The sequence below is a fragment of the Haloferula sp. A504 genome (assembly GCF_044385805.1).
GTDB lineage: Bacteria > Verrucomicrobiota > Verrucomicrobiia > Verrucomicrobiales > Akkermansiaceae > Haloferula.
In genome coordinates this window covers 1-170,641 of sequence record NZ_JBISBU010000006.1, presented here as the reverse complement: position 1 = coordinate 170,641, position 170,641 = coordinate 1, and the positions used below count along the sequence as shown (strand labels likewise).

At 64.6% G+C, this 170,641-nt stretch carries 140 protein-coding genes and 1 pseudogene; 76 read left to right on the top strand and 65 right to left on the bottom strand.

The window, feature by feature from the left end:
- Positions 1-245: 245 nt before the first annotated feature.
- The 3 genes from ACG2LG_RS05250 to ACG2LG_RS05240 are packed head-to-tail and all read right to left on the bottom strand — an operon-like array spanning position 246 to position 1,844.
- Complete coding sequence (locus ACG2LG_RS05250) at positions 246-803, bottom strand: DNA-3-methyladenine glycosylase I (protein WP_396256969.1); 558 nt, start codon at positions 801-803, stop codon at positions 246-248.
- On the bottom strand, positions 800-1,153 hold the full coding sequence (locus ACG2LG_RS05245) for a cupin domain-containing protein (protein WP_396256968.1): 354 nt from the start codon (positions 1,151-1,153) through the stop codon (positions 800-802). The genes ACG2LG_RS05250 and ACG2LG_RS05245 overlap by 4 nt, the downstream gene beginning before the upstream one ends.
- A 19-nt stretch (positions 1,154-1,172) precedes the next feature.
- Positions 1,173-1,844: a hypothetical protein gene (locus tag ACG2LG_RS05240; RefSeq protein ID WP_396256967.1), complete on the bottom strand. Its 672-nt coding sequence runs from the start codon at positions 1,842-1,844 to the stop codon at positions 1,173-1,175.
- Between the two features lie 178 nt (positions 1,845-2,022).
- On the opposite strand from ACG2LG_RS05240, the gene ACG2LG_RS05235 reads away from it, so the two are divergent.
- Together ACG2LG_RS05235 and ACG2LG_RS05230 are read left to right on the top strand one after the other, a co-directional pair.
- Positions 2,023-2,454 (top strand): septal ring lytic transglycosylase RlpA family protein, encoded by a 432-nt coding sequence (locus ACG2LG_RS05235; RefSeq protein WP_396256965.1) that lies wholly within the window; start codon positions 2,023-2,025, stop codon positions 2,452-2,454.
- A gap of 235 nt (positions 2,455-2,689) precedes the next feature.
- A complete protein-coding gene (locus ACG2LG_RS05230; protein ID WP_396256963.1) occupies positions 2,690-3,124 on the top strand; it encodes a hypothetical protein in 435 nt (144 codons plus the stop codon).
- 47 nt (positions 3,125-3,171) lie between these two features.
- Here the strand turns inward: ACG2LG_RS05230 and ACG2LG_RS05225 are convergent, their stop codons facing one another.
- Genes ACG2LG_RS05225 through ACG2LG_RS05210 form a run of 4 tightly spaced genes read right to left on the bottom strand, consistent with a single transcriptional unit; the run spans position 3,172 to position 6,727 of the window.
- On the bottom strand, positions 3,172-3,846 hold the full coding sequence (locus ACG2LG_RS05225) for a hypothetical protein (RefSeq protein WP_396256961.1): 675 nt from the start codon (positions 3,844-3,846) through the stop codon (positions 3,172-3,174).
- 55 nt (positions 3,847-3,901) lie between these two features.
- Positions 3,902-4,648: a spermidine synthase gene (locus tag ACG2LG_RS05220; protein ID WP_396256959.1), complete on the bottom strand. Its 747-nt coding sequence runs from the start codon at positions 4,646-4,648 to the stop codon at positions 3,902-3,904.
- 52 nt (positions 4,649-4,700) lie between these two features.
- A complete protein-coding gene (locus ACG2LG_RS05215; RefSeq protein WP_396256957.1) occupies positions 4,701-6,128 on the bottom strand; it encodes an SDR family oxidoreductase in 1,428 nt (475 codons plus the stop codon).
- 44 nt (positions 6,129-6,172) lie between these two features.
- Positions 6,173-6,727 carry a TetR/AcrR family transcriptional regulator gene (locus ACG2LG_RS05210; protein ID WP_396256956.1) on the bottom strand — a complete coding sequence of 185 codons (555 nt, stop codon included), beginning with the start codon at positions 6,725-6,727 and terminating at the stop codon, positions 6,173-6,175.
- 104 nt (positions 6,728-6,831) lie between these two features.
- Between ACG2LG_RS05210 and ACG2LG_RS05205 the strand changes: the two genes are divergently transcribed.
- Positions 6,832-7,704, top strand: a complete 873-nt coding sequence (locus tag ACG2LG_RS05205) for an alpha/beta fold hydrolase (RefSeq protein ID WP_396256954.1) — start codon at positions 6,832-6,834, stop codon at positions 7,702-7,704.
- A gap of 354 nt (positions 7,705-8,058) precedes the next feature.
- Positions 8,059-8,502, top strand: coding sequence for an IS200/IS605 family transposase (gene tnpA / locus ACG2LG_RS05200; protein WP_396256952.1), 444 nt, complete (start codon positions 8,059-8,061; stop codon positions 8,500-8,502).
- Between the two features lie 139 nt (positions 8,503-8,641).
- Here tnpA and lepB read toward each other — a convergent pair whose 3' ends face one another.
- A complete protein-coding gene (gene lepB / locus ACG2LG_RS05195) occupies positions 8,642-9,133 on the bottom strand; it encodes a signal peptidase I (RefSeq protein WP_396256951.1) in 492 nt (163 codons plus the stop codon).
- A 25-nt stretch (positions 9,134-9,158) separates the two neighbouring features.
- Complete coding sequence (locus tag ACG2LG_RS05190; protein ID WP_396256949.1) at positions 9,159-11,321, bottom strand: excinuclease ABC subunit UvrB; 2,163 nt, start codon at positions 11,319-11,321, stop codon at positions 9,159-9,161.
- Between the two features lie 173 nt (positions 11,322-11,494).
- Here ACG2LG_RS05190 and ACG2LG_RS05185 point away from each other — a divergent pair, with 173 nt between their 5' ends.
- The 8 genes from ACG2LG_RS05185 to ACG2LG_RS05150 all read left to right on the top strand — a co-directional run bounded on the left by ACG2LG_RS05185 (position 11,495) and on the right by ACG2LG_RS05150 (position 17,929).
- Entirely contained in the window at positions 11,495-12,634 is a 1,140-nt protein-coding gene (locus ACG2LG_RS05185) for a glycosyltransferase (protein ID WP_396256947.1), read from the top strand.
- A gap of 6 nt (positions 12,635-12,640) precedes the next feature.
- On the top strand, positions 12,641-13,126 hold the full coding sequence (locus tag ACG2LG_RS05180) for a hypothetical protein (protein WP_396256945.1): 486 nt from the start codon (positions 12,641-12,643) through the stop codon (positions 13,124-13,126).
- Between the two features lie 71 nt (positions 13,127-13,197).
- A complete protein-coding gene (locus ACG2LG_RS05175) occupies positions 13,198-13,713 on the top strand; it encodes a hypothetical protein (protein WP_396256943.1) in 516 nt (171 codons plus the stop codon).
- A gap of 44 nt (positions 13,714-13,757) precedes the next feature.
- Positions 13,758-14,330, top strand: a complete 573-nt coding sequence (locus ACG2LG_RS05170; protein ID WP_396256942.1) for an acyloxyacyl hydrolase — start codon at positions 13,758-13,760, stop codon at positions 14,328-14,330.
- Between the two features lie 103 nt (positions 14,331-14,433).
- Positions 14,434-15,216 carry a GYF domain-containing protein gene (locus ACG2LG_RS05165; RefSeq protein WP_396256940.1) on the top strand — a complete coding sequence of 261 codons (783 nt, stop codon included), beginning with the start codon at positions 14,434-14,436 and terminating at the stop codon, positions 15,214-15,216.
- Positions 15,217-15,244: 28 nt separating this feature from the next.
- Positions 15,245-15,622 carry a hypothetical protein gene (locus ACG2LG_RS05160; protein ID WP_396256938.1) on the top strand — a complete coding sequence of 126 codons (378 nt, stop codon included), beginning with the start codon at positions 15,245-15,247 and terminating at the stop codon, positions 15,620-15,622.
- Positions 15,622-15,975, top strand: a complete 354-nt coding sequence (locus ACG2LG_RS05155) for a hypothetical protein (RefSeq protein ID WP_396256937.1) — start codon at positions 15,622-15,624, stop codon at positions 15,973-15,975. The genes ACG2LG_RS05160 and ACG2LG_RS05155 overlap by 1 nt, the downstream gene beginning before the upstream one ends.
- A 64-nt stretch (positions 15,976-16,039) precedes the next feature.
- Positions 16,040-17,929, top strand: a complete 1,890-nt coding sequence (locus ACG2LG_RS05150; protein ID WP_396256935.1) for an ABC-F family ATP-binding cassette domain-containing protein — start codon at positions 16,040-16,042, stop codon at positions 17,927-17,929.
- A gap of 742 nt (positions 17,930-18,671) precedes the next feature.
- Here ACG2LG_RS05150 and ACG2LG_RS05145 read toward each other — a convergent pair.
- The 3 genes from ACG2LG_RS05145 to ACG2LG_RS05135 form a co-directional block, all read right to left on the bottom strand.
- Positions 18,672-19,394: a PEP-CTERM sorting domain-containing protein gene (locus ACG2LG_RS05145; RefSeq protein WP_396256934.1), complete on the bottom strand. Its 723-nt coding sequence runs from the start codon at positions 19,392-19,394 to the stop codon at positions 18,672-18,674.
- A complete protein-coding gene (locus ACG2LG_RS05140; protein ID WP_396256932.1) occupies positions 19,384-19,809 on the bottom strand; it encodes a hypothetical protein in 426 nt (141 codons plus the stop codon). The genes ACG2LG_RS05145 and ACG2LG_RS05140 overlap by 11 nt, the downstream gene beginning before the upstream one ends.
- A gap of 194 nt (positions 19,810-20,003) precedes the next feature.
- The gene (locus ACG2LG_RS05135; RefSeq protein ID WP_396256931.1) at positions 20,004-22,451 is read right to left on the bottom strand and encodes a LamG-like jellyroll fold domain-containing protein; all 2,448 of its coding nucleotides are present in this window, start codon (positions 22,449-22,451) and stop codon (positions 20,004-20,006) included.
- Positions 22,452-22,718: 267 nt separating this feature from the next.
- Between ACG2LG_RS05135 and ACG2LG_RS05130 the strand changes: the two genes are divergently transcribed.
- The gene (locus ACG2LG_RS05130; protein WP_396256930.1) at positions 22,719-23,789 is read left to right on the top strand and encodes a substrate-binding domain-containing protein; all 1,071 of its coding nucleotides are present in this window, start codon (positions 22,719-22,721) and stop codon (positions 23,787-23,789) included.
- A 389-nt stretch (positions 23,790-24,178) separates the two neighbouring features.
- Here the strand turns inward: ACG2LG_RS05130 and ACG2LG_RS05125 are convergent, their stop codons facing one another.
- The 3 genes from ACG2LG_RS05125 to ACG2LG_RS05115 all read right to left on the bottom strand — a co-directional run bounded on the left by ACG2LG_RS05125 (position 24,179) and on the right by ACG2LG_RS05115 (position 27,783).
- On the bottom strand, positions 24,179-25,372 hold the full coding sequence (locus tag ACG2LG_RS05125; protein WP_396256929.1) for a pyridoxal phosphate-dependent aminotransferase: 1,194 nt from the start codon (positions 25,370-25,372) through the stop codon (positions 24,179-24,181).
- A gap of 29 nt (positions 25,373-25,401) precedes the next feature.
- Complete coding sequence (locus tag ACG2LG_RS05120) at positions 25,402-26,535, bottom strand: NAD(P)-dependent oxidoreductase (RefSeq protein WP_396256928.1); 1,134 nt, start codon at positions 26,533-26,535, stop codon at positions 25,402-25,404.
- Between the two features lie 255 nt (positions 26,536-26,790).
- Positions 26,791-27,783 carry a hypothetical protein gene (locus tag ACG2LG_RS05115; RefSeq protein ID WP_396256926.1) on the bottom strand — a complete coding sequence of 331 codons (993 nt, stop codon included), beginning with the start codon at positions 27,781-27,783 and terminating at the stop codon, positions 26,791-26,793.
- A 308-nt stretch (positions 27,784-28,091) separates the two neighbouring features.
- On the opposite strand from ACG2LG_RS05115, the gene ACG2LG_RS05110 reads away from it, so the two are divergent.
- Positions 28,092-29,867: a choice-of-anchor tandem repeat NxxGxxAF-containing protein gene (locus ACG2LG_RS05110; RefSeq protein WP_396256925.1), complete on the top strand. Its 1,776-nt coding sequence runs from the start codon at positions 28,092-28,094 to the stop codon at positions 29,865-29,867.
- Between the two features lie 14 nt (positions 29,868-29,881).
- Entirely contained in the window at positions 29,882-30,244 is a 363-nt protein-coding gene (locus tag ACG2LG_RS05105) for a hypothetical protein (protein WP_396256923.1), read from the top strand.
- Positions 30,245-30,408: 164 nt separating this feature from the next.
- Here the strand turns inward: ACG2LG_RS05105 and ACG2LG_RS05100 are convergent, their stop codons facing one another.
- Entirely contained in the window at positions 30,409-30,810 is a 402-nt protein-coding gene (locus ACG2LG_RS05100) for a YidB family protein (RefSeq protein ID WP_396256922.1), read from the bottom strand.
- Between the two features lie 178 nt (positions 30,811-30,988).
- Here ACG2LG_RS05100 and lysS point away from each other — a divergent pair, with 178 nt between their 5' ends.
- On the top strand, positions 30,989-32,467 hold the full coding sequence (gene lysS, locus ACG2LG_RS05095; protein ID WP_396256921.1) for a lysine--tRNA ligase: 1,479 nt from the start codon (positions 30,989-30,991) through the stop codon (positions 32,465-32,467).
- 76 nt (positions 32,468-32,543) lie between these two features.
- Here the strand turns inward: lysS and ACG2LG_RS05090 are convergent, their stop codons facing one another.
- Positions 32,544-33,431, bottom strand: coding sequence for a LysR substrate-binding domain-containing protein (locus ACG2LG_RS05090; RefSeq protein WP_396256920.1), 888 nt, complete (start codon positions 33,429-33,431; stop codon positions 32,544-32,546).
- A gap of 620 nt (positions 33,432-34,051) precedes the next feature.
- On the opposite strand from ACG2LG_RS05090, the gene ACG2LG_RS05085 reads away from it, so the two are divergent.
- The 5 genes from ACG2LG_RS05085 (at position 34,052) to ACG2LG_RS05065 (ending at position 37,428) form a co-directional block, all read left to right on the top strand.
- Positions 34,052-34,204 carry a hypothetical protein gene (locus ACG2LG_RS05085; protein WP_396256919.1) on the top strand — a complete coding sequence of 51 codons (153 nt, stop codon included), beginning with the start codon at positions 34,052-34,054 and terminating at the stop codon, positions 34,202-34,204.
- Positions 34,201-34,383 carry a hypothetical protein gene (locus tag ACG2LG_RS05080; RefSeq protein WP_396256917.1) on the top strand — a complete coding sequence of 61 codons (183 nt, stop codon included), beginning with the start codon at positions 34,201-34,203 and terminating at the stop codon, positions 34,381-34,383. Before ACG2LG_RS05085 ends, ACG2LG_RS05080 begins: the two co-directional genes overlap by 4 nt.
- Before the next feature lie 6 nt (positions 34,384-34,389).
- On the top strand, positions 34,390-36,057 hold the full coding sequence (locus ACG2LG_RS05075; protein ID WP_396256915.1) for an AAA family ATPase: 1,668 nt from the start codon (positions 34,390-34,392) through the stop codon (positions 36,055-36,057).
- A gap of 5 nt (positions 36,058-36,062) precedes the next feature.
- Positions 36,063-37,016, top strand: a complete 954-nt coding sequence (locus tag ACG2LG_RS05070; protein ID WP_396256914.1) for a hypothetical protein — start codon at positions 36,063-36,065, stop codon at positions 37,014-37,016.
- 241 nt (positions 37,017-37,257) lie between these two features.
- On the top strand, positions 37,258-37,428 hold the full coding sequence (locus tag ACG2LG_RS05065) for a hypothetical protein (protein WP_396256912.1): 171 nt from the start codon (positions 37,258-37,260) through the stop codon (positions 37,426-37,428).
- Between the two features lie 26 nt (positions 37,429-37,454).
- On the opposite strand, the gene ACG2LG_RS05060 is transcribed toward ACG2LG_RS05065, so the two are convergent.
- The 4 genes from ACG2LG_RS05060 to ACG2LG_RS05045 all read right to left on the bottom strand — a co-directional run bounded on the left by ACG2LG_RS05060 (position 37,455) and on the right by ACG2LG_RS05045 (position 40,325).
- On the bottom strand, positions 37,455-37,928 hold the full coding sequence (locus tag ACG2LG_RS05060) for a hypothetical protein (RefSeq protein ID WP_396256910.1): 474 nt from the start codon (positions 37,926-37,928) through the stop codon (positions 37,455-37,457).
- Positions 37,929-37,994: 66 nt separating this feature from the next.
- Positions 37,995-38,579 (bottom strand): PIN domain-containing protein, encoded by a 585-nt coding sequence (locus ACG2LG_RS05055; RefSeq protein WP_396256909.1) that lies wholly within the window; start codon positions 38,577-38,579, stop codon positions 37,995-37,997.
- Entirely contained in the window at positions 38,579-39,031 is a 453-nt protein-coding gene (locus tag ACG2LG_RS05050; protein WP_396256907.1) for a helix-turn-helix domain-containing protein, read from the bottom strand. Before ACG2LG_RS05050 ends, ACG2LG_RS05055 begins: the two co-directional genes overlap by 1 nt.
- A gap of 112 nt (positions 39,032-39,143) precedes the next feature.
- Positions 39,144-40,325 carry an AAA family ATPase gene (locus ACG2LG_RS05045; protein WP_396256905.1) on the bottom strand — a complete coding sequence of 394 codons (1,182 nt, stop codon included), beginning with the start codon at positions 40,323-40,325 and terminating at the stop codon, positions 39,144-39,146.
- Between the two features lie 541 nt (positions 40,326-40,866).
- Here ACG2LG_RS05045 and yjjJ point away from each other — a divergent pair.
- The 3 genes from yjjJ (at position 40,867) to ACG2LG_RS05030 (ending at position 46,754) form a co-directional block, all read left to right on the top strand.
- Positions 40,867-42,261 carry a type II toxin-antitoxin system HipA family toxin YjjJ gene (yjjJ, locus tag ACG2LG_RS05040; RefSeq protein WP_396256904.1) on the top strand — a complete coding sequence of 465 codons (1,395 nt, stop codon included), beginning with the start codon at positions 40,867-40,869 and terminating at the stop codon, positions 42,259-42,261.
- A 124-nt stretch (positions 42,262-42,385) separates the two neighbouring features.
- On the top strand, positions 42,386-43,633 hold the full coding sequence (locus ACG2LG_RS05035) for a sialate O-acetylesterase (RefSeq protein WP_396256902.1): 1,248 nt from the start codon (positions 42,386-42,388) through the stop codon (positions 43,631-43,633).
- A 25-nt stretch (positions 43,634-43,658) separates the two neighbouring features.
- Positions 43,659-46,754: a DUF6288 domain-containing protein gene (locus tag ACG2LG_RS05030; RefSeq protein WP_396256901.1), complete on the top strand. Its 3,096-nt coding sequence runs from the start codon at positions 43,659-43,661 to the stop codon at positions 46,752-46,754.
- A 23-nt stretch (positions 46,755-46,777) separates the two neighbouring features.
- On the opposite strand, the gene ACG2LG_RS05025 is transcribed toward ACG2LG_RS05030, so the two are convergent.
- The 4 genes from ACG2LG_RS05025 to ACG2LG_RS05010 form a co-directional block, all read right to left on the bottom strand.
- The gene (locus tag ACG2LG_RS05025; RefSeq protein WP_396256900.1) at positions 46,778-47,383 is read right to left on the bottom strand and encodes an SET domain-containing protein; all 606 of its coding nucleotides are present in this window, start codon (positions 47,381-47,383) and stop codon (positions 46,778-46,780) included.
- 140 nt (positions 47,384-47,523) lie between these two features.
- Entirely contained in the window at positions 47,524-48,222 is a 699-nt protein-coding gene (locus tag ACG2LG_RS05020; protein WP_396256898.1) for a hypothetical protein, read from the bottom strand.
- Between the two features lie 101 nt (positions 48,223-48,323).
- Positions 48,324-50,270: an amylosucrase gene (locus ACG2LG_RS05015; RefSeq protein WP_396256896.1), complete on the bottom strand. Its 1,947-nt coding sequence runs from the start codon at positions 50,268-50,270 to the stop codon at positions 48,324-48,326.
- 93 nt (positions 50,271-50,363) lie between these two features.
- On the bottom strand, positions 50,364-50,927 hold the full coding sequence (locus ACG2LG_RS05010) for a ribonuclease H-like domain-containing protein (protein ID WP_396256894.1): 564 nt from the start codon (positions 50,925-50,927) through the stop codon (positions 50,364-50,366).
- 128 nt (positions 50,928-51,055) lie between these two features.
- On the opposite strand from ACG2LG_RS05010, the gene ACG2LG_RS05005 reads away from it, so the two are divergent.
- Together ACG2LG_RS05005 and ACG2LG_RS05000 are read left to right on the top strand one after the other, a co-directional pair.
- Positions 51,056-51,310 (top strand): DUF6364 family protein, encoded by a 255-nt coding sequence (locus ACG2LG_RS05005; protein WP_396256892.1) that lies wholly within the window; start codon positions 51,056-51,058, stop codon positions 51,308-51,310.
- Positions 51,294-51,701, top strand: a complete 408-nt coding sequence (locus ACG2LG_RS05000) for a PIN domain-containing protein (RefSeq protein WP_396256891.1) — start codon at positions 51,294-51,296, stop codon at positions 51,699-51,701. The genes ACG2LG_RS05005 and ACG2LG_RS05000 overlap by 17 nt, the downstream gene beginning before the upstream one ends.
- Here the strand turns inward: ACG2LG_RS05000 and ACG2LG_RS04995 are convergent, their stop codons facing one another.
- Positions 51,702-53,321, bottom strand: a complete 1,620-nt coding sequence (locus tag ACG2LG_RS04995) for an ABC transporter permease (protein ID WP_396256889.1) — start codon at positions 53,319-53,321, stop codon at positions 51,702-51,704.
- A gap of 38 nt (positions 53,322-53,359) precedes the next feature.
- Positions 53,360-54,328, bottom strand: a complete 969-nt coding sequence (locus tag ACG2LG_RS04990) for a MerR family transcriptional regulator (RefSeq protein ID WP_396256887.1) — start codon at positions 54,326-54,328, stop codon at positions 53,360-53,362.
- Positions 54,329-54,511: 183 nt separating this feature from the next.
- Between ACG2LG_RS04990 and ACG2LG_RS04985 the strand changes: the two genes are divergently transcribed.
- A complete protein-coding gene (locus ACG2LG_RS04985; RefSeq protein ID WP_396256885.1) occupies positions 54,512-55,366 on the top strand; it encodes an RNA polymerase sigma factor RpoD/SigA in 855 nt (284 codons plus the stop codon).
- Positions 55,367-55,463: 97 nt separating this feature from the next.
- On the opposite strand, the gene ACG2LG_RS04980 is transcribed toward ACG2LG_RS04985, so the two are convergent.
- Both ACG2LG_RS04980 and ACG2LG_RS04975 read right to left on the bottom strand, forming a co-directional pair.
- On the bottom strand, positions 55,464-56,630 hold the full coding sequence (locus ACG2LG_RS04980; RefSeq protein WP_396256883.1) for a class I SAM-dependent methyltransferase: 1,167 nt from the start codon (positions 56,628-56,630) through the stop codon (positions 55,464-55,466).
- Positions 56,631-56,649: 19 nt separating this feature from the next.
- Positions 56,650-57,960 (bottom strand): FG-GAP repeat domain-containing protein, encoded by a 1,311-nt coding sequence (locus ACG2LG_RS04975; protein ID WP_396256881.1) that lies wholly within the window; start codon positions 57,958-57,960, stop codon positions 56,650-56,652.
- A gap of 115 nt (positions 57,961-58,075) precedes the next feature.
- Here ACG2LG_RS04975 and ACG2LG_RS04970 point away from each other — a divergent pair, with 115 nt between their 5' ends.
- Genes ACG2LG_RS04970 through ACG2LG_RS04960 form a run of 3 tightly spaced genes read left to right on the top strand, consistent with a single transcriptional unit; the run spans position 58,076 to position 60,907 of the window.
- Positions 58,076-59,716 carry a trypsin-like serine peptidase gene (locus ACG2LG_RS04970; RefSeq protein WP_396256880.1) on the top strand — a complete coding sequence of 547 codons (1,641 nt, stop codon included), beginning with the start codon at positions 58,076-58,078 and terminating at the stop codon, positions 59,714-59,716.
- Entirely contained in the window at positions 59,713-60,432 is a 720-nt protein-coding gene (locus tag ACG2LG_RS04965; RefSeq protein ID WP_396256879.1) for a prolipoprotein diacylglyceryl transferase, read from the top strand. Before ACG2LG_RS04970 ends, ACG2LG_RS04965 begins: the two co-directional genes overlap by 4 nt.
- 22 nt (positions 60,433-60,454) lie before the next feature.
- Positions 60,455-60,907: a plastocyanin/azurin family copper-binding protein gene (locus tag ACG2LG_RS04960; protein ID WP_396256877.1), complete on the top strand. Its 453-nt coding sequence runs from the start codon at positions 60,455-60,457 to the stop codon at positions 60,905-60,907.
- A gap of 72 nt (positions 60,908-60,979) precedes the next feature.
- Here ACG2LG_RS04960 and ACG2LG_RS04955 read toward each other — a convergent pair whose 3' ends face one another.
- Positions 60,980-63,295, bottom strand: coding sequence for a glycosyl hydrolase family 95 catalytic domain-containing protein (locus ACG2LG_RS04955; RefSeq protein WP_396256875.1), 2,316 nt, complete (start codon positions 63,293-63,295; stop codon positions 60,980-60,982).
- A 310-nt stretch (positions 63,296-63,605) separates the two neighbouring features.
- Between ACG2LG_RS04955 and ACG2LG_RS04950 the strand changes: the two genes are divergently transcribed.
- The 3 genes and pseudogenes from ACG2LG_RS04950 to ACG2LG_RS04940 all read left to right on the top strand — a co-directional run.
- The gene (locus ACG2LG_RS04950; protein ID WP_396256873.1) at positions 63,606-64,235 is read left to right on the top strand and encodes a DUF6088 family protein; all 630 of its coding nucleotides are present in this window, start codon (positions 63,606-63,608) and stop codon (positions 64,233-64,235) included.
- Positions 64,232-65,254 (top strand): nucleotidyl transferase AbiEii/AbiGii toxin family protein, encoded by a 1,023-nt coding sequence (locus ACG2LG_RS04945; protein WP_396256872.1) that lies wholly within the window; start codon positions 64,232-64,234, stop codon positions 65,252-65,254. The genes ACG2LG_RS04950 and ACG2LG_RS04945 overlap by 4 nt, the downstream gene beginning before the upstream one ends.
- A 1-nt stretch (position 65,255) precedes the next feature.
- A pseudogene (locus ACG2LG_RS04940) lies at positions 65,256-65,366 on the top strand (UPF0758 domain-containing protein); the annotation flags it as partial.
- A 725-nt stretch (positions 65,367-66,091) separates the two neighbouring features.
- Here the strand turns inward: ACG2LG_RS04940 and mscL are convergent.
- Both mscL and ACG2LG_RS04930 read right to left on the bottom strand, forming a co-directional pair.
- Entirely contained in the window at positions 66,092-66,523 is a 432-nt protein-coding gene (gene mscL, locus ACG2LG_RS04935) for a large-conductance mechanosensitive channel protein MscL (RefSeq protein WP_396256870.1), read from the bottom strand.
- Positions 66,524-66,601: 78 nt separating this feature from the next.
- A complete protein-coding gene (locus ACG2LG_RS04930) occupies positions 66,602-67,912 on the bottom strand; it encodes a hypothetical protein (protein WP_396256868.1) in 1,311 nt (436 codons plus the stop codon).
- A 457-nt stretch (positions 67,913-68,369) separates the two neighbouring features.
- Here ACG2LG_RS04930 and lpdA point away from each other — a divergent pair, with 457 nt between their 5' ends.
- Positions 68,370-69,752, top strand: coding sequence for a dihydrolipoyl dehydrogenase (lpdA, locus tag ACG2LG_RS04925; RefSeq protein ID WP_396256866.1), 1,383 nt, complete (start codon positions 68,370-68,372; stop codon positions 69,750-69,752).
- Positions 69,753-69,969: 217 nt separating this feature from the next.
- Here lpdA and ACG2LG_RS04920 read toward each other — a convergent pair whose 3' ends face one another.
- Positions 69,970-73,254: a hypothetical protein gene (locus ACG2LG_RS04920; RefSeq protein WP_396256864.1), complete on the bottom strand. Its 3,285-nt coding sequence runs from the start codon at positions 73,252-73,254 to the stop codon at positions 69,970-69,972.
- 452 nt (positions 73,255-73,706) lie between these two features.
- Here ACG2LG_RS04920 and ACG2LG_RS04915 point away from each other — a divergent pair, with 452 nt between their 5' ends.
- The 4 genes from ACG2LG_RS04915 (at position 73,707) to ACG2LG_RS04900 (ending at position 77,210) form a co-directional block, all read left to right on the top strand.
- A complete protein-coding gene (locus ACG2LG_RS04915; RefSeq protein ID WP_396256862.1) occupies positions 73,707-74,759 on the top strand; it encodes a DUF4339 domain-containing protein in 1,053 nt (350 codons plus the stop codon).
- Between the two features lie 52 nt (positions 74,760-74,811).
- Complete coding sequence (locus ACG2LG_RS04910) at positions 74,812-75,657, top strand: DUF4339 domain-containing protein (RefSeq protein WP_396256861.1); 846 nt, start codon at positions 74,812-74,814, stop codon at positions 75,655-75,657.
- Between the two features lie 133 nt (positions 75,658-75,790).
- The gene (locus ACG2LG_RS04905; protein ID WP_396256859.1) at positions 75,791-76,144 is read left to right on the top strand and encodes a hypothetical protein; all 354 of its coding nucleotides are present in this window, start codon (positions 75,791-75,793) and stop codon (positions 76,142-76,144) included.
- Between the two features lie 61 nt (positions 76,145-76,205).
- Positions 76,206-77,210: a CAP domain-containing protein gene (locus tag ACG2LG_RS04900; protein ID WP_396256857.1), complete on the top strand. Its 1,005-nt coding sequence runs from the start codon at positions 76,206-76,208 to the stop codon at positions 77,208-77,210.
- Positions 77,211-77,340: 130 nt separating this feature from the next.
- Here ACG2LG_RS04900 and ACG2LG_RS04895 read toward each other — a convergent pair whose 3' ends face one another.
- Together ACG2LG_RS04895 and ribD are read right to left on the bottom strand one after the other, a co-directional pair.
- Positions 77,341-77,607, bottom strand: coding sequence for a hypothetical protein (locus ACG2LG_RS04895; protein ID WP_396256855.1), 267 nt, complete (start codon positions 77,605-77,607; stop codon positions 77,341-77,343).
- Between the two features lie 70 nt (positions 77,608-77,677).
- The gene (ribD, locus tag ACG2LG_RS04890) at positions 77,678-78,730 is read right to left on the bottom strand and encodes a bifunctional diaminohydroxyphosphoribosylaminopyrimidine deaminase/5-amino-6-(5-phosphoribosylamino)uracil reductase RibD (protein ID WP_396256853.1); all 1,053 of its coding nucleotides are present in this window, start codon (positions 78,728-78,730) and stop codon (positions 77,678-77,680) included.
- Between the two features lie 122 nt (positions 78,731-78,852).
- Between ribD and ACG2LG_RS04885 the strand changes: the two genes are divergently transcribed.
- Positions 78,853-79,383 carry a tetratricopeptide repeat protein gene (locus tag ACG2LG_RS04885; RefSeq protein ID WP_396256852.1) on the top strand — a complete coding sequence of 177 codons (531 nt, stop codon included), beginning with the start codon at positions 78,853-78,855 and terminating at the stop codon, positions 79,381-79,383.
- Positions 79,384-79,435: 52 nt separating this feature from the next.
- Positions 79,436-80,086 carry an SDR family oxidoreductase gene (locus ACG2LG_RS04880; protein ID WP_396256850.1) on the top strand — a complete coding sequence of 217 codons (651 nt, stop codon included), beginning with the start codon at positions 79,436-79,438 and terminating at the stop codon, positions 80,084-80,086.
- Positions 80,087-80,428: 342 nt separating this feature from the next.
- On the opposite strand, the gene ACG2LG_RS04875 is transcribed toward ACG2LG_RS04880, so the two are convergent.
- The gene (locus ACG2LG_RS04875; protein ID WP_396256848.1) at positions 80,429-81,601 is read right to left on the bottom strand and encodes a sialate O-acetylesterase; all 1,173 of its coding nucleotides are present in this window, start codon (positions 81,599-81,601) and stop codon (positions 80,429-80,431) included.
- Between the two features lie 31 nt (positions 81,602-81,632).
- Positions 81,633-84,167, bottom strand: a complete 2,535-nt coding sequence (locus ACG2LG_RS04870; protein WP_396256846.1) for a hypothetical protein — start codon at positions 84,165-84,167, stop codon at positions 81,633-81,635.
- A 211-nt stretch (positions 84,168-84,378) separates the two neighbouring features.
- On the opposite strand from ACG2LG_RS04870, the gene ACG2LG_RS04865 reads away from it, so the two are divergent.
- The gene (locus tag ACG2LG_RS04865) at positions 84,379-86,223 is read left to right on the top strand and encodes a glycerophosphodiester phosphodiesterase family protein (RefSeq protein ID WP_396256844.1); all 1,845 of its coding nucleotides are present in this window, start codon (positions 84,379-84,381) and stop codon (positions 86,221-86,223) included.
- A gap of 31 nt (positions 86,224-86,254) precedes the next feature.
- Here ACG2LG_RS04865 and ACG2LG_RS04860 read toward each other — a convergent pair whose 3' ends face one another.
- Positions 86,255-87,454 carry a uroporphyrinogen decarboxylase family protein gene (locus ACG2LG_RS04860; RefSeq protein ID WP_396256842.1) on the bottom strand — a complete coding sequence of 400 codons (1,200 nt, stop codon included), beginning with the start codon at positions 87,452-87,454 and terminating at the stop codon, positions 86,255-86,257.
- A 741-nt stretch (positions 87,455-88,195) separates the two neighbouring features.
- Here ACG2LG_RS04860 and ACG2LG_RS04855 point away from each other — a divergent pair.
- Positions 88,196-89,656, top strand: a complete 1,461-nt coding sequence (locus tag ACG2LG_RS04855) for a sulfatase (RefSeq protein ID WP_396256840.1) — start codon at positions 88,196-88,198, stop codon at positions 89,654-89,656.
- A 46-nt stretch (positions 89,657-89,702) separates the two neighbouring features.
- Here ACG2LG_RS04855 and ACG2LG_RS04850 read toward each other — a convergent pair whose 3' ends face one another.
- On the bottom strand, positions 89,703-90,779 hold the full coding sequence (locus ACG2LG_RS04850) for a hypothetical protein (RefSeq protein ID WP_396256839.1): 1,077 nt from the start codon (positions 90,777-90,779) through the stop codon (positions 89,703-89,705).
- Between the two features lie 167 nt (positions 90,780-90,946).
- Between ACG2LG_RS04850 and ACG2LG_RS04845 the strand changes: the two genes are divergently transcribed.
- From ACG2LG_RS04845 to ACG2LG_RS04810, 8 genes are all read left to right on the top strand, one after another.
- Positions 90,947-91,990 carry a hypothetical protein gene (locus ACG2LG_RS04845; RefSeq protein WP_396256837.1) on the top strand — a complete coding sequence of 348 codons (1,044 nt, stop codon included), beginning with the start codon at positions 90,947-90,949 and terminating at the stop codon, positions 91,988-91,990.
- A 286-nt stretch (positions 91,991-92,276) separates the two neighbouring features.
- Positions 92,277-92,522 (top strand): hypothetical protein, encoded by a 246-nt coding sequence (locus ACG2LG_RS04840; RefSeq protein ID WP_396256835.1) that lies wholly within the window; start codon positions 92,277-92,279, stop codon positions 92,520-92,522.
- A 69-nt stretch (positions 92,523-92,591) separates the two neighbouring features.
- Positions 92,592-93,566 carry a C-type lectin domain-containing protein gene (locus ACG2LG_RS04835; protein WP_396256833.1) on the top strand — a complete coding sequence of 325 codons (975 nt, stop codon included), beginning with the start codon at positions 92,592-92,594 and terminating at the stop codon, positions 93,564-93,566.
- Between the two features lie 226 nt (positions 93,567-93,792).
- Complete coding sequence (locus ACG2LG_RS04830) at positions 93,793-96,765, top strand: hypothetical protein (RefSeq protein WP_396256831.1); 2,973 nt, start codon at positions 93,793-93,795, stop codon at positions 96,763-96,765.
- 54 nt (positions 96,766-96,819) lie between these two features.
- Complete coding sequence (locus tag ACG2LG_RS04825; protein ID WP_396256829.1) at positions 96,820-98,046, top strand: Gfo/Idh/MocA family protein; 1,227 nt, start codon at positions 96,820-96,822, stop codon at positions 98,044-98,046.
- A 245-nt stretch (positions 98,047-98,291) separates the two neighbouring features.
- A complete protein-coding gene (locus ACG2LG_RS04820; protein ID WP_396256827.1) occupies positions 98,292-98,627 on the top strand; it encodes a sigma factor in 336 nt (111 codons plus the stop codon).
- Positions 98,594-98,830 carry a hypothetical protein gene (locus ACG2LG_RS04815; protein WP_396256825.1) on the top strand — a complete coding sequence of 79 codons (237 nt, stop codon included), beginning with the start codon at positions 98,594-98,596 and terminating at the stop codon, positions 98,828-98,830. Before ACG2LG_RS04820 ends, ACG2LG_RS04815 begins: the two co-directional genes overlap by 34 nt.
- Positions 98,827-101,160, top strand: coding sequence for a FecR domain-containing protein (locus tag ACG2LG_RS04810; RefSeq protein ID WP_396256823.1), 2,334 nt, complete (start codon positions 98,827-98,829; stop codon positions 101,158-101,160). Before ACG2LG_RS04815 ends, ACG2LG_RS04810 begins: the two co-directional genes overlap by 4 nt.
- A gap of 99 nt (positions 101,161-101,259) precedes the next feature.
- Here the strand turns inward: ACG2LG_RS04810 and ACG2LG_RS04805 are convergent, their stop codons facing one another.
- The 5 genes from ACG2LG_RS04805 to ACG2LG_RS04785 form a co-directional block, all read right to left on the bottom strand.
- Positions 101,260-101,676 (bottom strand): PIN domain-containing protein, encoded by a 417-nt coding sequence (locus tag ACG2LG_RS04805; RefSeq protein WP_396256821.1) that lies wholly within the window; start codon positions 101,674-101,676, stop codon positions 101,260-101,262.
- On the bottom strand, positions 101,667-101,945 hold the full coding sequence (locus ACG2LG_RS04800; RefSeq protein WP_396256819.1) for a type II toxin-antitoxin system Phd/YefM family antitoxin: 279 nt from the start codon (positions 101,943-101,945) through the stop codon (positions 101,667-101,669). Before ACG2LG_RS04800 ends, ACG2LG_RS04805 begins: the two co-directional genes overlap by 10 nt.
- A gap of 197 nt (positions 101,946-102,142) precedes the next feature.
- Entirely contained in the window at positions 102,143-102,349 is a 207-nt protein-coding gene (locus tag ACG2LG_RS04795; protein WP_396256817.1) for a type II toxin-antitoxin system HicA family toxin, read from the bottom strand.
- A gap of 10 nt (positions 102,350-102,359) precedes the next feature.
- A complete protein-coding gene (locus ACG2LG_RS04790; protein ID WP_396256815.1) occupies positions 102,360-102,563 on the bottom strand; it encodes a type II toxin-antitoxin system HicB family antitoxin in 204 nt (67 codons plus the stop codon).
- A gap of 89 nt (positions 102,564-102,652) precedes the next feature.
- Positions 102,653-102,847 (bottom strand): helix-turn-helix domain-containing protein, encoded by a 195-nt coding sequence (locus ACG2LG_RS04785; RefSeq protein ID WP_396256813.1) that lies wholly within the window; start codon positions 102,845-102,847, stop codon positions 102,653-102,655.
- Between the two features lie 138 nt (positions 102,848-102,985).
- On the opposite strand from ACG2LG_RS04785, the gene ACG2LG_RS04780 reads away from it, so the two are divergent.
- From ACG2LG_RS04780 to ACG2LG_RS04765, 4 genes are all read left to right on the top strand, one after another.
- Positions 102,986-105,598 (top strand): carboxypeptidase-like regulatory domain-containing protein, encoded by a 2,613-nt coding sequence (locus ACG2LG_RS04780; protein WP_396256812.1) that lies wholly within the window; start codon positions 102,986-102,988, stop codon positions 105,596-105,598.
- Between the two features lie 229 nt (positions 105,599-105,827).
- The gene (locus ACG2LG_RS04775; protein WP_396256810.1) at positions 105,828-108,233 is read left to right on the top strand and encodes an FAD-dependent oxidoreductase; all 2,406 of its coding nucleotides are present in this window, start codon (positions 105,828-105,830) and stop codon (positions 108,231-108,233) included.
- 182 nt (positions 108,234-108,415) lie between these two features.
- Complete coding sequence (locus ACG2LG_RS04770) at positions 108,416-109,792, top strand: Gfo/Idh/MocA family protein (protein WP_396256808.1); 1,377 nt, start codon at positions 108,416-108,418, stop codon at positions 109,790-109,792.
- A gap of 97 nt (positions 109,793-109,889) precedes the next feature.
- Positions 109,890-112,721: a sugar-binding domain-containing protein gene (locus ACG2LG_RS04765; RefSeq protein ID WP_396256806.1), complete on the top strand. Its 2,832-nt coding sequence runs from the start codon at positions 109,890-109,892 to the stop codon at positions 112,719-112,721.
- A gap of 153 nt (positions 112,722-112,874) precedes the next feature.
- On the opposite strand, the gene ACG2LG_RS04760 is transcribed toward ACG2LG_RS04765, so the two are convergent.
- The 4 genes from ACG2LG_RS04760 to ACG2LG_RS04745 form a co-directional block, all read right to left on the bottom strand.
- On the bottom strand, positions 112,875-114,365 hold the full coding sequence (locus ACG2LG_RS04760; protein WP_396256804.1) for a sulfatase: 1,491 nt from the start codon (positions 114,363-114,365) through the stop codon (positions 112,875-112,877).
- Positions 114,362-115,297, bottom strand: a complete 936-nt coding sequence (locus tag ACG2LG_RS04755; protein WP_396256803.1) for an alpha/beta hydrolase fold domain-containing protein — start codon at positions 115,295-115,297, stop codon at positions 114,362-114,364. Before ACG2LG_RS04755 ends, ACG2LG_RS04760 begins: the two co-directional genes overlap by 4 nt.
- An 81-nt stretch (positions 115,298-115,378) precedes the next feature.
- Positions 115,379-121,780 carry a hypothetical protein gene (locus ACG2LG_RS04750; RefSeq protein WP_396256801.1) on the bottom strand — a complete coding sequence of 2,134 codons (6,402 nt, stop codon included), beginning with the start codon at positions 121,778-121,780 and terminating at the stop codon, positions 115,379-115,381.
- 261 nt (positions 121,781-122,041) lie between these two features.
- Positions 122,042-122,971 carry a TIGR01212 family radical SAM protein gene (locus ACG2LG_RS04745; RefSeq protein WP_396256799.1) on the bottom strand — a complete coding sequence of 310 codons (930 nt, stop codon included), beginning with the start codon at positions 122,969-122,971 and terminating at the stop codon, positions 122,042-122,044.
- Positions 122,972-123,152: 181 nt separating this feature from the next.
- Between ACG2LG_RS04745 and ACG2LG_RS04740 the strand changes: the two genes are divergently transcribed.
- On the top strand, positions 123,153-124,139 hold the full coding sequence (locus ACG2LG_RS04740) for an aldolase catalytic domain-containing protein (RefSeq protein WP_396256797.1): 987 nt from the start codon (positions 123,153-123,155) through the stop codon (positions 124,137-124,139).
- Positions 124,140-124,279: 140 nt separating this feature from the next.
- On the opposite strand, the gene ACG2LG_RS04735 is transcribed toward ACG2LG_RS04740, so the two are convergent.
- Positions 124,280-125,257, bottom strand: a complete 978-nt coding sequence (locus ACG2LG_RS04735; protein ID WP_396256795.1) for a hypothetical protein — start codon at positions 125,255-125,257, stop codon at positions 124,280-124,282.
- 91 nt (positions 125,258-125,348) lie between these two features.
- On the opposite strand from ACG2LG_RS04735, the gene ACG2LG_RS04730 reads away from it, so the two are divergent.
- From ACG2LG_RS04730 to ACG2LG_RS04705, 6 genes are all read left to right on the top strand, one after another.
- Entirely contained in the window at positions 125,349-126,518 is a 1,170-nt protein-coding gene (locus ACG2LG_RS04730; RefSeq protein WP_396256793.1) for a L,D-transpeptidase, read from the top strand.
- Positions 126,519-126,543: 25 nt separating this feature from the next.
- Positions 126,544-127,611: a peptidylprolyl isomerase gene (locus tag ACG2LG_RS04725; protein WP_396256791.1), complete on the top strand. Its 1,068-nt coding sequence runs from the start codon at positions 126,544-126,546 to the stop codon at positions 127,609-127,611.
- On the top strand, positions 127,608-128,516 hold the full coding sequence (locus ACG2LG_RS04720) for an endonuclease/exonuclease/phosphatase family protein (protein WP_396256789.1): 909 nt from the start codon (positions 127,608-127,610) through the stop codon (positions 128,514-128,516). Before ACG2LG_RS04725 ends, ACG2LG_RS04720 begins: the two co-directional genes overlap by 4 nt.
- A 48-nt stretch (positions 128,517-128,564) precedes the next feature.
- The gene (rsgA, locus tag ACG2LG_RS04715; protein ID WP_396256787.1) at positions 128,565-129,680 is read left to right on the top strand and encodes a ribosome small subunit-dependent GTPase A; all 1,116 of its coding nucleotides are present in this window, start codon (positions 128,565-128,567) and stop codon (positions 129,678-129,680) included.
- A 51-nt stretch (positions 129,681-129,731) separates the two neighbouring features.
- Complete coding sequence (locus tag ACG2LG_RS04710) at positions 129,732-130,112, top strand: rhodanese-like domain-containing protein (RefSeq protein ID WP_396256785.1); 381 nt, start codon at positions 129,732-129,734, stop codon at positions 130,110-130,112.
- A gap of 63 nt (positions 130,113-130,175) precedes the next feature.
- Positions 130,176-131,075, top strand: coding sequence for a hypothetical protein (locus ACG2LG_RS04705; RefSeq protein WP_396256783.1), 900 nt, complete (start codon positions 130,176-130,178; stop codon positions 131,073-131,075).
- A gap of 175 nt (positions 131,076-131,250) precedes the next feature.
- Here the strand turns inward: ACG2LG_RS04705 and ACG2LG_RS04700 are convergent, their stop codons facing one another.
- Entirely contained in the window at positions 131,251-131,604 is a 354-nt protein-coding gene (locus ACG2LG_RS04700) for a DUF5329 family protein (RefSeq protein WP_396256782.1), read from the bottom strand.
- A gap of 96 nt (positions 131,605-131,700) precedes the next feature.
- Here ACG2LG_RS04700 and ACG2LG_RS04695 point away from each other — a divergent pair, with 96 nt between their 5' ends.
- Positions 131,701-132,603 carry a polyphosphate kinase 2 family protein gene (locus ACG2LG_RS04695; RefSeq protein WP_396256780.1) on the top strand — a complete coding sequence of 301 codons (903 nt, stop codon included), beginning with the start codon at positions 131,701-131,703 and terminating at the stop codon, positions 132,601-132,603.
- A 7-nt stretch (positions 132,604-132,610) separates the two neighbouring features.
- Here ACG2LG_RS04695 and ACG2LG_RS04690 read toward each other — a convergent pair whose 3' ends face one another.
- From ACG2LG_RS04690 to ACG2LG_RS04680, 3 genes are read right to left on the bottom strand one after another with little or no spacing between them, the layout of a single operon-like run.
- Positions 132,611-133,135, bottom strand: a complete 525-nt coding sequence (locus ACG2LG_RS04690) for a hypothetical protein (protein WP_396256779.1) — start codon at positions 133,133-133,135, stop codon at positions 132,611-132,613.
- A 20-nt stretch (positions 133,136-133,155) separates the two neighbouring features.
- Positions 133,156-134,190: a hypothetical protein gene (locus tag ACG2LG_RS04685; RefSeq protein WP_396256777.1), complete on the bottom strand. Its 1,035-nt coding sequence runs from the start codon at positions 134,188-134,190 to the stop codon at positions 133,156-133,158.
- A 44-nt stretch (positions 134,191-134,234) separates the two neighbouring features.
- Positions 134,235-134,966 carry a hypothetical protein gene (locus ACG2LG_RS04680; protein WP_396256775.1) on the bottom strand — a complete coding sequence of 244 codons (732 nt, stop codon included), beginning with the start codon at positions 134,964-134,966 and terminating at the stop codon, positions 134,235-134,237.
- Between the two features lie 216 nt (positions 134,967-135,182).
- On the opposite strand from ACG2LG_RS04680, the gene ACG2LG_RS04675 reads away from it, so the two are divergent.
- Positions 135,183-136,502, top strand: a complete 1,320-nt coding sequence (locus ACG2LG_RS04675; protein ID WP_396256773.1) for a sulfatase — start codon at positions 135,183-135,185, stop codon at positions 136,500-136,502.
- A gap of 39 nt (positions 136,503-136,541) precedes the next feature.
- Here the strand turns inward: ACG2LG_RS04675 and ACG2LG_RS04670 are convergent, their stop codons facing one another.
- Together ACG2LG_RS04670 and ACG2LG_RS04665 are read right to left on the bottom strand one after the other, a co-directional pair.
- Positions 136,542-138,950, bottom strand: a complete 2,409-nt coding sequence (locus ACG2LG_RS04670; RefSeq protein WP_396256772.1) for a helicase HerA domain-containing protein — start codon at positions 138,948-138,950, stop codon at positions 136,542-136,544.
- A gap of 290 nt (positions 138,951-139,240) precedes the next feature.
- Complete coding sequence (locus tag ACG2LG_RS04665; protein ID WP_396256770.1) at positions 139,241-141,460, bottom strand: transglycosylase domain-containing protein; 2,220 nt, start codon at positions 141,458-141,460, stop codon at positions 139,241-139,243.
- A 155-nt stretch (positions 141,461-141,615) separates the two neighbouring features.
- On the opposite strand from ACG2LG_RS04665, the gene ACG2LG_RS04660 reads away from it, so the two are divergent.
- Together ACG2LG_RS04660 and ACG2LG_RS04655 are read left to right on the top strand one after the other, a co-directional pair.
- Positions 141,616-141,885: a hypothetical protein gene (locus ACG2LG_RS04660; RefSeq protein ID WP_396256768.1), complete on the top strand. Its 270-nt coding sequence runs from the start codon at positions 141,616-141,618 to the stop codon at positions 141,883-141,885.
- On the top strand, positions 141,860-142,294 hold the full coding sequence (locus tag ACG2LG_RS04655; RefSeq protein ID WP_396256766.1) for a TA system VapC family ribonuclease toxin: 435 nt from the start codon (positions 141,860-141,862) through the stop codon (positions 142,292-142,294). Before ACG2LG_RS04660 ends, ACG2LG_RS04655 begins: the two co-directional genes overlap by 26 nt.
- 110 nt (positions 142,295-142,404) lie before the next feature.
- Here ACG2LG_RS04655 and ACG2LG_RS04650 read toward each other — a convergent pair whose 3' ends face one another.
- Complete coding sequence (locus ACG2LG_RS04650; protein ID WP_396256764.1) at positions 142,405-142,686, bottom strand: hypothetical protein; 282 nt, start codon at positions 142,684-142,686, stop codon at positions 142,405-142,407.
- Positions 142,686-148,463 (bottom strand): alpha-2-macroglobulin family protein, encoded by a 5,778-nt coding sequence (locus tag ACG2LG_RS04645; protein WP_396256762.1) that lies wholly within the window; start codon positions 148,461-148,463, stop codon positions 142,686-142,688. The genes ACG2LG_RS04650 and ACG2LG_RS04645 overlap by 1 nt, the downstream gene beginning before the upstream one ends.
- Before the next feature lie 206 nt (positions 148,464-148,669).
- Between ACG2LG_RS04645 and ACG2LG_RS04640 the strand changes: the two genes are divergently transcribed.
- Positions 148,670-148,966, top strand: a complete 297-nt coding sequence (locus tag ACG2LG_RS04640) for a hypothetical protein (RefSeq protein WP_396256760.1) — start codon at positions 148,670-148,672, stop codon at positions 148,964-148,966.
- Position 148,967: 1 nt separating this feature from the next.
- Positions 148,968-150,407 carry a sulfatase gene (locus ACG2LG_RS04635; protein ID WP_396256758.1) on the top strand — a complete coding sequence of 480 codons (1,440 nt, stop codon included), beginning with the start codon at positions 148,968-148,970 and terminating at the stop codon, positions 150,405-150,407.
- A 44-nt stretch (positions 150,408-150,451) separates the two neighbouring features.
- Here ACG2LG_RS04635 and ACG2LG_RS04630 read toward each other — a convergent pair whose 3' ends face one another.
- A complete protein-coding gene (locus tag ACG2LG_RS04630; protein ID WP_396256756.1) occupies positions 150,452-150,646 on the bottom strand; it encodes a hypothetical protein in 195 nt (64 codons plus the stop codon).
- Positions 150,647-150,859: 213 nt separating this feature from the next.
- Complete coding sequence (locus ACG2LG_RS04625; RefSeq protein ID WP_396256754.1) at positions 150,860-151,987, bottom strand: hypothetical protein; 1,128 nt, start codon at positions 151,985-151,987, stop codon at positions 150,860-150,862.
- A gap of 370 nt (positions 151,988-152,357) precedes the next feature.
- Here ACG2LG_RS04625 and rseP point away from each other — a divergent pair, with 370 nt between their 5' ends.
- Positions 152,358-153,815, top strand: coding sequence for an RIP metalloprotease RseP (gene rseP, locus ACG2LG_RS04620; RefSeq protein ID WP_396256752.1), 1,458 nt, complete (start codon positions 152,358-152,360; stop codon positions 153,813-153,815).
- 18 nt (positions 153,816-153,833) lie between these two features.
- On the opposite strand, the gene ACG2LG_RS04615 is transcribed toward rseP, so the two are convergent.
- Positions 153,834-154,043, bottom strand: coding sequence for a hypothetical protein (locus ACG2LG_RS04615; RefSeq protein ID WP_396256750.1), 210 nt, complete (start codon positions 154,041-154,043; stop codon positions 153,834-153,836).
- Between the two features lie 264 nt (positions 154,044-154,307).
- On the opposite strand from ACG2LG_RS04615, the gene ACG2LG_RS04610 reads away from it, so the two are divergent.
- The 6 genes from ACG2LG_RS04610 to ACG2LG_RS04585 all read left to right on the top strand — a co-directional run bounded on the left by ACG2LG_RS04610 (position 154,308) and on the right by ACG2LG_RS04585 (position 161,622).
- A complete protein-coding gene (locus ACG2LG_RS04610) occupies positions 154,308-155,264 on the top strand; it encodes an alpha/beta hydrolase family protein (RefSeq protein ID WP_396256748.1) in 957 nt (318 codons plus the stop codon).
- A 312-nt stretch (positions 155,265-155,576) separates the two neighbouring features.
- The gene (locus ACG2LG_RS04605) at positions 155,577-156,782 is read left to right on the top strand and encodes a DUF3466 family protein (protein ID WP_396256971.1); all 1,206 of its coding nucleotides are present in this window, start codon (positions 155,577-155,579) and stop codon (positions 156,780-156,782) included.
- Between the two features lie 354 nt (positions 156,783-157,136).
- Complete coding sequence (locus tag ACG2LG_RS04600) at positions 157,137-158,576, top strand: DUF6288 domain-containing protein (protein WP_396256746.1); 1,440 nt, start codon at positions 157,137-157,139, stop codon at positions 158,574-158,576.
- A 226-nt stretch (positions 158,577-158,802) separates the two neighbouring features.
- The gene (locus tag ACG2LG_RS04595) at positions 158,803-159,123 is read left to right on the top strand and encodes a high-potential iron-sulfur protein (protein ID WP_396256744.1); all 321 of its coding nucleotides are present in this window, start codon (positions 158,803-158,805) and stop codon (positions 159,121-159,123) included.
- A gap of 512 nt (positions 159,124-159,635) precedes the next feature.
- Complete coding sequence (locus ACG2LG_RS04590; RefSeq protein WP_396256743.1) at positions 159,636-160,472, top strand: OmpA family protein; 837 nt, start codon at positions 159,636-159,638, stop codon at positions 160,470-160,472.
- A gap of 16 nt (positions 160,473-160,488) precedes the next feature.
- The gene (locus ACG2LG_RS04585; RefSeq protein ID WP_396256741.1) at positions 160,489-161,622 is read left to right on the top strand and encodes a hypothetical protein; all 1,134 of its coding nucleotides are present in this window, start codon (positions 160,489-160,491) and stop codon (positions 161,620-161,622) included.
- A gap of 112 nt (positions 161,623-161,734) precedes the next feature.
- Here ACG2LG_RS04585 and ACG2LG_RS04580 read toward each other — a convergent pair whose 3' ends face one another.
- Genes ACG2LG_RS04580 through ACG2LG_RS04570 form a run of 3 tightly spaced genes read right to left on the bottom strand, consistent with a single transcriptional unit; the run spans position 161,735 to position 165,855 of the window.
- Positions 161,735-163,333: a hypothetical protein gene (locus ACG2LG_RS04580; RefSeq protein WP_396256739.1), complete on the bottom strand. Its 1,599-nt coding sequence runs from the start codon at positions 163,331-163,333 to the stop codon at positions 161,735-161,737.
- A 59-nt stretch (positions 163,334-163,392) separates the two neighbouring features.
- Complete coding sequence (locus ACG2LG_RS04575) at positions 163,393-164,046, bottom strand: SUMF1/EgtB/PvdO family nonheme iron enzyme (protein WP_396256737.1); 654 nt, start codon at positions 164,044-164,046, stop codon at positions 163,393-163,395.
- Positions 164,047-164,058: 12 nt separating this feature from the next.
- Positions 164,059-165,855, bottom strand: a complete 1,797-nt coding sequence (locus ACG2LG_RS04570; protein ID WP_396256735.1) for a hypothetical protein — start codon at positions 165,853-165,855, stop codon at positions 164,059-164,061.
- A 119-nt stretch (positions 165,856-165,974) separates the two neighbouring features.
- Between ACG2LG_RS04570 and ACG2LG_RS04565 the strand changes: the two genes are divergently transcribed.
- Together ACG2LG_RS04565 and ACG2LG_RS04560 are read left to right on the top strand one after the other, a co-directional pair.
- The gene (locus tag ACG2LG_RS04565; protein ID WP_396256733.1) at positions 165,975-167,018 is read left to right on the top strand and encodes a substrate-binding domain-containing protein; all 1,044 of its coding nucleotides are present in this window, start codon (positions 165,975-165,977) and stop codon (positions 167,016-167,018) included.
- A 63-nt stretch (positions 167,019-167,081) separates the two neighbouring features.
- On the top strand, positions 167,082-168,353 hold the full coding sequence (locus tag ACG2LG_RS04560; RefSeq protein WP_396256731.1) for a PQQ-binding-like beta-propeller repeat protein: 1,272 nt from the start codon (positions 167,082-167,084) through the stop codon (positions 168,351-168,353).
- Between the two features lie 73 nt (positions 168,354-168,426).
- Here the strand turns inward: ACG2LG_RS04560 and ACG2LG_RS04555 are convergent, their stop codons facing one another.
- Together ACG2LG_RS04555 and ACG2LG_RS04550 are read right to left on the bottom strand one after the other, a co-directional pair.
- Positions 168,427-169,209 (bottom strand): NAD(P)-binding domain-containing protein, encoded by a 783-nt coding sequence (locus ACG2LG_RS04555; RefSeq protein ID WP_396256729.1) that lies wholly within the window; start codon positions 169,207-169,209, stop codon positions 168,427-168,429.
- 770 nt (positions 169,210-169,979) lie between these two features.
- A partial coding sequence (locus ACG2LG_RS04550) for a hypothetical protein (protein ID WP_396256727.1) occupies positions 169,980-170,641 on the bottom strand: 662 nt, incomplete at its 5' end.

The following is a 170,641-nucleotide window of genomic DNA, read 5'->3' as shown; positions in this document are numbered from 1 at the left end:
GCAGGTCGGCCTTCTCGACAGGTTCCATCGTGCTTTCCTCGTTGGCTTTCATCGACTTGTGGTTCTCCTACCAAATGCGCAGAACGCCGTCAAGATACTGTATGCCTGGCATCTCGATCGATGGCATCTTGATGGAAAGCCTACCACGCTCCCGCCCAGAACGTGGCAGACTGGCTTCGACTCTCGTTGAATGCTTTCAACTTCGGAGAACGGCCCGGACACGGTGCGCAAAGGCTCAATCACCCCTATGCACGGAAGCACCCGTCGGCATGCTCGTCGACCATGCCGACCGCCTGCATGTAGGCGTGCATCGTGGTGGCGCCGACGAAGTTGAAGCCGGCCCGCCGCAGAGACTTGCTCAGCGTCTCCGACTCCGGGGTCGTCACCACATAGTCCTCGATTCGCTCCGGGCGCAGCACCTTCGGTTCATCGCCGACGAAATCCCACAGCCAGGCCACCGGGTCGCCTTCCCTGTCGGCGAGGTCGATCCATGCCCGCGCGTTCCGGCGAAAGGCCCACACCTTGCCGCGGTGGCGGATGATGCCCGGGTCGGTGAGCAGGGCTTCCAGTTCGCCATCGCTCAGGGCCGCCACCCGCTCGACCTCGAAGCCGTGGAACACCTCGCGGTAGCGCTCGCGTTTGCGCAGCACGGTCCACCAAGAGAGTCCCGCCTGGGCACCCTCGAGGCACAGCATTTCGAAGAGATACCGCGCATCGCGCGAGGGCACGCCCCACTCACGGTCGTGGTAGTCGGCATAGACCTCGTTGCCTTCCGGCAACCACGGGCAGCGCACCTTGCTCATTCGAAAAAGGTGTCGTCGTGCCGGTAGGGCGGGGCGCAGCAGCAGAGGAAGCGCAGGTCATGGGTCGCCCGGATCTGGTGCCAAGCGCCGGCGGGGATCAGGATGGCGTCGCCCTCGCCGACCTCCCGCTCCTCGCCGTCGATCTCCATGGTGCCGGTGCCGCTGAGAATGAAGTAGAACTCCTCGCTGTCGCGGTGCCAGTGGCGCTCGGTTTCGCCGCCGGCGGGAATCGTGGCCTCGGCGAGGCTCTGTTTCTCAACCGGAGCGTTGCTCAGGTCGAGGAGGCTGCGGATGGTCGAGCCGTCCTTGGTCGTGAACGGCTGCTGCTCGGAAAGGGCGCGGACTTCCATGCGCGAAGCATGCGCCGACCTACTCGCCGAGGAAAACGTATTCCTCGGCGATCCGGTTGAGCGAGCGGCGGGCCACCGGCAGGCACTCCGAAAGCCCGTTGAGCAACCGCCGGGGCGCACCGCGCGGGGCTTCGACGCTGTCGGCGGCGTCGCGATAGACCCGGCGCGCGAACTCCTCGTAGAACTCGATGCCCGGAGCGCCCCGCCGCTGACAACGGCGTTCGAGGAACCCGGGAAACAATCCGGTGAGCACCAGGAACTGATCGCCCGCCGCGAGCCGCAGGTGAAAGCGCAGACGGCCGTGCGCACTTTCCAGGATGGAAACGAAGTCGGCGGCGTGGGTGAGGCCGAAGGGAATGCCCTTCAGCACGTCCTTGGGATCGGCGCCCACGCGCTGGGCCATGACGCCCGAGACGTAGTCCGCCAACTCGGGATCCTCGATCCCCGCATCGAGAAAGGAGTGCCGGGTCAGGACGTAGAAATAAAACGATGCCGAGACCGACAAGGGTCCGGTCGAGTCGATGAGCCCGCGCAACACTTCCTTGAGATCGAGCATCTCGCGCAGGGCCTCGGGGTCCTCCCACAGCGTCCAGAGGTGCTGGTTTTCCCTCCCGGGAGCCAGCCGGGAGGACAAAAACGCGAAGTCCGCCGGGGTAAAACGGTCACGACTCGAAGGAATCCAAGAGGCCATGATTCCGGCCGGATATCAGGCAATTGCGGGCTTTGGCGACCAAAAAGTTAAGATTTCTTTAGTATTAAGCCCATGCTTGAGTTGAAAAATCCGGTCGGTTTTGCTTGCCCCCTGGTATCCCCGCTCCTATGGCCCCGGCGCTCCCGTTTCGGGAGCGGCAACCCGGAAAGAGACCCAGATGAACCGTAAACCCCTCTTCATCCCGCTGGCTTCCCTGCTCTTCTGCTCCTGCGCGCTGCAGGCCAATACCGCCAGGAAGGGCACGCCTCCGACCGAGTGGAACGTCAAGGAAGTGCAGCACGGCAAGGCCTCCTGGTATGGAGTCCGCTGCAATGGCGGCACCCACACCGCGAGCGGCGAAACGCTCTGCGACGACAGCGCCACCGCCGCGCACAAGACCCTGCCGATGGACACCAAGGTCCGCGTGACCAACCTCGCCAACGGCAAGTCGGAGATCGTCCGGATCAACAACCGCGGCCCCTACATCCGCGGACGCATCATCGATGTGACCGAAGGCGTCGCCAAGCGCATCGGCTTCTACAAGCGCGGTGTGGTGCCGGTGAAGGTCGAGGTGCTCGAAAAGAACGAGCCAGAGACCGGCGACAGCTGAACCACCGGCCGAGGAAACTTCCCAAGGCGGCTTTCCCTAACGGGTCGGCCGCCTTTTTCATGGGTTCGCAACCGGATCTTCATTGGTTCCCAACCGGTTCCTTTGGCCGACACGAAGTCGTGCCGGCGGGCCCGATCCACTTTTCCCTGCCCGGCATTCGCTCCGGCGTTGACACCCGAGCGCTGCCGGGCATCTAACGTGGGCAGGCGGGAGCAAGGGCTCGCGTCATTCGGTCATGTCGCTCCGAAAGCACAGCCACGGCGCCCGTTCGGTTCCCCACAAACGCCCCTACAAGGCGTCGGTGTGGTTCGCCCTGCTGCACTACCTCTCGATTGTTGCGACCCTGGTCTTCGCCTACATCCTCTACCGCACGCACGAGGAAAGGATCGCCTGGTGGCTGGTCGGCTCGATGGCCGCGATCGGCATCACCTGGCTGATGACCTACATCGCGCGCCGCTCCGCCCGCTGCCCGTTGTGCAAGGGCACGCCGCTCCTCGACACCCATGCAGCGAAGCACCGCAAGGCCTACCGGCTGCGGCCGCTGAACTACGGGATGACCGCGCAGCTCCAGGTCATCACCACCCAGCGCTTCCGCTGCATGTACTGCGGCACGCCCTTCGACCTGCTGAAGGATCACCGCCACGATCTGCCGCGGGGGGACTTCGAGTGAAACGCGGGGGATCCTTCCGGCACGATCCACCCGGGTGAATCCCGAAGTCAGTTCGCCAGTTCGACGACCTCGTTGAGGATCAGCTCGTCGCCGGGCTCGGGTTTGACCTCGTCAAAGCGGGTGATCGGATTGGCCAGCGCGCCCTCGACGGTCACTTCACCGACCCGGAGCTTGCCGAGGATGCCGCCGTTGCGGCGGATCGCGAGCACGGTGCCGGTCTGCACGTTGTCCTGGCTCTCGACGTTGAGCGTGGCGAAGCCGCCGAAGTTCGGATCCTCGACCCACTCCTGGATGGTCGCGATGAGCATCGCGTCGTTGATCAGCCGGGTTCGGCGGGCCATCTTGTTGCGATCCTCGGCGTAGCGCTCGGTGAGAAAGCCGGCCTCGGCTTCGGCGCGGGCGGCATCGGCCTGGGCTTCCTCCGCCTCGCGTTCGAGTTGCTTCAGGCGTTCCTCGAGATCGCCCACCTTCTCCTCGGCCTCGCCGCGGGTCACCAGATCGGTGCTCGACGGCTCGCTGGCCGCCTCGCGCAGGGCGAGCCGCTCCTTCTCGATCTGCAGGCGCCGGATTTCCTCCTCCATTTCGGTGAGCTGGCGGCGCATTGTGACGAGATCCTCTTCCGGCGCGTTGCTGACGCCGTCGTTCATCCGGTTGGTGAAGACCACCAGCGCCCCGAGCAGCAGCGCCAGGGTGGCTCCGAGCAGAATCTTCAGCGTGTCCATGGGGCGGAGGGTGCCGCCCCCACCGCGGGATGTCAACGCGGCTGGAAGGCGGGGTTCAGCGCAGCTTCCGGACCTCGATCCACTCCCACAGCCGCTGGTCGACCAGCGAAAGAAACGACCCGGTCCATCGATCCAGGGCCGCGCCCGCAAGAACCTCGTCACCGCCGACCAGCGTCTCGTTCATGCTTTCCGGGGTGGTGACCGAACGCACCGAAGGAAAGCGCTTCTTGAAGGCGGCCCGGGTGCGGCTCTGCATCCGGCGGTGGCCGCTGCCGGTGATCAGGTTGGTCAGGAGCAGCCCGCCGGGTCGCAACAGGCCCGCAAGCAGATCCACCCCCCAGTCCGCGCGGGTTTGCGGCCGGAAGACGTCCTCCGCTCCGGTCAGGTAGCAGTCGTCGATCACCACGTCGAAGCGCCGCCGCGACCGCCCGGCCCACTCGTAGGCGTCGCTGACGACGATTTCCGCCCCGATTGCATCAAGATCCATGTATCGTCGGGCCAGCTCGATGATTTCCGCATCGATCTCGACCGCCGTCAGCCGCGCATCCGGAAGCAGGTGGCGCAGGACCCGCAGCGAGGTGCCGCCGGCCAGTCCGAGCATCAGCACCGACTTCGGAGGACCTCCGGGCCGCAGCAAGGCCCCGGCCGCGATGTTGTCCCAGGCCAGACCGGTCAGGAACCGATCCTGGTGCCACCACGCATGAACCGCCCCGGCCACCCGAAATTCGCAGGCCTGCGCCGACTTCCAGACCTCGATGGTCTGGTGCGGGGTCTCGACATGGGAATGGTGGCGGAGTGGCAAGGCCGGCGAGCCATGACGGCTCCCACGGCCCTTGCCAAGGAAAAGCCCGGGCCTACCTCGCCGCAGCCAGGCGACGCACCATCCTGGGAAACAGCCACCAGTGGGCCGGCAGCACCGCGAACCAGTAGAGCCGCCCGAGCAGTCCCTGCGGACGGAAGGTCGCCGTCTGCCGCAGTTCATCCTGCCGCACGACGAACTCCAGCCACGCCTCGCCGGGCAGCTTCATCTCGGCGTAGAGGATCAGCCGCCCCGCCTCGCGATCGGCCAGCACCACCCGCCAGAAATCGAGCGCGTCCCCGGGACGCAGATCGACCGGGTCGCGCCGCCCGCGGCGCGTGCCGATGCCGCCCACCATGCGGTCGACCGCTCCGCGGATGTCCCAGGCCCAGTTCATCGACGGCCACCCGCGCTCGCCACCGAGCGACCACACGGCTGCCACCACCTCGTCCCGCGGAGCCGACAGCCGACAACTACGACGATCGTGGTAGACGCCGTGCTGCGGCACCTGGATCGCATCGATGAAACGCGGATCCAGCGACCCGCCGACCAGCGAGTCGACCCAGCTCGACGGCACCCGGTTCTGGGCGATCCTCGACAGGGCGCGATCGACGGCGACCGTGTAGGTGGACAAGGCCACCGGCACCAGTTGCTGGATGCGGTCGTCGCGGCAGACGGTTTCGTGCTCCAGCGAGTCGACCAGCGCGCGGGCCAGGGAAAAGCGGGTGGAGGTCATCAGGTAGAGCCACCACGACGACAACCGAGGACTGAAGAAGGGCACCGGAACGAACCATCGCCTGAGCCCGCGCACCTCGGCATAGCCGGCAAGGAGATCGCGGTAGCGCATCACGCCGGGCCCGCCGATGTCATAGGTCTCGCCCTCGGTTTCCGGCACCGCGAGCACGCCGCACAGGTAGGCGATCACGTCGCGGATCGAGATCGGCTGGCAGCGGGTGTCCACCCAGCGCGGGCAGATCATCACCGGCAGCTTCTCGGCGAGGTCGCGGACGATCTCGAACGAAGCCGACCCGGAGCCGACGATGATCGAGGCCCGCAGCACCGTGAGCGCCGCCTTTCCCCGCCGCAGCACCCGCTCGACGGCCAGCCGCGAGGCGAGGTGCGGCGAAAGCTCGCGCGACTCGTCGACCAGGCCGCTCAGGTAGATCACCCGCTTGCAGGAGCCGCGGTCCAGCCATGCCGTGAAATGCTCGGCCACCCTCTGCTCCTTCTCGACGAAGTCGCCCCCGGCACTCATCGAGTGGACGAGGTAGAAGGCCGCGTCGAGGTCATCGGGCAATTCCGGCAGCGTCGCCGGCTGCAGCAGGTCGCCCTCGATCACCTCGAGGTGCCCCTCGGGAAACTCGTCGGCGGGAAAGCGCCGCTTGTCCCGGACCAGGGCCGTCACCCGGTGGCCGGCCCCCAACAGCTCGGGGATCAGGCGCAGTCCGATGTAGCCGTTGGCCCCGGTAAGAAGCAAATTCACGCCTCACTCTTGTCTGGGCCGCGGCATTGTCCAGCACACTCCCGTCACTCCAATCCGCCCAGCGCCAGGGCCGCCCGGCGGGCCTTTTTCACCGGCCACGGCGACCGCAGCGAGCGCGCCTCGACCACCGCCCCCGCGGCGAGCAGCATCCACGCATCGCCGAGGTGCTTGGCGTCCTTCTTCGACGACTCGTGCTGGGCGGCGAGAGTTCGCCAGAAGTCGCGCTCGGCCTTGCGCGCGTCCTCGACCACGCGGCGCAGCAGGCTCCCCGCATCCGTGGCTGCCGCGGTGGCCGCGAAGGGACAGCAACGGTAGCCATCGCGCTCCAGGCTTTCCAGCAACTGATCGTAAAAGGCCTCCAGCCGCTCGCCGACCGTGCGCGGATCCTCGAGGATGCGCCGGTATTCGCTTTCCCGCCGCTGGCGCTCCTGCCCCAGCCACTCCGCGCAGAGCAGCTCCTTGCTGGGGAAATGCTGGTAAAAGGTCGCCTTGGCAATGCCGGCGGCGGCGATGATCTCGTTGATCCCCACCCGCACATAGCCGCGTTCGGCAAACAGACGGCCCGCCGCGTCGACCAGCTTCTTTCGCGCCTTGCTCATCGGCCGATGCAAACAGACCGCCTGGTCTGTTTGCGACCGAAAAGTTCGCTTCAGGCCGTGCCGGCATTTGCATTCGGGGCGACGCCCTCCCACGTTCCTCGCCGATGGAGGAGGATCTTTGCGCCACGCTGCCGGACGGACGCCGCCTCAGCTACGCGCGGTACGGCGATCCCGCCGGCATGCCGGTGATCTTCCACCACGGCTGGCCGAGCTCGCGCTATCAGGCCGCCTTTCTCGATCCGATCGCGCGGGAGCGAGGAGTCGCCATCATCGCCCCCGACCGCCCCGGCGTCGGCCACTCCGATTCCCGGCCCGGCCGCCACTTCAGCGACTGGCCCGACGATCTGGCCGGCCTCGCCGATCAGCTCGGGATCGGAGGTTTCCGGATCCTCGGCGTCTCGGGCGGCGGACCCTACGCTCTCGCCGCCTGCGCCGGCCTCGGGGATCGGATCGAGCGCGCCGCCATCCTCTGCGGTGCGCCGCCGCTGGCGGACAAGTCGGACCGCAGCCACATGCATTGGGTTTACCGGACGCTCGCCACCAGCACCCGGCTCCGCCGCATGGCCCTGCCGGGGGTGGTTCGGTTGAGCCGGTGGATGGTTGCCCGCGGCCCGGAGCGCGCTCCGATGTCCTGGATGCTCCGCAGCATTCCCGAGGTCGATCGCGAGGCGATTTTCAGCAGCGGCGGCTGGGCGGTGGTCTCGCGCAGCTTCCGCGAGGCCACCCGCCGGGGCGCCCCCGGCATGCTCGAGGACGGCGAGGTTTACCTTTCGAAGTGGGACTTCGATCCGGGGAAGATCACCGTGCCGGTCCACTTCTGGCACGGCAAGGCCGACGCCAACCTGCCCTTCGAAGTCGCCCGGAAACTCGCCGCCACCGTTCCCACGGCCGAGACCTCATGGATCGAGGGCCAGGGCCATTATTCCCTGCCCGTGAACCACGCCGGCGAGGCGTTGGATTGGCTCAAGGAGGGCTGAAACAGGAGAGACCCGGCCACGTCCGCCGACCCGCCCAGCGGCGATGGCGCCACATGTTGGTAGCCGGGGGTCGAGTCCGCGCAGCCCATCATGCTCCGGCCCGGGGGCCGTGCCGGACGCGGGAGGCGTCACACGATGGTAGCCGGGGGTCGGGTCCGCGCAGCTCATCATGCTCCGGCCCGGGGGCCGTGCCGGACGCCGGAGGCGTCACATGATGGTAGCCGGGGGTCGAGTCCGCGGAACGCGGACGACCACCCCCGGTCCCGCGCGACCGGGTAATCCGCACCCCGGCAGGGGTGCCATGCTTTGGGCTGGCCCCACCGAACCCGACTTTTGTATGTTCAAACGAACGCCATGCCATCCACCTACACGAGTCTCCACTACCACCTGATCTTCTCCACCAAATGCAGGCAGCCATGCATCGAGAAGTCCTGGCGCGATGACCTCCACCGCTATCTGCACGGCACCGCCGAAGGGCTCGGGGGTTACCCCCGGATCGCGGGCGGCATCCACGATCATGTGCATCTGCTGGTTTCCCTGAAACCCACCGCGTGTCTCTCCGACTTCGTCCGTGAGCTCAAGAAGGCCTCATCCTCGTGGGTGGGCCAAAGCCACCTGCCCGGGTTCTCGTGGCAAAACGGCTACGCCGCACTCACCGTGAGTCCATCGGCCCGCAACGAGGTGATGCGCTACATCGCCCGTCAGGAAGAACACCATCGTGTGCGGACGTTTCGCGACGAGTTGGTGGATTTTCTGGAGCGTGCCGGAGTCGATTACGACGAACGGTATCTGGATTGAGCAACCACCTTGCATGGCACCCCTGCCGGGGTGCGGATTTCCGGCGACTCATTACCGGGGGTGTCGCTCGTGCCTCGCTCAACCCCCGGCTACCATGATTTGACGCCTCCGGCGTCGGAAAACTCGACTGTCGTGAGTGTCATTTACCGGGAACGATCCCTAGAATCTTTGATTCATCCAGCCCGCCCCAATACCTGCTGTCCAGAGCATTTGAGACGTTATCGCTGAGGACAAAATACCGGCCGGCCCTGAGTTTGTATGGAAACGATATCGGACCCGGAGCACTTGAGGATGGGAGAGGTGTGGGCCTCCTATATTTGCCGATTTTGACATGCTTAGGCAACGGCATCACTCGGCCATTTACCACGAGCTGACCCGAATGGATATCGACCGTCTCACCTGGCACGCCGACGATCCTGGAAATCCAGTGTCCTTTCCCGGATAGCGGAGATTCGAAGACGATTACGTCCCATCGCTTTGGCGGGCTGTGGAGTCGATCGACTGAAACCATCTCACCAGCACGGATCGTCGGCTCCATGCTCGACGAAGCTTGCTTCAGCCTCTTGGTGCAGGACGTCATACATGACGCCAGAATCCCAATGACCACCCAACTCCGAATTTTCCTGCTCATTTGATCTCCATTCTCCGGATCTCCCTCACCGATACCTTACCCGCTTCTTCGCGGGCTTCTTCTTCGGCGTGCCGCCGTCCTTGAGCTGGGCGATCTGGTCGCGGAGGTGGGCGGCACGCTCGAACTCGAGCTTGGCCGCGGCATCGCGCATTTCCTTCTCCAACTCGGCGATGACCCGCACCTTGTCGTAAACCTCCTCGTCGTCGGCGACCAGGGATCGATTGAGCTTCTCCGCGCTCTCGCGCTGGTTGGAGTAGAGGTGCAGGCTCTCCTGCACCGCCCGCTTCACGCTCTGCGGCGTGATCCCGTGCTCGTCGTTGTAGGTGACCTGCTTCTCCCGGCGATACTCGGTGACGTCGAGCAGGCGCTGGATCGAATCCGTCACTTGGTCGCAGAACAACACACACTCGCCGTTGATGTGCCGGGCCGCGCGCCCCGCGGTCTGGATCAGGCTGGTCTCGTTGCGCAAAAAACCCTCCTTGTCGGCGTCGAGGATGCACACCAGCGAGACCTCGGGCAGGTCGAGCCCCTCCCGCAGCAGGTTGATCCCGACCAGGATGTCGAACTCCGCCGCGCGCAGCTGGCGGAGGATTTCCACCCGCTCGACCGCATCCACGTCGGCATGGATGTAGCGGACCTTGAGCCCGACATTCTGCAGATACTCGGAAAGATCCTCGGCGGTCTTCTTGGTCAGCGTGGTCACCAGGATCCGCTGGCCCTTCTCAACCCGCTGGCGGCAGAGCTCGATGGTCTCGTCGATCTGGCCCTTGAGCGGCTTGAGCGTGATCACCGGATCGAGCAATCCGGTCGGGCGGATGATCTGCTCGACGACCAGCGGCAGGCCGGGCTTGCCGACGTCGAAGTCCTCGACCGGCTCATCCGCCCCGCTGAGCCTGAGGTTCATCTTCCGGATGTCGAAGATGGTCAGCCCCCGGTCGCCGTCCCTGCCCTTGGTCGGGATGAAGCCGGCGTTGTCCGGGCGCGAGTTGACCATTTCAAAAGGCCCCGGGGTCGCGGAAACGTAGAGCCGCTGCCCGGTCATCTTCATGAACTCGTCGAACCGGAGCGGCCTGTTGTCGAGCGCGCTGGGAAGCCGGAAACCGTGGTCGACGAGCACCGTCTTGCGGCTACGATCCCCCTCGTACATCCCGCCGATCTGCGGGATGCTCACGTGGCTCTCGTCGATGAGCGTGAGGAAGTTGTCGGGGAAGAAGTCGAGCAGCGTGTAGGGCCTGGCCCCGGGCGGCCGCCCCGTCAGGTGGCGCGAGTAGTTCTCGATCCCCTGGCAGAAGCCCATCTCGCGCATCATCTCGAGGTCGTAGTCGGTGCGCATCCGCAGACGCTGCGCCTCGATCAGCTTGCCCTGGCTCTCGAACTCCGCCACCCGCGCGTCGGCCTCCTTGCGGATCTCGACCATCGCCTTCTTCATCTTGTCGCCGGGGGTGACGAACTGCTTGGCCGGGAAGAAGGTGTGGCGGTCCACCGACTCGATCCTCGTCCCGGTGAGGGTATCGATGGTGGAAATCCGGTCGACTTCGTCGCCGAAGAACTCGACCCGCACCGCCGTCTCGTCGAGATAGGCCGGATGGACCTCGACCACGTCGCCGCGCACCCGGAACTTGCCGCGACCGAAGGCGATGTCGTTCCGCTCGAACAACAGCGAGACGAGGCTTTCCAGGAACTGGTCGCGGCCGACCTGCTGGCCGACCCACACCGGCACCATCATGCCCTCGTAGTCCTCGGGTGAGCCGAGACCGTAGATGCAGCTCACCGAGGCCACCACGATCGTGTCCTCGCGGGTGAGCAGCGAGCCCATCGACGACAGCCGCAGGCGCTCGATCTCGTCGTTGATCGACGAATCCTTCTCGATGTAGGTGTCGGTCCGCGGGATGTAGGCCTCGGGCTGGTAGTAGTCGAAGTAGCTGACGAAGTACTCGACCGCGTTGTTGGGGAAGAAGTTCTTGAACTCGGAGTAGAGCTGGGCGGCGAGCGTCTTGTTGTGGCTCATGATGAGCGCGGGCCGGCCGATGCGCTCGATCACCTTGGCCATGGTGAAGGTTTTCCCGGATCCGGTGACTCCCAGCAGCGTCTGGTGGGCGTTGCCGGCCTCGAGCGACTTCACCAGCTTCTCGATCGCCGGGCCCTGGTCGCCCTGCGGCTCGTAATCGCTGACCAACTCGAATGCCATCCGCCGATTCCTAAGCCCGCCGGGCGTGGGCCGCAAGTGGCGCAAGCCGATGGCTTGCGAGAGATTTCCGGGACTCCGTCCCGGAATGGTGCAGGGCCGCGCCGGCGGCACGACCAACTCCCGCAAGCCAGCGGCTTGCGCCACGGCCCCATTTCCGTCATGGATGCTCCGGCGTGACCCTCCTGTTTTACGATGATCGTCCGCTTTTCGGCGGCCACGAGGCGATGACCCTGCTGGGGTTGGAGGCGCTTCTCGAGGAACCGGGCATCCGGATCCACTTCATCGCCTGCGAGGAGAACACCACGCTGGTCAAGCGACTGGGGGAACTTGCCGCCCGCTTCCCGAACCTGTCGGTCGAGGAAACCGACGAACGCGTGACCCACTTCGAGGCGATCCGTCATTTCTTTTTCCGTGGCCGGATCGCCGACCTTTCGGCCACCCTCCGCCGGCTGGAGCCCGATGCCGTGATCTCGGTCCAGGGCGGCATCGAACCCTCCTCCCTCGGCATTCTCGCCGCGCGGAAATGCGGAGTGCGGGCCATCAGCTTCCTGGCGATGCCGCATTCCTACCAGACCATGGGCGCCAAGCTCGGGCGCCTGCTCGACTGGGGCACCCCGACGCTGATCGAGCGGCCGGATGCCTTCATCACCAGCTGCGACGCCCTCGCCGCGCATCTTCACGAACGCGGTGCCAAGGTTCCGGTCGAAGTCGTCCTTCCCGGGATCGACACCGAGCGTTTCGTCCCCGCGGATCGCGACGAATGCCGGAAGGAACTGGGCCTGCCGCCCGGCGTTCCGCTTTTCGCCTGCGTCGGCCGGGTCGAGATCCGGCAGAAGCAGCAGGACCGGCTGATCCGCGCCCTCTCGCGTCCGTCGCTTTCCGAATGCCATCTGGTGATCGCCGGCGACGGCCCTGACAGCGAACTCGTCGACCGCCTGATCGAGGCGCGGAAACTCGGCGACCGGGTGCGGCGCATCCCATGGGCCAACACGGCGAAGCTCTATCCGGCGGCCGACGCGGTCGTCATCCCTTCCCGCTACGAAGGCGTGCCCCTGGTGATGCTTGAAGCGCTGGCCTGCGGAACCGCGGTGCTCGGCGCCGACCGCGACGGCATGCACGACATCCTTCCCGACGATTTCCACATCGACGCCAACTCCAGCGCCGCCGTCGCCGCCGCCTTGAGAGACTACGTGGACCGGGGCATGCCGCCTCCGCCCGAGGAACTCTGCAACCGCGTCCGGCAGGGCATGAGCATTCCCGGGTTCCAGAAAACCTTCCGCCGCACGGTGCTCGACCTCGTCGCCCCCCACTGACCCTCGATGCCGGTTGCCGAACCCCATAAGGAGCTGCGTTTCACCCGAGCGGCCCAGGCCGTGCCGTTCTGGATTCTCGCCGCAGCAGCGGCGGCGGCGGCGATCACTCTGTTCACCGTCGGGCTCCATCAGGATGAAAACCCCGACCTGCCCTCATCGGCCTGGGCCATCCTGCCCGCAGTGCTGTGCTGGGCATCGCTGCGGGTCGCCCTCCACTGCACCCGCCGCGCCTATCTGATCCTCAGCCCCCTCGGGGTGGAGATCTTCCCCTTCTTCCGCCCGGTGGCCGGCATGCAGATGATCCCGTGGGGGCAGATCCACTCGGTGGAAGTTGGAAAACATTACGTCACCCTCCATTTCGACGCCGGACAGCAGGCCGGCATCCACCTCGACCTCGCCCCCATCCCCAAGGCAAGGCGCCCACTCCTCGGAAAAGCCCTCCAGGGCCGCGTCTCCCAAGAAACCGCCGCCGGGAAAGAGGAAACCGAATGAACCCGACGACCCGCCCGATCGCGCGCTTTGCGCTTTGGAACCCGGCCCTTCGAACTTAGAACTTCCCCGCGATGCGCCCACCCAGCCTCCAGATCCAGTCCGTCGAGGACGCCTTCGGCCGCAACAGCTGGCACTGCGAACCGGTCGAGGGCAAGGACGTGCTCCGCTCGGTCTTCTCCGGCCACCACACCCGCATCGAGCTGATCGCCCAGGCCTACACGCCGATGAACGCGCTCGCGATCATCGGCGAGACCCCGCTGCCGCTCGACGACGACCATCTCCCCGCCGGCCTCGAACTGCTCGCCCGGGCCAACAAGAACCTCAACCTCGGCGGCTTCGAGTACGACATCGACCGCCAGCGCCTCGTCTTCCGCATCACCAACCTCTTCGACCGCGAGAAATACGACGCCGACATCATCACCTCGATGGTCCACTGCACGGTCGCCGAGCTCGACCGCATGGCGCCGTATGCCATGACCATCGTCAAGACACCCGCCGACCTGCTCGACGACCTCGACCTCGAGCTGCTGCTGATGCGCGAGGACCTGATTCCCCCGGTGCCGGGTGACGATGAGGCAACGCCGTAGTCCGGATCCCGCCCGAAGTTCCAAGTGAGAAGTCCCAAGTTCCAATGAAGAATCTGCTTTTCCTCTTCCTCGCCGCTGCCGCTCCACTGGCGGCCAATGATCATCCGGCCGACGCCTGGGAGCTGACCCTCGAGTCGGGCTACACGTGGAATGTCGGCTCGAACACGCCGATCGACTACGAGATCGTGCCGACCCAGCTGACCCTGCGCACGCCGACCCACCTGACCTGGTGGGAGGATGAGAACGGCGCGCGACTCATCGTCCGCGGCCGTTTCTCGCTGATGATGGAAACGATCAGCGTGGGGCCGGAAAGCTATTACTTCGGCCTCTCCGGCGCGCCTTCCATCGAGTACTGGTTCCCCGGAGCCAAGACCTCCGCCTTCTTTTCCATCGGCGGCGGCGTCGGCCTGACCGATTCGACCAATGTGCCGGGTGGCCAGGGTCAGGACTTCACCCTCAACTGGTTCGCCCACCTCGGGCTGCGGCAGGAAATCGCCGAGAACCTCTCGCTACTGGGTGGGGCGTACTTCGTCCACCACTCGAACGGCGGCCAGACCTCGCCCAACCCCGGCATCGACGCCCTCGGCTTCACCGTGGGCCTCGGCTGGCGGTTCTGAAAGACCGCGCCGTCACGCATCGGGCCGCCGCGGGAGCAGGCCGGCGGCTGATGTCGTCTTCGGGGATTGCCCGGCTGCCCCCAACCTGTTAGTCCGTCCCGGCATGCAGGCATGGTTCATCTCCCGCGAAGGGAAGGAGGAAGGCCCCCTCACCGCCGCCCAGATCGGCACGATGCTCTCGGCCGGGGTCATCCGCGCGGGCGACACGCTGGCCCGCAAGCAGGAGGCCACCGACTGGAAGAAACTCGCCGAATCGGGCGTGCTTGCCGAGGCCTCGATGGCCGATCTCAAGAGGCCCGACGGCCTCCCCGTGCCCTCGGCGGTGAAGGCACAAATGGCCCGATCCGCCGCGGCCCCGGTCGGGCAACCGGCGGATCCAGCCCCTGCCGCCGCTCCAGCCGGAAGCACCCTAAAGATCGATCCCTACCAGACACCGGCGAACTTCGAGGTCGGCCCCGGCTTTCAAGACGGCCCGATCGAATATCCGGGCATCGGCCGACTGGCCTACTTCCTTCTGCAAATGGCGGTCACCGTCATCACCTACGCCCTTCTCTTCATCGGCATCAAGATCTCCGCCGGATCCGGCCTTGAGGGAATCGCGCTGGTCGGCATGGTCGCGATCTTCCTCGGAACCATCGTCGGCTTCTACCTCGGCGTGAAGCGGGTCCAAAACCTCGGCATGTCCGGCTGGGCCATCCTCTGGAGCTTCGTCCCGATCATGAGCATCTGGATCGGCTGGCGCATGTACGCCTGCCCTCCCGGCTACGAGTACCACCGGGAACTGGATGCCGCGGGCAAGGTGCTGACCTGGGTGATGGTCGGCCTGGTCATCCTGATGGTCGTGCTGAACATTGCCGCCGTGTTCCTCGGCGACAGCAGCTACTGATCCGGGGAGCGCAGCGAAACTCACCGTCATGGAAATCTTCCATACGCTTGTCACCAGCATCGCGCTGCTGCTGCTGTTGCTGGCCGTTCTCCGCCACCGTCAGGCGCCCCTTCCCCTGGCGCTGCGGATCGGCACCATCTTGGCTCCCTGCGGCGAGATCTTCGCCATCGCCGAAGCCTTGCTCGGACCCGAGGCGATCAACGCGCTGCTGGCCGGCGAGTATTCCCTGAATGAAACGGGCTCGACCATCCAGATCAACAACACCGAGGTTTCCCACACCTACTTCGCCGTGATGCAGATTTTCCATCTGATCACCACCGGCGGCATGTTCCTCATCGCCGTGGGGATGCTGATTCTCGTGCGGCGGTTCATCCGCCAGATGCACCCCCTACCCGGACAAGCGTGATGGACTGGCTGGTGTTTTCCTTCCTCTCGTCGGCCATCTCGCTGGTGGCAATCACCGGATCGGTGCTGATGGCGCTCGCCTTCTGGAAGCTGGACCTGTTGATCCGCACGCCTGCGAGCCGGATCGGCCTCGGCGCAAGCCTGCTCGGCCTCGGCCTGTGGCTGTTCTACGGGATGCTCTGGTGCGCGAGCATGCTGCCCATGGACATCATGCAGTGGGTCTACAAGGTCTACGAGATCGCGATCATCTGGAACTCGCTCTGGATCCTCACGACCCTCTCCACCGCCACCTCGCTCCTGTGTCTCGCCTGGACCCTGCACCACGGGATGCACCCGGCACGACAAGTCCCGTGAAGGACCGCGTGGCTTTCGCTGGCCATCCGGCAGGCAACGCCCGATGGTCCCGGCGCGCCCGCCCATGTCCCTCCTTTCCGCCAAAGACCTCCGGCTCTCCTACGGCCACCAGACGCTGCTCGACGGCGTCACGCTCGCCGTCGAAGCCGGTGAAAAGGTCGGACTCGTCGGTCGCAACGGCTGCGGCAAGACCTCCCTGCTGAAGATCCTCACCGGCCAGGATGCCGCCGACTCGGGCGAGATCGCCACCCAGCGCCAGTTGCGCATCGGCCACCTGCCCCAGGAGTTCGAACTCGATACGGAGAAGTCGGTCCACGAAAACATCGCCGCCGGCGCGGCGGACGTGGTCGAGGCCATCCACCGCTACGAGCAGGGCGACGGCTCCGAGGCGGAGCTCGCCGCACTGCTTGAGCTCATCGACCACGCCGATGGCTGGAATCTCGATTCCCGCATCCAGGCGCTCTCCAACGCCCTCGGCACCGCCCCGCTCGACGCCCCCACCGCGCCGCTTTCCGGCGGGGAAAAGCGCCGGGTCGCGCTGTGCCGGGCGCTCGCCTCGCAGCCCGACCTGCTGCTGCTCGACGAGCCGACCAACCACCTCGACGCCGATTCGATCCGCTGGCTCGAAGACTTCCTCAAGAGCTACGGCGGGGCGGTCATCTTCGTCACCCACGACCGCTACTTCCTCGACGTCATCGCCACCCGCATCGTCGAGATCGACCACGGCAAGGCCTACTCGCACCCCGGCAACTACACCGCCTTTCTCGAGTCGAAGGCCATCCGCCGGCAGGTCGCCGAGCAGACCGAGCGCCGCCGCCAGCGTTTCCTCCGCGAGGAGCTGGAATGGGTCCGCGCCGGGGTCAAGGCGCGCACCACCAAGTCGCGCCACCGGCTCGACAAGTTCTACGAAATCGAAGGCATGGAGGCCCCGCCCGAGGAGCGGGAAATGGACCTCCTCATCCCGCCGGCCCCGCCGCTCGGCGACCGCGTGGTCGAGCTCGAGCAGGCTGGGGTCAATGTCGGCAGCGAAAGCTCGCCGCGCTGGCTGTTCCGCCGTCTCACGCTCTCGCTGCGCGCCGGCGAGTGCACCGGCATCGTCGGCCGCAACGGCGTCGGCAAGACCACCCTGCTCAAGCTCTGCCTCGGCATGATCGAACCCAGCGAAGGCACCGCCCGGATCGGCAAGCGGGTGAAGGTGAACTACATCGACCAGACCCGCATGGAGCTCGACGGCACCGGCTCGCTGCTCGACGAGGTGGCCGAGGGCAACGAGAAGCTCCACTTCGGCGACCAGCTCATCGGCGCCCGCGCCTACCTGCGGCGCTTCCTGTTCTCCGACGACCGGATCAACGAGCGGGTCGACCTGCTCTCCGGCGGCGAGCGCGCGCGGCTGATGCTCGCCAAGGTGCTCAAGACCGGCGGCAACCTCCTGGTGCTCGACGAGCCGACCAACGACCTCGACCTGCCCAGCCTGCGCATGCTCGAGGAAGCCGTCGCCGACTTCGACGGCGCGTCCATCGTCGTCTCGCACGACCGCTACTTCCTCGACCGCATCTGCGACCGCATCATCGCCTTCGAGGACGACGGCATCCACGTCACGCCCGGCAACTACTCCTACTATCTCGAAAAGCGCGGGCAGCGCGAAGCCATCCACCGCGCCCAGGCGCAGGCCGCCGCCCGCGAGGCCGAGGCCCGGCGCCGCGCCGCGGAGAAGCCCGCCGACAAGCCGCGCAAGATCACCCTCGCGGAACGAAAGGAACTCGAGGGCATCGAGGATGAGATCATGAAGGCCGAGGCAAACGCCGCCGCGCTCGAGGCGAGGCTTAACGACCCCGACTTCCAACAGAACCACTTCGACGAAGTCCCCGCCGTCGTCGCCGAACTCGACGCCGCCAAGGTCGAGGTCGAGCGCCTCTACGCCCGCTGGGAAGAGCTGGGCTCGCTGACTTCCTGAAGGCGGCCGGGCCACGCGATCGCGCTTCAGGATCGCGGCGGGTAGCCACGGGGTTCACCCCGTGGATTGGCGCACAACGAAATTCCTGAGCCCTTCAGCGCGCGCAGGCGAAACAGTCTCAAGCGGCAATTTGCGACCCGCCTACGCTCCTCCGGGTACCGTCCCGAAATCCCAAACCTCGGCATAGCTTCCGGCTGTTTCCCCGCGTTCGTCCAGGGCAAGCGAAGCCTCGGCATGCAGTTGCTCCTCCTTCTGCCCGGGCTCACCCGAGCATCCGGCAAAAACCAGGAGCGCGACTGCTGCGAACCGAAGTCGCCACAGCGGTCTGCCGATGAATTTCGACCGGGTGTTCACTCCATGTCATACCACTGACCAGTCTGACTTTCTTCCATCCAAACCCATCAGGACTGTTTGCATGAAACCCCTGCCACCCGATCCGGTCACAAGCGGAGAACCTCAGTAAAGAGCCGCGGGATGCTTCAGTTTTTCACGGGGGCACCTCGAGCCTCAGGGACTGGACGATACCGAAGCGTCGAGCAGAAATCCCATTCCCGGCTTCCAGCGGTTACTCCACTCGCCGCTCAACCACCACCTCCTCCAAGCCCGGCCGAAAGGCGTCCTGCAACCGGACCCGAAAAAGAGATTTTCTCGAAGCAATTTCTCGAATGGCAATGCCTCCGATCTCTGATGAAGGAAAGAAACTCTTCGCTTCCCAGACGCGCATGGGGCACCACCGACAAGCTCAGCACCGGCGGCGGCGAGCCAGCATCCCGGCTACCCCGATCGGCAGCAGAGCCAAGGAGGAAGGCTCCGGCACGGCGGTGATGGAGAGAGCCTTGATGTCCACAAGAAGATCGGCGTTGGATCCCATCGTAAACGCGATCTGACCACTCGTCGGTGAGACTCCGTTCCAACCGAACGCGATCCCACCCGCGGTTCCGTTCGGATCCTGAGTGGTAAGTTCTCCAGCGGTGATCGTGCCGTCCTGGGATTGCCAGAACGCACTTCCGCCCGTCCCGGTCGTCAGGCTGGTGGGTGCTTGGGCGCCGGTGTTGTTGTCACGCCCCACGAACCCAAGGAGGTTGTAGGTCAGGCCGTCATTCAACCCGGAAATGAAGAAGGTGATCGCAGCCGTGTCCTGGATGAACAAGCCGTCGACGGTCGCAGTGGATGCAAAGGCGCTGGCCGCCAGGGGTGCCACGGTTCCGGTGAAGTTGCCACCAGCCCCCGCCACACCGAAATCCGGGGATGATCCTGCCGTGGTGAGCGTGGCATCCAAGGACCACCCGCTGGCCACGCCGGTGATGTCGTTCAGCAAGACCTGATTGGGTGTCCCGCCACCACCGCCGGTCCAGACATTCACGTTCGTTCCGGCCGCCTCGTCGACATTCTCGCTCAGGGAGATGTTGTTGTAAACTTCGCCCGGTCCCGTGGTCGCCGAGACCGCGCCAAAATCAATTTTCACGGTCGTCGCAGCGGAAGCCACTGCGGTCAGACCGAGATGTGCCATCAATGGGAGAAGTTGGAATTTCATGGAAGATCGATTCGGTTGGCATCGTCGGAAGCGGAAACCTTGCCGGCGGTGGATTGATCCACGGCAAGCCGCGAGGGAAGGAGGGAAGGGCCGCATCGTAAGGGATGACAAACATGCACGCAAGCACAATCGGTATTTTCCCGAAGGAAAGCACCATCTGCCCTACCCCGGCCAGCACCCGGATCGAGAAATTGGTGGCAACATCGTGGTACCGCCCGGATCGGATCGAGCGGCCATCCCATCGAGGCGTCTTCAGTTGCTGAAGTTCTTCACGAATCTGGACGGCTGTTATCCCTAGCCAAGAAGGGGAACCCTTCACCTTGTCCTCGGCAACTCCGCGACCCACGACGCACCTGATACCAATGAACGGGATAGGCTGGTAGAGTGGCCGGAGTGATTTTTCTTCAGCTCAAACCGTGCCGAGGACGCAGTGCTGGCACCGCAACAAGAATCCGATGCCACTCTTCGAGACCGCACCCCGGAAAAGACCTCCGACAAACTCAGTGAATGGTTTCTTGAGCGAACTTGGCGCGGAGGAAACTAGGGAGTCCACTCGAGTCGATAGAAGGCCTTGCCTGCCGGTGGAGTGCTGTCGATGAAGGTCTGTTCGGTCGCACCGGTTACTGGCGATTGAATCGGATCAGGGAAGGTTCCGAGATCCGTTCCCCTGTACAGCGTGTAGGTCGTGGCAGGATCCAAGCCCGTGGCCAGGATCTCCAACTCCGCACCAGCATTGAAGCCGATCACCGTGACCTGAGGGCCCTGAGCCTCCACGGCGGACAGCCCGCGAATGACAAAACCGGAGCCTTGGGACACCAGCTCGTAGCGGCTCAGGTCGGTGATTCGGGTCTGGTCGATGCCGAACTTTCCGGCCGCGATCAAGGCCTCGAAATCCGCCTGGCTGATGTTGTCGATGAAGACATTCGCGGTCGTATCGGCGGGAAGGTCGATGAATGAGCCTCCCTCGATCGTGATCACGTCGGTGGGGACTGCCGCAGTTGCGGCGTCGAATTGCAGCGTCCCTCCTTCGAGCACCCGGATGAAGCTTGGGAATCCGGCATAGGCCCCGAGAAAGACGTCGCGCAGAACGATTGTGGCGCCGTTCCCAACCTCGATCCAGGCGTTGTTGTTGAGGAGGGTCCGTCCAGCGGTGGCGGTGACGAGCGCACCGTCGCCCAAGGCAAGCGTGGCGTTGTCGTTCACTTCGACCTGGCCGGCGGTGATGGACCCGTTGGAGATCGTGCTGCCCGCCGAACGCCAGATGCGCAGCCGCACCTCGGCGTTGAGCGCGCCGCCGTTGGAGATGGCGAATGTGCTGCCATTGTGGAAACGGAGATAGTCCGTTCCTGCCGTCGTCTGGGTGAGCGTGGCGCCATTGATCGTAAGCAGGCTGCCATCGGTGAAGGTGAGCTGGCCCAGATAGTTTGCGGTGCCGCTCGAAATGATGGCGTCATCCTCTCCGGCGATCCGCGGCACCTCGCCGCCGACCCAGTTGCTTCCCACCGACCAATCGGCGTCGCTCCCGCCCCAAACCACTTGGACGACCTGCAATCCTTCACCGATCTCGACGCCGTTGCCGATGGCGACGAGCGAGTAGCCGTCGGGATTGACGTAGCGGACGCCACCGAGTCCGAACCTGCCGGTCGCGATCATGGCCTCGACCTCCACGATGCTGATGTTGTCGATGAAGACCGTGCCCGTCGTTCCGCTGGGGAAGTTGACCAACGATTGCCCGGAGATGGTGATCACGTCCGTTGCCGTGCCGAGACCGGCGGCATCGAGTTCCAACAGGGCTCCGTTGCCGATCCCGATGGTGCTGGGAGTTCCGCCGGTGTCGCCGAGCGAGAGATCACGAAAGGCGAGAGTGGAGGCGTTGAGGGTGATGCTGCTGCCACCATCGAGCGAGCTCTGGCCGGAATCCGCGGTGAGGAGGGCGTTGTCGGAAACGGTCAGCGAGGATCCGTTCGAGAGTTCAAGGCGTCCGGTGGTGATGGTGCCGTCGGAGAGGGAGTTGCCCGTCGACGCATTGATCGAGAGCAGCACCTGGGCGTCCAGTTCACCCCCGTTCGAGACGGCGAATCGGGAACTGCCTTGGAATCCCAGCGATTCGGAGGTGGCGGTCGTTTGTCGGAGAATGCCTCCATTGACGGTGAGGAGACTGCCGCCCGTGAAATCGAGTTGGCCGGCGAAGTTGGCGGTTCCGGAGGGAATGAAAACGTCCGAAGTTCCGTCCGTGACCGGCACCGAGCTCTCCACCCAGTTCGCGGGCACGGTCCAGTCGTCATCCGTCCCGCCCCATGTCAGCGAATTGGAGGCGCTGCTGGAAAAGGCATTGTAAAGCGACGCGATCTGACCGGCGCTCAAGGCCGTGTCATAAGAAGCCACGCCGAACATGCTTCCGGTGGCGAGATCGGAAGTGCCGGTCGACCGCGCACCGAGCATTCCTTGGCCGCCATCCATCCGCCAATTGGTCTTGGCGGCATGGGTTTCGGCGAAGATTCCGTTGATATACATGTCCATCTCGCCGTTGGACCTCCGGACAAACACCACGTGGACGGTTTGGTCGAAAATCGAATCGGTGGTGAGCGAGTAATCGGAAATTCCCTCCAACGTGATCCCGAACTTGCCGGTGTTGTTCCACTGTTCGAGCTTGAACTGGTTCTTCTCGCTGCCGGGCGACCATCCGCCGACGGTCCCGATGGTGATGGAATTCCCGACATTCTCGAAGTTGAAAAGGAATTCCACGGTAGCGCCGTCCACCGGCTTGTCGCCCAAGGCATCAAGGGCTCCGAAGTCATAGGCGACGCCGGTGCCGCCGGCGTTCCGGTCGAAGGTCCAGCCCGCCCCGTTGTTGTCCGAGGCGGTGACGTTGCCGGTGGTCGCCTGGGCCGTGGCGATCCACTGGGTGATGGCTGCATCGGCCGGGATGCTAAGCATGCACGCCGGAAAAGCCATCGCCACAATGGTATTCTTCAAGGTGGATCTCATGAAAGGGGTTGGATGATCGTGATTGGCGGATAGGAGACCTCCGCTCCGTTGCCCGGGTGAGGCAGGGGAGCATCGGGAAAAATCGGGATCATATCCTGAAGCTACGGTCTTCTCCGGGAAAGGGAGCACCGTCTCCCCTTCCCCGACCAGCACTTGGATCGACAAATTGGTGGCAACTTTTTGTTACCACCCAGCTCCGATTGAGCGAGCATCCCATCCAAGCGCTTTGGGGTCGTGAAACTGCCATCGATGGGATAACAGCCTGCCATGAAGCGGCCGATCGAGAAGACCAGCCTGCCTGCGCAGGTCGCCCGCCACATTCGGGAGGACATCTCCTCGGGAGTTTGGAATGATCGTCTCCCGGGACGGCGGCTGCTCGCGCAGCGCTATCAAGTGAGCCAGCGCACCTGCTCGGCGGCGGTGGCGCTCCTCGAGCGGGATGGGATGCTCGGAACGGCGGAGCCCGGCAAGGGGCCTCGGATTCTCCCGGCCGCGATCGAAATGCATGCCGACTCCCGCACCCCGGTGCTGTTGATCCTCCACCAATCGCTGGTTCCCATTCCCCATGACGAGGAACTTCTGCTTCGCGCCCTCCAAGAGGCGTGGGAGCAAGAGGGTGGCCGCGTCGTATGGCAGGGTGTCGATTTCCAGTATCGCAAGTCTCCGGGAAGCAGGATCGAGACGCTGATCGCGCGACATTCGGCGGACGCCATCGTCACACTCTGCCCGGGCGGCACCTGGCCTGACGAAACCAGCAAACGACTGCCGACGTTCCAGCTTGGCGGCCCGCCTCCGAGGGAGCATGCCGCGACGCTTCTCGCCTTCAGTGTAAGCTGGGAGGTCAGCCGCGTCGTTCGCCATCTTTCGGAACGGGGCCACCGGCGCATCCTCGCCACCACGGAGTACCCGTGGATGGTACCCTCCCTGATCGAGGGCATGCGCAACGCTGACGAGACGGACCGGGCACCCGACTCACTCGATCGATTCTGCCAGGCCTGCACGACTCCGGCTCCAGAGGCCTGGATCCGTTTTTGGCAGGAGAACTTCCTGCACCTCGAACCCACGGCGGTGATCGTCGATACGGACTGGCAATTGTTGTCCCTCTACGGCTTCTGCGCCCGGGCGGGCCTCAGGATTCCCAATAGGCTTTCCGTGGTGATGATGGGGTTCAACCCACTGCTGGAGTGGCTCCATCCGAAGCCGACCATGATGTGGTTTCCAAATGATGAGGTGGTCAGGCAATTCAAGAAGTGGATCGGCCGAGGAATGGAAAGTACCGGCAACCATCTGGTGGAGATGACGTTCAAGCACGGTGAAAGCGTGGCGGGAGCGGGGTAATACCGCGTCGACCCAAATGGTCACGAACGCTCCCTCGGCCGAGAAAACGTTCCAGCCCGGGGCTTGCGGACACGTTCCGCAGAGCATCGGGGGGCTGGACCCGAGAAATCAGGTTCCCATGAAGTGTTTCACCTCTCCAATGTCGGCCCACTTGATCCTACCGGCGGCATCTTGAAGGAGCACTTACCCGGTCGTGAGATCACGATTCCATGGCAGGTTCAGGGCTTCTGCCCCTCGATCTCCTTGATCAGCCACTTGGTGAAACCGATGGTGGAGTGCGGGTCGGTTTCCGGGCCCGCGGGCCGCCTCATTCAGCCGAGCCCTGAAAAAGCGATCTCCTGGCAGTCCCCACCCGATCCGCGCTCCCCGACCCGCGGGCCGGGAATTTATCAGGACTCGAGAAACGCCTTCAGCCTGCCCAACCCTTCCTCGATCTGGTCGATGTCGATTCCCGAATAAGCGAGACGGATGTATCGCTCGCTCTCGCCCGGCACGGGCCGCCCGAAATGCAGCCGCGTGCAGAATGACACCCCGGTCGCCTCGAGGCATGCCTTGCGGAACGCGTCGTAGCTGTCGAAACCCCGGTTTGCCATCGCCCCGGTCACGTTGGGGAACAGGTAGAAGGTGGCCTCGGGGACCGCGCAGCGGACCCCCTCGATCGCGTTGAGCGCCGCCGCCGCCGCATCCCGCCGCTGCTTGAGCGTCGCCACAATCTGGTGGACCTCGGTCGGGTCGCCGGTCAGGCCCGCCAGGCCGCCATACTGGACGAAATGGTTCGAGCACGACTCGTCGTTGACGTTCAGCTTGGCGATCACGTCGATCACGTCCTTCGGACCCACCGCGGCCCCAAGCCGCCAGCCGGTCATCGCATACTTCTTCGAGAAGGTGTAGAGGATGACACAGCGCTCGAGCATGTCCGGAAGACTCACGAAAGAACGGCTCTCCCCCGAATAGCGGATCTCGAAATACGCCTCGTCGCACAGCACCGTGAGGTCGTGCTCGCGGACGATCGCCGCCAGCCGCTCGAACTCCTCCGGACTCGCCTCGGCACCGATCGGGTTCTGCAGGTCGTTCAACACCAGCACCCGCGTCTTCGGGGTGATCTGTCGCTCGATCGCATCGATATCGATGGCAAAACCGGCGTCCGACTCGAGATAGCCGTACGGCAGTGCGGTGCCGCCGTGATACTCGATCTGCGACTCGTAGATCGGATAGCCCGGATTCGGATACAACACCTCGTCCCCCGGGTTCATCACCGCTTGGATGAACTTCCCGATCACCGGCTTGCCCCCCGGCTGCACCGCCACGTTGTCCGCGGTGTAACTCACTCCATGGGTTCTCGAAATGTCATCGGCCAGCGCCTCCCGGAGCTGCGGAATGCCGCCGTTCGGGCAATACCCCGTCTTGCCGTCGCGCAGCGCCTTGATCGCCCCCTCGACCACGGTCGACGGGGTCGGAAGATTCATGTCCCCGAGGTGGAAGGGATACACATGGTTGCCCTTGGCGGCGAAAGCGGCGGCCTCGGCCGAAACGGCAAAGGCGGTTTCGGTCCCGAGATTGGCAATGCGGTCGGCGATGTTCATGACGGTAGGGGTGGTGGGGAAAAAGGCTTCTAGCTGAGGTTCAGTTCCTTCGCATTCACGATGCTCGGAGCGGCTGCGGGCGGCGTCCCCTCGAGGAAGTCGAGCACGCCTTCGCCATCCCAGACGGGCTGCCCCTGCAGGATGGCTGCGACATTGGCCGCCGCCAGCGATGCCATCCCCTCGCGCGTCCACACCGTCGCCGAGGCGATGTGCGGGACGATCACGACGTTGTCCAGATCCGCCAGACCGGGTGCCATGGCCGGCTCCTCTTCGAACACGTCGAGGCCGACGCGGAAGTCCGGATGCGCCCGGCAATGAGCCACCAGAGCCTTCTCGTCGATGATCGGCCCGCGGCTGCTGTTCACGAGGATCGCGTCCTCCTTCATCAGGGCCAGCCGCTCGGCGTTGATCATTCCCTTGGTCTTTTCGTCGAGCACGGTGTGCAGGCTCACCAGGTCGGCCTCGCCCAACAGCTCCTCCAGCGTCCCGACCCGCCGGCAGGTCACCGCCGGCTCGCCATGCTTCTCAAGGAAGGCGCCGTAGTCGGCCACGTAAGCCTCGAGCGCCTCGTTCGGATGAAGGTCGAAATACACCAGATTCATCTTGTGCCCCTCCACCATCATCCGCGCGTACGCCGCACCGATGCGGCCCGCCCCGACGATGCCCACCGTCTTGCCATGGAAAAGCTGCCCCATGAACAAGGTCGGCAGCCAGCCATGGAACTTGCCACCGCGCATGAATCGATCCGATTCCACGATCCGCCGCGAGGCCGCGAAAGTCAGCGCGATCGCCAGTTCGGCGGTCGTCTCGGTCAGCACTCCGGGCGTGTTGCCGACCGGGATCCCGAGCGCCGTCGCCGCCGCGACGTCGACGTTGTTGTAGCCCACCGCATAGTTGCTGTAGGCCCGGCCGCCCGCCGCCTTCAGCATCCCGAGGGTCTCCTCGTCCCAGGGCTCGGTCAGCTGCCCGATCGCCCCGTCGCACTTTTCGCCGATCAGGGTCCGGATCTCGTCCTTGCCGAGGATCTCGGTCCCGGGGGCGATCTCGATCCGGCAATCCGCCGCCGTCAGGATATCCTGCCAATGGGTTCCCGGTAGTTCCTTGGTCACCACCACCCTCAAGCTACCCTCTGGATTCACGATCGTTGGTTGCAGGCTGCTCATGCACGAAGTGTTGCGAAGCCTCCGCCAAGCTCAAGCCAAAGCCCCCCGGCAGGAGCCCCCGCGTGAAGGGATGCGCAGCAATCCGCAGCATCTGCAGAGGAGCCCGCCAAGCCCGCCACCTTTCTCGTGCCTCAACGTTCTCCACCGGTCACGCAGGCGGATTCCCATCTGCCGCCATCCACCGCCTTCCCCCGCGATCCAAGGGGACCTGGAGAAGAACTTCCCCGCCCATCCGCACACGATTCCACGGGAGGGTCAGGGCTTGCCCCCCTTGATCTCCTCGATCAGCCACTTGGTGAAACCGGTGGTCGAGTGCGGGTCGGTTTCCGGGCCCACGGGCCGCCCCCTCCCACAGCCATGGGGGAAAGTGTTGAGGTAGTAGTGCATCCTCGGGTGGTGCTTCGGCAGGCCCATTTCCCAGTAGGTCTGCAGCCACTGGCGCTCGATGAAGGGTTCATACCGCTTGTTCTTCGGGTGCTCGATCTGCGGGCCCTTCCAGATGATGGGCCCGAAGTAGAAGACGTAGTCCTTGCCCTGATCGAGGGTCCACCTGGCCCCCTTGATCACCTCCTCGGGTTTGGACCAGCCGGTTTCGAGCGGCCAGTGGCGGTTGAATTGGTGCGCCTCGTAGGCGATGCCCTCGACCCGATCGACGATGGGTTTCACCCGCTCGTCGGTGGCGAAGAAGGAGGGGTGCTCGACCATCATCATGATCTTGTAGTTGTCGTGCCGGGTGAGGCCCCGGGCATGGGCTTCCTTGAAGATCCTGCGAATCTGGTCGATGTCCTCGGCATAGAGGATGCGGGTATCCTCCTTGAAGGGACCGGGCTTCGCCTTGTCGTGGCCCCGGTGGATGGCCAGCCGGTATTCACGGCAGAGAAGGATGTGCTCGATCGTCCCGCCCTCCGTCTCCCACTTGCGGATGGTCTGGATGAGAAGGTTTTTGCCGGGATCCGGGTGATCGCGGTCGCCCCCCAGCCCCCAGTAGTGCTCCATGAACATGCGCTTGGTCTTGAAGTCGCCACCGAGCCAGCCTTTGACGAGGTCCACGTTCTCCGCGACGAAGGGATACTGCCCCTTCTGCTCGGCGTAGGTCGGGGTTCCCGCCCAGGATCCCCCGTGGTTGGACTTGTGGTCCCGCTCGTCCCGGGGAAGCGGTCTGAGGCCGACCCAGCCATGCCCGAACGGGGCGGGTTCGGCGGAGGTGTTTCCCAGAAAAAGTAGCGGCAGCAGAAGCAGGGCTCTCATGCATCCCCATACCGATGGACCCGTCACCCCTATTTCACCCTTCGATCTCGGGATCGCCATCCTTCGCCATGCCAACGGTCCACTCCACGCCCGGGACCCGCGATCGATCGAACCATGCTCCAGCCATCTCGCCGGGGAGAGCACCTAGCCCGCCCTCGAGTCGCCGATTGTTGCTTGCGCTGACGTGAGAATACGTCGTAATCACTAGTCTTTGATGCATTTTTAATCATATCGGCACCATGAAAGTCCTCCCTTCGGGGGCATACGCCCCCAAAACAAAAATTCCGGTCCGCGGTTCCCATGTTGCCTTGCTCGCGACGCTCATCCTGTGCTCGGGCCTTGCCCGGGCTTCCGTGCAGAACATCAACGGAGAACTGACGCCCAGCGACTTCCTCGCCACCGACAGCACCTCGAAGACGTTCTACTACGATCTCTACGAGCTTTCGAATCCAACGGCTTCAAGCGTGACCGTGACGCTCACCATCGATGCAGGGGCCCTCCTGCGTCCCTGGGCCGCCTACTGGTCGACCCCGCTTCTCCCCACCCCGGATTGGGAGTCTCCGACCGATATTTACAGCGCGGCCGACAACACGCAGTCCAGTGCCACTCCTGGGGACACGATCTCGTTCGCGTCGTTCAGCCTCCCTGCCGGGGCAACCTATCAGCTGGCCGTCGCCACCCAGAATTACAACCAGGACGGGGCTCAACTCGACACCTACCTCCTGTCCGTGGACGGAACCGGCGTGGAAATCGAGGCCATCCCGGAACCGTCCAGCCTGCCTCTGCCGTCGACCAGCATCATCGCCTTGGAGGGTGACGCGGTCCCGGAAGGTGGTGGCACCTTTCTGTCCTTCAACTCCCCCGTGGTGAACGATGCCGGGCAGATGGCATTCCGTGCTTTTCTCGCGGGCACACCGGGCGGGACCTTCGACGACCGGGCGATCTACCGCGGCACCTCGTCCGCCACACTCGCAAAGATCGTGCGCACGAACGATCCGTTCGGGGGTGATCTCATCGGTGAAGTCAATGCGCGCCCGGTCATCAACCAACTCGGTGAGATCGCGATCTATGCGGAGGCGGCTGCGGCCGGTGACATCCTCCTGCGCAGCAGCGCCGATGGTCTCAGCCTCACGGAGATCGCGCGCCGGGGCGACACGACTCCGACCGGTGATGGAGAGTTCGGCTTCTTCGACACGGTTGCCATCAACAACTCGGGAGCCGTCGGCTTTTATGCCTCGATCGACAACGCCGCGAATCCCGACGAATTCGAGGCCCTTTACAAGTCCGACGGAACCACCACCACGAAGATCGTGCGCTCCGCCCAGGAAGCGACCGTGGTTGGAGACACCTTGATCATTGAAAGCCTGGCGTTCAACGACGCCGGCCAGGTCAGCTTCTATGCCGACACCTTCGGCGGGGACGTGGTGCTCTATCTCGGGGATGGCACTTCCCTGGCCGAACTTTACCGCAACGGCGATCCGGTGCCCGATGCCGGCGGAGGCACCTTCAACTTTCCCACATTCCCCACGATGAACGAATCCGGGGACATCGCGATCGGCACCGTGATCGACGGAGCCCCCGGTTCGGACTCGGGCGTTTACCGGACGGTGAACGGGTCCTTCGAAAAGATCTGGCGGAAGGGAGACCCTGCTCCCGGCGGCTCCGCCATCTTCAACACGTACTCGGGCCTTCCCATCATCAACGACTCCGGCGAGGTTGCCTTCCTGGCCTTTCTCAACAACACCCCCAACGGGATCGACGACAACGGCGGGATCTTCGCCACTGACGGAACGGCGATCGTGCGGATCGCCCAGGAAAGGGACGTGGTCCCGGAAGGGACCGGTCGCTTCTGGCTGTTCGATGATCTGTCGTTCAACAACCACGGGCAGGCTGCTTTCCAAGCCAGGCTGAGGCTGACCTCGAACGGAAACTCCAATGACGAGGGTCTCTATTTCTACGATCCCGTCGAGGGCCTCATCAAAATCGCCCGTGAGGGCGATACCTTGCTCGGCAGCACGATCTCGTCTTCGTTGGCTACGCGGCCATTGACTCGGCCTCCGTCAACCCCGAGGGGACCGGCTTGAATGACTCGGGGCAGGTGGCCTATGCCTTCCAACTGGCGGACGGGCGCGATGGCATCGCGCTGTGGTCGGGCCCCGACCGATCGGCCGCGTCGCAACCGCCTTTCATCAGCTCCTTTGCTTTGGTGAGCGGCGACACCTGGGAGCTCACCCTGCAGGGCGCGGCCGGCTCGTCTTATGAGTTCCGGTCCTCTTCCACATTGGACTTCGCCCCCGGCACCTTGGTGGAAAGCCTGGCTCAGGGAGATGCGGTCAACGATCCAGGTACCGTGACCGGCGGCAACCTGCTGACCTTGGATAACAACGGGGAAGGCAAGGTTCGGATGACCCTGACGGGCCCCAGGAACTTCGTCAGAGCCCAAACCGCTCCCGGTCCTTAGCAATTCATCCGGGTATCCGTGATGCCCGACATCTGCCCCGCATGGAAAACGCTGGCAGTCGGCCTCAGCTCCATCGTCCAGGCCACCGCCACCCTGTTGGCCCGGATGTCAGCCACACACGAGAAGCCGGAATCCTCCAAGCACTCCCAAGGCGTTCGCCGCCTTCAGCCGAAAAGCTTGCCCAGCCCGCTCTTCAGGACGTCGCGCATCAGGTCGTCGAGACCCTGCTTGTCGTCGATCCTGGCATCCGCCCCGGCTTCGTCACCGTCCGGCGTGAGCTTGTCGATGATCAGGGGCAGGAAGGTTGCGAGCAGGGGCAGGATCTTTTTCAGGTCCACGCCCTTCTCGGCCGCCATCTTTTCGATCTTGTCCCGGCCCAGCGCGTCGGCGAGCTGGTTCTCCTCGACCACCTGATTTTCCCCGGTGCCGATCCACGAGTTCATGGCGTCCCCGAGGCCCGCCGACTCAAGGGTTCCCTTCAGGCCCTGGAGACCACCGGCCTCCTTCATCAGCGACTGTACCATGCCGCCGAGGTCGGCATTCTTTCCCCCGAACAAGTTGAACATGGCACCACTCTAGCCACCGCGCCGAGGCTGCCCAGACGAAAGGTGCCATTCCCCGGGAAGACTGCGGATTTCAACGTTGGACGTTCGATGCCTGCCCGCCCAAAGCACCGCATCCTCGAGGAGTGGGATCATCCCGACCCTTGCGGAGGCGGGTTCGATGTTCTAATCCCTCCCCACCATGTCCGACGCCCCGCAGGAAACCTCGCAGTCCACTGAAGCCGAACTGATCGCCGTTCGACGCGAGAAGCTCGCCAAGCTCCGGGAACTCGGCGTCGACCCCTTCGGCTCGGCCTTCGAGACCACCCACACGCCGGCCGAACTCCGCGCGAATTTCGAGGAGGAGAAGCAGGTCAAGGTCGCTGGCCGCATCACCGGCCTGCGCAACATGGGCAAGTCGTGCTTCTTCCACATCGGCGACGTGCTGGGCCAGATCCAGGGCTTCATCGCGGTGAAGAAGCTGAGCGACGAGCAGAAGGCGGTCTTCGACTGCCTCGACCGCGGGGATTGGATCGGGATCGAGGGCGAGACCTTCATCACCCGCACCGGCGAGCCGACGGTGAAGGTCGAGCATTTCACCGTCCTCTCGAAGTCGCTGCGCCCGATGCCCGACAAGTGGCACGGCGTCGCCGACCGCGAGCTGAAGTACCGCAAGCGTCACCTCGACCTGATGTCGAACGAGGAAAGCGCGGCGGTGTTCGTCGCCCGCTCGCAGATGGTCGCCGCCATGCGCGACTTCTTCCACGGCCGCGGCTACCTCGAAGTGGAGACGCCGATGCTCCAAAGCGTCGCCGGGGGCGCGGCGGCCCGTCCTTTCGAGACCCACCACAACGCGCTCGGCATGCCGCTGACGCTGCGCATCGCGCCCGAGCTATTCCTCAAGCGCCTGCTCGTTGGCGGCTTCACCAAGGTCTTCGAGCTCAACCGCAACTTCCGCAACGAAGGCATCTCCCGCCGCCACAACCCCGAGTTCACCATGCTCGAGGCCTACCAGGCCTTCGCCGACTTCGAGATCATGGCCGAGCTGGTCGAGGAACTCACCTGCCACCTCGCCGAGAAGTTCTGCGGGGGACTGAAGATCGAGCACAAGAACGAGGAAGGGAACGTCGTCCGCACCATCGACCTCAGCCGTCCATGGAAGCGCGCCAGCTACCACGATCTGGTCAAGGAGGTGGCCGGCGACGATTTCTTCGACCTCACGCCCGAGCAGCGCCGCGCCAAGTGCGACGAACTCGGCGTGCAGATTTCGGAAGAAATGGAGGACTACGAGGTCATCCAGCAGGTCTTCGAAAAGAAGGTCGAGGAGCACACTTTTGATCCCTGCTTCGTCACCCGCGTCCCCAGCGAGCTCATCCCGCTGGCCAAGGTCACGCCCGGTGGCAAGACGGTCGAGGTTTACGAACTCATCATCAACGGCCAGGAGATCAGCCCCGGCTACTCCGAGCTCAACGACCCCGACGTCCAGCGCGAGCGCCTCGAGCACCAGGCCGGCGGCGAGGAGGAACAACTCGTCGACTACGACTTCATCGAAACGCTGGAGCACGGCATGCCGCCCGCCGGCGGCATCGGCATCGGCATCGACCGCCTGATCATGATGCTCACCGGTGCCCCCACCATCCGCGACGTGGTGCTGTTCCCGCTGCTTAAGAAGAAGGAGTAGCCCCGCCCGTGTGCTGCGGTGGACCGCATTGGACCATCCACCCTTGTCCGGCCGGGTCCACGTCGTTCCTCCGTCATCAACGCTTCCCCCGAAGCCACCCGATCACCTTCCGCAACTCCGCCCGGTCCTCGTAGGCCGCCGGATGCCAGAGCATCGTCAGGTCGGTGGTGATCTCCGCCAACTCGGGCACCTCGCGGATCTCCAAATCCGGAGGCAGCGACGCCGTCCGCACGATCTTCGGCACGATCCCCACGAATCCTCCCTCCAGACACGCCTCGATCACCTGCGGATACGACGTGCATTCCAATCCCACCGTCGGACCACCGCCCGCCTCCAGTTCGGCCAGCCGTCGCCTGACTCGACCCGAGCCCTCCAACACCGCCAGCCGCATTCCGGCCAGGCGCTCCAAACGGATCTTGCCCCGCTTCAGCAGACCCTTCGACGCGACCAGCACCATGCCGTAGTGCCCGAGTGTCTCCGCTTCCAGGTCAGCTGGAGAATCCGCCACGCCGACCACCGCGAGATCGAGCCGACGGCTCCGCACCCGCTCCTCGGCCACCCGCGCTTTCAGGTTGTGAAAGCGGAGCATCACCCCGCCGAGCCCGGCCCGCGGTGCCAGCCGCGGCAACAACAGCCACTGGATGATGCTCTCACCGGCCCCGATGCCCACCACCGGCTCGCGGCCCGCGTCGATCTCCAGCAACCGACCGATCTCTCCCAGAAAAGTCCGTGCCGCCCTCTCGACCTCCGCCCCGGTGGTCGTCAGCCGATTCGGCGAGGATGATCGGTCCAGCAGCCCCAACCCGAGCCCCTGCTCCAGTTCCTTGAGCTGACGGCTGTAAAGGCTCTGCCGGTTCGGATCGCCCCCCGCCGCGTTCATCACACCTCCAGCCTCCGCCACCGCGCACAGCGTGCGAAAGCGCTCCAGCGACACGCCTTTCCTTCCGACAAACTCTTCTTTCATGACTACTCAGTCATGTAGGTTATGCCCTTCCAGATGGCAAGCCTCGGGAAATCTGATACACCTGAGTTCAGCCCGCCGACCTCCATGTCATCCGACGCCGCCACTCTTTCCAGCCCTCTGCGTTCCGGCACCCTTGTCCGCTTCCAAGGAGAGAAGGCACTTCATCGGATTCTAGGTGTCGCATGTTGGCGACCGGAGGGAAATCCGGCGCGGTATCGAATCGTGGCCTACTCGGCGGACCGCCGCTTCTGCGACCCCACGGTCTTCGAGGCACCTGCCGACCACCTTGAGGTGGTTGATGTTCCGACCGCAACAGGCCACGTGACCCGCCAGCCGGGTGCCCGCCATACCCACTGCCACGGTTGCCGCCGTCCGATCGACAGCCTTTCCCTGCCACAGTGCCCCACCTGCGGCTGGATCCGATGTAACTGCGGAAGCTGCGGCTGCAATTTCAACCACCGATACGACTGATGAACCTCCACTCCTCACTCACCCCGCCGAGCCCCGACGACCTCGCAACCTTCCTCAAGCTGGGTGCACGAATCCAAGAAAACGCTCTCCGGTCCGTCGAGCGCCGGAAGCCGGATCTTGCTTCGAGGATCGATACAGCGCCCGAGTCCATGATGCAGGAGAAGATTCATGATCAGGCGATGATCGCCGCCGTCTGCGCGGCCTGTTCCGAGGCGCACGGAGTCAACTTCTTCGAGGCAATGCTTCTGGCCTTTGCCGAGATCCACGGCGAAACCTCCAACCCGAAACCAAAACCACGATGACCCACGACCCACGCGACAAGCACGAAGACCCCCGCCTCAACCTCGATCCCTCCGACGACCCCTGGGGATCGCTCGCTCCCGACAACGAGGATTTCGCTCGTTCCAGCGAAGACGGCTGGTTTTACTCCGACGACGACACGGGGATCGACTCGATCCCCAGCGACGCCGAGCACTTCTGACCCGACATGATCACCGGAATCACCCTCGAGAACTTCAAGGCCTTCAAGGAACGGCAGGTCGTCCCCATCCGACCAATCACCCTGATCTTCGGGCCGAACAGCGCTGGCAAGTCATGCATCTTCCGGGCACTTGCGACGCTGAAGCATGCGCTCGCAACTCGTGGGAAGGGAGAACCTGATCGCGTGGATGCGGTCTGGTCTAGCTTCCGTCTCGGGGGCTGGCAAAATCTCGTGCACGGACATAGTGAAGAGGAAGGGTTTGCAATAGGCCTGCAATGGGATCCCTGCATTACTCGGCTTGGACAACATTCAGTAATTTCCGGAACTCCATTGTGGCGAACTAGTGAATCCCCTCATCCGGAAGAGCGCCTGTGGAGGTTTCGGAGACTCGATAGGGGAGGTGGTGCAGCCATCACATTTTCGTTGTCCCACGGCGGCGATGATTTGATCCGCTGCGATTTTATGAAGAGGAGGTTCGCGAAGGAAGACTGCAGCCAAATCCTCAAGCGCCTCAGAAGCCACGCGATCAGGCAACTCACAAAGTGGGTTGAAGCTAGCTCTACAAGATGTGGTTCTACCTCGCCTCCAAATCTTCGCGAGGTTACTTCATGGCTGGAAGGGGCTTTTGACATCCAGGCTATTGGTTCCAAGGAACACCCAATCGAGATTAACGAAAGCACTCCTTTTGATCCTCCAGACATCTTTGCGGAGGCTGCCGGCGTCAGGGATGAATGGGAGCTCTTCAGGGGGCTCTCTTGGCATCGAGCGGATTACGGCGAATCAATGATGGGCGAAGCTGATGCGGCTTGGATGTCCGCAATCCAAAACCGACAACTCGAAGTGATCCAGTTTCTTTGGACGAAGTGGTGTTCAACTCAAACACAAATCGATCCGTTACCGCGCTTCGACGCTCTTTCGCCTTTTTGGATTCACCTTGACCCTGTTCGGGAGAGACCCGAATACCCGCTAGATCTTGGTTCACTCCCTGATAATCCCCAAGCCGAGCCTTGGAGGTTGATGCTGCTCGACGACAGCCTTCGGCGGCGGGCCAGCAAGGCCCTCTCAAAGCTGACCGAGGGAGAGGTTCGGATTGAAGTTCGCACTCGCTCTACATTTTTCAGCAAGCCTGATGGCTCAAATGGCTCGGAGACAGAAAGGGTTGATAGAGAGCTTTGCTTCTTGCAGAGGGACGGCCTATCCCTATCGCTGCATGATCTTGGCTACGGCATCAGCACCGTTCTACCTGTTGTGGCGTCCCTGACGACACAAAGGGGAATGCTCATCTCCATTGAACAACCCGAGCTTCACCTGCATCCTAGGATGCAGGCCGAACTTGGGGACCTGTTTATCGATGCTGCCCTGCGACGTGGGGAGCCTGGCAGCGAGGTGGACAACTTGAATAGTCGCTTTCTGATCGAAACCCACAGCGAGCACCTCATCCTCCGCCTCCTCCGCCGGATCCGCGAGACCACCGAAGGCGATTCCGACGACTGGCCCGCAGCGCTACGGGAGGCTTGCCCGGGCGGGATCCGCCCCGAGGACATCGCCGTTCTTTACGTGAAGCCCGGCGACGAAGGCGCCGAGATCGTCGAGCTCCCGGTCACCTCCGACGGCGACTTCGACCGCCCGTGGCCATCCGGCTTCTTTACCGAACGAGCGAAGGAGCTTTACTAATCCCCATGATTGCTGAGTGCGCGGTGGAGCCTGAGGTGATGGCGGAGTGGAAGCACTTTCACTCCCTGCACGGAGACTTTGGCGTCGGACAAGGACGGTTACTTTGCCAGTTTCCGTCCAAGTGGAGAAAGCAGGTCCTTCAGGCGGTGACTCGGTTTGAGCAGGAAGGACGGAACAGCGCGCGTCAGGCGGCAAGGATTCTGGCCCAGGTCCAACAAGACTTGTTCGAAAAGAACGACCCGCAACCCAGCGCATTTCGTCGAAGTCTGGTGAGCTCTTTGCGGGACTTCCCGGCTGCATCTTGCTGGGTCGACGCTGCTCGGGTGGTTGCCGAGCCGTTCGACCTCATCATTCACAGTGGGGCTCCGTCTTCAGACCGGGAGCTTCAAGCGGGCGAATTCTTGCGGAGTGAAGAACCGTTTCACCGTCCGCAACAAATTGAGGTGAGGCGACTCGCTTCTGATCTCATAGCCATTGGCTGGGCCTGTTTCCGGCGAGCAAAGGAAATCTACGTCGTTGATCCTTTCTTCCGTCCATGTGATTCTAAGTACCACAAAGTTCTTGGGCATCTCCTTAGTCGGCTTGAGAGGGAAGCCAGCCGCCCAGCACGACTTGAGGTGCATACTAGCATTGCAAGAACTACCTACAATTCAGAACTCCAGAAGCGACACTGGGACCGTTGGGCTCGTGATCATTTGCCGAGCGATTGGACGCTCAAGGTCGTGCATTGGAAGGAGCTCGAAACCGGCGGTAGACTGCACGCCCGATACATTCTGACAGATTTCGGAGGTATCGACTACAATTGGGGCACGGACGAGGATCCGGGTGAAGAAACTCAAGTGGGTCTGCTCTGCGATGATTTCTGGCTGAGGCTTTATAATCGCTTTGCTTGGCAAGACGGAAATCTCCCAGAGCCGTTCCAAAAAGAAACGGACCGAATCCTGACGATTAAAAGATGAGACAAGTCGACGATTACAGGAAAACTCTACCAGGCATTACGGAGCGTCTGATGGAAGACATGAACCAAAATCGAGAATACCCGAATCAGGATGGCGACGAATACGGATTCTTTGACGGAATCACCAAGGACGTTCTACGCGACCTGATGATGGTGTCCCAGCAACTCCAAGAGGCAATTCTGATAGCGTCCGCAACGTCGAGGCGATTGAGGCATTTTCCGAACTCCCGGAGAACCTTCAGATGGAGGCCCTCCAGAACAATGTCGTCCAGACTCTGTGCGCCATGGAGTGCGCGAAAGTGGTCGGCGGCAGTTTTTTGATGTCCGTAATCACATCGCTGATGAAGGTCAGCGGGCACGAGGAAGCTCTTCGTTTGATTCATGAGATCGAAGAGGAGGTCCGTGATCTGTGACCCTTTTCCTGTTTTCCATTACCTGCTCAGGGGTGACTTTTTCGGAGTTCAAGATAACCAAACGTCACGTCCTTCGGTCGACCATCCTCTCCAACTTCAGAATGGAGTGACCACCCCGCCCGCTGATAGAAATAGATGTTCTTCTCTCGCGGAGAATCAGGGCACCAGCCGATGCGGGCGAACGCAAGGACCGCACCTTTTCTCTCCGCTTCTAACTGGAATCGCTGCAACCCATCGGAGCCATACCCTCGGTCTCTGATGGCCTCGCCCACACAAATGATCTTCAAGTAAGCGATTGGCCAACGGGGGCCTGGAAGGGGGATGGTTCCCGCCAGCCCGTGAACGTCGAGATTCAGGTGCTCACCCAGATCCTCGGGGAATTCGCACAGATAAGCCTCCCAATATCCGATCTGTGTGCCGGTCTTCAGACATATCTGCCCTTCAAATCTTCGGGGATCGGGTTTGGCGTCACATTCGAGCGGTCCGAGCGGTAGTTTCATGAGGGATTCGACAACCGATTGTTGGCCGAGGATGCAGTTGGCAGGAAATCTCTATTGTGTGGCGACTCACTCCAACTCCCAGCCGAGATCCTCGGCGACTTCCTCTGCAAAGAGAGGAACGGTTTTTCGGAGTGCGCCGAGAACCCTTTCCGGCGTGATTTCCCGCCCGTTCCCGCTTCGGTCGTCGGCGATCCGCCGCAGGCAGTCGGTCACCCGTTCCGGTGAATGCTCGAAGAGAGTGAGGAGGTAATCCTGAGGATGCACGGCATCTATGTCCCACGGAGCAAGATCGCGTTCCTGGAAGTGCTTGAGGTTGGCGGTGACGATGATCTGGGCCTGCCCCTTGATGGCCGTGGCAAGGACATGACGGTCTTTCGGGTCGTTGGTCAGGACGGGAACGAGCGTTTCGCCGCCCTCGACGAGGGCTTCTGGAAACGCCTTCATTACCTCGGCCCTCCAGCAGGCGGCCTTCTCCTTTGAATAGGGACGCTTGAATTTCGTCATCTGGGTCCGCCGGACCTCCTCGAGAATCACCATGGAGAAGACCGGTCGATAGAGCCGGGGATGCTCGGCAAGCCGAAGGAGGATGTCGCAAAGAGCCGGCGGACAGAGCACGCAGGCGTCGAGACAGGCGATGAAATCCCCCTTCATCAGTCCTCGTCCCCGCCCATGGAGTCCTCTTCGAAGTCCTCGTCGTCCGCGATCCGGGTGAGGCGGGCGAGCGAGGCCTTGCGGTCCTGATCGCGTTGCCGGCGATACGCCTGAAGATCCTTCAGCGCGACGCGGCGGTGGGTGCCGACGAAGTGGAAGGGAATTTCTCCCGACTCAAGCAGATTGACGAGGAATGGACGCGAGCAGCCGAGGAAGTTGGCGGCGGCCTGCGTCGTGAACTCCTCTCCCTGGGAGAGGATCTGAACCGACTGCCCCGAGAGCAACGCACGGGTGGCTTGCGTGAGGATGTGGAACAGCGCGGGCGGCATCTGGATGTGCCCTCCCTCGGGGCCGAGGAGGATTGGAGGCTCCTTGCCGTTGATGACCTCATGGACCTTCTCCAGAAGCTCCCGATCGGTGGGACTCAGTGTGTCTGACTCGGAGGATTTCATGGCTTGTGCTGGAAGAGAGCATAAGCGAAATATTCGAAGCAAGCAAAATAAACGCATTCACGATCCAGTGTTCTGCCCAAGCACGTGAATATCGACGCTTGAGGGATGACTCCTACCCGTCCCGCCCCATCACCCGCTTCAGGTACTGGTCGAACAGCGGCACGGTGAAGGCGGTGTCGCCGTGGCTGGGACTCCAGACCATGCCCTTGCGGATGAGGTTGCCGCGGGTGGGGGCGAGGGACTGGACCTCGCGCCCGAGCTGCTGGGCGATGTCGCCGGAGCGGTGCGGCCCGGGACCGAGGGTCGCCATTCCGCGCAGGTAGCGTTTCTCGAGGGGCGTGAGGCGGTCGAAGCGGACGCGGAAGAAGCTCGCATCGAGCGCCGCAGTGGCGGTGACCGTGGCTTGCCGGGCGTCTTCGGCGGTGATCGGGCTGGCGTCGGCACAATCCCACGAGTGCTTGCCCCATTCCTGGAGGAAGTAGGGATAACCCTCGGTCTGGTCGAGGATGTGGCGCAGCGCCTCGTCCTCGAACTCGACGCCCTCCACGCGTGCCGGCTCGACGAGCGCGATACGGGCGTCGGCGTCGTCGAGTGGGCCGATGACCGGAAAATCGAAGAGTCGCTCGGCGTAGGACTTGGCCTTGCCCATCAGGCCCGGGAGCTGGGGCAGGCCGGCCCCTACGAGGGCGACCGGCAAGCCCCGCTGCGAGGTGCGATGCAGGGCGGTGACCAGCGAGGCGAGCTGCTCTTCCTCCACATACTGGAGTTCGTCGATGAACATGACGAGCGACGTGCCTCCGGCTTTGGCGGCCTCACCGACCGTTTCCAGCAGGTCCTGAAGGTCGCTTTCGAGGTCGCCGTTGTCGGCGAGACCCGGCTCGGGTTCGAAATCCATCCCGACCTCGATATCCTCGAATCTCATCTTCAGCGCGCTGGCGAAACCGGCGAGGGCTCGCAAGGCACGCCGCGCGCGATCCTTGGCGGCCTCGATCCGGGAAAGCTTCAGCAGCACGGTCCGAAGCTGCGGGGCAAGCAGGGCGGGCAGCGAACGCACCTCCGGTGCCTCGGCGCGCAGCGCGAAATGGCCCGCCTGCTCGGCATCAAGACGCATGCGATCCAGCAGCACGGTCTTGCCAACCCCGCGAAGACCGACCATCAACACACTTTTGCTCGTGCGTCCGAGGCGGATCCGCTCGATGGCGATGCGCACGTTTTCCCTGATCGCGTCCCGTCCCGCGAGTGCCGGAGGCTGGCTGCCGGCCCCCGGGGCGTATGGATTTCGGATCGGGTCCATGGGGATTTGTATCAAAGTTATCCCAAATTACAAGAATCTTGTAAACCGGTGTAAGAACCCTTGATGTCGAAATCTTGAGGTCGGAAATCGCGACATCAAAGGTCCCCAACTTGAAATCACGATCTGTGACCTTGAAGAACGCCGACTTGACCTCCTTAAACTCGCACCATTCCGGCTAACCAGGATTTCTCACGTCCCGTGAGAAATCCGCCCAGAGGGCCAACGGAGTCGGGGTTAGCCCCGATAGGCACTGCAACACACTGTCTAACAAAAATAATCGCCAGAATCCCCTGCAGTGCCGTATCGGTCCCGACCCGGTCGGGATGCAATTCATACTCGTGAGAAATGCAGGCTAATGGCTGACATCCCTTCGGGATGAAATGGGATTGCTTGAACAACGACAAAAGGAAGGCGGTGTCAGCAACCATCCTGTCGTCGAAGCCTCGATTGTTATGATGCATAATTGAATACCTAATCGACTCTAAGACCATTAATTTAGAGATTCCATTGAATTATTTTTGATGCATGATGCGTGCGTTAGATGCCCCGGCCACCCACCATCACCCGCGATCGCCTGGTGCCGCTGATCCGCTCGCGCGGACCGGTGTCGGCCACCGAGCTGGCGGCCTTGCTGGGGGTCAACCGCACCACCATCGGGCGGGCGTTGAGGGACTTCGGGGATGAACTGGTCACCCTCGGGGCGACTCGCAGCACCCGCTACCTGCTTCGGCGGTCGGTCCGGGGCATCGGCAACCGCTGGCCAATCCACCGCATCGATGAAACGGGGCGGGCCTCCGAGTGGGCGGAACTGGAGGCCCTGCACGATCGCGCCTGGCGGTTGAGCTGGGCCGGGACCCCGCCGGCATGGGCCGGGTATTTCGGCGATGAACACGGGCGTCTGAACGGCCTGCCCTTTTTCCTCCAGGACGTGCGGCCGCAGGGATTCCTCGGCCGCATCATCGCGCGGCAGTTGTCCGACCGGTTGGGGGTCCCCGAGGATCCGCGGCGGTGGGGCGACGAGGATGCGCTGGTTTACCTCCACGCCGAAGGCCGCGACCTTCCCGGCGATCTGGTCGTCGGCGACCGCTGCCTACGTGAGGCCCTGGCGATCACCGCGGGTAGCCGGGAAGTGCGGCTCGTTCCGATGGAGTCGCCCGAGGCCGCCTATGCCGAGGAAGCCCGGACGATCGCGGAAACGGCGCCGGGGTCCTCCGCCGGGGGCGAGCAGCCGAAGTTCATCGCCAGGTTGGTCGATGGCACGGGCGCGATCCGTCAGGCCATCGTGAAGTTCTCACCGCCCGTGGATCAACCGGTCGGCGAGCGCTGGGCGGACCTGCTGCTCTGCGAGTTCCATGCCCATGAGGTGCTTTCCACGGCCGGCTTGGCGGAGTCGGGTGCCCGGATCATCGATGCGGCGGGACGGCGGTTTCTCGAAGTCCCGCGATTCGATCGAACCGGTGCCGGCGGACGTCGCGGCGTGGTGTCGATGGAGTCGCTCGCGGCGGCGGCGCTCGGGTCGGTTCCGCGCGATTGGCCATCGGGAGGCAGCGATCTTATGAGGGAAGGGTTGGTCCACGCCGACTCGCTTCGAGTCCTTCGCAAGCTCCACGCCTTCGGCGAGTTGATCGGCAACACCGACATGCACGCCGGCAACGTCGCGTTCTTCCTTGGCGACACCCTGCCGCTTGAGCCGACCCCGGCCTACGACATGCTTCCCATGCTCTGGGCCCCGGGGGTGCAGGGCGAGATCGTGGAACGGCGTTTCACGCCCGAGCCTCCCGTGCCGGCGATGACCGGGGTGTGGCGGGAGTCCGCCGCCCTCGCCGCGGAATTCTGGCGGCGGGTCATCGACGACCCCAGGCTCTCGTCTTCGCGTGCCGAGGCCGCCCGACAGGCCGGCGACATCGTCGAACGCCTGCGGCAGCATGTCGGCTGAGGCTGCGGTCGAGGCACGGATGGCCGCGTCGGCGACCCGGTGGCGATTCCGATGCAAGAACGTCGCGGAATGCCACGAATCCCCCTCGTGGCATGGGGCGAGTCGCCCCTCCCGCAGCACCACCATGAAACGCACCGCCGCCTTCCTCGCCTCCGTGCTTCTCGTCGCTCCGGGCGCGGAAGCGAAGCCGCTCAAGGTCTTCATCCTCGCGGGTCAGTCGAACATGGAGGGGCCGGCGAGCGTCGCGACCTTCGACTACATCGGCGATGACCCGGCGACCGCGCCGCTGTTGAAGTCGATGCGGGGCTCCGACGGGAAACCGTCGATCGCCGAGGGTGCGTGGATATCCTACCTCACCGGGGCCAACGACAAGAACTTCGACCTGCATGGCCCGCTCACCGCCGGCTACGGGTCGATGTGGGGATTGGATCCGAGCAAGCCCGGCGACCGGATCGGGCCGGAGTTCACCTTCGGGCTGACCATGGATTCGGCACTCGAGGAACCCGTGCTCATCATCAAGGCGGCGTGGGGCGGCAAGAGCCTGCACACCGATTTCCGCCCGCCGGGCGCGGGGCCCTATGAACTGAGCTCGTTCCAGCGGGAGAACTATCCGAAGCAGGAAGGGCACGGGATTCCGAAGGACTTCGAGCAGTGGAAGGTCGAGAAAGCCAAGGCGACCGGTCACTACTACCGACTGATGATGGACCACGTGAAGAAGGTGCTGGCCGACCCGAAGCAGGTCGTTCCGGACCACGATCCCGCCGACGGATACGAACTGGCGGGCTTCGTCTGGTTCCAGGGCTTCAACGACATGGTCGACGGCCATGTCTATCCGAAGCACGGCCGGCCCGACCGCTTCGACCTCTACTCGGAACTGCTCGCCCAATTCATCCGCGACGTCCGCAAGGAGCTGACGGCTCCCAAGATGCCCTTCGTGATCGGCGTGATGGGGGTCGGCGGGCGCAAGGACCAGTCGCCGGACATGGTGGCCTTCCGGAAGGCGATGGCGGCCCCGGCGGACATGCCCGAATTTAGGGGCAACGTGGCAGCCGTGGAAACGGCGCCGTTCTGGTGCGACGAACTCGGCGCGATCGAGGAGAAGCGCGGCAAGGTCGGCCAGATGCGCTATTTCCTCGACTCGCAGCACAAGGACCACCCGAACGCCGACGGCCACATGACCCAGGAGCAGAAGAACGAATACCTGAAGAAGTTCGAGGCCGAACTCATCAGTCCCGCCGAAGTCGCCTTGTGGGAGCGCGGTGCCTCGAATGCCGGCTATCACTACCTCGGCTGCGCCAAGACCTTCGCCGTGATGGGCAAGGCCTTCGCCGACGCCAATCTCGCCCTGCTGAAGCAGAGGCAGGCACCGTGATTTCCACCAGCAAACCGCTCCATCGATGAAAACCGTCCCATCCTTCGCCCTCGTCACCCTGCTGACCGGTCTCGCCTGCGTCCACGCGGCTCCTGAATCCGCCGAGTCCTTCTACACCGGCGAGAAGATCTATCAGTCGCGTCCGCATCCCGACCGCGACACTCCGTTCAACGGGATCGGCGCGACCGGCATCATGGCGCGGGTCCACCCGGGGGTCGTCGTCAAGGTCGAGCGGACGCTTCCCGGCTCGCCGGCCGAGGGCAAGCTCCACAAGGGGGAGATCCTCACCGGGATCAACGGCGTGTCGCTGAAGGGGCTGAACCCGTTTGTCGCCTTCGGCAACGCCCTCACCCAGGCCGAGGCCACCGATGGCCGGATGGTCTTTGACGTCACGTCCGCGGACGGCAAGGCGGCGCGCAAGGAAATCGTCTTGATCCCGGTGCTGGGGACCTACGGCAAGAACTGGCCGCTGGACTGCGCGAAGTCGAAGAAGGTCATCGAGAACGCCGCCCGCTTCTATGCCGACCCGGCGAAGTTCAATCAGGGCGGCATTCCCGGGGCGCTATCCTGCCTGTTCCTGCTCTCGACCGGCGACGACCAGTATCTGCCGCGGGTGAAGGCCTACTTCGACGCCTTTCCGAAGAATGTGGAGGCCATCGGCGACCACACCTGGAACAACGGCTACAACGGCATCGCCTGCGGTGAATACTATCTCCGCACCGGCGATGCGTCGGTGCTGCCGATCCTGCAGCACTACTGCGACGATGCGAAGAGGCGGCAGAAGTTCGGCCGCGGATGGACGCACTGGAGCAACGACATCAATCCCGGGTATGTCGCCGGCGGCCTGATGAATCCGGCCGGCGCCCAGGTGCTCACGACCCTGCTGCTGGGCAAGGAGTGCGGGGTGAAGGTCGATGATGAAACCTTGCTCGGGGCGCTGCGGTTCTTCTACCGCTTCGCCGGTCACGGGACGGTCGCCTACGGCGATCACCGTGGCGAGGGAGGGCTGGGATCGAACGGCAAGGACGGCATGATCGCCGCCGCCATGCAGATCGCCGCGGGCTCCAGCGGCGATGTCACCATCTATCAGAAGGCTCGCGGGTATCTGGCCATGTCGATGATCGACAGCTACCCGCTGCTGGTGATGGGCCATGGCGACGACGGCCGCGGCGACGGCATCTGGCGCGGCATCACCACTGCCTATCTGATGGACGAGAAGCCGGCCCTTTTCCGCGAGGCGATGGACCGGTTGACGTGGTGGCACGACCTGAGCCACGAGCCCGGTGGCAGCATCGGCATCGGCACGCTGGCATGGGGCAACGGCGAGATCGGATCGTCCGGGCCCGGCATGGGACTCTCCTACACCGCACCGCTGAAAACCCTGCGCATCACCGGGACGCCGCGGACGAAATACTCGAAGGATTACGAGCTACCCGCAAACCCGTGGGGCACCCAGGCCGACCGGGCCTTCCTCTCGATCGAACACAACCCGAAGTATCTCGAGTACGGTCCGGAAGAACCCGCGCACGTGCCATTTTACACCCTCGGCGGCGCCTATCACCAACCGGCGAAAGATCTCAACTCGCTGCCGCGCGAAGTGCTGCTGAAGAACGTCTATCACCGGAACTACATGGTCCGCGCGCAGGCCGGGAAGGCGCTGCGGACGGTGGGTGCCTTCGATGAGCTGGAGAAGCTGCTGCGCGACCCGGACCCGCGGGTGCGGCGGGCGGCGCTCGATGGATTGATCGACTACAACTACTGGTTCGGCATCGGTCGCAACCCGGTCCCGACCGACAAGCTCACGACCGCGATGCTCGAAAGCATCACCGGGATGATTTCGGATCCGAAGGAAGCGTGGTATGTCGTCGATGGCGCGCTGATGGCCCTCAAGTTCGCGGCGGCGGCGGACATTCAGGAGCGTCTGCCGCTGATCAAGCCCTGGACCGGGCATGAGGACTGGTGGCTGCGCGAGTCGGCCTTCATGGCGCTTTCGGGACTCGAAAAGGACGAGGCCCTCTATCAGGAAATCCTGCCTACCTTGTTGGATGTCGCGACCCGCGAGTACCACACCCAGCCCCGCGAGCGGATGATGAACCATCTCGAAGGCATGCTGAGGCGCAAGAAGCCCGACAGCCCCATCGGAAAGCGGATCGTGGAAGGGCTGGAGGTGGCCATCGCCACCAGCGAGATCAAGAGCGGTCCGCGATCTTCGGAGGGAGCGTTCAATGTCTTCCAGGCCGCCAAGATGTGCCTGCAGACCGATCCCTCAAGTGCCGTGGCGGTCGCGCGGCTGGTGGAGGACCGCATGAGCGATTTCGGCACCGGCGATCTCGTCCAACTCGTCGCCGCGCCGAACGCGAATCCGGAAGGACGTCCCTACGGCCTCTTCTCGACGCTCGAGAAGCTGCCGACCGATCAACGCGAGGAGCTGACCGGCATCCTGTTCGATGTCTATCGTCCGGAACTGATCCGGCGGGGAAGTGTGGAGAGGGGCGACCAGCCGCTGCTGGACACGATCATCGATCTGACCAAGCTGAAGAATCCCGACGCCGGCTGGAAGCGGCTCGGCAAGGTGCCGCCGGCCGAACGCACGTGGCGGTTCGTTTCCTTCGACCCCCTGACCGAAAAGGACCGGCTGCATCCCCGCGAGAAGAAGCGCTTCCGCGACATCGAGCTGCCCGGAGAGCTGAAGGGATGGCAGGAGCCGGCTTACGACGACAGCGGGTGGAGCGAAGGCCGCGCGCCCATCGGCATCGGCCGGTGCGAACAGGGCGGCGTCTCTTTCCCCAACCTATCCGACTGGGGCGAGGGCGAGTTCATCGTGATGCGCACGACCTTCGAGGTCGATGCCCTCGACTTCGACTCCTACCGGCTGAGCATCCTCGCCCGGCAAGGCTTCCGCGTGTTTCTCAACGGGCACGCGATCGACACCTACGGCTGGTGGAAGGACATGCCGCACTATCGCCCCATCGCCCTCGGCCCCGGCCAGATCCGGCACCTGCGGAAGGGAACCAACGTCCTCGCCGCCTACGGCAACGTGGAGTACGACAACCGGACCGGGGAGCCGCGCGGCCAGATGGACCTCTTCATCGAGGGCCTCAGGATGTCGGACCTCGAGTAGCGGCCGACGGCGCTCCTCATTTTCTAACAAGCCGCCTGCACCGGGGCGGGGCGCAGCAGGGAACGCACCGACCGGTAGCGGGCGCCGCCGGCGAGGACACGTTCCAGCGATCCGCGCGTGACCTCGTCGAGCAGGCCGATCAGGGGTTGCTCGACCGATGGGATGGCGAGCACCGCCGGACGCACCGCGCGGTCCCAGCGGCGGAAGTGCCGCCACGCGTCGTCGGGCCGGATCACGCCGCGGCAGCGCCGATGGCCGCAGGCGCAATCCATCTGCCACTCGAGGTTGAAGAGTCCGTACTCGTCGGTGATCTCCTCGCCCTCGGCGATGTCGCGCAGGGCGACCTCGAAGCCCCACGCCGTGCTCATGGTGTTCGGCTCGCAGGAGTGGTTCACGTATTTCGCGGCATCCCAGCTCAGGATGCGGTGGCCTCGCGGGTCGAGGTACGAATAGCGCTCCGCCAGTTCGCGGCTGGAGGGGTCGAGTGCGTCGTACTGCTCGGGGGCGAGCTCGATATCCAGCGGGTCCTGCACGAAGACGAGGGTTCCCCTGGGGATGGGCCGGGAGGCGAAAACGCCGTAGCCGACCAGCGGGTTGACGAGCCGGAGCTCGGTCGATGGGTGGATCATGTGGGGCAGTCATTGCCCGGTGCTTCATCCGTCCCGGCCAAGGGTTTCCATAACCCCCGTTCGCGACCTTGCGGACTCTTCACCGTTGACGCATGCATCTATCCTCCCGCCGCCAGCTGTCAAGACGGCGGATGGGCAGATCATCTGCCGTATTCCCCGTCCACCGGGACGTCGGCGAGGCCGAGGTACTTCTCGATCTGCTGCTCGACGAAGATCGCCTGGTCGGCGGATTCCAGCCCCTTGACCAGGGTCTTGCGCAGGTTGCCCTCGAGCACGACCTCGACCTGATAGGTCTGGCTCGTTCCGTTCTTGCCGCGCTGGACCTTCTCCTTGCAGAAGAGCTGCACGATCCCTTCACGCTTGAGGTCCTGCTTGCCCGACCACGGGATCGGCCCGAGCCGGACCTGGATCCAGTCCTTGCTGACGTAGACCGTCGTCCGGTTCATCAACTTGGCAACCACCCAGTAGGCGAGAAAGACTCCGACGCCGGTGTGCAGCAGCCCGAAGACCGACATGAACCACGCCCCCTGGCTCAGCGCGATGGTGTGCCAGACGATGAGGAAACCGTTCCAGAACACCGCGAAGAACAGAAGCCCGAGCACGGCCGGTGAAAACCAGCGCCACGAAATCGCAAGCGTCTGATTGGCGCGTTCGATCGTGAAGCGCTTGGGGAGCTCCACTTCCGGCCGGGCGATCGGCTGCGGCGACGTGACCGACTCCGGCAGCGCAAACAGGGCGTTGCAATGCTTGCAGCGCGCGACGGCCAGACGTGCCGAGATATCCTCCGGCGCGAGCTGGGAACCGCAGTTGCGGCACTTGAGTTCGATGAGCTGGTCCATCGAGTGCGGTCAGCATCGGTATTCCGCGCCGACGATCCAGCGTATTTCCGAAGAACGTTCGGCAAGATGCCGAACGCAGCCGGCGGGACGCCGGCGCTCCCCTAGAGAATCGCCATGAATTGGAGCGGCTCGAGGATGAGCTTCTCGGTGGCGATGATGGACTGACCGGCGACGAGGTCGGTGAAGGTCTTGCGCAGGCCGAGTTGGCGCAGGCGCGTGGCGGAGACCTCCTCGGCGTGGTCGTTGAAATTGGCGAGGCACAGGATGCTCTGGTCGCCGTGGACCCGGAAATAGCCGAACACGTGATGGTTCCCGACATCGACGAACTCGGTGCGGGTCTCGTGGAAGGCCTGGTTGTTTTTCCGGATCTGCGACAGCTTCAGCATGCCGTTGAAGAGCTTGCCCTCGACGGATTCAGGTTCCTTGCGCAACTCCGCCTTTTCCCAGTCGAAGGGCGGCCGGTGCATCCAGCGGTCGTCGCCCGCCTTCTCGGGATCGTTCTCGAAGTCGTAGTCGTTGATCAACCCGATCTCGTCGCCCAGATAGATCAGCGGGATGCCGCCCATGGTGAAGATGATCCCGTAGAGCAGCAGGATGCGCCGGATCGCGTTCTCCGTCTGATCCCCGTCCCCCTCGTAGAGCGCCTTCTCCAGCCCGCAGAGCGAGGCCGTGGTGCCGCAGATCCGCGCATCACCGGTCACCGGGTTGTGCTGGAAAAGCCGGCCGCGAGCGAAGCTGGCGGGGTGCTCGCCGGTGAAGAAGCGGTTGAGGAACCAGCGGTGGTCGTGCGGCTGCATGCCGATCTCCCACATGTCCCGGTCCTCGAAGCCCCAGCCGATGTCGTCGTGGCAGCGGATGTAGTTCACCCACGAGCACCCGTCCGGCAGATCGAAGCGCTTCGGCAGCGAGTGCAGCATCAGCGAGGCGTCGCGCGAGGCGATCGAGTTCCACAGCTGCACCATCAGCGGCGGGTTGTAGGAAAGGTGGCACTCCTCCTCGGAGACGTACTTCTTGATCTCGTCCGGCGCGACGATGGCCTCGGACTTGAAGATCAATGCCGGTGCGGCGATGCGGGCCACCGCATTGAAGGCCTGGATGAGCATGTGCGTCTGCTCAAGGTTCTCGCAGTTCGTTCCCTTTTCCTTCCACAGGAATGGCACCGCGTCCATCCGCAGCATCTCGACGCCGGCGTTGGCCAGCGAGAGCATCTCGCCGGCCATGGCGTTGAAGACGTCGGGGTTGCGGTAGTTGAGGTCCCACTGGAAGTTGTTGAAGGTCGTCCACACCCACTTCCCGATCGAGGTGCGGTAGGTGAAGGACCCGGGGTGGGCGTCGGGAAAGATGGGCCGCAGCGTGCGCTCGAACTGGTCGGGCTCGGTGCGATCCGGGTAGAGCCAGTAGTATTTCTCGAACTCCTCCTCGCCGGCGCGGGCCCGCTTCGCCCACTCGTGCTCGTCGGAGGTGTGGTTGAAGACGAAGTCGAGGACCAGGCTGATCCCCTGATGCCGGAGCTCGGAGGCGAGATCGGCCAGCTCCTCCATCGTGCCGAGCGCCGGATCGACCTCGCGGTAGCTGCTGATCGCGTAGCCGCCGTCGTCGTCGCCGTCCGGACTGCGGAAAAGCGGCATCAGGTGCAGGTAGCTCACGCCGAGTTCGTTGAGGTAGTCGATCTTGCCGCGCAGCCCTTCCAGGTCGCCGGCGAACAGGTCGACGTAGGCCATCGCGCCGACGATGCGGTTCGACTGGTACCAGTGCGGATGCCCTTCGCGGATCGCGTCGAGGCTCTTGAGGTCGGCGTCGCGCTCCAGCCACGCCTCGGCGCAGGTGCGGAGGATCTGCTCGACGTGGTAGAAAAAGTCGTAGCTCGGCCCGTAGACCTGCCAGAGCAGATCGAAGAGCACCGGAAAATGCTGCTCCAGCCGCTCCTCGAAAACCGCCCACTCGGGCCCCTCGATGTCGGCCGGGAAACTCCTGCGCAGCCGGGGAAGCAGGCGCTGGAGTGACAGTCGGCTTTCGTGAATCGTCGGGGGAAGGGTGGTGTCCATCATGTTTCTCGAATCAGTCGGAAGGCGGGTGGAAAGGCAAACTCCGTGCCACGGCGGGCAGGTCAACGGAGAATTCCGGCGCCGGGAACGGGCCGGTCACGCCCATGAAACCACCACCTCCTGCAAGTGGCCGGCCCGGTCCGGGTATTTCAAGCGGCCGTGCTCGACGCCATACTCGTGGACGCATTTCGTGACCTTCACGTCGTAGGCACAGTACTCGGCGATCTTCATCAGGGGTTCGAGATCGCCGGTCTTCTTGTGCTGCTGCCACCACTTCAGGGCGTCGAGACCGTCGGCCGTCTTGCCCTCGCCGCCGAGCGAACCCTTGGCGGCGGAGTCGAGCTTCAGGCGGAAGCCGAGAGTCTCCTGCAGGTCGAGCATCATGTCGAGGTTCACCGTCTGGCTCGGCAGGTCGACGATGGTGTAGGCCTGCAGCACGGGGTAGTCGAACTCGACGTGGTTCCAGCCGACCACGAGATCGGCCTTGAGGAGCTGGTCGATGAGGGCATCGACCTCGTTCTCGCCGTAGATCCGGTATTCACCGTCGCCGGTGCTGTAGGTCACCCCCACCGACATGCCGAGCTTGTCCTTGGCCCGCCCCACATCCGTGAGGCTGCGCTGCGTTTCGAGATCGAAGTAAACGATGTTCTTCCCGGCCACGCGGCGAGACTAAGGGGGGACGCTTCGCACTGAGAAGTGCCAAGTGGCCGACCCCTCGATGGCGGAGCTCCCTGCCCGCCCGCGTCGCGCCTTGACCGTGGCACAGTTGCACAGTTACTTTCCTGCCAGTGAAAAACATCACGCTCAAGATCGACGACGACACCTACCGCCGGGCACGGAGCTTCGCGGCGAAGTCGGGCACCTCGGTCAGCGCCCTGGTTCGGCAATTCCTCGAGCGGCAAATCGAGGACGATGAAAGCCACGACCAGCGGGTGAAGGACCTCGAGGCGCTCTATAGGGCGGCCGACAAGCGTGCCAGGCCGCGCAAGCGGAGCCTCAAGCCGCTGACCCGCGGGGAGATCCACGATGAGCGCCTTCGTTGACACCAACGTGCTGGTTTACGCGGCCGATGAAGTGACGCCACAACCGCGAAAGACCCGCATCGCCCGGGAGATCCTGCTCGGGCGCAACCTCCACCTCTCGGTGCAGGTTCTCAGCGAGTTCATCGCCTCGGCACGACACCCGAAGAAGCTCGACTTCTCGAGTCGGCAGGAAGCGGCCTGGTTGAAGCAGTTCCTGCGGTTTCCGGTCGCCCCCCTCACCGAGAGAACGTTCACCGGCGCCCTGGAGATCCACTCCCGCTTCGGACTCTCCCACTGGGATTCGATGATTCTGGCGTCGGCCCGGGAATCGCGCTGCCCCACGCTCTACTCGGAAGACTTTTCGGACGGCCAGGAATACGACGGTGTGACGGTCGTGAATCCTTTCCGCTGATCACAGGTTCCTGAGCGACCTCGCCGCATCACTGCGGGCGGCGAACCAGGCGGGCAGGAAGGCGGCGCCGGCGCAGAGCAGGAAGGCAAGGACACCGATGAGGGCCACCTCGGTCGGATTCACGTGGGCCGGCAGGACGGTGAAGCCGTTGAACGACGCCGGAAACGGATCGAAGCCGAAGCCCCGCATGAAGCTCTGGATGCCCTCGCGGAACCGGATCACCAGCAGGCCAAGGCCGATCCCGGTCACCGACCCGGCGAAGCCGAGGATGGCACCCTGGTAAACGAAGACCCGCACGATCTGCCCCGGTGCCGCTCCCAGCGCCTTCATCACGCCGATCTCCCGGCGCTTCTGGATGGTCACCGTGAACATCACCGCCGTCATGGAAAAGGCCGACACCAGGATGATGAAGGACAGCGCGAAATACATCATCACCCGCTGCTGCTCGATCAACCGCGAGAAATCCGCCAACTCCTCGATCCAGGTGACCGGATACCAACCCTCGGGCAGGCGCTGCAGCATCAATCCGGCCATCACGCCGGCCTGATAGGGATCGTCGAGCCGCACCGCCACGCCCTGCACCCGGTCGTCCAGGCCGGCCAGGTCCTGGCCGAGATGCAGCGGAACGAAGACATCCGGGGTCAGCGCCATCTGGGACGATTGATAGACGCCGATGATGGTCGCCTCCTTCGGCAGGACGAACTCCTCGATGCCCTTGAGCACGTCGGCATCCATCTCCTTGACGTCGGTGGTGTCGAGCTTCTCCAGAATCCCGAGGAACTCGCCCTGAGCGTCCGGCCCGAGCTTCTGCACCTTCCTCCCGGCATCGTCCTCGGCGGCCGCAAGGATGGTGATCGCCTGGTAAACGATCTCCGCCTCCGGCTCGCGGATGTCGGACTCGAGAATCTGAGCCAGCGGGCTGTAGATCGCGTTCCAATCGTCCGTGGTCAGCTCGGAGCCCTCCGCAGTCGTTTTCCACGACTCGCGCGCCTTTCCGCGGATCGCCTTCAGTTCTTCGGCGAAGCGCTCGCGAACGGGGGGCTTCTTGGTCTTCTCGTAGGCCGCCTCGACCTGCTCGAAGTTGCGCAGGGTCAGCAGCCGGATGGTTTCCCCGACCGCCGCGTTGAAGGACCGAGCGACCTTCGAGGAGATGATCACTCGATCATCGATGCCCATGTCGGAGGAGCTTTCCGGATACGCGTCAAAATCGAGCATCGCCTCGATGCCCGCCACTTCCCGGGGATTGGTCGTGTCGATCGCACGGAACGTCCCCGCCGAACGATACCCGGCGATGTCGATGAGCATGCTGTCCTGCACGAAGGGCCCGGCCTCGGCCACTCCCTCCATGCCAGAAATTTTCCCGGCGATCCCCTGCCAATCGGCCACCGGCTCGCGGAAGCCGCCGTAGGGCGCGTAGTCCAGACGGATGTGCGGAATGAATCCCAGCAGCCGCCCCTTCACCTCGCGCTCGAGGCCGGAATAGACCGACATCACCACGACCAGAACCAAGACCCCGAGCATCACGCCCGACACGGAAATCAGGGCCACCGCCGAGAGCAGCGCGCGCCTCGGATTGAGGTAGCGCCAGGCAAGCATCAGGCTGAACGAACGGCGGGCCATGACCGTGCCTAGCCGCCGACAGCCCGCCGCGCAAGCGATCAGGACTTCAGATCGATGCCCTCGGCGTGGAGCAGGTGCTGCAGCGCGTCCTCCATGGTCCGCCGCACCTGCGCCGTGGTCCGGTGAAGATAGGCGTGGACCAGGGCATCCGAGGGATTCCGGTCCTCGCATTCCTCGCTGTAGGTCTCGAAGGCGACGAGGTTTCTCAGCAGTTCGGCAATGTGCCGGGGGCACTCGCAATCGACCGGGCTGTCGATCTGGGAGAGGCGCGAGAGCTGCGAGGGATCGAACAACCGCTCGGGAATCGTTCCCGGATCGGGGAGATGGCTCCGGCCGGTGAGGGATTCGAGCTGGAAGAGGCACTCCCGACGCAGGCGCGAGGCGTCCCGGGGCCCATGAAGCAACACCAGGTCCGGCTCGCCGCCCCGCACCGCCTCGGCCACGTCGCGGGTGGCAAAGCGATACGCGATGAGCGTCCGCCGCGCCCCGCAGCGTTTCGCCAGCTCCCTCGCATCCTCGAGCGTTTCGATGAAGAGCGTGTCGGTCTCGATGAGCAGCAGGTGCGCGCCGGGAGTGGCAGGGGCGGCGAGCGCCTCGGGGATGGTCGCAAACGGGCAGCTCCACTGGAAACCGAGGGGATCTTCCGTTTCGAGGAGCGCCTCGCCCGACGGACTCACCGCGAGAATTTTCCCCTGTTCGTCCGCATCGACGCCGACCGGACGGCCCGACGCCGCCTCCTCCTCGGCCAGTTGGGTCAAATCCTCGATCGAAAATCCGGCGATGCGACTGATCGAGTGCCCGGCATCGGTGAGCTGCCTGAGCAAGGAGAGTCGCTCCAGGTCCTCGCGAGTGTAGAGCCGACGCCGGGTCTCGGAGCGCCTGGGCTCGACCGCCCCGTAGCGCTTTTCCCACATCCGAATCCGCGCCGCGCTCAGCCCTGTCCGGGAAACCGCCGTGGCGGTCCCGAAGAGTTCTTCTTCGCGGGGTTCTGATCGGCTGTCGCTCATGATGGACCGATGGTCCACGAAACCCGGGATAAAGCAAACAAAAAGCGAACATGGAGAGGATTTGGAGAATATTTTGATTCTTGTTCGCTTTTTGGTTGCCTTGTAATGGTCCTTGTTCTTAGATCGTTCGTGTTCGGCGACCACACGGTGTGGAAACTGTTCTTAAACCTCTCCGCAAACATCATGTCCTACTCCCAATCCAACGAATCGCTCCGGACTTACTTCAAGGATATCGCCAAGACGCCGCTTCTCACCCCCGAGGAAGAGGTGAAACTCGCCAACAAGGTGATGCAGGGCGACGAGAAGGCCCGGGATCACATGATCCGCGCCAACCTCCGCCTCGTGGTCAAGATCGCCCAAGACTACAACGGCTACGGCCTCCCGCTCGCCGACCTGATTTCCGAAGGGAACATCGGCCTGACCAAGGCGGTCGAGCGGTTCGACCCGGAAAAAGGCGCCAAGCTCAGCAGCTACGCCGCGTGGTGGATCAAGCAGTCGATCAAGCGGGCGCTCGCCAACCAAGGAAAGACCGTCCGCCTGCCGGTGCACATGGTGCAGAAGATCTCGCACATGCGCAGCATCTCGCGGCGGATGACCGAGGAAATCGGCCGCGAGCCGACCCGCGCCGAATTGTCCGAAGAAACGGGCATCCCCGAGCGCAAGTTGGCCGCCCTCCAGCAGGCCGCCCAGAAGATCACCTCGCTCGACGCTCCCCTGGCCGATGGTGAAGGCACGACCTATGGAGAGGTGATCGGCGACGAAAACGCGGTGAACCCGCACGAAGCACTGAGCTGGACCAACTCGGCCGAGCAGCTCGAGGATCTGCTCGCCACGCTGGATCCGCGGGAGACCAAGATCATCCACGCCCGCTTCGGCCTGAACGGGAAAAAGCCGATGAATCTCGAGGAGATCGGTCGCGACTTCGGACTCACCCGCGAGCGCATCCGCCAGCTTCAGAACAAGGCGCTCGACAAGATGCGGCGTGCCCTTCGCCGGAAGGACAATCCCCTCCCGGATCCGGTCCACGGCATGCTCTGATTGCGGGTCCTTCCTTCGAAAGGCTTCAGCGACTCCACCCACCCTCCGGATCCTGCCCGCCTCGGGCTCGACCGGAGGGTTTTGCTTGTCGCAGGGCTCAATCGACCTCGAGGCAGATGGCCTTGAGGTAGGAAGCCTCCGGAAAGGTCGCTGGATGATCGGCCGCATGCCCGCTGGTCCAAAGTTCACGAAATCCGCGGCCCGAGCGGGCGGCCTCGCCGCGGACCAGGGTGAAAAACGGGTCGGTCGGAATGTGCGCGGAGCACGAGGCGGAGACCAGTCGACCCCCGGGGGCCAGCCTGGCGAGGGCCGCGGCATTGAGCCGGCGGTAGGCGCTCAGTGCGCCGTCCCGGTCGCGATCACGCTTGGCGAGCGAGGGAGGATCGCAAACGACGAGATCGAAGACGTCTCGGGATTGCTCAAGCCATTCAAAGACGTCGGCCTTCACCCCATCGTGCGGGACACCACCCAGTTCGGGGTTCAAGGCCAGGTTGCGACGAGCGCTGGCAAGGGCGTGGGCACTGATATCGACATCGACGATCCGGCGCGCTCCGCCCCGCGCCGCATAGGCCGAGAAGCCACCGGAGAAGCTGAACAGATTCAGCACTTTCCGCCCCGCGGCCAGCGCCTCGACCCGCGAGCGGTTGTCGCGCTGGTCGAGGAAAAAGCCGGTCTTCTGCCCGCGCAGTACTTCGGCCTCGAAGCGCAGCCCGTTTTCCCGGAACACCACCATCTCCTCACCCTCCGCTCCCCGGAAACCCTCCTTCAGGCCGGCTGCCCCGGCGGCTTCGCGAAGATTCCGGCTGAAGCGCAGGACGAGGTGCTCCGGCTCGAAAACTTCGCGCAGCACGCCCTCGATCTCGGCCCAGCGCCCAAGCCAGACGGCCGAATAGAGCTTCACCACCAGGGTGTCGGCGTAGCGGTCGGCCACCAAGCCGGGGAAGCCGTCGCTCTCGCCGTTCACGCAGCGTGCTCCCGTCGTTTCCCCGGAGGAAAAGACCGGCTCGCGCAAGGCGGCGGCTTCGCGGGCGCGCCCGAGCCACCATGCCCGGTCGATCGTCGCCGGTTCGCCGGCACAGACGACCCGCACGCGGATCGGTGAATCCGGATCGTACCATCCCGCCGCCAGGAACCGGTCGCGGCGGTCATAGAGCACCACAAGTTCGCCGGCATCGCCCTCCCGGTTCTGCGACTTGATGCTTTCGGCGAAAATCCAGGGATGCCCCCGGCGTACGGCCGCCTCGGCCCGCGGCAGCAATCGCATCCTCAGCCGCGCCATCGTCCTACTCGCCGCGCTGCCGGAAGACGTAAACGCCCCGCTTGTTCGCAATTGCGACGTCCGGGCGCTGGTCGCCATTCACATCGCGCACCGCAAACTGCGTGCCCACCCCGGAGTCCCGGTCGATCAGGCGCGGCTCATACGACGCTCCGCCTTTCCCGTCGCGGGAAAGCTTGAACCAGTAGAGCACCGGCGTGCCGTCCGGATCGACATCCCCGTTGGGCCCGTGGGCCCAGAAACGCTTGCCGGTCACGATGTCGGTGAGCCCGTCGCCGTCCATGTCGGCCATCTCGACCGCATGCGGCTGGGTGAAAACCACCCCGCCCGCACTGGCCTCCGGGGTCTTGCCCATGATCTCGTGGCGGCGGAACGTCCCATCCTCCCCCTGCTCGTGCCAGGCCAGTCCGTGGCCGTGCGCCTCGAGCGCGGTGACGACATCGTTCCGACCGTCGCCATTCACGTCGTCGACATGGATCTGCGCCGCCTGCGGCGCGAAGTCGGCGGCATGAAACTTCCACTCCGGATCGCCCTTCAAGGACTCGGGTTGCTGCCACCATCCGTGATTCATCAACAGGTCGATCCGGCCGTCGCCATTCACGTCCCCCGCACCGAGCCCGTGATGGAAGCGGCCCCATTTCTGCGGCTTCGGATCCGGATGCGGGGCCGATACCGGATGGAAACGCCACGGGGCCGTCGCATTCGCCGGATCCGGCGCGGCATACCCCAGGCAGGCACCCCCCTTCTCCTTCAGTTCGGTGTGAAAGACCAATTCCCTGCGGCCGTCACCGGTCACGTCGACGAACAGCGGCGACTCGTTGTCCACCGCCGGATAAGCGACATGTCGCTTCCAGTCACCCTCTTCGTTGCGGGGGTTGGCGTACCAAAAGGCTTCCTTGCCGGGAAAGCTGACCACCAGCACGTCGTCCCAGCCGTCGCCGTTGAAGTCGTCGCACCAGAGCTGGAAGCAATCCGAGTAGCCGTTGCGGCCCGACCACGCACCGGGAAAGCCGGCCACCGTGACCATCTCGCCCTCCGGGTTCTTCGCCCGATGGGGGGCTTCCGCTGAGGGCGACTTCCGCTCCGACGGCCCGTAGCTGTGACGCTGCTCGAAATCGGGCCCGGCCCACCAGTGCGGACCCGCCACCACGTCGGCTTCGCCGTCGTGGTTCAGATCGCCGAAGTCCACGCCTTCCGACCAGAATTCCCGTGTCAGCTCGAACCTCTCGAAAGCGGCGGCCTTCCCGTCTCCCGCTTCCTGCTTCAGGGCGTGGGCCGTCACCACCATCGCCAGCAGCATCGGCGGCATCCATCTCATCCAAGTCATCACCCCTTCAAACTGACGCTCCGCGGGGCCGGGCGGAAGCCTGATCTTGCCGAACAAAGCCGTGGCGGATCGCCGCAAGTCCGCCTAGGTTTCCCGAAATTCCCTGATGCCCCGCCTCCCGCCCACCACTCTGTCGCTGTTCTTGCTGACCCTGGCCTCGGCGGACGCCATTGTTTTCCGCAGCTACGACGCGACCCGGCACAAGCGGTTTGATCCGTTTCCGACCAATCCGCAGATCAATCCGAATCAGATCTTCGCCAATCTCGACCTCACAGGGATCGGCATGAATGCAATCTCAGCCGACATTCAGTGCGCCTTGGTGTCTCGTCAGCACGTGTTATTCGCCACTCACTTCACTCCTGGTGGTTTGGGACCCGGCGGAGCGGTCCGCTTCGTCGACAGCGGCGGCACCTACCATATCAGAAACATCACCTCGCAGGTGGTCATCCAGGACGGCGGCCAGAACTCCGACCTATCGGTGCTGAAGCTCACCTCACCGATCGATGCAGGCTCCGGGGTCGAACCCTTGGCCTACCTTGATCTGCCAAGTCCAGGCGACTACGAGACGCTCGTAATAGGTGTGGCCGGCAAACGCGATGAGGGAGGCGGCAACAAGTTCCCGGTGATTGGCAAGGGTGTCATTGCAGACGTGGAAACCAGTTCAAGGACCGAGAACTACGGCGGTAACACCGGTTTCCTGACCACCCGCTACATGCATTTCGATTACGTGCGCACCGGCGGTGGCCTCGACCCCGATGATGTTCACTTTGAGGGTGGCGACTCCGGCAGTCCGACTTTCGTAGATCACAACGGTAGAGCGGCGCTCGTAGGAGTTCACAGTTACGTCACCGGCTACTTTGCGGACCCACAACCGCCCCCAAGCGAACCTTACGAAAACTACGACGTCTTCATTCCCCACTACATCACCGCGCTCGACGCCGTCCTCGCCACCGACGGCTACCGGATGCGGCCGGCGAACGCACCGATGACCACCCTCGGCGACGCCTCCGCCACCGCTCAGACGACCCCGCGCCGGGCCCTGCCGCTCGACTTCTCCTACACGCTCACCAACACCGGTGCCAACGAGACCGGCAATCTCGAAGTCGAATTCCATTTCGACCCGGCCGAGGCCCCGGACTCCCTGACCCCGCCTGCCGGCTGGGTCACCTATGGCGGCGCGCCATCGTGGACCTTCCGCCGGGCCCTGCTCGCCGCAGCCGCCGGCGGAACCTTCACCGCCACCTGGACCGCCGCCCCCTCCGTTGCGACCATCGACCCCGGCATCATGCGCCGCAGCGACACCACGACCGAAGCCTCTCCGGGATTCACCATCGCGCTCGCCCCGTCCTTCGCCGACTGGGCCTCCGGACTTTCCGAGCCCGCCGAGAGCGACGATCCCGACAAGGACCAGCTCATCAACCTCCTGGAGTACGCCTTCGGCGGCGACCCGGAGAACGGACACCTTGTCTTCGCCGACGGCGGGCCGCTCACTCCCGCTCTCAGCGTCGGCGGTGGCACCGTGACGCTCTCCTTCCCCGAGCGCGACGACAAGGTGCTACGAGGGTTGTCGTACATCCCGGAGTTTTCGTCGACCCTCGGCGGCTGGGTCACCACGACCCCGCCCGGGTTTTCGTCGACCACCGAGGCCTACGCACCGGCGGTGCCCGGATTTGTGAAACGGGTCCTCACCTGGACCGCGGCCCCGGACGCCGGCTTTGCGCGGATCCGGGTCGAACTGAACGAATGACGCCGGGCTCGCCCATCTACGCGGCGGCGGTCGCCGCGGGAATCCTGATCGGCGCGCTCGGTTGGTGGCGGATGTCGCGCAACGACCCGCGGCTTCCGGTCATCTACTTCTGCGGGCTGATCGGGGCCTTTCTCGGGGCCAAGCTCGCCTTTCTTGCCGCCGAGGGGTGGCTCCACGCCGGCGACCCGGACCGCTGGACGATCTGGCTGTCGGGCAAATCCGTGATGGGGGCGCTGCCCGGCGGTTGGGCGGCGGTCGAAGCGGCCAAGCACTTCACCGGATACGATCAGGTCACCGGCGACCGCTTCGCGCTCCTGCTGCCAATCCCGCTCGTTCTCGGCCGTCTTGGCTGCCTGCACGCCGGATGCTGCCTCGGCATCCCCCTCGACTGCTGCCGTTGGCCCGCCGTGCCGGTCGAGATCGGCTTCCAACTCGTCGTGTTCGCAGGCCTGCTGGCCCTCCGCTGGCGCCAGATCCTCCCAGGCCAGCACTTCCACCTCTACCTGATCGCCTACGGCTTGTTCCGCTTCAGCCACGAGTTCCTTCGCGCCACCCCCAAGCCCTTCGCCGGGTTGTCCGGCTACCAACTGCTGGCCCTCGGCACGGCGGGAGCCGCAATTCTTGCCTTTGTCCGGAGGGCGAATGACGCGTCGGGGGAGGGAAAAAATTCGCCGGATTCCGGGGGTTGCGAAACTCCCGGATCACGGCAAGTGTAGCGCCGACCAACCAATAAGCGACATGAAGAAATTCATCCTCACCTTCCTCACCCTCGCCGCCACTGCCGTCGGCGCCGCCGCCCAGGACGCCGTCACGATCGAAATGACCGGCAACGACCAGATGCAGTACGACAAGAAGGAGATCACGGCCGTCGAAGGCCAGAAGGTCACCATCAAGTTCAAGCACATCGGGAAGCTGCCGAAGGCCGCCATGGGCCACAACGTGGTGATCCTCAAGTCCGGCACCCAGATTGCCCCGTTCGCGATGAAGTGCGCTCCCGCCGCTGCGAATGACTACATTCCCGAGGACGAGGAATCCAAGTCCCTGATCATCGCCCACACCGAAATGATCGGCGGCGGCGAGGAAACCGAGGTCACCTTCACCGCCCCGGCGGCGGGCGAGTATCCCTACCTCTGCACCTTCCCCGGCCACTTCGGCGTGATGAACGGCAAGTTCATCGTCACCGCGAAGTAAGCAACCCTCAGCTCACTCGAGAGGCCGTCCGGATCCCCGGGCGGCCTTTTTTCGCAAGTCGCCTCCCGGGATTCACTCCTCCGGCCGCTCCAAAAGCACTCGATACTCGCTCCCGGCCCTTGTCGGAAAGGCAATCCTCCCGGGTTCAAGCTCGCGGAACTCCACCTCGTCGCCACCTGTAAAAACCGAAACCGGACCCGCCACCCGCAGCACGCAGTCGCGCCCATGGTCCGATCGGATCGTGGCATGAAACAGCCGGTTCTCCTTCCAGCGCAGGTCGATCTCGAAACCGCCGCGGGCCCGGATGCCGCGCGCATGACCGTCCGACCACTCCCCGGGCAACGCCGGCAGCAGGTGGATCCCATCCATGTGCGACTGCACCAGCATCTCGCCGACGCCCGACGCGTAGCCAAAGTTGCCATCGATCTGGAACGGCGGGTGGGCGCAAAGCAGGTTGTCGTACACATTCCCACGCAGCATCTCGGCGAGCAGCTTGTAGGCGCGGTCGCCGTCGTGAAGGCGCGCCCACATGTTGATCTTCCAGGCCTTGCTCCAACCGGTGGCTCCGTCGCCGCGGGCATTCATCGAGACCCGCGCCGCTTCGGCGAGCTCGGGCGTCGTCAGCGGTGAGATCTGGCACCCGGGATGCACGGCGATCAGGTGCGAAAGGTGGCGGTGACGGTTCTCCGGGTCGTCGCGATCCACCATCCACTCCTGCAGCTGGCCCCACTTGCCGATCCGGGGTCCCAGCAGACGGTCGCGCATGTCGATGGCCTTGGCGCGCTCCTCTTCGTCGATCCCCAGGATCTCCGAAGCCTCGGCGAAGTTCGACAAGAGGTCCCAGGCAAGCTGCTGCTCGAAGCTCACCCCGTCCTCGCTTTTCGGGCCATGCTCGGGCGACCAGCCGTCCGGCGAAACCAGCACGGTGCCCTCCCCGTCCGGCGACGGGATTTCCACCAGGTGGTCCTCCCAGAACATGAAGAGATCCTTGAGCGCCGGGTAGGCCCGCGCTTTCAGGTAATCCTCATCGAGCGTGTACCGGTAGTGGTCCCAGAGGTTGTTCGCCAGCCAGGAGGCGTCGCCGATCGACCATCGGTAGCTGCCGCCTCCGAAAATCCCGTTCTCCACCCGCATGGCGAAGCCGCGCTTCTTGAAGTGCTCCCAGGTCTCCTCCCGCCGCACCTCGCGGATCGCGTGAAACCAGTCGGCAAAGGGCTCGAAACACTCGCCCAGATTCGCCTGGTCGACGAACCAGTAGTTCATCTGGAGATTGACGTCGGAATGGTAGTCGCAGCGCCACTCGGGATCGTTGCGGTCGTTCCACAAGCCCTGAAGATTGGAGGGCAGGCTGCCGGGCCGCGAGCAGCTGATCATCAGGTAGCGCGCATATTGGTACATCAGTTCTTCCAAATCCGGATCCGGCTTTCCCGTGCCTCCCACCGCCTCGGCCTCATAGACCGTCTTCTCCCCGGGTCCGGGGCCGTCACCCCGGTAGGCCGCCATCCGCTCGTCGGTCGGCAACGCCAGCTGATCCGATGCCGTGGTGCCCCAGTCGACCGTCATCCGGCCATACAGCTCCCGGTAGTCGGCCACATGCTCCGTCAGCAGTTCCTGGAACGGCCGCTTGGCCGCCGACTCGACACGCTGCTTCACCTCCTCCACCGGATCGCCCTCGGTCCAGCCCCGGTCCCGGTGCGGGACGTAATCGGTCGCCGCCCCGACGAAAACCGTTAGACTGTCGCAGCCCTTGAAACGGATCGCCCCGTCGGCCGCCTCGATGGCCCCGCCTTCATGCCGCACGAGCACCCGGGAGGCATACTTCAGCACGACCGGATCCTCCCACGTCCTGCCGGGTTTCGGATAGAACTGATGGCGGATGGTGTCGCCGGCCGCCGAGAGCACGTTCCCTTCGGCCACGATCGTTGCGTCGTGCGCGTCGGTCAGCCGGATATGCCCGGAATGAGCACCGGGCGCATCCGCGGTGAAGCGAAAGATCATGACGCCGGCGGGTGCGCTGACGAAACCATCCCGGGTGTAGCGGACTCCCTTGCTGGTGTAGTGGACGCGATGGATTGCCCGACTGATGTCGAGCTGCCGCCGGTAGTCGGAAAGCTCCTCGTGATCGAAGGCAATGAAGACGTCTCCGAAAGCCTGGTAGGCTCCCGTGTTCGTCTCGCCGCCGATCCACAGCGAGTCCTCGTTGAACTGGATGCGCTCCTCGGGAACGCCACCGAACACCATGCAGCCCAGGCTGCCGTTGCCCAAAGGCAGTGCCTGCTGCTGCCAACTCGCGGCCGGTTCGTCATACCAAAGAACCCGGTCCGCACCGGACTCGGCCGCAGCGGCGGAAAACATGCCGAGCAGCATCGGGAAAAGCGATCTTCGCATGGATCCGCTTACGGACCGGACGGCCCAGTCTATCCCGGATTTCTCACGCCCCGTGAGGAATCCGCACCCGAGAGCGCGAGGGCCGACGGAGTCGGGGTTAGCCCCGATAGGCGATGGAACCAGCTGTCTTTTCCGCCGGAGAGTGCCGTCGCCGTATCGGTCCCGACCCGGTCGAAATGCATTTCTCACGCGTGAGAAATGCAGGCTAACTTCGCGCCATCACCCGCAATACGAGGCTCCCTGCCTGCCTCCAGATTCACTACAGTCTGGGGTTGATTACGTCAGAAAAAGAGTCATTTTATCTGACGTAATGGCCAGGCCACTGACCCATCACAGCACGGCTGATCGGATTCGACGGGAAGTCACGAAATCCAGCCCGGATACCGTGTTCCACGCGGGGCAATTCCTTGAACTTGCGAGCCGTGCCGCCATCGACAAGGCATTGTCGCGCTTGGTGGAGTCAGGATTTCTAAAACGGCTGGCGCGAGGACTCTATTATCAGCCGAGGACCCATACCGTTCTCGGCGAAATCCTGCCGCCTGTGGAGGCTGTGGCAAAGGCGCTTGCCGACCGGGATCATGTGAAACTTCAGCCCTTCGGCGGCTATGCCGCCAACCTGCTGCGCCTCTCGGACCAGGTTCCGGCCCGCGTGGTCTTCCTTACCGACGGCAAGGCCCGAATGATTCGCTACGGAAATCGGACGATCGAATTGAGGCGGGCCTCACCCCGCATGATGGCAGCCGCAGGCCGGACGACGGGCCTGGTCATTGCGGCACTCCGCTACATCGGCAAGGACCACATCACTCCGGCACGGGTGGCGCACCTGCGCAAGCTGCTGTCTCCCGAGGATCGTCGCCGCCTGCTTGAGGATCTCCCGCTCGCACCGGCCTGGATGCACCCCCATTTCAAGGCCATCGCCAGGGAGGACGACGCCCCGTGAAATCCTTCGCCACGCTTCCCGCCGCAGAACGCGCCCTCTACTGGCGCAACCACGCCGAGCGTGCGGGTGTGCCGGAGTTCATTGCGGAAAAGGACTTCTGGGTCTGTTGGCTGCTCCGCCACATCTTTGCCACCCCCGAACTCGGGGCGCAGTGTGTCTTCAAGGGCGGCACGTCTCTCTCCAAGGTCTTTGGTGCTATCCATCGATTCTCGGAGGACATCGATCTTGCACTCACCCCCGCCTCGCTCGGGTGGGAGGAAGCCGATCTCGACAATGCGCCCTCCCATTCCCAGCGCCGGAAGCGCAATGCGCAGCTCCAGGCGGATTGCTCTTCCGCGGTCGAGACGCGGTTCATGCCCGCTCTCGAAACCGTGGTGACCGCCGCCCTCGGCCCCCGGCCTGAAACGGGCCACTGGTTGAGCTTCGAGCAGGACGCCGCGTCCCGCTCGCCGGTCATCCTCTTTCCCTACCCGCGTGCGGTCGCGCCCGGTTCGTACATTCCGCCGCTCGTCAAAATGGAGTTCGGGTCATTGACCGACCAGCGGCCCACCGGCACCCACACGATCACACCGTTGATCGCCAGACTCGCGCCCGATGCGTTCGACGACTTCCACGCCGAAGTGTGCGCTCTGGAAATCGAACGGACGTTCTGGGAAAAGGCCACCATCCTGCACGCCGAATACCACCGGCCAACCGACCAGCCGATCCGGGACCGGTTCGCGCGCCACTACTCCGACTTCGCCGCACTCTGGCAACACCCCGGCGGCCGTGCCGCCGCCGCACGAGTCGATCTGCTGGAGCGGGTTCGCCTCCACAAGAGCCGCTTCTTCGCCTCAAGCTGGGCTCGTTACGAAACCGCCGTTCCCGGCACGCTGCGCCTCGTCCCGCCGGACGCGCGGATCCCCGAACTCCGCCGCGACTATGCCGTCATGGAACCGATGTTCCTTTCCCCGCCACCAGAGTTCGATACGGTGCTCGCGACGCTGCGCGAGGCGGAAGACACCATCAACGCGACCTAGCATGCAATCCGACCGCATCAAGAGCTGGCCCGCTGATGAACGACCCCGCGAAAAGCTCTTCGCGCACGGTGCGGAAAGCCTCAGCCCCGCCGAACTCTTGGCAGTTGTGCTGACAAGCACAAGGGCCCCAGCTAAGACATCCCGTCGTGGATCTTCAACGAGATCGACGAAAGCCACCTGATAATCGCGGACCTGACCGACGAGAAGCCCAACGTCTATTGCGAGGTCGGCTACGCCAAGTTCCGGGGCGTCCCGTTCATCCTCACCTTCCACAAGCATAAAAAAGAAGGATGTCGCGCCTTGTGACGGGGAATCCTCACCCGGCAACAGGGTCCACTTCGAATTGGCTCCTCATCGCTACGTCGCCTACGAAAGCGCGATGGAACTTCGCGACAGGCTCAACGAAGAACTGGAGGCATGGTATGATAAGAGCCTTCCCGAAGGCAGGCCCGTAGGGTGGCTGTGACTCCATTCAGGGCTACGACTTTCTTCCGGCTTTGGATACACGGCTGCCTTGGGAGCGTTCGCCATCGCGAAAAACCGACAGGGCTTACTCGGGAGCCACGCTTCAGCGAAAAAATGGAACACCAATCCTGTTTTGTCACATTTTTGAAAAAGATGACAAAAGCTGATTCTGACGTCTCTCGGTCCTTATCCAGTTTCCTCGCACAGCTCGGAGGCGCACCCGATGGAGAAGAAGTGAGCGACGCCCGCCCGTCGCCTGACCGTCACGGACATGAACGCTCAGGCCCGGGCCGCCCGGTCCATCGGGCTGTTTCCAAGACATGGACCGCCCTTCATTTCATGACCGGGACGGTCAGGCCACAGGCAGGCGGATCAGGCTTTCTCTTTCAGCAGATCGCGGATCTCGGTGAGGAGCTTCTCCTCGGCCGGCGGCTCCGCGGGCGCGGCCTCTTCCTCCTCCTTCTTCTGCATCGCCACCATCAGCTTCTTCACCACCAGGAAGACGGCGAAGGCCAGCAACAGGAAGGCGATCGAGTCGGTGATGAACTGGCCGTAAGCGATCGCCACTTCGGGCTTCGCCGCCGTCACGATGGCGTCGCCGTCCTTGACCTCGGCCACACCGGGCTCGAGCACCCACTTGAGCTTGGTGAAGTCAACCCCGGCAATCAGCTTGCCCAGCGGCGGCATCAGCACGTTGTCGACGAGCGACTTCACCACGGTGCCGAAGGCACCACCGATGATGATGCCGACCGCCATGTCCATCACGTTGCCCTTGAAGGCGAACTCCTTGAATTCCTTGATCATGTTCCTGAGGTTGCTTGTTAGGAGGTTGAATCAAGCGACTTCGGGAATGCCTGGCAAGAACACAGGTCGATGGCCGGCTCACTCCTTCTTGACCCAGGCACTCACGGCATGGACCGGATCGAGTCCCTCACCCAGAAAATCGGGAAGCCCCCCCGCACTGAAGCCGCTGGCCTCCCAATCATCCCCGTCCTTCGAGAAGAATGCCGTCACCGTCAGTTTCTCCGTCTTGTCGCCGTGGGAGAAAGACACCTCGATCTCGGCCGAGCCTTCCTTGCCATCGTTCTCCATCTTGCCGATGGAATCGACGACGGCCTTGATCTCGTTGCCGTTCTTCGCCGTGAACGACGGGGCCAGTGAGCCGAGGTGCTTCCGCGCGGCGGCCTCGAAGCCCGGATCCGGATCACCCGCCGGCTCGTCGTCATCGCTGTCGAAACTGAACGATCCACCCATATCGATTTCGCCCCCCTCAGCCTCCTGCTTCGACGCCTCTATCAGTTCCTTCAACTCATCGGACTGCCCGGCCTTCGCCTCCGCCACCTCGGCCTGATAATCGAAGATCGGCTCACCTGCCTTGAAGACAATCCTGAAGTCCTCGCCTCCGAAGGCCGACTCCATGACTTCCGGGGGCATGTCGCCCGACTTGCTGTCCATGCTCCCCTCGGCCGCGAGCTTCTTCATCACCTCGTCATCCATCAGCACCTTCTCCATCCCGTCCAACATCTGCCGGCCCGTGTAGGTGACCGTCGCGGCGTTGGAGCCCTTCTTCTCGAAGATCTCCGTCTCCTCGATCTCGCCGGCCACCTTGATCGCAATCCTGCTCTTCATCCCCTCCATGATCCCCGCCATCATCGGCTTGGCCTGGCGGAATTCCATCCGCTGCTTCTTGATTTCCGCCTCGATGTCCTCGGGGGGATCCGCCGCCCCGGTCTCGTCCTCATCCCCGGCCATGGGCATGAAGCTCAGCGTGATCACGCCCCCGGCCTCCTCCATCCGCCAGCGGGTGTTGCCCATGTCCGAGGACATGCCGCCGCTGTCCATCGAGCCGACCGAGAACTTCGTGATGTCCGGGAAATAGGCAACGCCGGTGAATTCCGTCATGCCCTCGTCGTCGACACGATACCTGACGTCCGACCAGGCCTCGACCCCCTGGGCTCCACCCAGCAGCCCCACGGCGGTATCACGGGCCATTTTCCCGGGGTCCGGTTTTTCGGCCTCTTCTCCGAAGCCGATTCCGAGGTCGGGACCCCCGGCGACCCGGATCTTGACCAGCGCCTTGCCGGAGCCGTCGGGGTTCAGGACGATCTTTTCGTCGGTTTCGAGGCAGCTGGTCAGGGCGAGCGCGGCTGCGGCAGGAACCAGGAACAGGGGGCGGGCAAGGGATCTCATCATGGTATGTGGGGAGTTGGTCAAAGAAGGGCATACCAAAAGCGGTCCGATCCTCCAGCTACATACCCGGCACATTTTTGGAACATGGCCGCTCCCCGGCCCGGGTGCGACTGAAAGTAGTCGGCAAACCGGTTTGGAGGAATGACGAATGAGGAAATCCCGAATGTCGAATGTCGTGTCGAAGGGAAATGGGCCGGTCCTTGTCGGGCGTCGAGGCTTGCTGGTGCGCTGCAAGCCGAAGGCTCGCCCGGCGATGACGCCTGGATGCGGCTGTCGATCATCTTCCTCTCAAAGCACTCCATTCGGCATTCGGCAATTTTGTATTCGAAATTCTTCCGCGGATCTCCTCACCCGGTGAAAAATGCCCGCCAATTCCAGTGGCACTCCTCCGGACCTTCCCCTTTGACATCCTCCCGTCTCACGACCACCCTCCGCGCGAACCGCGAAACCACTGCATCCCATGGCCTACGATCTCATTGTCATCGGCGGCGGACCCGCCGGCTACGTCGCCGCCATCCGCGCCTCCCAGCTCGGAAAGAAAGTCGCCTGCGTCGAGGCGGACCGCGCCGGCGGCACCTGCCTGAACTGGGGCTGCATCCCGACCAAGGCGCTCCTCAAGAACGCCGAGCTGTTCCACACGCTCTCCCACCGCGCCAAGGAATTCGGATTCTCCTTCGACAACCTGAGCTACGACTGGTCCTCGGTGATCGGCCGCTCGCGCAAGGTCTCCGACCGCCTCGCCGGCGGCATCGAGTTCCTGTTCAAGAAGAACGGCGTCGAATACGTCCGCGGTCACGGGGCCATCACCGGACCGGGCAAGGTCGAGGTCACCGCGAAGGACGGCTCGAAGTCCTCCGCGGAAGCCAAGCACATCATCGTCGCCACCGGCTGCAAGTCGCGCGACCTTCCCGGCCTGCCCTTCAACGGCACCTCGGTGATCGGCTCGAAGGAAGCCATGGTCGTCGAGAAGCAGCCGAAGGAGATGATCATCATCGGTGCCGGCGCGATCGGCGTCGAGTTCGCCTACATCTACAATGCCTTCGGCACCAAGGTGACCGTCGTTGAAATGCTCGACCGCCTCGTCCCGGTCGAGGACGACGAGATCGGCGACGCGCTCGAGAAATCCTTCACCAAGCAGGGCATCCGCTGCCTCACGGGCCACAAGGTCACCGCCACCAAGGACCACGGCGACCGCGTCGAGGTCACGGTCGAGGGCGCCAAGGAGAACGGCACCATTTCCGCCGACGTCTGCCTCGTCGCCATCGGCGTCCAGCCGGTGCTGCCTGGCGGCCAGGAAATGAAGCTCTCCGAGCGCGGCTACATCGAGGTCGGCGACCGCTACGAGACCTCGATCGACGGCGTTTACGCGATCGGCGACATCACCGGCCCCCCGTGGCTGGCGCACACCGCGTCCTTCGAGGCGATCCAGTGCGTCGAGGGCCTCTACGTCGACGGCCACACGCCGCGCAAGGTGACCAACTTCCCCGGCTGCACCTACTGCCACCCGCAGGTCGCCTCGGTCGGCAAGACCGAGCGCGCGCTCAAGGAAGAGGGTGTCGAGTACACCGTCGGCAAGATCCCCTTCATGGCGATCGGCAAGGCCATCGCCGCCGGCGAGCCGGACGGCTTCGCCAAGCTGCTCTACGGCAAGAAGCACGGCGAGCTGCTCGGCGCCCACATCATCGGCGACAACGCCACCGAACTGATTGCGGAGATGGGCCTCGCCCTCGACCAGGAACTGACCGGCGAGGAGATCCACGCGACCATCCACGCCCACCCGACGATGAGCGAGGTCATCCACGAGGCCACCCTGGCCGCCGAAGGCCACGCCATCCACTTCTGAGTATGGAGAAAAGCGGCTTCCAGCCGCCGACCCCTCTCAAACGCCCGCCGGCTCACGCCGCCGGGCGTTTTTTTCTGCATGCAGAGAGCCTGCCGAGCCTTTGCTTGAGCAAACGCCTGAACCAGAGGACTTTTGACCTTGGACCTTCAGACCTTCGACCGCCTTGCCCTGAGCCACATCGAATCCCGAGAACACGCCAAAGGAAGCGCCATTCCGCCTAGTCGCCGCCTTCCTCGATTCTCACCAGCTTCATGACCGGTGCGAAGCCGGTGAGGTCCTCGGACTGAACAAGGCCGGTGCCCGGGTGGTACCACTGGCGCTCGCTGGAGACGTCGAACCACTCCTCGGAGAGTTGCTCGGTCCGGCGCTCCACCACCACGCAGTCCTTGAAGGTGCCGGCCGGGACCTCGACGTCTTCGAGCCCGAGGACCCGGATCTCGATCTCCGTTTTACCGCGGTCGAGCTCCGTCTCGCCTTCCTCGACATATCGACTCGTCCACGACGACCGGCTGCGATGCACCGCACCCTCGCGGAACTCCTTCGGCAGGATTCGCTCGGGCTCCGGATACTCGCCGCTGTGCTCGCCTTCGGTCCACGACAGGAGTTGTTCGCCGTCGCCGATCAGGGAGGTGCCGCGATAGACGCCCTCGCCGTCGGGGTCGGCGTAGGGTTCCTCGGTCACGATGCGGGTTCCGTCCTCGGTCTTCTCCATCGTCTTCACTTCCCAGCTCCAGGTGTGCTTGCCCATGGCATTCGCTCCCTCGTAGTGAAGCACCCGGCCGGGCTTGAGCGGCACCAGTTCACGGATGTCCGCCAGCTTGCGCCCACCCTCGCGCTCCGCTGCCGAAGTTTCCTCCCGCTGGTCCTGACCCGCGTGCAGCCGCGCGCGCAGCCCGTCGTCCTCGAAATCGAGCGCGGTCCGGAGTCGCTCGAAGCGCTCGAAGAAGTCGACCGGTTCGCCCTCCATGCGGGGTGCCGCCGGATGCCCGTAGGCGGCCGACTCGAAGGTGCGCGCCTCCTCGTTCCAGTGGAAGCCCTTCCCGCCCGGGCACGCGATCCGGGAACCAAAATGGTTCTCATGGAACTGGAGAGCCTGCTCATCCGGAGCGATGCGATGCCACTCGTTGAGAATCGAAAGGGCCGCCCAGCTCTCGCGTTGCCGGAGCGAATCGGTGTCGGCAAGGAGCAGACCGATGGGACCGTTCACAAGGAAGCCCGGGCTGGCATCGAGCGACAGGCTCCTGCCGGAATTCACCGCCTCGGCATCGACCGCCTCGGCCAGCCCAAGATCCATCGCATTCCTGAGGATCCGTTCGTCAAGTGCGAGGATCAGGGCCTTGGGCATGATGGCGTAGCAGATCCGGAAGTCCTCACCCATGTCCGCCACGGAGCGGATCACGATGTAGGAGCGGTCGCCGTGCTTGTGCGTCTCCCATTTCATCGTGTCCGGCGCAGAGGTCTCGACCATGCCCCGCATCGCGGTGAGGAAGAGCCCGAGCTTGATCGCGCTTCTCGACTCAATCCTCATCGAGACGGGAATCTTGTTCCACAACTCGAAGGCCATCGATTCGAGGTCTCCCGAATGCTCCCACAACAGGCTCTGGTGAAGGTCGATCGAAATCGCGTCGCCGACCCACGAGAGCGGCTTGATCTTCAAGCCGGGGAGCATGGGTGTCAGCTGTTGGTTGAAGTCCTCGAACATCGGCCCGTCGGCATCCACCGCCAGCGCCAGATGCAACATCGAAGTGGCCGGGCGGGTGCGGGCCTTCTCGGACAACTCCGAGTCCCCGGCAAAAGCCATCATCTCCCGGTAGTCGCTGCCCACCGTGAGCGGCAGGACCGTGAGGTCGGCGTCGTAGCCGTCCTCATCGATCGAGAGCCGGAGGGCAATCGGATCGAAAACCTGCGACCAGCCCTGTTCGTAGCCGGTCCGCCAGCGGACATAGGCATCCCTTTCCGCCGCGCTGGCCTCGGTGATCGCCAGTTCGGAGACCGGGGTCAGAAACCCGGCGTCGCCGAAACGTCCGCTGCGCGCCATGCCATCGACGATCTCCACCTTGCCGAGAAGCTCCGCATAGTCCTCGTCGCCACCCTCACCGGAGATTCCGCGCGAAGTCAGTTCATCGAGCGCGGCCAGCGCCCGGTTGCGCCGCGAGACGCCGATGCGCAACTCCGGTCCCGCCCAGCGCCGGATGGTCGCATCCGACAGGAACACAAAGGCCGATCCCGGGTCGTCAAGTGGGTAGCGGGCCCGGAAGAAACGGAACTCGTCCGTGCCACCAAGGGCTTCGGCCTTCCCGAGCGCAACCTCGGTGAGTCGCCCGACCTGGACCGGAGAGTTGGTCACGGCCACCAGTCCCTTCACCTTCACCAGGTGACTTGAAACGGATCGGTCGGGGCTCACGAAGGACAGCACCGTCGAGTCCCCGCCTTCCGCCTCCACCCCATCGATTCCCACCCGCAGACCGATCGACTTGGCCAGCATGTCGAACAGGAGGTCCGGCTTCCCGGTCTCGAAAAGCAGCGCGACATCGGTGCCGGTCGGGAAAAACGCATCGCCTCCCGTGAGGGCCACGGATTTCACCGGCAGCAGACGCGTCGTCACATCCGGCAGGTCCAGGCCGAGCTGGCGGCGATAGCGGCCGATGAGCTCGGCGTAGGGGTTGCGGGCATCGAGGCGGCTGAAGGCCGACACCGGCTCGCGTTCCAGGCGGTCGAGCAGCCCGAGCAGCGTCGGAAGCGACGGCGAAAACATCGCGTGCTGGTCGTGAGGGATGAACCGGGCCAGCGGGTCCACCGCAATCTCCCCCTCCGGCAGACGTTCCGCCCAATCGATCTCCGCGACGGTGATCCCCACGATGTCGGCGACCGGCACGGGCTTGGCCTCCGCGTCCTCCGAGGTCGCCAGGATCAGGTCCCGGTCGAGCGCCAGGTTTTCGGAAATCGCCCGTCCCCCGCTGAAGACCTGGAAGGAATCGTCCAAGCGCTCGCCGACCCGCGGAACGGCATCATCTTCCTGCCTCTTCCCCGCCAGGTGCCGGAACCAGGCCTTGCCCGGCCCGCCCGCCTGCATCCGCCTCGAAGCCCAGGCCCGCCGGGCCTTGAGGAACTGCTCCTCGTCGCAGGACTCCCCCGCATCGGCAGCGAGCTGGAAGGCAAACGACGCCACGGTCGCCCCGTCTCCCCCCGGGCCCAGATCGATCACGCCCGAAAGACGGCCGTCCTCGGGCACCTTGAAGAATACCCGGCCCTCCCCCTGCGGGATGGGCTGCCGATCCTCCTCATCGAACTCCAGCAGAAAGTAGGCCTCGCCGTTCACCCGCACGTCGGGCCAGGCACCGCCCCACGGCGAGACGGGGTGCTTTAGTGCGGTCTCGAGGGCATTCTCCGCCTCCTCGAAGCCGATCTCCGAAACCGCGATCGACCGGTATTCGGCCGGGGCGGCAGGGACGCCAAACACCATCGCGATCCAAACCACCGCAAGCACAGGGAGACTCTTCATGAATTCACTCTGGGCCCGCAAAAGCCAAAGAGAAGCTTTTCCACCGACGACTTCCTCCATCCCGTCCGGCCGCAAAGCACCACCCACCGGGTGTACCTGAAAGTGGTGGGCATGGCCGGGACTTGCCGGCCGCCCGGCATCACTCTCTAGACTGCGGCGATTCATCGCCGCTTTGGCGAAGCATTTCAATGCGAGCCGGGCCATCGGCGATGAATCGCTTCCATCAAAGCGGCGATGAATCGCCGCAGTCTAGATTTCCCGGCGGCTCCCCATCCGGGGCGGAGTGAAGCCAGGGAGCAAGGGAGCAAGGGAGGAACACCGAGCCTGAAAAGTCCGGCCGTGGCCCACTGCTTCGCGGTCACCCCAACCGCTCTGCCCACCACTTTCAGTGACACCCCCACCCACCCCCGGCCTTGCCGGGCACCCCACTGGTCTGTTAGCGTGCCGCCCTGATGAGCGAGTGGTACTACGCCCACGGCGGCGAACAGAAGGGTCCGGTTCCCGTTTCCGAGCTCCAGCGTCTGGCCGGCACCGGAGAATTCGATCCCGCCGCCGACCTGGTCTGGCGGGACGGCATGCCCGACTGGAAGCCGGCCGGTGCGGTCGAGGAACTTGGATCCCTGTTCCAGCCCGCCACCGAGGAGCTTCCCACCGCTCCGACCACTGCGGAACCCGCGACGCCGGCCTCCGGCGACTTCAATCCCTACGCCGCACCGGCCGCACCGGAAACCGTCATGGCCTCGTCCGGAATGGCCGGGGACGACCGCCAGGAAATCCCTCCGGGCAGCGACCCGCTCCAGGTGGGTGCCTGCATTTCGCGGGGCTTCGAGTTGATGAAGGCGAATCTCGGCATGGTCATTGCCGTCGTGGTCATCTTCGGAGCCATCTCGTGGACGGCGGGCTCGGTCTTCGGGGTGATCGAGGGACTCCTCGGAGGCGGCATCCAGCCCGGGTTCGAGATCGATCCCCAGACCGGCGAGTTCCAACCGCAGAACCAGGAAATCACCCCGGCCCAGGTCCTGGTTTCGATCGTGGTGAACCTGATCAACCAACTCGTTTCCGTGTTCCTCGCCCTGGGAATGACCCGCATCGGACTGAACATCGTCGATGGCCGGGAGTTCACCATCGGCATGCTGTTCGGAGAAGCCGGCAAGCTGGTTCGCGCCTTCCTCGCCGGGCTGCTCTACGGATTGGCGGTCGCGGTGGGATTGGTCCTGCTGATCGTCCCGGGCATCTACATCGCCCTCCGCTATGGCCAGTACCAGTCGGCGATCGTCGACCGCGACATGGGCGTGATGGAGTCGCTCGCCTACAGCTCACGCATCACCGAGGGACAGAAGTGGCCCCTCCTCGGCCTGGCGATACTCAGCTTTCTCATCGTCATTGCCGGCGTCCTCGCGCTCTGCGTGGGCGTGGTCTTCGCCTACCCCATCGTCTGGCTCGCGGGCGTGGTGGCCTACCGCTGGATGCAATACGGATCGGGCGTGGTCCGCCCGGCCAACTAATTGTCCACGGTGCTTGCGATCCCATTTCGCCAACCGCTAGGATGCAGAGGCGATGAGTGAATGGTACTACGCCCACGGCGGCGAACAGAAGGGCCCGGTCCCCGTCTCCGAGCTTCAGCGTCTCGCCTCGAACGGCGACTTCGATCCCGCCGCCGACCTGGTCTGGCGGGAGGGCATGGAGGACTGGAAGCCCGCCAACATGATCGACGAACTCGGATCGGCATTCCAGCCCGCCGCCGCCGTGGCCCCGACCGGCACCGCCATTCCAGCGCCCGCGGCCGGCGAGGTGAATCCCTATGCAGCGCCAGCGGCAGTCCATCCACCTGCCGGATCGGGATCAGGCATTGAAGAACTTCCGAAAGTCAAAGCGGCGAACTTCACTCTTGTCGCCGTTTTCACCTTGGTCGGCGTCATCGGCATGCTCGCCAGCTACGGATGGCTGTTCGCCGTGATTTTTCAGATGACCTCCGCAGGGAATGCGGCTCCAGAGGAAGCCATGACCACTCCGATGATACTCATCTACCTGTCTCTGATCCCATGGATGACCGGCTGGATCATCGGTTTGGTTCATCTGTATCGCGGGTGGGTTTTGCTTCAGCCACATACGCATTACAGCACCCCGGGAAAGGCAGTTGGTTTCCTCTTCATTCCCTTCTACAACCTTTACTGGTATTTTGTCGCTTATTGGCGATGGGCTCAGGAGTGGAACCGCCTCGTGGCCAACAACCCCAACCACCCCCAGGCACCGCAGATGAGCGAGGGCATGTTCCTCGCCTATCCCATCACCGCTCTTGCGTGCGGCATTCTCAGCGTGTTCGGCCTGATTCCGATGATCATCGTTTACCTGCTTGTGCAGCGGTCGATCGCACGGGCGGTCAACTACGCCGCCGTTCGCTGAGACCACGTCCCCGACTCGTTCAACACCCGCATCGGCCCGGCCGGTGCGGGTTCTTTTTTGCCGATCCCCGAAAGTTGTCTGAATAAATTTCACGGCACCGCGGTCGAAGGGACGAATCCGAAACACACATGCCATGAAGAACTTGTTTGCACTCCTCACCGTGATCGGCGCCGGCTTCATCGCCGCTCCCGATGCCGAAGCCCGCCCCGGTTGCAACAGCAGCCACACCTACGTCAGCCACTACACCAGCTGCGGTTGCCCGGTCTACGTCCAGCGCTACGTCGCCTACTACGACCGCTGCACCGGCCGTCCGATCTACCGCACCCGGACGCTGTCGGTGAACCACCGCTGCCGCTCGCACCACGCCTACGGCCACAGCTATGCGCCCCGCACGCACTACGGCCGCAGTGTCCGGAGCCACCGCTCGACCGGCTTCCGCATCGGCCCGGTGATCGTCGGCGGAGGCTCCGCACGCAAGTGCCGCTGATCCACCGGATCCGACTCGACGCGGGGCAAGGGGCCGAGCATCCTTGCCCCGCGTTCATTTCGTGACCACCCGACTCGTCATCCTGCTGGCCTGCCTCGCCGTCCCGGCCGCCGCCAATCTCGCCTCCGACGAGTTGCTGGCGGCATTCCAGACCCGGCTTGAAAGGGGCGAGTCGATCGACCCCATCTGCGAGTCCCTCGAGGACAAGGACGGCGACACGCTCAAGGCGCTGCTGGCCGACCTCAACAAGGCGTGGCCCGGGGTGCGCGACCGCTACCTCAAGACATTGGAGGACGAAGCCGCTTCGGTGGTCGGCGGCGGGAATGATTCCCGGAAGCGCATCCGGGACCTGCGCGAGGAGTTTCTGCGGATCCGCAACCTCGACGAGGCCCCGATGAAGCCGCTGCTCAAATCCAAGAGCATGCCCGCGGTGGAAGAACTCCGCCAGATGCTGGCCCCCAGCGCGGGTGAGATCGTGGCCAAGCTCCCGCCGGCGACCACCAAGCTGCGGCAAGCCGCCACCCAGCTCGCCCGATTCCGCGATGCCGCGCTCGATGCCGACTATTCCGCCACCCCGAGCGACTCGGTCGAACAACTCGCCGCTGCCGAGGCGCGCATTGCCGCTGAAACCGGTGACTTGCCCCGCGATGGCCTGCGGATCCTCGAGAAGAACCGCAGGACGGCCGAGGACACGGGGGTGCCCGAAGACGAAGCGCGGGGAGTCGAAGAGGCAAACCTGTGGCGTCTGCTCGTCGGCCTCAACGCGCTCGAAATCGATCCAAAACTCTGCGAGGCCGCACGCGACCACTCGAAGGACATGGCCGAGCAGGGGTTCTTCGCCCACGAGTCGCCGGTTCCGGGAAAGGCCACACCCTGGGACCGGGCCAGGAATTTCGGCACCACGGCCTCGGGTGAAAACATCTACGCGGGCTCGACCCAGCCCGAGTCCGCCAACAAGGGCTGGTTCTTCTCACCCGGCCACCACAAGAACCTCTTCGGCGCCAATCACACCCGGATCGGTCTTGGTCGGCACGGCAGTCACTGGACGCAACTCTTCGGCAAGTAGCGCGCGTCCCCCGTGCGCAGGGAATGCACCCGCCCACAGGCCCGGCCACAGGCCCGCCCACAGGCCCGGCCGATGGCCCCGGCCGGCAGGAGCCATCGGCCCACCCTTGCATGCTCGGACCAATCGGGCGTCATGCCATGTCGGCACTCCGGGAGCCGCGCGATTCCGCCAAGCACCAGAGCAGGGCGACCGCACCGGCGGCACCGAGAAACGCCCCGGCAAGCAGGCCCAGCCCGATGATGGACGCATCACCCGCCAGCAGGGCGAGGATCAAGGCGGACGCCATCAGCGCCGGACCGGCAAGCGTCAGGCCGATGGCGATGCCATAACTCAGGACCGGTCGCACACTGGCTTTCCAACCGTTGCGACGGGTCACGGATTCAACTTCAGCATTCATGGTATTACTCATAGGACGGCTCCCATGATCCGCAACCGGATGAACGCCGAATGATCCCGGGGTGAAACCTTCAAGCGTCTTGCGTGAGAGTCCCGTGACGGAGCACGCCGCGCATCATCACGTCGTCGTCGAAGCGGCGGAAGCTCACCCCGTCGAGCCCGCAACCTTCGGGGAGACCCCCGCCCCCCAACGCGGGAACCGGCCCGCCGCACAACACCGGCGCCATGAATGCCACCACCTCGTCGATCAGTCCCGCTTCGGCGAAGTCCGCCGCCAGGCGCCCCCCGCATTCGAGCATCACGGTGGCGACATCGAACTCCGACACCATCTCGCGCAGGACCGCCGCCAGGTCGCCGCGCGGACGCACCACGGTGCGCTCGCGATGACCGTCCGCGAACAGCGGCGCATCCTGCGGCAACGAGTCGGGCCGATCGGTCAGGACCAGCCGCCACGGCTGATCCCGGCCATCCAAGTACTGCAAGTCCCGTAGATTGAGCCGGGGCCGGTCGCGGCGCACGGTCTCCCCGGAAGTCACGATGGCATCCACCCCGGATCGCAGGCGCTGGACCTCGGCGCGCGAGGCCGGCCCCGTCAGCCACATCCCCTCGCCCGGCGGACGGGTCAGGCGCCCGTCGAGGCTCATCGCCGTCTTCCACAGCACCCACGGCAGGCCCGTGGCCTGCACCTTCGAGAAGGGACGGATCAGGTGCCGGGCTTCGTCCTCCAGCACGCCCCGGGTCACTTCGATTCCCGCGGAATGAAGCACGCCCACCGCCGCCCCCGCGTGGGCGGGGTTCGGGTCGGTGCAGGCGAAAACCACCCGGCCGATGCCCGCTTCGACCAGGGCACCGGTGCATGGCGGCGTCCGCCCGTGGGTCGAACACGGCTCGAGCGTCACGTAGGCCGTCGCCCCGCGCAGCGCCTCGGGGCCGTGGATCCCGGCGACCGCGGCGATCGCCTCGCGCTCGGCGTGGGGTTGGCCCGCCCGTCGATGCCATCCCGCGCCGATTTCCATCCCGTCGCGAACGATCACGCAGCCCACCGGCGGATTCGGCGCGGTCTTCCCCACGCCACGTTCCGCTTCCTCGATGGCCCTCGCCATCCACCGTTCGTCATCGGTCACCCTACCGAAATGCCCGCTCCCGGCGCTCCACGCAACTCCGGGATTGATGGATCGCCGAATCTGCGCAAGCTTGTAGCTGCATATCGCCCGTCAGAATTCGTCACCAGACCCGTCCCAAGCCCATGAAATCCATCGTTCTTCTCCTCGTCCTCATCGCCACCTCGCTGCCCGCGTTTTCCAACGATGCCGAGCGGCTCTACCAGATGGGTCTCGCCGCCATGAACCAGGGTCAACCCGAGGCCGCCGAGAAGGCCTTCCGGGAGGCGCTCAGAATTCAGCCCAACCACGCCCAGGCCCGCTACCAGCTCGGCCAGCTTCCCGCCCGGGCCGAGGCGCTCAAGGCCCAGCGCCGTGCCGCGGAACTTGCCGAGATCCGGTTGCCGGCCATCGACTTTGCCGGCGTGACCCTCAACGAGGCGCTCGCCGCGCTCGGACAGATGATCGAGACCGAATCGGCCAAGAGCCGCGGCGAAGACAAGGCGCTGACACCCAACTTCATGGTGCAGGATCCGGGCGGGTCACTGGGTGACAAGGAAGTGAACCTCCGGCTCAAGAATGTTCCCGCCAAGGTGGCACTCGACTACCTTCTCCAACAGGTCGGCGCCACCGCCCGCTACGACGAGCACGCGACCGTGATCCGGCCGGCCAAATGAGGTCGTCGCCTCCCGCCTTCCCCCGCCCGCTTCCCCTGTCCATGATCGGCCCGTGGGCCAGCGAATCCTGATCACCGGCGGCGAGGGCGACCTCGCCCGGGCCATCGGCCATGCCTTCGAGAGGGCGGGCGACCGGGTCGATGCGCCGGGTCGCAGGGATCTCGACGTCGCCGATTCCACTTCGGTCGAGCGGTATTTCGCGACGGCGGAAACGCCGGACCTGCTGATCGCCAATGCCGGGCTGGCGGAAGACCGGCTGCTCGCGCGCACCGCTGAGGATTCGTGGGATCGCCAGCTGGAGGTCAACCTCCACGGTGCCTACCGCTGCGCCAAGGCCGTGGCCTGGGGGATGATCAAGCGACGGAGCGGTCATCTGGTCTTTGTCGCCAGCCATGCGGCATGCCATCCGGCCCCCGGCCAGGCCACCTACGCCGCCGCCAAGGCCGGGCTCCTCGGCTTTGCCCGCTCACTCGCCCGGGAGCTCGGCCCCGCCGGAATCCGCGTCAACACCCTGCTCCCCGGATTTCTCGAAACCCGGATGACCGCCGGAGTCGGCAAGGATCACCGCACCGCCGTCCTCGCCTCCCATTGCCTCGGCCGACTCAACACCCCGCAGGCCACCGCCGATTTCCTCGTCCACCTCCACCACCACCTCCCGCACACCTCCGGCCAGGTCTTCCAGCTCGACAGCCGGCCGGAGTAGCCCGAATTCTCAACGGGACGTGGTTCATTCGCCCCACAGGCCGACTGCAACCGGGGGGCACGAACAGCGCCGGGGAGTTCCTCAATGGCATCCAACTCATCATCAGTTCTCGCGGTGTGCGAATCGGCAAATACCCAATCAAGACCAAGCCCGGCCGACCCCATCCCGACGAACTGAAAATCACCCTCATCGGACACCACATGCCCGATGCCATTCTGCGCGTCGCCAAATGGAGCGCGGAAAGACACGGACTGAGGAAATCGAAGGAGCAAGACGGCTCGTTCCGTCCAAAACTACCATGAATGCCGTATCCAAATGTTAAAATGCAGCACCTGACCCCATTCACACCAGCGCCTCCGCGAAGGCCTTGCCGATGCGGGCGAAGAACTTGGCCGAGCCGTGGTAGTGGAAACCCTGGTTGGAGCGCCCCACCTCGTACTGGAACAGCTCCTCCTCACTCAGGGCCTCCTCGATCTTCGCCTTCTTTTCCGCCTCCAGCTTGGCGGCATCCTCCTTCCACTCCCCGCCGTCTTTCCGGCGCTGCTTGATCTCGCGATCCCGATCGGCGAACTCCTTGTTCACGGCATTCACCTTCTCCATGACCGCCTCGATCTCAGCGGGCCAGTATTCGTGGGTGAAGACGTTGGCGACCGTTCCCTTGAACTCGTCCGACTCTCCGGGTGCGGCCATCGCCTTGCGGAAGGCGTCCGTGTTGTCGCCGGCCGATTCGCCGCCGGTGCCGAGCACCCCGATCACGAAGGGCAGCCCGGGAGCGGAGAGGTCCTTGCGGACGTCGCGGATGAAGCAGGCCAGCAGCCGGCTGTATTCGGAGTAGTCCTTGACGCTTTTCTTGCCCTGGGCGGGATCGACCCGCGGGTAGTTCCCCACGAGGTCGTTGAAGCCCTGGAACCAGACGAAGCCGGCCAGCTCGTAGCCCTCCTTCTCGTCGTAGTCCGGATAGACCTTCTTGGGATCGGCCAGCACTTCCTTCACGTGGTCCATCATGTGACCGTAGTACTTTCCGGCCCGCTCCTTGGCCTTTTCATCCTCCAGTTCACCACCGCTTGGCGGGCGGAAGTCGACCATCAGGCTCTTGCCGCCCCAAGCATTCTTGATCAGCAGGATGGGCTCGCCGAGGTGCTCGTGCATCGTGATGCCGAAGGTCAGCTCGGGGCCGATCTTGCCGGTTCCCACGTGGTGCTGGCTGCCGAAGCCCGAGGTCAGCTGCCCCGAGCGCTTGCCCACCGGATTTCCTCCGAAGTCCCCGTAGGAATAGGCGATCCACACGTCCTCGATCGTCGCCGGCTCACCATCGGCATCGACCATCTTCTTGTAGAGGTCGGCCGTCTTCGGGTCCTTGGCGACCGCGGGGAAGGTGCGGGTCTGGGCATGGCCCTCCATGTTGGACTGGCCGGTGAGGATGAAGACCTTGAGCGGCTTGGCAGCGAGAGAGCCGGTCACGGCGGCGGCGGCCATGGCAAGCAGAGCCATGGAGGAATAGGGGCGGGTGTTCATGATGTTGGAATTGGGGGGGTGGCGCTCGTGCCTACTTCGCCTGCTGCTGGAGCATCGCGGTGAATTGCTCGACCACCTCGGCACCGGCCTTGCGGCGGTAGTCTGCGGCAAGCGCGGCATCGCCAACGGCCTCCATGTAGGCACCGGCAAGGGCGTGGGCGGTCGGATCGTCCGGGCAGAGCCGGGCGACCAACCGGGCGAGGAGGGCGTGGTCCTCGAGCTTGAGGTCCTCCATCGCCACCGGCACGACCTTGCCGCCCTCCTCGGCCTGGAAGGCGAGAATGCCGCTGCCGCTGGCCTCCAGCAGCTTGACCCGGGATCCGGTGATCGAGAGATCCATCGGCAGCGGCTCCAGCCGGCCGTCCTTGCTGATGCCGGCGAGGGACTGCAGCAGCGAGGTGGCGAGCAGGTTCTGGTAGGATGACGACACGCCGGTCTCCTCCTCCGGAGCGGCCTCCTCCGCGACGAGCAGTTCCTCGCGCTGATCCCAGGGAACCAGCTTGAATTCCTTGATGGTGATCCCCTTCGAGTTGCTGTCGGCGGTCCGCTTGAAGCGCAGCGTGTTGCGACCGTTCTTCAGCTCGACCGCGATCGGCTCGCTCGTGCCCCACAGGCCGACCGTGTGGGGCAGCGGCATCGGGACGACCTCGTCGCCGTTGACCGTGACATCGAAAGACTGCTTCCAGCTTGGCGTGGCGAGCCGGGCGACGAGCGCGTGCTTGCCCTTGGTCCTGGTCTGGAAGGCATACTCGAACTCGGCATTACTACCTCTCCCGTAGTGGAGCTGCTTGCCGCCGAGGCTGCTGTCCATGAACTGGATGCCGCGGCTGCCTTCGGTCGCGGCAGCGGGGATCCGGATCACCCCGTCCTCCTCGCGGATCTTGCGGTCGTCATCGGTGATCTCGACCTCGACGATCTCGATCTTCTCCTTGGTGTCGCTGGCCTCGGCGATGTCCTCGCCGACGGCTTCGAGCGTCTTGGCGTCGGCGGCCTCGATCAGGGCGCGCTGGGTGTTGAGGGCGATGCCGTTCCAGAATCCGGGCTCGGCCTTGCCCTCCAGTCCCCAGACGCGCTTCTCACCCATCAGGTCGGCAATCCAATGGGCACGCTTGACCCGCAGGTAGTGGGCGCCGGTCGCCCGTGCCTGGGTGGTGGCGAGGAAATCGCGGTCGCGATCGTAGGGCGTCTTGGTCCAGCCGGCGCCCCAGCCGCCACCGAGGCAGACGACCCAGCCGTCGGGGGTCCAGTGGGCCAGCGCGGCGTGGCCTTTCTGCGGGCGGGCGGTGGTGGGAATGCCGAAGGCGCGCAGAATGAAGCGGCCGATGAAGGCGCGGCGCCCGCACACGCCGCCATTCATGAGGATGTTCTGGAAGAACTGCAGCTCGTCCTTGTCGTCCTTCACGTTCTGCGAGCCGTAGGGAATGTCCGAGCGCACCAGCGCGACGTAGCGCCAGCGGTAGTCGTTCATCGTGATGTGGTCCGGACGGTAGGTGCGCAGCATTTCGCGGCCCCACACGCTGATCTCGTCGGGCTCCTCGCCGTCCACCACGTAGCGCATGTCCCACACGGTGAGGTTGGCGAAGGCCGGGTCGAGGCGGCCGTTGAGGAAGGCCTTCTCGTACTGCAGGTAGCGACCCACCGGATCGACCTCGGCAGGGGCGTCGGTGGCGGCGACCGCATTGCGCTGCTGGTGGGGGGTGGCGTGCTCGAGGCTGATCGCCAGCGCCAGGCGCTGCAAGGTGCCCTCGATGGGTTGCTCGCTGGCCTCGCGGATCCCGTGGTAGATCTCCATCGCCCGGCCGTAGTTGCCGCCGCGGGCACCGTCGGCCACGGCCATCTGGACCAGCAGGGCGTCGTCGGCGAGCATCGCCTCGATCATCGCCTCCTGTTCCCGGCCTTGTCCGGCAAAGGCCGCGAGCTTGTCCGGCGTGGCTTCGTTCATCACGACGAACTTCGCCAGCGGTCCGTCGTAGGTGTTGCTCGTCAGGAGCTTCTCCAGCCCGAGATCCTCGAGCGCCTGCATCGTCCGTGCCTTGGCGGCGGCGAGCGTCTCCTGCGCCTGCTTGAGGGCCTTCTCGGCGGCCGGCTTGTCCTTGAGGGCTTCGTCGAGCTGTGCCTGCCGTTCCTCGAGTGCCGCGAGTCCTTCCTGCTTGTTCTTTTCCCACTTGGCGAGTTCCTGCTCGGCCGCCTTGCGTTCGTCCGCAGTCTTGGCCTCCTTGAGTTTCGCCTTGGTGGCGGCGATGCCCTTTTCGGCACCGCCGATCCACTTGCCCTTGGCGTGAGCGACCAGCCCCTGGGCCGCCCCGACCTTGCCGACGCGGTCCCGGGCCTCCTTCAGCTTCACCTCGGCCTCGGTTTCGGCCTTGCGGGCGGCGAGGTAGTCCGCCTTGCCGCGTGCATCGATCCGTGCCAGCGCCTTTTCGAGGTCGGCCTTGAGTTCCTTGAACTGCTTCTCGTACTGCGTCCCGAGCCGCCGCTCGCTGTCGGAGGAAATGGCCCAGCTGTTGGAAATGGCGACGGTCGTGACGGCCAGCAGCAGGGTTTTTGCGATGGTGTGAGCTTTCATGGAGATGGTGGGTCCTCGACCGAAATATAACGTCGGGCGGAGTCCTTTCGTGTCACGGAAAATCACCGGGGGTGCCGGGACCGGCGGCGGTTGCCGTGGGATCGACGCCCCGGCGGGCGGTTGGCGGCCCGGCCGGTACTGGACTCCCCGCCGAATCGGTCCAGTGTAGGGCCCATCCGCCTGCCCATGACCCGAAGAATTTCCGCCCGCCATGGAGTCTGAGTCCCGCCCGCCGTCCGAGTTTTCCGTGGCCGGGACGCTGAGAAGCGGGCTGATGCCCTTCGTCGGTTACGAACTGCTGGTCCGCCTGCTCGGCGCGGTCCTCTTCGCGCCGCTCGTGGCCTGGCTTTCCGCCCGCCTCATCGCCCTCTCCGGCAGCGGTGCGGTCAGCAACTATGACCTCGCGGGCTTCTTCCTGTCACCGACCGGGCTGCTCTACCTCGCCGTCGTGGTCAGCCTCGCCTTCGCGCTGGTCTTTTTCGAGTTCGGCGGGCTGCTCGGCATTGCGCTGGCCGTCCACAAGGTCGGGTCCATTCATCTGCCGCGGCTGCTCCGCCTGCTGTTCGCCGCGCTGCCGCGGCTGTGGCAGCTCTCGGTGCGCCAGTTTCTCATCTATCTCCTGATCGCGGCGCCGTGCCTCGCGGTGACCGGGGCGACCTATCTCGCGCTGCTCACCGAGAGCGACATCAACTATTACCTCATCGCGAAGCCGCCGGCATTCTGGATCACCGTGGCGGTGGCGGCGGTTTGCGCGCTGGCCTTCCTGTTCCTTGCCGGCCGCCGTTTTCTCGACTGGATCTTTTCCATCCCGCTCGTGCTCTTCCATGGGGCCACGCCCGTCGAGGCGATGCGTGAAAGCACCCGGATCGCCCGTCCGCAGCGCCGCGAACTGCTGATCATGCTGCTGCGCTGGGCGGGCATCGGGGTCGTGCTTTTCCTCGGCCTGTGGCTGGTCATGGCGGCCCTCAAGTGGGTCCTGCTCGGGCTCGCGGGAGACCATGTCGGACTGGTGCTTTCGATGACCGCGGTGCTCAGCGTGCTCCAGTTCCTCGCCGCCGGACTGGTGAGCCTCGTCATGAGCACGGTGCTCGCCTGCATGGTTGCCCGGCGCTTTGTCGGGTCGAGGCCGGGTGTCGCGCTTCCGGAGCCCCTGACGACCCGGGATTCGGGGGTTCTTGCCAGGCTTGGGCGGCTGCTGCGGATCGGCTGGGTGGTCGTCCTGGGCTTCACGGCGCTTTCGCTGGCGGCGGCGAAGCGCATCGCCGACAGCAGCCCGATCGCCGAGGAGGTGGGGATCACCGCCCACCGCGGGAGTTCGATCACGGCCCCGGAGAACACCATGGCGGCGATCCTGCTCGCCGTGGAGGAGGGTGCCGACTACGTCGAAATCGACGTCCAGGAAACCAAGGACGGCACCGTCGTCCTGGTGCACGACAAGGACCTGCTCCGGGTCTTCGGCATCCGGAAGGGCATCTGGGAGGTGACCTACGACGAACTCAAGGATCTCGACAGCGGCGGGTGGTTTTCGCCCGAGTTCAGCGACCAGCGGCTGGCGACGCTGGACCAGGTGATCAAGGCCGTGAAGGGGCGGGCGCGGCTCAACATCGAACTCAAGTTCAACGGTCACCAGCAGAAGCTCGCCCGCGAGGTGGTGCGGATCGTTCGCGAGAATGATTTTGTCGACGACTGCATCCTGACCTCGCTGGATTACGAAGGCATTCTCCGCGCCCGTGCCGCCGGCCCGGAGTTCCGCACCGGACTGATCGTGACTTCCTCGATCGGCGATGTGACCCGCCTCGAGGGCGAGCTGCTCAGCGTCAGCGCCAAGGCGGTGACGCGCGACCTGATCGACCGCGCCCACCACGCCGGACTCGAAGTGCACGTCTGGACCGTCAACGACCTGCCGCTGATGAACCGGATGATCGGCATGGGGGTCGACCAGATCATCACGGACGATCCGAAGCTGCTCGCGGAACTGATCCGGGAGCGCGCTTCGCTTTCTCCGGCCGAGCTCACGCTTCTGCGGCTCGCGGACATCGCCGAGAACCGGCTTTGAGAAGTTCGCCGGGCAGGAGCTCCTGCGGCTCTCAGTAACCCAGCGCGGTTTCGAACAGCGCCCGGATGTTGGCGGCCGGCACGTTGGCCTGGATGTTGTGCACGCTGGCGAAGACGAAGCCGCCGTCGCGCGGCCGGAAGGCGTCGAGATTGGCCCGCACCTCCGCCGCCACCTCGTCGGGGCCGCCCTTGTCGAGCGTCCCCTGGCTGTCGCACGAGCCGCCCCAGAAGGCCAGCCGGCCCCGGCATTCGGAGCGCAGCTCCTCCGGGTCCATCCCGGTGCAGGAAAGCTGGACCGGGTTGAGCGCATCGACCCCCATCTCGATGATCGAGGGGATGAGCGGCCGGATCGCACCGTCGCTGTGCAGCAGGACCTTCCAACCGGTGTGCTCATGGATCCAGTCGAGGCCGCGCTGGTAGAAGGGCAGCAGCTTCTCGCGGAACATGCCGGTCGCGAGGAAGGGTGCGCTCTGGGTGCCGAAGTCGTCGGCGATCTGGATGACCTGCACCCGGTCGCCGACCGCCTCGTGGAATTTTTCGAGGTTCGTCAACCAGGTCTCGACCAGCAGGCCGTAGAGTTCCTCCACGTAGTCGTCTTCGCTCGCGAAGGTGATCATCCAGTCCTCGAAGCTACCCTGGCCGATGCCGTTGAACAACTCGTAGGGCGGCCCCATCGCGGCGATCACCGCCTTGTCGGTCTGGTCGTGAAGCACCTGCGACAGCGAGTGGTAGTGCTCGAGGTCGGCGTCGGACACGCCGGGTGGTCGCCACGTCGCGAGGTCGGGATGCGAAGCCCCCGGATACTTTTCGTAGCGGTCGAAGTAGTAGCCCTGGTAGGGCATCCGGGCGATGACCTCGTCGCCGCGGCGCAGCACGAGCGCGCCATCCTCCTCGGTCTCCGGGTTGAAGCCTCCCGGCACCTCGACTTCCGTCCCGTCCCACAGCCGCCACGGCTTCCAGTCGCGGTTTTCAATGCCGAAGGCGACCTTGGGGCGGTTGAGGCCGATCGTGTCCGAGCCGCTCCAGTCGAGCACCTCCTGCTCGATCTCGGCCAGCTGCTGATAGAGGTCGAAGACCCGGAAAGGGGCCCGGGTGTCGAGCCCGAGCGACTCGCGCAAAGGCTGGTAGGCGAGCGCCGCGATGCCGCTCTGGCGGGTGCCCCCGAGATCGATCGGCACCCGGTCCACGGGCTTGTGGCAGAGGGCGGCCTGGATGCGTTCGCGCGAGTTCATCGGAAGGTTGTTGGATGCCTTTCCTCGATAGCCGAAACGCCCGGTCCGGGACAGCCCGGATGTGCGGATCCGCGTCATCCGGGCAATACATCGGCGGGGGTGTAGCGGAAAGTGGACAGCCCGCTGAATGTCCCTCTGGGGCTGGCCCGGAGCGCCTGTCCATCGCCCCGGGTGTCACTGAAAGTGGTGGGCATGGCCGGGACTTGCCGGCCGGAGAATCTTCCCGGCGTCAGGATATCGGATTCGCCAGCGAGGCCATATGAGGACCTCAGTCCGCTCTTCCGGCGTGGTTTTCTCCCGGGCCGACTTCGGCCGGCAGGCATCCCCCTCTAGCCTGAACATTTCATGAAATGTTCGCCCGGAGGGCCGATACGCCCCGACAAGTCGGGGCTATCGGGGCTAGCCCCGACGCCGCACGGCCGACACTCCGTGCCGACCGTGCCGAGTCGGCTTCTCGTCGCAGCCTATTGACCGACCCACGTCGGCGAAAAACGCATGCTTCACTACGTGAAACATGCGGGCTAGACTGCGGCGATTGATCGCCGCTTTGGCGAAGCATTTCAATGCGAGCCGGGCCATCGGCGATGAATCGCCTCCATCAAAGCGGCGATGAATCGCCGCAGTCTAGGTTTCCCGGGACTCTTCCGGAGTCTTCAGACGGACGCCCCGGCACCACTTTCAGTTGCACCCCGCCGGCGGGCAGGGTTTGACCGACAGCCTCCGGCTTGGGATGGTCCGGACGTGAAACGCCTTCTCCTTGCCGCCTTCTGCCTGTCAGGCAGTCTGTTCGCTGAAACGGAATCAAGCCGCCCGAACTTCATCTTCTTCATCTCCGACGACATCTCGCAGGAGGACCACGGCTGCTACGGCCACCCGGTGATCAAGACCCCGGAGATCGACCGGCTGGCGACCACCGGCATGCGCTTCGATCGCGCCTACCTGACCATCAGCAGCTGCAGCCCGACGCGCTGCAGCATCATCACCGGCCGCTACCCGCACAACACCGGTGCGCCCGAGCTGCATTCGAAGCTGCCCGACGACCAGACGCGCTTCCCGGAGCTGCTGCGCGAGGCCGGCTACTACACCGCCCTTTCGGGAAAGAACCACATGTTCGGCAGGCAGGACAGGGCCTTCGACAAGATCACCGGCGGCGGCGAGCCGGGCGGATCGTCCGACTGGGTGCAGATCGTCCGCGATCGTCCCAAGGACCAGCCGTTCTTCTTCTGGTTTGCCGCCTACGACGCACATCGCGGCTGGAAAGTGAGCGACCACGCCCCCGAATACGATCGGTCCGAAGTGGTGGTGCCGCCCTACAACTTCGATGGTCCGGAAACCCGCAAGGACCTCGCCCTCTACTACCACGAGGTCAGCCGCTTCGATCACTTCGTCGGCCGGGTGCGGGCGGAACTCGAACGCCAGGGGATCCTCGACAACACCTTCCTCGTTGTCGCCTCGGACAACGGCCGGCCCTTTCCCCGCGCCAAGAGCCGGCTCTACGACAGCGGCATCAAGACCCCCTGGGTCGTGCACTACCCGAAGATCATCAAGGAAGGGGCCGTCACGCAGAGCTTCGTCAGCGTGATCGACCTCAGCGCGACCTGCCTCGAACTCGCGGGCGTCGGGATCCCCGAAAGCATTCAGGGGCAGAGCTTCCTGCCCATCCTCGAGGACCCGCAGGCCACGGTGCGCGAGGTCGTCTTCGCCGAGCAGAACTGGCACGTTTACCGCAACCAGTCGCGACTCGTTCGCTGGGACGACTTCGCCTACATCCGCAACTATTTTCCCAAGCAGATGAACCTGTGCTCGGAGTCGGACACCACCTACCCGGCGGGCAAGGAGCTGTGGCAGGCGCACGCGGAGGGGCGCACCAACGACAACCACTGGCAGACCTTTTCGAATCCCTATCCGGAGGAGGAACTCTACGACCTGCGCAAGGATCCCGAGCAGCTCACCAACATCGCCGGTGAGGCAAGCTCCGCCGAGGCGCTCCAGCAGGCGCGCAAACTTCTGGCCGAGTGGACCGAGGAAACCGGCGACACGCTGCCGGAGAACCCGACGCCCAGCCGCCACGGACCGCCGCGCATCGTCGATGGCAAGGTGCTGGGCTGGGAGAAAGGCCCGGGGGGCAACCCCCACGCGGAGTTTCCCGGGGCGGCCCGCAAGGCGACGACCATCAACCACCCGGGTCCGCTGCGGCCGTGACGGACTGGCAAGAATTTCGGGTGCCACGGCTCCCGCAAGCTTCGTCTTACTCGCCCTTCAAGGCGACCCCGAGATGCTTCTCAAGAGTAGGCACGTCGTCTTCCGACACCTTGTTGTCGAGAACCCGCACCCCGAGGCGGCACCTTCCCCCTCTGAAGTCCCAAAAGTGCAGGTAGCGTGTGCGCCCGATACGCTCTGCGCCAATGGGGATGGCCATGTCCAACGAATCGAGGCCCGGCATCTCCGGGATCCGGGCACGTTGTTCGAAGAGCGTTTCATATTGCGGAACCAGCCTGCTGAACTGGACTTCGCTGAAAGTTGCCGCTCTCGGTTCCAATGCCCGCAGCCCTTCCGGTCCGGAACTGCCGTAGCAGCGGAAGACGTCCGCCTGGGTTCCGAGCAACCGCCGAGCCGCGTCGGCAAGCGTGTCGACCATGCCCGTGTCGAATCGATCGGGTGGAATTCTTGCACTGATGAGCTTCGTCTCGGGAGACTTGGATGGATAGAGGTTCCACTCCGGTTTCTCACCTTCTTCGTCGAGCTTTTTGGAAAGCTCGGACAGATACTTCCGCTCTCCCGCTTCCCGGATGGCTTTCCAGAAAGTCCTGCCTTTGAGCCTTCCTGCGAAGACATTGGCACCGTATCTGGCAGGAGTATTCCCGTACGTCGGCCGGTATGAAATGAGCATCCCGGGAATCTCTCTGAGATCATCCAGTTTGAGGAGCTGCGATCGCGCCTGCTTGCCCAGGCAGTCGGGCAGAAAGTAATACTCGGCAGTGTAGCTTTCGCACCCCTCTTGCTCCTTGAGGAACGCCTTCATGTCGGATGCCAAATCGTCTCCACCCCGGAGCATCTCGTGACCGGCTTGCGCCCCGACGGAGGGGATGATTCCAAACTCCAGCCAGGCGTCGCAGATCTCCCGGTATCGGGAGACCGCCCGGTCGGCGTCGAGGGTCACGGGATTGGGATCGATGAGGACGGGACCCAGGCCGTATTCCTCGCCGCGGGATTCTCCCGACGCGAACCACTCGCTGAAGTCTCCGAGCGGGGCATAAGCATCCTCGAATGCCTGGCGTTGTGCCGAATCGAAAGATGACGACGAATACAACTCCTTGAGTCTCACGGGCGCAGGTTCTCAGGCCCGGTTGCGGGCCGCAAGCGTGCCTTGGATGGCGATCGATCCTGTCAGTCCGCCCCGCCCGCGATTTGCTGGACAATCCCGCACAATGAGTTGACCGGGCGGACCAAGTGTATCCAATAGGTTCACCCCCTCCCACCCATCATCCCGCCATGAAATCGATCGTCTCGCTTTCCTTCGTCATTTTTCTGGTATCGGCAGCCGCATCCGCCCGCACTTGGACCGATACGACGGGTCGCACCATGGAGGCCGAGATCGTCCGCGCCGACGTGCACTCGGTGACGGTCTCGCTCAACGGCCGGGAGGTGAAAATCCCGCGGACGAAGTTGAGCGAGGCCGACAACGCCTACTGCGACCGCTGGCTGGAAAATCTCGGCACGGGGGAGGCCGTCGAGGAAGACATGGAGGAGAAGGAGGCGGAGGACAAGCCGGCTCCGGACCGGCCCAAGGTGGCCGCCGGCGAAGCGAGCTTCGACGGCAAGCCGCTGATCACCGGCGGCAAGGTCAACAAGTATGACTACCCCTACGACGAAAGACGCATGGCCATGATGAAGAAGTGGAAGTCGGAGGACACCGGCTTCAAGATCGCGATCGCCGTGCCGCACGGCTTCGATCCTTCAAAACCCCAGAAGGTGTTCATCCCCAACACGGCGGTCAACAACGCCAAGCAGGGGCTCTCCGGCAACTTCGGAGTGGTGGGTTTCTACGCCAAGAAATGTGTCGAGAATGGCTGGGTCTGCCTCGCCTATGACACCAACCTCGGGCGCAAGAACCATGACGCGGACCTGTATTGCACCTTTGAGAAGCTCCTCGAGGTGTGGCCGAACAGCAGGAACTGGGAATATGCCGTCGGGGGATTCTCCGGAGGGGCGAAGGCCTGCTGGCAGCCTGCCGCCTACCTCATCAAGAATGACTACAAGGTGATCGGCGCCATGCTCTCCGGCTGCAATCAGGACCTGAGTGATCACTACCGGGGTCGGTACAAGGCACCCAAGGCAGGTTACTCGGATATCAAGGTCCACCTGAGCAACGGCAAGTGGGACGAGGTCGCTCAAGTCGAGAAGCAGGAATACATGGAGAAGAGTCTCAGGCGCAACGGAATGCGCAACGTCAAGAAGACGATGCACGACGGGAAGCACAACCTCGACCTGAACGAGATCGATATCGCCCTGCAGTGGTTCGAACAGGGCGGGTGAGGGTGTTGGTCCGAGAAGAGGAAAACCACCGAGCTCACGGAAGACACCGGTCGGCCGCTCCCGGGTCACCGCAGATGCCCCGGTGCTTCTTGATCTCCGACATGAGGTAGGATTCGGGCCATGCTTCGATCCGCAAGGCCCGTCGTCGCCGGCCCTCCGAATTGCCGGCGGGTGGATTCGGGTTATGGGTTGCTTCCAGGGGTGGCGGCGGGGTATGGACCTCGCCCCCGGCGACCTTCTCCCCGCACAGCAGTCGCGTCGCCCGCAACCAACCGAAAGGCAAACGATGGCATTCACACCCAGCAAGGACCACAAGCGCCACGCGCGTGAACTGAAGAAGATCGAAAAGCGCCGTGCCCGCGAGGAAGCGAGGGAGGAGAAGCTCCGCGCCCAGCAGGCTGCCGAGGAGGCCGCGGCGAAGGAGGCCGCCGAGAAAGCCGAACAGCAGGAGCGGGCGAGGGAGGAAGCCGAGTTCGAGGCCGAGTTGAAGGCCGAGGAAGAGGCGAAGCGCAAAGCCGAAGGTGGCGCGTGATTGCCGGGGGCGGCGGCTCGTGGTTTCGAGGGGCCACCGCAGGAAATCAACCGAGGATGAATCGGTGCCATGCCCCGCTCTGAACCTTTCCCCCGCTCGGTGAGTCGCCTGCTGCGCCTGGGGGCGCTGTTCCTTCTCCTTCTGGCTCCGGCGCGGGCCCGCTCGCTGGATGATCTCCAGAAGACCTTCATGGAGAACTATGACGCGCTCAATCTGGAGCGTGACCAGCGATTGGAAAAGCTTTCGGGCGGATACCTGCAGGTGCTGGAGCGGCTCATGGACCAGGCGGCCGCGGCCGGCAGGCTGGAGGCCGCCCTGCCGATCCGGGATGAGATCGAGACGGTCCGCGAGGGAAACGGACGATTGGAAGATCTGCCGGACACCAGTCCGGACTCGCTGAAGGAGAACCGCGGAAAGTACGTCGCCGCCCGGAAGAAAATCGACGACGACCACGCACGGGAACTGGTCGAGTTGGCAGGGCGCATGGAGAAGCTGCTCAAGCAGGAGGAGGTTGAACTGACCCGGGCGAAGAAGCTCGACCAGGCGGTTGCCGTGAAACGCATGCGAGAGGTGCTGGCCGAGGACGCCGGCCTGGAACGGGCGAGGGAACGGATGGCATCACTCGGCGAGGGCAGGGCACCTGGTGTGGCGGATGGCATCCCCCCGGAGATCAAGAAGCAGGTGTTCACCGTGGGAAAAACGACCTACTACCTGTTTCCCGATCCGATGACCCACGCCGAGGCGACAGCCGCCTGCGGGAAGATCGGCGGGAGCCTCCTCAGCATCGGCGGCAAGGCGGAGTATGATCATTTCCACGGCTACTCGGTCGAGCACCGCAAAGCGCTCTGGATCGACCTGCAGGACGAGGAGGAGGACGGCGACTGGCGTCACGCCGATGGGACCAGGGCGCGCTTCCTCAAGTGGCAGGCCGGCGAACCGAATGGTGGCGATGCGCAGAAACACGTGATGATCGGCCACCAGGGTTCGTGGGACATGCGGGACGTGAATCCCGACGAGAAGTTCCACGTGATCTGCGAGTGGTAGAACCCTTCCCGGACTGCCCGACGGTGTGGAAGGCCAGGTCCTGCAGACGGATCCCAGCTTCGGCTGGTCCTTTTTCGGCTCGCACGAGCCGGTCCTGAGAAAATGAAGGCCAGCGTCGAGAAGGCCGGCCTCTGATCCGCAGCCGGGAGCCGAAATTAGGTGATAGGATCGAGGCTCTCCGACCGTCCGGAAAGCATCGCTTCGTGCGCTCCCGACTCCATTCATCATGAAACTCATCACCCTCTGCCTCGCCGCCGCGGCCCTCGTCTTCTCAAGCCCGACATCCCACGCGGCCGCCCCGGCCGGGGAGAAGGAAGGCCCGCGCCCGCTCGCCGTTCAACTCGGCGCACCGTTTCACGATCACGCCGTGCTCCAGCGCGGCATGACCGTCCCCGTGTGGGGCTGGAGCAAGCCGGGAACCAGGGTCACGGTGGAGTTTGCCGGACAGAAGGCGTCCGCCACGGCCGCCGATGACGGCAAGTGGGTGGCCGAGCTGAAGGACCTGAAGGCCAGCTTCGAGCCGGCCGAGCTCGTCATTCGCGAGGAGGGCGGCAAGACCGAAACGCTCACCGACATCCTCGTCGGCGAAGTGTGGATGGCTTCCGGCCAGTCGAACATGCAGTGGACGGCCGCGAAGAGCGCGGTGAGGTCCCTGGCGGAGGCATTCGCCGCCGAGAACGAGGGCAAGGTGGCTCCCATCCGTGAATTTCAGGTTTCCTCGGTGACCTCCCAGCTGCACCCGATCAAGAAGGCGACGGGCTCGTGGAAGAACGGCAATTACGGCGACTACAGCGCGATCGCCTTCGCCTTCGCGCACAAGATCTACGGCGAGGTGAAGGTGCCGATCGGCATCCTCAACTGCTCGTTCAGCCAGACCGCCATCCAGGCGTGGGTGCCGCGTGAGGGATGGGCCGCCGCCGAGGACGACTACAGCAAGGCGATCCACCTCAAGTGCCTGCAGACCGATCCGTCCACGCCCGAGCACAAGCAGGCGTGGACCGCCTTCTACCAGTCCCTCGAGGACCAGATCGCGGCCAGCGAGGCGGCGATCAAGGCGGGAAAGGAAGCCAGGGAGATCGATGAACCCCTGCCCGGGAACCTGGCCGGAAACCGCGATGCCAACTGGCTCTTCAACGGCCGGCTGAGCCCGGTCGTCCCGTATGCCATCCGCGGTGCGATCTGGAACCAGGGTTATGCCAACATGGGTGAGGGACTGCCCTACTACAACAACCTGCACAACCTCGTGCGCGGCTGGCGCCTGGTCTGGGACAAGCCGGAGCTGCCGGTCTATTTCCACCAGTTCTACAGCGCCGGGATGAACAAGATCGGGCAGGAGGACAACTCGCCGAGCATCAGCTCGTCCGCCGAGATGCGCCTCGGCACCTGGCTGGCCCGCGACATTCCGAACACCGGCATGGCCTCGCAGATCGACATCAGCGGCGCCATCCACTACTCCGCCAAGGCGGTGCCCGGGCAGCGCCTCGCCCTGCACGCGCTCAAGAACCAGTATGGCCAGAAGGACCTCGTGGCCGATGGGCCGATGTTCAAGTCGTACAGGGTCGAGGGTGACAAGATCATCATCGAGTTCGACCACGCCGACGGGGGCCTGGTGGTCGCAAGCACTGCCTACAACGTGATCGGGAAGCACGAGGACTCCACCGGCTACGCCGATCCGAAGATCATTCCGGACGGCGACGCCCAGGTGAAGCTCTTCTACGTCGCCGGCGAGGACCGCGTCTGGCATCCGGCCAGCATGAAGATCGACGGAGAGAAGGTGATCGTGAGCTCGCCCGGCGTGAAGAAGCCGCTCGGCGTTTCCTACGGCACCGGCGAGATCGGATGGCAGCCGAACCTCTACAACAAGGCCATGCTGCCGATGACGCCGTTCATCTACTTCGACCAGAAGATGGTCACCAGCGAGGACTGGCCGGATGAGAAACTGAAGGTGGCTGGTGAGACCATCGATCCGAGCACCGTCGGCAAGATCTACGAGTACCGCAAGATGCCGCTGCTCAGCACGCAGTTCCGCGACGACGCGGTGTTCCAGGCCGATCAACCGGTCACCATCTGGGGCTCGACCCGGAACTTCGGCGAGTGGCAGGCCGAGCCGGAGGAAGGCGACTGCAAGGTCCACTTCGAGTTCGGCGACATCAAGGAGGTCATCGACGTCGCGCCGGAGATGGTGGAGTGGAAGGTGACCCTGCCGCCGATGAAGGCCGGCCCCGAGAAGCACACGCTCAAGGTGCAGTTCACCATCGATGGCGAGTTGGTGCACGAGCGGGTCGTGACCGGCATCGTGTTCGGCGACGTCTGGTGCGTCATCGCTCCGGGACTCGGCAAGGGTGGGAAATGGTCCACGCCGGAGGTCAAGCCGTCCGGCCAGATCGTGCGCATGATCGAGAACGAGTCGAAGCGCGGCGGCCGGCCGGACCCCAGTCGCTTCAGCATCTGCGTGTCGCGGACTCCGCGGGTGCTTGATGAGAACGGCAAGGCCAGCAACCGCTTCGCCTCGTATTGGAAGGAGGCCGAGGGGATGGCGGCCGCCCTGGGCAATGCCATCGCGCAAAAGACGGGTCGTCCGGTCGGCATCATCTTTCTCCAGGAGAAGACCGAGGACGTCCCGCTCAAGAACTGGATCGCCCCCGCTTTCCTCAAGGATGCCCCGAGCCTGATGGAGGACTACAAGACCGTCGGCAGCAAGTATCCCGACAACCCCTACTACCTCGAAAACGTGCGCCGCTACATCGCCGACTGGAAGGGTTACTGGGGCGAATACATCCCGACGATGATCAAGACCCGGGCCGTGCCCGAGGGCGCTGAGTGGGGGGAGAGCTGGGGGCATTATCCGTCGCCCAAGCCCGAGATCGGCGACTCGACGGCTACGGCCGCCTACAACGTCTACGTCCACAGCTTCACCCCGGCCGCACTCAGCGGTGTCGTGTTCCTCGCCGGTGAGGCGACGGTCGCCGCCGACCAGGGGGCGAACTTCGGCCCGGAGATGGCGGCGCTGGCGAAGAGCCTCAAGGCCCGCTTCAACCTGTGGCAGGACGACACGGACGTCCCGCTGATCTACACCGTGCCGGGCAAGTCGCTCGCGCCGAAGATCACCAAGCCGGAAGGCATCGCGGGTGAGAGCAAGGCCGTGGAGATCGGCGACTGGCTTGACCTAGTCGGCGTGTTCGAGGCGGTGGTGAAGTAGAATGGGATGGCACGAGGGAAGCACGATGGGTTTGGTGGCGATCCGGGCAGCGACATGAAACCGTCCGGCCTGTCGCGGCGGGGATTCCTGCACGGGATGGGTGGAGCAGGCGCCTTCCTTGGATTGACCGGTCAGGCGCTTGCCGCCGAGGGGCCGACCGATGCCGAAGGAAACCTGATCCCCGGCTTCGAGAAGACCGACGAGGATCCGGATGCGGCGAAGGGCTGGCAGCCGGTTTCCGACCGCAGGATCAAGGTGGGGATCGCCGGATACGGACTCTGCAAGTTCGGTGCGGCGTTTTTCTATCAGAACCATCCGAATGTCGAGGTGGTCGCGGCCACCGATCTCGACCCCGGCCGCTGCGCTGAACTGGCCAAGGCGGTCGGAGCGAAGAAGACCTACCCCTCTTGCGAAGAGATGATCAAGAAGGGCAAGGACATCGAGGCGGTCTACATCGCGACCGATGCGCCGAGTCATGCCCGACTCGCCATCATGGCGTTGGAGCATGGCAAGCACGTATGCTCGGCCGTTCCCGCGGTGTTCGGCTTCGAGGCGGAAGACGAGGCGGAGAAGTTGCTCAACGCCGTGAAGAAGAGCGGTATGAAATACCAGATGAACGAGACCTCCTGCTTCCACGCGGATCTCTATGCCTGGCGCCAGCGCTACAAGGCGGATGCCTTCGGAAAGATCATCTACTCCGAGGGCGAGTACTTCCACTACTTCGGCAAGCCGATCGGAGGCTACAATCCGAAAACCGGCAAGGTGGACGTCAATGGCTGGCGCAAGGGCCTGCCACCGCAGTGGTATCCGACGCACTCGAACGCCTATCACATTGCCATCACCGGCGGGAGCTTCACCGAGGTGTCCTGCATGGGAATGCCCAGTGCCGTCCCGCACCTGCAGCCGGAGAACAACGACTACCAGAACCCCTTTGGCTCGGAGATCGCCTTGTTCCGCACCGACGACGGCGGGATGTCACGCATGGCGGTCGCCTGGGACATTCCCACCCATGGCGGCGAGCGGGGCCGCATCTATGGTCAGAAGACCGCCGACCCCAAGGTGAACACCGCCCGTCCGCCATTGCCACCCGGCATGGGAGCCGGGGGCCACGGGGGATCGCACGGGCACCTGACCTGCGAGTTCATCGATTCCATCCTGCGTGACCGCAAGCCGTGGATCGACGTTGCGATGGCGCTGAACATGACCATCTCCGGATTCGTCGCCCACCAATCGGCCCTGAAGGGGGGAGAGTTGCTGAAGATTCCGCAGTATCAATTGTGACGAACCTGCCGCCCCTTTTCGAAAGTGTGGCCGTGTTCGCAACCTAGTGATTGATCCTGTTCGGGATGCATCGCCGCAAGCTCTTCCTGCGGATCTGAGGGTCGGGTTTTGGAGTGGATTCCTTTTGATTTCGAAGGTCTGAAGAGGATCGAGGCCCATGGATCCACCGCTGGATTCAATATTCATGTCGATTCCCAAAGATCTCTGTAACATCGGGCCTTCCCGTTTGGTTATCCATCGGAGCGATGGGATCACCTGAAGCAGATGACCCGGGCGACCTGCAGGCCTACGTCAAGCTGATGACCGAGCATCAGGGGAATTTGCGCGCCTTCATCATCTCCCTCATGCCCGGCAGCCCGGATGTCGCCGATGTCCTGCAGGAGACCAATGCCGCCTTGTGGCAGAAACGGGCAAAGTTTGAGCCCGGCAGCAACTTCATCGCCTGGTCCTTCCAGATCGCGCGCTACGAAGTCCGCCGCCAGCGCGACCGCACCAAGCGGCTGGGGCGGCTGGTTTTTCCGAAAAGATCGTCAATCTCCTGGCGGAAGTGGAAGCGCCCGAGGACTCCGAGGACGAGTTGATGGAGGCCCTGGACGGTTGCCTCGGGAAACTCACCGACAGCCAGCGCAAACTGGTCTTCAAGCGGTACACCCCGGGCCATTCACTCGAAGAGCACGCCGCCGAGAACGGGCGCTCGGCCGGCAGCCTGCGCATCGCCTTGCTGCGCATCCGGGAATCCCTTAAGTCCTGCGTGGAGAAGACGCTTTCCGCCCAATCCGTATGATTCCTCCCGACCTCCAGCCCCAGATGCTGCGGATGCTCGACGGTGAGCTGAGCGTCGGCGAACTCGCGGCCCTCGAGGCCGAGCTGGAGGTGAATCCCGAGGCCCGCAAGGCCTGGCAGAAGCTCTCCCGTCTGCACAGTGCCCTTGAGGTGCACTACGAATCGCAGGCCAACATCGCGAAACTGCCGGTGGTCCCCATCGACCGTGTCCTCGCCCGGCAGCGCCGACGGGTGCTGAAGACCTCCCTGCTGGCCGCCGCCGCCGTTCTTGTCATTTCCGCCGCGGCCTTGTGGGTGAAAACGATCCCATCGTCCGCAGTCACGATCGCGAGCATCCACGTGGCGCCCAACTCCGCCTTCAGCCTCACCCACACCGGCGACGGCGAGGCACCCATGGGCAACGCGCTCGCCGAAGGCTCCCGGATCGTGCTCGAGCACGGCGTGGCGGAACTGGAGCTCCCCTATCAGGTGCGCGCCGTCATCGAAGCGCCCGCCGCCATCACCCTGGTCGATGACCGCACCCTGCAACTCGACCACGGCCGTGGGTTCTTCCACGTGCCCACCGAAGAGGGCAGGGGATTCACCGTGCGCACCCCTCATCAGCAGATCGTCGACCTCGGCACCGCCTTTGGGATCGATGCCTCCCGCAAGCGCACCGAGCTGGACCTGCATGTCTTCGAAGGCCGCGTGCGGGTCGATGCCCTCGACGGAACGGAAGGGGAAATCATCACCGCCACCCGCTCGGTCCGGCTCGCCGGAACCCGGGTGGATCGCGACCTTGACGGCCCGCCTGTCGCCTTCTTCCGCCAACTGCCCGCGAAGGTCGAAACGCTGCTCCAAGAAGACTTCGAATCAGGCCTCGTCGGCGGCCGCGAATACGCCATCCGGATGGACTCGACCGCCATCCGTGACCTCGCCGGAAACCGGTTTCGCGGCATCGATGATGACACGACCTGGAACTTCTCCATCACTTCGGCTACCCCCAACATCATTACGCCTACTTCGGTTTCGACGGATGGTGGCAGCACGAACACGGTCCTCATCGACACCATCAACAGCAGTGGCTTGAGCGGTGGTGGAACCAGTGGCGACATTCTCAGTGAAACGCATGATGATGGCGGTGGCCAATGGATTTCTGGCAACGAGACTTCCCCCAATTTCGAAATCATCTTCGACCTCGGTGGCACCTTTGCTGTCGATAGCGTCCACCTTTGGAATTTCCGCTGGGGTAATCAGGTCGTTCATTGGGGGGTTGAATCGATGGACATCTCTTTCTCAAGCGATGGGGGTGAGAGCTACGGTAACCTGGTGAACGACCTTGTCTTCGCCCAGAACGCTCTAAACGTTCCCACTCCCGCACAGACCCGGACCTTCCCCACCGTGTCTGGTGTGACGCATATCAAGCTCACCGATCTTCATTACCACGGCAGTCCCTATGTCGGCTTTGCGGAGATCCGTTTCGGAGGATCCAGTGGCGGCGGCGGCAACGACCACGCCGACGGGATCGACGACTACGACGCAGGCACCGAGACCGGTATCGGCGACGACCCGGATGGTGACGGCATCGACAGCGGCGTGGATACCTTCCCGCCGGTGCTCATGGCCCTGCACCCCGCCGACGAAGCGAGCAACGCGGTGCCGGGCGGACCGCTGAGAATGGTCTTCAATGAACCGATCAAGCTCGGCACCGGGAGAATCTTTCTGCGCAACATCAGCGATTGGAGCGAACGTGAGATCGCGGTGGGCAGCGCCCGGACTTCCGTCGAGGGCCGCGTCCTGACCATCTACCCGCCGGCGGATCTGCCGGACGGAGAGCGAAGCGTGAGCCGGATCAGCGGCCGGGAGAGCGAAACCCGGATCGGTCTGATCAATCCCAGCGGCGATGGAACCTGGTATGCCGGTGAGGGGCTGAAGGACCAAGGCCGGGAAAGGGGCACGGTTGGATCCATGCGCGGTCCGCTCATGGCGGCCTTGGGTCCGGGTGCCGGAATCCGCCGCGAGATTGGCACCATCGCGCCCGATCACCACTACACCGTCAGCGCCGCCATCGGCGTGCGCGACGATGAGGCCGAGGCCAAGGCCAGCTTCCTCGGCTACACCATCCGCCTGCTATCCGGCGACACCATCCTCGCCGAACTCAGCGACGACACCCCGCCCGGCCCGCCGAACAGCGTGACCAGCGTCGGCTTTTCCTGGGATTCCTCGACCCTGCCCGAGGGACTCGCCCCCGGCGCCCCGCTGGCCATCGAGATCGCCCCCAACCAGGCCTCCGGCCTCGAGCCCGGCTACCTTGACCTCGACCACGTGCGGGTGACGGTGGTGGGGGAGTGATCGTGGCGCGCGTGCCGGCCCGTAGCGACGCGGTCGCGGGGCGAAGGCTGGTGAGCCCCGACGATTTCCTCCATGGCCGGCGGGGCGCCGCGCCTCCCTTCACATCACCCAACGCCCACAATCTGCCAGGATCAGCTCTGCGATCCGGGAGAACTCCTTGTCATTGAGGGTGGCGATGGCGTCTCCCTCGCGAACACAGGTAGCGGCAATGAGAAGGTCATGCGCTCCGATCATCACTCCCTGGTCCTCGAGCCGCGCCCAGAGCTGCGCGTGCACACGGGCGCAGTCCAAGTCGAACGGAGCGGCTGGCAAGATCTTCAGCAGCCCTTCCACAAACCCTCGTCGGCGATCCCGGCGTGCGCCAGCCGGGGCGCGTTCCCAGCCGTGCAGGAGCTCGGAGGCGGTCACCGCCGCGATGCGCACCGGCTCGTCGCGATACGCCTCCAGCAGCCCTTCCAAGTCGAACTTGCCGCGCTCCGCTGCGATGATCACCGATGAATCAAGAATCAATCCCACTTGCTCGTCGGGATCCGGTTCATGGATTGGCGTCCGCTTTCAACCTCCGCGGCGAAATCCTCGGCCTCTTCCCCGCTCAGGTGTGGCAGCGTCTTCCAACCCGCCAGCACCTCCCGGCCGGTGGGGGCTTCGATGGCACCCGTCGGCACCAGGCGTGCCACCACCGTCCCACCGCGTGTGAGGTCCATCGACTCCCCGCGATAGAACACCCGGTTCACCACGTCCGAAAAATTCCGGGCTGCCTCCGTCACCGTCACCGTCTTGGCCATGAGAACATCATAATCTGATAATCTGATTACGCAATAAATCATATTCAGTGCGAGCCCGATTCTCGGTCCCTCGACTCGATTGTCGGCGGCGTCTCCAGCCCCGGTCGGGGCGATAGACTCTAGCCGCCAGCGTGAGCTGGCGGTCAATCGGCGGTAGGAGGAAAAGCCCCGGGAGTGGGCGACAGAACGGGTTTGTCTCAATCGAAAAGACTCGTCGGCAGGCCACTCTGCCGAATCATGGAACGCAGAGTTCCGGTCGGGATGTCCTTGCGAGGATGCGGGACGATGACGGTATGGCCCGCCGCATCGCGATATTTCGCGTGACTCCCCCGTTTGGAAACAAAATGGAAACCATTCTTTTCGAGGATGCCAATAAAGACCCGGGAAGGAAGGCGTTTGGGCATCAGCAGGACGTTACGCGATGGCAAAGTCTCCGACCGACACCTCGGCAATCCGGGGAGCGGTCTTGTCGCCGTCCTCAAGGTAGAGTTCGACGGCCTCCTTCAGATTAGCCAGCGCCTCCTCCTGGGTGGCGCCGAAGCTGGCAACGTCGTAATCCAGACACTGGGCGACGAAGTCGGAATCCTCCCGGTAAAGCGTATAGTGGATTTTCCTCACTCGTCCCAAGATAGCCAGCGGTGGGTGGCTTGCAAGGAGGGAGTGGGCACCTCCAGTCGAAGGATGATCCCGGTCCCTCTATTGGGTCCCTACGCCGCATCGATCAATTCGGTGTGGCTTGCTGCAATGACGGCCAGTTTCAGCACGGGAGGCGGCGTTTCGGTGATGTACTGCTCATAGTTGCGGTAGGTGGAGATGGGCACCCCGAGCAACTTGGCGAAAGACTTCTGGGTCATGCCGGAATCCGCACGTGCCCTGTCCCTCGCTTCGATTGTCGGTGGCATCTGCCGCCCCTCCCGGGGCTTGACGGGCCTGCATCTGCTCTCTCCGACCGACACCTCGGTCCCCACCCATGTCCAACGAAACGGCGCCTTGTTGAACTCGATCTACAGCTTACGCCTCCATGACAATGGCTCCCGGCTTTGGTCCCCATCACAGGCACCTTCACAGCTCTCACCGACCCGGTCCTTAGTCAGGACCTGGTGAATGGCGACCCGGACTTGGACTTTGGAACGGTGGTCGGTACTGCCCCGTACTCGGAGTCCCGCACGGTGCGCTTCGAGAACGATGGACCGAGCAACGCCATCGAGATTTCCACCGCCACCGTCTCCGGCGACCCCGCCTACAGCCTCGCCGACATTGCGGTCAACGGCAGCGGCGGAGTCATCCTGCCGCAGACGCTCGCGGTCGGAGACTACATCGAGTTCACGGTTGCGGCCTCGCTGGCTGCGCCTGCGAGCGGAGTGACGGGGAACCTTGTCATCGACACCGACGCCGTCGGCCAGGACGAGAATCTTTCCATCACGGGCACCTTCACCGAACCCGCGGCGATCATCAAACCGATGTCGGTAGTCAGTCCGGCGGGTGCCATTTATCCTGCCACGACGGGTCTCATCGATGGAGTCGGCTTGAGCGGTGGTGGAACCAGTGGCGACATCCTCAGTGAAACGCATGCCTTTGGAGCCAGTGCCAATAGTTGGCATAGCAATAATGGCAATGGCCCAAGCACCGAAATGACCTTCGACTTGGGGGGCACCTTCATTGTGGACAGCGTCCACATCTGGAATGACAACCAGAACAATGGTGTGGTCAATCGGTCCGTTAAAACCGTGGACATCTCTTTCTCAACCAATGGAGGTGCCACCTTCGGCGATCTGATCGACGACCTTGGCGACTTCCTCCTGCCGACTCATGACGCGGGTGGCACGGGTGTGACACCGGTGAGCACCCTTTCCTTCCCTAGTGCCGTGTCCGGCGTCACCCACATCAGGTTGACCGACTTCCAGAACCACGGCGACGCCTATACCGCCATGGATGAGATCCGCTTCGGAGGATCTGCCCTCCCCCCCAACGACCCGATCCTCGGCCAGGACCTGGTGAACGGTGACCTGGACCTGGACTTTGGCTTGGTGGCCGGTGGGGGCCCGTTCTCGGAGTCCCGCACGGTGCGCTTCGTGAATGATGGACCCACCAACGCCATCGAGATTTCCTCCGCCGCCGTCTCCGGTGACGCCGCCTATAGCCTCTCCGGCATTGCGATCAACGGCAGCGGCGGAATCAGCCTCCCGCAGACGCTCGCGGTCGGAGACTACATCGAGTTCACGGTCGCGGCCTCCGTGGCTTCCCCCGCGGGCGGATTGACGGGGAGCCTTGTCATCGACACCGACGCCGTCGCCCAGGACAAGAATCTTCCCATTTCGGGAACCTATGGCACGACGCCAAAGCCCCCGCCGGTGACCAACGACGCCCCGGCGGCCGGCAAGCGGGTCCGGGTGACGACGCCCGGGGCGGGCTACGATGGGAACTCGAGCGTCTACCACACGCTCTACCTGCCGCCGGAGTGGGTGCCCGGCCAGCAGTACCCGGTGATCATCGAGTACGGGGGGAATGGGTGGACGGTCGAGGCCAACAAGCTGGGTTACTACCAATCGGCCGGCACCGGCTACATCTGGGTGTCGATGCCGAACATCGACCAGAACTCGACCCTTGGCGACAAGTCCGACGACTTCAACACCACGTCGTGGTGGGGTAGTGAAGGGCAGAGCGAGATTGGCGCAGCCGATGATGCCGCCTACGCCATGGCGACGGTCATCGACCTCATCGAAAACTACGGCGGCGACCATTCGTGTGTGTTTGTCACGGGGTTTTCGCGCGGCGCGGTAGCGTGCGGCTCGATTGGCCGACTCGACGACGCCATGGCCGACATCTGGGTCGGGTTTCTCCCGCACAGTCACCACGATGCCTGGTTTGACACCGGCACCCGGACCGATCGCGTCAAGGGCCGGGCTTCGTTCATTACCTACGGCGAGAACGATGGTGGCGGCGGCAACAGCAGGAAAGGCGTGGATTTTCTAAATGCGCGAGGCTTCCCCGTGGAGTCCTACGAGCTTGCCGGGACCGTCCACACGGACGAGTGGATCACCGATGCCAGCGCACCCTTGGCGAGTTCCTTGAGCTACACCGGCGACCCGCTGGTCAGCGACGTGCGGGCGCGGATGCGCACCTGGATGTCAGAGATTGTAGCCAACAAGCCGGGGACCAGCCGCATCAGCGGGGTGGTGACCGACGCGAGCGGAGCGCCGATCGCCGGGGCGCGCGTGCAGAGCGGATTGACCCACTGGACTTTCACCGACGCGACCGGCGCCTACGAGCTGGCCGGGCTGATCGATGGTGCCCGCACCGTGACGGCTTCTCATGCAAGCCACCAATGGAGCCCCAACACCCTCAACGTCACCCTCGCCGGGGCGGACTTGACCGCACAGAACTTCCAAGCGACGACCACTTTTCCCTTCGGCATCACCGGAATGTCCTGGGACATTGACGACGACCTCATCATCGATTTCACCGGTCCCCCCAACAGCACCTTCGAAGTTCGCAAGTCGCTCGACCTGCTGGTGTCTCCCTTCCCGACCACCATCACGGCCCAGAACGCCCCGGTGACGACCGACGGTTCGGGTGTTGGCCAGGCGATCATCGACGCCGCCGATGCGTCCGGAGCCAGGGGGTTCTTCCAACTCTCTGAACCGTCACCCTAGGCCGTTTCCAGGGAGAGAGTTCCTACCCAAGCTTTCCCATCGATGCCCACCTTCTGGAGATTCTTCCAAAATCACACGGCCCCTGCGGGTGATCAAAGATCCGTTCTGCAGAACGAGCCGTCCACCCCGGGTTTTTGGGTTTCCCGGGGTGGGCGGTATTCTGCGCCGACCGTGGCAGGGGCCGGGTTTGACTTTTTTACCCGGGCGGGTGCAGTGAGCTGACGCAATCATGAGACTTCTTTTCCATTCACTCTTTGGCTGGACGGCCTGCTTTGGGGCGGCGGTCGGCACGCCGTGCGCGATGGCGGCTGACCGTGCGGACCAGAGCTCCCCGATTCTTGTCGAGGCCGAGGGCTTTGACGACACCGGTGGCTGGGTCATCGATCCGCAGTTCATGGACCTCATGGGCTCGCCTTATCTGCTCGCTCATGGTCTCGGGGTGCCGGTCGAGGATGCGACCACCAAGGTTTCCATCAAGGAGGCGGGCAAGCACCGCGTCTGGGTGCGCACCAAGGATTGGGTGGCGCAGTGGGAGGCACCGGGGACGCCGGGTCGTTTTCAGTTGCTCATCAACGGCAAGCCGCTCGAAACGACTTTCGGGACGGTCGGGGCGCAGTGGCACTGGCAGGATGGCGGCGAGGTCGATCTGCCCGCAGGGGAGCTCACCCTCACCCTGCACGACCTGACCGGCTTCGAGGGCCGGTGCGATGCGATTCTGTTCTCCCGTGACCCCGATTTCGTTCCGCCCAATGCCGATCCGGAGATGGCGGCCTTCCGTCGCCAGTCTCTCGGCCTTCCCGACGAACCGGAAGCGGTGGGGGAGTATGATCTGGTGGTGACCGGAGGAGGCATCGCCGGCACCTGTGCGGCGGTCACCGCGGCCCGCCTTGGCCTGAAAGTCGCCCTGATCCAGGACCGGCCGGTGCTGGGAGGCAACAACAGCTCGGAAGTCCGGGTCTGGTTGCAGGGGGCGCGCAGCAAGGAGCCGTGGCCGCGCGTCGGCGATGTGGTGGCCGAACTGGAAGCCGACAGCCGCGCCCACTACGGGCCGACCAATACGGCGGAGCTCTACGAGGACGACAAGAAGCTGGCGGTGGTGAAGGGCGAGCCGAACATCGACCTCTTCCTCGAGCACCGCGGCAATGGCGTGGTGATGGACGGCACGCGGATCCGTGCCGTGCTGGCGCAGTCGACCCGCTCGGGCCGCCGCTTCCGGATCGACGGCCGGTGGTTCGCCGACTGCACCGGCGATGCCTGCATCGGTGCGCTTGCGGGTGCGGACTTCGATCTTCAGGAGAAGAACAAGATGGGCCCCTGCAACCTGTGGAACGTGTGCGAGTGCAAGGACACCAATGCGATCAACACCGGCACCGAGGAGGGGACGGAAGTGGTGCCCTTTCCCCGCTGCCCGTGGGCGCTCGACCTTTCCGACAAGCCCTTCCCGGGGCGCAGCGGGAACAAGCCGGACCCGAACCAGCTCGGCGGCTGGTACTGGGAGAGCGGCTTCGACCGCGATCCGATCGAGGAGATGGAATACGTGCGCGACTGGAATTTCCGCGCGATGTATGGCGCGTGGGACGCGCTCAAGAACGTCGACAAGGTGCTGCCCAACCACAAGTTGAACTGGTCCGCCTACATTTTGGGCAAGCGCGAGTCACGGCGGCTGCTCGGCGACGTGATCCTCGACGTCGACGACCTCATGAAGGACCGGCAGTTTCCCGACGGCTGTGCGCCCACCGGCTGGAGCAACGACCTGCACCTCCCCAACCCGGAATACAGCAAGGGCTTCGAGGGCGACGCCTTCATTTCCCGGGCCGAACACGGACTCTTCCCGGCCCACAAGGACAACCGTCCGTTCTGGATTCCCTACCGCACGCTCTACTCGCGCAACATCGACAACCTGTTCATGGCCGGTCGCTGCATCAGCGTCACCCACGACGCCCTCGGGGCGGTGCGGGTGATGCGCACCTGCGGCACCCAGGGGGAAATCGTCGGCATGGCCGCGAGTGTCTGCAAGGAGTTCGGCGCCGATCCGCGCGGCGTCTATCAGAACCACCTGAAGGACCTGCAGAAGCGGATGCGGGCGGGCGTCGGCAAGGTCGATGGCTCCACCATCCCGTATTCGAATCAGGGCGAACACGGCACCAGCCTGCGCAAGGTCAGGCTGACCCAGCCGGAGTGGCTCGACCGCGCCGGCAGGAACCTCGCGCGGACCGCCAGGGTGAGCACCAACCGCCCGTTTTCCGCCGGCAACGTCGATCGCACGATGCTCCTCAACGATGGCAACGGCAAGATCGAGGAGGACAGCCGCTGGGTCGGCAAGGGGCCGCTGCCGCACATCATCGAGTACCGCTGGGACGAGCCGGTCGAGCTCGGGGCGGTGCGGATGATCTCCGGCCGCTACAACGGCGCCCGGGTGCTCGATCCGGTCCGCGACTTTTCCATCGAATCCCACGACGGCGACGGCTGGCGGGAAGTGCTGCCGGCGGTGAAAGGCAACGAGGGCCCGGTCTGGGCGGCGACCTTCGAGGCGGTGAAGACCCGGCACCTCCGCATCGTCATCACCGGTGCTCCCCACAACCTTTCGCGGCTGTGGGAGATCGAGTTCTACGCGCCTCTGGGGGCAGGGAAATGATTCTGTCGCCCTGATCTTGTGGCTCACCAGTCGGTGCGCCGGGAGGGGAGCGGCCGAGAATCCCGCCGGATTCGCCGGATGATGACGATCATTTGAATGCGCGGCCCTTCAGGAATCGTAGGAGGGAATGTGGATCCGTTTCGATCCGCCTTGCGACCCCATCCCACCTCCAAACCGTCACCATGAATTCCACGCCATCCTTCACCGCCTCCCGCCGGAAGTTCCTCAAGCAGTCCGCGGCCGCGCTGTCGGTGCCCTTCATCGCTCCGCAGATCCTTGCCAAGTCGGTGGCCGGTGCCAACGACAAGCTCAACATCGCCTGGGTCGGCTTCGGCAACCAGGGCGGGGGTGACCTGAATGCCTGCTCGAATGGCAACAACGTGGTCGCCCTGGCCGATTGCGACCCGAATGTCTGGGGCAAGTGGAAGCAGAAGTTTCCCGAGGCGAAGTTCTACAAGGACTTCCGCAAGATGCTCGAGGAGATGGGCGACAAGATCGACGCCGTCGGCGTCGGCACGCCCGACCACACCCACTTCGCGGTCGCCTACATGGCGATGAGCATGGGCAAGCATGTCTTCGTGCAGAAGCCGCTCGTCCATTCCCTGTGGCAGGCCCGCACGCTGCAGAAGCTGGCGGCCGAGAAAAACCTGACCACCCAGATGGGCAACCAGGGCCACGCCTTCGAGGGCGCGCGCCTGATCAAGGAGTGGTACGATGCCGGCCTCATCGGCGAGGTGAAGGAGGTCATCACCTGGACCGACCGCCCCAAGTCCGGCTGGGGTTTCAATGGCCAGGTGAAGACCGAGTTTCCGCCGGCCCAGCCGCTGCCGGAAGGCATGGACTGGGACGCGTGGCTGGGTCCCGTCGGCAAGGACGTGCCCTTCAACAAGGCCCTCCATCCGACCACCTGGCGTCCCTGGTGGGACTTCGGTTGCGGCGGGCTCGGTGACATCGGCTGCCACACCATCGACACGGCCTACTGGGCGCTCGGACTCGGCGCACCCGAACGGGTGGATGTCGAAATGGCCGAAGCCGCCAATCCGATCCACACGCCCAACGGCTCGATCGTGAGCTTCCGGTTCCCGGCTCGCGACGGCAAGCCGCCGGTGACGGTCAAGTGGTATGAGGGACCGAGCATGCCCGAGGCCCCGGAAGGCATGGATTGGGACATGCCGGGTGGCGGCGGATTCATCATGGTCGGCGAGAAGGGTGGCATTTTCCACCCCGGCATGCGGCCGAACAGCCCGCGCCTCTACCCTCAGGCCCGCTGGAACGAGTACCGTGCCAACAAGGACCAGCAGGTGCCGAAGACGATCCCCCGGGTTCCCGGCATCCACCGCGACTGGATCGATGCGGTGAAGAACGGCACCAAGTCGTGCTCGGACTTCAGCTATTCCGGTCCACTGACCGAGGCGATCCTGCTGGGTTCCCTGGCCATCCGCACCGGGAAAGGACTGGCCTGGAATGCCGACGAACTGAAGATCGAAGGCAACCCCGAGGCGGCCGCACTGATCAACCCCGAGGCCCGCAAGGGCTGGCGCCCCGAGGATCTGGCGTGATCCGCCACCCGCGGGTCATGGCCGGTGCCGGATTTCGGATCCGTCCCCTTGCCGGGAGGGAGGCGGAGCCCGCCAAGCTGCAGGCCATCCGATGCTCATGAAGAAACACCGCAACCGATCGATTTTTTCCGCCCTTGGCATCCTCTCCCTGCTGCTTCCGCTTGAGGGCTGGGCGCGGGACACGGTCGACCTCGCGGGCGAGTGGCGCTTCCAGCTCGACCGCGGGGACGTGGGCGGGGAGGAGAAGTGGTTCACGAGCAGGCTCCCGGAAAAAATCCGGCTTCCCGGGTCGCTGCAGGCGCAGGGCTATGGGGACGAGCCCTCGGTCGCGACGAAGTGGATCGGCTCGATCAAGGACCGGGCATGGTTCGAGTCGCCCGAATACGAGAAGTTCCGCCAGCCGGGGAACATCAAGATCCCGTGCTGGCTGCAGCCGGAGAAGCACTACCTCGGCGCGGCCTGGTATCAGCGCGACATCGTGCTTCCGGAAGGTTGGGAGGGTCATCACGTGACGGTCTCGCTCGAGCGCTGCCATTGGTTCACCGACGCGTGGCTCGGCGACGTCCACCTCGGGAGCCGGGAGAGCCTGAGCGTTCCGCACGAGTATGTCCTTCCGCGTGACCTTGCCCCCGGGAAGCACACGCTGACGATCCGCGTCGACAACCGGATCCGCTTCAATGTTGGCCACGATGCCCATAGTATCTCCGACCACACCCAGACGAACTGGAACGGCATCATCGGCGACCTCGAGCTGATCGCCCGGCCGCCCATCTGGATCGAGTCGGTCCGGACTTCGCCCGGGAAGAAGCCGGACACGGTGCGGGTCGCCGCCACGATCCGCAATGCGACCGGGAAGCGCGGTGAGATTGCCGGGTTCCAAGCCTCTGTCGGTGGTCCGGGTGGAGCGGCCTTGAAGCCTGCATTGGAGACCTCGGTCATGCTCAAGGAGGAGAGCACCGTCTTCGAGTTCGACGCATTCTTCGGAAAGGCGAAAGGCTGGGATGAGTTTCAACCCAATCTCCACCGTCTGGGTCTGCTGGTCACGACGGGCGAGGGCAAGGACCGGATCGAGGACCGGTATCATGCGACCTTCGGCCTGCGCGAGGTGGCTTCCAACGGCCGCCGCGTGACCATCGACGGCCGCCCCATCTTCCTCCGCGGGACGCTCGAGTGCTGCATCTTCCCCGACACCGGCTACCCGCCCACCGATCCGGAGCCGTGGCGGCGGATCATGGAGATCTGCCGCGAGCACGGTCTCAACCATCTGCGCTTCCATTCGTGGTGCCCGCCGGAGGTCGCCTTCCGGGTGGCTGATGAACTGGGCTTCTACATTCAGGCCGAGCTCCCGACCTGGGCCTACAACATGGGCGAGGACCAGCCGCGCGACGAGTTCCTCAAGCGCGAACTAGACCGCATCCTCGACACCTACGGGAACCACCCATCCTTCATCCTGATGTCGATGGGCAACGAGCTGCGCGGCGACGACGCCTATCTGACAAGCCTGGTGGATCATGCCGTGGAGAAGGACCCCCGGCGGCTTTATGCCTGCACCACCCATCACCATCGTTCCGCCTCGGACCAGTTCCGCATCACGATGCGGATCGGGGAAAAGCGGATCAAGATCCGTGGCCTACGCGGTCCGGGAACCGACTGGGATTTCTCCGAGGCCATCGTCGACGAGAAGATCCCGGTGATCGCCCATGAGATCGGGCAGTTCTGCGCCTTCCCGGACTTCGAGGAAATCAAGCGTTACCAGGGCTTTCTGAAACCGAAGAACTTCGAGTTGTTCCGCGACCGGCTCGACCAGCGCGGGATGCTGCCACAGGCCCGCGACTTCCTGATGGCTTCGGGCAAGCTTCAGGCGCTCTGCTACAAGGAGGAGATCGAGTCGATGCTGCGCACGCCGGGCTTCGGCGGCTTCCAGCTGCTCGACCTCCACGATTTTCCCGGCCAGGGCACGGCGCTGGTCGGCGTGCTCAATGCGAGGTGGGAGTCGAAGGGCTACATCACGCCCGAAGAGTATCGCCGCTTCTGTGCGGAGACGGTTCCGCTCGCGCGCTTCGCCAAGCGGGCGTGGACGCCGGGAGAAACCTTCAAGGCGCGCCTCGATGTCGCGCACTTCGGGGCGAAGGACCTCGATGCCTGCCACGCCGAATGGACCCTCGCCACCGGCGATGGAAGGACCGTCGGAAAGGGCCGGCTCCCGGCCGCCGATGCCTCCACGGGCAGGGTGAGCACGCTCGGTGAGATTTCGGCTCCCCTCGGTGAGCTGGCGGCTCCGACCGCACTGCGGCTCACTGTTTCGATCCCGGGCACCGAGGCGGTGAACGACTGGAACCTGTGGGTCTATCCCGAGGTGCCGTCGGACGAGCCCGGCGATGAAGTGACGGTGGTCAAGCAGCTCGACGAGGCCACCATGGCAAAACTGGAGGCGGGCGGACGGGTGGTCCTGCTGCCGGACTTCGGAACGCTCGACGGTCGCAAGGAGGATTGGCAGCCGATCTTCTGGAACACCCAGTGGTTCCGCACCCCCAACCGCTCCCTCGGCTTGCTGTGCGACGTCGACCATCCGGCACTCGCCGCCTTCCCGACCGCTTTCCACAGCGACTGGCAATGGCACGACCTGGTGAACCGTTCGGTGGCCGTCGACCTCACCGGGGCGCCGGTCGAACTGCAGCCGATCGTCCAGGTCGTTCCCGATTGGAACGATCCCCGGCGCGAAGCACTGGTCTTCGAATGCCGGGTCGGCAAGGGCCGCCTCCTCGTGTGTTCGGCGGACCTGAACGCCGACCTCGCCGGCCGCCTGCCGGCCCTTCAGCTCCGCCGCAGCCTGCTCGACTACGCGGCGGGCGACCAGTTCGAGCCGACGGCGAAAGTGACGGTCGACGGCATCCGCGAGCTCCTCCGCCAACCACCCACCGAACCATGAATCGCCTTCCGATCATCCCCGGGATCTCCCTCGCGTGGCTCGACGATTACGACCTCGTCTGAACCAGCCGGAGCCGGAAATCCGGCGCCGAAAGGGTCGGACCCGGACATCAGGCATTCAGATCGCTGTTGCGAGTGGATCGGCGGGACCAGATCATCGCCATGGGGGGCGAGCCGCTTGGGGGCCGGCGCGAAGGCGCGCGGCGAATTCCTTGAGCCGGGCACCCGACTTTGGATCCCCCGCCAGGTTGTCCGCTTCCTCGGGATCCGCGCGATGATCATACAGCTCCCGGGCGACCACCTCGCCGCCCTTGAGCTTGCGCCACTCGGTGTAGCGGTGGTCGCGGGTACGCATGGTGTAACCCATCACGCTTCCCCGCGGATACTGGCTGAAGGCCGCCGACTTCCACTCTCGCGAGGGGTCGTCCAGCAGCGGCGCGAAACTGGTTCCCTCGAGGTGCCCGGGAAGCTCAAGGCCCGCCAGCTCGCACAAGGTCGGATAGAGATCGACCAGTTCCGTTAGAGCAGGAGTCGACTTCCCCCGAGCCTTCATGCCCGGCGCACGGACGATCAGCGGCACCCGCGTGTCGCGCTCGAAGTTGGTGTGCTTGCACCACATCCCGAGGTCGCCGAGCTTGAAGCCGTGGTCGCCCCAGAGGACGACGATCGTGTCGTCTTCCAAGCCGAGTTTCTCCAGCTCATCGAGCACCCGGCCGATCATCGCATCGACGTAGGACACGCAGGCCGCATAGCCGTGGATCAACTCACGCTCGGAGTCCGCCGGCATCGCGCCCGACCGCGGCATCCCCTGGTAGCCGCGCAGTTCGCCCCAACCGGTGCGGGCCGGCTTGGGGGCGCCCTTCGGTGTCGAGCGCTGGGGAGCCAACGGAATCTTCCGCGGGTCGTAGAGGTCCCAATAACGCCTCGGGGCATTGAAGGGCAGGTGCGGTTTCATGAAACCCACCGCAAGGAAGAACGGGGTCCCGCCGTCATCGCCGCCCTTGGCCAGCCGCCGGAGTTCCCCGATCGCCCGGGTGGCGATCTTGCCATCCGCGTAGGCCTCGTCGTCGACCTCCGGAGCTTCGAAGGCCGGCCCCATGCCCTGGCGCTTCGCCCCGGGGTTTTGCTTCTCGTAGCGGGCCACCTCCCGCCGCGACGCCTCCGCCAGATAGCCGCGGCCGGACCAGTCGCCCTCCGGCTGCCAGGCGGGCCGGCTCCAGCCCTGCTTCTTGTCGCCGCCGTGATGGTAGATCTTCCCCAGCGACACGGTCTCGTAGCCGTGGTTGAGGAAATGCTGGTTCAGCGTCAGGGCATCGGGGACGTGTTCGAAGAGCGGGCCGTTGTTGTAGATCCTGCCGTGGTCGGGCCGGTAGCCGCTCAGCAGGCTCGCCCGCGACGACATGCAGATTGCCTGCTGGCAGTAGGCCCGGTCGAAGCGCAGGCCGCTCTGCGCGAGCCGGTCGAGATTCGGCGACTGGATCCAGGACTCGCCATAGCAACCGAGCTGGGGTCGCAGATCATCGACGGCAATGAACAGGACATTGGGCCGGGCGGCGGAGGCCGGGGCCGCCATGACAACAAGCAGCCATGGCAACAGTCCCCGTCCGGAGATGCGTGGAAAGGAGATCCGGGTCGTGGGGTTCATCGCTTCAGCGTGTGGATGAGGAAGTCGGTCGGCTCCGGGTATTCGGGATCCTCGATGCCGTTGTGAACCAGCACGCAGGCGACCCCGTTGGCCTGGCAATGCTCCTGGAGCTTGAGGCCGAAGTTCGCGGTGTGGGTGGGATCCTTCTGGGCCTTGCCGATTTCCGGCGGCGCCCCGAAGTAGAGCGCGACCGGTGGGTCATCCTTGCTGACCAGCGCGTAGGGCGAGTATTCCTCAATCCACGGCAGGATCTTCTCCCGCGCGGCTAGGAAGGCCTTGAAGTTCGGTTCGCCGAAGGCGTGACCGCCGTACTTGCTGTTGGGCGTCCATTCCTTCATCTGCGCCGGATCCAGGGTCGTCTGGGGGCCGCGGACCGCCGCGCAGAAAAGCCGGGTGGATTCCCGGGCCACCGGATCGGCGCTGTCCGGGTCGGCGAGGTCGTCGTGAAAGGCCAGCCACAGGCTCGTGCAGGCCCCGGCGGAACCTCCCGCCGCGCCGATGCGCCACTTGTCGATGTTCCATTCGGACGCCTTGGTGCGGACGAACTGCAGGGCCCGGGCGGCATCCTCCATCGGGGCCTTGACCGGCGGCACCACCCCGGCCGCGTGCTTCATCAGGCGGTAGTTGATGGCGACCACCGAAATGCCGGCATCGAGCAAGGCCCGGGTGTCGGCGAAGCGGTCGAGGCGCTCCTTGCTGCCGCCCTGCCAGCCACCGCCGTGGATGACGAAGACCAGCGGGGTCGGCTTCTCCGACTCCGCCTTCCAGAAGTCGAGGACGTGCCGCGGGTGCTCACCATACGCCACTTCGGAAAGCGTCGGCTTCGGCACGCTCGGGGCATAGCCTCCCTCGTCCGCCGTCAGCGGAGCAATCATCAACGCGAGCCCGAAGGCGAAGGTCGAACCTTTCCGGCCCGCGGAGTCTGCCAGCATGGAGGTGATCATGCCTGCAGATGGAAGCGATCCACCCCGCCTCGGGCAAGGCGGGGTTTTCATCACAGGTGCCTCGTCGCACTACCTCTGCGGCACCGGTGCCTCGAGCACGGTCGCGCCGTGCTCCTCGCTCATCACCAACACGCTGAACTTTTGAGCATCCGCGATGTCGGTCGTGCTCACCGTGGCGTAGTCGAACTTCCCGCGCAGATCGGTGTAGCCGTCCTTGTAGAACTTCGCGCCGTCGCCGGTCATCACGTAGACCTTCACGTAGACCTTCGGCAGCGGCCGGCCGTCCTTGTCATGGCGGACCGTGAGGATCCCGAAGTTCTCGCTCACGATCGTCTGCAGTTCATTGGCGTAGACCGCCTGCGAGCGCTTCTTGCCACCGCCGACGACCTCGACCAGCACGTTCTTCGCCTGGTAGTCGCGCGGGAGCTGGAACTGATGCGTCCGCTTGTCGGCCGCCAGCCGGACCGTCTCGGTCCGGTTCGGCTTCACGATCGAGAAGCCGCCGCCGTCGCTCGAAACGAAGGGCGTGGTGCTGAAGAGAAACTCGAGGTCCATCTCGTAGTAGTTCACCTGCACGGATTTCAGGTTCTGGTAGTCCAGCGTGACCTCGGTGCCCTCGACCTTCAGATCGAGTGCCGGCTCCTTGGCGGCAAGCGCCGCCTGCTGCTGGTCGCGGCTTTCCTCGTCGCTCACTTCCGGCGCCTCGCCCGAAATCTCGTCGGCCTGAGCGCCGATGGCCGCGAAGCGCTCGCGCCAGCGGTCGACCGGATAGTTCTTGTAGCGGGCCGCGATCCGGCGGGCTTCCGCCGGCTTCGACCGGTAGAAGGCGGCGTAGGCCTGGAAGTAGTCGTACTGCATCCGGGTCGGCAGCGCGTCCGGCTTCACCGCATCCAGCCGGGCCAGTGCCTCGTGGGCCCGGTCCTGGAGGAACAGGTAGTAGGCCGCGCTCATCTGGTCCATGGCGTCGAACTCCGGCTTCTGCGTGAGGATCTGGAGAAACTGCTGGTACTGGCCTCGGATCCGGTCGTTGAGGATGCGGTGGTCCGCGCCCACCCGGTGCGCCCGGTTGTTCACCAGCGGCTTGTACTCGAGGTGCTCGTAGGCCCGCCTTTCGATCGGGTCGATGGTGATCAGCCCGCTCTTCAGGTAGAGGCCGCAGCCGTTGAGGAACCCCTCCTGCATCAGCAGGAACTGGCGCACCGCCGGCGCGTGGTTGTGCATGATGCCGTAGCTGAAGAGCGTCGAATCATACAGGCCCCGGAGATTTAGCGCGGCCAGTGCCTTGAGCATGAAGTCCTTGCTCTCGCGGAAACGCCACGCGATCTGCGACAGCTTCACCGAATGCAGGTTCTGCGTCGCGAGGTAGTCGAGCACCTGCTCGGGCGTGCCCCACTGGCTGATGTAGGCCCAGGAGGCTTCGTCGACCTTCGACAGCTTCTCGACCACCTTGAAGGTGAACGGATCCGCCTGCGCGATCACCTCGCCGGCCTTTGACACGTGGGCGGGATAGCACGGGAAACTGCCCACCGCCGGGAAGTAGAAGAAGACCTCGAAGCGTTGCGTGGTGTAGGGCTCCATCGCGATCCGCTGGGTCGCGGTCGCGCGCTTGCCGAGCACCGGCATCGCGCCCTTCGGGATCTGCACCAGCGCGTCGAGTTTCTGCCGCGAGCTGGTCGGATTGGTCACCACCACCTGGCCGCCGTAAACGACCCCGGCGACGAATTCATCGGTGACGAACTTGTCCACCTTCTCCCCGTTCACCGTGCGATAGCGGTCGTCATTGCGGAAGAAGCTCTGGCTCACCAGCAGCGGTGCCGGATCCTCCGCCATCCCGGCCTCCTTGATCTCGCGGTGGAAGGCGATCACCCGGCCCGCGGCCTTGAAGCTCAGCTTCGTGCCCTCGATGTCCGTCACGTGCTTCTTCGACTCGAAGGGCAGGTCGAGCACCGCCAGCGCCAGCATCGCCTCGGGGAAGGACTTCGCCGCCTCGCCGAGATGGCGCGACCCGAATCCGGCCTCGCCCCCGTGGTTCGCGTAGTCGAGCCAGAACTTGTTCTCGGTGATCAGGTCGTAGTTCTGCCGGCCGATCGGAAGCTTGTAGTAGTGGTTCTCCGCCCACTCCTTGGTTCTCTCGATCTCGCGAAAGAAGGCGTCGTCCAGGTCCAGCTCGAGGGCGGCGGGGGCGAAGGCATCGACATCGCCCATCTCCTCGTCCAAGGCATAACGAACGTTGGCTTTCTTCTCCGCAATGGATTGCTTCTCATCCACCATCTTCTCCATCCGCTCGAGCCTCAGCTCGGACTCTGCCGGCGCATCCCTCAACTCCTTCGTCGCCTCCGCAAGTTCCTCGCCAAGCTGACGCCGCATCGCGCTCCTCCCCTTGGCCGCCATCGGCACGGCATTGCGAAGCTCGGTGGCATCCATTTCCGGCATGGCGTCCATCTTCGCCTTGTCGATTCCGCTGTTGCGGTCGCCACTCATGCCGAATGACGCCAGCGCTCCCTCGAACAAGGCCGTCTCACGAGCCAGGTCCGGCGGGATCAGCGAGATTCGGTCACGCAGGTCCATCCGGATGCCCTCGATCCGGTCCTGTTGCCGGCGCGCCAACAGGATGCGCTCGGGCACGTTCAGCCGCGCATACTCGAACGCGTCGAAATAGCCGACCAGTTCCGCGCCCAACAGATAGTCGTCCATGAAGGTCCGGTCCTTCTTGTTGGCCAGGTGCGGCAGCACCACCGACTTGAAGAAATCCGGATCCTTCCTCGAGAGGAAGAAGCTCAACTCGTGGCAGGCGTACTTCGAGTACATCTCCCGCTTCACGGCATCGTCGAGCTTGGGCCACTCGATGATGAAGGAAAACTCGCGAAGGGTCGCATCGTCCCGCAGGGCGATCAGGTAGCGGTAGGCCGCCCCGAGGTCATCAAAAGTCTCGAAGCGCGCGGTCAGGATGTCCGGAATCTCGAGGGTGTCGCCTTCCTTCATCAGGGTCACCGAGTCCTGCTCGGTGAAATGCTTGTCCGGATCGAGCGCGTTGATCAGCCGCAGGTCCCGGACCTTGGTGCCGCGGTCGGCCAGCGAAAGCTCGCGATAGGTCGCCCCCTGCGGATCGACGACGAGCACGTGCACATGCTGGCGGTCGCCGAAGGCATCGAGGTCGATCTTCATCTTCCCGTCCTTGTCCGGTCGCAGGTTCCACATCACCACCGGGTCCTTCGCCAGGAAGTCGATCGATCCGGGCACCGGCCCGCCGCCGCCTGCGGCAAAGGGATCCGCCGCACCGGGCGCGCCACCGAAGGCACCCCGACCGGCGTCCTTGCGGCTGTAAAGCTCGCCACCGGCGAGTTGCTCCGATCCCGCATCGGTCTCGCGCACCGCCCACGGGTTGAGCAGCAACTCCGGCCGCTCGAGCAGGTTCCCCGGCAGCTTCCGCGCGTAGCGACGCTCGAGGATGTAGCGGAACTCGTCGCCGATCTTGCGGCCGCTCAGGAACAGGTTCGGCAAGCGCGCCGGCTGGCCGACGTAGAGCCCCGGCTGCCCGGAATTACCCAACGTCTGATAGATGTCGAGGTTCGGCAGGAAACGGGTCGCCACCACGTGCACGCGGGTCACCTCGTCGACGTTCGCGACATCGATCGTCACCGACTTCTTGTCGGCCTTCAGATCCACCAGGTGGGCCGGCTCGCGGTCATCGACCTCGATCATCCGCGCCTGATTGAAGACATGGCCCACCGAACGTGCGCCCCCGGCCACCCGGATCGTCATCCCCTGATGGCTGCGCTTCAGCTCGAGCCGGTAGTCGCCCGGCGCGAGGCCCTTGGCGACGAGGAACCCGCCCTCGAGTGCCAGCTTGTCGAAATGATCGACGATGTAGCCGCCGGCCGCCACCTCCCACAGCGCCACCCCGGCCCGCTCCAGCGTGCCCACGAACGGAACGCGAACCGGCTTGCCAGCCTCGGCATGCACCGCACCCCGATGACTCCTGCGGCTTTCCGGCAGACTCCACGACTGGCGGTGGCCTCCCGGCGCGGTGGCGAACACCGTCTCGATCCCTTCGAGCGCGCCGAGACCGATCACCCCGGCGTCGTTGGTCTTCAGGGTGAAGTCCAGCGGCTGCCCGAAGCCGGGCCGCTTGACCGCCACGTTCACGTTGCGACCACTGCGCGCCTCGCCGGTGCGCCCGAGCAACTCGAGCACGTACTCGCCGCCGATCCGGCTGAGGAAGAGGTCGTCGACCCGGTCGGTCCGCAGCTGGCCGTTCACCGGGAACGATCCGCGGGACTGCAGCTCGATCTCGTCACCCCCGGCGCTGGCCACCTTGACCTTGCCCCTCAGTTCGACGGATAGGTCGACCAGTCGATCCGGGACCCGGAACTCATGCGTCGCCTCGCGGTCGGAGCCGATCTTGAAGTCGTCGATCGTCGTCGAACTCGCGATGCCATCGAGGTCCGTCGCGGTGAGCACCAGCCTCACGTCCGAGAGGCGGGTCAGGGAGATGGGCCGGCCGGCCACCGTCAGCAGCGGCCGCACCGCGATCGTCGCCAGGGCACCGGGGCGCAGCGCCTCGTTGGCGACATGGAACCCGGCGTTCAGCTCGTAGTCTTCCGAGGCATGGGAAAAGCCGGCCAGCGAGGCGAAGCCGGAACCATCCTCAAGCACCATCGCGCGGTTCCCCGGATTGTTGGAGAATGGAATCAGCGCGCGCCCCTGCTCGTCGCAGTCGAACCGGCGACCCCCGAACCACACCGCGGCGTCGGCCACCGGCCGATGCGCTTCGTCCAACACGGTCGCCATCACGCCCTGCGAGACCGGACGGGTCAGTGCCGTGAGCCCGCCCTTGCGGATCACCGCGCGGCTGCTGCGGCCGCCGCCGATGAACTCGACCACCCACACGCCGCGCTGGTTCCCGATTTCAGGAAAATCGAAGTCGCGCGTGGTCCGGCGTGCCGGGGCGTCGTCATACTCGACGGTCCGCTCGATGTTGGCCACCAGGCCGTCGAGGTTCACATCGGTGCTCAGCTCGCTGCCACTCTCGAGGTAGTGGTTGAGCGGATTCAGCTCGAAGACCTTGACGATGAGCTTCGGCACGTTCTTCACGTGCAGGCGCAGCTTGACCGGATCGTTGATCCCGAACTCCTCGGCATTCGCCGCCGGCTTGCCATCCTTGCCGGGCGCCGCCCGGTGGGCCGGATCAAATTCGAGGTCCACCCGGTCCTTGAGCGCCTGGAAGGCCGCCGGACTCAGCATCGAGGTCCAGCGCTCGGGATCGCCGATGCCATTCACGATCTTGGCCTCGGCAAACACCGCCTTGAGCCAGCCTTCGCTGATGTAGGGCGCGTACGGCTCGTAGCCCTTCGCCGCCTTGAAGAAGTGCAGCAGGTAGTCGCGCACCAGCGGCTCGTCGCCACCGATCGGCGGCAGCCCGGTCACCGGTGCGTAGTTGCGGTTGATGTCGGCCGGGTGGTTCCACTCGACCTTTTCGTCGCGTCGCCACTCGGGACGGATGTACGACACGTTGCGCGGCAGCTTCACGTACTCGAGGAACCGCTTCTCGTCGCGCACGCCGATCGACCGGTCGTGCTCGAGGCGCTGGTAAAGCAGGTGCGCCTTGAGCGAATTGAACGACGGTTCGAGGTCCTTCACGAAGGCCCACGCCTTTTCGAGGTAGGCCTCGCGCGCGGCCACGTCGGCCACCGGATCACTGTCGGCCCCGGGCTGCAGCTTCAGCAGGTAGGTGTGCACGTAGTTCTCGTTGCGCAGCAGGTCCCCGCGCATTTCACGAAGCTCGTCGAGCTGGGCGAGGGTCAGTGCGCGGTGGATGTTGAACTCGCCGAATCCGCGGCTCTCCTTGGTCGCCAGGTCGGTGGCGATCAGCTTCACCAGGCCCGGCAGGTCGGGCAGCTGCGCCCGCTGGAGCAGGTCGCGCCGCTGCAGCGGGGTGAGTTCCCGTCCACTCGCCATCAGCGGGAAGAACGCGTCGTTGGACATCCGGTCGAGCAGCTTGGTCCCGCTCAGGGCCTGTTGGAGGAATTTGTCCCAGGTGATCTCCGCCTGGTTGAGCTGGTTCGGGTACTGCTGTTCCCGGGCCTTGCCTTCCTGCTGGTGGTTGAAATTCAAACCCAGCTCGCGACGGATGTATTCGAGCGACCCCTTCGGATCCCGGTCGTAGTCGAGCAGTGCCTGGCGGTGCTCGATCACCTGCCGGCGCGCCGAGCTGTTGAAGCGCTTCTTCCACTGACCGAGCGTCTCGGTGTACTTCGCCCGCTGCCCGGTGTTCTGGTAGTGGAGTGCGTGATAATAATAGAAGTCCTCGGTTCCGGGGATCAACTGGGTCAGCGCCTGCTCACGATTTTCCGCCAGGGCGAACTCCTCGATGTAGCCGACCTCCTGCTGGGCATGGGCAGGGAAGCAGGTGGCGAAGACAGCAGCCAGACAGGCCGGCATGCGGCGGATCAACAAGTGCGCGGGATTCATGGGTGAGTCGGGGTTGGGCTGAAACGGTACGACAATGGTCCCGGCGCAGCCTTCGCTACAAGCCGGGTCTTCCATCGGAACGACACGCGAAGACGTGATTCCTTGAAGCCTTTGCGCGAATCCCCGAAAACTGTGACGAGGGAATGCCGTTTCCTGCCACTTCCTCACTCGTGGCTTGGTAATCGACGCGACCGGGGTCCGGCGGTCCGTCTCACCGGTCGGGCGGAACCGGGCGATGGAGCCGAAGAGATCGGCCGGAACTCACGGGCGTGTCACCCGGCACCGGCTTCCCTGGCGGGTGCCGCGGCGGGCAAATTCGGCGTCGATCCGTTGCATCAGCTCGTGTTTCCGCTGCAGCCAGCGGGGGGCGACGATGTGTTCGTGATGGCCGTTGCCGGCGACCCGGTGAATGACGCATTCCGGGTGCAGGCGCTCGAGGAAGTCGCAAACCAGTGCGGGATAATCCCCGGGATCCAGCGGCTGCCATTCTCCGCGCTCGTATTGTCGGGCCAGCACGGTGCCCTCCATCGCGCACAGCAGGTGGATCTTGACGCCATTGACCCCGAGTTCGGCCAGCCGGTCGGCCGTCGCCATCTGGTCCTCCCACGACTCCCCGGGGAGGTCGAGGACGACGTGCGCGCAGTGGTCGAGGCCACGTGCCCGGGTCGCCTCGTAGGCGCGCAGGAAATCGGCGTGGGTTTCGGCGCGGTTGATCCGCTCGAGCGTCCGGTCGTGGATGGTCTGCAGGCCGTACTCGACCGAGACGTAGGGCAGTCGCTCCCGGTAGCTGGCGATCAGGTCGAGCTTTTCCGCGTCGACGCAGTCCGGCCGGGTCGAGATGGCCAGCCCGACGATGTCCTCGTGGGCGGCGCAGGCCTCGTCGTAGAGGACCTTCAGGTGATCGACCGGCGCGTAGGTGTTGGTGAAGCTCTGGAAGTATGCGATGAACTTGCGGGCCTTGAAGCGGCGGCGCTGCTTCCCGAGGTTGTCGAGCAGCTGGGCGGCGATGCTTTCGCCGCCGTCCTGGGCGCGGGACGAGGATCCGGTCGGGTCGCAGAAGATGCAGCCGCCCCACGCCTTGGTGCCGTCGCGGTTCGGGCAGCTGAAGCCGGCATCGAGGGTGAGCTTGCAGGTCCTGCAACCCAGCAGGCCCTTCAGGTAGGCGCCATACGATCGGTAGGCCTTTTCCACGGGCTGATTTCAAGCCATTGCCGGCCGCGAATCCAGCCGCTTTCTCCGTTCCCCCAGTGGCGGACGTGGATCACCGATGCCAAAACATGTCGGGGCCTTGGCTTGCAACGGCGCGGTTGATCGGAGGGAATGGCGGCGGCGGCGATGGAGCTGCCGTTTCAACAACCAACCCCTTGCCGACGTGAGCGAGAAAGCACCCTGGATCACCTATCGTCCCGAGCTGAAGGTGCTCGACTGCACCATCCGCGACGGGGGCCTGATCAACGACTCGAACTTCACCGATGATCAGGTGCGCGCGGTCTACCGGGCCTGCATCGATGCCGGGATCGACACCATGGAGATCGGCTACAAGAACTCGCCGCAGCAATTTCCGAAGGACCGCTACGGCCCGTGGCGCCACTGCGAGGAGGAAGACATGCGGCGGGTGGTCGGCGACCACGATTCGGAAGCGACCGGCCTCAGGCTTTGCGCCATGGCCGACGCCGGCGGCAAGAGCGATTGGAAGCACCAGATCATCCCGGCCAAGGACAGCGTGCTCGATATGATCCGCGTCGCCTGCTACATCCACCAGATTTCCGAGGCGATGGAGATGATCGAGCGCTTCGACTCGCTCGGCTACGAGACCACCCTCAACATCATGGCGATCTCGACGGTCGCGGACAGCGAGATCGACCAGGGTCTCAGGATCGCGGCGAAAAGCCCGGTGGGCACCGTGGTGGTGGTCGACAGCTACGGCAACCTCTACCGCGAGCAGATCGACCATCTGATGCGCAAGTACGCCAAGGCCCTCAAGGGGACCGGCAAGGAGGTCGGCATCCACGCCCACAACAACCTGCAGCTTGCCTTCGCCAACACCATCGAGGCGATCATCCTCGGCAGCAATCGCGTCGATGCGACGATGATGGGCCTCGGCCGGGGCGCCGGCAACTGCCCGATGGAGATCCTGCTGAGCTTCCTGCGCAACCCGAAGTTCAAGCTGCGCCCGGTGCTTGAGGTGATCGAAAACACGATCCTGCCGATCCGTGAGAAGTGCGACTGGGGTCCCTCGATCCCCTACCACCTCACCGGCCGGATGAACCTCCACCCGCGCAGTGCGATGGCCTTCCGCGAAGGGCCGACGCCCGACGCCTACACGGCCTTCTACGACCAGACGATGTCGGACTTGTAGATCGAGGCAGGTTCTGTCCGCTTACTGTCACGAGGACACCGGATGCCCGGGGTGACCCGGGCGGACGAATCGAAATCCCCGGTTCACCGCACCGGCAGCTTCGTGTCGATGCGGTCGGGTCACCTCCCCTGCCCTTAGGCTCAGCGGTAGTCTTCCGGCTTGCGGCCCTTGATGAACTTGTTGAAGCCGAAGTTGGTCGGCTTGAACTCGTCGACCGGATCGGCGTTGAGTTCCTCGGGCACCTCGAGTCCGGTCGCCCAGTAGGCGGAGTTCACGACGAAACGCCGCAGCCCCGGGGCCGTGAAATCCGTGGCCGCTCCCATGGTCGAGCAGATGATCTTCTGTTGGTTGCCGTTCACGTCGAGCTCGCGGACCCAGGCCACCGGCATCATCGGGTCGTTCTTCTCGCCTTCCACCGGCGGATCATCCGGCGACATGCCGGTGAGCACCTGGCCATGGATCAAGGTCTTGGCGTCCTCCGGGTAGTTCTTGATGCCATACACGTCGCTGTCACCCCACACATCCTCGACACCGCGGACGAGCGGATGACCGGCATTGGCCTCGTCGATGATCCCGCGCGTGCTTTCCTTGCCGTGGTGGCCGTGGTGGTTGATCCATGTTTCCCCGAGCACCTGCCGGCCAAATCCCCCCGGCCATTCCTTCGAGTTGAAGGACCACTTGGCATACGGGCTTTCCTCGTCGCGCGAGTAGCGGAAGGCATGAGTGCTGGTGCGCAGCCCGAGCAAGGGCTTGCCGGCCTCGACGTAGTCGACGAGGTGCTTCATGTCCCCATCCGGAAGCTCGCGGAAACGCAGCGCCAGGATCACGAAGTCGGCGGAGTCGATGGCCTCCATGCCCGGGATGTTGGTCTGCTCGTTCGGGTCGATCTCGCCGGTTTCCTTGTTGATCGCAAAAAGCACCGAGCATTTGAAGCCGTGGCGCTCGGCCAGCAGCTTGCCCAGCATCGGCAGCGCCTCCTCCGAGCGGTATTCCTCGTCGCCACTGACGAGGACGACGTGCTTGCCCTTGCCGGGACCGTCGCCTCCCTCGAAGACAAGAGGCGCCGCGGCAAGCGGCAGCGAGAGGGCGAGAGCGGTGGTGATGGATCGGATGTTCATGACTGCTGCCGCTACGTAAGGCGATGTCCGGTCTTTTCGCCACAGGAATCGACCTGACAGACGCTGTGGATGGTGACAGCTTCCCGCGAACATGGCCCACCCGCTCCGCATCAGCCTGCTCACGCTTTTCACCCTCGCCGCCCATCTGGTGGCCGAGGTGCCGAAGGCCCTGCCCGTCGATCCGTCGGACATCACGCCCGATTCCGGCATCAAGCCGGTGGAGCCCGTCCAACAGGCTCCGGAGTCGAAGCCACTGCCTGCCGGGGAGGTCAAGCTGCCCGAGCCCGAGAACAATCCACGCTCCGACACCCCGGACATCGACCACCTTCCCACCGGCGAGGATGCGGTGCGGCTGCAGATCTTCCTCGACCAGCAACTCTTCGGCCCCGGCGTGATCGACGGCAAGCCCGGCCGCTTCACGGTGCTGGCCGTCAATGCCTGGAACGAGGCCAACGGCCACCCGCAGAACGACCTGACCGCCGCCCTGGCCGCCGCGCGCAAGGCCGTGCCCAGCCCCTTCGCCACCGCGATCGTCCCCGAGGTCGCGACCCAGTGGGTGAACACCAAACTCCCCTACAAGCGTTCGCAGCAGGCCGGCGCCAAGCGCATGAGCTACCGCAGCTACGGCGAGTTCATGTCGGAGCGCTACCACACCGATGTCGAGTTCCTGGTCGAAATCAACGGCTCGTCGACGGTCTACGGACTCGCCCCCCGCAAGGCCCTGATCGTTCCCAACGTGAAGCCGTTCCAGGTCGAGAACCTCACCGGGGCCCGCTACGAAACCGAACCGCTGCTCGCCAACCGGCACGTGGTGGTCGACACCAAGGTCAACCAGGCACGCATCTACGAAAACACCCCGACCGCCCTGGTCGTCGGGGACGATCCCGACGGGCCGGTCCAGGTCCGCGCCAACCGCTCGCTGATCGCCGCCTTCCCGATCACGCCCGGTCAGGAACGCTTCATCAAGTACGGCCTGTGGGAGATGCGCAATGCGGTCCAACTCCCGGTCTGGCGCTACGATCAGTCGCTGCTCGACGGCAAGGGCCGCAGCAAGAACGCCATCAACATCCCGCCCGGACCGAACAGTCCGGTCGGCGTGATCTGGATGGGCCTCAGCGTTTCCGGCATCGGCATCCACGGGACATCCAGCCCGCAAACGATCGGTCGCTCGCGCAGCGCCGGCTGCATCCGGATGGCGAACTGGGACGCCATGCGCATGCCAGATCTCGTCCGGCCGGGCGCTTCGGTGGAAATTCGATGAACTCCACCCCGTAGTCCTCCCCTCCGTGGCCCCGTCGAAGAAGTTCACCGTCCGCCTGGCGCTCTACACGATCGTCACGCTCTACCTCGGGGCGGACATGTTCCTGTTCAATGGGCCGGTCCACCGCCACTTCCAGGCGGCCCGGCCGGACAGCGAGTCGGCCTTCGAATACGCCCGCTCGAAAGGCATGGTCGCCCGGGTCGGCGGCACGCCCATCTATCTCTCGCAGGTCGAGCGCGCGACCCGCGAGCGACTCTGGCTGCGCGGACGCGACATCGACGAACTCACCCCCGAGCAGCGCCGCACCGAACGACTCGCGGCACTCAACGACCTCATCGACCACGAACTGCTGCGGGTGAAGGTGAATGCCAACACGGACTCGCTGCCGGTCTCCGAAGAGGAGATCGACGACGCCATCAAGCGCCTCGCGTCGCGTTTCGCCAATCGCGAGGAGATGAAGAACGAACTCGCCGCCGAGGGCATCGACAGTGAGAAGGAGCTCCGCTACCGCTTGGCCGCGCGGCTGCAGCAGACGAAATACGTCGAAAGCCAGATCGCCGACGAGATCCGGGTCACCGACGAGGAGGCCCGGCAGTGGTTCGAGAAGCACCGCGACCGCTTCGACCTGCCGCTCCGCGTCCGGGCCCGGCACGTCTTCCTCGCCACCCTGGACCGCGACTCCGAGGAAGCGAAGGCGACTCTGGAAAAGGCCCTGACGGAGCTGAAAGCCGGAACGAAGGACTTCGCGACCCTCGCCGCCGAGCTGAGCGACGACCTCAAGACCAAGCACTCGGGCGGCGACCTCGGCTGGATGACCGAAGGCCGCTTGCCCGCCGACTTCGGTCACGCCGCCTTTGAAATGAAACCGCAGCGGCCGACCCTGATCCGCACCAAGATCGGCTGGCACATCGTGGAAGTCACCGACCGCCGCGCCGCCGAAACCCGCTCCTTTGAAGACGCCCGCGGGGAAGTCGTCGCCGCGCTGGAAAGCGCCCGGCGCATCGAGATGGTGCCGCGCCTGCGGGAAGCCCTGCGCAACGACCCCGATGCCGTCACGGTGCACGTCCTTACCGACATGATCTCCAGCGAATGATCCGCCTCGCCGGCATCGTCCTTCTCCTCCTCGTGGCGGGCTGCCGCGAGAAGCAGGCTCCGCGCGCCGTGGCCGTCCGCGAGGATGGGGTGCTGGAGCTCTCGCTGTGCAGCTTCAACATCCGCTACGAGAACGACAGCGACCGCGGCTGGCGGGCCTGGCCCAACCGCATCGACCGGGTCGTGCGCACCATCCGCCGGCTCGACCCCGACGTGCTGGGCGTCCAGGAAGCGCTGCACGGTCAGGCCGCCGACCTGCGCGCCTCGCTCCCCGACTACGATTTCGCCGGCATCGGACGCGACGACGGTGAGCGCGCCGGCGAGTATGCCGCCATCCTCTACAAGACCGATCGCTTCGAGGCCGACCGCGCCGAACAAGGAACCTTCTGGCTGTCGGACTTACCCGAGAAGCCCGGCTCGAAGACCTGGGGCAACTCGGTTGTCCGCTGCACCACCTGGATGCGCCTCATCGACCGCCCCACCGGCCGCGGCTTCTACATCTACAATACCCACTTCGACCACCGCCACCAGGCCTCCCGGGTCAGGTCGGCGGGGCTGATCGTCGAGCGGATCGCGAATCGAGCCCACCCCGGCGAGCCCGTCGTGCTGCTCGGCGACTTCAATGCGGTCGAGAGCAACCCGGCGGTCCGGCAGTTCACCTCCGCGGGCCTCACCGACCCCTACCACTCCCTCCACCGCCACGAGGAGAACCGCCGCACGCTCCACTTCTGGTCCGGCGACGCCGGCGGCGCGCTCAAGGTCGATCACATCCTCGTCTCGAAAGGGGCCGTCTTCGAAGCCGCCGGCATCGACCGGGCACCCAGCCGCAAGCTCCAGCCCTCCGATCACTTCCCCGTGTGGGCCAAGGTCCGCTGGCCGGAATCAGATCAGGACCAGGATGGATAAGATGGATTGGAACTTGGCCCTTGGAACTTCGGAGCCGTAGGCTGCGCCATGCTCGCCGATCTCGGCTGGAACGACGACCTCGCCCGCGCCTTCGAAGCGCTGGCGAAGCAAGGCTACGTCCCCGCCCGGCTGAACCGCGAGACGACGATCAACTACGGCGCGTTCATCGTCGATGAGGACGGTGAAATCACCGACATCGACGTCGTGCTGTCCGGCAAGGTCTGGCACGACGCCGAAACCGATGCCGAGCTCCCGGCCGTCGGCGACTGGGCGGCGGTCGAGCTCGGCGGCGAGAACGAGGACCACGTCATCCGCGCCCGCCTGCCCCGCCGTTCCTGCTTCTCACGCAAGCTGCCGGGCAAGAGCGTCGAGGAGCAGGTGATCGGCGCCAACGTCGACGTCGTCGCGGTCGTCACCGATCCCGGCGCCGACCACAACCCGCGCCGCATGGAGCGCTACTTCGCGCTCATCGGCCGCAGCGGAGCCCGGCCGGTGGTGCTGATCAACAAGGCCGACGCCTTCCCGCCCGGCCACTGCGAGGATGCCTGCGCCGAGATCCAAGCCCTTAATCCGGAAGCCGAGGTCCACCTCGTCAGCGCGCTGGAAGGCAGCGGACTCGGGATCCTCAAGCGGCACCTGACCCGTGGAAATACGATGTGCATCGTAGGTTCCAGCGGTGTCGGCAAGTCGACCCTGGTCAACCAGCTCATGGGCGAGGAATGGCAGTGGACCAGCGAGGTCAACCAGGTCACCGGCAAGGGCCGCCACACCACCACCGCCCGCGAACTCGTGCTGCTGCCCGCCGGCGGCATGCTCATCGACAATCCGGGCATGCGCGAGATCCAGATGTGGACCGACGAGCGGACGCTGCGGGAGAACTTCGCCGACCTCGAGCGGATCGCCTCGCGGTGCCAGTTCCACGACTGCAAGCACGGCACCGACAAGGGCTGCGCGATCCGCGCCGCGGTCGAGGACGGCGAGCTTGAAATCGAGCGCCTTGAGAGCTTCCTCCGCCTCGACGACGAGATCGAGCAACTCCGCCGCCGCGCCAAGAAGCGCCAGATCAACATCGAGCGCCGCGCCAAGCGGGCCCACCGCATCAAGGCCCGCAACCTCCAGGACCGCATCGACCACGAGCGCGAGCAACGCGGCGAGTGGCGGTAACGTGGCGCAAATTCTCCACGACAAGGGCGGAAAGTTCACTATGCTTCCGGCATGCTTCGACTTGTCCCACTTCTCGCCCTCGCCCTCTCCGCCTGTGCCCCGGCCACCAATGCCCCGCAGAAAGTGAAGGTGGCCGAAGCGGCCACCCTGATCGCCGAAGAGAAGGTCCAGCTTCTCGACGTGCGCACCGAGGAAGAATGGAACGAAGGCCGCATCGAGGGGGCCACCCGGATCGAGATCGGCAGCAAGGACTTCGCCAAAACCGTCAAGGAGAGCTTCGACGAATCGAAGCCCCTGCTGGTCTACTGCCGCAGCGGCAGGCGCAGCGAGCGGGCGACCCGCCAGCTCCGGGACGCGGGATTTCCGGTCCTCTACGACCTCAAGGGCGGCATCCGCTCCTGGACCAACGACGGCCAAAAGGTGGTCAAATAAACACCGCTTTCCCGTCTTCGATCTTGATCGCTTAAGCTTTCCAAAGTATCTCGGGGGCCGCCCATGCCTCCCTCGAGGAAAAGCATCCGACTCGGCTCGAAGACCGGCGGCAACCGCCGCCGGGAAAAGGCGTCGTTCACGGAATCCCTGCGGCTCGCCCAGGCCCGGGCCCGGGTGCGGGCCAACCGTCCCGCCAACCGCCGCGGCCGCAAGTGGGTGCGGGCCGCGATCGCCGAGACCTATCCGGTCGACGACTCGCCGCACCTGCTGCTGCGGATGTTCCGGTGGATGCTCGGGCTCGCCCTCGCGCCGCTGGCGGTGGTGACGAGTTGGACCTTCTTCAACCTCTTTTCCAGCGCCGCCCTCGACCACTTGTTCTGGACCTCCGCGCCCTTCTGGTACTTCGCCACGGGAGCGGTGTTGATGATTGCGTGGTTCGCCACCGGCCTGCTGTGGGACTTGTTCCTGTATCTCTACGTCCTCGGCCACGAACTCACCCACATCCTCTTCATCCGGCTCTTCCGCGGCACGGTCGCCGAGTGGGGGGTGAGTGTGGACGGCGGCTACGTGACCACCGACAAGACCAACATCCTGATCGCCCTCGCGCCCTACTTCGTGCCGCTGTGGGCCGCGCTCACGGTGGGGATCTACGCCTGCGTCGGGGTCTTCGTCGACCTGTCCCCGGCCGGCCTCAAGTCGCTCTACGCGCTGCTCGGTTTCTTCTGGGCCTTCCACCTGCTGTGGACGCTGTGGATGATTCCCCGCGACCAGCCCGACCTGCGCGAGAACGGCACCTTCCTGTCGCTGGTCATCATCTACCTCGCCAACCTCCTGATCCTCGTCACCCTCACCTGCCTTGCCTCACCGGACATGAGCTTCCGGGGATTCGGCGTCGAATGGATCCACAATGCCCGGGCCGGGTTCGATGCCGCCCAGGCGCTGGCGGTGCGGTTCCTGCGCTAAGGCAATTTTCGGAGGCTCCTGCGATAAGTGACATAGTTGTTCGTGGAAATGACGACACCGACGAAGTCCTGCGGTGCTCCGCACTTCACACATCGGCAGGCTCCCGGCCGGACGGGCTCAAGACAGCAGAGGCACAAATCAGCTCCTTCGAGGATCTCCTGTGGAGCTTCCCCGCTCATCCCTTGCCGTCGATCTCCTTGAGCTGCCCGTGCAGCCACGGACCGGTTGCTGTTTCCGATCCGTCCTTGAAGCGGATCCGGTAGGGCTTTCCGGAAAACGATGACTTGGTGGCGAGTCCGTCGATGAAATCCTCGGCCGTCTTCACCCGGTCGCCGGCACGGTCGAGCTTCTTCCGCAGGTGGTCGGCGGCTTCGTCCGCGTCGTGGGCCTTGCCGTTGCGGATGAACTTGGCGCCCTCCAGCGACTCGATGCTCCCCAGCAGCGAATCGATCCGGGCCTGCTCCTTCGCATCACGGGCAAGCAGGGGCAGGGCAGCACACAGGAAGAGCAGGAAACATCGGCGAACCATGTCGGCATCCTAGCCCGGAGGCCGCCCCGATCACAAGGACTCCCGATGGAATCGAATCGCCAGATCCGCCCCCTTGGGCCCAGCATGCGGCGGACCATGAGCAAGAAGGACCAAACGCACCGCCTCGACCACAAGCCATTCCTCGCCAATCCCGGCGGGAAGTTCCGCCTCACCGACCACGACCCACGCTATTCGGCGGGACTCAAGAGCAAGAAGGAGGGGAAGAAGGCGCTCGCTGACGACATCGATGCCCTCTCGGACGCCCAGCGGCGGCTGTGGGCGGATGGACGCCACTCGGTCCTGATCATCCTTCAGGCGATGGATGCGGCCGGCAAGGATGGCACGATCCGCCATGTGATGTCCGGCGTGAATCCGCAAGGGGTGGCGGTCCACGGCTTCAAGGCGCCGAACGAGGAAGAGCGGCAACACCATTTCCTGTGGCGGCCGACCCGCTTCCTGCCGCGCAAGGGAAGCATCGCCATCTTCAACCGCTCCTACTACGAGGAAACCCTGGTCGTGCGGGTCCACCCGGAGTTCCTCGAAAAGCAGTTCCTCTCCGCGCGGCGGCGGCAGCTGCCACTACCCGAGTTGTGGCGCGAGCGCTACGAGGATATCAACGCCTACGAGAAGGCTCTCGTTCACAACGACACCCTGGTGCTCAAGTTCTTCCTCAACGTCTCGAAGGACGAGCAGCGCGAACGCTTCCTGGACCGCTTGAACGAACCCGACAAGCACTGGAAGTTCAGTGCCGCCGACCTGAGCGAGCGCGGGTACTGGGACGACTACCAGCAGGCTTACCAGGACATGATCGCCGCCACCTCGACCGAGCACGCCCCGTGGTACGTGATCCCGGCCGACCGCAAGTGGTTCGCCCGCGCTGCGGTGGCCGACATCATCGCCGAGCGCATCAGTCGCCTCGACCTGCGGACGCCGGAAGTCAGCGAAGAGGACCGGAAACAGCTCGCACAGGCCCGCGAGGTCCTGCTGAACGAGAAGTAGCCCCCGCTCAACGGGCCGCAGTCTGCGGGTCCGCGCCCTCCGCCGAGGGCTTGTACGGGTTCACGGTGATCGGGCCCTGGCGCATCGTCGCGATGACGACCACACGGCTTTCCTCAAGCTGCTTGCGCAGCCCCTCGGGCAACTCGGCCCGGCCGGCGGCCTGGTCGAAGCTGACCTCGATGGTCTGGATCCAGCCACGATTGACGGCGAAGAACTCGTTCCACGGCACCAGTCGGGCACCGGGCTGGAAGCCGGTCCGGCACCGCAGGTTGGCAGGCACGGCCAGCACCGCCCCCTTGGGCACGAGCGTGGCGATGCCGTTGAAGGACAGCACCTCCGACGAAGCCATCAGGTCCTCCGGCCGGGCGGCCTCGGTGGGATCGTCGGCCTCGACGACCTTGAGGTTCTTCATCGGATCCTGCTGCTCGCTCATGCGGAGCTTCAGGCCGAGCTGGTCCTGCGAGGCGATGTCGCGCATTTCTCCGGCAAGTGCCGGAAGCGCCAACAAGGTGATCAGAGTGAGTGTTTTCATCGGATGGGGGAGGTTGGAGATCAGGAGCCTTCGGAGGTGGAGATCATCGAGTTCACCTCGAGGGTGCGGTCGACCTCGAAGGTGACGTAGGCGAGCCGTTCGGTGCCGAAGACGCTCTCGGTGACGACCTCAACGGTCCACTGGCCGTCTTCCGTGATGAAGCTGCCGTAGTTGTCGGACGTCCAGACACGGTCCTCGGGGGTGGCCTGGTCGATCTGGAGCTGGGCCGCGGCGATCCGGTCGCCCTCCGTGCCGAGCGCCGGCGCTCCCTTGTAGATCTGGGTGTAGGTGTAGGACTTCGGATAAAGGTCGTTCACGGTGACCGTGAGCGTCGGAAGATGCACGCGCACGACCTCTCCCGGCGTGACGCCCGAAATCGCGGCGCTCGGGACCGGCCAGATCTGAACGTAGCGCGATACCAATTGCTGGTCGATGGAGCCGTCGTCGTTGCGGGTGAAGACCGAAAACCGCTCCTCGCCGCGGACGGCCCGACGATCGGCCCCGGGAATGGACGTGACCGGGTATGACAGGGTGGTCGTGCCGTTCTGATCGAGGACCGCCTGCGAGTGCAGAATGGCCTGGCTGCGGTCGATGCCCGACCCGTCGGTGTTCCCGTAGGACTGGACGTGGCGGAGCAGGCGCACCGACTTCGACGCCGCCGGATCCTGGGGGCCGCTGAGCAGACCCTGGACATCGATGTCGACGTGGAAGGGCCGATCCGCGCGGGTGCGGGGAATCGGACCGCTGTAGGGGTCCTCGGTGCGGATGGTCATCGTCGCCACCGGGGCGTAGGCGCTGACGTAGGCCACATCGAGGAGATAGCTCGTTGCTTCGGCACCTGTCTTGACCGTCCACAGTTCGTAGCGCGAACCGGCGAGGTCGACGGGTACCATGGACATCCGCTCCCCGTCGCTCTCGACATTCACATCCCAGTGGATGGGAGGCGAGGTTTCGAGAAGCGTCTGCCGGATGAAGTTCGTGTAGCCCTCGGACTGGCCCGAGGCTGACGGGCCGGCCATCAGGATGGCGATCAGGATGCTGGATGACGATTTCATGGCAAGTGACGGGGTGCGGATGTTGCTGGGGGGCTCAGATCGATTCAGATCGGTTCAAAGGTGATGAGCAGCACCATGTCCTGAAGGTCGTAGCCGAGGTTGTTCCGCTGCTTCTGGGTGTGGGTGAGTTCCATCATCACGATGCAGTCCATCGGGCCGATGCGGACGTTTCCACCAGCGTCGAGGTAGGGCTTGATGAAATCCTCGAGGGTCGGGGCCGACTCGATCGAGTAGGTCGTGGGCACCTCGTCGCCATTGGTCAGCACGTTGACGTTGGTCGTGCCATCGTTGGAGTGGTAGAATTCGCTCCACTTGTTATTCCACCAGAAGCGTCCGCCGAAGCGCAGCGACGCACCGGGGTTGACGATGCCGGAGTGAACCACGCGGTCCTGGCGGACGTCCCAGTTGTCACCGGCAAAGAGCCGGTCCCAGCCGCCGTTGTTGAGGCTGAACCAGGATTCGGTGTAAACGAAGTTGATGCGCGATCCGCTGCCGGAGGTCACACCGGCACCGAGCACCCGGATCTCCATGCGGAGCTTTTCCCGGGGAATGATCACGCCGGGAGGATCGATATCGACGTAATCCTTGATGACGGCGGGGTGGTTGATCTTCCACTTGAGGGTGGGAAGCGTGCCGGCCTTGACCACGCCAGGGGTGGCGGTGATCCATCCGGTGGGGGTTCCTTGGTTGCTGCCGGTCGCCGGAGAAGCGAGGGCAATGAGGCCGGCAATCAGCGTCGAGAAGACGCGGACCGGCAGGGGGGTGCCAGTTTTCATGTTGGGGGGTGGGGGTTGGGGGAACTGCCTCAGCGGGGACTGGAGCAGGTGTCTGGTGGGTGCCGGACGAGGATCATCATGCCACGAAGTCGAACTATTTGAAGAACCAAACATTAACGTAATCGCGTAGGACAGCGGGTCGCCATCGTTGAAGTTGCGTTGCATCCGATGAACTCCTGGCTTTCCCCGGCCGACCGGGACGCTTGAATGGGTCCCATGTCCCGCCGCTTGCTTCCCACGCTTCTGATCGCATTCCTCGGCATCGCCTCCTCCCTTCGAGCGGCTGCCGACACCCCTCCCAACATCGTCATCCTCTTCGCCGACGACATGGGTTACGGCGATCCCTCGTGCTACGGCCATCCGCTGATCCGCACGCCCCACCTCGACCGCCTCGCGGACGAGGGGCTCCGGCTCACCTCGTTTCTCACCGGCTGCTGGTGCGTGCCCTCCCGCACTCAGCTCATCACGGGCCGCTACATGCCGCGGGTGAAGTTCAACGGCGGCACCGGCTCGGACGGAAAGGGCGGGCTTCCCGACACCGAGAAGACGCTCGCCGAGGCGCTCAAGGAAGCGGGCTACGCCACCCACATGGTCGGCAAGTGGCATCTGGGGTACAAGCAGAAGAAGTTCCTGCCCACCCATCAGGGCTTCGAGACCTGGTTCGGACTCCCCTATTCCAACGACTACATCAAGCCCTGGGTCCGGACCGACGAACCGCTCGGGCTCTACCGTGGCGACGAGATGGTCGAGCATCCCTTCGACCAGGATCCCCTGACCACCCGCTACACCGAGGAGGCGGTGAAGCGGATCGAGGAATCGAACGGTCCATTCCTCCTCTACCTCGCCTACGCGATGCCCCACCTGCCGCTGCACGTTTCGGATGAAAGGCGCGGGAAGTCGAAGGCCGGACTCTACGGCGACGTGATCGAGGAGGTCGACTGGTCGGTCGGCGAGGTGCTCGCGGCGCTTGAAAAGAAGGGCGTGGCCGACAACACACTCGTCTTCTTCGCCTCGGACAACGGCCCGTGGGTCGAGATGCCGCCCCGCATGCAGCAGGCGGGCAACGAACTCTGGCACGCCGGCTCGACCGGTCCGCTGCGCGGCTCGAAAGGGCAGACCTACGAGGGCGGACCCCGCGTGCCCGCCATCGTCCGCTGGCCGGGAAAGATCCAGCCCGGCAGGACATCGGGTGAGCTCGTCGGGATGCCCGACATCTACCGCACCCTCGTCGAACTCGGCGGCGGCACCCTGCCCGATCACCCGGTGGACGGGCACGACCTCGCCCCCTTCCTCCGTGGCGAGAGCGAGGCCTCGCCGCGCGAGGCTTACTATTATTTTCGCAGTGGACTGGAGGCCGTGCGGGTCGGCCGCTGGAAACTCCGCACCACGACCGGCAAGCCGGAGCTCTTCGACATGGTCACCGATCCCTACGAGCGCGTGAACCGCGCCGGAGAAATGCCGGACAAGGTCGCGGAACTGCGCAAGCGGATGGATGCGATGGCTGAAGAGGTCGGTGGCAAGGTGGCAGGAGGTTGACGGAATGTGGCGGCGGATGAAATCCGCCGCCACATCTTGCTACCACGCCTTCCCGCCCTGCCCGTCGTAGGGCAGCCAGAGCAGGGCGACCTCGTCGACCTCGACGTTGGTCCGCGTCGGCTTGAGCGTCTCGGTTTTGAGCTCGAGCGACTGCGGATCGAACTGCTCGCCAAGCTCGGCGATGTCGGCCTCCAGCTCCTCCTTCAATTCGAGGATGTCCTGCTCCACCGCCTCGACCTTCTTCTCCGCCGCCGCGACGTCGCGATGCTGTTGGAACGCTCTTGAGGAACGGCTCACCGCCGTCGTCGCACTGCGGCGGCGACCACCGAGGATCCCGCCGAGCAGGCTGCCGAGCACGCTCATGCCCGCATCGATCTTGGCGGCATTGGCCTGGCCCTTCTCCCGCTCCAGCGTGCGCTCGGCGGTGTCCTTGCGGCTCTCGAGGGTCTTGAGTTTCGACTCGACCTTGTCGCGCAGCTTTTCGACCGCCTCGTCGCGCATCTCCCGCGCCGCCTGGGAAAGACGCGCGCGGAAATCCGCCTCGGATTCACCGATCGCGGCGAAGGCCTTGAGCGCCGGGCACTCGAAGATCTCGGCGCGCTCGTTGTGGTAAAGCCAGTCGGAGAAGTCCTTCTCCACCTGCTTGTAATTGTCCGCGTTCATGGCGAAGCCCGGCAGCTCGGCAAAGCCCGCGCCCGCCGCCGGCTGGTCGCTGAAGCTTCCCGGCTTCACCCCCGCGTCCGTTTCCCAGTCGATGCCGTCGGCGCTCATCGGGTTCACCTTCACCACCTCCCGCACGCCCTCGATATCCGCCTTCGACAGGGCGAAGCGGACGGTTCCGGCCCGCAGCAGGTGCGGGCGGTACTCCACGCCATCCGCCGACCCGGCCACCGGCATGAAGCGTTCGACCACCCCGGGGCCGACCACCGGACGCTCTCCCTTCGGCGCCGCCGACGCGGAGGGCATGGCCATCGGATTGGCCGGGGCAGCCGCCTCGGCATTCTTTTCATCTTCGACGAAGCCCGCACGTTTCGGATCCATCAACTTCTTGATGCTGGTGCGGGTCAGCGGGCCGGCGAGATAGCTCATCACCCACCGCACGTGGAACAGCACCGGCGCATCCTCGTGGACGTTGTTGAGCAGGAAGACCCGGCTGCCGAGGCCGGAGAGGAGGGTTTCCATCTCGCGCCGGTCGAACTTCGAATCCTGCGAGGCCGCAGCCCCCTCGAGACCGTCGAGCACGCGCAGCTTGTCACGCTCGGTCTGCAGCCGCCCGAGGAACCACGAACCGATGTTCGACAGCGCCTTGTAGTCGAGGTCGACCGGGTTCTGCGTCGCAAACAGGCAGCCGAGACCGAAGGCCCGCGCCTGCTTGAGCATCGTCATCATCGGCTTCTTGCTCGGCGGGTTCGCCGTCGGCGGCAGGTAGCCGTAAATCTCGTCCATGTAGAGCAGCGCCCGCAGCGAGGTGGTGCCGTTCTGGGCGCGCATCCAGCCGAGCATCTGGTTGAGCAGCAGGCTGACGAAGAACATCCGCTCGCTGTCCGAAAGGTGGGCGATGGAGAAGATCGAGACCCGCGGCTTGCCCTCCGGTGTGTGGAGCATCTTCGCGATGTCCAGCGGCGGCCCCTCGAGCCAGGTGGCGAAGCCGGGCGAGGCGAGCAGGTTGTTGAAGCGCAGCGCCAGTTCCTGCCGGTCCTTCGACGAAAGAAAGGACTCGAGATCGATCACCCCGACCTTGTCGAAGGGCGGCTGCTGCACGTGGCGGATCAGGCTTTCCAGCGAGAGGTCGCGGCCGCCGCGCCACTCGTGGGCGAAGACGTTGGCCAGCAGGATCGCCTCGGGCGACTGGATCGGATCGGCATCGACGCCGACCAGCGAAAGCAGCGAGGAAACGGTCGACTCGATCCGCTCGCCCAGCAGTTCGCCGTCGTCGATGACCTCGAAGGGCGGTGCCTCGAGCGAGGAAAGGATCGAGACCGGAATGCCCGCATTCGAGCCGGGCGTGAAGATGTTGACGTCGATCCGCTCCTTGAATGTCGAGATCCGCTCGGGCGCCTGCCCCCAATCGGCGAGGCCGTTCTTCCACATCGCCGCGGTCTTCTCGGCGTAGGCGTCGGGGGTGACGCCCTTCTTGGAGGCGTCGTCCTCATTGATCCAGGGCCGGAAGTCCGAGGGGGCCAGATTCGGAAAGGCCAGCATCAGGTTCGCGATGTCGCCCTTCGGGTCGATCACGATCGCCGGCACGTGGTCCATCGCCGCCTCTTCGAGGAGCGCCATGCAGAGGCCGGTCTTGCCCGAGCCGGTCATCCCGAGCACCACGCCGTGCGTCACGAGGTCCTTGGAGTCATAGAGCAGGGGTTCACCATTCGCCTCGCCGGCTGCCGCATCGTATCCGCGACCGAGATAAAAGCTGCCAAGCGACTCGTACGTCTCCGGGGAAATCATGGGCGGATGCTGGGCGGTTCGGCGCGGAGCCGGAAGCAGAAAGGAGTGGCGCTTTGCACCTGTCCTCCGAAGCCTTGGCGAAGGGGGAAGCGCCATGCCGGGGCCGGGCGGCTTTCAGCCGCGGGACGGGGCTGGCGGGATCGAGGTGGCTGGGGGTAAACCGGAGGCGCTTTTGCGGGAGCCTCGTGACACCCTCGCCGTAGGCGTTAGAAGCATGATGAGCCAGCCTACCTCTCCATGCGATCAGGAGATCGCCGCGCCCCGTCATGGCGCTTGGAAAGCGCCACTCCCTACCCCTCTTCCACCACAATCTCGATCTCCCGGGTTTCCCCACTGCGCGGATCGGTCGCCCTCAGGACGTGCCGTCCGCTCTTGAGCAGGACCGCCGGCTCGGGGTCACCGTCCCTCAGCTCGAGCGTCTCACACGACCACTCGACCAGACCCGGAAGGTTGGTTGCCAGATGCAACCGCCCGCCGTTCGGCAGCTCGGGGTCGAGCACGTAGACCGCCCCCGGACGAGGTGCCAGAATGCGCAGCGGCGACTCCACCGGAAGCTCCGGCCGCGGCGCGAACTCATCCCGGCGGCGGTTGAAATCCGACTCCAGCCACTCGGCATACGAGGAATCGAGGTAGAGCCGACCCGCGCCGTCGTAGTCGGCCGCGGCGGCAGGCTCGGGCTCGGCCCCCTGAGGCACCCACTCGAGCACCGAGTGCTTCGCCCCGGGGCCGACCGCCTTGCCGCTCCGCGGGTCGATCCGCACCTCGACCAGCTCCGCCGGGCGGTCCGGCCATTCCGGCTCCCGGGCTTCATGCAGTGCCCGCATCGTCCGCTGAAACACCGGTCCCGCGCCGGCCACTCCGGACAATCCCTTGAGCGGCGTGTTGTCAAAATTCCCCGCCCACACGCCGACCGTGAACCTCGCGGTGAAGCCGAGGCACCAGTTGTCGCGGAAGTCCGACGAGGTGCCGGTCTTCGCCGCGCAGGGAAACGGCAGCTCCATCGGCCCGCCGCGACCGAAGGCCGGCGCCCGGGCCGTGGGATCGGCGAGAATGTCGGCGACCAGCCAGGCTTCGGTTTCCCCGAACACCCTCTCCCATTCGACCTCCCGGTCCGGGTCCAGAACGACCGACGCATGGCTCCCGCCCCGGGCCAGGGTCGCGTAGGCATTGGTCAGGTCGATCAAGCGCACCGGAGCGCCCCCGATGGTCAGGCCCAGCCCGGCATCGGCCTCCGGCGCGATGGCAACGCCGAGCTTCGCCAACAGGCGGGACAGCGGCGGCGAACCGCCCAGCCGGTTCAGCTCCCGCATCGCCGGAACATTCAGCGAGCACGCCAGGGCATGACGGATCGTGACCGGGCCCTGGAAGCTCCGGTCGAAGTTCTCCGGAGCGTCGAGGCCCTGGCGGGTGCGGAAACGCGTCGGAATGTCCGCGATGATCGACCCGGGGTGGCGTCCGTTCTGGAACGACATCAGATACGTGAAGGGCTTGAGCGCGGATCCCGGCGAGCGCGGTGCGAGGGCACCATTGATGCGGCCGCCCCGGGGATCGTTCCAATCGCCCGAGGACACGAGTGCGAGGATTCCGCCGCTCGGGTTGTCGATCACCACCACCGCGATGTGCCGCAGGTTCGAATCGCGCAGCGGTTCGAGTTCCTCCGCCACGATCGTCTCGATCCCACGCTGCAGATTGGCGTCGAGCGTCGTGCGGACATTTCCCCCGACCATCTCGGGAAGCCACGGCGCCACCGGCTCCTCGGCAAGCGGGCGCAGCCGCAACGGCTCGCTTCTGGCCGCTGAAATACGGCTTTCATCGTACTTTCCGCCCGCCGCCAGCCGGTCGAGCACCACCTCGCGCCGCCGCAGCGCGCGGTCCGGGTGTTCGAGCGGATTCAGCCGCGACGGTGCCTGCGGCAGGCCCGCCAGAAGCGCGCACTCGCCGAGCGACAGCTGCGCGACGGGCTTCTGGAAGTAGAAACGTGCCGCCTCCACCGGCCCGAGCCGCAGCCGGCCGTAATCGAGCCGGTTGAGGTAGGATTCGAGGATCCGGTCCTTCTCCAGGCTCATCTCCAGCCGGCGGGCGACCAGCGCCTCGTGGATCTTGGTGCGGATCGTCCGCGGCTGCGGTGGCGAGGAGAGCTTCACCAGCTGCTGGGTGATCGTCGACGCGCCCGACACCGCCTCACCCCGGCGCAGCCAGTCGCGGCCGGCCCGGGCCGTCGCCAGCAGGTCGATCCCGCCATGATCGAAGAAGCGCTTGTCCTCCGCCGCGATCGTGCAGTCGATCAACTCGACCGGGATCGATTCGAGATCCACCGGCGAGCTCCGGGTGAAGTCCGGCAGCGTGAGGTGATGCAGGGCTTCGCCATGGCGATCCAGCAGCACCGGCGAGGCGTCCACCCCGCCGAGGCCCTCGGGAAGATCCACCAGCCACGGCACCCCGAACCACCCCACCACCCCGGCCAGCAGCAGGCCGATCGGGATGGCGTATCGTTTTCGGATCTTCGGCACGGGCATCAAGCTTCGTCAAAGAGAGCGCCGACGGAACCCGAAAGTCTTCAATTGGAACCTCGTTCGCCTCCTTTTCCCCACGCCCAACAACCGCCATCCACGGCACCCCTGGCGCCAATCTTGACGTCGCCACCATTGCGTGACAGATTTCTGTCATGCAGACCACTTTACGGATAGACGATGAGGTTTATCGGAGAGCCAAGACCAAGGCGAGCGAACTCGGACTCAGCCTGACACGTTTCTTTGAAGAAGCGGTCGAGGAGCGGCTTGGACGGCTGGAAGAGCCGCCCGCCCGCCGGATCGAGCTGCCGACCTTCGGCTCGGGCCCACCGATGTCCGCCGCAGAATTGCGCAAACGCATCGAGAAAGCCGAACTCGAAGAGGACCTCAAGCAGCTCGATGGCGATGGATCTTCCGGACAATAACATTCTGATCAACGCCTTCAGGAGCGACAGCCCCCACCACCATGAGGCGAAGGATTGGCTGGAAGATTCCCTCAATCGCGGGCTGCCGCTTCGTCTTTTCCCCACCGTCGAGGCCGGATTTCTGAGGGTGGTGACCCATCCCGGGATCTTCCCGGTTCCCGCCACCATCGAAGATGCCCGGTCTTTCCTGCAGGTCGTGGCTTCCTCACCGGGGGTGGAGACGGCCTCCTGGACTTCCGCCGCCCGAGAACGATGGGTTGACCTTTGTTCCCATCTGAAGCTCCGTGGAAATGACTGCAACGATGCGATGCTCGCCGCCCTCGCCATCGAACGCGGCCTGAGGCTCGTCACCTTCGACAAAGGATTTCGGCGTTTTCCCGACCTCCGGCTCCTGGTGCTGGGGGAGTGACCGACCTCATGTGCCTCAGGCACCCTCGAAATCCTCCAGGACGACAACTTTGTTCTTCCGGCCCTTCAGGCCGAACCCCGTCGTCCCCCACCAATGAACAGGACCTTGTTTCAGGACATGAGCAGCTGAGGCAGGATGACTCCCACAAGCGTCGCTCCCGCCGTCATCCAGCCGAGGACTCCCAAGCGTACAATCCCGATCCCGAACTCATCCCGGTTCTTGGGTGCTTCCGCAAAGAACAGAAGGAACAGGGGAGTGGCAATCAGGACGAATCCGACCAAGTTCCCCAAAAAACCCCATTCATCATGCTGGCCGAAGGTCCCAAGCAAGACGCCGCCGAGGGTTTGCACCCCGGCGGCGAGTAGAAGCCAGCGCTTCGTCGTGCGAAACATCACTCCACCTCGAACTTCCGACTCGCGGACAGGGCCAGCTGGTCGGGGTCGTACATCGCCTCGACCTTGGCGGGCGGGGCGTAGGCGCTGCCTTCCAGGGTCACGCGGGCGAGGTAGCTCAGGGTGTGCGTGCCGCGGCCGTAGGGGCGGTCCATGAAGAACATCACCCGGTCGGCCCGGATCTCGTTGTGCGAGACCGTCCACGAGCGCTCGCTCGTCGCGCCGGCATTCATGTTGGCGGCCTGCGACTCGAAGGTGTTGTTCACCGCCTCGAAGATGCCCGGCAGGCGGTCCTCGACGACCATGTAGCGGGCATCGTCCGTCGGCAGCGTGACGCGCAGCTCGACCCGGATGAGGTCGCCGACCTTCGGCACGTCGAGCGGCTCATCGGTGCCGTCCGCCTTCACGCGGCGGTAGAAACGGGTGACCTCCAGGCCGTTGGCCGACACCGGTTGCAGCGGCGTGATCCTGGGCTTCGAGGAAAGCGTCACACGCACGAAGGCCGGACCATCCGAAGTCACGGCGGCCTTGAGTCCCGGGTGCAGCGGAAGCCGTCGCGAGACCACCGGGCTCTCGGTCCCGACCGTGAACACCTCCGGATCGCCGCCGGTGTCGAGCACCAGCTCGGACGGTTCCCATTTCTCGCCGCCGGCGTAGGCCGCGAGGGCCAGCACCGACCAGGCATTCATCCAGGTCGTGTTCCAGTGACCATACGGATTGCGGTCGCGGAGCATCTTTTCGAGCGCCGCCAGGGCTTCGGGCGAATCGCGGTCCACCGCCGACCACGCCATCAGCTTCATGGCATCGTCCGGCTGCCAGCGCATCCACCATCCGCTCATTTCACGCGCCTCGGAGGCACTCGCCAGCAGCTCCCGCGCGATGCCCTCGCGACCTGCCGTCACCTCCGCCATGGCGAGGAAACAACGGGCCCGTGAGGAAAGGTCGGGCATCCGCTTTCGAAGCAGATCGGCATAAGCTTCCTGCGGCTTGCCGGCCATCGCCAGCACCCAAAGGTCGCGCGCGGAAATCTCGAGATCGTAGGGCTTGGTGTCCTTGTCGATCGAGCGCAGCTGGCGCGCGAGATAATCGGCCAGGCGGTCGACGGCCCCCGGGGGCACCGGCGATTGCTTCGAGGCCATGATCAGACCCAGGCCGGCATAGCTGCTCGACCAGCGGCTCGACTCGGTGGCACTCGTCCAGTAGCCGAAGCCGCCGTCGGAATTTTGCATCGAAAGCAGGCGGTTGACGCCCTTGGAAATCACCGACCGCACCTCGTCCGGCGTGTGCTTCGCCAACTCGGGCGACGCGGCCCGCAGGCGCTCGACCGCGAGCCAGGGAATCAGCGACGAGGTCGTCTGCTCGACGCAGCCGTACGGGTAGCGCAGTAGATAATCGATCGCCCCGCCGGCCTCGAGCAGCAGCGAGCGGGAAAGCTCCAGCTCCAGGTGGCCCCGCCCGTCGAGCAGCGCCGGGTCAAGATCCTCGAGCAGATCGAGCGCAGAGGCTCCGCCCTCGAGGCGCACCAGGCGCGTCTGGCGCAGCAGCGGCATCGGAAACTCGACCTGGAAGATCGACTCGACCGCGTCGGCGTGGCGCCGGAGTTCCGCCGGGTTCGGCGCGCGCCCGCCGAGTTTCACCGGCTCGGCCCGCCAGTTCATCACGGCTTCGCCGGTGTTCCGGAAGTCGACATCGAAGCTGACCGTCGCGGCCTTGCCGGCGGCGAGGGTGATCGTGGTGCTTTCCTCCACCCCCTCGGCAAGAGCCACGACCGGATCCGACGCCGGTGGGTTCGGCACGAGCGTGATCTTCCACTCGCCGTCGAGGTCGGAGGCGTTGCGAATCGTCGCCCGCATCGCCAGCTGGTCGCCTTCGTTGGCGAAACGCGGCTCCTGCGGTTCGAGCATGAGCGGCTTGTTGACCAGGAAGGCGTCCTCGGCATGGCCGAATCGCGCGGCATTCTGGTGCGCCACCGCGATCAGGCGGTAGCGCGTGAGCGTGTCCGGCAGGTCCGCCTCGATGCGGAAGCGCCCCTCGGCGTCCGCCACCACCGTCGGCATCCAGAACGCGCAGGGATTGAAGTCGCGCCGGGGAGCATCAAGTCCTTCTCCCGCGCCGAAGCCGTCGCCGCCGCCGATGAAGAGGCCCTTGTTGTAAAAGCTCTGCTCGTCCGGCGACTCCGGCACGAAGTTGCCGAGCGAAGTCCCGCACTCGACCCGCAGCAGTCTCGGATTGTAGAAGAACGACATCGGATCCGGTGTCTCGTAACCGGCCACCGCCAGCGTGCCTTCATCCTCGGCATAGACCGTGATCTCGGCACCGGCGGCCGGGCGACCATCGGCATCGAGCACGCGGCCTTCGATCACCGCGTCCGAGCCGGGCATGAGCGAGACCAGCTCACCCTCGACCGGGTCGGCGGAATACTCGCCATCGACCTTGGTGATGTCGACCTGCAGGCGGTCGCGGACGTTCTCGACCATCAATTCGCAGTAGCCGAGCCGCAGTTGGGGCTCCTTGAACTTGCGGGCGCTTGCGTCGGACCCCTTGATCACCAGCACCGAGACAAAGCAGTTCGGCGCGTCCTCGTCGGTCACCGGGATCTCGACCACGGGATTCGTCGGATCGAGCGGGATCGTGAAGGACCGGCTCACCTTCTCGCGCTCGACGGTGACCAGCGCGGTGCCCTCGATCGGGGAAAGCACCAGCACCCGTGCGGTGTCGCCCGGGCGATAGAGCTTCTTCTCGGCGACCAGCTTGATTCGCATGCCGTCCTCATAGGCCCATGGATACTCGTCGGTGCCGTAAACGTGGATGGTGACGGCCGTCGCGAAATCGTTGCCGGCGGCATCGGAACCCCGCAGCTCGAGCGTGTGGCGTCCCGGCTTCTCCGGAGCGAAGACGTATTTCGAGTCGTCCCCGCCGACCTTCAACCGGGCGGAGGAAAGTTCCTCGTCGCGCTTCTCGTTCCGGACCGCCCCCCCTTCCGGCGTGCGCAGGCGGACCTGTTCGTTGACCTCGCGCGAAAGCGTGGCCTCGACTTCCAGCTCCCCTTCAAACGGGGCGCCTTTCGTGTCGACCGCGACCAGGTCGAGCGGGAGTTCGTCGCCGACCCGGACCAAGCGGTCGATCCGCCGCACGCCGACATAGACCGAGGCCGGATGCACCATTGCCGAACTCGTCTTGCTCAGCGTCTGACGGTTCGAGTCGGTCACCTCGGTCTGGATCATCACATCCCGCAGCGTCGGAAACTCGGCTTCAGACACCTTGGCCGTCACCGTTGCCCGGCCGTCCTCGTCGAGCTTGAGCTCGGTCGTCTCGGTGTCGCTGCGCGGGTTGCCGTTGTCATCATCCCAGCGATAGCCGAAGTAGTGATACCAGTAGCCGAAATCCGGACGGCGGTGGTCGCCGAACAGGTGATCGCGGAAGCGGTCGGGGTAGTAGTTCCGGTCCGAGACCCGCGACCAGACGTGGACCTCGGCCCCGTCGAGCGGCTGGCCACTGTAGTTCCCGGCTTCGAGCTGCAGCTCGACCTCGGAGGCTCCCGGCGCGGGCTCGGCAATCTCGTGGGTGATCTCGAAGGCATTCCGGCGGAACTCCTCGACCCGGAGCGTCATGGTCGCGCGGCTGCCTTCCATCGCATGCGTGCGCTCGACCCAGTTCTCAAGTTCGGCCGCCGCGTCGTGCTCGTCCTGCCAGGTGACCATGACCCGGTGGAAGCCGGTCGTCTCTTCCGGCAGCCGGAACGATTGGTCGAAGGACCCGGCCGCGGACACCTCGAGGTCCTCGGACAGGATCTCGACACCGGTCGGATTGGTCACCGTGAACTTCACCTTCGACGGCGCGTCCAGCTCGATGGCGTTGCCGTCTTGCCGGCGGACCAGACCCTTCACGTGCACTTCCTCCCCCGGACGATAGAGCGAGCGATCGGAAAAGAGCATCACCCGCCGCTGCTCCAGTGGCGACTCCTGCCACGAGTAACGCACCGGGAAACGCCACAGGCCGACCGTGGGCATCGCGTCATCGTAGGGAGTGGTGAACTGGTCCGCGCCGAGGCTCGCACGCAGGTGGCGCATCTTCGAGTCGCGCGGCAGCGTCGCCATGCCGTCGGCACCGGTCTTGAAGCGGCCGAGAACTTCGGCATCCTCGCCGAAAAGGTCCACCTTCACTCCCTCCACCGGTTCGCCGGTGCGGCACGAGAAGACAAGGGCCTTCACCTCGTCGCCGCTGATCTTCCAGGCCATCCCCAGATCGGTGAGCTGCACCAGTGACTGCACGACCTTCCGCCGCTCCGGCCGGGCGCCGCTTTTCGGCTCGCCGACGATCTCGATGAAGAACGCGGCGGGATCGGCGGAGGCATCCTCGCGCGGCTCCTCGGGCGCCCTCCCGATCGAGTAGGGCTGCGGGTCGTCCGCCAGCACCTTGTCCCAGTCCAGATAGAGCGGCCGGGAGGTGTCGATCGGGTTGTCCAGCTCGACCTCGAAGTCGGCCACCGTGGTGCCGACCATCATCTCATACGGCATCAGACGCTGCGGGCTGAGTCCCTGGCCGTGGGGGCCGCGACCGGTGTAGTAGCGGTATCCCTGGCGCGCCCGGACGAGCTGGCTGCCATGCAGTTTCTTGATGCGGATCTTCAACGAATCGAGGTTCACCGTGGAAATCCGGTAGTAGCGCGAACCGTGCGCCAACTGGCTTTCATCCTCGCTGGCCACTCCGAGGCCCGGCTCGAGGTGCTCGAACTTCACCTTGCCCATCCAGCGCTGGCCGAGCACGAGCCCGTCGTAGGAGGAAATGCCGCCCTCGACGAAGATCGTCCAGTGGTCGTGCGCCGAAAAGTCGCCGTCGATGCGCAGCTTGTCCCCTTCCACCGACATCGTCATCTCCGGCACCTCCGGTTCGACCTTCACCAGATCCGCGGAAAATTCCTTCGGCAGGCTGCGGGAGAAATCGACCACGATCCGGCGCGGCTCGTCCGCCACCGTCCTGGCATAGGCGTGCTGGAGCTTGAAGGGATCGACGTCGCCGATCCGGCGCCTGGATTCATTCACGGCCGGATGGCCTCCCACCGGCAACCCCGCCCGCGAGACCAGATACCACTCGTCGCCGACCGGCAGCGGCGAGGCCGGCTCGACGATCAGGCCGTTCGATGGCTTGAAGCCGGCGGCGAGTCCGGGTTCGAAGGGCTGACCCGAAAGCGCCGCCTCGAAGCTCTGGAGGAAGGTCGGTCGGATGTAACCGGGCTGCTTCAGCTCCGCAAAATCCGGCCGCCGGACCTTCGCCGCGACCCGCTGGCCTTTCTTGTCGGTGTAGTGGAAGAAGGGCGCCGTTTCCTCGGGATCGACCTCGCCGTTGAAGGTCAGATAGTAGGCGGCGGTCCGCGCCGACCAACCCGTGGTGTAGCGTCCCAGCAGCGTCGCGTAGTCGATGCCCGGCTTGGGCGTTGACGCCGTTCCGAGCCGGCCTGCGGGGACCGGCTTGCCGTCGAGATACACGTGCTCGCCGATCAGCGTGAAGGTGTATTCCGTGCCGAGTTGCGGCGCCTCGGCCGGCTGGAACTCGAGGACGTTCGCTTCCTTCCACACCGTCTTCCCGGCCCAGGCCGGTTCGATCTGCAGCCAGGGAGTGGCCGCCACCTTGCCGATCCGGTCGGCCGGGCAGGCTTCGTGATCGAGCACGATTTCAATGTCGGTCCCGGGAACGATCGTCGGTCCGGAAACGTGAAGCCGCGGAGCGGCGGCGAGGGGCGCGATCAAGACCGCGAGGAACAAGGCGAGGAATTTCATGATGATGAGTGGCTACCTATCTAAACAAATGCGTCGCCCGTGTGAAGATGTGTCGAAATTTATTTGAACCGCCCGCCGGAAGTCCCCGGGCCAACCGGATATCCGGCGCTCCGGAAACTGCCGCTTTCCTGAACCGCACGCCGAACGGCCCGCTGCGCCCCACGAATGCCGTTGATCCCCGGCGGGCTTTCCGCTCCCCTAGGTCCATGGATGCCGACGCCATTGCCCGCTCCGCTGCCAACGAGGCGCAGCCGCCCACCGGCCTGACCCTGACCGAACGCACCCTGTGGCTCGCCAAGGCCGGCCGCTGGACCGAGGCGCACGATCTTTGCCAGGACCTGCCCAACCCCGATGGAGCCTGGATCCACGCCTGGCTCCACCGCGAAGAGGGCGACTACGGCAACGCCTGCTACTGGTATGCCCAGGCCGGCAAGCCGGCGACACCCCGCGGCGAGTCCCTCGAACAGGAGTGGCTCGACATCGCCCGCGCACTGGTTTCCTGAGATGAAAACCCTCCTTGCCTGCCTGCTCCTCGCCGTCCCCGCGCTGGCGGGGAAACCCAACGTGGTGCTCATCGGCATCGACGACCTGAACGACTGGATCGGCTGCCTCGACACCCACCCCCAGGTCCGGACGCCCCACATCGACCGCCTCGCCGCCAGCGGCACGCTCTTCACCAACGCCCACTGCCAGGCCCCGGTCTGCAATCCCTCGCGGACCTCGATGGTCACCGGCCTGCGCCCGACCACCACCGGGGTCTACGGCCTCGCCCCGTGGTTCCGCTCGGTCCCGGAACTGCGGCAGCTGGTGTCGATGCCCCAGGCATTCCACGGGGCCGGCTACCACACCGCGCTGGTCGGCAAGATCTACCACACCTTCCCGCCGAAGAAGGACCGCGCCGCCGAGTTCGACGAATACGGGCCACCCTGCAACTTCGGCCCGCTGCCGAAGAAAAAACTCGTCGAGGGCATCTCCGAGCACCGTCTGGTCGACTGGGGCGTGTATCCCGAAAAGGACGAGCAGCAGAACGATTGGGAGATCGCCAGCTGGGCCGTCGACTTCCTCGGGCGCGACCACGAGAAGCCCTTCTTCCTCGGGGTCGGCTTCGGCCGGCCGCACGTGCCGTGCTTCGCCTCGCAGGAGTGGTTCGACCTCTATCCGGATGAGACCCTCAAGATGCCACCGCTGCTCGACGGCGACCGCGACGACGTCCCGGAGTTCGCCTGGTACCTGAACTGGCGGCTGCCCGAGCCGCGGCTGAAGCTGCTCCGCGACCAGGGCGAGTGGCGCAACCTCGTCCGCTCCTACCTCGCCTCGGTCTCCTTCGCCGACTCGCAGGTCGGCCGGGTACTCGACGCCCTTCACGAATCATCCGCCGCCGACAACACCCTCGTCGTGCTTTTCTCCGACCACGGCTGGCATCTCGGCGAAAAGGACATCAGCGGCAAGAACACCCTCTGGGAACGCTCGACCCGGGTGCCGCTGATCTTCTCGGGCAAGGGAATCGACGCCCGCCAGCGCAGCCGCCAACCCGCCGAACTGCTCGACATCTACCCGACGCTGGTCGACCTCGCCGGACTCGACCCGGTCGAGGGGCTCGAGGGCCTGTCACTCCGTCCGCAGTTGGAAAACCCCGACACGCCCCGGCGTCCGGCCATCACCACCCACAACCCCGGCAACCATTCGGTCTGCGACGAGCGCTGGCGCTACATCCGCTACGGCGACGGCTCGGAGGAGCTCTACGACCGCGAAAACGACCCCAACGAATGGCACAACCTTGCCGGCAAGGCGGAGCACGCGGACGTCATCAAGCGGCTCGCCGGGCATCTTCCCGACAAGGAAGCGAAGCACGTCCCCGGCTCCGGAGGCCGCACGTTGGAGAAGCGAGGTGACCGCTGGTTCTGGGAGAACAAGCCGATCGACTCGCTGGAGAAAAGCCCGTGACCGGGGCCGGACGGCCCTCATTTCCCAGGCGGGAAAAATCCGGGTCAGTAGGTCGGCAAAGCCTCGTCTCCCGACGACTGCTGCGAACTCCCCGTCTTCTCGCTCCCATCGAGACGCTTGCCATGGGCGACATGTTCCATGCCCTCACCCATCTGGCGGATGTCCCGGCCCATGCCGATGAACGTGTTGCAGGAGTTCAGCCCCATCACCAACAGCGCCGTGCACGCAAAAATCTTCATGGCGGGAATCTGTCGCATTCCCGGCACAAAATCAATCCCGATTGCTTCGGATGTCTTAATCATCGCCTCCCGGCTGAATCGCACTTCCTCAAGCGGGTGACTCGGTCTGGAGGTCGAAGGTCTGAAAGTCCAAAGTCGGAACCCATCCCGCGTCATGAATGCTCGTGAACCCCTGAACCCGAGGACCTTCGACCGCTGTGCCCGGACTCCGCATCAGGTCCCCCGCAGCTCGCGGCGCATCTCGGAAGTCTTGCCGCGGAGCAGGTGGAAGTCGTCCCTCAGCGCCTCGATCGCCCGCCGGCGATCCGCTTCCGGCGTCTGCTCGAGCAGCGTGTTGAAGGCCGCGAGCGCCTCGTTCTGCAGGCTCAGGCAGCGCTTCAGCAGCGCCAGCACGAATCCGATCTCCCGCTCGTAGTCGCCGCACAGGGCCCCGGCGAGCTTGGCCGCGACCTGCCCGATCAGGCTGGCCACCTCCGCCGCCGCCTCGCTTTCGCGGTCGAGCGTGGTGAAGGCCCGCACCGCCAGATCCTCCGCTTCCTGGATCAGCGGATGCTCGTCCTCGCGGTCGCCAAAGTCCATGTCGTCGTCACACTCCATCCAACCCTCTTCGTCGTCGTCCTCCTCGTCCTCCGGGTCCGACTGCTCCTGCTTGTCGGCCATCGCCTCGAGCATCCCGTCCCATCCCATGGCAAACGCCTCCTTCCGCTCGGCATCCGGATCGTTCATGTACTTCTCCAGCACCTCCTGATAGGCGTCGGTCAGGCGGTCGCTCTCCTTGAGCCGCTTCTCCCATTCGAATTCATCATCCTCGACCCCCTCCGGCCGGTCCGGCTGGAACGGGCGACGGTCGATGATCCGCTCGAGGAAATCCCGCATCGCCTGCAGGTTCGCCAGCTTCTGCGCCTCCTCGGCATCGGCATCCATCCGCCACTCCGGGTCGGAAAGCTCCAGCTCGTAGTCGGTCGTCTCGATCACCACCCGACCATCGCTTTCACTGAACCACTCGAGGTAGAGCGTGTTCTTCCACACCTCCCCGGGATCCTCGCCCGCCGCCTTGGCTTCCAGGTAGTCATCGATGGGAATCAGGGGCACGCGGCATTTCCGCGAAGCCGTCATGTCGCCCACCACCCCGCGCTGCAGGTCGTCGAGCTGCGCATGCCCGGTGGCCTCCGGGTTGCGGAACTTCAGCCGCGCCCCGGCCAGGTCGCGCCAGCAGTCGCCCGCCAGATCGAGCGTCACCGGATCGGCCCGGCCGAGCAGCCAGATCCAGCCGATGGTGCGGCCCTCGACGGTGTTGTCGATTTCCCCGCGCACCACGGCACTCTCAATCCGATTCGCCACGGTCCGGAGCATGGAAAAACTCCGCCCGGGGCGTCAATGCTCTTGGACAGGCAGGGACGAGCGTCCCGCTCGTCCGCCAGTCCGTCCGCCAACCGATCCTGCGCTCCGGGCCTTGGTGATGAGTTTCCAGTGGCCGGTGGTCAGATCCTCGCCGCCGAGCGCAGCGATGGCGGTCGCCCACCCGGCAACTCCCACTCTACCGGCCACCTCCGCAGGCCATTCCTCTTGCTCCCTGACCACTCCCCACTCATCACCAAGACTCGAACCCCTCACCCGCACCGCGGCACCCGATCCCCCGCCATCCCGTATGTTTTAACTTCTTGAAGCATCGGGGGTCGACCGTAACCTGCGCGCGTTCCTCTAGTTCCTCATGCTCGACCCCGGCCCGCTCACCACCGCCCTGCTCATCTTCCTGGTGATCATGATTTTCAATCTGATCATCTTCGTGCACGAGCTCGGCCACTTCTGGGCGGCGAAATGGCGCGGCCTCAAGATCGACCGCTTCCAGATCTGGTTCGGCAAGCCGATCTGGAGCAAGACCATCAACGGCGTCCAGTACGGTCTCGGCTGGATTCCCGCCGGCGGCTTTGTCGCGCTGCCGCAGATGGCGCCGATGGAGGCCATCGAAGGCGGCAACCGCGACGACGGCGAACCGCTGCCGAACATCACGCCGCTCGACAAGATCATTGTCGCCTTCGCCGGCCCCTTCTTCTCCTTCCTGCTCGCGTTCGTCTCGGCCGTCATCATCTGGATCATCGCCAAGCCGGTCGACGTGATCCCGACGACCACCATCGGCTGGGTCGAGGCCGGCAGCAAGGCCGCGGAGGCCGGACTCCAGCGCGGAGACCGCATCCTCTCCATCAACGACCAACCGGTGGAGACCTGGAACCTGCCGCTCGACAGCGTCTTCATGCACATCGCCACCAGCAAGGGCGACCGCATCCACTTCACCGTCGATCGCCCCGGCGAGGGCCGGAAAGAGATCGTTTCCGATTTCTACATCCCGCCCAGCGAGTCCGTGCTCGATCGCAAGAAGACCCGCCAGGTCGGCATCATGCCGATGGCCCCCGACACCCCGATCGCCATCACCGGACTCGTCGACGACCCCAACGCCCCCGCCCGGCTCGCCGGACTCGAGGAGGGCGATGTCGTCAAGCAGGTCGACGGCGAAGCCATTGTCGATTTCTCCCAGCTCCTCGAACTCATCAAGAACAGTGAGGGCAAGACGCTCACCTTCACCGTCAAGCGCGACGGCGCACCGGTCGAGCTGGCCGTGTCGCCGGTGCGGCCGATCGTCAAGAACGCCGAGCCCGACGCCGAGCCGCAGGACTACATGATCGGCGCCTTGTTCTCCGCGCCCGATCCCTACATCCGCGAATGGGTCCGGCCGAACCCGGTCGAGCAGACGGTCGACACCCTGCGCACGATGTGGATCACGCTCACCAGCGTCGCCTCGCCGAAGTCGAGCATCGGCATCCAGCACCTCAGCGGTCCGGTCGGCATCGGCAAGATCCAGTACTTCTCGCTGCTCCTCGACCACCCCTTCCACCGCATCCTCGGCTTCATGGTGCTGATCAACATCAACCTCGCCCTGCTCAACCTGCTGCCCTTCCCGGTGCTCGACGGCGGCCACATCACCATCGCCACCATGGAGGCCATCGCCCGCCGGCCGGTGAACGTGAAGTTCCTCGAGGTCCTCCAGCTCGGCTTCGTCTTCCTGCTTTTCAGCATCATGCTCTACGTCACCTCGAAGGACATCTTCGACGACTTCGGCATGGGCGGCGACGAACGCCCCGAAACCGTCTTCCCCGAGCCGGAAGGCGGGTGAACCGGGGGCGGCCCAACCCTACTCCGCTCCCCCGGCCTGCAGGTCCTCCAGCGGCACCGGATGGCGGAGGAAGACCCCGCCTTCCCCGTTGAGGAGCTCGAGCTGCAGGACCGCCTTGGCCCAGTCGATGACCACCCCGACCAGGTCGCCACTCCCCGGCCCCAACGGGGCCACCCATCGATAGCCCGGGGTCAGCTCGCGCAGCGGGCGCAGCCCCGGGTCCCCCAATCCACGACGAAGTCGGACTTCTCAGATCGGGCGGAGACCGATTCACCGAATGCCACAAATCACGGACCCCCGACCTTGTAACCTGTCTTGGCGGCGAACCGCTCAATATCTCCGTCGAAGTAGTTGTTCAGCAAGTAGGCGAAGACCTCTAGTCTATGCTTTCGAGTATTCGGTTGGCGGTGCATGGCGGAATCCCTATCAGCTTCTAGATGAGGAGGCGGGTTTTGGCGCAACGAATCGGCGGGTGCCGGGTTGGATGAGGGGATGAAAGCGTCTCTCTTCCTGTTGCTGGTGGCGACCTCGGTGGGGTTTGCCGTGGAATCGCGCTACGATCCATCGCGGGCACCGGGTGGGGTGGAGGTGATGCGGACCGAGTTTTCCCACGACGGGCGGGAGGTGCCGCTGAAGATCTATCTGCCGGATGAAATGCCGGCGCCGGTGATCCTGCTGAGCCACGGACTCGGCGGCTCGCGGGAGGTCGGCACCTATCTCGTCGAGCACTGGGCGGCGCGGGGATTCGCGGTGGTCGCAATGCAGCACGCGGGCAGCGACGAGGCGGTGTGGAAGGACGCAGCCGGGTCGGAGCGGATGGAAAAGATGAAATCCGCCGCCAATGGCGAGACCTTCATGGGCCGGATGTGCGATGTGCCGGCGACGCTCGACCAGCTCGAGCGGTGGAACGCGGAAGACGGGCATTTTCTCAAGGGCCGGCTGGACCTGGAAAAGGTCGGGATGGCCGGGCATTCCTACGGCGCGGTGACCACGCAGGCGGTGTGCGGCCAGGTCTTCGGCCGGGCCGGAAAGGCCTTCAGTGACGAGCGGATCGACGCCGGTCTGGCGCTGAGCCCGAGTCCGCCGAGGCGGGGGAGTGCCGAGCAGGCCTTTGGCGAGGTCACGCTGCCGATGATGCTGATGACCGGGACCCGGGACGGCAGTCCGATCGGCAACACCACGCCCGAGGAGCGACGGGAGGTCTATCCGGCGATGCCGGCGGGGTCGAAGTACGAGCTGGTGCTGGACGGGGCCGAGCACATGGCCTTCAGCGATGTGAGGCGTCGCGGTGCGGGACGGCGCGATCCGGATCATCACCGCGTGATCCTGGCGCTGAGCACGGCCTTCTGGGAGAGCTATCTAACATCCGACGCGAAGGCACGTGCCTGGCTCGACGGCGACGGCCCGCGCGGGATCCTGGCGGACGCGGACGGGTGGCAGCGGAAGTGACCGGGGAGCGCGGGGCAGAAAGCTCACCTCGTTGCCGGCCTCCGGGCGCCGCGCCGATTTCGCGAAATCCCGGATCCGAGTCTGGTCGTCGCTCCCACGATCGACGGGCGGATGCCCGGATCGCGGCTGGCTCCTGATTTGACACCCCGCCGGACTCCGCATATTTTGCTATCCGGTATGAAAGCCTTGGTTTCCTCCCCCACGGCGAGTTCTTCCGTCCGGTCGCGACGGTCGCCTGCATTTCGCCTCCATTCAACGGCGTCCACCGCTCCTTTCCGTTGGAACCGTGCCTCGATCCTGGTGGTGCTGGGGATGCTGCTCGCCGGCCCGGTGGCGCGGGCCGAGACCATCTACTCGGTTCAGAAGATCGGCATCCCGGAAGGAGCCAGCTACTCACGTGGTGTCGCCCTGAACGATCACGGGCAGATGGCCGTGACGACCGGCAGCGCGGGGTATCGCTGGGCCCCCGGCACCGGCTTCACACCGCTCGGCAGTGCCACCACTGAATCGCGGGGCGTCTACGTCCAGGACATCAACAATTCCGGCCACATCGTCGGTTATGAGACGGCCGGCGACTGGTCCGAGCATGCCTTCGACTGGAACGGTTCGTTCACCGATCTCGGCAACCTCGACCCGAGCCCAAACGGACAGAACCCGCTCGCGCAGGCGAAGGGCATCAATGACAACGGCTGGGTCGTGGGGAACTCGAAGGTGTTCGTCAACTTCACCCCGTTCCGTCACGTCCTCAGCATGGAGTCCCTCGCCCGGCCGGGATCCCACGGCTACGCCATTGACGTCAATTCTTCCAATGTCATCGCGGGAACCGTTTCCGACTGGAGCTACGTCGCCCACGCCTACAAGTGGTGGCCGGACGGGACCTACACCGAACTCGGGACCGGCGGGGTCGCCGCCATCAACGACCTGGGACAGGTGGCCGGAAGCACCACCACCGGCCGGGCCTGCGTGTGGGATGCCGACGGCACCCTGCGCACTTACGGCATTCTCCCCTATTCCCAGCAGAGCAGCTCCGCCGCCCGCGACATCAACGAGCAGGGGCAGGTGGTCGGTTACTCCCGCAACAGTGGCACCGGAATTCATGATCGCCGCTATGCGACCCTCTGGGACCCGGATGGAACCATCCACGACCTCAACACCATGACGGCCAACCTCGACGGGTGGAAACTCGTCGAGGCCACCGGCATCAACGAAGCCGGCCAGATCTGTGGTTACGGTTCCGCCGATCAATATGCCGGCAGCGACCAGCAGGCGTTTCTGCTCACGCCGATCCAGATGGTCATGAGTTCGGAGGTCGTGAGCACTCCGGATGGCCCGGCGCTGCGCCTCAGTTGGCCCGCCGGCGACACCACCGCGATCCTCCAGGCAAGTGACAGCCTCGAGCCTGGTTCATGGAGCGAGGTCACCACGGGGATCGTCGTCGAAGGCAGTGAGTTCGTCCACTCCGTGCCCCTCGGTCCCGAACATCCGCCCCGGCAATTCTTCAGGCTGTACCGGCCATGATCCCGACTGCCCTCGATGGGAACCACGGATACACGGATTTTTGATGAGTGATGAAAGGTGACCCATTCACCCAATAGCAAAATGGTTCAGCTCTCATTCAACTCTGATTTCCCGCCGTAGAATCCGTGAACATCCATTCAATCCGTGGTTGGAAATCGTCGTTTGCACCCTGCAAGCACGGAACCCGGGGTGATCCGGAGAGGAGGCGGATGGTCCCGTCACCGGGCGGCTCCTCGCGTCGCCATGGCACGACCGGAAAGAACACCCGGACTCTGCCGATCCAAGCCGACGCCCCGACGAGGATGGTTGCGATTTTCAGCAAAGTCGTCCGGTCGGCTGCGTATGTCCCCCGTCATGCTGCGGCTCCCGCCCACTCCACTGTTCGTCCTCGCCCTGCTCACCACTCCGGTGCTGGCCATCTACGACGCCGAAAACCTCGGCCAATGGGAGAAACCGACCCAGATCGGTCCCGACAAGGAGGTTCCCGGCTTTCTGGTCAATCTCGGTCCCACCGGTGCCCGCGCCATCCTCAAAGAGCGGTCCTTCGTGGTGAAGCATGTGTTCGAGGATTCGCCGGCCAAGGGCCGCCTGCAGCTCGACGACGAGATCACCGGCGCCAACGCCAGGCCTTTCGGCAAGCACACTTTCGGCAAGTGCTACGGCATGCAGCCCGGCAACGGCATCGAGGGCCCCGTGATGGACCTCGGCCTGGCGATCGAGGACAGCGAAGGCCGGGACGGCAAGCTCGTGCTCGACGTGCTTCGTGATGGTGAACCCATCAAGGTCAGCGTTCCGCTCGAAGCGATCGGCCGCTTCTCCAGCACCTACCCCGTGGATTGCAGGAAGTCCGAGCAACTGGCCAAGGGCGCGATGACCTACCTGCTCACCCGGGAAGACGCCACCCGCGGTCCCGTCCACCAACGCGGTTTGTACGGCCTCGCCCTGCTCGCCCACGACAGGATGAAGGAGGCGGAGGCGTTCGCCCTTTCGTGGAACGAGATGCCCGGCGAGAAGGAGTGGACCTGGTACCCCTCCTACCAGTGCATCTTTCTCTCCGAGTACTACCTCAAGAGCGGTGACAAGCGGGTCCTCGAGACCATCCGGAAACTCACCGAACGCCTCTACCTCTCACAGGTGATCGATCCCGCCGACTACAAGGACGCCATGCACGGCGGCCAGCCCCAGGCCGCGAACTTCCTCAAGGGCGGCAACGGCCACGGGGCCCGCATCGCCGGTTACGGAACCATGACCATCACCACCCTGATGGCCATCCTGTCCTGGGAGCTCGCCGAGGACTGCGGCATCCAAATCGAGGACTTCAACCGCGACATCGCCTACGACTGCGTCCACACCCACACCCACGAGTCCGGCTACATGGGCTACCGCTTCGCCACCGGGGCCTACACCCCGGTCGGCCGTCAGGGCCTTTCCCTCATCGCGCACAAGGTGGCCGGAAGGACCGGTGCCGACGAGCATGTCGCTGCGGTCACCCGGGGCCTGGTCACCGCCAAGACCCGCCTCAACGACGGCCATGGCGACAACGTGCTGGCCTACGCCTGGGCCCTGATCGGCGTCCGGCTCGCCGATGACAGGAAGGCCATGCGCGAACTCTTCGACTACAACAAGGCCTTCATCAACATGGCGCGCACGCACGACGGCGCCTTCGTCGCCCAGCCCGGACGCAACCGCCACGAGAAGGCCTACTACATGTCACCCCGCCTCCACCCGACCGCGGCCATGGCCATCGCCCTCAGCGGGAAGCCGCGCCTGCGGATCCAGGGCGCCACGCCTTGAACCGAACGGCACTGTTTCAGACCAATTCGGGTCGCAAGGTCCAAAGCCGCAAGGTCCGAACTGCCGAGGACTTTTGAATGAAAACGACCGGCTACTCCGGAACAAAGCCCGCGCATCACTCGTTCGGAAAACACACTGTTTGGTGCAAAAACACACAAGTTGTTTGCTAAATCTGGAACTTCCTTGCCGCTCCCGCTTAAGTTCCACCGTCCACAAATCCACTGCCATGCACTCACGACGTCATTTCCTTCTCGGTTTCGCCGCAGGCGCGCCTGCTCTTCTCGCCATCCGTGCTTCTGCTGCCGAGGAGCCGGTGAAGCTCACCGAAGATGATCCTACCGCCAAAGCACTCGGTTACAAAGAGGACACCACGAAGGTGGACCAGACCAAGTACCCCATGCACAAGCCCGAGCAACGCTGCGACGGATGCGCACTCTACACAGGAAAAGCCGGCGAAGACTCCGGCCCTTGTGGTGCCGTAGGCAACAAGATCGTTACCGCGGGCGGTTGGTGCATGGTATTTGCTCCCAAACCCGCCGCCAAGTAGCGGCTTCCCGGGAAGGCCTGCCTTCGACATGGCGCGACCATAGCCGCCACGCTCGATTGTCGGCCTGCGGAGAGTACCAAGAACGCCGGAGCGGACCTCCCTCCGACGCAGCTTCCGGCAACCTCACCCCAACCGCCCGGAGGGTTGCGCCCAGGGCATCTACATTGGGGAAATCCGAACCGCGAATGGTCGCGAATTCACGCGAATGTTGTATTGAACACGCGGTTCCCGGACTTCAGAGATCCAGAATTCGCGTCCATTGGCGTCCATTCGCGGTTTCCAACTTTCAAGTGTAGACGCCCTGGAGTTGCGCTCCGCACATCTTGACGTGTCGCAGTGAAGTGCCTACCTTGCCAGATGGTATGAAAGCACGACAACGTCTCGCGTGCTGGGGTTTGACCCAACATCGCTCGCAGAGGCAGCGAAACCTGTCCTCCCTCCGTCCGCAGACCACGGACGACGTGTCCTCCGAACCAAACGAAAGTCAACCTGTCGGAACCCGCAGCTTGGGAATGGCGCTGATGTTCCTGGTGGGATTCCCCACCACTCTGTTAGTCGACGCCGCCGAAATCCCGGAGCATCCGTTGATCCGGCCGTTTCCCGGTTCGGTCCTGGCCCAGAACATGAGCAAGCACCAGCGATTCGGAGCTGCGGAGTTCCCCGTCATCGATGCAGAGACGGGGAAACGCAGAACGACGAAGATCAAAGGGGAATGCTGGAGCCTGCTCTACGAAGTAAGAAAGCCCGACGGGAGCAGGGTACAGGACATTTCCAAGATCGAGTTCATGGAAAACTTCCGCGCCGCGGCCGAGGAGAAGGGCGGGCAGGTCGTCTTCGAAAGTGACTCGACCCTCGTTTTCACCCTGCCTCGTGAAGGCGTCGGCACCACTTGGTGTGAATACACCGGGCCTGCGAACCTGGGACAGCAGTATCTCACCATCGTCGATGAGGCTTCCTTCAAGAAGTCCCTCACCTTCGGACCCGCCCAGATGAAGGCCGCCCTCGATGCGGACGGACGGGTCATGCTCTACGACATCCTCTTCGACTACGATCAGGCATCCCTGCAAAAGGATTCGCTGAAGCAACTCGAACATGTGCTGACCCTGCTGCAGGACAATCCCGACCTGAATGTCGAGATTCAGGGGCACACCGACGACCAGGGTGGCGATGCCTACAACCTCGAGTTGTCGCAACGCCGCGCGGACGCGGTTCGCAGCTTCCTGCTCCTGTTCGGCATCCCCGAACCGCGCCTCACGGCGAAAGGCTATGGAGAAACCATGCCGGTCGCCCCGAATGACACCGACGAGAACCGTGCCAGGAACCGCCGCGTCGAACTCGTGAAGCGATAACCCGCATCCCAACGTCATGAACACGAGCATCACAGCAATCCTTCTGGCCGCCGCGCTCGCCGTGGGGCCCACCTTCGCCCCGGCCGAGGACGACGAAGACGCTTGGCCAACGGACAACAACCCGCCCCTCTGGCCAACCACGGTCACCATCTCGCCCGCCAAGCGGGAGCTTCTACCGGGTGAGACCATGGAGATCATTCTCAGTGGGATGCTCGATCCCCTTGGCAAACATGCGGACCCCGACTACAAGGTGATCGTGACGGCCATGGGCATGATTGCCAACGGTGAGCCCTGTCTCGTCCCACACGGCAAAAAGTTCGTCATCGGGGAAGATTACATCATCCGGCTGCACTACGTGGCCCCCTCGGTGCCGGCCGCAAACATCGACACGATCCGGGTCTATCGCTCCCACGACATCCCGGAAGCCCTTACCGGCAAAAAGCCAGACGAAATGCATGATCTGGAGATCCCGCCGCAGCTTCTCGGAAGCAAAAAAATCAAAATCATCAACGCCAACTTCATGCGCGTGACCCAGTCCATCCACGACCACCACCAGTCCTCGTCGGGCAAGAGCTGGTCGAAGGAGGACATTGAAGTGACGATGGTCCTGCGCTTCAAGCCGATGGGAGGTATGGGGTTCAGCATTCCCTACAACATCACCAGCGCGGAAGTCGTGAGCTTCTCCGGCAGCATCGAGCGGAGCGACGGAGAACACGCCAAACTCACCGATGCCACGGTGGGAACCAGCCCGACGGCGATGAACCTGCACCTTTCGCCCGAAACGGGCGAGGTGGACGCGGTGGTTCCGACGGCCTTTTCAGCCAAGTTGGAATGGACTTCGACCGAAGACCTCAGCCCGCCGCGCGATCTGGATTTCGGACCCGTCACCGACTACGACAACCGGGAGCAGGAGAAGGCCCTCAGGGCAGAACGGAAGGAAATCAAGCAACAGATCCGCGACGGCGAACCAGGCAGCCTCGAGCGTCTTTTCAGCCTCCAGCAGAAGATCGCCGCGGCATCCACGCACCGCGACCAGAAGGTCACCTTCCGCAACAGTGACAAGAACTTCGGCGGCAAGGCCGAACTCAAGAAGTTGAGCAGCTCCCACACGAAGATCGAAACCTACTCCTGGGAAGTGGTGATGGACTAGTGACACGCCGACTACGGGGTCGGACGCCTTGAGCAACAGCCACCGCCTTTCTCAGTCTCGAGGGTCGATGGCAATGCCTTCGGCGATCCAGGCAAGGAGGTGGTTGGAGGACTTACCTGGATCGCCCGCTTCCCACCGGCGGACCGAAAAGGGGCCACGGTTTGTCTCCGAGATAGTCGGGCTTGGAATCCAGGAACAGCGAAGCCGGCAGGCGGCTGCCCTCCGGCACGTCGCCCCACTGCAGCTCACCCTTGACGAGGTTCGCCCCGACGTAGGGATGCTCGACCTTGTGCATGCCGATCGCCGCGGTTTCGTTGGCGATGACCGCGAGATGGAAGCGCGTCGAACCCTTGGCCCTGAAGCTCCCCACCTGCTTCTTCGCATGGTTCCGATAGAAGAAGTTGTAGGCGTTCCAATTCGACTCGCCGTAGTCAAACGACAGCTCACTGCCCTCGTTCCCCTCGAAGAGATTGCAGTAACCGAGATCCCCGTGATGACTGCCGATGTCGCAGTAGTCGTAGGGTGCCTCGGCGGTGTTGTAGGCCATGACGCTGTAGCTCGTACCCCAGGCCAGTTCGAAGTGATGCCGCAGGTGGCAGGCATGATTGTTGACGACATGGATCGCCGTGCTGCGCTCCACGGTGATGCCGTAGCCGTTCCAGCCCTTGCCTCCCTGGTATTCATGAACCGTGCATCCGGAGACAACCACATCGCGACTGTCTCGAACCGCAAGGCAATGGGTCGTGGCCTTGCCGGACTCCACGTTCCTGATCTCGGCGTTTGCGCAACGGCTGATTTCGATGTTGTGGTCGCCCATCTTGCCGCGGTTCAGTCGGGTCACGGAAAGATTGGTGAGGCGCACGTTGTGAAGCGGGTGGATGCGGCGCAGCAGGGCCGACCCCGAGAAGTCGGCACCAATCCTAAGGTCGAGCGTCACGGTCGTGCCGTCGATTCCGGTGATCCATGAAAGCTGGCCTCGTGGAAAGCCAATGCCCCGGTTGTCTGCGACTTGATGGTAAACCCTCACCAGGTCGCCGACCTCCAGGTCCGCCGGTGCCTCCAATTCGACGCCTTGGTCACCGCGTTCCGGCAACTTCGCCAGCGCGAGCGGCTCCTCCGCCCACCCCTTGAAGGTGATTCCGTTGACATGGGCGTCCTCCGGGAAATCCAGGACGAACTTCGTCTTCTCCCCGTCGCCGTCGAGCCAGATATCTCCCTGCTCGATGACCAGGGCGCTCTTCAGCGTGTAGGTCCCCCCGGGAAAGAAGAGGCGCCGGCGTCCCTCGGTATCGCCGATGATCTTGGCGATGGCCGCCGCCGCGTCGATCCCGCTGTCCGGCCGCAGGCCATGCTTCGTTACGTCGATCGTGCTCCAGCCGTCGGGGTCCTCATAGCTGACCACCGGCCATGGTGACGGCGGGAGAAAGTCGGGATCGATGTCACCGTAGTCGACTTCCCTGGGAATCGCGTCCGGGCCCTCGATCTTGATCTTCTCGATCAAGGCCTGGTCCTCCTCGGACAGATTAGCGACGAGCGTCTTCACGATGCGGCCGTCGGGCAGTCGCAGGGCGACCTGCTCCCCATCGGGGCTGAGAGCCACGTAGTCGGCCTCGACGACCTTACCGGTCTTCGCCGTCCACGGGCGGGCCTCCGAGGAGACGGTGGCCAGTGCCAGGGCGATCATCATCGGTCCTAACAAGGGCATCTTCATGGTTCGATCGGGGATTGTGGGGCTTGCTTCGAGAGGAACACGACAGGTGGATTCATGCGCTACTGGATCGGCCTCAGGGTGAAGGAGCGGATGGCAACGGCATATTGAATCGGGTTCCGTCGCAGGAACTTCAGCTGGTTCTCCCCGGCCTTGAGTTCGACGACGGTCTCCGGCGTGTTTTGCCAATCCCCCAAAGTCATCGGCAAAGTGATCAACTGTTCGTCGGTTGATCCATTCACCCGGAGTGCAATGTTCTGCCAGTAGTTGGCCGTGACCACCTCCGCCGTCAGGACGTATCGGCCTGCCTTGGAAGCACGGATGGTGTAGTCCATCGTGTATTCCGAAGGCTGCTGATTGCCGATCGGATCCTTCTTCGGGCTGTTGGCGAAGTAATCCCGGTGATACGCGTCGGAAACACACTCCCAGAGGTTGCCGTACATGTCGTGAAACCCCCAGGGATTCGGTTTTTTCCGGCCGACCGGATGGGGCTTGCCACCGGCATTCGGCTCATACCAGGCATAGTCGCCGAGCGGCGCCGGATCATCGCCGAAGAACCAGAGCGTATCCGTCCCCGCGCGGGCCGCATACTCCCATTCGGCCTCCGTCGGGAGGCGCACATCCTGTCCGGTGTATTCCGAAAGCGCCCTGCAGAAATTCTCGGCTTCGTCCTTGCTGATGTGGCCGGCCGGGTAGTCGTGCTGATCCACGTTCATCTGGCCGCTGTACTATGCCCGCGTCACCTCATATTTGCCGAGATAGTATCCCTTCGTCAGCGTGACCTCGTGCCTGGGCGCTTCAGGGCAGGTGAACTTGGTTTCCTCCGTCTTGTCGCTGCCCATCATGAACGTGCCGGGCTTGACGTAGATGAAGTCCATCGAGACCCCGTTGCCCAGATCCGGTTTCAGCTCGGGCGGTGGATTGTCGCCTTTCGGCGTGAACGCCACCCGCATTCCCCAGTCCGGATACTCTCCAAGGCCGGCCCTCCGTATCCGTTTTGCCGACCGGGCTTCGTTCGAGTCCTTCTTGTAGTTGCCTCCCTTCAGGATGGGCACCGAACCACCAAAGGGGCCGAACCGGCGGAGGTAGATCTGCTCGCCGCCATCGAAACTTCTTACCGTCAGGAGGTTGTTGGGCGCGCGGCCTCCAATGCTGTCGTAGGCGGCTGCAGGGATGAAGATGGTGCCGTCACTGCTGTAACTGATGGCCTCCTTCCTGACGGGTTTGGCCAGCACTTTCTCGGCAAGGGTCGGTTCGTCGGCTTCCATCACCGCCGAGTGGTCCACCCGGGGAAGCTTCCCCTCCTCAATATCCTTGATGATGCGGTCCTGGGTCAGGAGCGACACGCCGTAGCAGGTATCCTTGCCGCCATCGCCCCAGTACATCCGTTCCTCGCCCATCAGGTCGCCGATCCACTGGGCCCGCTTGACCTGCAGGTAGGCCTCGGGATTCTGGCGAGCCTGGGTGGTCTTCAGAAACGCTCGATCCCTGTGATAGGGCGTGTTGGTCGTGCCGGAGCCCCATCCGGGACCGAGATCGACTTTCCACCCGTCCGGCGACCAGCGGGCCAGGGCTCCATGCGCGCGGCTTGGACGCTTGATGGTCGGGATGCCGAAGGACCGGAGGATGAAGCGCCCGAAGAACGCGCGGCGACCGCAGATCCCGTGGTTCATCAGGATATTCTGATAACCATGAAGCTTGGGATTGTCGTGAAACTGTCGGGCCGAAGTGTTCGGGATGTCGCTGGTGACGAAGCGGCTGTAGCTGCCGTTGCCGGTCGAGTTGAAGAGGTGGTCGGGCCGGTAGTTGCGCATCATCTCGCGTCCCCAGGCATGCGTCCATTCCGGTTCGTGTTCATTCACCACCAGGCACAGATGAAAGGTGTCGAAGGTCGGGAAGGCGGGATCCAGCTCCCCGGCGAGATAAGCCTTTTCGTAGCCCATGTAGCGCTCCAACGGGTCGACGTGCTCGGGACCGGGGCGCGCCTCAGTGTTGCTTTGCCATAGGGGGGTCGCATGCTCGAGGGCGCAGGCCACCGCCAGCCGTTGAAAGATCCCCGCATCGGCCCTCTTGCTCGCCTTTTGAATGTCGGTGTATATCTTGATCGCCGGACCCCATTGCGGCACACCGCGCTTGGGCTTCGTGGGACCGTCGGCCACCAGCATCTGCTTCATCAGGTCGGTGTTCGACAGCAATTGCTCGACCAGCCGCTCCTGCTCCTTGCCCTGCTGGGCAAAGGTCGCGAGGCCCTCGGGGGTCGCCTCGTGCAGGACCACGAAGGTGACAAGCAGTGGGTCCAGCTTGTCGCTCTTCAAGAACGCCTGCACCCTGGCCTCGTCCTTGAGGTCGGGGATCCGCTTGGTCAATTCCGCGTGGAGCTTGTCCTTCGCGGACGTGTAGCGCGCGAGCAGCCTCGCGTCCACGCCCGGCGCGGCCTTCGGTGGCGATTCCTCCGCAAGGGACCGCGAGACGACAAGACCCGGCATCACGACCATCAACGCCAGAAACATCAAGAAGGACTGCATGGGGGAGACAAACGCCTCAGACGCCCTCGTTCATACATGCCGCGGGGCATAAGCTTCCTTGATACACCGTCACTTTTTGTGACAGGTTGCCCGACGTGAAGCGAAGCGGCTTTCGAACCGTGACCGACCAGGTCCTCGAACTCCTGCGGGAGGGGATGCTCTCCGGACGCTGGAGGGGCACCCTTCCGGGGCGCGACCGGCTCGCAAGCGAACTGGGTGTCAGCCACCGGACGGTCGAGCAGGCCATGCGCCGACTGGCGAAGGAGGGCCTGCTCGCCTCGCAGGGACCGGGCCGGCGGCGCCGGATCGTGCTGCCCGAGGGCGACATCCAACCCCGGCACTTCAGGCTGCGTGTCCTCGCCTACGACCCTTCGGATCGCGCCCTGCCGTTCTTCGGCGAACTGCTGGGCCAGCTGAAGGCGCGCGGATTCACGGCCGATTTTACCACCAAGACGCTGTTGGACCTGGGCATGGACGTGAAGCGGGTCGCGCGTTTCGTTCACAAGGTTCCGGCCGATGCCTGGATCGTGACCGCCGGATCGCGGGAGGTGCTCGAGTGGTTCTGCAAGCAACCGGTGCCTGCCTATGCGCTGTTCGGCGTCAAGTCCGGCCTGCCCATCGCCGGTTGTGGAATCCGGAAAAACCTGCAGCCGGTGATCCGGCGCCTGGTCGAGCTGGGACATCGTCGCATCGTTCTGCTTTCGCGGGAGAACATGATCGTTCCCGAGCCGGCCCTGTTCCAGCGGAAGTTCCTTGAAACCCTTCAAGCCGAGGGAATCCGGCCCACCGCCTATCACCTGCCGGTCTGGGGTTATCGCCCCGCAGGACTTCACCGCTGCCTGGAATCCCTCTTCCAGGTCACCCCACCCACCGCCCTCATCGTCGAGGAAATCCCAACCTTTCTCGCCGTCCGCGACCACCTGGCGCGCCGCGGGATCATTGCTCCCCGCGACGTCTCGCTGATCTGCCTGGACCACGATCCCTCGTTTGACTGGTGCGACCCTCTCGCCACTCATTTCTATTCGGACTTTGCTCCCCTCACCCGGCGGATCGGGCGCTGGGCCGGGAACGTCGCCCGTGGTGTGCAAGACCACCGGCAGACCTTCACCCTCGCCCGCTTCATCGAGGGCGGGACGATCGGCCCGGCCCCGGAGCGGCGTTGAATTCGGGTTTCCCGTCCGCAACAAAGCAGGATGACAATGCCCGCAATTGTGCTAGCTACGGGGATGCACTCGTCCAAGCACAGCATCGCCTCCGCCGCCGGCATCCTGTTCTTTTCGACCATGGGCCCTCTCGTCGCGGAAGACTGGCCTTCCTGGCGGGGGCCCGCGCACAATGGAAGCCGGGCCGGCGAGAACTACCCGCCCGAATGGAGTGCCGACGAGGTCCTGTGGAAGGTCGAACTTCCCGGAAAGGGGGCGTCCTCGCCGGTCGTGTGGAAGGACCGGGTGTTCGTCACCGCACCCGCAGACGGCATCGATACCGCCCTGGCATTCGATCTCGAGGGGAAACAAGTCTGGAAGACCCGCTTCGGTGCGATCAGGAAGCCGAAGCACATGAAGCTCGGCACCAGCAGCAACGCCTCGCCGGTCACGGATGGCACCGGGGTCTTCGTCTATTTCAAGAGCGGCACCTTCGCGGCCCTGGAAATGGACGGGACGATCCGCTGGAAACGCAACCTGGTCGAGGAGTTCGGTCCGCAGGAACTGTTCTGGGACCAGGGGAGTTCTCCCATCATCATCGGCGATCTCGTCATCCTTCCCCGGCTCCACGCGGGGGATTCATGGGTCGCCGGCTTCGACAAGGCCACCGGCCAAATCCGCTGGAAGCAGGAACGCAACTTCGAGGCCCCGGCCGAGAACGACAACGGATACTCGACGCCGGTTCCCGTTCGTCACGGCGACCGGGACGCCCTGCTAGTGTGGTGTTCGGACCACTTGACCGCCTACGCCGCGGATGACGGTGAACTGCTGTGGACCTGCGGGGGCTTCAATCCGAGGGCGAAGAACCTCTGGCCGCCGATCGCAACACCGGTGGTCGCGGGGAACATCGCGGTGGTCCCGGTGGGTCGGGACGACCGGAAGCAGGCTTCGATCCATGCGGTTCGCCTGGGAGGATCCGGCGATGTCACGGGCACGCATCGGCTTTGGGAGCGCAGTGACTTCGGAGTCTTCGTCTCAAGCCCGATCGAGTACGAAGGGAAGGTTTACCTGCTTCGTCACCGGGGCGAAGTGGTTTGCCTCGATCCGGAGACGGGTGAGCCGTTTTGGACGGCCCAGCTTCCCAAGTCCGTCGTTCCCTACTACGCCTCACCCGTGATTGCCGGAGGGATCCTCTATGCCGCCCGCGAGGACGGGGTCGTGTTCTCGGCGCGGATCGGCGATGCCTTCGAGCTTCTCGGGGAGAATGACATGGGAGAGCAGATCCTCGCCACTCCGGTTCCCATCGACGGGAAGCTGCTGCTCCGCACATCCGAGCACCTCATCTGCGTCAAGTAAGGCCTCGGCTCCTTCTATCTAACAGCACGAGCAGGGTCGGGCCGATCAGCCAACGCATCGGAACACCCGCCCGTCACGAAGCGCCCTCCGCTTCTGAAAAGCGGGCCAGCAGGTGGTCGAGCACCTCGGGCCACGCCGCGTGGGACCCCGAGTCTGCGATTTCGCGGGCCGCCTGTTCATTCATCCCCCCGGGCGTGGCCGCATGTTCCGAGAGATGGTCGAAGCGGACCGGAGATTGCTGCCGGGCTGCGAAGGCAAGGGCCTCGACCATCTCCGCGACGTAGCGATTCGTCAGGTCCGGGCCGACACCCCGGGCGGTGGACCAGCCGCTCCATTGCCCGAGCAGGTCGTAGAGCGGCGAAATCAATCCGGTCAGCGCCCACAGGACGTGGAGCTGTTCCTCGTCTTCGACCCTCAGCGGCTGGCCGATCGCCTCGAACATCTCCAGCACCCGGTCGTCCGCATTCAGCAGCGGGATCGGGCAGCGGCGGTGCGCCACCGTCGGCAACGGGATCGCGCGGCAGGCGTTGCGCGCCGGGGCGGCCTCACTCGCCAGATCTTCCAACGGCAGGAAGGTGACGAAGGAAACGACCCGGTGGTCCTCCCGGAAGACCAGCTCGCGCAGCACCCGCCGGGCGTCTTTCGGCCGCACCGCGAGGCAGACGATGTCCGACTCATCCAGCACCTGCTGGTTGTCCCCGCAACGCCGCACGGCGGCATGGCTCCGGGCCAGTTCGGCGGAGGTCCGCTCGTTTCGCGGGGAAACCCGGATCGAAAGCCCTTCGAGCCGCGAGCGGCAAAGACCCTCGACGACGGCGGCGCTGATCTTTCCGGTTCCGATGAATCCGATCTTCACGGTGGATGCTGGGTTGATTTCCAAAGGCTGCTCCGCGGAGCGGCGTCATGGTGATCCGACCCGGCCGCACCGACAATCGAATGTTCCCTCGACCGCCACGCTTGAAAGAGGATCTTCCCGCGGCAACCCCGTGAACTCGCCGCTGACGACCACACGGAATCCCTTCGGTTCCAAGGATCCAAGCTACCTCCAAGGGCAATCGCGGTCCTGTCAAAATTCAGACCGGCGAGCGAGTGGCATCCCGAACACTCAGCCCTTCACGGGCATTCAGAGCCCTCTCTGTTTGGGGGATACTGAGAGTCAGTGGCTTGTGAGGTTCGAGTCTTGTTCGTCCTATTGCCTCTCAGTTCGAGTCCACTGAAAGCGCACGTGGCATCGCTGTCACGGTCGATGGTTTGACAATCAAGGCTCACAAAATAGAAAAGGGGGATGGCTGAACCGCGTGGTGTGCTCGAGTGGAATCTGTCCGATTTGGCGGAGACAATGTGCCTCACGGAGTCCGATGTCCGTCTCTACTTCACCGATGGTCGACGGGTATCTTTCATGTTGGAGCGCCGCATTGCCTACGAGGTCCTAAACGGATCGCTCGCCCCGAGTGAAGGGGCAGGCTAGGACGTCCGAGATCTGGTTCCCTTTTGCGCGAATTGCCAGGCTGTCGTGCATCGGCGCCGAGACCGCGTCCTGGCTCTGGACGAACTCACAGCTATAATCGCCGGCCAAGCGAAGCCCTGAAAAACGCTAGAATCCATTACATGCAGCAGAAGACCATGCTACTGGCTTGGCTTTTTGAACGCCTTATATAGAGCTTCACCCAATTTTCTCTCACTCTTCACCCCGGACTTGACCGCCCGGTAGATTTGGGCATGCAGCGAATCCTCGGAACCGAATATCTTCGCCAACCCCAGCTGAGCTTTCCGCAACCGGGGCCTCTGAACTTTTCTCCTCCAACTTTCAGCGGTAAGACTACTCTGTTTGACCCAAAGCCCCTTCGCGTGAAAGTCAGCAACCAATAGCTGCGCGACCGAATCACCCAGGCCCGCGGCCACAGAAAGCCATTCGTGGCCCCATTCTTGGGAAAGTCGCTTGAGCCCACCCGCAGCAAACAGCGCTCTGCCTTGGTGCCGAAAATAATTTAAGCTCATTCGTAATGCGGACCTCTGGTCACCCTGAATTGCCAGATTAACAATACATAGATAACTGTAGGTCTCCCGCTCGCTCTCAAGATAGCTTCCCACAAACCATCTCTTTTCTAGTTTCTCCAACCATTCCCCCGCCGCTTCATGCCCGGATTCCGAAGCCTCTATGAAAAGCCGCTTTGCTTGGCCTTGATCTCGTTGAATATACTTCTCGGCATTAACTTTTCGGATTCTCGAACAGCTGGAAGTTCTCGGTAACCAGGCTTTGAAGGCATGCACGATTTTCGCCGCTGAGC

Excerpts from the sequence above, each read along its gene's own strand:
- ACG2LG_RS04980 (WP_396256883.1), bottom strand. The coding sequence starts at position 56,630 with ATGCGATTGCTGCCGCGGGCCGAGGCGGCCGTACGCCGGGGGCATCCC.
- ACG2LG_RS04710 (WP_396256785.1), top strand. The coding sequence starts at position 129,732 with ATGCTTCGACTTGTCCCACTTCTCGCCCTCGCCCTCTCCGCCTGTGCC.
- ACG2LG_RS04695 (WP_396256780.1), top strand. The coding sequence starts at position 131,701 with ATGAGCAAGAAGGACCAAACGCACCGCCTCGACCACAAGCCATTCCTC.
- ACG2LG_RS05150 (WP_396256935.1), top strand. The coding sequence starts at position 16,040 with ATGTCCCTCCTTTCCGCCAAAGACCTCCGGCTCTCCTACGGCCACCAG.
- ACG2LG_RS04985 (WP_396256885.1), top strand. The coding sequence starts at position 54,512 with ATGTCCTACTCCCAATCCAACGAATCGCTCCGGACTTACTTCAAGGAT.
- ACG2LG_RS04570 (WP_396256735.1), bottom strand. The coding sequence starts at position 165,855 with ATGCAGTCCTTCTTGATGTTTCTGGCGTTGATGGTCGTGATGCCGGGT.
- ACG2LG_RS04870 (WP_396256846.1), bottom strand. The coding sequence starts at position 84,167 with ATGAAAGCTCACACCATCGCAAAAACCCTGCTGCTGGCCGTCACGACC.
- ACG2LG_RS04830 (WP_396256831.1), top strand. The coding sequence starts at position 93,793 with ATGAAACTCATCACCCTCTGCCTCGCCGCCGCGGCCCTCGTCTTCTCA.
- ACG2LG_RS04755 (WP_396256803.1), bottom strand. The coding sequence starts at position 115,297 with ATGCTGGCAGACTCCGCGGGCCGGAAAGGTTCGACCTTCGCCTTCGGG.
- ACG2LG_RS04750 (WP_396256801.1), bottom strand. The coding sequence starts at position 121,780 with ATGAATCCCGCGCACTTGTTGATCCGCCGCATGCCGGCCTGTCTGGCT.
- ACG2LG_RS04860 (WP_396256842.1), bottom strand. The coding sequence starts at position 87,454 with ATGAACTCGCGCGAACGCATCCAGGCCGCCCTCTGCCACAAGCCCGTG.
- ACG2LG_RS04970 (WP_396256880.1), top strand. The coding sequence starts at position 58,076 with ATGCCCCGCCTCCCGCCCACCACTCTGTCGCTGTTCTTGCTGACCCTG.
- ACG2LG_RS04605 (WP_396256971.1), top strand. The coding sequence starts at position 155,577 with ATGCTGCTCGCCGGCCCGGTGGCGCGGGCCGAGACCATCTACTCGGTT.
- ACG2LG_RS05045 (WP_396256905.1), bottom strand. The coding sequence starts at position 40,325 with ATGGACCCGATCCGAAATCCATACGCCCCGGGGGCCGGCAGCCAGCCT.
- ACG2LG_RS04960 (WP_396256877.1), top strand. The coding sequence starts at position 60,455 with ATGAAGAAATTCATCCTCACCTTCCTCACCCTCGCCGCCACTGCCGTC.
- ACG2LG_RS05250 (WP_396256969.1), bottom strand. The coding sequence starts at position 803 with ATGAGCAAGGTGCGCTGCCCGTGGTTGCCGGAAGGCAACGAGGTCTAT.
- ACG2LG_RS04705 (WP_396256783.1), top strand. The coding sequence starts at position 130,176 with ATGCCTCCCTCGAGGAAAAGCATCCGACTCGGCTCGAAGACCGGCGGC.
- ACG2LG_RS04785 (WP_396256813.1), bottom strand. The coding sequence starts at position 102,847 with ATGCCACCGACAATCGAAGCGAGGGACAGGGCACGTGCGGATTCCGGC.
- ACG2LG_RS04635 (WP_396256758.1), top strand. The coding sequence starts at position 148,968 with ATGAAAACCCTCCTTGCCTGCCTGCTCCTCGCCGTCCCCGCGCTGGCG.
- ACG2LG_RS04995 (WP_396256889.1), bottom strand. The coding sequence starts at position 53,321 with ATGGCCCGCCGTTCGTTCAGCCTGATGCTTGCCTGGCGCTACCTCAAT.
- ACG2LG_RS05180 (WP_396256945.1), top strand. The coding sequence starts at position 12,641 with ATGCCGGTTGCCGAACCCCATAAGGAGCTGCGTTTCACCCGAGCGGCC.
- ACG2LG_RS05235 (WP_396256965.1), top strand. The coding sequence starts at position 2,023 with ATGAACCGTAAACCCCTCTTCATCCCGCTGGCTTCCCTGCTCTTCTGC.
- ACG2LG_RS04990 (WP_396256887.1), bottom strand. The coding sequence starts at position 54,328 with ATGAGCGACAGCCGATCAGAACCCCGCGAAGAAGAACTCTTCGGGACC.
- ACG2LG_RS04930 (WP_396256868.1), bottom strand. The coding sequence starts at position 67,912 with ATGATGAGATCCCTTGCCCGCCCCCTGTTCCTGGTTCCTGCCGCAGCC.
- tnpA (WP_396256952.1), top strand. The coding sequence starts at position 8,059 with ATGCCATCCACCTACACGAGTCTCCACTACCACCTGATCTTCTCCACC.
- ACG2LG_RS05240 (WP_396256967.1), bottom strand. The coding sequence starts at position 1,844 with ATGGCCTCTTGGATTCCTTCGAGTCGTGACCGTTTTACCCCGGCGGAC.
- ACG2LG_RS05190 (WP_396256949.1), bottom strand. The coding sequence starts at position 11,321 with ATGGCATTCGAGTTGGTCAGCGATTACGAGCCGCAGGGCGACCAGGGC.
- ACG2LG_RS04585 (WP_396256741.1), top strand. The coding sequence starts at position 160,489 with ATGAACACGAGCATCACAGCAATCCTTCTGGCCGCCGCGCTCGCCGTG.
- ACG2LG_RS05090 (WP_396256920.1), bottom strand. The coding sequence starts at position 33,431 with ATGAAAGAAGAGTTTGTCGGAAGGAAAGGCGTGTCGCTGGAGCGCTTT.
- ACG2LG_RS05080 (WP_396256917.1), top strand. The coding sequence starts at position 34,201 with ATGACCCACGACCCACGCGACAAGCACGAAGACCCCCGCCTCAACCTC.
- ACG2LG_RS04720 (WP_396256789.1), top strand. The coding sequence starts at position 127,608 with ATGATCCGCCTCGCCGGCATCGTCCTTCTCCTCCTCGTGGCGGGCTGC.
- ACG2LG_RS05050 (WP_396256907.1), bottom strand. The coding sequence starts at position 39,031 with ATGAAATCCTCCGAGTCAGACACACTGAGTCCCACCGATCGGGAGCTT.
- ACG2LG_RS04650 (WP_396256764.1), bottom strand. The coding sequence starts at position 142,686 with ATGTTTCGCACGACGAAGCGCTGGCTTCTACTCGCCGCCGGGGTGCAA.
- ACG2LG_RS05030 (WP_396256901.1), top strand. The coding sequence starts at position 43,659 with ATGAAAACCGTCCCATCCTTCGCCCTCGTCACCCTGCTGACCGGTCTC.
- ACG2LG_RS04690 (WP_396256779.1), bottom strand. The coding sequence starts at position 133,135 with ATGAAAACACTCACTCTGATCACCTTGTTGGCGCTTCCGGCACTTGCC.
- ACG2LG_RS04825 (WP_396256829.1), top strand. The coding sequence starts at position 96,820 with ATGAAACCGTCCGGCCTGTCGCGGCGGGGATTCCTGCACGGGATGGGT.
- ACG2LG_RS05055 (WP_396256909.1), bottom strand. The coding sequence starts at position 38,579 with ATGAAGGGGGATTTCATCGCCTGTCTCGACGCCTGCGTGCTCTGTCCG.
- ACG2LG_RS04955 (WP_396256875.1), bottom strand. The coding sequence starts at position 63,295 with ATGCGAAGATCGCTTTTCCCGATGCTGCTCGGCATGTTTTCCGCCGCT.
- ACG2LG_RS04590 (WP_396256743.1), top strand. The coding sequence starts at position 159,636 with ATGGCGCTGATGTTCCTGGTGGGATTCCCCACCACTCTGTTAGTCGAC.
- ACG2LG_RS04660 (WP_396256768.1), top strand. The coding sequence starts at position 141,616 with ATGCAGACCACTTTACGGATAGACGATGAGGTTTATCGGAGAGCCAAG.
- ACG2LG_RS05065 (WP_396256912.1), top strand. The coding sequence starts at position 37,258 with ATGGAGGCCCTCCAGAACAATGTCGTCCAGACTCTGTGCGCCATGGAG.
- ACG2LG_RS05225 (WP_396256961.1), bottom strand. The coding sequence starts at position 3,846 with ATGGACACGCTGAAGATTCTGCTCGGAGCCACCCTGGCGCTGCTGCTC.
- ACG2LG_RS04645 (WP_396256762.1), bottom strand. The coding sequence starts at position 148,463 with ATGAAATTCCTCGCCTTGTTCCTCGCGGTCTTGATCGCGCCCCTCGCC.
- ACG2LG_RS05115 (WP_396256926.1), bottom strand. The coding sequence starts at position 27,783 with ATGAGAGCCCTGCTTCTGCTGCCGCTACTTTTTCTGGGAAACACCTCC.
- ACG2LG_RS05085 (WP_396256919.1), top strand. The coding sequence starts at position 34,052 with ATGATGCAGGAGAAGATTCATGATCAGGCGATGATCGCCGCCGTCTGC.
- ACG2LG_RS04600 (WP_396256746.1), top strand. The coding sequence starts at position 157,137 with ATGCTGCGGCTCCCGCCCACTCCACTGTTCGTCCTCGCCCTGCTCACC.
- ACG2LG_RS05155 (WP_396256937.1), top strand. The coding sequence starts at position 15,622 with ATGGACTGGCTGGTGTTTTCCTTCCTCTCGTCGGCCATCTCGCTGGTG.
- ACG2LG_RS05070 (WP_396256914.1), top strand. The coding sequence starts at position 36,063 with ATGATTGCTGAGTGCGCGGTGGAGCCTGAGGTGATGGCGGAGTGGAAG.
- ACG2LG_RS04575 (WP_396256737.1), bottom strand. The coding sequence starts at position 164,046 with ATGAACGTGGATCAGCACGACTACCCGGCCGGCCACATCAGCAAGGAC.
- ACG2LG_RS04670 (WP_396256772.1), bottom strand. The coding sequence starts at position 138,950 with ATGATTTCCCCGGAGACGTACGAGTCGCTTGGCAGCTTTTATCTCGGT.
- lysS (WP_396256921.1), top strand. The coding sequence starts at position 30,989 with ATGTCCGACGCCCCGCAGGAAACCTCGCAGTCCACTGAAGCCGAACTG.
- ACG2LG_RS05165 (WP_396256940.1), top strand. The coding sequence starts at position 14,434 with ATGCAGGCATGGTTCATCTCCCGCGAAGGGAAGGAGGAAGGCCCCCTC.
- ACG2LG_RS04835 (WP_396256833.1), top strand. The coding sequence starts at position 92,592 with ATGCCCCGCTCTGAACCTTTCCCCCGCTCGGTGAGTCGCCTGCTGCGC.
- ACG2LG_RS04965 (WP_396256879.1), top strand. The coding sequence starts at position 59,713 with ATGACGCCGGGCTCGCCCATCTACGCGGCGGCGGTCGCCGCGGGAATC.
- ACG2LG_RS04765 (WP_396256806.1), top strand. The coding sequence starts at position 109,890 with ATGAAGAAACACCGCAACCGATCGATTTTTTCCGCCCTTGGCATCCTC.
- ACG2LG_RS05100 (WP_396256922.1), bottom strand. The coding sequence starts at position 30,810 with ATGTTCAACTTGTTCGGGGGAAAGAATGCCGACCTCGGCGGCATGGTA.
- ACG2LG_RS05210 (WP_396256956.1), bottom strand. The coding sequence starts at position 6,727 with ATGAGCAAGGCGCGAAAGAAGCTGGTCGACGCGGCGGGCCGTCTGTTT.
- yjjJ (WP_396256904.1), top strand. The coding sequence starts at position 40,867 with ATGCCCCGGCCACCCACCATCACCCGCGATCGCCTGGTGCCGCTGATC.
- ACG2LG_RS04865 (WP_396256844.1), top strand. The coding sequence starts at position 84,379 with ATGGAGTCTGAGTCCCGCCCGCCGTCCGAGTTTTCCGTGGCCGGGACG.
- ACG2LG_RS04885 (WP_396256852.1), top strand. The coding sequence starts at position 78,853 with ATGAAATCCATCGTTCTTCTCCTCGTCCTCATCGCCACCTCGCTGCCC.
- ACG2LG_RS05120 (WP_396256928.1), bottom strand. The coding sequence starts at position 26,535 with ATGAGCAGCCTGCAACCAACGATCGTGAATCCAGAGGGTAGCTTGAGG.
- ACG2LG_RS04760 (WP_396256804.1), bottom strand. The coding sequence starts at position 114,365 with ATGAACCCCACGACCCGGATCTCCTTTCCACGCATCTCCGGACGGGGA.
- ACG2LG_RS05020 (WP_396256898.1), bottom strand. The coding sequence starts at position 48,222 with ATGGACCAGCTCATCGAACTCAAGTGCCGCAACTGCGGTTCCCAGCTC.
- ACG2LG_RS05130 (WP_396256930.1), top strand. The coding sequence starts at position 22,719 with ATGAAGCGGCCGATCGAGAAGACCAGCCTGCCTGCGCAGGTCGCCCGC.
- ACG2LG_RS04920 (WP_396256864.1), bottom strand. The coding sequence starts at position 73,254 with ATGAAGAGTCTCCCTGTGCTTGCGGTGGTTTGGATCGCGATGGTGTTT.
- ACG2LG_RS05230 (WP_396256963.1), top strand. The coding sequence starts at position 2,690 with ATGTCGCTCCGAAAGCACAGCCACGGCGCCCGTTCGGTTCCCCACAAA.
- ACG2LG_RS04655 (WP_396256766.1), top strand. The coding sequence starts at position 141,860 with ATGGCGATGGATCTTCCGGACAATAACATTCTGATCAACGCCTTCAGG.
- ACG2LG_RS04795 (WP_396256817.1), bottom strand. The coding sequence starts at position 102,349 with ATGCCCAAACGCCTTCCTTCCCGGGTCTTTATTGGCATCCTCGAAAAG.
- ACG2LG_RS04800 (WP_396256819.1), bottom strand. The coding sequence starts at position 101,945 with ATGGCCAAGACGGTGACGGTGACGGAGGCAGCCCGGAATTTTTCGGAC.
- ACG2LG_RS04580 (WP_396256739.1), bottom strand. The coding sequence starts at position 163,333 with ATGAAGATGCCCTTGTTAGGACCGATGATGATCGCCCTGGCACTGGCC.
- ACG2LG_RS05205 (WP_396256954.1), top strand. The coding sequence starts at position 6,832 with ATGGAGGAGGATCTTTGCGCCACGCTGCCGGACGGACGCCGCCTCAGC.
- ACG2LG_RS04895 (WP_396256855.1), bottom strand. The coding sequence starts at position 77,607 with ATGAATGCTGAAGTTGAATCCGTGACCCGTCGCAACGGTTGGAAAGCC.
- ACG2LG_RS04905 (WP_396256859.1), top strand. The coding sequence starts at position 75,791 with ATGAAGAACTTGTTTGCACTCCTCACCGTGATCGGCGCCGGCTTCATC.
- ACG2LG_RS04975 (WP_396256881.1), bottom strand. The coding sequence starts at position 57,960 with ATGAGATGGATGCCGCCGATGCTGCTGGCGATGGTGGTGACGGCCCAC.
- ACG2LG_RS05125 (WP_396256929.1), bottom strand. The coding sequence starts at position 25,372 with ATGAACATCGCCGACCGCATTGCCAATCTCGGGACCGAAACCGCCTTT.
- ACG2LG_RS04675 (WP_396256773.1), top strand. The coding sequence starts at position 135,183 with ATGTCCCGCCGCTTGCTTCCCACGCTTCTGATCGCATTCCTCGGCATC.
- ACG2LG_RS05000 (WP_396256891.1), top strand. The coding sequence starts at position 51,294 with ATGAGCGCCTTCGTTGACACCAACGTGCTGGTTTACGCGGCCGATGAA.
- ACG2LG_RS05170 (WP_396256942.1), top strand. The coding sequence starts at position 13,758 with ATGAAGAATCTGCTTTTCCTCTTCCTCGCCGCTGCCGCTCCACTGGCG.
- lepB (WP_396256951.1), bottom strand. The coding sequence starts at position 9,133 with ATGAGCAGGAAAATTCGGAGTTGGGTGGTCATTGGGATTCTGGCGTCA.
- ACG2LG_RS05135 (WP_396256931.1), bottom strand. The coding sequence starts at position 22,451 with ATGAGATCCACCTTGAAGAATACCATTGTGGCGATGGCTTTTCCGGCG.
- ACG2LG_RS04775 (WP_396256810.1), top strand. The coding sequence starts at position 105,828 with ATGAGACTTCTTTTCCATTCACTCTTTGGCTGGACGGCCTGCTTTGGG.
- ACG2LG_RS04810 (WP_396256823.1), top strand. The coding sequence starts at position 98,827 with ATGATTCCTCCCGACCTCCAGCCCCAGATGCTGCGGATGCTCGACGGT.
- ACG2LG_RS04950 (WP_396256873.1), top strand. The coding sequence starts at position 63,606 with ATGGCCAGGCCACTGACCCATCACAGCACGGCTGATCGGATTCGACGG.
- ACG2LG_RS04845 (WP_396256837.1), top strand. The coding sequence starts at position 90,947 with ATGAAATCGATCGTCTCGCTTTCCTTCGTCATTTTTCTGGTATCGGCA.
- mscL (WP_396256870.1), bottom strand. The coding sequence starts at position 66,523 with ATGATCAAGGAATTCAAGGAGTTCGCCTTCAAGGGCAACGTGATGGAC.
- ACG2LG_RS04735 (WP_396256795.1), bottom strand. The coding sequence starts at position 125,257 with ATGAACATCCGATCCATCACCACCGCTCTCGCCCTCTCGCTGCCGCTT.
- ACG2LG_RS04910 (WP_396256861.1), top strand. The coding sequence starts at position 74,812 with ATGAGTGAATGGTACTACGCCCACGGCGGCGAACAGAAGGGCCCGGTC.
- rsgA (WP_396256787.1), top strand. The coding sequence starts at position 128,565 with ATGCTCGCCGATCTCGGCTGGAACGACGACCTCGCCCGCGCCTTCGAA.
- lpdA (WP_396256866.1), top strand. The coding sequence starts at position 68,370 with ATGGCCTACGATCTCATTGTCATCGGCGGCGGACCCGCCGGCTACGTC.
- ACG2LG_RS05060 (WP_396256910.1), bottom strand. The coding sequence starts at position 37,928 with ATGAAACTACCGCTCGGACCGCTCGAATGTGACGCCAAACCCGATCCC.
- ACG2LG_RS04610 (WP_396256748.1), top strand. The coding sequence starts at position 154,308 with ATGAAAGCGTCTCTCTTCCTGTTGCTGGTGGCGACCTCGGTGGGGTTT.
- ACG2LG_RS05015 (WP_396256896.1), bottom strand. The coding sequence starts at position 50,270 with ATGATGGACACCACCCTTCCCCCGACGATTCACGAAAGCCGACTGTCA.
- ACG2LG_RS04680 (WP_396256775.1), bottom strand. The coding sequence starts at position 134,966 with ATGAAAACTGGCACCCCCCTGCCGGTCCGCGTCTTCTCGACGCTGATT.
- ACG2LG_RS04840 (WP_396256835.1), top strand. The coding sequence starts at position 92,277 with ATGGCATTCACACCCAGCAAGGACCACAAGCGCCACGCGCGTGAACTG.
- ACG2LG_RS04770 (WP_396256808.1), top strand. The coding sequence starts at position 108,416 with ATGAATTCCACGCCATCCTTCACCGCCTCCCGCCGGAAGTTCCTCAAG.
- ACG2LG_RS05075 (WP_396256915.1), top strand. The coding sequence starts at position 34,390 with ATGATCACCGGAATCACCCTCGAGAACTTCAAGGCCTTCAAGGAACGG.
- ACG2LG_RS04595 (WP_396256744.1), top strand. The coding sequence starts at position 158,803 with ATGCACTCACGACGTCATTTCCTTCTCGGTTTCGCCGCAGGCGCGCCT.
- ACG2LG_RS05035 (WP_396256902.1), top strand. The coding sequence starts at position 42,386 with ATGAAACGCACCGCCGCCTTCCTCGCCTCCGTGCTTCTCGTCGCTCCG.
- ACG2LG_RS05025 (WP_396256900.1), bottom strand. The coding sequence starts at position 47,383 with ATGATCCACCCATCGACCGAGCTCCGGCTCGTCAACCCGCTGGTCGGC.
- ACG2LG_RS04730 (WP_396256793.1), top strand. The coding sequence starts at position 125,349 with ATGGCCCACCCGCTCCGCATCAGCCTGCTCACGCTTTTCACCCTCGCC.
- ACG2LG_RS04630 (WP_396256756.1), bottom strand. The coding sequence starts at position 150,646 with ATGAAGATTTTTGCGTGCACGGCGCTGTTGGTGATGGGGCTGAACTCC.
- ACG2LG_RS04915 (WP_396256862.1), top strand. The coding sequence starts at position 73,707 with ATGAGCGAGTGGTACTACGCCCACGGCGGCGAACAGAAGGGTCCGGTT.
- ACG2LG_RS04640 (WP_396256760.1), top strand. The coding sequence starts at position 148,670 with ATGGATGCCGACGCCATTGCCCGCTCCGCTGCCAACGAGGCGCAGCCG.
- ACG2LG_RS04820 (WP_396256827.1), top strand. The coding sequence starts at position 98,292 with ATGGGATCACCTGAAGCAGATGACCCGGGCGACCTGCAGGCCTACGTC.
- rseP (WP_396256752.1), top strand. The coding sequence starts at position 152,358 with ATGCTCGACCCCGGCCCGCTCACCACCGCCCTGCTCATCTTCCTGGTG.
- ACG2LG_RS05160 (WP_396256938.1), top strand. The coding sequence starts at position 15,245 with ATGGAAATCTTCCATACGCTTGTCACCAGCATCGCGCTGCTGCTGCTG.
- ACG2LG_RS04700 (WP_396256782.1), bottom strand. The coding sequence starts at position 131,604 with ATGGTTCGCCGATGTTTCCTGCTCTTCCTGTGTGCTGCCCTGCCCCTG.
- ACG2LG_RS05175 (WP_396256943.1), top strand. The coding sequence starts at position 13,198 with ATGCGCCCACCCAGCCTCCAGATCCAGTCCGTCGAGGACGCCTTCGGC.
- ACG2LG_RS05245 (WP_396256968.1), bottom strand. The coding sequence starts at position 1,153 with ATGGAAGTCCGCGCCCTTTCCGAGCAGCAGCCGTTCACGACCAAGGAC.
- ACG2LG_RS04560 (WP_396256731.1), top strand. The coding sequence starts at position 167,082 with ATGCACTCGTCCAAGCACAGCATCGCCTCCGCCGCCGGCATCCTGTTC.
- ACG2LG_RS04875 (WP_396256848.1), bottom strand. The coding sequence starts at position 81,601 with ATGAACACCCGCCCCTATTCCTCCATGGCTCTGCTTGCCATGGCCGCC.
- ACG2LG_RS04685 (WP_396256777.1), bottom strand. The coding sequence starts at position 134,190 with ATGAAATCGTCATCCAGCATCCTGATCGCCATCCTGATGGCCGGCCCG.